Source organism: Candidatus Syntrophocurvum alkaliphilum (genome assembly GCF_009734445.1).
GTDB lineage: Bacteria > Bacillota > Syntrophomonadia > Syntrophomonadales > Syntrophomonadaceae > Syntrophocurvum > Syntrophocurvum alkaliphilum.
On sequence record NZ_CP046457.1, the window covers coordinates 1,975,070 to 2,205,755 of the forward strand.

A 230,686-nucleotide genomic window follows, 5' to 3' on the forward strand; every position below is an offset into this window, starting at 1 on the left:
TCTACCCTTTCAATACCGCCCTCTAGTTTTACGGTTTGGGCTCCAGCTTCTTGGATAAATCTGCCCGCATTTCTAACCGCTTCTTCTATTGATATATGGTATGAAAGGAATGGCATGTCTCCTACTACCATAGTATTGTTAGTAGCTCTAACTACTGCTTTAGTATGGTGAATCATTTCATCCATGGTTACTGGTAAAGTGTCTTGATAACCTAGCACAACCATGCCTAATGAATCTCCAACTAGTATCATGTCTATGCCTGCTTCTTCTACTAAAGCTGCTGTGCTGTAGTCATAAGATGTAAGCATAGTAATTGCTTCTTGGTTTTCTTTTTTATTCTTTAGCACTGATGTTGTTATTCTTGACACATCCATCACGCTCCTTAGCTCGCAGAAAAATTACGAGATAATTCTTTTATAAAAGTTTTTTGGAATTCTTCCATAGTTTCTTTGTCTATGGTTCCTTTTTCTAGAGCAATGTGTGCTGTATAGAATCCTAACCAACTATATAGTTTCATAAATTCTGGAGCCATTTCTTCTAAACAATCTACGTGTTTGGTTATAGTTGTAATATCTCCTCTTGCTATGGGTCCAGTTAAGGCTTTAGGAATACCTATATTCTCAATGTTATTAACTGTACCATTAACTAAAGGCATTAAGGCTTTTGTTGCCATGGGTTTTGGTATTCCAGTAGATTCAAGAAGCTTTACTCCAAAGTCTATTATGGTTACTAGGTAATTAGAAACAACACATGCTCCTGCATGATATAAGGGTTTGGCCTTTCTATCAATAACGAAGGATTCACCTTCTAAATCATTGACTATCGCTTCACCAATTTCATGTACTTTTTCATCTCCCTCTATGCTAAAAATTGATCCCGGAAGATTCAATATTGCCATATCGGGACTTGCAAAAGACTGTAATGGATGAATTGAAAGAACATTTGCTCCAAATTCTTTAGCTTTGTCCAGCACTTCTGATGATTGGGCACCACTCATGTGAATGACAATCTGTCCTTTATGGAAGGCTTTATGTCCCACAAGTGTATCCACTGCATCGTAAATAGCAGAATCAGAAGTAGTTATAAATAAAATGTCTACCGAGCGAGAAACTTCTTGAGGTAATGCCATTTCTTGACATTTTACGTGTTCGGAAAATTTTTTAATTGATTCTGGGTTTATATCATAAACTGCTGTTATATCCCATCCTTTTTTTCCCAAAACCACCCCGACTGCCGTTCCTACAACTCCCGCCCCTATAATGCCGACCTTTTTGTTATTCATTAAGAATAACCCCCTTTTGGTGCAGGAATAATTTCCTGATTTTAAACCGTCTCGATTCTATTTGTTTTAGGAATACAAGCGGTATTCCTCGAGGAGTATCGGCGGGAGATTACCCAAATTAAATTTTTGTAATAGAGTTACCTCCCTCTCGGGTTAATACTCTATCTAACACCTCCTTGATTCTTGTCCCATTTGGTAAGATAAGCTCAGGAGCTATCTCCCATAAGGGATATAGTACAAACAACCTCTTCAACATTAACGGGTGAGGAACCTTTAGTTCCTCTGAGTCAATACTTTGCTCTCCGTACAATAGAATATCTATATCTATGATCCGGGGACCCCACTTAATACTTCGTTGGCGCCCCATATTGATTTCAATGTTTTGAAACTTATATAAAAGTTTTAAGGGTTTAATATCAGTCTTTATTTCAATAACCTGATTTATGAAGTCATCTTGGTCTGTTTTTCCCCATGGTTTAGTAATGTATAATGATGAACAGTTTGTAATATCTACTCCATTAATTTTAGAGATTTCACTTATGCTTTTGTTAAGGTTTTCTATTTTATCGCCTATGTTTGATCCTAGACTAATGTATGATGTCTGTTGCATAAGATTCATCCTTAAATTAGCATCCGAACAGGAAAAAAGCAAGGTTTATTTGCGAAAACGTTTAATTTTTACAGCAAAGTAGTTAAACATACCTTCAACCGGTGCCTCCGGTTTATAAACAGTTACCTCCAAACCAGCTATGGGAAACCTTAGTAGTAAGGAAGCGGCTATGTTTTCAGCTAATGCTTCTATTAAATCATAGGATTCGTTTTCTACCACTTTTTTCACCTGATTGAATACACTGTCATAATTAATGGTTTTTTTTAAATCATCAGAAAGACCTGCCTCACTAAGAGGGATAAAAATTTCTAGATCTACTACAAATCTTTGGGGGTTAACTTTTTCATCAGGTAAGACTCCATGTTTACCCATAAATGTCATACCTTTTGCAATTATACTATCCATTTTCATTTATCACCGCATCTGTCATAGAGACAATTCTTTTGGTTTCTAATACATCATGTACTCTTAAAATATCAGCACCATTTGCTACAGCTAGAGCTGCTATAGCTAGGCTACCCTCTAACCGCTCATCTACTTCTAAATCAAGGGTTTTGCCTACAAATGATTTTCTAGACGCTCCTATTAACACTGGTTTTCCTAAGCTTTTGAGCTCTTTTATTTTTTTTATTATTAGTCTGTTTTGGGAAACTGTTTTGCCAAAGCCAATTCCAGGATCTAGAATTATTTTGTTTGCTTTAAGCCCGCTCTGTTTAGCTATTTCTATGGATTCATCAAGTTCAATTAGTATATCTGAAATTAGATCATTGTATTTTTCACCTTGTCCCATTTGCAATCTGTTGTGCATTAGTATAACTGGGGCGTTTTTTTCCACTAATATATCAATAAGATTTGAATCTAATTTTAATCTGCCGATATCATTTATTATATGTGCTCCTAAATCGAGCACCTTTTCTGCAACTTTGGCGCGAAAGGTATCAACTGAGATAATTATATCTTCTTTTGCTAGTCTTTCTACTACAGGAATGACTCTGTTTAATTCTTCTTGTTCATCTACAATAGTTGAATTTGGTCTAGAAGAGGCTCCACCTATATCTATTATATCTGCACCCTGCTCTACCATTTTTAGGGCGCGCTTTACTGCTGTTTCAGGATTTAAATAATTACCACCATCTGAAAATGAGTCAGGGGTAACATTTAGTATGCCCATAATTAAGGTTCTGTTACCCAGTTCTAAGATTGAACCATTAGCTAGTTCTATTGCACTAGCTCTTTGATCTATGGTTTTTAAAATGTACTCTATATCTACTGCAATTTCCTGCATTTTTTTAAAAGGTTGTATTTTTAGTTTTTCAATAATAATACTGTATTGTTTAAGTGTTGCCATTAGCAGTATGTCTGTTGTGCCTTCTGCATAAATACTGTTTCTTGATACAGCTGCTTCCCCACCTTTAGAAAGCATTTCTTGTTTTATGATGTTTGCTAATCGACAGGGAATGTCTTTTAGCATTATTAATCGATGCACAGCTTTAGGACTCATGTATTTTATTCCTGTTGAGTCAACTTCTACTGATTTTAATATGTGTTCTGCTTCTTTTAGATTATTTATTACTACAACTCTATTACCATTCATAAAAAACTCCGTTTTTTAGCAAATTAATATTCAAATGATGTCATGCTTATGCCAATTTCTTTGTTCATTACTTTAGGACATTTTCCTGCATAGGTGCAGTGACTACATACTCTAGAAAGGTTATCTGCACGATGTAATCTTTCACCTAAGAAACTCATATCTCTACTAATGTTTCTATGTTCATATATAGCTTGACATACAATGTCTGTTTCCATGGGATTAAAAAATGCGCGGGGTAATATTTCTCTAGCTAATTTTGATCCTTGTGATGCATGATCAACACCAATTTTGTACTCTTTCCATTTAGCCACATCATGTAATAGTCCAGCTGCATAAATAACTTCTTTTGCAGCTAGTTTTCCTGTTATGCCAGATTCTCTCATGAAATAATTCAGATCATTGTGTTCAAGCACTAGAATATATAATATGCGCGCCACATCAATGTGATGCTGCAAGTCATGACGACATACTTCTATGTCAGTCTCTGATTCTACGTTACGTTCTAAGTATTCATTGTAAAGAGTATCCTTTACTAACAACTCTACTCTTTTCACTTTTATTCACCTCTATATTTTTTTTGTTTTCTAGTATTTATATTACACTATTGTTGTAAAATTCCTTCATTAAATATCTAATTTGTATAAAATTAAGCCTAGTCGAATAATCGGACTTTGCTCAGCTGATTATGAAGTATGAATTAATTAGCTTTTGTTAGTGTAATCAAATTTTATTAAGCCTATTAGTTAAAAAGGGAAAGCAGTACGCTTTCCCTTCTTGTATTATTTGTTTTATTAGTCTTTGTTATCCTTTTTATTTGGTTCTATATTTCCCTCTTCCTCTTCTTTTCTGCGTTGTTCTTCTAATTCTCTTTGTCTTGCCTCTTCTTCTTCTTTTAGCCTTCTTTCTTCCTCTTCTTGATATCTTTTTATTTCTGCTTCTTGAGCTTCCTGACGTTCTTGTCTTTTAGTAATTATTTCTTTAATATCAGTTTCACCCTTCATAATTGCATCAAATTCATCAGCTTCTACAGTTTCTAACTCCATTAGCCCTTCCGCAACCTGATGAAGTTTATCCATGCTGTCTTTTAAGATTTGCTCTGCTTTATTGTAGCAGTTATCCACAATGTTGCTCGCTTCTTTATCTATAGCATAGGCAATTGCGTCAGAATAGTTTTTGTTTTGAGCTATATCTCTGCCTAAAAATACTTCATCAGATTTTTGCCCAAAGGTTAATGGCCCTAGTTCGTCTGACATTCCATATTCGGTTATCATTTTTCTTACTATTCCGGTAGTTCTTTCTAGGTCATTTTGAGCTCCTGTACTGATATCATTAAGCACTAATGCTTCAGCAACTCTTCCTCCTAGCAATGTACATATTTCATCTAATAGATGACTTTTTGTTATATAGTTACGATCTTCCTCTGGTAGCAGCAAGGTATACCCACCTGCTCGGCCTCGAGGTATTATTGATATTTTATGAACTTTATCACTATATGGTAGGAAATAGCTAACTATAGCATGACCTGCCTCGTGATAAGCAACTAATCGTTTTTCTTTTTCAGATATTACTCTAGTTTTCTTCTCTGGACCAGCTATTACTCTTTCTATTGATTCTTCTAGTTCAGTTTGACCTATTTTGGGCTTACCTCTTCTAGCAGCCAGTAGAGCTGCTTCATTAACCATATTAGCTAAATCTGCTCCTGTAAAACCGGGGGTTCTTTTAGCTACTATTGATAAGCTCACTTCATCAGCTAATGGTTTTTCTCTAGCATGAACTTTGAGTATAGCTTCTCGTCCTTTGACATCAGGATTATCAATTAATATATGTCGATCAAACCTTCCAGGTCTTAATAATGCCTTATCAAGTATATCTGGTCTGTTTGTTGAAGCCATTACTATTATACCTTCATTGGTTTCAAAACCATCCATCTCTACTAGCAATTGGTTTAGAGTTTGTTCTCTTTCATCGTGGCCACCGCCATAACCAGCTCCACGTTGACGTCCAACAGCATCTATTTCATCAATATATACTATACAAGGTGCATTTTTCTTTGCTTGTTCAAATAGATCTCTTACTCTTGATGCACCTACACCCACGAACATTTCCACAAAATCGGATCCACTTATCGAGAAAAATGGAACTCCAGCTTCGCCTGCCACAGCTTTTGCCATTAAGGTTTTACCTGTACCTGGCGAACCAAAAAGTAGCACGCCTTTAGGTATTTTAGCACCAATTTTTATGAATTTTTGAGGACTTTTTAGAAATTCAACTACCTCAGCCATTTCTTCTTTAGCCTCTTCAACTCCAGCTACATCGTCAAAGGTAATGTCTACATCCTCACCTGTAAGCATTTTTGCTTTGGTTTTTCCAAATTGCATTACTCGGTTGCCTCCACCCTGAGTTTGGTTCATGATGAATAGCAAGAATGCAATAAGGATTAGTATAGGAAACATGGTGGTTAACAGTGTCATCCACCATGGCGGAGGTGGTTCTTGCTCACTTTCAAAAGGCACCTTCTTATCATGGAGTTTTGCAACTAAAGCACTTTCTTTAGGAACAATTGCTTCAAAGTTGTCTCCATTTCTAAGAGTACCAGTTACTGTATATACCTGTTCTCCTATTAATAAATGTGCTTCTGAAATTTGACCCTGCTCTATGTTACTTACTAACTGAGGGTAATTCATTTCAGTTATTTCTTGCCTCGGTTCTGACGTCATTCTTATTGCAAATAATGCCAAAAGAACTATAAGGACATATATAGCAATGTTTTTAAGGGCTCTATCCAAGGTTTTTCCTCCCCTTTTAACTAATCAAAATTTCTGTCATATTGTAGCATAACCGCCTAACCTTTTCAATTTCTTAACATTATATTAGATAAATTATCTAAATTTATTCTATTTAATTATTGTTTCCATCACTTCCCTTTTTATAACTAAAATCCTTTTAGTATCTGCATCTACAATAGCATTTTCAGAAACTCTATAGCCTAAAACAGCATAAATTTCCTCATAAGAAGCTAGAATAGGTACACTATCTCTTTCGTAATAAGGAATTTTGTTATCAATAAAAAAGTCTTTTAATTTTTTGCTTCCTTTAAGTCCATGAGGCCTAAAGGTATCTCCAGGGTCACGAGACCTTATAAAAAGAGGTCTATTTATTTTATCATAATCAAGATACATATATATATTTGAATGATTTTTATATTTGTTAGCTTCAATTATATCAAAGGTATAGGTTTCACCTTTTTCCAATAACTCTACCTGTCCGGGTATTGGCACTTCATAGGAAAATTTATCCTTTATTAAATTTTCGTTTGTAAATACTAGTTTATCATAAGACTTATTAACCTTAACCCCTTTTTTTAAATTAATTGTCTTAGATGAGCCTTGCTTTTTACTTAATCCTAAAATGGAATCTACATCATTCATATCCCATCCATTTTCACCAGCAAGTTTTGTAAGTGCAAAGATAGCTAGGCGTCGTTTATAGGCAGGGTGAAACTCCTCGATTTTTTGGTTGTCGAGGATGATAAGGTTTTTTTCTTTTTTTAATAGTATTTTAGACCATAGGTTTTGGGTTTGTTTTTCTATAGCCTCGTTTTCTTCCTTAGCAATTTGAGAAAGCTGGTTTAAGTTTTCTACTATACGAGGATTGTATTCTTTTAAGTATGGAATTAGTTCGTTTCTTACTCTGTTTCTTAGGTGTTCAGTGTCATAGTTTGTTTGATCAATATTATAAGGTATTTTATTTTCTTTAAGATATTCTATAATTTGTGTTTTGGTTAGTGGTAAAAGTGGTCTAATTAAGTGGTTATTTTGAGGTAATATACCTCTTAAACCTTTTATACCACTACCTCTTAAAAAATGTAGTAGAACTGTTTCTGCTACATCATCATGGTGATGAGCAGTTGCAATAAGGTTGGCATTTAGCTCTTTTTTTAGTTGAGAAAAAAATTTGTAACGCATTATACGTCCTGCTTCTTCTAGGGACAGTTTTTGGTCTTTGGCAATTTGATCTATTTTATATGTGCGCGTATGAGTAGGAATGTTTCTTTGGGCACACTGATTAATGACAAATTGCTCTTCTTCATCAGCCTCAGCTCTCAGGCTATGATTTAGATGAGCAGCAGCCAAGGTAATTTGAAGTTTGTCTTTAAGTTTATGTAAGATGTCTAAAAGGGCCATCGAATCCGGCCCTCCAGACACAGCAATTATAACCAGGCTTTTTGGTTTGATTAGGTTATGCTGTTTTATGAACTTTTCTACTTTCAATAACATAGTAATCAACCTTAGTAAAATTAGTGAGTCAAAGGGGACGGTTCCTTTTGACTCAAGCTTTTTGAGTCAAAAGGAACCGTCCCCTTTGACTCATGACTCGCCTTCCGACTCAATCCCCCCTATTAATTAGGGAAGTTTAGATCGATATACATACATATTACACTCATATCATCATTAGGTATACCTCTTGCTTGAGCTAGTGCATGGTTTAGGATGGTTTCAGCTACTATTTGAGGGTCGTCCTCGTTTAGGTTTGATAATAGCTGCATTAACCACTCCTCTCCATCTTTTCCTCTTGCGTTTTCTAACACTCCATCACTAACCATTACCAACATATCCTTCGGGCATAATGATCTTTTTTGGCTTTTTACTTCAACATCGTCTAGTATTCCTGCCGGCAGGCTATTTGAAGTAACTACCCCCACTTTTTTTCCGCGCTTTATATACGAAGGGGCACATCCTATTTTTATAAAGTCAACTTCTGCAGTATATAAATCAATCATTGTCATATCTATTGTAGCAAAAGTTTCATTGGTAGATCTAAGTAATAAGGCTGAATTTATAGTTTTTAATGATATTTCTTTGTTAAAACCACTATTTAATAAGTTTTCTAATAAGCCTACCGCTGTTTTGCTTTCAGTAGAAGCAACCTCTCCTACTCCCATACCGTCACTTAATGCTATTAGCTCTTTACCTTCTTTGAGAGTAGCTATTGTAAAACTATCTCCGCACACTTTATCCTTAGCAACTTGGGCTGCTCCACTTATTACTTTATAGTTAAAGGATCTAGTCAATGTAAATTCACAGGAACCTTTCCCCATAAAGTGAGGACATCGTTTTTCACACACCTCCATTTTTTCTCCCATAATAGAAGATATTGATTGAGATATATTTAGTTCACAGTTATCACCTGTAGTACAAGAATCTGTGATTATATTTATATAAAGCTGGTCTCCATTTGTTCTTATAGGATTTAGTTCTTTTATGTTCAATCCATAGTTTTTTGTTTCTTTAAATAATTTTTCTCTTAGCTCAAAATCTAGTACAGTTTTTATATCTATTTCTTCGGCTAGGCCTTTTATTAAATGACTCACCCCTTTTAGTTGATTTGCCACTAAGCCTCTTGATTCTTCTAGTTTTTCTGTCCAATATTCATTCATACGTAAATTATCAAATAGGTAGTTTACTGTTGAAATTAAATCTCTACTATATAAACACCTCCTTTTAAATTCAATTGAACAATTTTCGTATTCGATCTGTCCATAGGTCTCAGCTATAGTAAATAGATCTAGTAGTTCCTGCGAAGTATTATAAGAGTCTTTGTCCCAACAATTATGATGTCTCGAGCATCCTTCGCAAAATCCTTGGGATAGTTCTTCATATAAGTAGTTTAAATATAATTCTTTATTATTTTTTACTTTAATAGTTTGTTCATCTGTAAATGTTGAGCTAAGTTCATCAAAAACCCCTGCTAGATGATGAATTCTATTTTGTGCTGCTTCTTTTATTTTGCCATCTATTAGCTCAAAATCTTTTTCTTTTAGGTTGCTTATAGGGCCTAAGCTTTGTATAGGAACCTTCTCTTTTAATGAAGAAGGGAGTAAAAAGAAAACTATACTAGCAATAGCAGCTTCCCATAAGCCTAATATGGCTGTGTTTATATCTTGTATAAAGAATGAGATCCCCATAGCACCTAGCATAAAGCCTATTATTACACCTACACGGCCAAAGTTTTTAAATAATCCCGCTAATAATCCTGCGACTGCGTACATTCCTAAAGTATGAGCAAAAATGCTAGAAGCTACAGATGGTATAACTCCTGCCATGACTCCTACCATAGTTCCACCACCACTACCCCATAAAAATGCTGCCACTAATATAGTAAATTTACACAAGATACCGGTAAGGCTTAAACTTCCTATATAAACATCATTTAGCCCCATTATTATTCCAATACCTAGTATCATAAATGCTGCAATTTCTTCAAAACTAAATGTTACAAGTGGTTTTCTAGCCTTTACAACATCACTGGCTACTACTAACACAAAGGTTAGTATACCAGCTAATAGTGCTTCAAATATTACTACCATTTCATTATAAAAGGTTAACCCCTGAGTAAGTAGTAATACTGTCTTTACTAAAATAATTGATGCCGACACCATAAAGGGTAAAGCCCACCATTTGCGCTCATCTGGAATTGTAATGTAATACAGAACTCCCACAAGTGCAAATAATGCTACTATATTTGACCAGAGGGCATATCCCTCAAGCACTGTAGCAAACCCTGCTGTTCCTGCTACTGCTAGCAAAATAGCTTTGCGGTTATCCACAAATCCAAATGCTGCTACAAAAGCAAAAATAAAGGGAAGTAAATCACCTAATATAAATGCTCTTGCCATAATAACTGCAGCTATTACTAATACAATGTTTTCTACTGTAACTAGATCTTTTATAGCTTCACGGCGATTTGCCGTAATAAGTGTTTTTGAACCTCCCATTAGTTTTTTAATATAATCAATTGAAATTGTTTTCTTAGATTTTGGTTTTCGAACTGGTTGTTCTGCAACTCTTTGATAAGGGTAAATTTCTAGCCTGTCCAACATCAGAACACTCCTCCTATCTACATTTGGTTTGGTTTCAGGTCCCCTTATTATAAACAAGAGTATATGGTAAAATTTGTCATTACAAGGAGACGTATTCTGATTTTCTTTATACAAATAATTGGTTATATCATTTAAGTTCGAGGAAATCGCAATATAAAAGTGCAGATATAGGATGTATTTCGTAAATACAAAAGTGATTTAGTCAAGATTACTATAAAAATAGATAGAAAAAAGGGCTTTGCCCGCAATGGCAAAACCCTTTTTATAAATAATAGACTAGTTTAGCTTACTTTCTTAGGTATGTATACCAGTAGAATCCTGATACAAATACAACAGCACCTACTATATTACCTAAGGTTACAGGAATTAAGTTAGCAAAAACAAAGTTGCCATATGTGAATATTTCAGCTGATGGAACAGCAATTCCTAATGCAGCTGCACCGTTTGCAATAGCAATTCCCATTGGAATAAAGAACATATTAGCAATACTATGCTCAAATCCGCTGGCTACGAAGGCCATGATTGGGAAGAAACAAGAAAAGATCTTGCCTATTACATCTTTTGCTGCAAGTGCTAGCCATACAGCCATACATACTAACCAGTTACAAAGAATACCACGTAGGAAAGCTGCTTCCCAAGTTAAATTAAGTTTTCCAGTTGCTATACCTAAAGCTCTTTCACCTACAGCTGTTAGAGAAGCACCGTCTGTCCAGTAAACTGAGTTGTAAACTAAAAACACTAAAAGCAAAGAACCTATAAGGTTAGCAAAATACACTACTACCCAGTTATATACTGTTCCTCCGATTGAAGCCTGTCCGTTTAAGTTTGAAATAACACAAAACATGTTATTACCAGTAAATAGTTCAGCTCCACCAATAACAGTCATCATTAGACCTACGGAGAAGACTCCACCAAATAAGAATATCTCGAAAGCTTGACCACTAAAATTTTGAGTTACTACAGTTGCTAAATTAGCTCCAAAAGCTATGTATGCACCTGCTAGGATTCCTAATAAAATCATTTTGCCTATAGGCAGTTCTGCTTTGGCCTTACCACTATTGGCGGCCGCTGCTGCTACTTCAGCTGGTGTTTGAAAGTTCATTACTTCACTCTCCCCTTCTTTAATAATTTTTTGTTCTTCTAAATGCTATGACTAAGAGCTAGTTCTAACGTCCCCCCCTTCTAACCAATAAGTTACCTGTTACTTTTACACGCACATTTAAACAAAGTATTTTTAATACTTTATTGCAAATAACAGGCATACTTATCATAAACCACGGACATAAATTTCCTTAATGCCAGTGGTCAATGCCTTTAATGATTGTTTAATAACAATTTAATTTATACATATTTAATTGCATTGGTATTTATGCCCTTTTTATAGACAAAGCCATATTATTGCTAATAATTAAGGCTTATGATATAATAAGTGAAATAAATAACATTTTAAAGCAAAAAATTTAGTACAAGATAAGATTCTACAAGAGTTTATATGTTCCTGCAAAAATATTTGTAATATTTAAAAATTTTATGGTTTATATAAATTTTATTAATTCGGAGGTGTGGTTATATGTCAAACGCTGGCGCAAAAGTCGATGCCAAAAAAGTTTTGGACAATCTCAAGGATGGTATTTTATCATTCGAAAAAAGTTTTCCACTTGAAGAATTTAAGAAAGGAGATTTTAAGCACAATCCATCAGTAACACTTCTAAACTGCGCAGATGCCCGCATGCCTGCTAATATGTTTGGACAGTTGTTCAACAATGTTTTTGTTATTGAAAATATCGGGAATCAGGTTAGAACAAATGAAGGCTCTGTTTTATATGGGCTTTTACATTTGCGCACACCACTTTTAGTTATTACCGGACATACTGACTGTGGAGCAATTAAGGCATCCCAAACTAATTTTGTAGATTTAGAATTTGCTTTAAGAAACGAACTTTCTATAGTTAAACAATCAATAGAGGAAGGAACCTCTAAAAGCAGTTTTGAGTTTAGTAGTGATGCAGCAGTTAAAGCAACTGAATTAGCAGAGTTTAATGTTGATAGCCAGGTTAATTATTTAATGAAAAATGAGGCTGTTGCAAACTTAATTAATAATAATGAGTTACTTATACTTGGACTTATGGTAGATTTACATAATATTTATGATAATGGTCACGGGAAGATTTATACCATAAATGCAAACGGAGAAAATAATGCCGATGTGCTAAAAACATATGCAAATCTAGGAACTTTTGCAGATCAAGCGAAAAGATTAACTAAGGTTTAAGGTTTAATTTTTAATTTTTAATTCTTAATTTTTAATTATAAAAGGGGAGCAGTTGTTCCCCTTTTTTTATGTTCTGTAATGACGGGGACGGTTTGGAGTGACCCCGTCATTACCCTAGTTTAGTAATGACCAAATTGTGCCTTCCATTATATCGCTTTCGCTAATTGTTATTTCATTTTTTTCTAGGAGGTCCATTATTAAGAGGACTACTTTGGCACCACCAGTGATGATGTCAGCTCGCTCTGGTTGGAGGCCTGGCAGACGTTTGCGCACGTTTAAGGGCATGCGTTCTAGCAGGTTATATAAATCGGCTACCTCTTCTCTTTTTAGTTTATAGCCATGTACTATATCTGGTTTATATGTTTCCATCCCCTCCTTTATTGCTACTAAACTAGTAGCAGTCCCACCTACAAAAGCCAACGGACTATTTTCAAACTTCTCTTTATGTTCTAGAATCTCTCTAAAGATATTTTTTATATCAAAAATACTCATGTTATTCTCAGTAACCTTAACTGCACCTATAGGTATAGAGTTTACATAGGAATATTCACCATTAAATATAAACTCGGTACTACCTCCACCAAGGTCTACTAACACTGGTAATTGCTCAAATTTTAACCCTTTTTCCACACCTAAGTAACTTAATTTTGCTTCTTCATCTGACGATATTACATCTATCTCTAATCCACATTGCTCTTTTACTTTTAATAAAAAATCCTCTTGATTTTTTGCTTCTCTTACAGCATTGGTCGCTATTACTCTAAAGCTTTGGGCTTTATGATTTTCGATTGTTTTTTTAAAGTCATTTAAACAAGATATTGTTCTATTTATTGCATCAGGACTTAAATTAGAGGATTTGCTTAAACCCTCGCCTATCCTTGTTATTTCTACTTGTTTTTTTAAAGTATTTAAGCCATTGTCTGTAACCTCAACAATTATTAGTCTGCAAGAATTTGTACCTATATCGATAGCAGCATATTTCAAAGTTTAACCCTCCGATTTTTTATTTAAATATTACCATATAAAAAGCACTTCGTAATGAAGTGCTTTTTTTTATTCACTATTTTTATTGCCTTTGCTTCTCCGCTTAGGCTCAACTTTATTTTTAAGAGGTTGCATCCTCTCATCACTTTCTTTAAAAAACTTTGCTATTTTATCATCTAATGTTACTTTAGAACCACCCTGAGAGCCTTGATCGTGCGATCTAGCACTTCTTGGTTTTGGTTTAGGGCTAGGTTTTGTTGAGCTTTGTGGTTTATCTCGATTGTTTGGTTTAGGCTCTGGTTTTAAGGCCTTTTTAATAGATAATCCTATTTTTTTACCGGCTACATTTAGGACTTTTACCGTTACTTCATCACCTTCTTTTAAAAAGTCATTTACATCTTTTACATAAGTATCAGCTATTTCTGAAATATGCACTAGTCCTACAGCACCACCAGGTAGTTCAATAAAGGCTCCGAATTTGGTAATACCTTGTACCTTTCCATGAATAATTTCCCCAGGAGCAATATTGGTTTGTTCAGTCGGCATAAAAGTTAAGATCCCCCTCAAAATATACTATTATTATTGTATAAAATACTACCGTAGTAGTCAATATCAATCTGTTATTTTATTTCCAGTTTTTGTTGTCATTAAAAAGGATTCTCCCTGTCTTACCAAGCCTAATTGTTCTCTAGCAATTTTTTCTATTACTTCTGGTGAGTCTAGCTGACAAAGTTTTTCGTCTAGATATTCCTGCCTTTCAAGCAATTGAGCCTTTTCTTTTTCTAATTCTGCCTTGCGTAATGATAATTCCCATATGTTTTTAGCTCTAGGGACTATTGTTACTAGAAGCACTACACAAATAACTCCTATAATAATTTTTTTTACAAAATTACTCTTCATCACTATCCTCCCCGCCAAATACACCTAATATGTCTCCGGGGAGTACAATTACAACTTCGTAACCCTTAGAACGAGCACGATTGTAAAGTGTAGCTACGGTACTAGCACTGACTTTAAGCGTTTTGGCTATTTCATCAGTTCCTTTACCCATTTCTTTTAATGCTACTACTTGTTTTTCTCTAAAGCTAAGTTTTTCTGCTCCCCGAATTTCTATCTTCATATCTACAACGCTCTATCCACATTTTATCCACAATCTGTGGACAATATTTTTACATATTTACATATTCGAGGAGTTTTATTTAATTCCTGCTAGTTATTTATTTTTTCCTTTAATCCTCTTCGTTATCAGGTGGAGGTCCTTTATCTTTTTTTAATTTTTCTTTTACAAAATTTCTACAATAGGCCAACCCTTTGACTGTTATTTTTATAGTTTTACTAATTATATAGACAGTTGAGTTTGCTGCAAAAGTAATGGGTTTTTCAAGCCTTTGAGATAATACACGATAGTATATAACTACTCCAGCTAATAAAGCTAGTAATACATATATTCTCATTTCTCCTTGATTTATCAATAACATGCCCACAAATACAACAAATATCAGCATTACCCATAAAATGAAGTCAAGAATATATAGTAGGTACCTTCCTATACGGGCTCTTCTAATGGTTAACTGATAGTACTGAAAAATAACACCTGTTAATATCCCCAGCATCATAGTAAGTATAAAGGCTTGAAACTGGGCAAAAAGCCCTGACAATTAAATACCCCCTTATTTCAGCAGACGAGTTAAAATGTTTTTGCCTTTGCTTTTTAGATCTGTTCCCTGGGCTTTGTATTCCATAATTGATACAGTACCTTGTATTGCAACCTTGTTTTGTTCAAGATTAAGCATTGTTATGTGGAGATTCTCCCCAGTAATGTTTAGGTATCCCATGTTGGTTTGAAGGATGATTTCCTCTTCATCAAATGTTATAACACTAGTTACACCTACCATCTCTAGATACTTGCGATCTTCTAAATATAAAGAATGCTCAGCCATAAATTCGCCTCCTTAATTTCAAAGGGATTATAGCTCCCTATTAACTCATGACAATTTATCCCTTATAAAACTATGCTATATTCAAGGGCATTTATGACAACTTTTTAATGTATTTTTAATTAGATGTTGGTAAATAAGACAGACATGGGAGCATAAAAATGTCCTGTGTATTAACACAGGACATTTTGCTTATTATTCAATTATTTTATAAAGATTTTTAGCTTCATTTGCTTTCACATTGTCTTTTAGCTCTATTACTTCATATACATTTTTTTTATTACCAGTTTGGATTGTAATTAAATCACCTTGGTTTACTTCGGTTGAAGGTTTTGCAACTTTCCCATTTATTAGTACCCTCTCATTTTCAGCAAAGTCTTTTGCAACAGTACGCCTTTTGATAATTCTAGATATCTTTAAAAATTTATCTAGGCGCATTATACTAAAGAGTCTTTTAGTGCTTTGCCCGCCTTAAATGCTGGTACCTTCGTTGCTGGAATATTTATTTCTGCTCCAGTTTGAGGATTTCTTCCTTTTCTTTCTTGTCTTTCTCTAACTTCAAATGTGCCAAATCCGATTAGTTGTACTTTGTCCCCTTCTTGTAAAGCTTCTTCAACAGAGCTAAAAAAAGCATTAATTGCTTTTTCCGCATCCTTTTTTGTCATGTCTGTCTTTGCAGCAACTTGACTTATTAGTTCTGTTTTGTTCAAGTTATCCCTCCTATGTTTTTGGTATATTATGGCTTATTCTAGTCCTATTAGATATATCCTTCTTTTTGAAGGAATTTCTGATAAATTAGGTTTTTAATCTTAAGGTATTATAGGCCGTTTGTCTTGGCTTCATCCCATAAAAAGTCCATATCCTGTAGGGTTGCATCTGTCAAACTATTCCCATTAGCTTTAATTTTTTGTTCTATGTAATTAAATCTGCGTAAAAATTTATCATTACATCTTTGTAGAGCTTTTTCGGGATCAACGTTTTTCATTCTGGCTATGTTTACAACCGCAAATAATAAGTCTCCAGTTTCTTCTATTATTTCATCCTCATTGTTAGCTTGTGATAATTCTTTAGCTTCCTCTATCACTTTTTCTACTGCTCCGTTTACATCTGGCCAATCAAAACCTACCCGTGACGCTTTTGTCTGCATCTTTTCAGCGCGCATTAGTGCAGGTAAAGTATTTGGTATTCCTTCGAGTGTTGTTTTCTTTCCCTCCTTTTTTTTAAATTCTTCCCAATTTTGCATAACATCATCACTTGTAGATAAGTTCATATTGCTAAAAACATGAGGATGTCTAGAAATCATTTTTTCAGTTACTGTTTTTACTACATCATCAAAGGTAAAAAAGGATTTGTTTTCTGCTAGCTTAGAGTGAAATACTACCTGTAATAGTAAGTCCCCTAATTCTTCCCTCAGTTTATCCATATCATTTTCTTTTATTGCATCTATAGTTTCATATGTTTCTTCTATCATATATCTCGTAAGCGACTCATGAGTCTGCTCTCTATCCCAAGGGCACCCTTCAGGTGATAACAACTTGTCCATTACCTCTAAAAGCTCTTTCATGTCTATGACCACCTTTCTCAAACCCCTAAGGGTTTTAATTATTAATTTTGGTTTCACTGCGACAAGCTAAACTTAGGCTATGGAATCGGCTGAGCAAACATGTTTATCACGCCGCTCATCGGTCTTTATCTTCATTTTGGCTTAGCGCTTATTATCTAAGATGATTTTTTATTTATACTTAGCTGTGATCTATGCACCACGCCTTGCCATTCGGGACTTAAATAAACCTATTTGCTCAGCCTTAATTTTTTTGTAGTTACTTTTTGCAGCAGAATCAATTTTTAATTTTTAATTGTTGTTGAAAAGCAACGCTTTTCTTCTTTTTTATCAACGAATCACTCTTACTTATGAATACCACTTATCCCTTATTAACAACTAATACAGATAAAAGGGAAACAAAAGTTTCCCTTCCACAATTAAGAATTAAAAATTAATAATTAAAAATTATTTAGTCCTACACTCCCTTAATAATCCGTTTTATCATGTTGATATCTATTTCTCTTAGTAAGAATAGTAGCACTCCATATATGGCTATACCAACGAATATTGCTAATATAGTTGCAAGGTTTGATCCGAGTCCATACATTATCAAGGCATCAAATGCTGTTTTAACACCTATTACCATAAGTATTGTTGTTATGGTTATTTTTATTAGTCTTCCTATTTCATAACTTACACCCGTTAGTTTTTTTAGAAATATAAGGTTTAGTATTGCACCAATTGAAAATGCAACAACAGTACCGATTGCTGCTCCTTGAATGTTTAGAGCAGGGATTGCTGTAAGGGTATAGTTAAATAATACTTTAAATGCTCCTGCTACCACAAGGTTTCTCATTGCTATTTGAGGTTTTCCAATACCCTGTAATCCCGCACTTGAGATTTGGAATGCTGCTAGAGCTATTGCTGAAAAAGCAAGTGGCTCAAGAGCAAAACCTACTTGGGGAATGCCATATAGTAAATCACTTATTGGATATGCAAGTATAAAGAGTCCTCCTGCACAAGGAAGAGCGACTATCATACCCGCTCTAAAACCATAATTAAGACGGCTTTGTAGTAATAGTTTGTCGTTTTGACCTTTTGCTTCTGATATAGCAGGTACTAAGCTTGTGGCTATTGCTATGGTAAATATTGTTGGAAGACCTATTAATACTGCAGCCATTCCTAATTGCCCAAATAAAGCGGTAGCTTGGGATGATGTATATTCAATAGCAATAAGCCTACTAGGTACTATTACTGCATCAAGCATTTGAACTAAGGGAAATACAACTGCTCCAACTGATACAGGAATAGCTAATTTCATCATTTCTTTACTAAGGTTAAAAGAGCTTATGCCACTTAATTGTAGTTGAGTTGGAGACATTTTTTCTCTTTTGGAGTATCTAATATAGAATATTATAAGAACGATAAGTCCTGTAATACCACCTACTACAGCACCGAATGTAGCACCAGCAGCTGCATATTCTAAACCATAGGGAATTAGTAGGTATGCAAATAAAACTACTGCACATACTCTAAATAGCTGTTCGAACACCTGTGATACTGCGGTGGGTACCATTGTTTGATATCCTTGAAAGTAACCACGAAATACCGACATTAACGCAGCAAAAAATATTGCAGGAGCTACTGCTAATATAGGATAGTATGCTCGAGGCTCTTCTAAAATATAATTTGCTAAAAAATATGCTGATTGTGCTAAAAGAAAGCTTAATATTATACCCAGAAAGAAAAGTAGCACCAAGGATGACCTAAATAGCTTTTTAATATCACCTGTAAAGCCTTCAGTTTGTTTGCGAGAAACTATTACAGAAATAGCTACTGGTATACCCGCTGTTGCTAGTGCCAAAATGGTAATATATATAGGGTAAGCCATCTGATAAAGCCCCATGCCTTCATCACCTATTAGCCGTGCTAAAGGTATGCGGTAGATAGCCCCTAACATTTTACTTATACCACCTGCTATACTGAGTATAACAGCCCCCTTAAGGAAGTTCTCCCTTGTCACTATAATTTTCCTCCCCATGCTCGTGAGCACTATTATATCATACTATATATTTTCTCTGTTACCGATATTTTTTTAGATAATTGATATAATCTAAAAAAGCGACCTTACATGCATAAGGCCGCCTTTGTAGTATAAGCAAAATTTACTGCTCCATCTGTTTAGCCAAAAAGCCGGCTGCTGTTTCAGCTAGTTTTACTTCCATGTCTCCTAGTTTTGTATTATCATCCTTACTAACAATAACCACTGCACCAATTGGATCCCCTTGAGTCACTATAGGTGCTATTACTTGAGATTTTATAGTATATTCGCGGTCATCGTTTTGAATAACATGAACACTTTCATCATCACTATTTTTAATATCATTTAATACAATGGTCGATCGATCATCAAGGGATCGCTCTACAGCTTTACCAATCGATTTGCTTAGAAATTCTCTTTTATTGGCACCTGCTACAGCTATGATGACATCGCGATCAGCAATCATAGAAATATGTCCGATTGTTTCATGCAAAGAATCTGCATATTCTTTCGCAAAATCACCTAATTCGCCAATTGGAGAATATTTTTTTAAAATAACTTCACCTTCACGGTCAACAAATATTTCGAGCGGATCACCTTCTCTGATACGTAAAGTCCTTCTTATTTCTTTAGGGATAACAACCCTTCCCAGGTCATCTATACGGCGAACAATTCCTGTTGCTTTCATTTTACATCTATCCCTCCTTTTTTGAAAAATTGAAAATGTTGTTTTCTTCTCAATGATAGTATATAACTCAAAATACCCTTTTATTCACTTTTTACCATCATGCTTTATTTTTTATTTCTTCCTTATAAAGTAAAAATTTCAGAAAGCCTTGGAAAGTCTCAATAATATCTAGATTTATAGGCTTTTTAGTAAAAATTTTTACTTGTTTGTTAAAGCTTGTGAAAATTTTTTTTTACAGAAAATATCCTGCTTGCATATTTTTACTGAATAAGGTTCAAACTTAATCTTGTAAATTATATTAAAGGAAGGACCATTTATGACAAAAATAAGCAATTTTCAATTGTATTGTATGCTTGTTTTATTATCTTTACCCATTTCATTTTTGGTAGTTCCAAAACAGCTTGCACTTATAATTGGACACTCAGGATGGTTAGCAGTAATTGCTTCTTTTTTTGGAGCTCTTATATTAATCTATGCATTTGTTTTCATACTTAGGAAAAGTACTCGTCCTTTTCCTTTAATGTTAGAAGATCATTTAGGAATGGTTATAGGTAAGATTTTAAGCATTATATATATTTTTATTTTTTTACTTTGTACAATCATTAACCTTAGGACCTTTTTAGACTTTGTTGCTAGTGTTGTTTTGCCACTTGTACCAATTAGTGTGTATATAGGTCTTATGGTTTTTGTAAGTTTTTATGCCATCAAAACTGGGTTAGAAGCTTTTTCTCGTATTAGTGAAATAATTGTTATGCTTGGAATTCCTGCTACTCTATTAATTTTATTTCTTTCTATTAATGAAGGAGTTGATTTTGGAGGTTTACTGCCAGTTTTCTATATTGACCCAATAGATTTTGCTCATGGAACTTATATATCAATTATGTGCTTTAGTAGTTTGTTTGCTGTATTAACATTAGGGTTTTTTTCTGAGGCTAGAGAAAAGATTTCTTCTGTATTAGTGTGGGTTTTAATAACCCATGTAGTTATTATTACTTTAACTACAGCAATACTTCTTATGCTTTTGGGACCTTTTACAACTGGAGTTCTTACCTTCCCTACTTTTAGTTTGGTAAGACATATAACTGTAGCTGGTTTTATACAAGGTGTAGATTTTATTTTTATAGCAATTTGGATAGCTGGCATATCTGGAGCTATTACTATTCAATGGTTTGTTTTTTGCTATATTATACAGCAAACCTTTCGCTTAAAGGATTATCGCTTTATTGCCGCACCTAGTTCATTAATAATTGGTTTTTATACAGTAATGCTAACTCCCAATATTGTTGAGTTAATTATGATTAGGCAATATGTGCTACCAGTTGTTGCAGGTATATTCTTTATTGGTTTCCCTTTGCTTTTTGCTTTAGGCCTAATGTTCAAGGGGGATCCTGACCCTTCAGTGGGTACTGGCCTTAGAAATGATCCAAATGAAGTGCAAAATACAGAAAACCACGAGGTAGTTAATTCTTGACCCATAGTCTAAGTTTAGCTTTTCGCAATGAAATCATTACTATATTGCAATTTCGGAGGTTTGTATGCGGTATTTAACAAATAAAAAACAGAAGCCACCAGCTAATAGAGAGATTATTGATTATGATATCTCTACTAATATTGATGAAAATTATAATCGTTTAATGCAATTATTAGAAAGCTGTTCTGATGCAGTAATTCGAAAATTTTCTTTTGGTAATGAAACGGAGACTAAGGCGCTTGTCGTATATTTTGATGGCTTAGCTGACCGAATTGAAGTTGAAGATAATGTACTTAGACCATTGATGTTGGAATTAAAAATGGTTAATGACACTAGTCCAGAACAAAAGGAAAAGGATATTTTTACTGCGGTTCAGGATAGAATTCTATTGATAGGTGAAGTTGAAACTATTTCAACCCTGCAGGAAGTAGGTCACAAAATTAGCTCTGGTGATACTGTTTTGCTTATTGATGGTTTTAGTACTGGTCTTTCTGCTGGAACTCGCGCATGGGAAAGTCGTGCTGTAGCAACACCTGATGCAGAGCATGTTATTCGTGGACCTAAGGAAGGGTTTACAGAAACCATGCGTTTTAATACTGCTTTATTACGACGCAGGATTAAATCAACAAGTTTTAAAGTAGAAAACTTTGTAGTAGGAAGAGTGACTAAAACAGACACTGTGGTTTGTTACATAGATGGTATAGCACCTAAAGAATTAGTTGATGAAGTAAGAACTAGAATTAGCAAAATTGATGTAGATGGAGTTTTAGATACTGGACTTATTGAAGAACATATTGAAGATGAAAAATATACAATTTTTGCTCAAAGTGAATCAACTGAAAAGCCTGACCGAGTTGTAGGACATTTATTAGAAGGAAGAATTTGCATAATAGTTGATGGATCCCCCATGGCTTTAATAGTTCCTACAACATTTCCACGTTTTTTAATATCTGCTGAGGATTATTACGAGCGTTATGTCCCTTCAACCTTATTTAGATTAGCTCGTTTTATAGCCTTTTGGATAGCATTACTACTTCCATCAATTTATGTTTCTGTTGTTACTTATCATCATGAAATGATTCCAACAGATTTATTTCTCACTATTATGGCAGCTAGAGAAGGTGTGCCTTTTCCTGCCTTTGTAGAAGCCTTACTTATGGAATTAACCTTTGAACTGCTCCGAGAAGCTGGGTTAAGGCTCCCTGGGCAAATAGGACCTGCTGTAAGTATTGTGGGGGCATTAATTATTGGAGATGCGGCTGTTCGTGCTGGTCTAGTTTCTACACCAATGGTAGTCGTTATTGCTTTTACTGGTATAGCCTCCTTTGTTACTCCGGCATATAATGCAGGAGTTGTTGTGCGAATAGCCCGTTTTGGTTTTCTATTTTTAGCCGCTTTTCTCGGCTTTTTCGGTATTATGATTGGTATTCTTCTACTATTAACTAGAATGGCTTCTCTAAGTTCATTAGGTCAACCATATTTAGCTCCATTTGCTCCCTTAAGAACTGGTGAATTAGGAGACACTATAGTAAGACGTCCATGGACAAACGCTATACGTCGTCCATTTATGTCAGGAATGAAAAATCTAGTTAGACAAAAAAAAGATAATTCTAATGGAGGTAATCAAGGGTGATTAAGCGTATCATAGCTACTATCATTATCGTTTCTATGGTTTTTTCTGCTGGTTGTTGGAATATTGTTGAATTAAATGAGGCTGCAGTTGCTATAGGGTTAGGAGCTGATGTAGAAGATGATGATGTGCTTTCATTTACTGCCCAGCTAGCTTTTCCGATTGATCGAGAAGCTGCAGGTCCAGGAGAAGAAACACATATAGTAGTTACAGAAAAAGGTGACACCTTTACTGAAGCTGCTAGAAAAATTATGTTAACCGTTCCACGTTTACCTATTTGGGCACATTCTAGCACTTTTTTGATTGGAGAAAACTTAGCAAAAAAAGATTTGGCTTTAATTGCCGACTTTATTGGTCGTAATCGAAATATTCGTAAAAACTCGGCTATGTTTTTAACCAGAGACACTACACCTGCAGAAGTTTATGAAGTAGAAACTCCTTTAGAAATGCATTCTGCAGTAGCACTTATGAAAATGATACAAATACAAGAAGAGCAATTAGGTATATATATACCTGTTACTATATCAGAGTTTTTAGCACAATTATCTACTCCAGGTATTGAACCTGTATTGCCACAAGTAGTTGTTAAGGAAGTAGATGAAGAAAAACATGCACTTGATGTAGAAGATGATGATAATGATAATAATAATGAAAATGGAGAAGAAGAAGAGGAGGAGGAAGAGGAAGAAATAGAAAAATCGCTACGACTTGATGGTACAGGTGTTTTTGCCGGAAGAAAACTTGTTGGATCCTTAAATGAAATTGAAAGCCGAGGTTTAAGATTTTTACAGACTAGGATGATAAATGGTGGACTTATTACTTTAGAAGATGTTGCAGATATAAATGGCAGAATCACCTTAGAACTCATTAGGTCTCGAGCTATTATAAAACCACAAATCGAGGGTGAAACTATTACGATGGATATTGATATAGAAGGGGAGTTTAATTTTTATGAATTATCAGGAAGTACCAAAGAAATATTAAATAGAAAATATGTAGGTATTATAGAGGAAGCCACTGCACGCAAGGTTGAACAAGAAGTTAGTATGGCTATAAATCGCGCGCAAGAGCTTGAAAGTGATATCTTTGGGTTCGGGCGCGAAATCAGTCGGGTAAATCCTAATAGTTGGAAGGAGTTAAACGAAAATTGGAATACTAAACATTTTCCTGAAGTTGAAACAAATATTAAAGTTACTATGGATTTACGCAGAAGCTATCTACAAGATAAAATATTTAGATTTGCAAACTAGTCAAAATGGAAATAAGACTGGTGAGTGGCGTGATAAACATGTTTGCTCAACCGGTTCTATAGTCTAAGTTTTGCTTTTCGCACTGAAAATAATTTTTAATTTTTATTCTGCTACAAAAAGTAACTACAAAGAACTTAAGGCTGAGCTAACTTGTTTATCTAAGCCCGAAAATCAAGGCGTGGTGCATAGATCACAGCTAAGTATAAATAAATTTTACTTTAGATAATAAGAGCTAAGCCAAAATGGGGGTAAAGACCGATGAGCGGCGTGATAAACATGTTTGCTCAGCCGGTTCCATAGTCTAAGTTTTGCTTTTCGCAGTAAAAATTTTAATTTCACTGCAATCTTTTTAAGGAGTTTAGGTTTTATGATTTGGTTGCTATTAGGACTTTTTCTAGTAATTATTTTAGTAGAAGTTCCTGCTCTTATAATAGAAAAGCTGTACCGGGAATTATTTGTTTTCTGTGTCATTTTTGCAGTGGGAGTATATATGTCACTTGTACAATTATATGGACTTCCGTTTTTTGATTTGTTTAATTACATAATAACAATGCTACCTGATATTTAAGGTTTTGGAGGAAATAATGGATAAGAACTCTGTTTCTGCAAATCAATTAGGAATATTAACTTTATTTATGGTATTAGGTACTTCACTTATATATTTACCTGCACTTAATGCTGGACGTAATGGCTGGTTAGCAGTGGGGTTATCATCAATTGTGGGATTTTATATGATATATCTACTTCTTAGCCTACATAAAAGCTTTCCAGGCAAGGACCTTATTGCTATTAGTGAAGAACTTTTGGGTAAGTATTTAGGCAAATTTTTAAGCTTGATATTTTTAACTAGCATTTTTTTTGTTGTTACTTTACGATTATATGATTTAGCTATATTAATGTTAGTAATCTTTCCTTTGATGCCTTATCTGTTTGTTTTAACTGTTATCACTCTTATAGTTGTTTATATAGCTTTTAAAGGATTAAATATAGTAGGTAGATTAGCTGAAGTAATAATGTGGCCAACTGTAATGCTACTTTTAATAAGCTATATTGCTGCTTTATCCATTCATACATTAGATTTTGCAAATGTGCTACCTATATTTGTTTATTGGAAACCTGTTTTTTCAGGCTTTTTATATTCTGCAAATTGGCCATTTGCTGAACTAGTAATATTTGGTATGTTTTTACCCTTTGTTAAAGATGATATGAAACAAAATGGTAGAGTGCTGTATTATTGGCTTACATTTGCAGCGATTCTTTTGGTTATACGTAGTATTATAACCTTTGCCGTAATTGGTGCTGAAACAGTTGAATTAAAGAGGTTTCCATTTTTAGAGGTTTATAAAATGATTGATATTCCAGGTTTGGAACGAATAGACCAGTTTTTCTTTTTCTTTTGGTTCGTAACGGCCTTTTTTGCTATACTTTTGAGTTATCAAGCTGTAGCAATGGGGACAAAGACTTTATTCTCATTAAATAATTATCGATCTATTTTATTACCACTAGGTCTATTAACTATTATTATGACTTTTATATTTCATGACAATGATATTATTTTTGTGAATTTACATTCCCCGAGTGTTATATTTTACATTTTACCAATAAATTTACTTTTCCCTACCCTCCTGTTGGTTATGACCAAAATTAGAGGTCCGGGATCTAAAAAGGGTTAGTACCTATATAGTTAGGAGTGTAGCTGACATATGTATTTTGTAATTTTACTTTTTTTGTTTTTATCTGTTTTTATGCTATATAGTAAAGCTAGTGATGCTAATTATATAAAAGATATTATTGTAGCTGTATTTATTTTTGTACTAGCAAGTGCTTATGGTTTAGACCATAACCTAAACTGGAGTATGTTGCCAAACCCCATGCATTATGTAGAGCATCAGTTGTCTCCGTTAGTAGATATGTTCAACGACTATTTTGGAGCAATAGATTAGTTGATATCAAATTTATAATTTACCTAGTAATGTTTGTAACTCGGTTATGGATTTAGAACTGTCTAATTTTAGTTGTATTGTATATTCATTTGGTGTTTTCATCCTTACTTCTTTTAGGTGCTGAACTACGTCTTTATTCAACGGTCTGTTTAGGGTTATTTCCATCTGTTTGCCTTTTCTTTTTATTCCTTTTATCTCTTTATTCTTAGCCTGAATTCGTAGTAATGCAATTTGCAAGAAGTTTTCTACTGGTTGAGGTAAGTTGCCAAAGCGGTCTAGTATTTCTTTTCTGATTTCTTCCACCTCTTCCTGCTCTGTTGCTAGTAATAATCTGCGATAAATTCGAATTTTGGTGCCTGAATCAGGTATATAGCTATCAGGAATATAGTAATCTACATCAATGTCTAATTGAGGATTAGTAACCTCTTTGGGTTTTTCACCTTTTAATTTTTGGGTTTCCTCTTCTAGTAATCTTACATAAAGATCAAATCCTACAGCCTGTATATATCCATGCTGTTCTGGTCCTAATATATTACCAGCACCCCTAATTTCTAAGTCCCTTAAAGCCAATTTCATTCCCGCACCTAGTTCATTGAATTCTCTTATTGCATTTAGTCTTTTCTGAGCTGCTTCGGTTATTACTTTTTCAGGTCGATAGGTTAAATATGCATATGCAAGTCTATTAGAACGCCCCACTCTTCCACGAAGCTGATATAATTGAGCTAATCCCATTCTGTCTGCCCCATCTATTATAATAGTGTTTACATTGGGCATATCAAGACCGGATTCTATTATAGTAGTACATAATAAAATATGATAAGCTCCTTTATTAAAATCTAGTAGTACTTTGCTAAGCTCTTCTTCCTTCATCCTTCCGTGTCCAACAGCAATGTTTAGTCCTGGTAGTACTTTTTCTAATTCTTCCTTTACTTTATATATATCCTGAATACGGTTATGTACAAAGAAAACCTGGCCTCCTCTGTCAATTTCGGCTAAAACAGCTTCCCTTATTATTTCCTCGTTATATTCTAATACATATGTTGTTATAGGGTATCTTTCTGGTGGAGGGGTTTCTATTACACTTAAGTCTCTAAGTCCAGTAAGAGACATATGTAAACTTCTTGGTATAGGTGTGGCTGATAAGCTAAGAACATCAACTAATTCTTTTAGTGCCTTTATTTTTTCTTTTTGGGCTACTCCAAAGCGATGTTCTTCATCTATTATTAATAAACCTAGCTCTTTAAATTTGATGTCTTTTGATAGCATTCTATGGGTACCTATAACAATATCTACAGCTCCTTTGTTTAAGTCCTCAATAACTTTTTTCTGCTCCTTTGGTGTTCTAAATCTACTTAATACTTCTACTATTGCTGGATAGTTTGCAAATCGCTGTTTAAAGGATTCATAATGTTGCTCAGCTAATACAGTTGTAGGCACTAGTAAAGCTACTTGTTTACCATCCATTACTGCCTTAAAAGCTGCTCTTAATGCTACTTCTGTTTTGCCATAGCCAACATCCCCACATATCAATCTATCCATAGGGCGTTGCCTTTCCATATCTTGTTTTACTTCTTTAATTGATTTTAGTTGGTCAGGAGTTTCTTGGTAGGGAAATTCATCTTCAAATTGCATTTGCCATGGAGTATCGGGAGCAAATGCATATCCTTGTACGTTTTCGCGCATAGCATATAATCGGAGCAGTTCCTCAGCTAACTCCTGTATTGATTTGGATACCTTTTTGCGAGTTTTTTCCCATTCTGTTCCACCAAGCTTGTTAAGCCTTGGTTGTTTTTCTTCAGAGATAGTATATTTGTATAATAAGTCCAGTTTATCTACAGGTAAATAGAGCTTGTCAGTTCCAGCATATTGCAATAGTAGGTATTCTTTAATAACATTATCAACATTTGCCTGAGTAACCCCTCGGTATATTCCTATACCATAGGTTTCATGAACTACATAATCTCCTATTTTTAAATCTTCTAATATTATTTTTGCTTCTTTTTTCTTAGTAGATGGTTTTTTACCTGCTTTTTTCCCTCTTATATCCTGCTCAGTTATTAGTGCATATTTAAATGTTTGACTAACAAAGCCTTTTTCTAAGTTTAAATCGATTAATTCTACTCCACTTAAATGGTTGTCAATAAACTGTTCTTGTAATTGTTTTTTAAATGGCTTACTTTTTAGAGCAACTTTAACAGTATAGTTTTTTTGAAGCCATTCTTTAAGCCTTAAAATCAAGGTTTCATAGTTATTATAAAATGGTTCCATTTCTTTTTGTGAAATGTTTTCTAGCATAGCCACCTTAACTTGGGGGATGTTACCCGGAAAAAATGAATGGTAAATAACTGTTTTTTTATTTATTATTTCAGATAGCTCATTTCTATTAGTTAAGTATAGTTTTTTTATATCTTTTTCTTCTTTTTCAGCTTCCTTTTTAAATTCATTATACCTTCTAGTTTCTCTATCGTATGTTTTGAAAAACTCTCTGGGTTCATCAAAGAAAATAGTTATATCTTTTGAGAAATGATCCATTAAGGTTGATTCTAATTTTTCTCCCTGAAGTTCATCTGCAGGTGTAATTATTACCCTTTTTTCTTTTTTTTCTGATCTTTGGGTATCTGGATCGAATTTATGAATTGAGTCTACTGTGTCACCAAAGAGTTCAATACGATAAGGATGTTCTTCCCCAACTGGAAATACATCAATTATTCCACCCCGAACTGCAAACTCACCCGGACTTCTAACTGTCTCGTTTCGAGTATAACCTGCTTCTACCCATTTTTTTAACAAGTTGTCTATATTAATGTCATTGTCTATTTCTATTTCTATGGTTTTTTCTTTTATTTGGTTAGGTGAAAGCATTTTATATAAAAGTGCTCCAGGTGTAGTTATTATGTAACCGGAGCGTTTTGGATGAAATAAAAGTTCTCTAAGTGTTAATATTCGTTGCGTCTCAATTTTAGATAGGTTTTCTTTTATAAATGCAAATTCTCGAGTAAGAAATAAAAAGACTTTGTTTTTACCCACTAAAGCCTTTAACTCTTTTTCTAAGTCATAGGCTTTTTCTTCATTAGGTACTATACAAAGCATTTTTCCACGCTTATTTTTGTAAACTTCATTTATAAAGAAACTCTTAGAGCTACCTGTCAGTCCAGTTAATAATATATTTTTATCATCATTTAAATGATTTTTTACTTCCCCAAAGAACTGTGTATTCAAGAGTTATTTTTCCTCCTCATGCTACTAAGGTGGACACCTATGTTTAAAGGCCTCCACAAATTTTTAATTTTTAATTTTTAGTCTCTGTCATCTTCATGCTTCAACAAAAACGTCTCCATACTAGCTTTAAATTAGTTATAGTAATGGGTTTTGTTGTATGGTATATCATCCATAAAGTTTAGTTCTTCGTTGCATTCGTTACATGTACCATCTACTTGGGCGGCACCTTCTTGTCCTTCGATTTCTACTGTTTTAAATACTATATTGCAGTATTCACATATATGGTATAGCTTCATTTTGCCTGCTCCTTTTTAAAAATATCTTTATTGATATTTTCTCTAGGCTAACAGACATTTATACTATTATCGGTTATTTATTATATGAATTCATTGTTAGATGTATTCCATCCTTTACCCACTTTGTTGCTGCATCAGCCGCTAGGTTTATTATTTCATCGATGTAAGGTTTTTCTTCTTTGGTAAATTGTCCTAATACCCAATTTGTCGTCTCAATTTGCTCTGAGCGCCCTATGCCAATTCGCATTCTTGGAAAATCACGACTTCCTAGGCGATTGATTATGGATGTCATTCCTTTATGTCCACCAGTACCACCTTTTTCTCGAATTCTTAGAGACCCTACGGGTAAATCCATATCGTCATAGATAACCATTAGGTCTTTAAGTTCACATTTATAGTAATGCACTAATGGCTGAACTGTTCGGCCACTAAGGTTCATGTAGGTAAGGGGTTTTACCAGAAAGATTTTCTCGTTGTTTATTCTTATATGTCCGATTATTGCGTCAAATTTGCTTTCTTCTTTTTCTATTGTGTTTTGTGACGCAATTTCATCGACTACATTAAAACCGACGTTATGTCTAGTATCTTTAAACTTTTTTCCAGGATTGCCAAGTCCAACAATGATCTTCATAAATTTAATACCTCTAATTATTTAGAAATTGTAGTTACTTTTTGCAACAGAACCAACACTGTAGCAAAAACCCCGCTTTGCGGGGTTTTTGCTTTTATTCTTCGTTGTTTTCTTCGGCTGCATCTTCTTCGGTAGCTTCTTCGCCCTCTTCAGTTTCTTCTTCCTCTGCTTTAGCTGGAGCTAAGATTGCTGCTACCTGACTTTCTGGATCAGTCAATAGTTCAACACCTTCTGGCACTTCTAAATCTGCAACTGTTACTTTATCCCCAATGTTTAGATTTGATACATCACAGGAAATGTAATCAGGTAGATCAGCTGGCAAACAGCTAACCTCTACTTCTTTAGCTCCTGATTGAAGTACAGCTCCTTTTTTGATGACTTCCTCATCACCTAAAATATAGACACTTACCGTGCTGGTTAGTTTTTCTGTCATATCTACTGTTAAGAAGTCGATATGTACTACATCTCCACTTACCGGCTTTTTTTGAATTTCTCTAATAAGTGCTATAACTGGTTCTTTTTCATCTTCAATGTTTAGTGAAAAAAGCCCTCTGGATCCGTATTGATTAAACACCCTAATAAGTTCTCTTTGCCCTAGGGTAATAGGGACACTAGGCTGTCCTTTTCCGTAAAGTACGGCTGGAACCCATTCATTTCTTTTAAGTTCATTGCGATGTCCTTTAGTTTTTAATTCGCGTTTCTTGCAGTTAAGTGTTTGTGCTAGTGCCACATACACCACTCCTTATATTGTTTTTACTTAACTGGGATTATTTACTTTAACCCTATTAATTATATAGGTTTATTACACATCTGTCTAGGATTCTAACTATATTTCAAATAGTTTACTTACAGATAAGTCTTCGTGAATCCTTAGTATTGCCTCTCCTACAAGTGGTGCAATAGAAAGCATCTTTATGTTAGGCAACATTTTTTGCTGTTCCAATGGGATGGTATTGGTTATCACTATTTCCTTAAAGGGAGCTTTAGCTAATCTATCAATAGCTGGACCTGAAAATACCGCGTGAGTGCAACATCCATATACTTCTTTAGCACCATTGTCCATCATTACCTCAGCAGCAGTACATATAGTTCCTGCTGTGTCTATTATGTCATCTGTTATTATTACAGACTTATCTTTTACATCTCCAATAACATTCATTACTTCAGACACATTGGGTAGGGGTCTTCTTTTGTCAACAATTGCTAGTGGAGCCCCTATCTTAGCTCCTAAGTCTCTAGCCCGAGTAACTCCTCCTACATCTGGTGATAAAACTACAGCTTTTTCACCAGTTACATCTTTGCTTTTAAAGTATTCCCCTATTGTCGGCACACCCGGCAAATGATCAACTGGTATGTCATAAAACCCTTGAATCTGAGTAGCATGAAGGTCAACTGCAACAACTCTTTGCGCTCCTGCTTCTACTATTAGGTTAGACACTAGTTTTGCCGTTATTGGATCACGAGCTTTGGTTTTTCTATCTTGCCTTCCATACCCATAATATGGTATAACTGCATTGATTCTTGCAGCAGATGCTCTTCTAAAAGCATCAATCATAATTAGTAGTTCCATTAGATGTTCATTTACAGGCGGACATGTTGGCTGTACTACAAAAACGTCAACCCCTCTTACACTTTCATCAATCGCTACACTAATTTCCCCGTCAGAAAATCGATTAACTTTTGCTTCCCCTACTGGTAATCCTAAATAGGCTGCTATTTCATTTGCTAATTCTATGTTGGCATTTCCTGTAAATAGCTTCATGCGCCACCTGGTTGCTTTCATGATGATATATACCCCCTATTTAATCATCTTTTTCCTTTTTCTTTCCCCAATTACTTATGTTTTTTTGTTTCGCTCTTTCAAATGCTAATGAATCTGAAGGTACATTTCTAGTAATGGTTGAGCCTGCCCCAATCAAAGCATTTTCCCCTACTTTTACTGGTGCAACCAGGTTTGTATTACTACCAATGAATGCACCATCTTCTATTAATGTTTCGAATTTGTTTTTACCGTCATAGTTGCAAGTTATAGTTCCAGCACCGATGTTGACGTTTTCTCCGACCAAAGCATCTCCAACATAACTTAAGTGAGGAACTTTACTGTTTTCCCCTAAAACTGATTTTTTTACCTCTACAAAATCTCCTATTTTTACACCATTTTTAAGAATAGTACCTGGTCTAATATAAGCAAATGGCCCTATTATGCAAGCATCACTTATTTCAGCTTCTTTTATGCGTGAGTTTTCAATTACCACATTGTTACCTATTTGAGTATCATTAATTCTCGTTTGAGGTCCTATTTCACAGCCCGAACCAATAACGGTTTTACCCTGAATAATTGTAAACGGAAGTATAGTCGTATCCGCCCCTATGCTAACATCTTTATCTATAAAAGTAGTTTCTGGATCCATTATTGTTACGCCGTTTTCCATTAACTCAAGGTTTTTTCTCATGCGAAGTATTTTTTCTGCGGTTGACATCTGTATTCTGTTGTTAATTCCGTGAAACTCTTCACTATTATTTGCTTTGTATACTGCCACTGTTTTATTATCATTCTTAAGTATTTCTAAAATATCTGTTAAGTAGTACTCTCCTTGTGCATTACTAGTTTTGGTTCTATTTAAAGCATCAAATGCCGCTTTTACTTTAAAGCAGTAAATTCCTGTATTTATTTCAGTTATTTGTTTTTGTACATTAGTTGCATCTTTTTCTTCTACTATTTTGACAAAATTCCCACTTTCGTCTCTAATTATTCTTCCATAACCTATTGGGGGATCAATTTTTGTTGACACAACTGTTGCCACTGCATTATTAGTAGCATGATATTCGATTAGACTTTTTATGGTGTTACCTGTTAATAAAGGAGTATCACCTGCTAAAACTATTATTGTCTCGTTATCGTCAAGAAGATCTTTAGCTTGCATTAAAGCATGGCCAGTTCCCAGTTGTTCTTCCTGTATGGCAAATTTTATGTCTTCATTTTTGAAAAGATCATAAACCTTTTCTCTACCATGCCCCACAATTATGTTAGTTTTTGATATACCTGCTTCTGTTACTGCATTTACTACATGTTTTATCATGGGTTTCCCTGCTACTAAATGCACAACCTTGGGTAAATTTGAACGCATACGAACACCTTTACCGGCAGCCAATATAACAGCTGAATAACTCAATATGGTCACCTCTTTATAAATTACATCAAGTACTTTTACAACAAAAACTCTAATAATATAATATTTTGATTTGTGTTTAATTGTTCTTGTCCTATATAAGTTTGCGCATATTATCGAATTATGTATTTTAAAATGAAAAGTTTCACCAAATTAAAAGTTTCTACGAGTAGTACTAATAATCCTGTCAAATTAACGAAAATCTTTTTGTATAAGTATACATTCTTAGCTTAGTTAATTGTGCTATAAATATTAGCACTGAATAAGATAAGGGTAAGACTAAAATCAAGCCTTACCCTTTAAGGTAGTTTTGCGCAAGTTCAAGATCAGAGGGCTTGTCGACATCGACCCCTACTTCAGCATAAGGGGAAATTATTGCTTTCCCTTTTATTCCTATGACTTCATAGAATCTTTTTTCTGCTTTACTAATAGTTAGTTGTTTAGTAATAAAGCTCCATACTAAACCAAATCCAAAAAGTTTTGCCATAGCTAAAGGATTTTTCCTTCGCTCTATTAGCTCTACTCCAACCCTTAAGCACCTAGGGATAACTTTCTCTCTGACTAGAAACAGGTTTCCTCCAGTAAATGTTCCATCTTTAAGTTTTACATATGTTCGAGTAACCCCAGGAAAAACTTTTTCATTAACTTCTTTGGTAGTTATTGAGTAATAAAAGTCAGCTCTGCTTTTTTCACACCTATTTATAAAATCATCTATGGCTTCTGTTGTTATAAAAGGTATGTCTGTAGGCATTACTAATATTTTTTCAGTTATAGAATGATTTTCTAGAAGTTTTACTGAATTACTAAAACTTTCTATGGCATTTTCTCCACTTTCTGCAAATAATAGGTTTTCTTCTTTAATGAAAATATTACGTAACGCCTCTTTTGGACCACATATAACTATGTTTTTTATAAACGAGGAGTTGCGAAGCGCTTGGTAGACGTAGTGTATCATTGGATATTTATCGATAATTATTAAAGCTTCATTATCGTATGGAGCTATCTTCTTTAACTCACTTGTATTTTCACCACCAGCAAGTATGATAGCGTCATATTGCATACGGCACCTCCGTTTTTATCCCTTGGATTCTTCTTCTTCTTTGGCTCTTTGAGCTTTTATTGAGTCTATCATTATATTTTCAGCGTTTTCTATGTGCTCCTGTGCAACCTGTCTAGCATAGTTTATATCACGAGATTGTATCGCTTCCGTTAAAGTACGGTGTTCTTCCATTGATTGTTTTTTTCTTCCTGGATAAGATAATGAAGTTAATCTAAATCTTTGAATTTGTTCTCTTAAGTTGTTAATTATAGTTGTAAGACGTTCATTTCTACTAGCTATATATATAATTTCATGAAATCTAGTATCAACTTCTACTAAGCGATCAATATTATTAGTAGCTATACATTCAGCTTTTTCTACTAGTAGACGTTCCATTTCTTCTAGCTCTTCATCGGTAATTCTCTCCGCTGCTAAGCTAGCAGCAAGCCCCTCTAGAGCAGCACGAATTTCAAATACATCTGCAATGTCTTTAAAAGATATATCTGCTACATAGGCACCTTTCCTTGGAACCATAACTATAAAACCTTCGAGTTCTAATTTGCGCAATGCTTCTCTTACTGGTGTTCTAGATACTCCTAGCTCTTCTGCTAATTGGATTTCCATTAGCCTTTCTCTTGGTTTTAGTGAACCACTTATGATTGCTTCTCGTATTGCTTCTAAAACCAATTCTCTTAATGGTTTGTAGGAGTCTAGGTTCACAGGTACTAAACGTTTTTCTTCCATTTTATTATCACCTCTTAATATAGGATGAAACCAAAAATACTTCTTGGTATTGCTCTTTAAAATAGTTATGAGCATTTAAAGCCCTTTTTCTATCATTAAATATACCAAAAACAGTAGGTCCACTACCAGACATTATTGCATTTAGTGCTCCTAAGTTTTTTAATTTATTTTTTATATTAGCAATTTCTGGGTATTTAGCAATAGATACAGACTCTAGTACATTTGCAATATTTGATGTTATATTAATAATATCATTATTATTCCATGCTTCAAGAAAAGCTCCATTGTTAGGATTTTCTTCAACTTTGTCTATAGCAAAGTTTTTGTAAATTTCTGCTGTTGATAATTGATATTTGGGTTTCACTAGTAAAATAGTTAATTTTTGTGTATTTATAGGTGTTAGTACTTCTCCTCTGCCTTTGGCTAATGCAGTCCCCCCCATAATGCAAAAAGGAACATCTGAGCCTATGTATTCACCTAATTTTAATAGGCTTTTTTGATCAAGATTTACTGCATATAGCTGGTTTAAACCCTTTAATACCCCAGCAGCATTTGTGCTTCCACCAGCAAGTCCAGCTCCTACTGGTATATTCTTCTGTATAAATATATTAACACCTTTTCTTTTAATCCCATTTTTTTGAAAAAATAACTCTGCTGCTTTATAAGCAAGGTTTTCTTCATTGTTAGGAATTTGAGTGTTTTCACTTTGTATACTAATATTTTCATTAGTTTTTTCAATTTTTATATAATCTAATAAATCTATTTGGTGCATAACGGTTTCTAGTTCATGGTACCCATCATCTCTTTTGCCTTTTATATCTAGTGTTAAATTTATTTTTGCTGGAGCTTCTATAGTTATAGAATTCATTTTATTTCTCCTAACCTTTTTATGATTATTGCCTAGAAAATAGTTTAACATAAGTATTTATAAGCTAACGTATTTTTTTATTTAGATTCTTCATTAGTAGCAATAAACTATTGTTGGTTTCACTGCGAAAACCTAAACTCAGACTATGAAATCGGCTGAGCAAACATGTTTATCACGCCACTCATCGGTCTTTACCTCGATTTTAGCTTAGCACTTATTATCTAAAATGTTTTTTTATTTATACTTAGCTGTGATCTATGCACCACGCCTTGCTATTCGGGACTTAGATAAACATGTTTGCTCAGCCTTAAGCTTGTTTGTAGTTATTTTTAGCAGCAGAATCAACTATGGAATCGAAAAATAAAAAAAAGGGAAACTATTGTTTCCCTATATTAATTTAAAATTAGAAGTTTAGTTTTGTTTATTTCCTATGCGTAATTTTGAATCTTTAGGCAATAATTCTAGGCATTTTAGGCTTACTTCAGCATCTTTAGTGCCATCAAGTGCTATGCCTTTGTCTGTAGCTGATACTAAGCAAAGTGGAGGAAATAATACACACCACCAGTTTTTTCCTTCACCACTTCCTATAATTACTCTAACAGCCTCATATTCACCTTGTGGTAATACTATATTTCCATAAGAGCGGTCTGGAAAATTATGCTTACCAACTTCAATCTCAACCGAATAATCATAACCATTGGCAACTATAGTTTTTTCTGCAGTTTCTTTAATTTGTGGAATTCTTTTTTCAGCAAGTGTTTTTGCATCTTCAACATCATCTATGTATTTAAATTCATCGTTCATTAATTCTACTATCTTGTCTTTTACCGCTAATTTAAGTATTTGGTCACTAGGGTTATCACTATTAGCTAGTACATGTAATCTTAAAACATTGTTTCCGATATCGGTTCCTTGCCCAGCAATAATATAACCAGCAAAAAGAGTAATATTTAGAATCATTATAATACCAACAACTTTTTTTAACATCTTATAATACCTCCCTTAACAATCATTATTTCCAGGAGGTATTTATTTAAACTCGACAAAAAATATATTTTAAAAATTGATTCCACTGCAAAAAGCTAAACTTAGACTATGGAATCGGCTGAGCAAACATGTTTATCACGCCACTCATCGGTCTTCACCTCGATTTTAGCTTAGCACTTATTATCTAAAATGTTTTTTTATTTATACCTAGCTATGATCTATGCACCACGCCTTGCTATTTAAGGACTTAGATAAACATGTTTGCTCAGCCTTAAGCTTGTTGTAGTTACTTTTTGCATCAGAATCAAAATTGTGTATAAAGACGCCTAGGCATGTGTTTTTATAATATCGCTGACTATTAACCATGGATAATTTTTGTCAATACTTATACTTTTTTATCTAAATCTGTTGACATTTATTGTGAATCAAAGTACAATTTCCATAAAGAATTAGTTAGTTACTATTTTCATTAGCAAATTAATATTTTTATATAACCCCCCTCCCCCCCCGGGAGTTTTAGACATCACAAAAGTGATGTCTTTTCTTTTTGTTTCTAAAAAATACTATAAAAACATATATATAAAGTATAGATTTATGATGTGTGAGAGGTGATTTTATGTTTGGTTCATTCCCTCCTATTTATGATTGGAACAGTAATAAACAATCTGCTAAAGCAGTTTTGGCAAGGCGTCCCGAGAAAAGGAAGATTTTTAAAAGTAAAGCAGAAAAAAATGTTATTAAATTATTGTTCCTTGTTTGTTTTGTTGTGTTGTTAGGTTATTGGGCTTTTTTCTAGGTGTGCCTTTAGAAAAGAGTAAGCTGATTGGTAATTTTGTTCATCCCTTTATATATGTTTTTATTTATTGATTTTACTGGTATTAATCCTCTTACACTGTTAGTTAAAAATACTTCATCAGCTTCATAAACCTCTAGAATATTTGCAGCAACTTCAAACACCTTTATATTTTGTTTCATGGCTTTTTCTATCACCTTTTGCCGTGCAATACCTGGTAGTAAACCACATGAAATTTCTGGAGTATATAGGGTGTTATTTTTTACCCAAAATATATTACACCTACTAGTCTCACATATATGATTGTTTTCATTAATTAAAATAGCATCATAACACCCTTTTTGTGTTGCAAATTTAAAAGCTAATTCGTTTTTCCAATAATTAAGGGTTTTGTGCTTTGTCAATGGATCTGTAGAATGGTGTTTAAAATTATTCATAATTAGTTTTACAGGTATATTAGTTGTAATGGCTAATTTTTCTGCCATTAGACATATATCATTTTCATTTTGATTGCCCCAAACCATTATTCGCAAATATCCTTCATGTATTTGGGTTTGTTTTATAAAATTTTTAATATCATTTTTTATTTTATTTGTATTAATAGGTTTAAAGTTAAAGTATTGTAAGGACGAGTTTATTCTTAAGAGGTGGTCTTTTATCCATACAGGTTCACTATTACTGATTCTAGTTGTTGAAAATAAACCTTGACCATACCTAAATGCAGGTAGGGTTATTTTTATTTTAGCTTCATTTTTATCTACTAATATTCCATTTAGCCATATTTGCACTTTTATTTGCCTCCTCTTTGGCCTTCACTAATGCCTTAGTTTTTACCCATGTTTCTTCATATTCTAAATCAGGATTAGAATCGCTAACAATTCCACCACCTGCATAGTAATATCCCTTGCCATTTTTTATCACAGCTGTTCTTATTGCAATATTTAAATCACACTCTTGATTAAATCCTATATAACCAATTGAACCAGTATAAACCCCTCTAGTTGTTGGCTCTAATTCATCTATTATTTCCATAGATTTAATTTTGGGAGCACCAGTAATAGATCCACCAGGAAAAGTTGCTTTTAGTATATCTTTGTAGTTGTTGTTTTCTGGTTTTAAAGTTCCTGTAACTATAGCATCTAAGTGGAATAATGTTGCATAGGTGCTAACTTTAAACAAATCGTACACTTTAACTGTCCCGGGCTGTGTGATTTTCCCTATATCATTTCTCATTAGATCAACAATCATTAATAGTTCTGCTCTATCTTTTTTGCTATTTACTAATTCTTTTTTTATTTTGCTATCTTCATTATAATTTTCCCCTCTTCCTCTAGTACCTTTTATGGGACGTGTTTCTATAGTGTTTTCTGTTGTTTTTATAAACCTTTCAGGAGAGATTGACATGATTGAGTATTCCGAAAAATTTAGAAATGTTCCAAAGTATGAGGGGCTAGTTTTTCTAAGAAAATCATAGAATAATTTGCTACTTCCTTCGATATCAAAACTAAATCTTTGACTTAGATTCACTTGATAGATATCGCCTATTCTAATATGTTCTTTTGCTTGTTTTACCGCTTTTATGTAGTCATCACGTGTAAAGTTGGATTTTAAATCCCCAATGTAGCACCAATAATTAGAGTTGGTTTTTATATTAAACTGGTTAATCTTTTTAAGTAGAGTATCCGCCTTTTTTTTATCATAGCTAACTATGTAGGTTTTTTTTGTAGTGTGATCTTTTACTAAAAAAGAATAATATATTCCCCAATATTGGTCATAAAGGTTTAGGTCATCTTCTGCTGTTTGGGGTAGTTTTTCGATTTGGTTTTTTAGATCATAAGATATATAGCCGACTAATCCTCCCTTAAAGGGAAATGGACAGGTTAGGTTTTCGGTTGTGTGACTTATGTTTTTTACAATATTGTTAAGAGCATCTAATGGATCGCCTTCCCAAGCTGTTTTAGTTCCTTTTTCAAAATATTCTAGTTTGTTTCCTTTACTGCGAAAAACTACATCCGGATTTAACCCCATAAATGTATATCTTCCAAGCTCTATATCATAAAGACTACTATCAAGTATAAAGCTGGTAACTTCTTTTATGTTTTTATATAAATCCCACAAATCTATGTCAAGTCTAATTTCATTTATATACAAAAAATCACCTCTAATAATTTTAGTGTGAAGCTTATATAGCCTTATTGATTTTTTTATTTAAATTTAAAAAACCAGCACATACTTATAGTATGTGCTGGTTCGCATCCCAGCTATTAGCGTCCATTGATTTTCGTCGATTGATGTGCCTGTTAAGTTTATTTATAATTATTTTAACAAATTGATAATAAAAATACAATTGGAGGAATTATCTTGATTTTGATGATAGATAATTATGATTCTTTTACTTATAACCTAGTTCAGTACTTACAAGAGCTTGGGCAAGAGGTTATTGTTAAACGAAATGATGAAATTTCTATAGATGAAATAGTTGATCTAAATCCTGAATATATTTTTATATCACCTGGACCATCTACTCCAGATAATGCAGGAATAACTCTTGATGTAATTGAATTTTTTACAGATAAAAAACCTATAATGGGAATTTGTCTAGGTATGCAAGCAATAGCACAGGTATTTGGTGCTAAAGTGGATGTTAATTGGCGTCAAATGCATGGTAAGGAATCATTAGTAACTCATAATAATAGTGGAGTCTTTACTGGTCTAAAAAATCCTTTATCAGTAATACGGTATCACTCTCTTGCTGTTTGCTCTGATTTACCTGAGGGTTTAGAGGTTACTGCTTCTACTAAAGAAGGTGAAATAATGGGGCTTCGTCATAAAAAATATGCTATTGAGGGAGTACAGTTTCATCCAGAATCTATTCTATCTGAAGCTGGACATGATCTATTAAATAATTTTATAAAAACTTATAGAAACCCTATATAATCGTACATGTCGATATTAAACCGACATTTTTATAGGAAGCACGAGGAGGGAAGCACGGGGACGGTTCTTTTGCTTCCTAAAAAGGAAGCAAAAGAACCGTCCCCGTGCTTCCTATATTTTCAATCAGGGTTTAATCCACCAATCTTTATCCTTGTATCCTTTTTGCACTTCTTTTAATTTATCTCTTTCGGTTAAAAACCGCTTTTTCATCTCTGTCAACCATACTTTGAAGTGTTCTTCCATCTCTTTATTTGAAAAACGGTAGTATTCTGCATCAGTAAAGTCAGGTATATTATCGTACTTTAGGGTGCCTTGTGCACCACAGATAGGACACTCCACTTTGTTTCCCGCAAGCAATCGTAAAAGGTCAGACCCACAATAAGAACATTCCCTAGTCCCAGATTTATATTCATAACCATTGAAAAGCCCTAGACCTAGGCTCTGTGCATACTTTAAATTGTCGGATTTCAACAGTGAGTCACCCGGTAATGTAGCATGAACCTGCCAGCAATCAACAATCTTCATCTTAAGAATCCTTGGCATTACCATGACTGCTGCTTTGCTGTAACCTTCCCAACCTTTTGTCCCATAAGGGATTACTATCACACATGGTTTGTTCTCAGTATATTTTGCGTAGTTCTCCGCTCCTAATAGACGGTCGGTCAACATCTTATAATATCCGTGAGGTCCTAAGAGATATACTGGAACCCCAATAATTAGTGCATCGGCTTCTTTTATTTTGCTTAATACATAATTAAAATCATCTTCAATGGGACAATTTTTTTCCGGCTGCAAGCACCGATAACAGGCCTTGCATGATTCGAGCTTCAAATCAGTCAGGCGGATTATTTCCCGACTACATTCCTCAGGTATATTGCTCATGATCTCTTTAACTAAAAGCTCGCTGTTACCTAATTTTCTATGAGATGTTACTAATCCGAGAACTTTTTTCATAATCCAATATTCTCCTTTCCGTACGTACGTTCAATAAGTATTTCATGGGACACTTAGGACTATCTAGTTATTGACTAATAATCCAGTAGCTAATGTTTCATGGAAAGAAACAACCATCTCGATCATTTCTTCTTTTGTTATAGCCTTGAGAACAATCCATTTGTATAACAAGTATTTTTCAGTGCTTAATATGGAATGTGCAACAGGAAGAACCGGGATATCTTTAAAAACACCTTTTTTAATACCATATTCAATATTTCTTGAATATAACTCTATTAGTCTATCCTCGAATTGTTGTAAGCATTGATCAATAGGAGCACTTGCGCCAGCAACTCGACTATATATCTCCGATAGAGCTTCATTTTGAGCAAAAACTTCCATAGTTAAACGCTTTGTCTCCACAAATCTTAGATACAGATCCTTTTCTATTGTGTAATATTCTTTAATACCAGAGATAATTTGATCGGCAAAATCTTCGAGCAGTGCTTTTAGAATATCTTCCTTATCAATGAAATAATTATAAAAAGTACCGGTTCCAACTCCTGACCGAGCGATAATGTCGCGAATTGACGTATTGAAATAACCCTTCTCAATAAAAAGATCGATAGAACACTTCAATAATCTCTGCCGTCTTTCTTTATTTTGCTTTTCTTTTAATATGGGCATCTTGTTCCCTCCGAGTGTACGTTCGTTCACTTTATGTTAATTCTAGTTTATTTAATGTTATTGTCAAGGCGTAAAACAGGAAGCGAAACAGGGGACGGTTCTTTGTTCTATTTGTAAATAGAACAAAGAACCGTCCCCTGTTTCGCCCCCTGTTTCGCCAATTGGTGTATTTTTATTTTTTATGTTTCATATAAAACATTTCTATTGTTAGTGTTTTCTCAAAGCATTGACAATTCGGCTTTTTAGAAGTAAATTAAATATATTAAATTATATAAACAATAAATTAATAAACTAAATATTATATGACGATGGCGGATTATGGGAGTCCTGCGGGAAGCCCTACGGAAACCAATGTTTTGACAGTCATAACACTTTATTTATGCTGCAAAATATTGGCTTTTTTGTTTAAATATAGGTATAGTTTTAGTTTAATTTTAAGCAGGGGGGATTTAAATGTCGTCATTATCAGATCAAAATCCTAAAAATATAGTTAATATGAACATGAAACTAGATGATCGCCAACGTAGGAAATTGCAACATGAACTCAAGATTTACATGGAACAATATTTTAAGCAAAGACTTGGGAAAGGCGTTGACTATACAAAAGTTATAATATGGGACGATATGCTTATAATACGGGGAGAAAGATTTTTAACCGAACCGGAAATATATATTGTTGAAACCTCGGCAGGACGTGAAGTAGTACGAGCAGCACGAATGAAGGTTGCACAACAACATGCAATCGAAAATGTACCCTATTTTGAAGAAAAGCTAAATGCTAAAGTAGTACATCAATCCTACGATGTTGAACCTGAAAACGATTTTTGGATACATGTTATGGTATTTGATCGAATACTTACTGAATAAATAAAGATTAAAGTTAAAAATTAAATAAATTTAGGTGGATTAAGAAGAAACCCCTATGGGTGGCTTCGAGAAATACCAATATTTTTACAAACTTATGTATGAATATTGGTCTTTTTTTTTATAAAGAAGTAATGCAGATTACGAAAAGAGGTGGTATGTGGGAGAAATAGTTGTTGCTTAGTGAAAAATATATTTTATTTTAAGAAAAATTAGGAGGTAGTATATAATGGCAGATACTATGAAAGCTCTCGTTTACCGTGGACCGGAAAAAATAGCTCTTGAGGACGTACCAAAACCTACTTTAAAAGAAGCTGATGACGCGATAGTGAAAGTAACCACATCAACTATCTGTGGAACCGATATTCATATTCAGCATGGTGGTGTACCTACAGTACAACCTGGTACAATTCTTGGACATGAATTTGTTGGCGAAGTAGTTGAAATTGGTTCAGCAGTTAATAAAGTTAAAGTAGGAGACAAGGTAGCTGTCTCTTGTATAACACAGTGTGGTGAGTGCTTCTATTGTGTGCGCGGAATTTACTCTCAGTGTGTTAGCGGCAGTTGGATTTTCGGCCACTTAATAGATGGGTGTCAAGCAGAATATGTTAGAGTTCCTCATGCCAATATGGGATGCCACCATATTCCAGAAGGATTAACAGAAGAAGATGTTCTCTATGTGGGCGATATTGTATCAACTGGTTATTATGGCGCAGAACAAGCAAATATTGAACCTGGTGATACCATTGCTGTTATTGGGGCTGGCCCAGTAGGACTATGTGCAATGGCAACTGCTAGATTATGGGGTCCTTCTAAAATAGTAGCTGTTGATACCATAGATGAACGCTTGCAAGAAGCTATAGATAATGGAGTTGCTGATGTGGGACTAAATCCTATGAAAGATGATGTAGTAGCAATTTTGAAAGACATGACAGATGGTCGTGGTGCAGATGCGACTATTGAAGCAGTAGGAATCAAGCCAACTTTCGATTTAGCTATTGAAGCTGTAAGACCAAGTGGTACGGTTTCTCTTTTAGGTGTATTTGAAGAACCTCAAGAAATTGCCATGGAAAGCTTATGGATAAAGAACATCACCATAACTATGGGTCTTGTTAATTCTAACCGTATACCAGAGTTAATACGCTTAATACAATCAGGAAAGCTTGACTTAAATTTCTTAACTACTCATAGAGCTCCATTAAACGATATAATAAAAGGTTATGACATCTTTGGAAACAAGAAGGAAAACGTTCTAAAGTGGGTTGTAACACCATTTGAAAGATAATAATAATTTTTAATATTATTATATTTTCCACAGGACTTATGTTCAAAAAATTTGTTTTTGCCGCCTGCTTAAATAAGGTAGGCGGTCCCTTTTTTTGGTATAATTAAAATTTATGGGGCCATAAATTTTTAAACTACTGAGTCTCCCCTTCTTCACTATATTAGGGTGGTAAGCACAGGGTAGCAAGTACGGGGATAAGGATAAGGAAGCACGGGGGCGGTTCTTTTGCTTCCTAAGTTAGGAAGCAAAAGAACCGCCCCCGTGCTTCCCCGGCCCTGTGCTCACCCGTCCCATTTTTGCCTTTCATTCTATCTATTGAACCATATATTTTTTCTTTCCTAGTATTATTGACACAATGCCTAAAATGGCAATTCCTATAAAGGTTAAAAAGGCATCTCCTAGGCTTATTTCAGGTAAGAATATGTTTAATACAAAAGCAATTACCATTACTGTACCAATAATCATTAGGGTTATTCCAATCCATCTCGCTAGGAGTATTCTATATTCTGGCTTTACTGGTTTTAAACCAGTAACCAATCCTACTAAACCATATTTTGCAACTGCTGTACCTAGTGCTAATAGTAACATACCTATGCCTATTAATATTATAGAAATTATAATGGAAATTATCGCCATCTTTATCCTCCTAGTTATTAGTGAAAATTAACTTATTGATTCTGCTGCAAAAAGTAACTACAACAAACTTAAGGCTGAGCAAATATGTTTATCTAAGTCCTTAAGTAGCAAGGCGTGGTGCATAGATCACGGCTAAGTATAAATAAAAAATCATTTTAGATAATAAGTGCTAAGCTAAAATGAAGGTAAAGACCGATGAGTGGCGTGATAAACATGTTTGCTCAGCCGATTTCATACTCTAAGTTTAGCTTTTTGCAGTGGAATCACTTATTCAATTGATTAAAAAATGCCTTACTTACTGTGGAATCATCTTCTTGATGGTTATAAGTGGTTTTTGGGATTACTCAATTTTTATTTTTTCTTCTTCTAGTACCGGTTCTAAAAATAAATTATTATTTATTTCTGTTATTTTATCTTTTGTATTTAATTTTGCATTAGCTGCTACAGCTTCTTTTTGTGTAGGTAAATTATAAAGTTTTTGATTATTTAGCACATCTGGTAAAGGTAATATTTCATAATTTACTTGTCCATCATATTGGTATTTGTGTACCCATGTTGGTGTATATGTAATCTCTTCATACGATATTTCCCCTTCTACTTCCTTTAAGTCTATATTTACTATAATACCTTTCTCCGTGAGGCGAGTATCTAAGTATTTTAGTCTCTGATTAGAGATAAAGTTTCCTAATGAATAAAAAACTAGGGTCTCATGTTGTGCATCATTTGATTTTATTATGTCAAAGGGTTGGATAACATGAGGATGACTTCCAAATATAATATCTACACCAAAATTAGCTAATTTATTAGCAACCTTCTTTTGCTCCATACTAGGATATGTTTGATATTCATTACCCCAGTGCATATAAACAATTGTTAGTTCTGCGCCTAAGTCCTTAAGTTTTTTAATTCTATTTTTTATATTTAAAACTTCTTCTTCTAAGTTTTGATAGCTAAAACTGTCAACCAATTGGCTTAGTTCTTCATCCATTATGATGCCATTTAATGACCTATGACCATGAATTAATGGGGTTTCATAAGTAAAAGCAGTAATGCCTACGTTAACTCCGTTTATGTTTTCTACATAGTAGCCTGGATTTTCTAAGTTTTTTCTAGTTCCAACTGCTTTTAAGTTGTTCTTTTCTAAAATATCGACTGTCCTTTTTAAACCTTGCTTTCCTTTGTCAATTGAATGGTTGTTAGCAGTAACTATATAGTCAAATCCTTTTTTACTTAAGGTTTTAGCTAATTCATCAGGGGCATTAAACATAGGGTAACCAGAGTACCCCCTATCCTCTCCTGCAAATGTGGTTTCTAGGTTACCAATTAAGATATCGCTTTGCTTAAAGTATGGTTTTACAAAGGTAAAATTATTATCAAAGTTATAATTGTTATTTTCTGCATTAAACTGTGCCCTTATTTGAGGCCCGTGAACCATTATGTCTCCAACTGCTGTAATTCTAAAATGAGTTTCCTCTGGTTCTTCTTTTAATAATTCATCCTTTTTTTCATCTACTTTAGGAGGTTCCTTAGTTTTTTTATCACTAAAAACACCCTCTATGTCATTACAACCTATTAAGATAAAGCTAGTTAATAAGAATAAGGTTAGTAATGCTATATGTTTTATATTTATCATTATTTTGTTAAACACCTTATCCTGCCCTTTCATAAAAATGAGTTTGGTTTATTAATATAGTTATTTGGACTTATCCTTTTCTCTTTTTAGAAATTTATTCTAATTTGTATAACTAAATAGTTAAGGTATAGTTCTTTTTTTTTGGTCTCTTAGTTTAAGTACATATATAATTTAGAGTTAAACTCCATTTTATATAGATATTCTTCAAACGTTAGTCCCATCTGAGTTATTTCTTGTGCTATATCTTTGCCTATATAGCGTAAATGCCAAGGCTCGTAAGCATAGCCCGTAATATGGGTTTTATCTTTAGGATAACGAATAATAAAGCCATATAAATGAGCATTTTCTGCAACCCATTTTCCTTCACGAGTATCTCCAAAGCTTGTAGTTAAGCGTGGATCACTTTTAAGGGCTATATCCATTGCTAACCCTGTTTGATGCTCACTTTGACCTGGGTAAGCACTAGTTAGATTAGCTTTTTCCTCTCCTCTAATAGCTGCAAGGTTAGTAAATATTTGCTTTTGTAGGTCATAAGAGCGATATCCTGACACAGCTATTAACTCTAGACCTTCCTTTTTGGCATCTGCAAACATTGCTTCTAAAGCTTCTGCTGCTTCGGGACGTAGTAATCTACTTGGATCATTTGCTGGTTTAGATGAAGGAACTGATGGATCAATTAAATCTTCGGGAACATAGTCAGCTGGCAATTGATTGTTTTTATTTACTAACACTAGCAGATCTTCTGGATTGTTAATTTTTTGTATTTTATCCGGTACTGTTGATAAGTAGTCTTGTCTTATTATTATCTTGTAATTATTAATTGTAATAATTACTGCTTTTAAGTCTTCATTCCACACAACACTCTGTTGTTTGGGATTAGATTTACTATTATTTTTTAACTCACTTAAATTAATTAAAAGCTTTTCATTATTAATATTTATATGGGGTTTACTGTCAAAAGTTAATAGTTCATCTTCTAATGGAGTATATTTTAGCTTGTCTAATACCTTTTGTTTAGAAATAGTTAAATTAGTATCTTTAGTTGTACCTTCTAATATTATCGGCGGCATTGGAGGGGTATCTGCATAGAATGCATTTAGTATTGGTTCACCCAGTCCTGTTCTTTCCATAAAACCTAGTATAACCCTATCTTTATAATAAGAGCTGTTAATAAGTTGTCTGTCTATAACGGTTAAGCTTCCTGTTATAAATAACAAAGCGACTAATAGTACGGCAATTATTTTATTAATTATCACTTTTTTCTCCCCTTTAGGTTATAAAATACTTAGCTTGCTTTTTATCACTATTTCTTTCTACAAATTAATTTATATTTCCTGTTAAATCGTAAAACAATTCTTTCCTGATAAGATCTGTTTGGAATTTTTTATTTAATCCTTACTTAGATATATCTGGGCTAAAGATGCAAAATATTATTGTTATTATTGACATATGTTCGTAAAGAGGTATAATTCAAGTAAATGAACATATGTCAATAATGATTTTTTAAGGAGGGTTACCATGTTTGGAAAAAATAAAAACAGACCAATGAGACTTAGGGCAAAAAGGGAATGCTTAAAAACTTGTAAAAAAAATAACGAATTCCGCAAAGGTATGAGATTAGGTTGTAATTACAGAAGAGGTTTTGAAAATAATCTAAACATAGATTCAACTCAACTTAAAACAAAATAAGAAATAGGCTACAACAATTTTTAACAATCAACTAAAAGGTTAAGACCCTATTAACTTAAGTAACAGATATTTACTACTAATTTGAGGTGAAATAGTTATGCCTAGACCTAGAAAGCGCAGAAACGTCTGTTGTTTGCCAGAAAATAATATGTTTGGTCCACTCCAAATACCAAGTTTAAGTAATGAAATTATAGTGATGACTGTTGAAGAATATGAATCTATTCGTCTTATAGATTTAGAAGGTATGCTACAAGAGGAGTGTGCAGAAAAAATGGATGTAGCTCGCACTACTGTACAAAGAATTTACAGTGATGCTCGCAAAAAACTTGCTGAATCTTTGGTTAACGGAAAGGTTTTAAAAATAAAAGGAGGAGATTACAAGCTTTGTGAGCACAACAAGCAAATTTTTGGATGTGGCAAATGTCACGGACATAGATTTGGGCAGAAGTAACTATGTAAAAATATTAAACGCGACTCTTGGAGTGGTTATATGTTTATCTTAAATTCAATAAATAAAAAGCTTGAAAATAATAATTATAAACTAACTGAGCAAAGAGCTATTGTTTTAGATGTAATGGTTGAAAACAAAGGGAAACATTTAAGTGCAGAAGATGTTCTGTATAAAGCAAGAAAAAAAGCTCCAAGTATCAGTATGTCTACTGTTTATAGGACATTAGAAAAACTATCTAGTATAGATGTTTTATATAAAACAATGCTTGATAAGGGAAGATTTCGCTATGAATTGTGTAAGGATGAATACCATCGACATCATCATGTAATCTGCATTGATTGTGGAAGTATATTAGAAGTAAAAGTAGGAGAAGAATTATTAAGTAGTTTGGAAACTCATTTAGAAAAGAAAGGCTTTAAAATTAAGGATCATGAACTAAAGTCTTATGGACATTGCCCCAAATGTAATAAAGGTTAGTAAGCGGCAATTATTGCCAACATAGAGGCGAGATGAAATTATGAGTATTTGTTCACAAAAAAGGGCTGCTACATTAACAAATTTAATTAATTGTTATGCACAGCCCTTTAATAACTAAATTATCGGGGTGAAACATGCTATTTATCTTTATCTTCAACCTGTTTGGCCAGGTACTCCCTTATTATCATTCTTACTAGAGCACTTCTGGATATTTGATTTTTTCTTGCTAGCTCCTTTATTTCATTTACTTGCTCTCTGGTTAAATAAAATGTAGCATGTTCAAATTTTTCAGTAGCCATTTTGACCCCCTCTCCCACCAGAACATGGTTTGCCAGTGTAAAGATAGTGCTTTGTGCTTATTATATGTTTTCTATATCCTTTATGTTACTCTAATAGATACTTAACTTTTAAATATAATGCAGAGGGAAGCGCGGGGGAGGAAGCACGGGGACGGTTCTTTTGCTTCCTTTTTAGGAAGCAAAAGAACCGTCCCCGTGCTTCCCTGGCTTTCGCTTGGCTTAATTGATATCTAGGTGGGCTTTTATTTCTGGTAATTTAGCTTTTATTGCTAGTCTGCCGGCTTTTATGACTTCGTCTGCTTTTTCTATATCATCAAGATCAACATCTGGTATGTCAGGGTAAAGAACCATATCAGCCCATAGGCTTTCTGCAAAATCTGAAGTTTCTGCTGTTAATACACTAATTGACCTTGATACTATTTCAAATATGCCTTTAGCATCTTTATCAAAAGTATCTTTACTTAGATTTACTGCTAGAATATAGTCTGCACCCATTATTTTTTGTACGACTACAGGAACTACTTCACGTAGAGCTCCATCCACTAGTTTCATATTATTTAGGTTTTTTGGTACAAAGGTAGCTGGTATAGAAATACTTGCACGAATAGCTTCACTTATTAGTGCCTCTTGTAAAACAATGGTATTTGTATCTTTTACAACCATATTTTTATTAGAGAATATAACTTCTTTTCCTGTATTTATATCACAACCAATAATAGCTAGAGGGAGTTTGGCGTCTTTTAGCTTTTTGCCCTTGGTAAGGTCGAAAACTAGTTTTTCTATTTTGTCTCCTTTAATTACTCCTTCAAGCTTTTTATCTATACTACGGAAAAATATTGATAAAACGTATTTTATAATTTCCATATAGTTGTAATCTAAGTAATCAGAAGGTTTAAGGCTTTTAACTATTTCCTCCATTTGATATGGAGACATACCTGTAGCATATAGTGAAGCGATAATACTTCCTGAGCTTGTTCCTGAAATATATGAGATGGGTATAGAGTTTTCTTTTAAAACCTGTAAAACTCCTATATGTGCTAGACCCCGTAACCCTCCAGCACCTAAGGCGAGACCAATTTTTTTGGTCATTTTTTTCACCTCTAATTTATGGTTTAAATAATACAGACAACTGTCTGCTATAGATTTAAATTCAACGGTTACATTTTCTTACCATGTACTTAGATATCAGTTGCACTGTTTGTATATTTTTATCTTTTATATTTTGAAAAAAGTCTTTATACTCCTCAACTTCGGTTTGTTTAGCGTGTTCTTCTATATAGTTGTTTACTTCATAGTGCAGTTTTATTATTTTTTCCAGATGACCTCGCATTATGTTTTTTTGTTTGCGCCCTATTTTGACATGTGAAATCATTTACACCCCCCAATAAAAATAATGCCCGGCATTTGCCGAGCATACCATGAGTGCTTTGTTTTATTTTACAACATCGATATCTGGCTCTATTTCACCAAATACGAAAACATCATGGAACATTCCTAGTTTAACTGTAAGATCAACAAATACTCTAAGCCCGATGCAAGTTCCTGGTATTGGAGTAACCAGGTCACAAGGGTTATCAGGATCTTCACAGAATCCTTTTATTTCAAAATCAAAGCTCCAGTTTCTAAGTATGATTTCAGATTGTTCTATTTCTTGTCTAAATTCTTCTGGAGTAAGTGGTGGATCAAATTCATCAAGTTCTATTACCTGCTCATAGCGGTCTGTAACAGTGATGATTTGGAATTCTCCCTCTACTATTACGAATAAAATGACTTCATAATCTATAAATATTTTTACTCTATTGAAATGTAAGTCTTCAAAAGCTTGAATAACTTTTACTTTGATATCTTCAACTGCAGATATCTTTCCCCCTACCTGCTCATCAGGTACACAAAACTGTGTGTCTAATATTTTTGTCTGTCTCTCGATATACTTTGCTTTTATAACTTTTGCCCATAAATCCAGCTTACAACCCTCTGGAAATTCACATTTTAGTTCTCTGTCTCTCATTAGGTCTTCCCTCCTTTTTTAAGTTGATGTATGCCTTAGTAGGCGCTTTAGAAATTTATTTTATCTAAATTTCTAGGATATACTATGAGTAGAAGTGATAAAGTGTGATTAAGGTTGTAATTTTTTTATAAAAAGAATTGAAATTATAAGTATATTTTATTCATAATGTGTCGGCATTCTATTCTGCCATCACAATATATTGGTATACCCTTTCTTTTTACATCTTCACAAAAACCAATATCTTCTGCACCATAAAGTGATGAGTAGCGAACATTATGTTTTTCTATAACATTTCTTTTTATTAGGTATGCTGCTCCAGTACAATCTACAGAAAAAAGTCCTTCACGTGAAAAGTCTGTAATAAAGTGCCAACTATTACCATCAACTTTTTTTAATATATTGTATATATTTGTGTTTCCCACTTCATGGCCATTACAAACTAAAGCAGACACTATCTCACAATCGTTATTTATAAGTTGGCTTAAGGCATTTGGTGGAACAAGAATATCACTATCTACAGAAAAAAAATAGTTGCAATCGGATTTTAAAAATTCTTCTAATAGGTAGTTACGAAGTCTAGTTAATCTAGTAAAGCTATACCAACCACGTTCATGTCTATCTTCTGATCCTAGGTTTTTAGTAACAAGTTTTACTTTGTTTTTTTGATTTTTGGCAAAATCTTGGAGAATTTCTGAAGTGTTGTCTGTGCAATCATTTATAATGAAGCAATATTCTACTAGTTCTTTCGGATAGTCTAAATTTTTTATATGATCTAAATACACAGGTAAAACCCATGCCCGGTTTCTTACCGGGCATCCAATAAAAACTTTATTCATCAATGTGTATCACCTACAATTCGAGCTCGTGCTGTTTTGATTTGGAAACTTGCACCTCTTCCAACATTAAGAATAGCTTTATAAGTTTTGTTTTGAGCTTTTTTGGTGGCTGTTTTAGAAACCATTATTTGATTTGGTCCTGCTCTAACCACAATTTTAAAATAGTTGTTTTTAGCTATATTAAGTCTACGTTCTTTTGGTGTACCAACACTAAAATAGGGTGAGCTTAATAAGCTAGTTTTTAGGTAGTTTGTACCGGTTTGGTTGGGGGTTTCTTCTTTTTGAGCTAAGTGTTCCTCTATAATTTGTAAAATTTGACGAGCTCTAATTGTCCATGAATTGCGTTCTGCTAATGCCATCCTTGGCCATTTATCATCTTGATTAGCTAATGCTTCAGCGATGTTGTTTATAAATTGGTTGTCATCCTCTGAGTAGTATATATATTCAGCAAATTTATTTATTTCGGGTATTGCTGATGTAACTACAGGCATTCCAGTAGCTAGGTACTCCCACATTTTAATAGGATTAACTGAGCTTGTCATTTGTGATTTTCTAAATGGAATAATTCCTACATTAAACCTTTGAGCATAATTAGGTAGTTCCTGATATGGCTTATACCCTAGCCAATGTACATTTGGTAGGTTAGGAATCTGGTTCTGATTTAAATTGAATAATGGCCCTATAAGTACAATGCTACAATGTGAATGTGTTTGGGCTATTTTTTCAATAAGTCCCATATCACACCAACTAGCTACAGCCCCAATATAACCAATTATTGGCTGAGGTATATTAATAATATCTGCGGGTACTGGTAGATTTTTATTAGCTGCCTGTGAAAAATGCGCGTAATCACAACCATTAGGAACTAAATAGGTATTTGGGTTAATGCCTTTTGCAAGGTTAAATAATTTATCTGAAGTTGTAATAACTAAATCAGACTGCTTTACTGCTAGGTGATAATGCTTCTCCCAAGGAGCAAACTCCTCTACTGGTTCATCTAAGCTATCATATACTACTAAGGCTGGGTTATACTGGTCAACTAACTGTATGTGTTGGGGAATTGTAAAGTATACTACCGGCCTTTTATTAGCTAGATAAGGGGTTGGATCTGTATTATCTAAGATATATAAGTGGGGATTTATTTGTCTTACTTTCTTGGGAACAGTATTTTCTATATGATTTAGATAATAGCAGGTTATATTTTGCTCTGAGAAGCTTTTCATAAGCTGCTGAGGACGCTGTATTAAATAATCGTAGTTAATGCTAGGTGGATATAAAATACAGTTTATATTAGACACTGTAAGCCTCCTTACTCTTTTATACAACTCATACACAGTAGTTCTTTATATTTACCTTTTATTAAGCATTTTAGACATGCTTGTTGGCCACAACTATCACATAGTTTTAATGTTGTTTTATCAACTTTTTCTAAACAGGAAGGACACTCTACATTAATACCTAACTTGCTTTTTTTAGCGGTAGATACCTTTATATCTTTTTCGTCTAAATTTTTTATGAGTTTCGCCTTTATCATTTTTTTGATTTTAACATGGGGAGCTTTTTCCTTTTTATTCACTTCTTTTTTGTCGTCCACTTAATTACACCTCCTCACTACTATTAAAAGGATGTATTAAAAAAGCTTATACTAGTTCACTTATAATCTAAAATATGAAAAGCACCCCTTAAGGGTGCTTACTTAAGAAATATTTCTGTTTGAAAAAAACAAACTTCATACCTAATATTAAATTATTAATTTTTTTAGTATTTTAATTTTACTCCTTTTTTTACTCTTAGCTTATTAGAGTCATATACAATTTGTTTTCTAGCAATGTTAGGTTTAACTATTTGACTCTTGGTTCTTGGTTCAAAAGTTTTTTTGTTTACTAAATAGGTGTTTTTCTTTCTATCAACTACTATACTAGTTGATCCTATTTTGATTGTTATTCCTTTTCGACTTAAAATTGGTTGTGATTGTAATTGATTTTCCATAGGATTAATATTTTTATTAACATTAATTTCGGCAGGCATTCCTATAGCTTTTAAAATATCTTGGGCTCGATGTAAGTAGGTGTGCTTTGCATAAACTTCCTCTTGCCCCTGTCTAGCTATCTTAGCTCTTAAGTCTGGTTTAGATAAATAAAAGTCAACTAATTCTATGGTTTCTTCTGCAGATCTAGTCCACACTAGGTGGTGATGATTTTTAAAATAGTACTCTATAGCTGGAGTCCACTGAGTTAGGTAAAATCCTCCACAGCCTAATATCTCAAATGTGCGCATACTCATCATGGTTAGAGAGTTTACAACAGAATGTAAACCCAGAATAATTGGCACAGAAGCACAAATTGTAGACAGGTCTTCACTTGGCAAATATCCTCCATAAAACCTTGGATCAATATAAAAGGGACGGCTTTTATCAGTCCACCAAGGTAACCCATAAATTTTTATATTATAATCTTTATCTAGTAATGGCTTAATTACATAGTTTGCAGCTTTAATTCGTTCAGGATGCTCTGTATAATTGTTACCAATAAAGGTAATGTCATGACTAAATCTACTGTCGGGAGCAACTGTTTTATTAAAGCTAGGATGACATGCAAATGGAATTAGGTGTGCCTGCATTCCATGCTTATTATAATCTTCAATTGATTCGATGCAGGTTGTAAATACATATGCCGATTCACGAGACCATGGTAATGAAAGGTGGTTAAAAAATACTGGATCTTCTATTGCCCAAAATATATGAGGAATTTTTCTTTCATGTAATAGAGGAAATAAAATACCTCTAAAATCACCCCACCCAGCATCGGTAAAGACATAGTCTGGTTGGAATTCATCCAGTGCACGAAAGAATGGCGCCCCTCCATCATGTTCCACATTTACATAGCGCACCTCGTGACCTAAATCCACAAATGCTGGTCCCATACCCCGAGTAATAATCGGAGCGGTGTTAGTAAACAAAATTTTCATTGATATTCCCACTTTCAATAATTATTTTATTTTAATGACGCTCCGTTTAAGGGCGTAATAATTAGGAGGTTGCTCTCCTGTAAGTATTTTATGCAAGTGGGATTAGTATTGTTAAGGTTTTGGTAAATTTGGTGAAAAATAAGGGTATGTTGTTTAGACATTGGTAGAACTAGCACTGCAAATATCTGCAGAATTACCCTGAGTTCATAAATAGTCTTTTTATTTTTGCACCTAGGTTAGTTGACTCATTGTCATCTTGGTTTTGCTCATAGGGTTCTACGCTAGTATTTTGTTCAATAAATCTAGGATCTTTATTTAATATGTTCAATCTTAGTTCCTCTATTATTGTTTCATACCGCTTTAAATCCTTATTTAAATCTGTATTTCTTTTCTCGGCTTTATGTATCCCTTTTTTTAGACTTGATATGTTCTTCTCATAAACATAAAGCTTGCGACGAAGGATTTCATTTTTTTCACGCAAATGGACTACCTCCTCCTCTAATGCCTGCACAGCTTCATGTAGCCCTCTAGTCTCCTTTTTACCTTGCTCGTCAAACCCAAGGTTAATTATTTGGTCTGTAACTGCAATAACCCAATAATCTACAAAATAAATTATTTCTATTTGACCATCCTTAATATCACCTTCATAAGTAATATTTTTTATATCTACTTGAAAGTTAAAGTCTTTGTTTAAAAAGCGTTCACTATTAAATTCATCTAAAAAAAGTTTATCTCTTAGAATCTGTTCTTGAGTTAATAGGGTTAATTTTCCTTTACTGTCTTCTATTAAACACAATATATCTATTTCTACTTTGACTTCTACTGATTTTCCTTGAAGAGTGGCTTTTTTGTTCTTAGTTTTAATCTTTATATCTTCTAACGAGTCAATACCATGCTCTATAGTAAAAATACAGGAATTTTTGGCTCGATGTATTTTCTCTAACTCTCCTATTACTACTGACGACCATATGGATATTGTCATTATTAACACCTGCTTTCCTATCCTTGTTAAAAATATATTTGTTTGGTATAAAATGTATGCTAATACCTTTAGCTATCTTTAAAATTTTTATATGTTTTTGTATATTTATATAGGTCATTTTGAAAAGGTATATTTTAAAACAAAAAAAAAGACTGCATTTTGCAGTCTTTAAGTTTGTTTTAAGATTTAATTTGCAGAAGCTATTCTAATTTCATCGTCTTTATTATCATAAACAAAAAGTTCTACTGTCTCAGTCAACACATCGGCATAACTATAAGAAATTCTTCTTTCAACTTTACGTTCATCTACCTTTACAACAAATATATTAGGATAGATAGATTCTAATACGCCTTCACTCTCTATTATTCTGTTTCTGCCGCGATTAGCCTTAAGTCTAATCTTACTACCTACGAATGTTTCCAGATCTCGTTTAATTTCTGAAATAGCTCTAGGAGCGCCCACAGAACCACCCTCTTCTCTCATTATAATAGATAATTTTATACTATCTGGGGCGGTTTGTCAATAGCAACGTAATAGTATATATAAAAATAAATGCTATGTCAATATTTTTGATTTAATTATTGTAGTTTTTATTAAAAAAGTTTTTTATATTAATTTTTAATTATATGTTTATTTTACCATTTTGTATGTTTGTCAGCTACAGAACTAGCACCACTTGCATTAGGCTTTATTTTAGCATCAAATCCACTCCCTACTATCATTCCAACGATTTCTTTTACTAATTCTTTAGTTTCTCCACGAGTCCCAATATCTAAATGTATTTCTACCTTCATATCGTTTTCATGGTTGTTCTTTAATTGCTCAGACAGTTTATCAGCTAATTCTAAGCTTAAGGAGGCTTCGTAGAAAATTCTTTGTTTCATATTACTAACTTTTTCTATTATGTGTTTACTGTAATAATAACGAGCTCCTTTACCTATACGATGAATAATTATCGCACTAACAAAACAGCTTCCTGTTTGCCCATTTTGTGAATCAGTACCTACTATCAGTTTATATGCTTGTTTTATGTCTTCGTTAGTATAATTTTTTATATCTTTTGCTACATCCTGTAAACTCATCTCCCCTTTGCTTGGACTCCTAAATATCATGCTGTTAGCCTCCTAGTAAAATAAATCTGTTACTAGAGCAAAATCTTCTAAGGTAAGATTTTCAGGACGCGACTCTGGTTTTATGCCCTCATTTTGTAGTTTTTCTATAATCACACTTTTTTCTACTTTAAAGTGACTAGCACAAATATTCAATATAGTTTTTCTCCTTTTTTGAAAGGCTGTTTTTACAAATTTTTTAAATTGTATTTCATTTTTTACTATCTTTTTTTTGTTAGTATCAGGTGTAATTCGTATAACTGTAGATTCTACTTCAGGTTTAGGATAAAAGCAGTTTTTTGAAACATTCATAACATGGTCTATATTAGAATGATATGCCGCCATAATTGTTAATAAACCATAATCTTTGGTTCCCGGTTTAGCAATTAGGCGAAAAGCTACTTCTTTTTGCATCATCAAAGTTGCAGAAGTCATATTAGGACAATTTTCAAGTAATGTGAATAGTATGGGAGTACTAATGTTATATGGTATGTTTGCACATATTTTATATGGCTGAACCTCTTGCAAATTAAGCTGCTTCGTAATTTCATTTTCTAGGTTTATATTTAATATATCTTGGTAGATTATATTAACATTGTCATAATTTTTAAGTACTTCTTTTAATACGGGGTCTAATGATGTGTCAACATCAATTGCAATCACTTTTTTGCTATGTTCTGCAAGTTTTTGAGTAAGTGCACCAAAGCCAGGGCCTATTTCTACAACATAATCTTGTTTGGTAAGTTGGCATGAACCTACAATTTTATTTAATATATTTTGATCAACTAAGAAGTTTTGCCCAAATCTTTTTTTGGGATGTAAATTATGTTTATGTATTAATTTTTTTACTTCTGTAATAGTATATGGATTTGCCATTTTTTATAACCTCTTCTATTTAATCTTTTTAATTATACTATATTATTCCCTATTTTTTGATTTATTCAAAACAAAAACCCGGGTGAAATCCCAGGCTTATTGTTTTATTATTATTTATTTTTAAAATGATCTTCTCTCAGGTTGTATTTCATTGTTTAATTGAATAATATCTTCTTGAAATTCTTGAATTGGTCTTCCATCAATGATTCCTGCTGCTATATCATTAATTTGTCTAACGAGATTTGGGTCTGTTGTTACAAGAACTTCTTCAATTCGAGGGTCACTCTCTTCAATGCTTGTAACAACCTCTTGTTGAATTTCTTGCCTTCTGTTTGCATCATCAGCAGCTTCATCATTCATATCAAGTCCAACCATTACTGTTACTCTATCTTCTGTAGGTCCGGGTGCTCCTATGTCTCTTGGTGTAGGACTAACATCTCTCATTGGTGCTTGTCCATCCTGCATAGGTACTGTTCTGCCATCTTGACCAACATTTGTGTCTCTAGGTGTTGTAACATCATCTCTTACGCCTGTTGCATCATCTCTCACACCTGTTGCATTATCTCTTACATCAGCACCTTCTGGAGGGGGAGTATCTATTACATCAGGACTTGGGCTGACTCCATTTGGTTGTTGATCTAAATTCATAGTGTCAGCTTCTGTAGTTACAACTACCGCTGCTCTTTCTACTCCTTCTACTTGTTCAGCAATGTTCGATATGCTGCTGGCCATAACTCTTCTTTCTGATGTGGATAAATCTGTTGTTTGATCTTGTTCCTGCTCTGGTGGAACGGGACGTTGAGCAGCTGTTCCACAACCCATCATAAATATAGATGTTATAAAAGAAATGCATAAGAACAAGGCTATTTTTCTTTTCATTTTATCACCTCCTTTTCCCGATTATTTTTAGTTTTATGTTTTTTTAAGGATTTAAAACGCGGGAAAAAGTGGCAAAAAAAAAAGCGGAGTTTCCGCTTTTATTCCAAAACATATACTGTAACGGTTCGCCGTCCAAAACTTAAACAATCAGCACGATCTTCCATAAATAAGTCAATTTTATTACCTTTGATCAGTCCTCCAGTGTCTTCTGCTCTTGCGTATCCATATCCTTCAACATATAGTTCTGTTCCTAGAGGAATTACATTTGGATCAACTGCTACAAAACCTACTTCTGGCCACTTGCCAGTAAATGTTCTATTACCTGTGTGTGTATATGCAGTTGCTTCCATTTCTATCGCTTCTTTAAAATCTAAGCGATCTCCACCTCGTGATACTGAGGTAATATTACCCATAGCAATTACTCTATTTTGGGGCTGTTTAATAACTTCGGTGTCTATTACATCTTCTTTAACTTTTTCGCCATTATGATAAATTTTTTGAACTGTATTTAGGGCTACCCCATTTGCTCCTTGGCTAACAGTACGATTTAAACCTTTAGCTAAAGTATCATCTGGTTTACGATCTGTTTTATATGGTATTTCTTCTTCTACTGTTTTTTCCTCTTTTGTAACTCTTATTACTTCTATTTCTTGATTGGGACTTGTTTTCGGATTAGGCAAGGTTTTAACTATATCATCTTCACCTAATTCTATCCCTGCTAGCTTTATTGCTTCTTTAACTGGTATTGGAGTTGTGTAAATTTCTTTTGTTTCTCCATCCGCCTTAATTGTTACTTTAGATGCCCGAGTAATTTTTATTTCGGTTTCTTTTTCTATTATTGAGTTTAGTGATGGTTTAATTAAGTCATTGTCTCCTAGCATAATTTGTTCTCTTTCTAGTACATCCTCTACTGTTCTAACAAGTAGTGCTTTTGTCTCGATAACATCCCCATCCACTTTTATAGTAATTGGCTTTTGTAAAGCGTAGAAAGCGCTTATTAATAGCAATGCTCCAATCACTATGCCAAGTAAGACTTTATGCATTCTAGACAAGCTAATATTCATTTTTCTCCTCCCTCTTTCTTTGCTAATAATATAGCATATCCCGAGATAAAGTAATTTTACCTAAAAAATCGACTTAGAGTCAATTATAGGATTTAAAAGCAAACCTTTTATTATTCTTATCACTTTTATATTATTTTATTCTATAATATAAAAAAATTTTGCTGGTACCTGTCACTTACAAAACTCAACAATATGATGTTTTTTATACCTAAAAAAAATAATAGATAGTGCTATAAAAAAACTATTTAGCACTATCTATTTGTAATGTCTAGTTTTAAAGTTATTTTTGATTCCACTGCTTTATCACACCACTCATCGGTCTTTACCTCCATTTTAGCTTAGCACTTATTATCTAAAATGATTTTTTATTTATACTTAGCCGTGATCTATGCACCACGTCTTGCTATTCGGAACTTAGATAAACATGTTTGCTCAGCCTTAAGTTTGTTGTAGTTACTTTTTGCAGCAGAATCATTTTTTAGTCATTTATTCTATATACTTTTTTTGCATTTAAGCTTGTTATATATCCTATTTCTTCTGTTGTCTTACCTCTTAGTTTTGCTATTTTTTCAGCTGTGTATTTTATGTATGCAGGTTCATTTTTTTTGCCCCTAAACGGCTCTGGAGCTAGATAAGGGCTATCTGTTTCTATAAGCAATCTATCTTGAGTTACTTTTACAGCTACCTCATGAGATTTCTTAGCATTTTTAAAAGTGACAGGACCCGCTAGTGATATATATAATCCTTGTTTCATTAATTCTATTGCTAAGGGTAGATTTCCTGAGTAACAATGCATAATGCCTTCGTTTTTACCGGCTTTTTCTTGTTTAATTATGTCTAGTACTTCTTGGTGAGCATCTCTATCATGGATAACAACAGGCATATAGAGTTCTTGTGCTATTTTTATTTGCTCTCTAAATACTTTTCTTTGGGTTTCTCTTGGAGATAGATCTCTATAAAAGTCTAAACCCATTTCTCCTATTGCTACAACATTTTTATCTTTAGCTAATTTGTATAATCCTTCCATTGCATCATTGTTGTAACTTTTTGCATCATGTGGATGTATTCCTACAACCGCATATACCTCTGGATATTTTTTAGCAATTTCAACTGCTTCAATCGATGATTGATAATTAAATCCGATACTAATTATTTTTTCGACTCCAGCATCTTTAGCACGTTGCAATAAATCATTTAATTTATTACCTTTGTCCTCTAAATGTGCATGGGTATCAATAAACATACTAATAATCACTCACTTTTTATGTTATTTAACTCTACTACCTATACTAATATCTTTATCTACAGTAATCACCTCTAAATCATCATCGTCTGAGGCTGCTAGAATCATGCCTTGTGATAATGTTCCGCGTAATTTAGTTGGTTTTAAATTAGCAACTAAAATTACTTTTTTTCCTATTAGATCCTCTGGTTTGTAATTTTGAGCAATCCCTGAAACTACAGTGCGTTCCTCTTCGCCAACTTTTAATTTTAGAATGAGTAGTTTATCTGCTTTTTCCATTTTCTCACAGTTAATTACTTCTGCAACTCGTAAGTCAAGTTTTGCAAAATCGTCAATAGATATAAACTCTGATTTATCCTCTTCTTTTTGCTGAGGCTTTTCTTTTTTTTGTTTTTCGCTTTTATTATCTTGATCTTTCTCTAGATTTTTTATATCAATTCTTGGAAAGAGGGGGGCTCCTTTTGATACTATAGTTCCATGCTGAGTAACTCCCCATTTACTAGCCTCTTGCCATTTAATGTTTTTTACATCATTAAATAATTGTATCTGTTCATTTGTTCTAGTAGCCAAAAGAGGCATCGTAGGTGTAGTTAATATTAAAGCTATCCGAATACATTCAACTAAATTATATAATACGGTTGCCAGCCTGCCTTTTTTCTCTTCATCTTTTGCTAAAAGCCAAGGCTCTGTCTCATCTATATATTTATTTGCTCTAGCAACAAGCCTAAATGTTGAAGTAAGGTAATTTGCAAAATCTAGTTTTTCTAATCTTTGTGTAGCTTCTTCATATGTTTTTAGAGCCGTGTTTTTTAATTCTTCATCTATTGCTTGTGTTTCAATAGCTTGAGGTACTTTCCCATCAAAGTATCTATTGATCATAGCTATTGTGCGACTAATAAGGTTTCCTAGATCGTTTGCTAAGTCTGAGTTAATACGATTTATCATTAGTTCCTCTGAGTAATAGCCATCTTGACCAAAGCTAAGTTCTCTTAGGAGATAATACCTAACAGCATCCACACCATATCTTTCAACTAGTATTACTGGATCAACTACATTTCCTTTTGATTTCGACATTTTACCACCTTCAAGAAGCATCCATCCATGAGCAAAAACTTGCTTAGGTAGTGGTATGTCAGCCGCCATAAGCATAATAGGCCATATTATAGCATGAAATCTTAAAATGTCCTTTGCCATTAGATGTACATCTGCTGGCCAATATTTGTTATAGTTTGCTTCATTTTCATAACCTAAAGCACTAATATAGTTTATCAGTGCATCAAACCATACATATACTACATGTTTATCATTAAATGGTACTGGAATTCCCCAGTTAAACGTTGTTCTTGAAATACATAAATCTTCTAGTCCACTTTTTATAAAGCTAGTTACTTCGTTTCTTCTTGATTCTGGTTGTATAAAATCAGGATGCTTTTCTATATGATCTAGTAATTGATTTGCATATTTAGACATATTGAAAAAGTAGCTTTCTTCTTTAAGCAGTTCAACCTCTCGACCACAATCGGGACATTTTCCTTCAGCTAGCTGTCTTTCTGTAAAAAAAGTTTCACAGGGAGTACAATAGTGTCCTTCATACTCAGAAATATATATGTCGCCTTTATCATAAATTTTTTGGAATATTTCTCTAACCACTTCCTGGTGCCTAGGTTCAGTAGTGCGAATAAAGTCAGTATTTGTTATCATCATTAAATCCCATAGTTTGCGAATGTTGCTAACTATCTCGTCTATATATTTAATAGGTTGCATGCCTTTTTCTTTTGCTGCTTTTTCAATTTTTTGTCCATGCTCATCAGTTCCTGTCAGGTAGAATACATCATATCCCTGCATCCTTTTAAAGCGTGCCATACAATCAGCTGCAACTGTAGTATAAGCATGTCCTATATGTAGGTTATCGCTTGGGTAATATATAGGGGTTGTAATGTAAAATGTATTCCTACTACTCATAATTTAGTCCCTCCATTGTTTTATAATTAATATTGATATTTGTTTTTAGCTACACTACTTAGGATAGTTTTTAAATTTTTCCCCTAATTTCATTATATAAATAGTTTACCACAAAATACCGTTTGTATCCTCTTCTACAGAAGTATAAGGTTCTTAATATGATTTTACAATCATTTTTAAAAAATTTGTTGTTTTAAGTGCTAAATGTTTTGTATTTTTTTGTTTAAATTTACATGTTTGGGCTTGGATATTTTAACCAACGTGTGAAAGTTTATGTAAAACTATTTGTTAAAAAATACATTTTAAATTATATTTTATGAAATTGTCCCATTTTTTGTCGTAAAATTTAGAAAATACTCTTGACTATTTCTACCATCTTTGGTATCGTTTGTGTAAGATAAACGCGAAAAGTTGTATATTAGGAGGGTATTTTAAAATGATGAAATCAACTGGTGTTGTAAGAAAAGTGGACGAGCTAGGTCGAATAGTAATACCTATAGAGCTTAGACGTACAATGGGTATTGAGGAGAAGGATGCTTTAGAAATCTATGTGGATAATGAAAGGATCATTCTTAGAAAGTACGAACCCGCATGCCTATTTTGTGGTAATGCAGAAGATGTGCTAAATTATAAAGGTAAAAATCTTTGTAAAAGTTGTTTAACTGAGTTAAGTAAGCAGGTCGGTTAAATACATATTCTTTAGGACTTATTTTTTTCAAAAAAATTATATATTTCTGATTTTTTCATGTTATATTCACGGGCCTTTATTTTGAAGGCCTCTTTCTTATTTTCACCATTTTTAATTAAAGTTTCAACCTCTTCTATAATTTGGGTCATATCAGCTTTCTTTGTTTTTTCTTTTTTTCCAGATATAATAATACAGATTTCTCCCTTTGCTGGATTTGTTTTAAAATGATTTATAAGGTCTATAACCGTGCCTCTTTTGGTTTCTTCATACTTTTTAGTTAATTCACGCGCCACTACAACCCATCTTTCTTCTCCCATTATTTCTTTAATATCCTCTAACGTGGCTAATAGTCTATGAGGAGCCTCGTATAATATGGATGTACGAGTTTCGGGTTCTATTCTTCTAAGTTCAGTTTGCCTCTTGCCCTGACGTTCAGGTAAGAATCCTTCAAATATAAATTTGGATGTATCAACACCAGAAATAGCTAATGCAGCTATTACTGCTGATGGTCCTGGAATAATTTCTATATTTATGTTCTCTTCTATTGCTCTTTTTACTAATTCTTCTCCAGGGTCAGATATTGCTGGCATACCAGCATCAGAAACTACTGCTATGTTTTTCCCGTTTATTAATTCATTTATTATGTAATGTTCTTTCCCCTTTTTGTTATGCTCATGATAACTAACAAGTTTCTTCTTTATTTTATATTTATTTAAAAGCTTAACTGTTTGCCGAGTATCTTCACATGCCACTAAATCGACTGCTCTTAAGGTTTTTAGGAGCCTTATTGTAACATCTTCTAAGTTTCCTATTGGTGTTGCACATATGTAAAGTATCCCCTGCATCAGTCATCACCTTTTCCATAATAGGTTTTTAGAACTTCTTGTGTGTACTCTCCTGGTTGATTATAAATAATAATAGGTGGTTTTATTATTACTCCACTATTTTTGGCGTTTTTTTGCCCTTCAATTAAAACCATTTTGGCATCTTTGTTGATAAAGGGATGAACCATTTGTATTTTTTTTACTGCTATTTTGTTGCTATTAAATAATTCTAATAGTTCGTTTAAACGATCTGCCCGGTGTATTATAGCTAGCTTCCCTAAGTTTTTTAAAAGATAAGAAGCTTTTGTAATAATTTGTTCAGCATTTATTTCTAGTTCGTGTCTAGCTATAGCTTCTTCCTTGTTTAAGCTTATTTTGCCTTCTTTATCTCTCCAAAAAGGAGGATTGCTTACAACTAAATCAACAAATCCTCCTTTTAATTCTTTTTCCATGTTTTTTACATCAGTCTTAATAAACTCTATTCTTTCTTCTAGTTCATTAATTAGCAAACTCCTTTTAGCTCTTGCTACCATTTCTGGTTGCATTTCTATGCCTATTATTTTCATCTTTCTTTGTCGTTGAGATAAAATTATGGGTATAACTCCACTACCACTACCTAAGTCTACAGCAGTTTTTATTCCTTTTAGCTCAGGGAAATGGGCTAGTATAACAGAATCTATTGAAAACCTATAGCCTTTTTTTGGTTGAATTATTTTTTTATTGCCAATTAGCAAGTCATCTAATGTTTCATTTTCTTGTAGATAATCATATGGATTTATCAACTAATTTACTCCTTTTCTAAATAACCTGAACAAAATAGACATTCACCATATCGTGGTTCTCCATAAGCCATAGGACATATATGATAGCCTTCTTGGTATATCAAGCTTAAGTTTTCATATCGTTCACCAATAATTTGTGCTTTTTCTAAGGGTGGTATTTTAGGCGCTTTTTCTTTATCAGAATCTATTATTTCTTTTTCTAAAACAGCCATTCGCTCCTTAAGGTCTCCTATTTCAAGAATCAGCTCCCTTATTATCTGTTTCAGCTCCTGAACCGTTTTCTCCATTCAGATCTATTTCCTCCCCATTTTTTTTGCACTCATATACTTCTGACTCGTATTTTAGACAGCACATGAGTCTTCCACATGTACCTGAAATCTTAGTCGGATTTAAGGATAGGTTTTGTTCTTTTGCCATCTTTATTGAAACTGGCTCAAACTCTCCTAAAAATTTTTTACAGCATAGTACTCTACCACATCCACCAATACCGCCAACCATTTTAGCTTCATCCCGAACTCCTATTTGTCTTAGCTCTATACGTGTTTTAAATATGGCGGCTAAATCTTTTACTAAGTCTCTAAAATCAACTCTTCCTTCGGCTGTAAAATAAAATATTATTTTACCCATATCAAAGGTATATTCAACATCTATTAATCTCATAGGCAAATTATGTTGTTTTACTTTGTGTCGACAAATGTCTAAGGCTTCTTTTTGTTTTTCACTGTTTAATTTGAAGTTTTTTTCGTCTTCATCGTTAGCTTTACGAATAACTTTTTTTAAGGGTAATACTAATTGATCTTCACTTAAGTTTCTTTTTTCTATTACTACTTTTCCATACTCTATTCCTCGAATTGTTTCTACTATTACTGAATCTCCTGCATCTATATCTATATCTTCCGCTTCAAAGTAATATACTTTACCTGCGGGTTTAAATCGTACTCCAACTACCCACGCCAATTCTATAACCTCCTTGAATCATCACTGTTTTTTTATAAAGGCATCAAAAAGTTCATATGAAATATTTATACCTATAAGCATAGGGTTAATATTGTTCCTAGTCTTTCTTTTTAGTTTATTGATATTATTTATAGCTTTACTCATTGATTCTAAAGTAAGATTTGGTACTTGTTTAGCTATTTTTATACTGTTTTTTATTAATACTATTTGTTCATCTTGTGTTTTTTTATAAATATATATATCTCGTAAAATAGTTTCTATACAGCTTGCAATTAATGGTATATCTGCTTCAATTTTTTCTGCTGCTTCGAAAATAGCTATATTTTGTCCCTTTGATAGAGCTTTTATTATTTCTTCAGTATCTTGTATTAGTTTTTCAAATTTGTTTTCTTCAGCTAACATTATAGCATTTGCTAAGCTGCCCTGAGAAAGACACGCAATTATAGGTGCATTTTCTTTATTGTTTAACTTATTGGTTAAATAAGCTTCAATTTTATCTTCGGTTACTGAATTAAACCTTATAGCTTGGCATCGTGAAATAATAGTTTCTAATAGATTATTCTCATCTGCAATTAATATAATACTTGCGTAAGGGGGTGGCTCTTCTAATGTTTTTAAAAGTGCATTAGAAGCCTCTAAACTCATTAAGTGACTATCTCTTATTATAGCTATTTTTCTTTTTGCTCTATATGGCTTTACCGCAATCCATGACTCTAATTCTTGTGTTATTTGTTCTTTGGTTACTACTGTTTTATTGTCTTTTTTTTCTATAATTAATAAATCTGGATGAATATTGTCTTTTAAATATATTTGTGCTGACTTATCATCTTTGTTTATTATTATATTGCTAAAAGCTCTTGCTGTAAGCATTTTACCTATACCTGATTTGCCTATAAAAAGATATGCATGGCTTATATTGTCACTATCTATAATTTTTTTTAGTTTGTTTATTGTTTTATCTTGTCCAATGATATTTTTAAAATATTCCACACCTACTCCTCCAGGGGTAATGTTAACCGTTAAATCATTAAATCTACTAACATTCCTCTGATTTTATCTAGTGTTTCAAGTACTTCCATAGGTCCTTGTTTATGATTTACAAATTCGTTTATTAGTTTTTCTACTTCTTGGTCAACTGTTTTTATACTAATTAATAGTGTTCTTCCTTTTCTTCCTCGACCTCGTTGCTGTTCAAGTAAATATGCTAATGAGGTTGCTTCTTGCAAAAACGCTTTGACCATTTTTTTATATAACATTAAATCATTAATGTTTAAATTAGTATTAAGCTTTTTAACAAGCTTATCAATATCATTAATTAAATCCTGCAATTTTTGCTGGGAATCAATGTATTGATAGTTTGCTAGCTCTTGGTTGAATGTTGTTTCTTTACCTCGTTTAACCTCTGGTATCTGACTTTTGTTAACTGAGGTGTATCTGTTAAAGCCTTTTTTGTTGCGGTCTACTCTCACTAAACATCGACCTCGCTACCTTTACCTTTAATTTCTTTATCTATCAGCTTTATAGCCTTATTTAAAACTATCTCAATTTTTTGGCTAGCATCTAGTAACTTTACCCTTTGTGGCTCTTCTTTTGCTATTTTTAAGTACCCATTTCTAACCTTAGATTGAAAGCTTAAGCCTTCTTTTTCTAAACGATCTGGCAATTTATCACTTCTTCTATTATGCGCAGCTGTAGGTTCTAAGTCTAATAATAATGTTAAGTCTGGTTTTAAACCACTGGTACACAAATAGTTTAATTGCTTAAGAAAGTCTATGTCTAGATTTCTTCCATAGCCTTGATATGCTATAGTTGAATCCATATATCGGTCAGCTATAATTAACTTACCTTCCTTAATTGCGGGTTTAATTATCTCTTCTACAAGTTGAGCACGAGCTGCTGCATATAGCATAGCTTCCGTTTGAGGTTGTATTCCTTCGTTTTTAACATCTAAAAGCATTTCTCTTATTTTCTCAGAAACTTTATTGCCACCTGGCTCTCTTAAAGGCAATATTTGATAATAATTATTATAGTTTTCTATTATAAGTTTTTTTAGGGTGGTCTTTCCACTACCATCAATGCCTTCTAAACTAACAAAAATACCTTTTTTCATCTTTAACTCCAATTTATAATTGTTTTAACTGCAAAAAGCTAAACTTAGGCTATGGAATCGCCTGAGCAAACATGTTCATCATGCTCCTCATTAGTCTTTATCTCCATTTTTAGCATAGTACTTATTATGCCATTCATCAAGCAGACCTACTGCTTTAACCATCTACTATTGCTATAGTTTCCATACTAGCATCTTTAGGCCCCTGAATGTAACCACCCGTTTTTTTGACAAATGTAATGTAATCAATAATTTCCTGGGTAATAGTTTCTCCTGGCAGTAAGCAGGGAACCCCTGGGGGATATAGTGTTACAATTTCAGCAGAAACTTTATTTATGCTCTGGTTAAGCTTAACTTTTTTACTAGCTGCGCGATATCCCGCTCTTGGGGATAAAGTAACCTTTGGAAGAGGTAGAGCTATAACCTCGTTCTTTTTCTTGGTATCTGTATAATAAATTCTTGCTATATCCTTTAATGCTTTATATAAGGTACTCCAATCACTACGTGTATGAAGTAATGAAAACATAGCAACAACAATGTTTGGTTCTGCCATTTCAATGTGTATATTATATTTTTCATATAATATTGTAGCTAGTTCATATCCATTAATGCTAAGTTGTATAGGTGATATAACCACCTTTAGTGGGTCTATCTGGTTTATTCCCATATACCCAAGATAGTCATCTGTTATGCAGTGAATACCTTTTATGCTACTTATTTTTCTTTTATATTCAATTGATAATTTTAATGCTCTATCGAGAAACGCTTGTCCTTCTTTTTCTATAAAATTACGAGCTAAGTCTATAGAAGCTAATATAGGATATGAAGGACTAGTAGTAGTTAATAAACTTATGGCAGAAAATAATTGCTCCTTTTCTTTAAAATTTTCACCTACATGAATACATGCACCTTGATTTAAAACGGGTAAACTTTTATGCAGTCCATTAACTGCAGCATATGCCCCTGCATCAATTGAAGGGGTTGGGTATTCACTATGAAAATAAAAATGTGCACCATGTGCTTCATCAACAAGCAATGGTTTATTGTATTTATTAGCTATTTCGAATATTTTTTTGGTATTTGATACTGTTCCATAATAACTAGGATTAGTAATAAATACAGCTTTAGCTACTTCACTACATGATAACACATTCTCAATTTGTTCGCTCGTTGTTGATACAGTTATTCCTAAGTATGAGTCAGTTTGGCATTTTATATATTCTGGTATTACATCTGCTAATACCATGGCAGCAAAAACTGATTTGTGTACATTTCTAGAGATAAGAAAAGTATCTTTTTCTTTATTGCTAAGTGCTAAAAACAATGCATGAATACCTGATGATGCACCATTTACTAAGAAGTAACTTTCTGAGACTCCAAATGCCCTTGTTAGTGCTTGCCTGCCTTCCTCTATGATTCCTTGGGGGAGATGAAAATCATCTAATCCTGTTACTTCTGTTATATCTAGTCTAGCAAGTTGTTCTAATATATTGTCAAAATAAATTGCTGAGCCTATATGACCAGGCATATGAAACCTTAAACTTTTTTGGTTTATATAGTTTTTTATGGCCGTATATATTGGAGTTTTTTCACGCACTTAAAATTATCACCTTTCTGCTAGGTTTTATATATAAAGTTTTATCTCTGATGGTAATATTTCAAATTCAATATTACCTTTTCCTGGTGTTTCACCATCCATTTCTAAATAGACATCCTTTTCATTGGCTAAAATAGTTGCCTTTTTTCCTTGATAGTAGTCAACTTTAGGATGTTCTAAATGAGTACCCTTATAAACTTTGGGAAGGTTATAAAGTAGCTCTAGTTTTCCTAAATCCTTAACTAGTACAATATCTATAAGTCCATCATTAAATATTGCTTTAGGTGTTATTTTCATGCCTCCGCCAAAAAAACTACAGTTTCCAACAGCTACAATACAAGCCTTGCCTGAAAAAACTTCTTGATCATCAATTAAAACAGTAATATCTCTATTTTTGTATGTTGTTACAGTAATAAGTGCGCTTAAAAAAAAAGACCAAAAACCTCCAAGAATTTTACTATTACGATTAACTCTTGCTACCGTTTCACTACCTACTCCAACATCTGCTACATTAATAAAATGCCTTATATTTTTTTTGCCTGTCCAATCAATAAAGGAAGTTCTAACAATGTCGCAGTATAGTTCTTTTTGATGATAAAAGATGTTTTTAATGCATTTATCTTTAGTAGATAGTTTTAAATAACGAGCAAAATCACTTGCTGTTCCCATAGGAATTATTGATAAACTTGATTGGTTATTAATACGCTTATCTCCAATATAAAAACCATTAAGAACCTCATTTATGGTTCCATCCCCACCAACCGCAATAATATTACTAAAACCGTTTTGTAATGCTGATCTAGTAATATGGGTTGCTTCCTCGGGATGTTTTGTCACATAGGCCTCAAATTCGAAACCCTCGTCTTTTAGTTGCCTCTCAATATACGTCCACGTCTTCTTTGTTCGTCCATTACCTGAAGTGGGATTAATTACACACAAAGTCTTACTAGTACAATTATTGTTCATTTTTTCTCCCCAACAACTTTTATCTTTATGTATATAGTATAATTAATTTTATGTTTAAGATAAAATAAAAAATAAGCACCTTTTAAGGTGCTTATTTAAAAGTTTTTTTAATTCTTTCTAGTAATCTTTCATAACCTTCGCTTCCCACTTCAAGGTTTACAATATCATTTTCACATTGTGTACATATAAAAAGCTTCTTTAATTTTATACCATCCCGGAGTCCCTCATTAGGAACATTACCACATAGACCACAAACAGGCAATATTATAGCTGTTTTTTCAGTCTCGTGACTTAGGTTTCTTTGTACTTCCATAAAGCCATCTTCCTTTTTTATTCTTAATTCTTCCCAATTGGTCTCTAAGTATACAATTATTAAATACTTTCTCTTATCATATGTAATTTCCTGCAAAAATGTTAATAAAATTCGGGGAAGGAAGCACGGGGACGGTTCTTTTGCTTCCTAAAAAGGAAGCAAAAGAACCGTCCCCGTGCTTCCTTCCTCTTCCTTCTGTTTCTATAAAACTCCATAAAAGGTCAGAAAATAAATAAAACCTGGCGACGACCTACTCTCCCACAGCTTGAGCTGCAGTACCATCGGCGCTGGAGGACTTAACTACCGTGTTCGGGATGGGAACGGGTGTGGCCCCTCCGCCATTATCACCAGGAAATCTCATTTCGTTATTTAATTTTGAATTCTCAATTTTTAATTTTTAATTATGGTTAGGAAACGTAGTTTCCTTTTTATATATAGGCAAATTTGTTTGCCTTCCTTAATTAAGAATTAAAAATTAAAAATTAATAATTAGCCTCGCTAGAGGCGTTAAAGTTCTTTGAAAACTGCAATACATGATAGGTTGTTCTTAATTTTTAGGTCAAGCCCTCGATCTATTAGTATCGGTCAGCTTAATGCATTGCTACACTTACACTCCCGACCTATCAACCACCTAATCTTGATGGGATCTTACTTCCTTGACGGAATGGGAAAATTTATCTTGAGGATGGCTTCGCGCTTAGATGCTTTCAGCGCTTATCCTTCCCAGACATAGCTACCCAGCTGTGCCTCTGGCGAGACAACTGGTACACCAGCGGTCTGTCCATCCCGGTCCTCTCGTACTAGGGACAGATCCTCTCAATTTTCCTACGCCTGCGATGGATAGGGACCGAACTGTCTCACGACGTTCTGAACCCAGCTCACGTACCACTTTAATGGGCGAACAGCCCAACCCTTGGGACCTTCTCCAGCCCCAGGATGTGATGAGCCGACATCGAGGTGCCAAACCTCCCCGTCGATATGGACTCTTGGGGGAGATAAGCCTGTTATCCCCGGGGTAGCTTTTATCCGATGAGCGACGGCCCTTCCACTCGGTACCGCCGGATCACTAAGCCCGACTTTCGTCCCTGCTCGAAATGTCTCTCTCGCAGTCAAGCTCCCTTTTGCCTTTACACTCTTCGCGCGATTTCCATCCGCGCTGAGGGAACCTTTGGGCGCCTCCGTTACTCTTTGGGAGGCGACCGCCCCAGTCAAACTGCCCACCTGACACTGTCCCTGCACCGGATTACGGTGCTAGGTTAGAATTCCAGCAGTACAAGAGTGGTATCCCACCAGTGACTCCAGTAAGCCTTGCGACCTACCTTCTTAGTCTCCCACCTATCCTGTACATGTACTACCAAAATCCAATATCAGGCTACAGTAAAGCTCCACGGGGTCTTTCTGTCCTATCGCAGGTAACCGGCATCTTCACCGGTACTACAATTTCACCGAGTCCCTCGTTGAGACAGTGCCCAGATCGTTACGCCTTTCGTGCGGGTCTGAACTTACCAGACAAGGAATTTCGCTACCTTAGGACCGTTATAGTTACGGCCGCCGTTCACCGGGGCTTCGGTTCATAGCTTCGCCCGAAAGCTAACCATTCCCCTTAACCTTCCGGCACCGGGCAGGCGTCAGCCTCTATACTTCATCTTTCGATTTTGCAGAGACCTGTGTTTTTGGTAAACAGTCGCCTGGGCCTGGTCACTGCGGCTCTCTCACGCTCATATATGGTTATATATTCACGCTAGCAGAGCACCCCTTCTCCCTAAGTTACGGGGTCATTTTGCCGAGTTCCTTAACGAGGGTTCTCTCGCGCGCCTTAGGATTCTCTCCTCACCTACCTGTGTCGGTTTTCGGTACGGGCACCTGTTTTCCTCACTAGAGGCTTTTCTTGGCAGTTTGGGCTCAGTGACTTCGGTACTATTTTTCCCTTCCCTTAACACCTCAGGCTTTTTGCCAGGCGGATTTGCCTACCTGGCACCCTACGTGCTTGGACGCACTCTTCCATCCGTGCGCTTCACCTACCCTCCTGCGTCACCCCTTCGCTGATAACGGCTTACAGGTGGCACTGGAATCTCAACCAGTTGTCCATCCCCTACGCCTTTCGGCCTCGGGTTAGGTCCCGGCTTACCCTGGGCGGACGAGCCTTCCCCAGGAATCCTTAGGTTTTCGGCGGGCAGGATTCTCACCTGCCTTCTCGTTACTTATGCCAGCATTCTCTCTTCCTAATTGTCCACTACTCCTCACGGTATAGCTTCTGCCTTTTAGGAATGCTCCCCTACCAACCTCTCGGTTCCGTAGCTTCGGTACTATGCTTAGCCCCGTTGAATTTTCGGCGCAGAGCCACTTGACCAGTGAGCTATTACGCACTCTTTAAATGGTGGCTGCTTCTAAGCCAACATCCTGGCTGTCTAAGCAACTCTACTTCCTTTCCCACTTAGCATAGATTTTGGGACCTTAGCTGACGGTCTGGGCTGTTTCCCTCTCGTCTATGAACCTTATCACCCATAGACTGACTGCCATTTTCTAACCTTATGGTATTCGGAGTTTGGGAAGGTTCGGTAACCTGGTAGGGCCCCTAGCCTATCCAGTGCTCTACCCCCATAAGGAATTCTTTGACGCTAGCCCTAAAGCTATTTCGGGGAGAACCAGCTATCTCTGAGTTCGATTAGCATTTCACCTCTATCCACAGCTCATCCACGCACTTTTCAACGTACTCTGGTTCGGACCTCCACGATGTGTTACCATCGCTTCATCCTGGCCATGGATAGGTCACTCAGTTTCGGGTCTACAGCATTAAACTCATCGCCCTTTTAAGACTCGCTTTCGCTACGGCTCCATCCTTTCTAGATTTAACCTTGCTTAATACCATAACTCGCTGGCCCATTATACAAAAGGTACGCAGTCACCCGTTTTAATCGGGCTCCTACTGCTTGTAGGCATACGGTTTCAGGTTCTGTTTCACTCCCCTTCCGGGGTGCTTTTCACCTTTCCCTCACGGTACTCTTCTCTATCGGTCGCTAAGGAGTATTTAGCCTTGGAAGGTGGTCCTCCCTGCTTCCTACCGGGTTCCACGTGTCCGGCAGTACTCGGGGTCTATTTTAAGCTCTAACTTGTTTTTAGCTACGAGACTTTCACTCTCTGTGGTCTATCTTTCCAGATACGTTCGCCTAACTAGTTAGTTTAAGCTTTGAACAACCTGCAAGTTGTTCCTAAATAGCCCCTCAACCCCTATTATGCAACGGTTGCAGCCTTACACATATTAGGTTTGGGCTCTTTCCCTTTCGCTCGCCGCTACTTAGGAAATCTCGTTTTGATTTCTCTTCCTCCGGTTACTTAGATGTTTCAGTTCACCGGGTCTTGCCTCCTTACCCTATGTTTTCAGGTAAGGATGTTAGAGGTTTGCCTCTAACGGGTTTCCCCATTCGGATATCCACGGTTCTACGCTCGCTTGCAGCTCCCCGTGGCGTTTCGCCGCTTGCCACGTCCTTCTTCGCCTCTTAGCGCCTAGGCATCCACCGTACGCCCTTAATATCTTGACCTAATTCACGCTATTAAGAACTTCTCTTCACTCGTTAAGTGAAATTGTGTTTTACCTACTCATGTTTGCAGTTTTCAAAGAACTCTACGCACCTATAGGTGCGAATTTTGAATTTTTAATTTTTAATTAAAGAAGAAAAAGCTTTTGCTTTTTCATCAATAATTCAAAATTAAGAATTAAGAATTAAAAATTTTTTATTAAAACTTCTAGTTTTAATAAAAGTAAAATGGTGGAGATGAGGAGATTCGAACTCCTGACCCCCTGCTTGCAAGGCAGGTGCTCTCCCAACTGAGCTACACCCCCACAAAAATGTGAATAACTTTATAGTTTTTTTGATGGTGGGCCTAGATGGATTTGAACCATCGACCTCACGCTTATCAGGCGTGCGCTCTGACCAACTGAGCTATAGGCCCATGATATATATAAAACGAACAGCTGAAAAGAATTAGCTTCGACCTAGGATATGAAGAATTATTTCATCTTCAGGTCTCCTTAGAAAGGAGGTGATCCATCCGCACCTTCCGGTACGGATACCTTGTTACGACTTCACCCCAATTACTAACCCCACCTTCGACGGTTGCTTCCTCATTTAAGAGGTTGGCTCACCGGCTTCGGGTGTTGCCAGCTTTCGTGGTGTGACGGGCGGTGTGTACAAGGCCCGGGAACGCATTCACCGCGACATGCTGATCCGCGATTACTAGCGATTCCGACTTCATGGAGTCGAGTTGCAGACTCCAATCCGAACTGAGAATGGCTTTTTGAGATTCGCTCCACCTCGCGGCCTCGCTTCTCTCTGTACCATCCATTGTAGCACGTGTGTAGCCCAGATCATAAAGGGCATGATGATTTGACGTCATCCCCACCTTCCTCCTGCTTGTCACAGGCAGTCCCATTAGAGTGCTCATCCGTATTGTTAGCAACTAATAGCAAGGGTTGCGCTCGTTGCGGGACTTAACCCAACATCTCACGACACGAGCTGACGACAACCATGCACCACCTGTCTCAACGCTCCCGTAGGCACTCTCTAGTTTCCTAAAGATTCGTTGGATGTCAAGACCTGGTAAGGTTCTTCGCGTTGCATCGAATTAAACCACATGCTCCACCGCTTGTGCGGGCCCCCGTCAATTCCTTTGAGTTTCAGCCTTGCGACCGTACTCCCCAGGCGGGATACTTATTGCGTTAGCTGCGGCACAGAAGGGGTCGATACCTCCTACACCTAGTATCCAACGTTTACGGCGTGGACTACCAGGGTATCTAATCCTGTTTGCTACCCACGCTTTCGCACCTCAGCGTCAGGGTCAGTCCAGACAGTCGCCTTCGCCACTGGTATTCCTCCTGATTTCTACGCATTTCACCGCTACACCAGGAATTCTACTGCCCTCTCCTGCCCTCAAGAAACCTAGTTTCAGTCGCAACCCCGAGGTTGAGCCCCGGTCTTTCACAACTGACTTAAGTTTCCGCCTACGCGCTCTTTACGCCCAGTAATTCCGGACAACGCTCGCCCCCTACGTCTTACCGCGGCTGCTGGCACGTAGTTAGCCGGGGCTTTCTATTAAGGTACCGTCACTACACCCATATGTTACTCAGGTGTATCTTCGTCCCTTAAAACAGAGCTTTACAACCCGAAGGCCTTCTTCGCTCACGCGGCGTCGCTGCGTCAGGGTTTCCCCCATTGCGCAATATTCCCCACTGCTGCCTCCCGTAGGAGTCTGGGCCGTGTCTCAGTCCCAGTGTGGCCGTCCACCCTCTCAGGCCGGCTACTGATCGTTGCCTTGGTGAGCCTCTACCTCACCAACTAGCTAATCAGACGCGGGTCCCTCCATAAGCGATAGCTTATATCAGAGGCCATCTTTACTATACAAGAGTTTCACTCGTATAGCTTATGCGGTATTAGCACCAGTTTCCCGGTGTTATCCCCCTCTTATGGGCAGGTTACCCACGCGTTACTCACCCGTCCGCCACTAAGTACATTAAACTTCCATCCGAAAATTTCCGTCTAATGACTCCGTTCGACTTGCATGTGTTAGGCACGCCGCCAGCGTTCGTCCTGAGCCAGGATCAAACTCTCCATTAAAATTATCTTTTAACCGTTTGATCGGCTTTAAACTCTTTATTAACTGGCCGGTCTTAATTACCTTAAGACCTTTTCGCACTAATTCTTTCAGCTGTTCAGTTTTATCAAGATCGTTGCCGCCTCTCTCTGGCGCGCAAGAATTATAATATCACCCTGTAAGTTATATGTCAAGTTTTTTTGTAGATGTTTTTTAGTTAAATTGACTGGAAATTAATGTTGTAAATTGATCAATAACTTACGTAAAACATTATATAATGTGAGACTAACTTTGACAATGTTTTTATTTAAAATATTTACTTTTAAAAGCTTTTCTCTCCATAATACGGGGTTTTATAATTTTAAATTATTGCTTTTTTCTTTTTCTTCTTTTTAATTACTATGGCACAATCAGGACAGACTTGCTCGCATATATTACATGCTATACAGCTATCTTCGTCTTTTGGGGTAACAATTGGTGTGCCATAAACGCCTAATTTATCTGACCATATTAGTACATCATTAGGGCATTTTTCTTTACACAGCCCACACCCTTTACAATACTGTGGAATAATATGAAAAACTGCTTTTTCTAAATCAAATATAATTGGCTTTATTTTATTAGGCATTTCTAGACACCTCTTCCTTTATCGACTCCTCTGCCATCTTTCTGCCTATTTCAAGAGCCTTATAGTTTAAATCCCTTAAATCTGGATTCTGTTCAAATTTATGCATTAATTTGCTTTCTAAAGCTTCTTTAGCAGCTTCAAAAGATACTACATTAGAAAGACCTATAACTGCACCCATTATAATTATGTTAAAAACTTTTGGGTGTAATTCGTTATTTGAGGTATCAATTGCAGGTAATCCTAGTATTTTTTTTGCATTTAGTTCTATATTCTCATCAATACTAAAACTTGAATCATGCACAAATAATGTGTCGTTAGATGAATACATCGCTGTTCTTGAAACTGAGCGTTCACTTAATGCTATCACTACGTCTGCAGTATGAAACTTAGGTGCTCCTATTCTTTCTTCACTTACTTGTATAAAAGCTATGGATACCCCTCCACGTTGCTCAATCCCAAAGTTAGGAATATATATTGTTTGTTTGTTTTCATTATATGCTGCTTCAGTTAAAATTTCAGCAACTGCTTGAACTCCTTGCCCGCCTTCACCGGCTAATGCAATTCTAACAAGTGACATCCTATTTGTCCCCCTTTCCATGGGAAGATTTTAACTCCCCTACTGGGAAGTATTGTTCCATTTCATCTTCCAGGAAATGCCAGGTTTGTTGAGCATTTGTTCTCCAGTTTGTAGGGCATGTAGCTAATATTTCTACAAAAGAAAAACCCTTGCCTTCTATTTGATTTTTTAATGCATTTTTAATAAATCTTTTTAGCTGTTTATATTTTGAAACTGTTCCTCTAGCTACATATGCTCCTTCTCCAGTTAAGGCAGCTACAAATTCAGGTCCTTTTGTTGGGTTACCAGTTGTTTCTGCATCTCTTCCATAAGGAGAGGTTTCTGTCTTTTGACCTGGTAATGTTGTTGGAGCCATTTGACCACCTGTCATTCCATAGTTAGTATTGTTAACTAGAATTAATGTAACATTTTCATTTCTAACTGCTGCATTTACTAGGTGTTGTGATCCAATAGAATATCCTCCACCATCACCCATATATCCAATACACACTAACTCTGGACGGGTTCTTTTTATACCTACCATTACTGGTGTTGTTCTTCCATGGTGTGTTTGTGTGCTATCACATGCAAAAAAGTCCCATGCAAGTAATGAGCATCCTATATCACAACCAAAAACAGTTTCATCTTGAATCTCTAGCTCATCTATTGCTTCCCCTAAAGCCTTTAATACTATTCCATGCCCACATCCAGGGCAAAATTTATGAGGCTTTGAAGGGAGATACCATGATTTTGGTGTTGCTGGTGTTATCAATTAAGTTACCCCCTTCCCTATATTACACTCTTAATTTTATCTATAATGTCATGGTCTACTATTCCTACACCTGGTTTGAATAAGTTTTCTATTTTAGTTGTATATCCATATAATTCATATTTAATCATTCTATCTAATTGTCCCCATGCTGATTCAGCAACAAGTATTGTTTTAGCATTGCTCTTATCTATTGCATCTCTTAGTTGTTGTGTAGGAAACGGCCTTAAGGTTATTGGCCTAAAGCTACCTGCTTTAATCCCTTGTGCCCTAAGTCCTTTAACTGCATCATCAGCTGCTCTTGAAACAACTCCATGAGCTATTATAACTATATCAGCATCTTCACATTGATTTTCTTCATATTCAATTACATTAGGGGCCATCTCATCAAAATCTTTGTTAAAATTAATTACTACATCATATAGTTCTTCTTCCATACTATATATGTTGCATAGATGCGATGGATCTCTATCTGCCCCTACTTTTCCATCTAGACCTAGTAATGGGTACGGTTTTATCATCTCAATACCCTTTTCTTCAGGGTTATACATTTCTAAGGGCTCACGCATTTTTGCCTGATATCCATCCCCTAGTATAAATGTAGGAAATCTGTATTTCCAAGCCATATTGTATCCCTTTATGGTATAGTCATAGATCTCCTGGTGACTTGCAGTTGAGTATACTATTCTATGACCTTCTCCATTTCCACCTAAACAAGTGAGTGTTACTTCTTGCTGTGAATAAATAACAGTACCTGATGAGGGGCCTCCTCTTTGTTGTATTACACTAAGAATCGGTAACCTCATAGCTTCTGCCATTCCGAATGGCTCTTGCATAAGCACATTTCCTGGACCTGCTGTAGCTGTGAAAGCTTTTTTACCTGCCTGAACAGCACCACAAACAGTAAAGCCTGCTGATATTTCATCTTCAGTTTGTAAAAACTGTCTATCATACTTAGGCGCCAACCTAGTCCAGTAATGCATTACTTCGTTTTGAGGCGTTATTGGGTAACCAAACATTACATCAGCCCCTGCAACAAGAGAAGCCCATGCTGCAGCCTCATTCCCAGTTATAAATGATTTTTTTTGTTCACCAATTATATTGGTCATTTATTTGATGCACCTCCCGCTTTTTTCTTTGTTAATTTTTAATATCACCACATTGCACCAGGCATATATCTTTTAATAAACTTTATAGAAACATCGAAGGTTTCTTTTTTAACTAATGATTCTAAGTTTTCATCAATCGCTATGTATTCTATAGGTACTTTTATTTCTTGAGCTGCTTTAATTATCTGCTGATTGCCTTTTTTTATCAATTCAACAGTTGTTTCAGTTGATAAGTGAGTATTAGCTATTATTCCATCTACTCTTCCTAATTCCCTAATATAGTCTTTTATTTTTTCCAATGAATTAGTCATTGGTCTTGTATAATTTATTACAGCTAATATTTTTAATTCTTTGGATTCATGTGCACCTTCAACTAAGTTTAAAGTTTGTGCTCCGTAAACTCCATATCCTACATCAAGAATAATATCGCCTTCATTTAATAAAGCCCACTTTGCTCTGGGATGAAGCATTGCCCCGGTTTCTCCCAGCCCAAATGTATCCTCTCTTCCAAAACCTATTATGTTTAAACCTTGCTCTTCTAAAAATTTTTTAAGAGGTCTTAGTGTGTAAAATGGCTCTACTGTATCTAAATCTACTAAAGTTACATTACGATTTTGATTTTTTAATTCGATAGCTTTGTTTATTGCTAACTCACTTTTCCCACTAGCATATTCTCCTATATAAGCTTCTATGATTTTTGTTGATTTATTTACTATAACTAAAACACCTCCTGTTAATGTATACAAAGTACACTGTTGTCGCCTTACATAGGATTTAATTAAGTATAAATTAGTAGTAATTGTGAGTCAATAATTATCTTCTTTATAGGAAATATTACTCACATTTATGAATTATAGTTCCTGTTAAATATTTGCAGTTATATTACAAAGCACAAATAACAAAGGCGGACTAATCCGCCTTTGTTGTTTTTTTATCTATTTACATTATAAGTAGTTGAAAACAAATTAACAAAAATATACCAGGAATTCCCAAAAAGCCAGCAATTAGTATAGTAATTAAATTAATAGGTATATTAAAATCAAAGTATGCGCCCATATAGTTAGTAATGATAAGTAATACTAATCCTATTGCTGAGTTAAGTAGAACCTTCCATAGTAATTTTATCGGCTTCATTATTACCTGTGCTACAATGTATATTATTACAAGCAAGAATAATGCAGCTATAATAATATTTAGCGTTTCCATAACCTCACCCCTTTTTGTAAAAATTATTGCTATTTTTTATATACTAGTAAAAGGGGTCTTTCATTTTGTTTTTTCTATTTTTATTAAGTAATTATATTTTTTTTCCGCTGCTTGTAGTTTAAATATTGCATAATCAATTAGTTCTGGATCATCAACTGAAGATAATAGATTTCTTGCTTCCACTACCTCTTGATGTGCATAATTAAGAAGTAATTTATTGTTATTCAATGTCTCACTGTTATTTTCTATATTATCTTCTTCAATTATCCATAGATTAGTTATTTTTTTTAACCATGTGTTTATTAAACTCATGAACACCCTCCTATACACAGCACCTAAGTTAATTTAACTTTGTCCACTGCATTATATGCTGAGGGTATTCTTATTATGCTAAAATTGTTTTCTTCCCTCCATAGCTCTTCTTAAGGTTAACTCATCTGCAAATTCTATATCTCCACCAACTGGTAGGCCATGCGCTAAACGAGTAACCACGACACCATAATCTGAGGCTAGTGAAGCTATGTAACGTGATAGTATATCACCGTTTATATCAGGATTTAATGCTAAAACTACTTCTTTTACTTTGCCATTAGATAGAAATTTTTTAAGGGGAGCAACTTTAATTTCTTCTAATTTGTTATCATCCATAAGATGAAAGCTTTTATTTAAAACAAAGTATTTTCCCCTAAATCCTGTTTTCTCTATTGCTATGATATCACTAGTTTCTTCAGCAACACATATGGTACTTTCATCCCTAGTATTATCAGTACATATTAAGCAAATGCTTCTGTCTGTTAAATAACCACACTCTGGACATGGATGTACTGTTTCTCGAGCTTCTATAATAGCATTTGCTAGTTGTTTTGCCTCTTCTTCTGGTAGTTTTAGTATATAAAGTGCAAGTCTTTGAGCTGTTTTGGGACCTATGGTAGGAAGCTTTACTAATTCGTCGATGAGTGTTTCCAATGGCCTGGCAAGCCTCATCGTTAGTTCCTCCTTAATATGTTATATTATGGCATGCCTGGAAGATTTAAACCACCTGTTATCTTAGCCATTTCAGATGAAACCATATCTTGTGATTGTTTAACTCCTTCATTAACAGCTGCTGTAATCAAATCTTCAAGCATTTCAACATCATCAGGATCTACAACCTCTGGCTTAATTTTAATTCCTATTAGTTGTTGTTTTCCATTAACAGTAACCGTAACTGCTCCTCCACCAGCTGATGCTTCAATTTCTCTTTCTTCAAGCTCTGCTTGCATCTGTGCGATTTGTTCTTGCATTTGTTTTGCTTGTTTCATCATTTTGTTCATGTTTCCACCGCCACCAGGAAATTTCATTTTATTCTTCCTCCTTAATTCCTATTTATATTTTATTTTTATAATTCTAGATTATATTGTGATAATAGCACAAGATAAAACTTTTTTATATTTTACACAATTAAAGCTTATTCTTTTATCTCAACTGCTTCTTCACCAAAGTATTCAATAGCTTTTTTTACGATTATGTCGTTATATTGATTATCGTCTAAAAAGATAAATTGTACTTCTATTTTTTTGCCTAGGACTTCTTCAAGAGCTTGGTCTAAGATTTCTCGATTTTGTTTTTCTTCCATTTTTTCCTTATGAAATTTATATCCTTTCTTGTAGCCTATGTAAAGAGTGTCCCCTTTTAATCCTATTAACTTACCTTGTGCTAATAACGCATGTGTCGGTATTTTTTTATCTTTTACTTCTTTTAAAATTTTACTCCATATTATATCTTTGGTATCATTTTTCTCACTATTTTTTTGAAATTGGTCCTCATTGTCATTGTCTAATGGTATATGCTGTTGTTTATTTATTTCTTCTTTTTCACTTTTATTAGATGTTAGTAATGTAGCCATATTTATAATAGCTATTTCTAATAGGTGTTTTTGTCCATCACTAAATTTTATTCTTTCTGCAGTATCTAGCATTAGTTTTATAGCTTCTAATATTTTTTCTTTTGTTATTGATTTTTCTTGTTCAGATAGTATTTTTATATTATGTTCACTAACTGTACTTAGTACAGCTTTTTCTTTGAGCAGTTTATAAAAAAGAAGGTCTCGAAGATACAAAGCAGTTTCTTTTGCTATTTGTTGTGATTCCTTACCCTCTTTTAAAGCAGAGTCTAGCAATTTTGTTATTAGTATAATGTCATTGTTAATTGAAGCACCTACTAGTTTGGCCATAAATTCATCATCAATTAAGCCTAATACATCCATAACATCTCTTTTTGTAATATTGTTTCCTTTATATGTATATATCTGGTCAAGCATGCTTAAAGCATCACGCATTCCACCATCTGCTCTACGGGAAATAGTTTTTATCGATTCATCTTCTATCTCAATACTGTTAGCTTTAGCCACCTGTTTTAATCGGTTAACTATTTCATCATCTGTTAAGCGATGAAATGTATAGTTTTGGCAGCGTGAAAGTATTGTAGGTGGTATTTTTCTATGCTCCGTAGTTGCTAATATAAATAAAACTGAACTGGGGGGTTCTTCAAGGGTTTTTAGTAAAGCGTTAAATGCTTCTGTTGTAAGCATATGAACTTCATCGATTATATAAACTTTCACCTTTCCTTGAGCAGGTAAAACTCTTACTTTTTCTCGTAGGTCTCTTATTTCATCTATACCACGATTTGATGCTGCATCTATTTCTATAACATCCATGAATGTATTATTGTTTATATCTTTACAAGAAGAGCAATCATTGCAGGGCTCACCTTGTTCTTTAAGCTCACAGTTAACTGCTTTAGCTAATATTTTTGCTATACTGGTCTTGCCTGTCCCACGCGGTCCAGAAAAAAGATAAGCATGGGAAAGTTTGCTTTCTCTAACCGCATTTTTTAAAGCCGTAACAGTTTTTTCTTGTCCCACAACATCAATAAATTGTTGAGGTCTCCAAACTCTATACAAAGCTAGATATGCCAAAGCAATTCCCCCATAATCCATAATAAATTTTTAATAAAAGGAAACGATAGTTTCCTTACCTTAATTAAGAATTAAGAATTAAAAATTAATAATTACTAATTACTAATTAAAAAAACAGGTTTATACAAACCTGTTTTTATTATACTATACTATTTTATCTTTGTTAATTAAGCCGTGCACCTAGCTTCGAATATACCTTCCAAGCGTTACTTAAACAGCTAGCTCCATCCAGGCTACCCTGCGTCACACGAAATGGACCTCTTAGTGCTGCTTCCTTCCGGACCTGACACGGTTCAAGGTGTTTCGTTGCGCCGGACCCAAATTTCAACACCACCTGTTTAAGCCAGTCCTTACAAGATATATCCTCAGCTAGGAATTCAATCCTGCTATAGCGGATTGCAGGTTACAGAGCACCGCTACCTCTCCATCTAGCACGGCAAATCTTATTTTCTTTATATTCATATTTTGCGTACAATACATTGTAACGCTTTTTTTTTCGTAATTCAAGAGCTCCCATAAAGTGACAAAGAATAATTCTTCTTTTAAAGCAAATAAGGACTTTAAGGATAGTCCTTTAAGCCCTTAATAAATTCTATAAGCTGGCGGAGAGAGGGGGATTCGAACCCCCGAGGCAGTTTTACCCGCCTACTCGATTTCCAATCGAGCGCCTTCAGCCAGACTCAGCCATCTCTCCATGATCTATTTTATTATTTTTTAATAACATGTTTGCGCTCTGGCAGAGAGAGTGGGATTCGAACCCACGAGACCGCTATTAACGGTCTACTCGATTTCGAGTCGAGCGCCTTCGTCCAGCTCGGCCATCTCTCCTCAAATCACTGAAGAATGAACTTAATAGTTTTGAGCATTCTTCTTGTAGTATTCCTGCCTCTACCTCTACCTGATGATTTAGGCTTTGATTATTAAGTAGGTTTACTACCGAATCAACTGCTCCTGCCTTAGGATCTTTTGATCCGTAGACTAATCGACTAATTCTAGTGTTTATCATTGCTCCTGCACACATAGCGCAGGGCTCTAAGGTTGAATATATGGTAACACCAGTAAGGCGCCATCTTTTTAAATATTCACTTGCTCTCTGCATAACTAGAATCTCAGCATGTGCAGTTGCATCATTGTTTTTTTCTTTTTCGTTGTGTGCCCAAGCTATAACTTCATCTTCAAAGACTGCTATAGCTCCAATAGGTACTTCTTCCTGTTGATAAGCTTTTTCTGCTAGTCGAAGTGCTTTTCTCATATATAACTCATCAGTCATACAATCACCACCATATGGTGTTTAGAGGGCACCTATTATATTTAATAATGAAAAGGAAACCTTTGGTTTCTTTTTATAATTTTCTATTGATAGTAAGTAGTTAGTATTTATATGGCGCGCCCGCAGGGATTCGAACCCCGGACCTCCAGATTCGTAGTCTGTTACTCTATCCAGCTGAGCTACGGGCGCAAATATGGCGGAGAGAGAGGGATTCGAACCCTCGAGACAGTTTTACCCGTCTACTCGCTTAGCAGGCGAGCGCCTTCAGCCAACTCGGCCATCTCTCCGTACATTTCTTTTACTATATTATGGCGGAGGTGGAGGGACTCGAACCCCCAAGGGCGTTAACCCCGCCGGTTTTCAAGACCGGTGCCTTACCAGTTAGACTACACCTCCGTTTAGGAACATCGTCCAATGCAAAAGAAAGTATATCACAGCATTTATTCATTGTCAACAATTCTAGTTATCTTGTTTCTGGCCTAATTACTTCCAATCCACCCATATATGGTATCAGAACTTCTGGGATCTTAACCGAACCATCTTCCTGTTGATTGTTTTCAAGTATTGCTGCTACAGTTCTACCTACTGCTACACCTGAACCATTTAATGTATGTACATACTGAACTTTTGATTTTGCTTCTGGCCTATAACGAATGTTTGCTCTTCTAGATTGAAATTCTTCACAATTTGAACATGAAGATATTTCTCTGTATTCATTATAGCTAGGCATCCATACTTCAACATCATAAGTTTTAGCCGCTGAAAAACCCATATCTCCAGATGAAAGTAACATTACTCGATAAGGTAAACCTAATAGCTCTAGTACTTTTTCGGCATCTAGTGTAAGTTTTTCTAGTTCTTCATAGGACTTTTCTGGTTCAACTATTTTAACTAGCTCAACTTTGTTAAATTGGTGCTGTCTAATAACCCCTCGTGTATCTCTACCATGTGAGCCAGCTTCTGCTCTAAAACAAGCAGTGTATGCTGTCATATATAATGGTAACTGATTTTTATCAAGTATTTCTTCTCTATATAAATTAGTTAGTGGTACCTCAGCTGTTGGAACCATATACATGTCTTTTCCATCTAGTTTAAACATATCTTCTTCAAACTTTGGTAACTGCCCTGTACCAACCATGCATTCACCATTAACCATAAATGGAGGAAAAACCTCTGTATATCCGTTTTCTGAAGTATGTATGTCTAAATAGAAATTAATTATGGCTCTTTCAAGTCGTGCACCTGCTCCTTTATAAACAGTAAACCTAGCCCCTGATAATTTAGCAGCTCTTTCAAAATCTAGTATATCAAGGCTAGTCCCTATATCCCAATGCGGAGCTGGAGTAAAGTTGAATTTTTTAATCTCACCCCATTTTCTAATTTCAATATTACTGTTTTCATCTTCTCCTGGTGGCACAGAATCATGAGGAAGATTTGGTAAGTTTAAAAGGATTTCTTCTATAGATTTTTCAATCTTATTTACTCTATTATCAAAGTCCTTAATTATTTGTCCAATTTCGCGAACTTTTTCCATTAGTTCACTAGCATCTTGTCCTTCTTTTTTGAGTTTTCCAACTTCTTGTGAAGATTTGTTTCTATAGTTTTTAAGTTCTTCTACTTCAGTCAATATTGATCTACGCTCTTCATCTAATTTAAAAAAATCATCTAAGGCACCAGATACACCACGCTTTTTCAAAGCATCTATAACCATATCTGTATTAGCTCTTATCATTTTTGCATCTAACATAAAAAAACCTCCAAACTAGGATACTTTGTATTTTTTAGGTTTTCAATTTCCCATAATACTCAACTTTTTTCTGGTAATATTATCCTTGCTTTGGCTAATTAAAAGAGACGATTGAGTAGACGTGTTTACACGCCACTCAGCGATCTCTAATTGCAACAATTGTTGTTCATTTAAAACTTTAAAAGTTTAGCCCTCTTTATACCGTCTGACTTGCTTACTTTATCTAGTACTTCTTCTTCTACTTTATTATCAACATTTATTAACATTATTGCTGTTTCACCCTTTGTTTGCCTTGCCACTCTCATGGATGCAATATTCACACCAACATCGCCTAATGCAGTAGCAAATGGTCCTATAACCCGTGGGCGGTCTTCATTCTCTGCTAATATTACATATCCTTCAAGAGCACTTTCGGTTTCATATCCATTAATTTCAACTAATAATGGACTTCTAGCCCTAGAAAGAGTTCCTGCTATTTCTAGTTCCTGGTTAGAGTTTACTAGTTTTATAGTTATCAAGTTTTTATAACGCTTAGGACTTTGTTCTTCCTTTTGCTCAAATATTTTTATTCCACGCTCTTCTGCCATTAGGCGTGCATTTACAAAATTAACTTTTTCCCACATTACTGGTTCAAGTATTCCTTTAAGTAAAGCAATTGTAAGCATCTCGGTTTCATTTTTAGATATTGGACCACTATAAGTTATTTCTACTCTATTAACAGGTGTTTTTTCTATTTGATAGTAGAATTTACCCATCTTTTCAGCCAATGTTATATAAGGTTTTAGATAATCTAGCTCCTCACTAAGCATAGTTGGGAGGTTAACTACATTAGGAACTATATCTCCATTTAATGCTTTTATAGCCTGTTCAGCTATATTTTCTCCAACTCTTTTCTGGGCTTCATAGGTATCGGCTCCTAAGTGAGGCGTTACAACAACATTGTTAAATTCAAATAATGGATTTTGTGTTGCGGGCTCTTTTTCAAATACATCAAGACCTGCACTTGCTACTTTGCCTGATTCTAGTGCTTGAACAAGTGCCTCTTCTTTTATTATTCCGCCTCGAGCACAATTAACTACTCTTACTCCATCTTTAGCCATATCCAATATTTTTTCATCTATCATATGCATAGTTTCTTCGTTTCTTGGTGTATGAACTGTTATTATATCAACATTTTTTACTAACTCCTCAAGGCTATTAACTTTTTCTGTACCAAACCTTTCAAATCTTTCATCTGAAATATATGGATCATAAGCTAAGACTTTCATATTAAATGATTTTAATCTAGTAGCTACCATAGACCCTATTCTACCTAATCCTACAATACCAACTGTTTTTTCAAATAGCTCCATACCCCTAAAGGGCTTTCTATCCCAAGTGCCACCTTTTAGAGTGGTATTAGCCCATGCAGTATTTCTTACTGAGGATAAAAGTAAACTAATGGTTTGTTCAGCAGCAGATATTGTATTACTATCTGGAGTATTAGCAACTACAACTCCATATCGTGTACATACATCTACATCAATGTTATCTACACCATTTCCAGCTCTTCCTACAAATCTTAGGTTTTTACCTCTACTAATCAGTTCTTCATTTACTTTTGTAACACTTCGTACTATTAATGCATCATATTGATCTATAACTTCTAAAAGCTCTTGTCTTGATATGCCATCACGAAAATCTACTTCCAGTTCAGATCTTAGTAAATTTAAACCTTCTTCAGATATTCTTTCACTAACAATGACTCTTTTTTTTGCCACTTTTTATTCTCCTTTCTTAAGGTTTAACGATTATTTAATATAAATTGTTGGGCTTTATTTAAACCTTTACCCAACTGTAAATCGTAACCGAATTTTACTAGAGCAATTTCAATTGCTCCTAGTGTTGCTAATAAATCTAATTGTCTAACATAACCTAAATGACCAATTCTAAATATTTTATCATCTAAAGTTTGCTGTCCACCAGCTAATGCTATATTAAATTCTTCTAATAAGAATTTTCTAACTTTGTTTGCTCCGATTTCTTCGGGAACTACTACTGAAGTAAGTGCATTTGATGCATATTTATCATCTGTTAACAGTTGTAATCCTATTTCTTTTACTGCCGCCCTTACCATATCACGATAATTTCTGTGTCTATTAAAGATGTTTTCTAACCCTTCTTCTTGTATCATTTTTAATGCTTCTTGTAATCCATATAATAGTGATATAGCAGGCGTATATGGAGTTTGTCCTTTTTCTAAATATTTTAGACCTGCTGTTACATCCCAATAATATTTAGGGTTATTATTTTTTTTATGAACTTCAAGTGCTTTAGAATTACAAGCTAAGAAACTTAAACCAGGAGGTATCATATATGCTTTTTGTGAACCACTAACAACTACATCTAGGTTCCACTCATCCATTCTTAGATCAGTTGCCCCTAGACTACTTACTGCATCAACCATTATTATAGCAGGGTGATCGCCCATAGCCTCTTTTATTGCCTTTATATCATTACATGCTCCAGTTGATGTTTCATTATGTGTTACTAGAACTACTTTTATTTCTTTTCTAACATCTTGGTCAATTCTTTCCTTAACAACCTTAGGGTCAGCTACTTCACCCCATTTAAAATCTAGTTTTTCTACATTTGCTCCAAATTGAGTAGCTATTTTAGCAAATCTATCTCCAAAGACTCCAATTGATATGGATAGTACTTTATCACCAGGAGATATAAAGTTAACTACAGCTGCTTCTAGCGCACCTGATCCTGATGCAGGATATATAAGAACATTGTTCTCTGTTTTGAAGGTCTTTTTTACTCCAACTGTTACATCTTTAATTATTTCCTTCAGTTCTGGTCCTCGATGATTAACCATTGATTTGTTCATTGCTCTCATAATTCGTTCGGGTATTGGTGTTGGCCCTGGAAGAAGTAGATATTGATCTCCTCTCATTTGTCTAAAAAACCTCCTTAGTTTTATAAAAATTTTTTTAAACACTAATTGAACTACAAAATAAATAAAAATTTTTGCAGTGTAATTAAAATTTAATAATGATTTACTGCAAGACTATGGAATCAGCTGAGCAAAATTGTTTATAACGCCTTGCTACTTAAGGACTTAGATAAACAAGTTAGCTAGAGCCTTAAGTTTTTTGTAGTTACTTTTTGTAGCAAGTACAATAGTTAAATACAAAAAACCCCTCATTCCCTTAATAGGGACGAGAGGTTATTCCCGCGTTGCCACCCTTGTTGATATATAATATCCACTTAATGATTATAACGGTATCACCGATACTGCTTTGCACAGTATGCATCCAGGGTGGATTCAAAATTAGTCTATACTGGTTTACACCGACCACCAGCTCTCTTAAATAGTACTAATTCCTACTATTCCCCTTCAATTGCTTTATTTATGTTTAATTGAAAAACATTATATTACATCGATTTTTGTTTTGCAAGAAATTTCTTACACCATATTAAGGTAATATTGATGTAAAAATGTTTGGTTTGTTAATTCTGAATGAAATGTAGTAGCTAAAAGATGGTTTTCTTTTACCATACTATTTTACCTTCAAGTTGTGACAATTCTTCTGAATTTCCCCAAATTTTTTCTACATACGGTGTTCTTTAAAGGCTTTATAGAGCAAGTATACCCATTGTCTTACCAGCCACGGTCTTGCATCCTTTCGTCTGGACTAATTTTATTTATATCTATTCCTACCATTGCTTCACCCAAATCTTTTGATAGATCTGCTAGTATTTTTGGATCGTTATAATATGTTGTAGCTGCTACTATTGCACGAGCTCTTTTCATAGGATCTCCAGATTTAAAAATTCCTGAACCTACAAATATTCCATCACAGCCAAGCTGCATCATTAAGGAGGCGTCAGCTGGTGTTGCTATTCCACCTGCAGCAAAATTAACTACAGGAAGACTATTATTATTAGCAACTTCTACAACTAGGTTATACGGAGCTTGTATTTCCTTAGCTACTGTCATTAATTCTTCTTTTCTTAAGCTACTTATCCATCTAATTTCTTCATTAACTTTTCTAATGTGTTTTACAGCTTCGATAATATTACCAGTACCAGGTTCACCTTTTGTTCTAATCATGGCTGCACCTTCACCGATTCTTCTAAGAGCTTCTCCTAAATTTTTTGCACCACATACAAATGGTACTTTAAATTCATTTTTGTTAACATGGTATCTATCATCAGCAGGAGTTAATACTTCGCTTTCATCAATATAATCTATACCCAATGATTCCAATATTTGTGCTTCTACAAAGTGTCCTATCCTACATTTTGCCATTACTGGAATAGTTGCTACTTCCATTATATTTTGTATTATAGTTGGGTCAGCCATCCTAGCTATTCCACCTGCAGCACGTATATCTGCTGGTACTCTCTCAAGCGCCATAACAGCACATGCACCTGCTTCTTCTGCTATTTTAGCCTGCTCAGGTGTAGTAACATCCATAATAACTCCACCTTTTAGCATTTGAGCAAGCTCTGATCTTACTGTAAATGTTCCTTTTTCCGTCATGCTGTACCTCCAAAATTTATTACCCAGTCAATATTTTTGTTTGCACTTTTATGTTAAAGATTTTATTATACTTTTTATACTTTTTTCAACAATTATTATTTTATTTCGTTATTAATTTTTACTCTATTCCTCTTTTTCAATCTTAAATCGTGCTACTCCTACAATGCGGTCTTCCTTATGAGTTTTCATTAAAAGTACCCCTCTAGAATACCGCTTTTGAATAGATATATCCTTAACTTCGAGTCGTATTATATGTCCATCACTAGTTAAAATTACTAATTCATGTTCTGGATAAACTACTTTGAATGCTACTAAATTACCATTTTTATTTGTTATCTCTATAGTTTTTAGCCCTTTTCCACCACGGTTTTGTATTTTAAATTCTGTTAATGGTGTTCTTTTACCATATCCTTTTTCAGTTACTAATATAGCATCTGCTCCATTGCGATATTTATCAATTCCTACTACATAATCATCTTTGGATAGGTTAATAGCTTTAACACCAGCAGCTGTTCTTCCCATTGGTCTAACCTGATGTTCTTCGAAAATTATTGAAAATCCATGTGAAGTTGCTAACATTACCTGATCATCACCATCAACTCTGATTACACCTTGCAATTCATCACCTTCAGCTAAGTGAATAGCTATTAAACCAGATTTTCTTATATGACTAAAGGCTGATAAAACAACCTTTTTTATAATACCTTTTTTGGTTACCATCATTAAATGTCTTTCATTATCAAATTTCTTAGCAGCTACTATAGTAGTAACTAACTCATCTGGTCTTAATTCAATAACATTAATTAGTGGTAAACCTTTAGCCTGCCTTGATGATTCAGGAATTTGGTAGGCTTTAACAGAGAATACACGTCCTTGATTAGTAAAAAATACAACATTAGCTAATGCACTAGTAACAATTATATTAGTAGCAAAGTCTTCTAATCGTGTACTTGTACTGCTAATGCCCCTGCCTCCTCTTTTTTGTGCTTTATAGGAGTTAAGTGGCTGTCTTTTGATATAGCCCCTATTACTTAGGGTTATAACAACCTCATGGTCTTCTATAAAATCTTCTTCGTTGTAATCAGAATAATCTAAAGTTATTTCTGTTCTACGTTTATCACCATATTTTTGTTTAATGTCATCTAAGTCTTCTTTGATTAAAGCTAGTACTCTTTCTGGCTTTGCTAATATATCTTCTAAATCAGCTATTTTTAGAAGTAGTTCATTATATTCTTCTTCTAACTTACTTCTTTCTAAACCAGTTAAACGTGCAAGCCTCATGTCTAAAATTGCATTAGCTTGAATCTCGGTTAAATTAAATCGTTCAACTAAACCATTTCTAGCTGTTTCGTAATCTTTAGAGTTACGAATTAAATCTATTATTTCATCTAGGTTATCAAGAGCAATTCTTAAGCCCTCAACAATATGTAACCTGTTTCTAGCTATCTTTAATTCATATGTAGTTTTTCTAGTAATAACCTCTTGACGGTGTTGAATATATTCTTCTATAACTTGTTTAAGGTTTAAGATTTTTGGTTGTCCATTAACTAAGCTAAGCATTATTATTCCAAAACTATCTTCTAATTGTGTATGTTTAAATAATTTATTAATTAATATGTTTACATTTGTATCTTTTCGAACTTCAATAACAACTCTTATACCTTTACGATCTGATTCATCTCTTAAGTCAGTTATACCCTCGATTTTTTTCTCTCTAACCAATTCTGCAATTTTTTCTAATAATCTAGATTTATTAACCTGGTAAGGTATTTCGGTAATAATAATAGCATTTTTACCGCCTTTTCTTTCCTCAATTTCATAACGTGATCTTATTTTTATGCTTCCTCTTCCTGTTCTATAGGCATTCTTAATACCAGTATCTCCCATTATAATACCCGCAGTAGGAAAGTCTGGACCCTTAATAGAAGTCATAATTTCATCAATAGTTACCTCTGGATTATCTATAACCATTTTTATACCATCAATTACTTCGGTTAAGTTATGGGGAGGAATATTTGTTGCCATACCTACAGCTATACCAGATGATCCATTAATTAATAAATTAGGAATTCTTGCTGGTAATACTTCAGGTTCTTCTCTTGAATCATCATAATTTGGTCTCCAGTTAACTGTCTCTTTTTCTATATCCTTTAGTAATTCTGAAGCTATTTTAGCCATACGACTCTCGGTATAACGCATAGCCGCTGCAGAGTCACCATCTATAGATCCAAAATTTCCATGTCCATCAACTAAAGGATAACGCATAGCAAAGTTTTGGGCCATTTTAACCATAGTTTCATATATAGCTGAATCACCATGAGGGTGATACTTACCCATTACTTCTCCAACTATATTTGCAGATTTTTTATGAGGTTTATCATGGGTCATGCCTTGGTCATGTAATGCATAAAGGATTCTTCTATGTACTGGTTTTAACCCATCTCGTACGTCTGGTAGAGCACGAGATACTATAACACTCATTGAATAATCTAAAAATGATTTTTTTATTTCTTTTTCTATATCTATTGGAACAATTTTATTAAACAAACTACCATCAGCCAACTTATACCACCTCTTATATATCTAAATTGGTAACATATTTTGCATTTTCTTGTATAAATTCTCTTCTTGGTTCAACATTATCCCCCATTAAGCTTGAAAAAACTCCGTCTGCTCTAATTGCATCTTCTATAGTAACCTGCAAAATTGTCCTGCTTTCTGGATTCATTGTAGTTTCCCATAGTTGTTCTGGGTCCATTTCACCTAGGCCTTTGTATCTTTGTATTGACCACTTTTTTTCTGATTCTTTTAAATAATTATTCATTGATTCTTCATCATAAAAATAGTTAATTTCTTTACCTCTTTTTAAGCCATAAAGAGGTGGTTGTGCTATATAAACATAACCATATTCTATAAGCTGACGCATATAGCGATAAAAGAAAGTTAGTAATAAAACTCGAATATGTGAACCATCAACATCAGCATCAGTCATGATTATAAGTTTATGATAACGAGATTTTTTTATATCGAAATCTTCGTCTATACCAGAGCCAATAGCTGTAATTAATGATTTTATTTCTTCATTAGATAAAACTTTATCTAATCTTGCTTTTTCTACATTTAATATTTTTCCTCTTAGAGGAAGTATTGCTTGGTTGTTTCTATCTCTACCTTGCTTAGCTGAACCACCAGCAGAATCTCCCTCTACAATAAATAATTCTGTTTGTGAAGGATCTCGGTTACTACAATCAGCTAATTTACCTGGTAAGGCAATTGATTCTAGTGCACTTTTTCTTCTGGTTAATTCTCTAGCTTTTTTGGCTGCTTCTCTTGCTCTTCTAGCAGATATGGCTTTGTCTACTATCTTTTTGGAAACATTAGGATTTTCATTTAAAAAATCTTCCATATAGTCATAAATCGTACTTTCTACTATACCTCTAACATATGTATTACCTAACTTTGTTTTTGTTTGACCTTCAAATTGTGGCTCTTTTACTAAAACTGAGATAATTGCTACTATTCCTTCTCTTATATCTTCTCCAGAAAGGTTGCCATCGTTTTCTTTTAGTAAACCATTTTTCTTAGCATAATCATTGATTATTCGGGTAAGTCCATTTTTGAAACCTACTTCGTGTGTACCACCTTCATGTGTTTTTATATTATTAGCAAAGGAATAAAGGTTTTCACTAAAACCAGAATTGTACTGAATTGCTACTTCTACAACAACTTCATCTCTTTTGTTTTCAAAATATATAGGTTTATTGTTAATTGATTCTTTGTTTTTATTGATATATAAAACAAAGTCTTTTAGTCCATCTGTATATAAGAATTCTTTTTTTAGTGGTTCTTCTGTTCTTAAATCAGTAAAAATAATTTTTATGCCTTTATTTAAAAAGGATAATTCTCTTAATCTTTGAATAATTATTTCACTATCAAATGTAATATCTTCAAATATTTCAGGGTCTGGATAAAAATGAATGCTTGTCCCTGTTTCTTTTGTATCTCCGTTTTTTGTTATTTTAGTTACTGGTTTTCCTTTTTCATATCTTTGTTTGTATATATACCCATCTCTTTTTATTAATACATCCATTTTTCTTGATAATGCGTTAACAACAGAAAGACCTACACCATGTAGCCCACCGGATATAGTATAACCACTACCTCCGAATTTAGCTCCTGAATGAAGGGTTGTTAAAATAACCTCTATAGCCGGTACTCCTATTATAGGATGAATATCTGTTGGTATACCTCTACCATTATCACAAACAGTTACACTATTATCTTCATGAATTGTAATTTCTATAGCATCACAATAACCAGCAACTGCTTCGTCTATACTATTATCTACAATTTCAAAAACTAAGTGGTGAAGACCTTTAGATCCAGTTGAGCCTATATACATACCTGGTCTTTTTCTAACTGCTTCTAAGCCTTCTAATACTTGTATATTAGACGCATTATAGTTGTTTTCAAATCTGGCCAAAGTCTACACCCTCCTTATCATATTTAAAAACGCGTTTACAAAGAGTAAACGATGAAATAGGTGACATATAGATTTTATCATCACATATTACTAATGCTTTTTCTTTATTGTTAGAACTGATATTTATTATGTTTTTTTTATCTCTAGCTATTTCTATAATATCTAATACATCTTCTGAAACCGGGGGTTCTATGTTTAATATAGCAATTATACCTTTAGCAGAGATAACATAATCATTGCCTAGGTGTATATACATAAAATTACTCCTTTCCTATTAACTGCCCATCTTTTATAACAGATAATTTAGCTTCTACATTTCTTAAATTATTAGAATTTACTGATGTAAGAAAACTTTGAAATTCTGCTTTTGATAAATGGTTTAATAATAACAATCTTTTTTCTTGATCTAATTCAGCTAAAACTTCATCTAGTAAAAATACGGGATAATAATCTTTTATTTTTTTAAATGCATAAACTTCGGCTAATTTAAGACAGACAGCAATATTACGTTGCTGTCCTTGTGATGCAAAATGTCTCGCTAATTTATTATCTTGATATAAGTGAATATCATCAAGATGTGGCCCTATCATGCTTTTTTTTCTTTTAATTTCTTTATCTTTTATACTTCTTTGATTTTCAATAAATGACTTTTCTAGGATATTTTGGTTTATTTTTTCATCTTCTATATTAAAAGATAATGCATATCTTATTTTTATGGTATTTTTACCATTTGTGATTTCTTGGTATAAAGGCTTTATAATTTGATCTAACAAACTAGTAAAATTTATCCGGGATAAAATTAGTTTAACAGCCGTTTCTACAAATAAATCATTAATAATATTAAAGGATTTAGTATTAGTTTGATCATTTTTTAACAATAAATTCCTTTTTCTTAGAAGTTTACCATAATTATCAAAATTAAAAGAATAATCTTGAGATATTTGTTTTAAGGTAAAATCAATAAATTTTCGTCTTTTTAAAGGGCTACCCTTTACTAAGTCAAGGTCATCTGGAATAAATAAAACAAGTTTAAGGCTTTCGGGATTATTTATAGATGTTTTTTTATTATTTATTTGTAATATTTTATTTTTTGATTGATCTAGTTTAATAAATGAATTTATTTTTCGTTCATTGTTAACATATTTTGTTTTTATTGAATACCAGCTTTCTTCATAGTTAATTAAGTTAGTATCGGTAGGTGTTCTAAATGATTTTCCAGTTGATGATACAAAAATAGCTTCCAAAATATTTGTTTTTCCTTGTCCATTATCACCCATAAATATATTTAAGTTGCTTTCTGCATTATATTCCATTTTTTTAATATTTCTAAAATTTTTAATCTGGATATTCTTTAAAAACAAATTTTTTTTGCTCTCCCTTAACCTGTAGTACGAAGAGGTACTAATATATATAAATAATTATTTTTATCAGGATTTTTTATTAATGAAGGGCCTAGAGAACCAGAAAGACTTATCGATATTTCTTTTGTTTCATTATCTAATAATTTTACTACATCTAACAAATAATTAGTATTAAAAGCTATTTTAATATCATTATCTCCTTCCAAGTTAAATTCTTCTATGATTTCTACAATTTCTCCAATTGTTTCTGAAAAAGAGTTAATAGATATTTCATCTTCTTTAAAAGTGAACTGGGCATGTTGAATTTTTAATTTATCATCAGTTGGCATTGTTTTTGCTCTTTCTAGACTATTACTTAAAATATCAGTTTTCAATAATACTTTAGTATTAAAATTTTTTGGGATCACCTGATCGTAATTAGGATATTTTCCTTCTATTAATCGGGATAAAATTATGAAATTATCGTTATAAAATATTACATTGTTTTCTGAAAAACCTATTTTTATATCATCATCAGTATCGTCAAGTAGTCTTAAAAGTTCGTTAACAGATCTTATTGGAATTATAAAATTAAAAGGTTCTAAATTTATATTTTCGAGAGTATAGTTGTAAAAAGCTAGTCTATGTGTATCTGAAGCTACAATATTAATTTGGTTATTCTCAATTATATCAAAAAGAACACCTGTAAATACTTGTCTAAAATGATTATTTGTAGCTGCAAAGACTGTTTTTTTCAATGCTTCTTTTAATACATTTTGAGGAAGAGTAAATTTATATTCCATTTCTTTAAGAGGTAGTTCAGGATATTCTTGTATACTATATGTGTTTATAACTCCTGATGATCTACCATAAGATATATTTAACTTTGAAGAATTATTGTTAAATTCTATCGAAATAGTTGTATCGGGTAATAATTTTATGAAATCTGCAAAGTAATAGGCATTTACTAAAACAGAGCCTTCTTCTATTATATTTATTTCTTTAGTTGAAGCTTTAATGCCAATTTCCATATCAGTTGCAGTCATAGTTAAACCATGATTACTGCTTATTTCAATAAGTAAACCTGATAATGCAGCTACAGTATTTTTATTAGATGCTGCTCTATGTACAAGACTTGTTAAATAAGATAAATGTTTTTTGTTTATTGTAAATTTCACTAATTAACCTCCGCTCTTTTTTCTTTATTATTTATTAACAATTTAGTAGTAATATTAGTAGGCTTACAAATTATGTGGACAACTTAATCTAGCACTTAATTTACAGGAAACATAAAAGTGAATAAATTGTTAATAAGTAAGTTGATTAGTATGTATGGATTGTAATTACAATTATTTATTAATAGTATTTGATAGTTTTTCTATTGTATTTTCAAGTTTTTTGTTTTCTTTAATTTCTTTTTCTATTTTTTCTACAGCATGTATAACTGTAGTATGGTCTCTACCTCCAAATTGTTCTCCTATTTGTGGAAAAGAGGCATCTGTTAATTGTCTACATAAATACATAGCAATTTGTCTTGGAACTACTAGATGTTTATTTCTTTTTTTGGAAAGAAAATCTTTAATATCTAATTCATAATTTTGTGCAACTATATTTTGGATAATTTCAATAGTAATTTTTTTTGGTTGTGGTGCTGGTAGTATATCTTTTAATGCTTCAGCTGCTAAAGTCATATCTAATGGCCTCTTTGTTATTGTAGCATAAGCTAATAGTCTAATTAATGCACCTTCTAATTCTCGTATATTTGAATGTATATTAGTAGCTATATAGTCAAATATATCATTAGATATATCTAAATTTTCTTGTTGTGCTTTTTTTCTTAAAATAGCAATTCTAGTTTCTAAATCAGGTGGTTGTATGTCTGTAATTAACCCCCATTCAAAACGAGATCGTAAACGATCTTCTAATGTAGGTATATTTCTTGGTGGTCTGTCACTTGAAATAACAACTTGTTTATTAGATTCATATAAAGTGTTAAATGTGTGAAAAAATTCTTCTTGAGTTCTTTCTTTACCTGCTAAAAATTGTATATCATCAATGAGTAATACATCTACATTTCTGTATTTGCTTCTAAAAACCGCGGTTTTATCATCTTTTATAGATGAAATTAATTCATTTGTAAATTGCTCTGAAGATACGTATACCACAGAAAATAAAGGATTTTTAGTTAAAATGTGGTGTCCAATTGCCTGCATTAAATGTGTTTTACCTAACCCTACTCCACCATATATAAAAAGTGGATTATAAGCTTTTGCTGGAGATTCTCCTACTGCATAGCAGGCTGCATGTGCAAATCTATTACTATTTCCAACTACAAAACTATCAAAAGTATATTTGGTGTTTAGTGTTGGTATATTTCCATTTCTTTCTGATACAGGTTCGGTACTAATAACAATAGATATATTTTGATGTGTTAAGGTTTTTAGATTTTTTAATATTAGATCATTATAACGTGATTCAATCCATTCTTTGGTTAAAGAATTTGGGACTGTTAAATAAACTATGTCATTTTGATATGCACTAAATTCTACTTTAGCAAACCAAATATCAAAACTAGTATCTCCTATATCTTTTCGTATAGACTTTAAAACTTGATTCCATATTTTATTAAAATCATAATTGGACATAAATAATTCCCCCTGTATATTTGTGGACAACTTTATTGTGAATAAAGAATAAATATGTGGATAACATGACAAATATTATTAAAAATAAATTAGGAATACAAGTTAATAAATTAAGAATTAAGTAAAAATATAGTATAATCATAGCAGAATCCGTTAAAAATTAGAAGTATTTAGAATCGCCTTGTTTCTTGACATAAATACAGTGAAGAAAATATAATTATAAGGTACTGGATAAAATAAGGAGGCAAAATATTACAATGAAAAGAACATATCAACCAAAAAGAAGACAGAGAAAAAGAGAACATGGTTTCAGAAAAAGGATGTCAACTCAATCAGGTAGAAGAATAATAGCTAACAGAAGGAAAAAAGGACGCAAGACATTATCTGCTTAGGTCGTAAATAACGGCCTTTTATTTTACTATGCTAGAAGGGGTTTAATGTTTAGTAAAGAAAATAGAATAAGTAGACCAAAAGAATACAATAATATATATAAATATGGTAAAAAAAGACTAGGAAGGTATATTATTCTTTTTTATATAAAAAATAACTTAGAATTAAATCGCTTTGGCTTTGTAGCAAGTAAAAAAATAGGAAATGCTGTAACAAGAAATAGAGCAAAAAGAATAATGAGGTCAATAGTAAGACAAAAAGTTTTTATTAAAAATGGTTATGACATAGTAATTGTAACTAAAAGAAATATAGTAGGAGCAGAGTTTAAGGACATAGAAAAAGATTTTGATAAAGTAACCCAAAAGGAAGGTTTATGTTAAAGGAACTCTTTATTTTTATAATAAAGTTATATCAAAAGTTAAGTTTTTTTAAAAATCCTTCCTGTCGCTTTTATCCATCCTGCTCTAATTACTCAATTGAAGCTATTGAGAAACATGGTGGTATAAAAGGTGGTTGGTTAGCTTTAAGAAGAATTTTAAGGTGTCATCCTTTTAATCCTGGCGGTTACGACCCTGTACCTTAATTGCTAATATAAATTGTTCCTAAGGAGGTGAAACCTGCTGTCGTCCACAGGTAGTGTTTCGATATGCAGGGTTTAATTTGTGGCAGGCTTTTGTGCAATGGTTTACTGATGTAATACATTTTTTTTATAGTATAACTGAATCAATAGGTGTACCAAGTTACGGGTTAGCAATAATACTTATCACAATAGTAATTAAGATAATCTTATTTCCACTAACTCAAAAACAAATGAAATCAATGCGTGCTATGCAGGCATTACAACCAAAAATGAAATACTTACAAGAGAAGTATAAGGATGATCCCCAGACAATGCAGACGAAGGTAATGCAATTATATAAAGATAATGGAGTAAATCCCTTTGGTGGTTGTTTACCCTTATTAATACAATTGCCTATTTTTATTGCGTTTTTTCAAGCATTAATGGATTTTCCATTTTTAGAAGGTGCTCCAACAGGCTTTTTATGGATTCCTGATATAGCACAACCAGACTCATTGTTTATATTAGCTATTTTAGCAGCAGTTACAACTTACGCAATGCAAAGAGTATCAATGGTGAATACAAATGATCCAACCCAGAGAATACTACTTTATATTATGCCTTTATTTATGGCATTTATTGCAGCTACTATGCCTGCTGGTCTACCTTTATACTGGATTACATTTAACTTATTAAGTATTGCACAACAGCTATATGTAAACAAGCTTTTAGATAACGCTACTACTGTTGCAGCTGATACAGGAACAGGTGTTCAAATTGATGTTGATATTGAAGAAGAAGAAGTAAATGAAGAAGAAATCAATGAAGAAGAAGAAACAAAAGAAAATACCAATAAAAATAATACTAACACTACTAATACTAAAAAGAAGAAAAAGAAAGGGAAAAACAAGGAGGGAAAAAGGAGGAAAGGTTAATTATGGAGGCTCGAGCAATAGAAACAAAGGGTAAGAATATAGATGAAGCTATACAAGCCGCTTTAACAGAGTTAAGTTGTGATATGGATGATGTTACAGTTGAGGTTATAGAGGAACCTTCAAAAGGATTACTTGGAATAGGAAAAAAACCTGCAATAGTTAGGGTAACCCCAAGAGAAAAGCCAGGAGAATATGTACAAGAGGTAGCTTGTTCTTTATTAGATAAAATGAAAATTAATTATGAAATAGATAAAGTAGAAGTTAAAAATAATACAGTTAGAATAAACATAATAGGTAAGGATATGGGCTTATTAATTGGGAGAAAAGGTGAAACCTTAAATTCTTTGCAATTTATAGTAGGATTAATTGTTAACAAAAATAGAGAAGAGCGAATACGGGTTGTATTTGATGTAGAGGACTATCGTAAGAAAAAAGAAGAATCCTTAGAATCATTAGCACTAAGATTATCAGATAAGGTAAAGAAAACACAAAGAAATGTGGTAATGAGGCCGATGTCATCTCAGGAACGGAGAATAATACACACTGTTTTACAAAACGATCCTTATATTACTACATACTCAATGGGTGATGAACCAAATCGTAAGGTAGTTATTTCATTGAAAAAGTAGCAAAAAGACCCGTAAGGGTCTTTTTTTTTATAAATTCTATATTATAAAAGGATTATTTTGTAAATACTTAAAATAAAAAAACTGGAGTAGATAATTATGATTGAAGATAGAATAGTTGCTATTTCAACACCACCTGGTGAAGGAGGCATTGCCATTATAAGGTTAAGTGGTGATGGTGTTATAGAAAGTATAGATAATATGTTTTTACCTTATAAAAAAGGGGTCAGTTTAAAGAATAAAAATGGTTATACTTTAACTTATGGATGGATATTAGATGAAAACGGCGAAAAAATTGACGAAGTTTTAGTAAGTATTATGAGATCACCAAAAAGTTATACAGCAGAGGATATGGTAGAGATTAATTGTCATGGTGGTAATATGCCTGCAAGAAGATGTATTGAAAGGATATTAAAATCTGAAAAAAATATTCGTCTATCAGAGCCAGGAGAATTTACTAAAAGAGCATTTCTAAATGGTCGTTTGGATATAAGTCAAGCAGAAGGTATTATTGAGATTATAAGGTCTAAAACTTCGAAAAGTTTAAACTTGGCTGTTAAACAATTAGAAGGTAAGACTAGTCAGTATATAAATAAAATAGAAGATGAATTAATTAGATTAAATGCTATGGTTGAAGCAAGTATAGATTTTCCTGATGAAGTAGGTGGGTTAGACTATAATGAGGTTAATCAGATATTAGAAAGTGTAGATTTTACTCTAAATAAACTTATTAATGCTAGTGAGAGAAGTCAAATATATCGTGATGGTATTAGTGTTGCTATTAGTGGAAAACCAAATGTAGGAAAATCTAGTTTACTAAATGCGCTTATTAGAAAAGAAAGAGCTATAGTAACAAGTATACCTGGTACTACAAGAGATGTTTTAGAGGAATATATTAATGTTAGAGGTATACCGGTAAAACTTGTTGATACTGCAGGAATTAGGGAAACTCACGATGTAGTTGAAGAAATAGGAGTAAAGAAATCAAAAGAGGTTATTGATGAATCAGATTTAGTGTTATTTATACTTGATTTTGAAACTGGTATAACAGATGAGGATTTAGAAATTTATAATTTAATAAAGGACAAAAATACAATTATTTTAGTTAATAAAGAAGACTTAGAAAAGAGAAATATTACTGAAAATGAAATAGCAAAATTATTTAAAGATTTAAAAATAATCAGAGGCTCTGTAAAAGAAGACATTGGTTTGGATGAACTTGAATCAACAATAGAAGAAATGATACTTGGCGATAGTTTAAATAGTGATGATTTGGAATTAATGATAAATTTGAGGCAAAAAAATTCACTTATTAAAGCACAAGAATATATTTCTAATATAAAATATACTGTAAATGAAGTTTCTCTTGATTGTTTAGGAGTGGATGTATGGGGAGCTTTAGATTCACTAGGTGAAATAACTGGTAAGTCTTTAAAGGAAGATGTAATAGATCGAATTTTTAGAGACTTTTGTATTGGTAAGTAGGAGGCTAGACTAGCTATGATATATGAAGCAGGAAAATTTGATGTAATAATTATAGGTGCAGGACATGCTGGTAGCGAAGCGGCTTTAGCATCTGCACGTATGGGTTGTAGTACATTATTAGTTACACTAAGTATGGAAAGTATTGCCAATATGCCATGTAACCCTTCTATAGGTGGACCTGCAAAAGCTCAACTTGTAAAAGAAATTGATGCTTTAGGTGGAGAAATGGCTATAAATATCGATAAAGCAAATATTCAGGTAAGAACCATAAATACAGGAAAAGGACCTGCAGTACAGGCCTTACGAGCTCAGGCTGACAAATATGAGTATCATAAAGAAATGTATAAAACATTATTAGATGAACGAAATTTAAAGATATTAATGGCAGAAGTTGAGGATATTGAATTAGAAAACTATAAGGTTAAATCTATAGTTACGAAAACAGGTGCTCGTTTTCAGTGCAAAGCAGTAGTTATAACTTCAGGTACTTTTTTAAAAGGAAGAATAATTGTAGGAGATATAGCGTTTGATAGTGGGCCATCTAATCAATTTCCAGCAGTAAAACTTTCTGAAAGCTTAACTAATATGGGAATAGAATTAGGTAGGTTTAAGACTGGTACTCCTCCTAGAATAGACAAAAAAAGTGTAGATTTTTCTAAAATGATTGAACAACCTGGAGATGAAAAACCATTAAAGTTTTCTTTTGTTAGTCCATATTATGATAGACCTCAATTGTCTTGTTGGTTAACTCACAGTACACCAGATACTCATCAGATAGTAATGGATAATTTAGATAGAGCACCTATGTATACAGGAATAATTAAAGGACGAGGTCCAAGATATTGCCCCTCATTTGAAGATAAGGTAGTACGTTTTTCACATAAAGATTCACATCAATTGTTTGTTGAACCTGAAGGAAGAGCGACAGATGAAATGTATGTTCAAGGTCTTAATACAAGTTTGCCTGAGGATGTTCAGATAAGGGTATTAAAAAGTATTCCTGGTTTAGAAAATGTTCATATAATGCGAACAGGTTATGCCATAGAATATGATTATGTAATCCCTACACAACTAAAACCTTCTTTAGAAACTAAGCAAGTGGATAATTTATTTACTGCAGGTCAAATAAATGGAACTTCAGGGTACGAAGAAGCAGGGGCACAGGGACTTATTGCTGGAATAAATGCTGCATTAAGAATTAAAGGTGAAGAGCCATTTATGCTGAAAAGAAGTGAAGCATATATAGGGGTTTTAATTGATGATTTAATTACTAAGGATATTGATGATCCATATAGATTATTAACTTCTCGTGCAGAATATAGGCTACTATTAAGGCAAGACAATGCTGACTTAAGACTTACAGAAAAAGGTCGAGAAATTGGACTTGTAGATGATGAACGATGGCGTTTATTTAATGATAAAAAAAATATTATTGAGTTTGAAATGAAAAACTTAAAAGAAAAGACTTTTACACCTACAGATAAAGAGATGGCAGAGTTTTTAGAGAGGAAAGAAAGTGCATTATTAAGAGATAGAATTTCACTTTGGGAACTAATGCGGAGACCTGAAATAGAGATAGAAGATTTTAAGGAAATGGGTTTAATTGATGTAGATAATTACGATATTTTAGAACAATTAGAGGTTCAAGCAAAGTATGAAGGTTATATTAATAAACAATTAGAACAGGTAAAAAGATTTGAAAAAATGGAAAGTCGAAAAATCCCTTATGATATTAATTATGACGAGGTTTCTGGATTATCAAACGAAGCACTACAAAAGTTAAAAGAAATAAAACCTCATTCATTAGGCCAGGCTTCAAGACTTTCAGGGGTTAACCCTGCAGATATAAATGTACTTTTAATTTTTTTAGAGAAAAAAAGAAGGAAATAAGAATTAAATATGGAATATAATGTAAATAGATTTAAAGAATTAGTTTTGTTTGAAAATAGGAAACATAATTTAGTAAGTAGAAAAACAGTAGAAACAGATATAGATAACCATATATTAGACTGTAAGAAGTTACTGAATTACAAGAGTATAGAAAATTTATTGGTTATAGATATAGGAACAGGTGCAGGTTTTCCGGGGTTAGTTTTAGCAATTTTATCTGCAAAAACAAATTTCACATTAGTTGAATCTGATTTTAAGAAATCTAATTTCTTAAAATTGGTGATTGATGAACTGAATTTAAAAAATGTAAATGTAATAAGAGAGAGAGTAGAGATAGTAGGTAGGGATAATAGTTTTCGTGAAAATTTTGATATTTGTACAAGTAGAGCTGTTGCATCAATGAATATTATGTTGGAATACTCTATACCACTCATTAAAAATACTGGGTCTGTTTTTATGTGGAAAGGTAGAAATTATAGAAATGAAATAGAAACGGCTAAGGCAGCGCTAGATGAGTTGGGTTCAGAAGTAAATAATATTTTTACTTATAATCTAATGGAAGAAAGGGATAGAGCTATTATTGAAGTTAAAAAAAACAAACCAACTTCTCTAAAGTATCCCCGTCGTGTTGGTATTCCGGCAAAACGGCCATTATAGGAGGGTTATTATGGTTAGAGAACAGTTAAAAAATATTTTTGGTAAGAGTATGACGGGAAGAATAGTAACAATTCCGATTGATGAAATTCTAAAAAATCCTTTTCAACCAAGGCGAGTATTTAATGAAACTGAACTAACTGAGTTAGCGCAATCTATAAAGGAATATGGGGTTATACAACCTATAATTGTTAAGAAGCTTGATGAAGGCTATCAACTTATTGCAGGGGAAAGAAGGCTTCGTGCATGTAAAATTGCTGAACGGAATGAAATTCCTGCGATCATTCAAGATATTAATGATGAAAAGGCTGCTGCAATTTCTTTAATAGAGAATTTACAAAGAAAAGAATTAAGTTACTTTGAAGAAGCGAGTGCTTATAGTTTATTAATTAACGATTTTGGCTTAAAGCAAGATGATCTAGCTAAAAAAATTGGAAAAAGTCAATCAGCAATTGCTAATAAGCTTAGACTTTTAAGATTACCAGATAAGGTTAGAACATTGATTACAACAGACATAATTACTGAAAGACATTGCAGAGCACTATTAAAACTTAACTCAAATGATATGCAAATGGAAGTATTAAGACAAATTTATGAAAAAGATTTAACTGTAAAAGAAACTGAAGAGTTAGTTTACAAACTAAAAAATAATAATATTCCCCCAGATCCAGAAGTAAATAACAAGGAAACAGGTAAAAATGTATCTATGATAATACGTGATGCTAGAATTTTTTTAAATACTATAAAAGAAACAGTAAGTAGAGCTAAACAAACTGGTATTGATATAAGTATGACAGAAAGAGATAATGATGAAAATTATGAAATTATTCTTAAAATACCTAAGAAAAAATCTATTAATTCTAGGTCAGTTGCCAAATAAAAATGAGCGAAGAATTTTAAATAAGTTAAGTTTATAGATAGACTACATTTTTTATATGTAGAGCTATCTATATTTTTTGTTTTTAAGTAATTATATTGTTTTGCAAAGAACAAATGTTCCGAATTCTCTTTCAAATATTATCTGCAAAATTAATTAATTTAAAATAATTAAATAAAATTACGTGTATTTTGCTCTACATGAAGGATTTATTGCCATTGCAAAAGAATACTAAATTATAGTGCGCTTTGAAAGGTGGATATTTATAAATGGCAAAAATAATTGCTGTTACAAATCAAAAAGGTGGAGTTGGTAAAACTACTACTGCAATTAATTTGTCTGCGTGTGTTGCTATGAAAGGACATAAAGTTTTATTAATTGATAATGATCCCCAGGGCAATGCGACTAGTGGTGTAGGTGTAAATCGAAGAAAACTTAAAGCTTGCTTGTATGATGTGTTACTTGGCGAAGAAACTGCAAGTAAAGCGATAATTAAAACAAAAGTTAAAAATTTAGACCTATTACCCTCTACTATTCAACTAGCAGGTGCAGAAGTAGAATTAACAGGAACTAAACGCAGGGAAAAGGCTTTGGATCGTAGTATTGAATTAATAGAAAATAAATATGATTATATATTTATAGACTGTCCACCATCATTGGGACTTCTTACTGTAAACGCTTTAACTGCTGCTAATACTGTTATGATACCTCTTCAGTGTGAATATTATGCTCTAGAAGGCTTGAGTCAACTTATGGATACAATTGCATTAGTTCGCAAAAAACTTAATAGATCATTAAATATTGAAGGAATTGTTTTTACAATGTTTGATGGCAGAACAAACCTATCTATTCAAGTAGTTGATGAAGTTAAGAAGCATTTTCGCAAAGAAGTTTACAAAACTATTATACCCCGTAATATTAGGCTTAGTGAGGCTCCTAGTCATGGAAAGCCAATTGTGGCTTATGATTCACGTTCTAGGGGAGCAGAGGTTTATTGGGATTTATCTGAGGAGGTGCTTAATAGAAGTGAAAAATGATAGAGGTTTAGGTAGAGGTTTAGAAGCACTTTTTTCTAATGATGGAGAGGTTGATAATTCTCAAATTATAGAATTAGACATAAGAGAAATCATACCAAAGCTAGACCAACCAAGAAAAAACTTTGACGATGATTCTTTATTTGAACTGGCAAATTCCATTCGTGAGCATGGTTTATTACAGCCCGTTTTGGTTCGTCCTAAGGGAACACAATATGAAATAATTGCAGGGGAACGCAGGTGGCGAGCAGCTGAAATTGCTGAATTAAATTATATTCCAGTTTTAATTAGGGAGATTGATGATATAGAAGCTGCTGAAATATCCTTAATTGAGAATATACAAAGAGAGGACTTAAGTGCAGTTGAAGAAGCATTAGCTTATAAAAATATGATAGACAAGTATAATTTCAAACAAGATGAGCTAGCTGAACGAGTAGGTAAAAGTAGAGCACATATTGCAAACACATTAAGAATTTTATCCTTACCAAGTCAAATATTAGATATGCTTGAGAACAGGAAGCTATCAAGTGGTCATGCAAGAGCATTATTATCACTAGAATCTGATGAAGAGAAGTTAAATGCAGCTAATGATATTGTTTCACTTAAATTATCAGTAAGGGAGACGGAATCAGCTGTAAAATCAAATAAAAGAAACAGCAAAACAGAAAAGGATACCGAGCTAGTTGAGTTGCAAGAAAAACTTCAAGAATTATTAGGAACAAAAGTTGAGATGAAAAAGAAGAAGAATGGTGGAAAAATAGAAATATCGTTCTACGGCGATGAAGACCTAGAAAGGCTTTTGGACTATTTTGGAATTGAGGAGTAACCATTCTATAATAACAACTTTAACTTAAATCCTTCTGTATTAACTTTAGCTTGGGGCAACTGTCAAACATAATTATAGCTGTTCCAAGCTTACCCTACCAAAACAATTCAAATCAAAACTATTTAAATGTTTCACGTGAAACAATTCTAACAAATCGGTTACACACAAAACATTTACCAACAACTAGACTAAATAGACACAGACATTAAAGACTTACACAGAATTTTTAATTATGTATTTTTAAATTTGGTTTCACTGCTAAAAATAAAGCTAGACTATGGAATTGGCTAAGCAAACATGTTTATCACGTCACTCTCGGGTCTTTATCTCCATTTTAGCTTTGCACTTATTATCTAAGATGAAATTTCATTTATACTTAGCCGTGATCTATGCACCACGCCTTGCTACTTAAGGACTTAGACAAACAAGATTGCTTAGCCTTAATTTTTTTATATTTACTTTTTGCAGTAGAATCATAACATTAATGCTTATCAAGCACTTTTAAGATAATAAAAACTAAATGTTTCACGTGAAACATTTATAAAGTTTAATTAGATGCATAAACTAATAATTTAAGTAGGTTCCTCATTAACTACTTCTTAATTGGCCACTAAACAACAATTGAAAAATTTACTTTTTATAAACCTTGCGCCAATAATGAGGTTGTATTTCTTCTAATGTTTTGAAAGTAATACTATTATCAGCATTTGAAACAGCTGCTTTTACATTACTACCCCAGTAAAACAACCTTTCCTGACATATTCCACATGGAGTTAATATCATAAAATCAGAATGCTCATTTTCCCGTACAACACAAATGGTATGTGTGATATTTTCATTAAGTTTGTGAGCCTCTAAAATTGCTCCGGTTTCAATACATAATTCCGTAGAAGAATTAATTGTTTCAGGGGCAACACTTGTTAATATTTTGCCAGAACTAGTATACATTGCAGCTGCACCACCATAACCAGTTGGATACCTTTTATTAATAAGATTAACTGCTTCTTCATATAACCTTTTTCCTATATCCATGTTATTGCCCCCTTAATTCAATTTATGAGGTGATTTTATGTAGGGTTATTTTAGACCAAATGCACTTTTTCAATCTTGGTTTAAGGACAAGCTTTTTTCCTGCTTACGAACTGCAAATTATGTATTACTTAGACATCTTAGGAGAGGTCTATGTTTTGTTGAATTTAGATAGTGCTTTTACTTTGCTTAAAGATAGTTTTTCTCAACTGGAAGACCCTCTAATAATCACCCTGAGTTTTTAGAATATTTGTTGTTATGGCCAATTTAAAGACAGTATTACTTCTTTTGCAGATAATTTGAAAGCTTTTCTTTTATTAGCTATTGTTTGTGTTTTTGAAACTAATTTTACTAATAAAAATTTAGGTCGTCAAACTTAGATTAATAGCTGATGTATAATGTTTCACGTGAAACATTTTCTAAGCTAACAACCAAGAACTTACTCATAACAAGATGAAAATAGACACAGACTACACAGACATTAAAGACTTACACAGACTGTTTATAATTATTATCCATTTATCCCTTATGTGAAAGCTAGAACTTATGAATTGAAACTGAAGCCAAATAAGACACAAAAAAAGAGTTGATTTACATCGGGAGGCAATGTTTTTGCAAAAACAAATTACAGAGGAAATGATTATTCGCGTGCTTACTCATTATTTGCTCTACAAATAGGACATTAGAAACAAGCATTATGATTGTTAATTCAAGGAGCTTTAAGAAATTAATATTTAAATGTTTCGCGTGAAACATTTTCTAAAACAACAACTAATGAGTTGCTTACAAGAAGACGAGAAAAGACACAGACTACGCAGACGTTAAAGACTTGCACTGACTATTTAGATTTTACTTTGCTTCGCAAAGCATGTAAAAAGGTGCTTGCGTATGGAACTAGGACAATGAACACACCATGAATTAAGAGTTGAACGCATTGGAAAGCAATATTTAGCAAAAACGGTTACTATATATGTGAGATAAAATAGATTTTTATTATTTACACTGTTGTTTTAATTATAATTAACTACTTAATTTGCAAACAGTGTTGTTGTGGAAATTTTGTTTTTTCAACAAACACCATAATGATTAACAAAGTTACTTTAAGATAACAAAAATAAAATGTTTCACGTGAAACATTTTGCTCAAGTCGATAACTAATCGTGGTAATTATTCACTTGCAATCAACATAAACAAATACAGGTCACGGTGTCTAAGACTTGCACAAAAATATTTTGTTTCAAATTATGAAGATAAAAATTTAAGAATGGGTAATTAGTGCAAAAAAACATTGAGCAAGTGGCGTGACTTAAGCTGACAGACAAAAGGTGAAGTTATATGAATATATATAAATAAATGGGTCTGTAAGAATTCAATAACTATTTCTCTTTAGTCTTCATTTTCTAGTAAAATTAGAATGCTTATCAAAAAGCAAGAATTATTACCTACTTCTGCTTTCGATAAATAACATAGTTGCTCTTGTGTAGTAATGCATGGGATTTATTAGAAAAATACTCATCTACAGCTCTACAAACACCAGGATAAGCCCAACTAACATAGTCATCAATAAATATATATCCATCATTTTTTACTTTGGGGATATAAAGATTCAAATCCTTTGAGACATCATCATAGTGATGTGAGCCATCAATAACTAAAACAGAAATTGTAGGAGACAAAACTCTGGCGGCATCCTTGGAGAAGCAGGCTAATGGTATACACATACCTTCTAGATTGTGCATTTTTATGTTATATAAGTAACTATTAAAGTTACCTTGAGGATTTACTTCATCTGGGTTAAAGCGTTCAAATGGATCTATACTTAATACGGTCGTATGAATATTGTAATTGCTTGCTACTTTGGCCATAAAAACAGAAGTTAAACCAATATAAGTTCCTATTTCACAAATATAACTATCATTTTCCCATTTAGCTAGCATTATGGTGCTTGCTAGGTATAGTAGTTCCTTTTCGTCCATCATACCAGAGCCAAACTGCTTAGCAAGTGTTGGTAACCACTTAGGAAGGTAAACTTGGTGACCAGATTGGTTAAACTCAACATACATTACAAACACTCCTTATTTATTTTATACATTTTATGCAAAAAACATAAAAGTTGTTGATTTATCTGTAAAAGCCTTATTTGAATAAAATATGAATAATTATAAAAATAATCAGCGTCTTTCAGCGTTTAATTTTAAATGGTTTTGCATAAAAATTACTTTCGCAGTAGAACAAAAAGTGCATTATTGCAATTATATAAAATTAAACAATAAATGGAAAAAACCACTCATAACATATGTGATATGCATTATTGTCCATGCATAAAACAGTACTTGTCTACCAAAACTGTTATAGGATGAGTAATTAAAATTACAACATTTTTTTAGCAATGAGTAGCAATAAATTAACCAATTAATTATTAAGGGAGGAATTTTAGTGAAAGCATTTGTTATGCATGAAATTGGAAAAGTTGGATTTATGGAAAAGCCAGTACCTGAGCCAGGTCCAACAGATGTTTTAGTTAAAGCTACTTCGGCTTTAGTATGTAGTTCGGATATTCACACATTATCAGGTGCAATTGGTGAAAGAACAAATTTAACTCTTGGTCATGAGGCTGTTGGAGTTATTGAAAAATTAGGATCTGCAGTTGAAGGATTTGAAGTTGGTCAAAGAGTTGCTATTAATGCTATTACACCATGTTACCAATGTCTTAATTGCCAAACAGGCCATACTTCCCAATGTACCCAGGCTCTTGGTGGTTGGAAGTTTGCTAATGTTAAAGATGGTACCTTTGCAGACTATTTTGTAGTTAATGATGCTAAAGCAAACTTAGCTTTAATACCTGATGAACTTAGTGATGAGCATGCATTGTATGCAACAGATATGATGAGTACTGGTTTTATGGGGGCGGAAAACGGAAATATTCCACTAGGTGGAACTGTTGCAGTTTTCGCACAAGGACCAGTTGGATTAATGTCTACTGCTGGAGCTCGACTCTTAGGAGCAGGACTAATTATTGCAGTCGAATCTGTTCCTAGACGTCAAGAATTGGCAAGACATTTTGGTGCAGATATAATAATAGATCCATTTTCATCACAAGATTCAGTTGCTCAAATTCTAGACCTTACTGAAGGAAGAGGTGTAGATACTGCAATTGAAGCTTTAGGAGCACAAGTAACATTTGAAAACTGTGTCAAAGTAACTCGTCCTGGTGGAACGATATCGGTTGTTGGTTATTTCGGAGAAGGAGAGTATGTAAACATTCCTCGAATAGACTGGGGAGTAGGTATGGCTGGTAAAACTATTACTACAGGTTTATGCCCTGGTGGAAGTGAGCGAATGAACAACTTAATGAGATTAATTGTAAACAAAAGAATAGATCCAACTCCATTAACAACACACAAATTTAGCTTTGACGAATTAGAAACAGCTTTTAAATTAATGGAGACTAAAGAAGATGGCATAATCAAACCATTAATAACATTTTAAAAGTAAAGAGAATCAACTTTTAATTGACAAAAAAACCAAAAAACAAAGATTTTACTACAAGCCGGTTGGCAATGCGTTAAACGCATTGCTCAGCCGGATTTGCTTTGATAGTACATTCGGCTATGCTAGTTAACTTACAAAGCTCCTTGCTATTTAAGGACTTAGATAAAAATGTTTGCTTAGCCTTAAGTTTTTTGTAGTTACTTTTTGCAGCACAATCAAATATATATTGATCACTAAGCTATTTTTATAACATGGGTAATTATAGATAACTATTCTGTACTAACCAAGAATAAATTTTCGAATAAACTTCTATTAAGGGTAAGTTATGATCCTGAGCAATCATGCGGCAATCCTCAAATTCTGGTTTAATTCTGGTACCACCTGAAGGCAAGTATGCTTTTTTAATTTTAATGGAACCCCAAGGTGTGGTTACACTTTGTTCTTCACGTATAGTGCACATCCGTTGCTGTAAGCGATAACGGACCCCAAGAGAAGTAGTTTCAGAGATTAAAAGCTTTGAAAGTTTATTGATGTTTTCAGGTTTTGATATAATAGTAAGTAGAACACCGGGACGATTTTTTTTCATTATAATTGGTGTGGTGAATAAGTCTAAAACTTGCTCGTCCATTAATAGTTTGTCATATAAATGAGTGAAAATTTCGGGATTTAGGTCATCAACTTCAGTTTCTAGAACTGCTACAGTTTCATTTTGTAGTGACAAGTTATCTGTGGGCTCAAGTAAAACAGCACGTAATAGATTAGGAACAGAGTCACCACGTTCATTACTTCCAGCGCCATAGCCAATTGCTTTGGGTATGGAAGTAGGAAAAACACCAAAAGATTTAGCTATAGAGGAGATTAGAGCTGCACCAGTGGGTGTAACCAGTTCCATATTAACATTTGTTCCAATACAAGGAATACCAGAGAGTAGCAATGCTGTAGCAGGAGCAGGCAAAGGATAAGTTCCATGACTGATGGTTATATAACCATTATTCCATGGGATAGGAGAAGAAATTACAGTATCGATGTCCAAATATTTTAAACATAAGAAGGATGTAACTATATCAACAATTGTATCAACTGCACCAATTTCATGAAAATGAACTTTTTCCCTTGGAATACCATGGACAGTTGCTTCTGCATCAGCAAGCTGATAAAAAACACCTAATGAACGACTTTTTATATCGTCTTCTAATTTACTAGTCATAATAATTTCTTCTATATCTGGTAGATGACGTAAAGGTGCATTATTACTACTATTGACTGAAAACTTGGTTGAAGAAATACCTTTTACAATTTTTTTATCACAGGAAACGGAAACTGATAGATTTAATAAAGAAATCATATCTTTTATGTAGTCAATTTCTACCCCTAAGTCGAGTAGTGAAGCTATGAGCATATCCCCAGAAATACCAGAAAAGCAATCGAAATATAGGTTGTTCATAATATTCCTCCTAAAAAGAAAATTTACAAAAGAAAAAATTATTGTTATTATGACTTAGAATATGTCAATAATACTCTATAGAATAATATATAATAACTATATTAATGATATATTATCAAACATGAGGTATAAAATGAGATTTTTTAAAAAGAAGGACAAGAAATCAAAGCGAAATAAAGATGAGAGACTAACATTTATAGTAATTCCAGATACATCTAAAAAACCTAAAAAATTAAGCGTATCAAAAAGAACAGTTTCAACGGCATTTGGTGCTTTGGGACTCTTTGTGTTATGCTTTTTTATTTTAGGATATGCATATTACTATACTCAAGAGGAAATACAACAGGTTCATGCATTAAGACAAGAAACTCAACAAAAAGAAGAGGTTATAAAACATTTAGGTGAAGAAATAAACGAAATAAATAAAATTAAAGATAGAATTGACAAAAAACAAGATGAAATAAGAAAGCTAATGGGACTTGAAGAAGAAAGAGAAAAAAGTGAAACAGCTTCTAGAGGAGGACAAGGTGGTAGAGAAGATAATACATTATCCTTTGAAGTAGATGAATTGGAACAGATAGAAAGAATCAAATTAGAATTATCATTTAGAGAAAAAGAGCTTGAACAATATTATGCTACAGTAAAGGATGACGAAGATTATTTTAGAGCAATTCCTAACTATTGGCCAGCTGAAGGAGACATTTCGTCACCTTTTGGCTGGAGAACCTCTCCATTTGGGGGATCTGCAAAGCAGTTTCATAATGGTATAGATATAGCAAATGTACCTGGTACAGATATAGTAGCAGCAGGAGATGGTGTTGTTACTCACTCAGGCTGGTTGGCATCATATGGATATACTGTTTTAATTGACCATGGATATGGTTTTGTAACTAAGTATGCACACAATTCGTCACTTCATACAAATGTGGGGGACAAAGTTGAAAAAGGAGACCTAATAGCTAAAATGGGTTCGACAGGTAGAAGTACGGGTCCACATTTACACTTTTCAATATTTAAGTGGGATGAACCTAAGGATCCATTAATTTATCTACCATAAAAATTATTAAATAGGAGAATGAAAAAGTGCTAAAAAAAGATAAAAAAAACAAATCACAAAATCCACAAAATATTGATAGCTTAATATCAAATAGTGTAGAAATCAAAGGCAAAATATATTCTGAGGGTTCTATTCGTATTGATGGAGTTGTAGATGGTGAAGTTGATATTAAAGGCGATTTATTAATAGGTGAAAAAGGGTTAATTAAAGGTGATGTTAAAGCAGAAAATATAGCTCTATCAGGTACAATCGATGGAAATTTATATGCTGCAGGAAAACTAGAAATAACTTCGACTGGCTCAATGAAGGGAGATGCAATTTGTAGCATTATAACCATTGATGAAGGTGGAAATTTAGATGGAACTTCTAAAATGAGTAGTTCATCTACAGAGCATAAATTAAGTAAAAATAAAGAAAGCGAAAATAAAGAAAGTGAAAATATGGTAAGTGAAAATAAAGAAAGTGAAAACAAGGAAAAAAAAGCTGATAAAAAAGGAAAGAATAAAAATTAAGGTTAGTGAGGGGAATAAGTGTTTAAAAATCGCAGAGAGGCTGGATATGCACTAAGTAAAGAGCTACAAAAAAGAGATATCGAGTTTGATATTGTACTAGGAATTCCTAGAGGAGGAGTAATAACAGCGGGAGCTATTGCTGAGGTTTATTCGTGCCCTCTTGATATAATAATGGCGAAAAAAGTTGGGTCCCCTAATTTACCTGAATATGCTGTTGGGGCAGTAGCTCCAGATGGGGAAGTGCTAATACATGAAAGAATTAAAGATTATTTGCAAATAGATAAAGCAGACATAAAGGAACTAGCAGAAAGAGTTAAGAATTATATTAATAATCAATTAGATGAATTAAGAAATAGTAAAAAACCTGCAAACTTAGAAGGAAAAAAAGTACTACTTGTTGATGATGGTATAGCTACAGGTTTTACCATCAAAGCAGCAGTTAACTATTTAAAGAGACAAAATATAAAAAACATCATTATAGCTGTTCCGGTAGCAGCAAAAGAAGCATATTTGCATTTGCAAGAATCTGCAAATGAAGTAGTTGTATTAAATGTGCCTGAAAGATTTTATGCTGTGGGACAGTTTTACGAAGATTTTACTCCTGTAGAGGACCAAACAGTTATTAATGAGCTATATAAAGCTAATTATTAGCTGAATAAATTCGATTATGAGCTAAAAAAATCCCCCTAGAAATTACATTTGCCATTTTATATACTATGTGAAGCCTAGTATTTTGTAATACCATTTGTTCTAAAAACCCACCTACGTTTACAACACCAGAAATATTGCAGTCACCTACTTCAGGCAAAGTTTTATTTAGTGCTGTGCCTGGCTTTAAACTTCCTTTTTTAATATTTATATAACCAATTCTTTCTTTACTACCTAAACTAGCATCTATGGCTATAACTAAAGGTTGATTATGTTTACTATTAACCTCATCTAATACCTCATTAAGATTTAAAGCATGAGTCGGTTTTTCTAGTGTTCCGAAAACACTAACCTTAGGAAGTAGAGTTTCAATTCGCGTTCCAACCAATGGCCCTAAACAGTCTCCCGTTGCTCTATCAGTTCCAATACATACATATACAATTTCCCGATAATAATTTTTATCCAAATCATCTATCATTTGGCAAATAGAATTTTGAACTTTATAGAAACACAATGGATCATCATAGTGGTATGAATACTTGTTATCAGTAGATGCTAGGGATTTAAGAATATTCATAGATAACCCTCTTTCCTTTAAAAGTACAATAAATAGTTTTACCATTGGAAAAATTTTTATGCGGTAAAATCTCATTACTTTCAATATTTATTAAGAAGGCATTATATTGAGGTGGGGTGAGATAGATTAACCAAAGAATAATGCTTATAATGGGTTATTTAGGGGCCGTGATAGGTGCGGGTTTTGCATCGGGACAAGAAATAATGCAGTTTTTTGTAGCATATGGAGTTTTTGGACTTAATGGAGTTATTATTGCAGGATCCTTATTTGCTGTAGCTGGAGCTGTGCTTTTATATACAGCACATAGGCTAAAGGTAGATAGTTATCAAAATATATTAGAGTATATTTTAGGCAAAAGAATGGGATTATTAGTAGATTTTTTATTAGCAATTTTTTTGTTTTTAGGTATAAGTATGATGCTTTCAGCAAGTGGTGCGGTATTCTATGAACATTTATACTTATCTAAAAATCTAGGAATTATAATTGCATATGCTTTGATCGTATTCCTCCTGTTTACTGGAAAAAAAGGATTAATACAATCTTATAATATATTAGTACCATTAAAAGTAATCCTACTTCTGTTTATAAGTGGGTATGTAGGTTTTTTTGTAGATAATCCTGTACATGGCTCATATACGGCATTTTTAGTTCCGCAGGAAGCTAAATTTTGGATAATAGCTAGTATTTTATATGTAGCTTATAATTTCTCATTAGCTATGGTGGTTTTAACCGAATATCAATCAGTGTCTACAGCAAAAAATTCAATTATAGGAGTTTTTATAGGAGGTCTAATTTTAGGTTTACTAGTATTATTAAATTTTATAGCCTTATACAAGTTTATGCCAATGGTAATGCACTATGAGGTTCCGATGCTCTATGTAGCAGGAAATATATCTATTACAGCTAAAAACTTGTATACTGTAGTATTATTGCTCGGTATACTAACAACAGCAATAGCCAATGCATACGGATTTTCTCAGAGGTTTTCTAGTTTTACTGGCATAAAATATGAATTTTGTCTAGTATTATGTATGACATTAGCTTTACCAATTTCAATGCAAAGTTTTTCATTTCTAGTTGGTAAAATATATCCCTTGTTTGGCATAATAGGAGTATTAATACTTGCTACTCTAATTTATAAGACTCTAAAAGACATGGGAAAAAAAGTATACTATAATATATTGCAGTTAATTAGTAGTACCAAGGAGGTTTGAAATGTCAAATTTAAGAAATATTCCCGGAGTAGATGAAGTTCTATTGCAGGATGAAATACAACAGATACTTTTAACTTACAATCGCGAATTTGTTGTAAAAAAGATACGAGAATCGATTAATGAACTAAGAAATGAATTACAAAGAACAGAAACGCAACACGATAAAGAAGCATTAACAAACATAGTTGTTTTAAAGGTAACAAATAAAGTTAGAGAAAAAGCGGAAGGGACTTTAAAAAGAGTAATAAATGCAACTGGTGTTGTCTTACATACTAATTTAGGACGAGCACCTTTAGATACTGAAGCTATAACAAATTTAGTAGCATTAACAACTGGATATAATAATCTAGAACTAGACTTAACAACAGGGGAAAGAGGTTCTAGATATGATCATGTAGAGGATTTATTGCTTGAGTTAACTGGAGCTGAAGCTGCACTTGTTGTTAACAACAATGCAGCGGCAGTTTTATTAGGGTTGAATACATTAGCAAAAAATAAAGAAGTAATTGTTTCAAGGGGGCAATTAGTAGAGGTTGGCGGAGCATTTAGAATACCTGATGTGATGAGACAAAGTGGTGCTAATTTAATTGAAGTAGGAACTACAAATAAAACCTATATTTCAGATTTTAATAATGCAGTAAATGAAGAGACAGCACTATTTTTTACGGCTCATACATCAAACTATAAAATTGTTGGCTTTTCAGAAGAAGTTGATCTTAAAGACTTAGTTGATTTAGGGAAAAAAAGTGGAATAGCAGTAATGCAGGATTTAGGAAGTGGCATAATGTATAAGTTAGATAATTGGGGTTTGGCAGAAGAGCCGACCGTAAAAGAGTGCGTAGAAGCAGGTGTAGATATTATAACATTTAGTGGAGATAAGCTATTAGGAGGGCCACAGGCTGGGATTATTGTAGGCAAAAAAGAGTTAGTTCAAAAAATGAAAAAAAATCAGTTAACTCGGGCATTAAGAGTAGATAAATTAACTATTGCAATGCTAGAAGCAACTTTAAAAGAATATCTGAAAAAAACACCACAGGAAAATATTCCGGTTTTAAGAATGTTGACTTATAATGAGGATGATTTAAAACTTAAGGCAGAAGCTTTATATGAAGTAATTCAAAAAAGACTTAGAAATAATCAATATATTGCTAAAATTAACATAGTAGAGTTAGAAGATATGGTAGGAGGGGGAGCCTATCCAACTTATAAATTAACAGGATGGGGTGTAGAAATAGAATTTAAAGAAATTCACTTGGAAAAAATAGCTAAAAGACTAAGAATGAGGGAACCTGCCATTATTACGCGAAGACAAGATGGAAAGCTTCTATTGAGTGCCAGAACTATTCTGAATGAAGAAAAAGAAATAGCAGAAGCAATATCAAAAGCATTACAAGGTTAAGGAGTAATATGATTTATGAAAAGAATTATTATCGGAACAGCTGGACATATTGATCATGGGAAAACTACTCTTGTAAAAACTTTAACGGGTATAGAAACAGATAGACTTAAGGAAGAAAAACAAAGAGGAATTTCAATAGAGTTAGGCTTTGCCCCTTTTGATTTACCAGATGGACAGAAAGCAGCAATTGTTGATGTGCCTGGTCATGAAAGGTTTATTAAACATATGCTAGCAGGCGCATTTGGCATAGATATGGTACTATTTACTATAGCAGCAGACGAAGGAATTATGCCTCAAACAAGAGAACATATGGATATAATAGAATTATTAGGTGTTGATAAAGGCATAGTAGTATTAACAAAAACTGATTTAGTTGATGAAGAATGGCTAATGCTGATGGAAGAAGAAGTAAAGGAATATATCGAAAAAACAATACTTAAAGGAGCTCCAATTATTTCAGTTTCCGCTGTTAATAAAGAAGGGGTAAGTGAACTTCTCAATGAAATAGTACAAATTTCTAAGCTAATTGAAGAAAGACCAGTATTTGGTCATGCAAGATTACCTGTAGATAGGGTATTTACTGTTTCTGGTTTTGGAACTGTAGTCACAGGAACACTTTGGTCTGGAAAAATTAAAGTTGGGGAAACGTTGGAGCTAATGCCAATAAATAAACAGGTAAAAATACGGACATTACAAGTACATAACGATAAAGTTGATATTGCATATGCAGGTCAAAGGGTAGCAGTTAATTTGCAAGGTGTAGACATTGCAGATATAAAAAGAGGATACCTATTAGCTAGCTCAGGGTATTTAAGCCCTAGTTATAGAGTAGATACTAAGCTTAGATTATTAAGCTCAAGTCAAAGATCATTAAAAAACTGGAATAGGATTAGGTTTCATCTAGGTACAGATGAAGCATTAGGAAGAATAGTACTTTTAGATAGAGATGAAATATCTCCAGGTGAGGAAGGTTATGCCCAGATAGTGATGGAAAAGCCCATTGTTTGTTTTAAAAATGATCCGTTTGTAATCAGATATTATTCACCTGTTACAACAATTGGTGGTGGTACAATTATTGATTCAAATCCACCTAAACAAAAAAGGTTTAGAGAAGATGTATTAAAAGAGCTATCATTAAAAGAAGAAGGAAGCCTTTATGATATTGTATTACAAGAACTAGAATCAAAAAAGCATACAATATTAACTGTAAATGAACTTGCTAAAAGTACAGGAAGTAGTGAAAAAGAAATAGAAATAGAGTTAGAGCAGTTAATAGATGACGAAAAAGTTGTGCAAATTGGACAAGATTCGGGACAATTCATAGCAGTTTCAATTTTAGAGGATATAAATAAAGAAATAACGAATATGGTAGAAGGGTATCATGAAAAATTTCCACTTAGACAAGGATACCCAAGAGAAGATATTAGGAGTAGATTGTTTAGTGGTATAAATAATAAAATATTTACAAAAATATTGAATTATTTTGAAGAAAACAATAGGATAATTGTTAAAAATAATTTTATAATGTTAAAAAATTTTATACCACAACCTAATGAGAAGGAACAAAAAATCATTAATCAAATATATAAGCGGATGAATGATAATCTATTTACTCCGCCTTCAATTGAAAAAGTTAGGGAAATCTTAAATATTAAAGAACAAGATTTTAATGAAATGTTAAATTACTTGATAGATCAAGGACAATTATTAAAAATAGCTGAAGGTATGTATTTTACCAAAGAAGCTATTGAAAAAGGAAAAGAAATATTAAAAAATCATTTTGAAAAAGAAAATGAACTTACTTTAGCACAAGCGAGGGACTTGCTAAATACAAGTAGAAAATATGCCCTACCTCTTATAGAGTATTATGATAGAATACGCTTTACTCGTAGAGTGGGAGATGTAAGGGTAAAAATATAAAAAATCAAAAAATAGTGTTTACTATGCTGAGAAACTACTTAAAGCTTAGCAAGGCATTAAATATTGCAAATCAATTACAGAGGGGAATTTGTAAGGTGGCAAAAATAGGAATACCAAGAACACTTGCGTACTTCAATTACTATCCATTCTGGAAAATATTCTTTGATGAATTAGGACACGAAGTTGTTTTATCAACTCCGACTACTAAAGGCATTCTTGACGATGGAGTTAAGGTAGCTGTTAATGATGCCTGCATACCTATTAAAGTTTATCATGGTCATGTTGTTGAATTAGCTAATAAGGTGGATTATTTATTTTGTCCTCGCTTAGTTAGTTTAAGAAAATTTGGAGATTTTGGCACAGAGACCTTCTGTCCTAAGTTTCTTGGATTACCTGAAATGATCAGATATGGTATAGAAAACGTACCTGAGATTATAGATGTTCGGGTTAATTTAGGTTCAGCAAAAAAACAAATAGACAAGGTATGCTATGAAGTAGGACAAATCTTGGGTAACTTACCAAACCAAATTTTACAAGCTAGTAAAAAGGCTTCTGTAATACAAAAAAAGTATGAAGAACTACTTCATCAAGAATTCTTGCCAGAGCAGGCTTTGGATAAGGTTTTTACTAACAAAAAAAAGGCAAAAAAAATTGATAAAAAGGACAAATTTGAACCAGAACTTAAAATAGCTGTAGTTGGATATCCATATGCTATCTATGATAACTATATAAATGTTGGTTTGTTGAATATATTAAAAAATGAGAATGTCAAAATATTAACCCAAGATATGGTGAATGATTCAGATATGAATAAACAAATAAGAACACTTCCAAAAAGCATGTTTTGGTATTATTCTAATAGAGTAATATATGGAACATTACATTTTATTCATAGAGGAGACATTGATGGCATTATACATGTAACAGCATTTGCGTGTGGTCCAGACTCAATGGTAGATAGATTACTGGAAATAGAAGCACGCAAACGAAGTTCTATTCCATATATGTCTGTAATGATAGATGAGCATAGTGCTGAAGCTGGTGTAAGAACAAGGGTAGAGGCATTTTTGGATATGATAAGATATCGGAGGGATAAAAATTGAAAGTAAGCTTTCCACGTATGGGTTATTCCTATATAGCATTAAAATGGCTAGTGGAACATTTGGGGCATGATTATATAGTTCCCCCTGAGCCAAGCAAGAAAACATTAGATTTAGGAGTTAAACACTCACCAGAATTTGCTTGTATTCCTTTTAAAATTTTGACTGGAACTTATTTAGAGGTTGCAGAAGAGGGTGTTGAAGTAATTGTAACTTCTGGAGGAATGGGACCATGTCGAGCCGGTTATTATTGGGTTATGCACCAATACCTGTTAGATGAGTTAAATACAGGGATAAAAATGGTTGGGTTAGAACCACCAAGATGTGATTTAATCGATTTTTATAAAAAGCTAAATTGGCTTAGAAAAACAGGTGGAATCTCATTAAATGCAATGTTAAATGTTTTAAAGGTAACATGGGAAAAGCTTAAGGTTTTAGACGATATTGAAATGCTTTCACATCAGGTAAGACCATATGAAAAAAAACGAGGGGAAACAACCAGAGTGTTATGGAAAGCCTTAGAAATGATTGATGAAGCTAATACTCTCCAGGAAATAAAGGATGCAAATAATGAAGGTATAAAAGCAATAAATAATATAGAAAAGGATACTAGTAGACGCCCATTAAAAATAGGAATTATTGGTGAAATATATGTTGTTTTGGAACCAGCTGCAAATCATTACATACAGATAATGTTAGGAGAAATGGGTGTAGAAACTGACAGGTCAATTTATTTAAGTGGATATACCAGAAATGCTACAATTGTAAATTTAGAAGGTGATATTTATGAAAGAGCAAAGCCGTATATGAATGAAGCACCAATTGGTGGACATGGGGTAAATAGTATAGCAGAAACCGTAATTTATGCTGAAAATGGTTATGATGGTGTTATTCAACTAGCACCTTTTGCATGTATTCCAGAGATTGTAGCGAAAGGCATACTACCTCAAGTAAGTAAGGATAAAGATATACCTGTACTGACCTTGTTTATTGACGAGCAAACTGGAAAAACAGGAGTTCAAACCAGATTAGAAGCCTTTGTGGATTTACTAGAAAAGCGGCGTGAAACTAGAAATAAGATTGAGAGGTTAGCTATATGAAAACAGGTTACTTAGGTGTAGATGTTGGTTCAGTAAGTACAAATATTGTTGTGCTGGATGAAAAAAATCAAGTTTTAGTTGAAAAATACTTACGTACAAACGGAAAACCTATTACAACCGTTCAAGAAGGTTTAAACATAATTGGTCAGGAAATAGGTGATAAGGTTAAAATTTTAGGAGCAGGTTCTACAGGTAGTGCAAGGTACCTAATCGCTATGATGCTAGGAGCCGATATAGTAAAAAATGAAATAACTGCTCATGCAGTAGCTGCATCAACTTTTGTTGAGGGAGTACAAACAATTATTGAAATTGGTGGACAAGATTCTAAAATAATTATATTACGAGATGGTGTAGTTACAGATTTTGCAATGAATACAGTATGTGCAGCAGGTACAGGTTCATTTTTGGATCAACAGGCTGTAAGGGTTTGTATTCCAATAGAGGATTTTGGAAACTATGCTTTAAGAGCTAATAATCCAGTAAGAATAGCAGGAAGATGTGCAGTATTTGCGGAATCTGATATGATTCACAAACAGCAGCTAGGTTATAATATCGAAGATATTATTGCTGGTCTTTGTGAAGCATTAGTGCGAAATTACCTTAACAATGTTGGTAAAGGCAAGGATATACTATCACCTATAGTGTTTCAAGGAGGAGTAGCTGCTAATAAAGGATTAGCACAAGCTTTCAGCAAGCATTTAGAAACAGATATTATAATACCACCACATTATGCAGTAATGGGAGCTGTGGGAGCTGCCTTACTTGCGAAGGAAACAATAAGTAAAAAAGGAAAAACAAGCTTTAAAGGCTTTGGGATATATGATACAGAGTTCAAAACAACTAGTTTTGAATGCCAGGGATGTTCGAATATTTGTGAAGTTGTACAGTTTTATGAAAACCGTGAACTTCTAGCAAGATGGGGAGATCGGTGTGGAAAATGGGAGCTTGAAGCTGTTTAAAAAGCATTAGTGTGTTCGAGAGTACGATTATTAAGGTATTATAAGTAGTATTCCATAGTCAAGTTTAGCTTTTTGCAGTGGAATTATGAATTAAATTTGACTTTTAGTGCAAACGATTATATACTCTTTTATGCATGAATTTTAATACTAATGGAAGCGGATCGGTCCTGGTGGGTCGCCTGGACTTCAAATCCAGTTTGCGCCGCGGCGATCCCGTGGTGGGTGGGTTCGATTCCCACACGCTTCCGCCAAAACTTAAGTTTTTACTAAGAAATAAAAATTATCATACGAGCTTTAACTACTTAACAACAAAATTTTTGCACTGAAAATATCAAATTATGCTATAAAACATCGATATATTATGAAAGAAGAGCTAAATACCTCGTTAGCTCTTCTTTTTTTCTACTTTTTTATCTTAAAAAGAATTATTTCCCGGGAAATAAAACAATAAAATCAACAAACAATAAAAGAAATTGCAAAAAAATATTATTTAGTCAAACTTCTTAAGGTGTTCTTTTTGACAATATATTTACCAACAACTAATAAAACTAATATTGCTCCAATTATAGTAAAAGCATATCTTAAATCCTGAGTGTTAAATAAGGATAAACCTAGTGTAGTATATAAAAATGCAGTGGGAATCTTACCGATAGCTGAAGAAAAGAAAAAACTTTTAAAAGACATACCTCCTAATGCTGCACCAATATTTATAAGAGGTGTTGGTACAACTGGAAAAACTCTTATAAGTATTACAGTTAAAAAAGCAATACTTGCATCAGTAGTTTGAAAGTTATATCCATAACGAGATTCAAGAAGTTTTATATATTTTGTTGTGCCCCACATCCTACAACACCAGAAAGCAATTGATGCCCCCAATAATGCTCCTAACCAAGCGAGTAAAAATCCTACTTTAGCACCAAATAATATACCACCAGTAGCTGCTAATATTATAAATGGAAAAACTGGGAAAATAGCCTGGCATGTGAATAGAATAAAAGCTATGGCTGGTGCATAAAAACCAAAGCTATTGATATATTCAGTTAAAATATTTATATCAACACCCACTAAATCGTACTCCTAATTATATTAAAAATTTTTTCAAATAAATTTCTTTTATAGTTATTAATAATATGCTAAAAAGCAAAAATATTAATAACAATACTTTGCCCAGTAGTTTAATTTATTATAAACGTTTATTAGAAAAATGTATTTGCATAATTATCTCGTAATAAGCGAATCATATTAGAAGAAAATGAAGAATTTTAATTTTTTATAAAAGGAGGGGCTATTAATTGATAGGAGCAGTAGTTAGATTTGTAGTAGCAGCAATAGTTTTAATGGCTGTAGGTTGGCTAGTACCAGGATTTGCAGTAGATGGGTTTATTGGAGCTTTAATAGCTGCGGCAGTAATAGCGATTATAGGTTATGCAGTAGAAGCAATTCTTGGTGAAGAAATTTCACCTCGTAATAGAGGTGTAGTTGGTTTTGTTACTGCAGCGGTAGTAATTTACCTTGCACAATTTATAATACCACAATTTTTAACAGCAACAATATTAGGTGCAATATTAGCTGCACTAGTTATTGGTATTATAGATATGGTTGTGCCTACAACAGTCCGTTAAAAAATTAAAGTTCAAATCAAATGCTAAAAGAGGAAGCGAAAGCTTCTTCTTTTTTTTGGTGTAAATTAATATTGTGATTCTGCTGCAAAAAGTGACTACAAAAAACATAAGGCTAAACTCAGGCGATTTTATAGACTGAGTTTAGCCTTTCGCAGTGGAACAAATGTTCATTGTAATTAATAGAGCTACAGACAAATAGCTTACAAATAACAGTGTGTTATAATTTGATAGAGGTGAATTTACAGTATGAATATTTTAGATATTATTTTTATAATCTTTATTATTTTAGGAATTTTTATTGGATTTAAACGTGGTTTTATTAGCACATTAGGCAGAATTTTAAGTGTTGTTTTAGGAATATTTATGGCAATTAAATATAGTAGAGAATTAGCTGCTTATAATGAAGATGCATTTGGAATTATAAGTTATTTTTCTTCATTTTTTGATGAAAAATTATCGCTACCAGTTTTATTTCCTAATGATCCAATTGTAAACTTATTTATTACTAATCAAAATATTAGCTTTTTACAAGATGGAGCAATGTATTTAGCATATCTAATTACTATTTTATTATGTTTTTTATTAATATTTTTAATAGTCAGTAAAATATCGTTATTTATATTATCATTATTAAACAACCTAATTAATTATAGTATATTAGGATTTTTTAATAGATTAGCAGGAATGTTTTTCGGAGGACTAAAAAACTTTATTATTATTGTTGTTATATTGGGATTTAGTTACCCTGCTATAAAACTAGCTGCTAATATGGGAATAGAAACAGCTTCGAGCGCAAAAAATGCAATACAAAATTCTATGTTATCACCAATTTTACTAGAGACATTTACGAACCTAAGTGAACTAGTGGGTATTTGGGTATAGTAATAGGATGATTTGGAAATATATGAATAGTAAAAGATAAAAGGGGGAAACAACATGAAAAAAAACCAACCTAATACAGCATGGGAACGCTTGACTGATAAAGAAATTAACGATGCTTATAATTTTTGTAATGGATACAAGCATTTTTTAAATATTGCCAAAACAGAACGAGAAGCTACAGAATATATAGTTAATGAAGCACTTAGTGCAGGATTTAAACGCATAGAAGAAATGAACTCAATAGAAGCAGGTCAAAAAATTTTAGTAGAGCAAAAAGGTAAAGTAGCTGCACTTATTGTAGTGGGAGAAGAACCAATTTATAATGGGTTAAATATTATAGCCTCACATACCGACTCACCACGCTTAGACTTGAAACCACGGCCAATGTATGAAGACGATGGGTTAGCTTTTTTTAAAACTCATTATTATGGAGGAATAAAAAAGTACCATTGGTTAGCAATACCACTTGCTCTTCATGGTGTAGTAATAAAAAAGGATGGTTCATGTATAAAAATTAATATTGGTGAGAGTGAAGAAGATATAACTTTTACAATAGCAGATTTATTGCCACATTTAGCAAAAGATCAAATGGAGAAAAAAATGTCAGAAGCTATAAGTGGTGAAGGTTTAAATGCACTTATAGGTACTAGGTATAACAAAGACAATGGTGATAAATCTATTAAAGCATATTTAAAAGAAATATTAAAAAGTGAATATAACATTGAAGAAGATGATTTTACTAGTGCAGAACTGCAACTAGTACCAGCATTAAAAGCAAAAGATTTAGGATTTGATCGTAGTATGGTAGCTGGCTATGGGCAAGACGATAGAGTTAGTGCATATTGTTCGTTAAAAGCTATATTGGAAACAGATAAACCCCCAAAAACAGCTATGTGCTTATTTGTTGATAAAGAAGAAATAGGAAGTATGGGCAATACTGGTTTGCAATCACTATTAATTGAGAATATTACTGCAGAGCTATTACATTTAGATGGAAATGATAGTTATCATGTTTTGCGCAATACGCTCATGAAATCTTATGCATTATCAGCTGATGTTAATGCAGCAGTTGACCCTAATTATCCAGAAGTCTTCGAGAAAATGAATAATAGCTCTTTATCAAAAGGTGTAGTTCTTACAAAATATACAGGGTCAAGGGGTAAATCAGTTTCTAATGATGCTAATCCAGAGTATGTAGCTAAAATCAGGAACTTATTTGATAGTAACAACATAGAATGGCAGGTTGGGGAACTTGGAAAAGTAGATATTGGTGGAGGAGGTACTGTAGCACAATACATTGCCTATTATGGCATAGAAGTTGTTGATTGTGGAGTTGCTATATTAGGTATGCATTCACCTTTTGAAATAGCAAGTAAAGCTGATATATATATGTCATATAAAGCTTATAAGGCTTTTTTTAAAGATTTATAAATGCAAAGGGGAGGTGCTCTTTTATGGATCAAGAGACTAGGCTAACTAGTATGGTTAGAGCAGCTGGGTGAGCAGCAAAAATAGGTCCGGGGACCTTAGATAAAATTTTAGATGAATTTGTACCACCTACTGATCCAAGAATAATGGTTGGGATTAATACCAAAGATGATGCAGGAGTTTATAAGCTAAACAATGAAACTGCACTTATACAAACTATGGATTTTTTTACTCCTATGGTTGACGATGCGTATACATTTGGGCAGATTGCAGCTGTTAATGCTTTAAACGATGTATATGCAATGGGAGGTAAACCTTTATTAGCAATGAATATTGTTTGCTATCCTAAGTGTGAAGATATGGAAACTTTAAAACAAATTCTTTTGGGTGGATTAGATAAGATTAAGGAGGCAGAGGCCCACCTGGTGGGAGGACATACAATTGATGATAATGAACCTAAATATGGTTTATCAGTGACTGGTCTAGTACATCCAGATAAATTGATTACAAATTCTAAGGCACAAGTTTCCGATGTTCTTTTTCTAACAAAACCGATTGGAAATGGCATAATATCAACAGCAATAAAAGCAGAACTTGCATCAATAGAGGTAGAACAGAATGCAATAAAATGGATGTGTCAACTTAGTAAAAAGGCAACTGAAGCTATGCAAGAAATTATGCCAAATGCTGCAACTGATGTAACTGGTTTTGGGTTTTTAGGACATCTATATGAAATTGCTATAGCTAGTGATGTAAAGATAGAGGTATACTCTGACAAAGTTCCTTTCATGAAAGGTGCTAAAGAATTTGCTAATATGGGAATGGTTCCGGGTGGTGCTTATTCCAATAAAGAGTATTTAAAAGAATTAGTAGTTTTCTCGGAGAATGTTGATGTAGCAACTCAAGACTTGCTTTTCTCACCAGAAACAGCTGGGGGTTTAATTATTTGTGTTAATGAAGAAAATGCTTTTGTTTTTGAAAAAGAGATGAAAAAAAGAAAATGTGAATATCACATGGTTGGAAGAGTAGTAGATAAAGGGTTTTCTAAAATTAAAGTAAAATAGCCTTGGGGGAGGGAAGTAATGCAGAGAAAGGAATTTAAATTAGGTGATATAGTTAAAATGAAAAAGAAGCATCCTTGTGGTAGTTATAATTGGGAAGTGACTAGAATGGGTGCTGACATAAAGATCAAATGTTTAGGTTGTAATAGGGTAGTTATGATGCCTAGAATAAAGTTTGAAAAAGGTATGCTTAGAGTAGAAAATGAGAGTAAATAAGCACATTTCCTTACTTAAGGACATAAAATATAGTACATCCATGTGCCTTAAGGAGGGGAACTATGAAAAGGTTAAAAGTTGTATCTGAAAAAGGCTTTTATAAAGGAGATTTAGTAACAGTAAAGACACTATCTAAAGATGAACGTTTTTGTATTATTGGGTTTAAAGAAAACGATGGGCAAGATATAGCTGTTCTTAAAGCTTTGTTTAATGATATGTATATTATAGAAAAACCTGTTAGTGAGCTTAACAATTTACTTATTAAAGGACACTTATAAAAAATGTAATTTTCTTGCATCACAAAAATATTACTGGTATAATCATTCTCAGTCCCTGTTCCGGAAAAGTCCGGGACCATTACCCGACTGGGTTAGTCCATAGGGAGGAGGTGTATTTATATGCGCACTTATGAGATGATGTTCATCTTAAGGCCGGATCTATCTGAAGAGGAAGTTACTGAAACTAAAGAAAGACTACAAAATATTATTTCTCAGTTTGGTGGCGAATTTGAGACTGAAGCAGGTGGATGGGGCAGAAAGCGTTTGGCTTATCCTATTGAGGATTACCAAGAAGGTGTTTATGTTCTTTGGTACTTTAAAGGAAAGTCAGAAACTATAGATGAGTTGGACAGGATTATGAAAATTTCTGACAATATATTGCGCCATATCATTATCCGCAAAGATCAAAATAATGCTTCTTAGCTTGGGGGGAGTTTTTTTGTTAAACAAAGTTATATTAATAGGGCGTCTTACCCGCGACCCTGAATTAAGATATACACCCAATGGAAATGCAGTATGTCAATTTTCCTTAGCGGTTAACCGCAAGTTCAAAAAAGATGAAGCAGACTTTATTGACATAGTAACTTGGAGAGGATTAGCCGAAAACTGTGCACAATACCTTGGAAAAGGAAGTTTAGCAGCAGTAGAAGGAAGAATCCAAATAAGGTCTTATGAAAATCAAGAAGGCCAAAAACGTAGAGTTACTGAGGTAATAGCGGATGATGTTAGATTTCTAGGTGGAAAGACAAGCTCTAATCCTAGTAGAGCTAGTTCTGGATCAAGTCAACCAAAGGATGATAACTGGGAAGACTTGGGCAAAGAAATAAGTTTAGATGATATAGATTTAGTAGATGGGGATGAAGAAATTCCATTTTAAAGTAGGAGGTTAGACAACTTGAAAAAAGATAAACGCAAAAAAAGACGCCAATGCAATTTTTGCGCTGATAAAGTAGAAAGCATCGATTATAAAGATTTAGCAAAAATGCGTAGATATATTACTGAAAGAGGCAAGATTTTACCTCGTAGAATTACTGGAAACTGTGCACACCACCAAAGACAGTTAACAGCGGAAATCAAAAAAGGAAGAATAATGGCACTTTTACCTTATGCATCAGAATAAACATAAAAAATTAGCCCTCACAACCAATGAGGGCTAATTACATTTTTTTCCAAATAAGAAGGAAAATCAAAGAGCTTAACGAAAGACATATAAATGGAGGTGTATGTCTTTTGAATGCAAAAAGTAAAGAAATAGATGTAGCAAAAAATTTTAAGTTAATAGAGTGGCTTAAGGCTGAGTTAGTAGAGTCAGTAGCTGTTTTTTTTAAATCTTTAACAACTACTAAAAAAGAAGTTACTAGTGATGCACTAGCAACTATAATAATAATTACTTATTTATTAGGAAGAAGAGTAGGGGTTAGCTTTGATAATATTGATACACAATTAAAAAACAAACTAAATACTAGCATTGAGGATTCCCACGAGGTAGAAGAATGGTATGGAGACCTTTCCGAACTGCTTGCCTATTTTGAAAATAAAAAGAGGTGGTAAGTATGTCTGCATTTGTATTACTTGTACTAATATCACTACTAGCATGTATAGCAATGATATTTCTGCCTGTTTTTTCATACATAGCAGCTATTATTTGGGGAGTTGCATTAATATTTAGTGGATTTAAGTTAGAGAAAAATCAAATAATAATAATTTTTGGTACAAATATTTTGCTGTTATTCGGTCTTACCGGAGACAGCACTTTGTTTTTTTATCTATTATTTTTTGGATTACCTGCTATAGTAATGAGTATTTTAGCTAATAAACAAAAGGGTTATTATGAGCTACAAAAATGGGGGATAGCATCAGCGGTTATTGGTGTTACACTATTTATGACTACTTCTTATTTAATTTTAGGTGACATTGGAATTAATGAATTTAATGAAGAATTAAATAACTACATGGAAGAATCCATTGTTTGGTATGAGGAGTCTGGATTACTTGAGGTTTACGAAGACTTAGGAATTACAAAAGATGAAATAGTTTCTACTATGGAAGACTTGTTTTTTAACATAAGTAGACATTTACCTGCTATTTATTTTCTTCAAGCAATTTTTGCAGTATTTCTAATGCTATATTTAACCTTATATCTAAGCAAAAAGCGAGACCTTAATTACTTAGAAAAAAGACCATTTACCCAAGAAATAATGCCTTGGCAGCTTGTATGGGTATTCATATTAGCGTTGTCATTGTGGTTATTTGGTAGGGAAGATATGGCACCTATTTATTTTGTGGGATCTAACATTATTGCAGTTAAGGTACCAATTATTATATACTTTGGGCTAGCTGCAATATTATATAGAATTCAGATTATAAAAAGCAAACTAAAAACTGTTCTTATCATAATATTAGTTTTATTAACAATGTTTTTACCTTTATCAATAATAGTATTTTTAACACTAATAGGGTTGTTTGATGCTTTGATTGATTATAGAAAGGTAAGAACTTAAGGAGGGATTTAAATGAAGGTAATATTAACACAGGATATTAAAAAATTAGGTAAAGCTGGTGAATTAAAAGAAGTATCTGATGGATATGCTAGAAATTATCTTATTCCAAAGGGCTTAGCTGAAGAAGCTACAAGCATGAAACTTAAGGAAGTTGAAGAAAAAAATTTAAGTAAGTCTAGAAAAAAAGCTAAAGAAAAAGCTGCTGCATTAGAAACAAAAGAAAAGCTAGATGGGAATTCAGTAACTATTAAAGTAAAAACAGGTGGAGGAGATAAACTTTTTGGAGCAGTAACTACTGGTGAGATTGCCGACATTTTACAAAAGGAATATGGGGTATCAATAGATAAAAAGAAAATAGATATAAAAGAATCAATTAAGCACTTGGGTGATTATAAAGTAAAAATAAAACTTTATCCAGAAGTGCAAGCAGAAATACAAGTAACAGTAATATCCAAATAATAGCAGGAGGATTAATGGTTAATGTCGCAAGAAAAAGTCCAGGATTTATTATGTGATGAACAAAAAGATGAAACGGGAATATCAAACCGAGTAGACGCACTTTTTACACACTTAGAAAACATTTATGGTACACAAGGGTTAATTTTAAAGGCTAGTAAGCTTGATTCAATAGAGTTAATGAACTCGTCAGACTTAAACGATAAAGTTATTGCACTAAATAAACTTGTAAAAGAAGACCCAACAATAAATTCAATTTCAGAGGAACTAAGTTTAGCTGAAATTATTAAAAGATTAGAACAAGAGGTAGTAGATATTTATGCTAGACGAAAAATAGAAGAAGAATTACAGCATAAAGTGCAACAGCAAATGGAAGAAAGATATAATGATTATCTAAGAGATATTAAAGCAGAGGTATTAAAAGAAAAAAACAGCTCACCGGAAAATGCTTTAACCTTAAAAAAGCTAGGACAGCTTGAAGTGATGGAAAGGACTAATTTAAGTCGGTCTGCTCTAGAAATGTTAAGACCTTCGTCCTTAGATGAAATTATTGGACAAGAAAGAGCCCTAAATTCCCTAATTTCAAAATTGGGTACCCCTTATCCTCAACATATAATATTATATGGTCCCCCAGGGATAGGAAAAACAACGTGTGCTCGGTTGGCTTTAGAGATAGTAAAAGAAAAAGAAAATAAAATTTTTAAAAAAGAAGCTCCATTTATAGAAGTAGATGGGACTACTCTACGCTGGGATCCTAGAGAATCAACTAATCCACTTTTAGGTTCAGTACATGATCCAATATATCAAGGAGCCAAAAAAGAATTAGCAGAGGATGGTATACCTGAACCGAAATTAGGTTTAGTTTCTGATGCTAATGGAGGAATTCTATTTGTTGATGAAATAGGCGAAATGGATCCCTATCTTCAAAATAAGTTGCTTAAAGTTTTAGAGGATAAAAGGGTGTTTTTTGAGTCATCTTATTACGATCCACATGACGAAAGAATACCGCAGTATATCAAAAAAATGTTTGATAATGGTGTACCAGCAGATTTTATATTAATAGGGGCAACAACAAAATCAAGAGAGGAAATCAACCCTGCATTTAGGTCTAGATGTATGGAAATATTTTTTGAACCTCTTACAATTGAGCATATAAAACAGATAGTAGATAATTCTGCTAAGAAACTTAATATATCTATAGATTCAAACGTTAGTAAACTTATTGCTGAATATACTACTGAAGGAAGAGGGGCTAATAAAATATTAGTAGATGCTTACGCTCTAGCGTACAATGAAAGAGATAATAACGATGAAAAGATTACAGTAACTTCGAATCATATTTATGAAGCATTACAAAACAGTAGATTATCACCTTATATATTAAACAAGGCTTCTAATAATTTTGAAGTAGGGAAAATTTTTGGAATAGGTACTTCAGGATATACGGGATCACTTATAGAGATAGAAGCAATTTCATTTCCCGTTAAAGATGGAGAAGGTGAAATTAGATTTAATGAAACAGCTGGCATAATGGCAAAGGACTCAGTTTTCAATGCTAAATCGGTGTTTAGGAAAGAAACATCAGAAAATTTAAATAACTATGATGTTCATATCAACATTACGGGTGGTGGTAATGTTGATGGTCCCTCAGCAGGAACTGCTATATATATGGCTATATTAAGCTCAGTAAAGGAATATGCTTTAAAACAGGATGTAGCAATAACTGGGGAATTATCTATACAAGGAAAGATAAAACCTGTTGGAGGAGTTTATGAGAAAATTTGTGGTGCTAAACAGGCAGGCATAAAAAAAGTTCTAATTCCATATCAAAACATAAGAGATATACCAGCAGGTATCGAAGGAATAGAAGTTATCCCAATTAGTAACATTACTGAAGCTAGTGAGCATATATTTTAATTCTATAAATATGTTGTATACATTCAAACCGGTGTAACAGCCGGTTTTTTCATTATTGACAGGCATTTTACCTTCTGCTAATATTAGCTTGCCTAAAAGCAAAGAATAGTAAGAGTAGTTAAGTTAAAGGTTAATATATTAAGGGGGTGGACTTATGTCATCTGTAGTTTTAGTAGGGGCTCAATGGGGGGACGAAGGCAAGGGCAAAATAACTGATTTCTTAGCAAAAAAGGCTGATGTCATTGTTAGATATCAAGGAGGAAGCAATGCTGGGCATACTGTCGAGGTAGATAATGAAAAATTTATGCTACACCTAATTCCATCAGGAATACTATACCCTAATAAATTGAGCATTATAGGAAATGGCGTTGTAGTGGATATGGAGAAATTAATACAAGAGATAAAAGGGTTAGAAAAACGAGGAATCGATACAAGTATGTTAAGAATTAGTAGTCGTGCCTCAGTAGTTATGCCTTATCATAAAAAAATAGATGAGATAGAAGATCGTACTAATAAAATAGGTACTACAAAAAAAGGAATAGGGCCTGCTTATTCTGATAAAATAAAGAGAGTAGGATTTAGAATTACTGATATATTATATGATAAAAACTTTAAAGAAAGATTTAAAGCAGAAGTACGAAGAAAAAATCATTTAATAACTGAATTTTACCAAGAAAAAGGTTTTGACCATGAGGTGCTTTATGAACAGATATTACAACAAGCAAAGGCTATACAAAAATACGTTGCTGATACTTCTGTATTAATATACACTGCCATAAATAATGGTGATAAAGTATTGTTTGAAGGTGCACAAGGTACACTTTTAGATATTGACCATGGAACATATCCATTTGTAACATCATCTAGTCCAACAGCCGGAGGAGCTTGTGCAGGTGCAGGCATAGGACCTACAAATATTGATAGAGTATTAGGTGTTGCCAAGGCATATACCACAAGAGTTGGAGAAGGACCATTTCCAACTGAGCTTTTAGGGGAACAAGGAGATATCTTAAGAAACAAGGGAGCAGAGTTTGGTACAACAACAGGAAGGCCTAGAAGATGCGGTTGGTTAGATGCAGTAATTTTAAGATATGCAGTTAGAATTAATGGACTAACTGATATTGCATTAACAAAAATGGATGTAATGGATAGCTTTCCAACTATAAAAATATGTATTGCCTACAAATATCATGGAGAAATGATATATGAATTTCCAGAAAGCTCAGATATCCTTGAGCATTGTGAACCAGTATATATAGAGATACCAGGATGGCAGCAAGATATATCAAGTATTACTAACTTCGAGGGTCTGCCAGAAAACGCCAAAAAATATATTGAAAAACTAGAGGAATTACTAGGAGTTAAATCTTCATTAATTGCAGTTGGTCCTAAAAGAGATCAAACAATCGTATTGGAAAATATTTTTGCTTAAAATTACAAAAAATACCCTTGATGTTAGTAGGAAGATTTGATATTATAGATTTTGCAATGAAATTGCGGAGCTGTGGTGTAGCGGTTAACATGCCGGCCTGTCAAGCCGGAGATCGCGGGTTCAATTCCCGTCAGCTCCGCCATATTATTTTCTGATACTATTTGTTAATAAAAAATAATATTATATAATAATTCTAAAAAAGGGGAGGAGATTTAATAGTGAATAAACATATTATTACTGTAATAAAACCTAACCTTAAAAGATCAGATGATAAAATCAACTGTAGAGAATGTGCAACATCTTGTCAATCAGCATGCAAAACATCATGTACTGTTGGTAATCAGGTTTGTAGAAATTAATTTATTACATATAGGGCATAAAGCCCTTTTTTTGTGTCTAAATTTATAGGGGGTAAACAATATGATACCTTTAACAGCATACAAATTTGAAAAAAACATACATTTATATCGATATAACGACCTTAATATAATGCTAGATGTTAATAGCGGAGCAGTACATTTATTAGACGACATGACCTATTTACTTGTACAAAAAACAATAGATTTCAATGGTGATATATATAAGGCTAAGGAATATTATATGACTCATTATTCGGAGGAAGTTCTTAATGAAGCTATACTAGAGATAGTAGCCGCATATAAAGATGGTGCTATGTTTAGTGAAGAAGAAAACCTAGAAGTAGACTTTGGTAATATGCCATTAAAAGCTATATGTTTAAATATAGCTCATACTTGTAATATGAAGTGCAAATATTGTTTTGCTAGTGAGGGCAGTTTTGGTGGAGATACCTCACTTATGCCAATTGAAACAGGAAAAAAAACATTAGATTTTTTAATAGAAAAAAGTAATGGAGTGAAAAACCTTGAAATAGATTTTTTCGGTGGGGAACCACTATTAAACTTTGAATTAGTAAAGGAATTAGTATTCTATGGGAGACAAAAGGAGAAGGAATATAACAAGAAAATCAACTTTACCCTAACTACAAATGTCTTATTGCTAGATGATGAAATAATGGACTTTATAGTAAAAAACAACATTAGCATTATTTTAAGTTTAGATGGTAGGCCTGAGATCAATGATTATCATAGAAACTTAAAAAATGGTGAAGGAACTTATAATTTAATTGTCCCACTAATTAAAAAAATGATTAATAAAAAGCCACAAAGTTATTATGTACGAGGAACTTTTACTCGTAATAATTTAGATTTTGTTAATGACTTTAAGCATTTGGTTAATTTAGATATAGATGCAATTTCATTAGAACCTGCAGTTGGAGTTGATAATCCATATTCAATAAAAGAAGAGGATATGCCAAGAGTTCTAAAAGAATATGATAAGCTAACTGACTATCTATTAGAGTGTTTTGAAAAAAAGAAAGATATCCATTTTTTTCACTATAATCTTGACTTACAAAAAGGACCTTGTATTGCAAAAAGAACTAGTGGGTGTGGTGCAGGTATAGAATATATAGCAGTAACACCTGAGGGAGATGTATACCCATGCCATCAATTTATTGGTAAAAAGGATTTTTGCATGGGGAATGTAACTACTAAGAAATTAGCTAATCAAATGGTAGATAAATTTAAAACAAATCATTTGCATAAGGAAATTTGCAACTCATGTTGGGCTAGATATTATTGTGGTGGTGGATGTCATGCCAATGCCTATGACTATAATAATAGTATTAGCATTCCCTATAAAAATGGCTGTGCAATGCACAAAAAAAGAATTGAAGGAGCTATATACTTAGAACTAAAGAAAAAAATAAGTCAATAGAAATATTTATCCAAATGAAGAAGGATTTTTCTTGTTAAGGTAGAATAGGAAATATGGTGAAAAAACATAATGTGACAAAAAACATAAATGGTGTGGGGAGATATTATGCAGAACAATGTAGATACTAAGGGTCATTTTCGTTATAGTATACCAGTAGTAATTGTACTTATTCTTATCTTAGCAATGTACTTAATGGCTGTTAATGGAATGAAAATTTCTGCTTATGCAGTACTTATTGATGGTGAAGAGCAGTTTTTAGTTGAAAATCATGAAGAAGTTGAAATATCAATTAACAATATTTGTTCTGAACATGAACAAAAATTAGGCAAAATAGTTGAGTTTGATAATACAATTGAATATGAATCGATATTTGCTAATGAATGGGATTTATTAAAAGGTAAAGAAATAGAAGAAAAACTAAAAGCAACACTAGATTTTTCAACACCTGCAATAGCGATAATAGTAGATGGAGATGCTATTGCATATGTTGAAAACGAAGCAATAGCAAAAAGTTTATTAAATAAATTAAAAGATGAAAATTCGAAAATATCAGAAGATGAAAGGCTAGTATCATCAGATTTTGTAGAAGAAGTAGAATTAGTAGAAAAAAATGTTTCTACAAAAAAAATAAAGAATGAAGAGCAAGTTTATAGTCTAATTACAACAGGAACAGAATCTCCCGAAAAATATATAGTAGAAGAAGGAGACTCTATATGGTTAATAGCACACCGGAATAACTTAGATGTAGATGATATTAAACAAGTTAACAAATTAAATAGCGAAACATTATCTATTGGTCAGGAGCTTATACTAGTAAAAAACCAACCCCTTATAAGTACAATGGTCCAGGTAGAAGGAGAAAAAATTGAAACAATATCGCATGAAACAAAAACGGTTACAGATAATAATTTAGGAAGTACTGTAAGGGTAAGGCAAGTAGGGCAAGATGGAAAAAAACAAATTTCATATGTGGCAACACTAGTAAATGGTGTAGTGAAGGAAAGAGAGATTAAAGAAAAAAATATCCTAAGACAGCCAGTAGACCAAGTTATTGCAAGAGGAAACCAAGTTGCTCAAGTCGCTTCTCGTGGTGGAAGCTCAGGGGTGTTAGATTGGCCAGTATATGGACCTATTACAAGCTATTTCGGAAGTCGTGGTGGGACTCATATGGGGCTAGATATAGGAGCAAGAACAGGCACTGATATAAAAGCAGCTGACTCAGGAGTAGTCATATTTGCAGGATATCAAGGTGCATATGGATATCTAGTGAGAATAGATCATGGTAATGGTATGGAAACTAGGTATGCACACTGTTCTAGATTGTTGGTATCAAGGGGAGAACATGTTTCTCGGGGACAAGTAATTGCAAGAGTAGGATCTACTGGAAGAAGTACTGGGCCACATTTGCATTTTGAAGTTTTAACAAATGGGGTTCAACGAAATCCACTAAACTACTTACGCTAAAAGAAAAATCCATACCCTGACCTTGCGGTCAGGGTTTATCTTTTTTAGGGGGTAAAAAAATGTATGATGTAATTATTATTGGAAGTGGTCCTGCTGGGCTAACTGCTGGGCTATATACAGGTAGAGCAAAGTTAAAAACTTTAATATTTGAATCAGCAATTATTGGTGGCAATGCAGTTATCACCGATCAAATTGATAACTACCCAGGCTTTCCTTTTGGTATAACTGGTGCTGATTTAATTGAAAACTTTCGCAAACAAACTGAACGCTTTGATGTAGAATTTAGTATGGATGAAGTTATTGCCATAGAAGATGAAGGTGAGCATAAAAAAATAATTACAGATTCAGGAGAATATTTAGCTAAAGCTATAATAATTGCAACAGGAGCAAAAAGAAAAGAACTTGAAGTAAAGGGAGAAAAAGATTTTCTAGGTAGAGGAGTTTCTTATTGCGCTACTTGTGATGGGGCATTTTTTCAGAACTATCCGGTTGCTGTAGTAGGAGGCGGAGATTCCGCTGTTAAAGAGGCACTGTATTTAGCTGATATAGCCTCAAAGGTATATCTCATTCATAGAAGGGAACAATTTAGAGCCAATCAAACATCATTAGACAAAATGTTTGAGCATGAGAATATTGAATTAAAGCTAAACAAAGTAGTTAGGTCTATTGAAGGTGATAGCATTATGCGTAGATTAGTTATTGAAGATACTAATACATCAGAACAAGAAAGATTAGATGTAGAGGGTTTATTTGTGAGTATTGGTTTAGTAGCCAACTCATTTTTTATAGAGGATATGCTTGAAACAAGAGAAGGTTATATATTAACAGATGAAAACATGCAGACATCTATTCAAGGTATTTATGCTGCAGGTGATATAAGATATAAAACTGTTAAACAGGTGGCTACTGCTGTAGGAGATGGTGCTCATGCAGGAATGGCAGTCACGGAGTATTTAAAGGAATAAGCTTATCTTTTTATAGACTAATCTAGAGCAAAATCATAGGGATAGAACCAAGAATCACCTATTATTAACCAATATTTGTTTGCCCATTTAAACCTCTCTCCATAGTATAATGGGTGGGGAGAGGGGTGAATCAGTTTGTTGGGGAAAACATCATCTAATATTATAGTAATTATATGCATGATCATTGCTATAATCGCTCTACTATTTATAGCTTTAGCACGAAACAGCACCCTACCTCGTCAAGCAAGCTATGAAGTGTTTCGGTATTTAGCAGCACAAGAAACTAACTTAAAGACAATTGAATTTGACGAAACGGTCTCCGATAATTTTAAAATTAAATACTTACCATCGGACGAAGAATATATTGGTGTTGTAGCTCAGGGTGCGGAAAGAGCACACCAAGAAGTAAGTGAATTTTTTGGTAAAAAACCAATAGATGATCAAACAGTTATAATTATATATCCCAATACTGAAAGTCTGGCAGCAAGTTTTGGTTGGGATAAAGATGAGAAGGCAATGGGAGTATACTGGGGTGGAACCATAAGATTATTATCACCAAGAGAATGGATAGGTCGCGGGGATCTTAAAGAAGAGTTTTATTATAAAGGACCAATTGTACATGAATTTGCGCACTTATTAGTAGATGATATGACAAGAGGGAACTATACTAGATGGTGGACTGAGGCAGTAGCTCAATATGTTGAGAAACAGATAACAGGGTTTGAATTTCAAAATCCCTTTAGGCATGGAAATAAGATAAAATTATACGAACTATCTGTTTTAGAAAGGGACTTTGATAATTTAGATCAACAAATAGCATATTGGCAGTCATTAAAGATAATAGAATATATTGTCGACAAACATGGAAAAGAAAAGGTTTTTGAAATATTAGAGTTTTTAGGTGAAGGTAAAAACATGACACAAGCACTGGAAAAGTCGCTTGAAATAGATATAAATACTTTTGAACAGCAGTATACGCAATATATTAAAAATCATTAGGAAGAGGTGTACTTCTTGAAAGACAACCTGATTATTGAGGGGAGTCAACCCTTATACGGCAGTGTAAGAACAAGTGGAGCAAAAAATGCAGCATTAGTTTTAATAATAGCTAGTATTATGGCAGAAGGACAAACTGTTTTGGATAATGTGCCCAAAATTCGAGATGTAGAAGTTGTTATAAAGATTTTAAATGAAATAGGTATTAAAGCAAAGTGGCAGGATGATGGTAGTTTATCTATTTGTCCACCAAGTGGACATGTAGTATCTAATACACCCTATGAGTTGTCTAAAATGTTAAGAGCGTCTAACTTATTTTTAGGTGCGTTCCTAGGTAGACAAGGAGAAGCTACTATATCAATGCCAGGTGGTTGTGATATAGGTTCTAGACCAATGGATTTACACTTAAAAGGAGTCCAAGCTTTAGGAGCAAAAGTCGAAATAGAGCATGGTTATATATATGCAAAAAGAAAACAACCTATTGGAGCTAGTATATATTTGGATTTTCCTAGTGTTGGAGCAACCGAAAATATAATGATGATGGCAGCAAAAACTCCGGGATTAACTATTATTGAAAATTCAGCAAAAGAACCAGAAATTGTAGATTTGGCTAACTTTTTAAATGCAATGGGCGCAAAAATTAGAGGTGCAGGAACAGATATTATTAGAATTGAAGGTGCTGAAGTATTACAGGCAGTTAGACATCAAATTATTCCGGATAGAATAGAAGCTGGGACTTATATGATAGCTGCAGCTATAACAGGTGGCGAAATTTTAGTAGAAAATGTAATTTCAACCCACCTGCATCCTGTAATGGCTAAGCTTCAAGAAGCAGGTGCTTATGTCGAAGAAAATGATAGTGGAATACTAGTTAAAGCAGGTAATAAAATAAAACCAGTAGATATTAAAACTTTACCCTATCCAGGATTTCCAACAGATATGCAATCGCAAATGATGGCACTATTATGCTTTGCAGAAGGGACTAGTGTAATAGTTGAAAATATCTTTGAAAATCGCTTTCAGATAGTAGATGAGCTAAAGCGTATGGGAGCGAATATAAAATTAGAAGGACATACTGCAGTTGTAGAAGGTCCTCGTAGACTTAATGGTGCTAAGGTAAAAGCAACTGATTTACGTGCTGGAGCTGCTTTAATATTAGCTGGTTTAGTGGCAGAGGGTAAAACAGAAATAGAAAATTCAACCCATATTTATCGAGGCTATGAAAACATAGCCGGAAAACTGGTTAGTTTGGGTGCTAGAATTAAATAAGGATAAAAAAGGGAGATAATCTCCCTTTTTTACTATGTGAAAAAATTTATATGCATATTTAACAGAATAATATAGCATTGCTCGTAAAAACTATCTATACAAACTATGAGGAGGAATATAGTTGAGTAAAGAATTAGTTAAAGGAGCAATGTTTTTTTTAATATTCTTTTTCTTGGGGTTAGGAATAATTTCAGCATTTAATTTCCTAATTGCAACAGAGCCAGTTGTTGAAGAAGATAGCATACCACTACAAGATGGTACAATCAGAGATGTTGCAAATAGAGTTAGCCCCTCAGTTGTTGGGATAACAAATTTAAGTACTGGACGTGATATGTTTGATCAAAGAGATACAGAATCAACAGGGTCAGGAGTAATTTTAGATAATGAAGGTCATATTGCAACTAATTACCATGTGGTGAGAAATGCAGACAAAATTATTGTTACTTTAATAGATGGAAATGAAAAAGAGGCTAAGATCATTGGAACTGATCCGCGAACAGATCTTGCGGTTATAAAAATTGAAGTGAAAAACAAAGTTACCCCTGCAAACTTTGGGGATTCAGAAGCAATTGAAGTAGGAGAGGAAGTAGTAGCTATTGGCAACCCCCTCGGTTTAAGATTTGCTAGATCAGTTACAGCAGGAGTAGTAAGTGGTTTAAATAGGTTGTTAACAACAGAGGAAGGAATGACATTTAGTTTGGTTCAAACAGATGCAGCAATTAATCCTGGAAATTCAGGTGGGGCTCTTATTAATTTAGATGGAGATGTTGTGGGGATAAATACCATAAAGATAGCTGCAGAAGGATTTGAGGGCATGGGGTTTGCTATTCCCTCTAATCAAGTTAAAATGGTTATTAATGATATCCTAGAACACGGTAGAGTTATTCGCCCGCTAATGGGAATTAGAATATTAGGTGAATTTAGTGAAGATGAAACTGATTACTTTAAGATACCTAATCACTGTGGAGTAGTTGTAGAACCTGTTCGTGGAGGCGCTGCAGATCAAGCAGGAATAAGAAAAAACGATATTATTACCAAGATAAACGGAAAAGATATTGAAACTACGTTAGAACTTGAAGAAAAAGTTTTTAAGCAAGAAATAGGCTCTGAAATACAGGTTGAAATAATACGAATGCCTTTAATACCAGGACCAGAGCCACAAAAGAAAACAGTTACTGTTATGCTTGAACAAGAAGCATAAATCATTAGTATAAATATATAAAGACAAAACGCTTCTTTAAATGATGTTATAATTTAGAAGCGTTTTTTTTAGACTTAATAAGGAGGTTTATATGCGCTACAAAATTATTTCAATAGGAAAAGTAAGAGAAAAGTTTTATTCTCAAGGAGTACAAGAATATATTAAAAGATTAAGACCCTACATAAATATTGAAGTAATAGATGGACTAGAGGAAAAAATAAGCCCTAATGCAAAGGAAAAAGAAATACAAAAAGCATTAGAGAAGGAAGCTTCTAAAATTTCTAATATCATAGGGAGTAATGAATTATTAGTAGTTTTAGATATAAATGGCAAGCAATTAAGTTCTCAAGAATTTGCAGCGCAAATAGAAAGCTGGAATCTATCAGGAAAAAAGCAAGTAAATTTTGTTATTGGTGGAGCTAACGGGGTGGCTGATATGGTTAGAAAAAAAGCCGATTACAAGCTATCCTTTTCTAAAATGACTTTGCCCCACCAGATGGCAGTGTTAGTTTTAAGTGAGCAGATTTATAGAGGCTGTAAAATAAACAGAGGTGAGCCTTATCATAAGTAGTAGCGCCTTTTAAAATAACCTAAATTATATTTAATTTTATGTTTGCTTAGCTGATTCATAAGGTCTAAATTTAGTTTTTTGCAAAAAAAAGGCATGCTTTGCTTTGCGCATTAGTTTAAAACAAGCTTGCCAAAGATTTGTCTGATTCATTTATGTGGAATAATTAAATGCTATTACTATTTAAATATTTATCTGTATCTGTCCAATAAAAATGCTCAATTATTTTATTAAACCTAGGGTTTAGACCATCTCCGTATTCCCATGGATAATGAAGAACTATACTAAAGTATTGTTCTTCATGCTTTCCTATCATTGCATAAAAAGAGTTATCAGCCTCAAAACTACTGGTATATTCACCTATAGACCAATTATAGATTTTTTCGGTATCATCAACCAGTTTTAGATTTTCAGTTTTACTTAAACTAGGTGTTTCAGTTACTGCTTCAGGATAAAAGTATAACTGTAGATAAACATCTTCATTTATATTTTCTTCATGCATCCAGTAAAACCAATAAAAATCACCATCACTAGCAAACTCAGTTTCAACTGCCATTGATTCTGGAATATAAGTAACAAAATTATTATTTCCTTCAAATAGCTCTAGGGTTATGGTTTCCTCCATGCCTTCGATTACTATATTTTCTTCAATAGTTGCTTTCCATTCCTGTCCATTTTTATCAGCCGGCACATCTTGTGGATTATCATTAGTATCATTACAACCTATAATTCCTATGCTAAAAATGAATGCTACTATAAGTAAATATGAAAGTTTTTTCATTACAATTCACCTCCTTATAAATAATTTTAAAAATTTGACATTTTTCTACCTTTTCTTATAATATCACAAAACCCCTACAAAGCAAGCTATAAAGTTCCCTCTAATAAGCTTGAAAGAGAAACTTCTATTTAAACGAGTTTAAATCTAAAAAATAATATATAAAAAAAGCATATGGTAATTTATTGAAAAAATTATTTTTTATACGTAGTATATCAACTGTGGAAAGACCACTTTTTTTAATATAGTATAGAGTATAGATTTAACATAGAAAGGATAAGGTTACTAAACTTTATGCAAAGGTAATTATGAGTAGTAAATTATGGACTAAAGATTTTGTATTAATAACTTTATCTAACTTTTTTTTATTCGTAAGCTTTCAGATGCTACTACCAACACTTCCAATTTACGCGCAATCACTTGGTGGAGGAGAAATAGTAGCTGGCCTTATTATCGGAATTTTTACTATTTCAGCACTAGTATCCAGGGTCTATTCAGGCTCTATTATAGACCTAAAAGGTAGAAAAGGCGTATTGTTTATAGGTATTGGTATTTTTATTGTATCAGCGTTTCTTTATAATTTTGCTGTAAGTATAGTGTTATTACTTATTTTAAGGATAGTTCACGGTCTTGGCTGGGGAGCAGCTACAACGGCTTCAGGGACAGTAGCGGCTGATCTTATTCCACCTGCTAGAAGGGGAGAAGGATTAGGATATTTTGGAATGGCAAATACATTAGCGATGGCTTTTGCACCGGCTCTTGGACTTTTAATTATTCAACAGCATAATTTTTCTTATTTATTTATTGCCTCTACTCTTTTAGCAATTATGGCACTAATTATGGTACAAGGTTTAAAATTTAAACCTATTCCTAAAAAGTTGCAAAATTCTCGATCTGCAATATTTGAAAAAAGTTCCTTTAGGACAAGTGGAGTACTATTCTTTTTAACATTTATTTATGGGGGAATTGTATCATTTGTTGCTCTTTATGCTGCAATTCTAGGAATTGAAAATGTAGGACTATTTTTTACTATATTTGCAGCATTTGTGCTGATTGCTCGACCTGTAGGTGGCAGAATAGTAGATAGAAAAGGAACAGATGTAGTAGTCATACCTGGTTTAGCAATTACTACCTTGGGTGTAGTTGTTCTTGGTTTGGCTCAAAACTTTAACATACTTATACTTAGTGCTGCATTAATTGGTTTAGGAGTAGGAGCTACACAACCAAGTCTTCAAGCACTAACAATTACTTTAGCTCCAGTAGATCGAAGAGGTGCAGCAACAGCAACCTATTTTTCATCATTTGACTTGGGAATTGGTTTAGGTGCTATATGTTTAGGAATTTTATCCACTTTTGTAGGTTATGCGAATATGTATTTAATTTCTAGTATAGCAGGTGTTACTGGGTTGTTATTATATTGCTTGTTACTATATGGTGATAAAGGTGGCGGTATAGTTTATAAACAGCATTAGAATAAAAAAGTATTCCTTTAGTTATATAAGAATACAGAAGATACAAAGATAGATCAGGACCTTAGTACTATGTAATAGGCTGAACTGCATATACTTAAGTAGAAACACCCGATAGATAAGCATAATCTATCGGGTGTTTCTTATCCTTCACTGACATATATGACTTCGGAACCATTATAAAAAGGAATTTTTTCCTATAATTTAGCAGGAATTTTATAATTTATAGAGTATATATTAAAAATAATTTTCCAAAAACCACAATAGTTGACAAAGTGGGAAAAGAGTATTGCAAATAGTTGTAACATTTTAATGTTAATATGTGAACTAGTCTTTGATAAGTACAAAATAACAGAACATACTGATGAAGAACTATATGTATTTGTATTATCTGAAGCTAATCCACCTCATGGGCCTGACACATTTAAATTTTTCTGGTATGCAATAAATTATTCATTAGAGTATTTAGGTTCTGTATCACCAGGTATTGATTTAGTAGAAGCTGATATTAAAGGTGTATCATACCCCGGCAAAGTTCACATTGGCAATAAGACATATGAATTTGAATAATTTGAAATTATTGTTATAACTTATAAGTCTAACTGATATGAATACAATAAATTTAGATAAAGAACCCCTTTGATTCAAAGGGGTTTTTTGTATTAGAAATATTATTCTTAATTAGTATTTGACTTTACAAACAACTATGTGATATATTTATAACACAATGATAGGCGTGCGCAACAAAAAGATAGGGGGCAATAACATGAATGTTAAATATTTGAGGTACTTAGGGTTTTTAGGTTTGTTAGGACTTTTAGGATTAGTTTTCGATAACTACGGTTTATTTGGTTTCTTCGGGTTTTTTGGGTTATTAGGGTTATCACATATTAAGAGTGATGAACTGTTTGAGAAAAATCTAGCTATAGCTGGTTTGTATGCGTTTATAGTTTCTTTAATATGTCTTTCAATCCTAATGGTTCTCGTTGTGACAATAGGAAGCTTGGAAGTTGCAGCTATAGGTGTAGCAATAACATTTGTTCTTCAAGTTTTAACTTTTACATTTAGTTTTAATATAATTGAAAAAAGAGGCGAACAATAATGGGTAAAATAAAGACTAGAATAAAAGAACTAAGGGCAAGACATGACTTAACACAAGAGGATTTAGCTAATATGGTTGATGTACGTCGAGAGACAATAGGACATATTGAAAAAGGAAGATATAATTTATCTTTAATATTAGCGTATAAAATAGCAAAGGCTTTAGATAGCTCTATAGAAGAAGTTTTTGAATTTGAAGAAGATTAGGTTCTATTGTATTAAAACAATAAAAAAGTAAGCAAATAAATAATGTTCTTAAAAACTGCCACCAAAAAAATAGGTGGTAGTTTTTTATTAAACTATAGTTTATTAGCAAACGTCCTTAGGGGATAATTCATAGTATAAAGTAGATTTATAAAGGAAAAATAAGTTAGTATTAGATTAGTCAGGATTAACTGAAGACAAATTATTAGGGGGGTCTAAAAGTGGAAAAGACAGTAATTAGACAGCTTGTACGTGATATTAAAAGATATGCAGATAAAGAAGTAGAAATAAGTGGTTGGATAAGAAACAATAGAGATCAAAAGTCTTTTGGTTTTATAAATTTAAATGACGGAACTCACTTTAATACTATACAAATAGTATATGAAAGAGATTTATTGTCTAACTATGATGAAGTTGCAAGGTTTCGGGTGGGGGCGGCAGTAACAGTAAGGGGTATAGTGGTTGAAACACCAGAAGCTAAACAACCATTTGAGATAAAAGCGAAAGAGGTAAATTTAGAGGGAGATTCACCAGAAAATTATCCTATTCAACCAAAAAGACATACACGAGAATTTTTACGAGAGGTAGCACACTTACGTCCTAGAACGAATCTTTTTTCGGCAGTTTTTAGGGTACGTTCCTTGGCTTCTTATGCAACCCATAAATTCTTCAATGAGAAAGGTTTTGTATATGTTCACTCACCTATAATAACAGCTAGTGATGCTGAAGGTGCTGGAGAAATGTTTCGTATAACAACTTTAGATCCTAAAAATCCGCCTGTAACCGAGGAGAAGGAAGTAGATTTTAAAGAAGATTTCTTTGGGAAAAAGACTAATCTAACTGTAAGTGGTCAGCTAGAAGCAGAATCCTTTGCCTTAGCATTTAGGGATGTATATACATTTGGTCCTACATTTAGAGCAGAAAATTCTAATACAGCTAGACACGCAGCAGAATTTTGGATGATTGAGCCGGAAATAGCTTTTGCTGACTTAGAGGATGACATGAGATTAGCAGAAGAAATGGTTAAGTACCTTATAAACTACCTACTAGAGAATGCTAAAGAAGAAATGGATTTCTTTAACCAATTTGTAGATAAAGGGCTAAAGGAACGATTAGAAAATATAGTTAAGTCAGAATTTGTAAAAATCACTTATACAGAAGCAATTGAAAAATTAAAACAATCAGGTGAGAAATTTGAATATCCAGTAGATTGGGGAAGTGATTTACAAACTGAGCATGAACGTTACTTAACTGAAAAGATCTACAAAAAACCAGTTTTTGTTACCGATTATCCCAAAGACATAAAGGCATTCTATATGCGACTTAATGATGATGGCAAGACAGTAGCTGCAATGGATTTATTAGTACCAGGAGTAGGCGAATTAATAGGTGGAAGCCAAAGAGAAGATAGAGTAGAGCTACTAGAAAAAAGAATGGAAGAAATGGACATTGATAAAGAAGAACTATGGTGGTATTTGGACTTACGAAAATATGGTGGAGTAAAACATGCTGGCTTCGGTCTTGGTTTTGAACGATTTATAATGTATGTAACCGGTGTAAGTAACATAAGAGATGTAATACCTTTCCCAAGGACTGTGAATTATTGTGAATTCTAAAAATGTCTAGTATAAAATTTAGTTTTTTAACTAAACCCTACAGTAAAACACCACACCTGTGTATTTAGTTATATTTTAAATGTAGCTAAATACACAGGTGTTTTTTTATTAAAAGGAGTGTGAAAAAATGATAAAAACAAAGCAAATTAAATCTGATTTAGAAAAACTATGTATAGGTGTAGGGGAAAGACCTGTTGGTAGTCAAAACAACCGAAGGGCAACTAAATATGTAGCTGAAAGGTTAATGGAATCAAATTTTGATGTTACACTACCAGAATTTAAATGTATAGACTGGGAATATGGAAACTTAAATTTTATAGTAGGGGAAGAGAAAGTTAATGCTAAGATTGGGCCTTACTCTGTTTCCTGCAACATTGAGAGCTATTTTGAAGTAGCATCTAGTTTTGAAGAACTAAAAAGTAAAGATTTTAAAGGAAAAATAGCGGTATTATATGGAGATTTGTGTAAAGAGCAATTAATGCCTAAAAACTTTACATTTTATAATCCAGAACATCACAAACAAATTATTTCCTTACTTGAACAAAAAGACCCTTTAGCAATAGTAGCAATTACAAGTAAAAATGCAGAGTTGGCAGGGGCGTTATACCCATTCCCATTAATAGAAGATGGTGATTTCGATATCCCATCTGTTTACCTAACTGCAAAAGAAGGCGAAAAGATTCTTAGTCAGCTAGGAAAAAAAGTAAAATTACAGTTTAATTCAAACAGAATCGTGTCACAGGGCTGTAATGTAGTGGGAGTAAAAAAAGGAAAAACTTCAGAAAAGATTGTTTTATGTGCTCATATTGACACTAAAAAGGAGACTCCTGGTGCTTTAGACAATGCAACTGGTATTACCTTATTATTAACAATAGCTGATTTATTAAAGGATTATAACGGAAAATATGGCATAGAAATTGTTGCTCTTAATGGTGAGGATTATTATGCAAATTCAGGACAGATGTTGTATTTAGAATTAAATAAAAATAAATACGAGGAAATAGCATTAGCAATAAATGCAGATGGAATTGGCAGTAAAGGGAATAGAACTACATTTTGCACATTTAACTGTAATGATTTAACTAATAATTTAATTAGCAAAGTTTTTAATAATAAAGATCACTTTATAAAAACAGCTCCATGGTATCAAAGTGACCATATGCTTTTTGTAATAAATGATAGGCCAGCTGTGGCACTTTGTTCTGAAAACATGGAAGAAATATGTTCTCAAATTGCCCATACATCAATAGATACAATTGATCAAGTAGATAGTGGTATAATTTATGAAATATCTCAAACTTTAGTAAAGCTTATAAACCAAATGAACTTAGCTAAATAGAAATATAAACAGAGGAGTATAATAATGGTAGGCAACCAAAAAAGCTATACAACCAAAGAAATAGCAGACTTAGCTAATGTACACCCTAATACAGTGCGATTATATGAAAAATGGGGTTTTATTGCTCCTGCAAAAAGAAAGAATAATAACTATAGGGTTTTTAATGAAAAGCACTTATATCAAATGAAATTAGCCCGGGTTGCCTTACCAGGACCCTACCCTATAAAAGGTGAACTAGTTAAGCAAATAGTAATAGAATTTGCTAAAGATAACAAAGACCTATCTCTCTATTTAGCAAATGAATATTTACAAGGGGTAGTTTTAGAAAAAAATAGAGCTAATCAAGCTATAATAATTTTAGATAATTGGTTTGAAAGAAAAACAGGCGATAAAACTAAAGTAGTAGTTAAAGGAAGAAAATTAGCAGCAAAAGAAATAGGTGTTACAATTGATTCTTTAAGGACATGGGAAAGAAATGGCTTATTTGTTATAGAAAAAGATAATCAAGGGTTACTGCTGTTTACAGAGTGGGATATAGAAAAAATAAAAGTTATTAGGTTACTAAGAAACTGTGGATGTAGCATTGCTGCATTAACTAAAGTTTTTTCCAATGAAGAAAATTTTAAAGAAAAACCCTCGGTACTTCTAAAATTGCCAGATTATACACAAGACTTTTTTTATGTAACCGATATGTTCTTAGATTTTTTAGATGAGCATCAACAAAGGGCTGAGCGAATAATTGATATGATTAGAAATTATCATAAATAACAGTTTTACTATTAATTGTATTTAATTCGTGTTATTCTTGAATATGTTGCTTTCATAAAGTGGAAAATAAAAAGAAAAGATAAAAAGGTAAAAGGAGAAATATTAATTGACAACATTTAGAGACTTAAACTTGGCTTCTGAAATAATAGAAGCTACAACAGACATGGGATTTGAAGAACCAACTCCTATTCAAACTAAAACAATACCACTAGCACTAGAGGGTAAAGATTTAATCGGAAGAGCGCAGACAGGAACAGGTAAAACAGCAGCGTTTGGCATACCTATTGTAGATAAATGTGATCCCACAGTTAACCATATACAAGCAATAGTAATAACACCAACACGTGAATTAGCTATACAGGTTGCTGAGGAACTTAATAAAATTGGACATAATAAAGGAATCAAGTCTTTACCGATTTATGGTGGACAAGATATAGAAAGACAGATTAGAGCACTTAAAAAAGGTGTTCAAGTAGTTATAGGAACACCTGGCCGGCTAATGGATCATATGAGAAGAAGAACCATACGTTTACAGCAGCTAAAAATGGTTGTACTTGATGAGGCTGATGAAATGCTTAATATGGGCTTTAGAGAAGACATTGAGGAAATACTTGAGCAAGTACCTGAGCAAAGACAGACATTACTTTTTTCCGCAACAATTCCTCCACATATAAAAAACCTTGCACGTAAGTTTATGCACAATCCAGAAACTATTAACATAAATCCAAGTGAAGTGACAGTGCGAAATATAACACAACAATATATTGAAATACCAGAATCAAAAAAATTAGATGTTTTATGCAGATTTTTAGATATATATAATTCTGAAATGACAATGATTTTTAGTAGAACAAAAAAGCGAGTAGATGAAATATCTGAAGCTCTAACTAAAAGAGGTTATTCTGCAGAAGGCATACATGGCGATTTAACTCAGGGACAAAGAGATCACGTAATGCGCAAATTTAAATCAGGTAGTGTTGAAATATTAGTGGCAACAGATGTTGCTGGTAGAGGTTTAGATATATCAGGTGTTACCCATGTTTATAATTTTGATATTCCACAAGACCCCGAAAGCTATGTTCATCGAATAGGAAGAACCGGAAGGGCTGGAGAAACAGGCGTTTCCACCACCTTTGTTACACCACGAGAAATTGGGCATTTAAGGGTTATAGAAGAATTAACTAAGCAAAAAATTACTCGTAAACCTGTTCCAACAGTAAGCGAAGCTTTTGAAGGATTACAGCGTATGGTTGTGGAAAGTTTATTAGTGGCTGTAGAAAAGGGAGACAATCAAGAGTATGAAGCTTTAGCAAAGAGCTTACTAGAAGAACATGATTCTGTTACCCTTCTATCAACAGCACTTAAAATGTTAACTAAAGAACCAGTAGATGCTCCAGCAGTTGAATTATCTAGTGCTCCACCAATAAAAGTTAGGGAAGAAAATAAAAACCGCAGCAAAAAGAGAAATTATAGTGATAAGAAAACCAACCATCACAAGAAATATAATAAAAAAGGTAGGGCAAAAACAAGGTAAATAAAAGTTCTGAGGGGAGGAGTACCATGTATTTTGCAACATACAGTAATGATATAGAAAAAGTAGGAGTAATTACAGAAGATGGACAAAGGATAATAGAATTAGGGAACTTCAATGAATTAGCTTCTTTTGACTCAATGATAGACTTTATCATTAATTGCAGTGATGAGGAATTAAATATTATTGGGAGTAGCCTAAAAGATCAAGAGTTTATTAATAGTAACTCAACTGAAATTTCTAAGATAAAGTTATGTGCTCCAATTAAAAATCCAAGAAGAAATATAATTTGCTTAGGATTAAACTATAGAGACCATATTCAAGAGTCTCAATCAGTAACTAAAGAAGATAAAACGAAAGAGCTTAAACAGCCAGTTTATTTTAGTAAAATGGCTTCAGTTCTAACCGGGCCTGATGAAAATGTTAATAGTCACAAGGGAGTTACTGAGGAAATAGACTATGAGGTTGAACTAGCTGTGATAATTGGGAAAGATGGAACTAACATACCTGCTGAAGAAGCTGAGGACTATATATTTGGATATTCAATATTTAATGATGTATCAGCAAGGGATCTACAAAGACAACATAAACAATGGATTAAAGGTAAGAGTTTAGATACGTTTTCTGTACTAGGTCCTTATATAGTTCATAAAAGTGAAATACCTTTTCCAGTTCATTTAAATGTTAGTAGTAAAGTAAATGGTGAGTTGCGTCAAAGCTCAAACACTAAAAATTTAATATTTGATTTACCTTACATAATTAGTGATTTATCAAAAGGACTTACTTTAAAAGCTGGAGATATTATTGCAACCGGAACACCAGCAGGAGTAGGAATGGGCTTTAAACCACCAAAATATTTAAAATCAGGTGATGTTGTAGAGTTGGAAATAGAAAAAATAGGCGTTTTACGGAATAAAATCATATAAATTTTTAATTTTTAATTTTGAATTCTTAATTAAAAATTCCCCTTTAGGGGACAATTTGTTCTTTGTGATATGTTGAGCCTGCGTGCCAGAGAAGCCAAGAATCTATGCCTTGGTTTTCTGTAGCTTCTATTTGGGCCCTTATTTCGTCTCTGCCATAGCGAGGTTGGCCCATAGTAAATGCTTGAAGCCATGGTCGCAGTTCACAACCTGTGAGTTCGAGCAATTCTTGAAATTCTATCATAGATTTTTCTATAACTTCATATGGATGAGCATTAGGATTATTAAACCCATAATTACCAGGCCCATAATGAGATGGGTACACCATAGGTGACATATAATCTAAATACGGCCCCATTTTTTCAGCTCTTTGACCAATTTTTAAATCATCTTCCGCAAAGCTTATAAAACCAAACACAGCTGCGGATAACCTTTTATCCCAACCCAATTCTGCTCTGGCATAGGCTAAGAAATCTGTAATAACCTCTACACGAGTACCGGTTATTTCTGAACCGTACTCAGCTTCCCAAGCAGCGTTTCCTTCGGGAAAGCGTATGTAATCAAACTGAACTTCATCAAAGCCCATTTCATAAGCTTCTTTAGCTAGTTCAATATTATAATCCCATACATCCTTAGATCTAGGAGTAACCCATACTCCATTATCTAAAGGTGCTCCATCTTTTCTAGTTACCATATACTCAGGTCTTTGACTAGCTAAGACCGGATCGCGAAAAACTACTATACGAGCAATAGAATATATGCCACGCTCTTGTAAATCAGCTACTAACTCCTCAACAGGCAAAAAATTTTTGCTGGCTCTTATCTCTTGAGCCAGCTCTACAGTGGATGTATGTCCCATATAACCCGATTCGTCTTTTAAGTCAAGTTGAACTGTATTCATTGAAGTTTCTTCAACTAAGTTTAAATAATTATTCCACCTATCCTGAGACGAAGCAGCATAATAGGTTACATGCATTCCTTTTGCCTCTAGTGCCTGTTCTTCTTTCTCAGGGGTCCTTGGCAAGTCTGCCTTTTCATAGATATAAATATCTTTATCAAAATCATTACCTAAATAATCAGCCCATTCTTCTGGGAAAGAGATCATTTCATTATTACCATCACTTATATATCGGCGGTATTCTATTCTATCTAACCAAGTAGTTAAACTACTAGTACCATCATCATCAAAAACTTGTATGCGCTCAATAGCATATGGATCAAAATCTTTGTGGAAAGGTGAGAAGGCATCTCTCCAAGCCCACTTTACAACACCAGCATGCTCATAACTAACTCCATTGTGTTCACCTTTAATTATAGTTTCATAAGGATCGGGTACTCCATCCTGTACAATAGCAAAACTATTTATTTCATAATCGGGAATAGCTTCCCTAACATGCCCTTTTAAAGTAGCTATCTCTGCCTGTACTTCCTCGGGAGATAAGCTACCTAGGTTACTATGAGTAAACGTATGATTACCTATTTCAAAGCCCCATTCATCTAGCATTTGTAGCTTTTTCTTCCAATATTGCCTTTGATCCGGTTCAGAACTAAATGGGTAACCATTAATATAAAAGGTTGCTACATGTCCAAAATCAGGGTGTTTTTTACCAAATTCTTTTAGGATACCTACAGCACTATCGGGATCAACAACCAATTCACCATCTTCTTCTAAAAGGCGAAAATGACCTGTTGTACTATCATCAAAAGTAATAATTGCGGGTGATTTTCCTTGTGGAATATCTATTTCACCATTTAAATAATCATTCATAGGGACTAAAACATAATCGCGATCATATAATTCTTGCAAGTCATTTCTAAAACTTTCAGGAGTCCTAGTCCAGCGTCCCTCCTGTTCACCAATTAAATGATAAACTAATATGGGAACAGTACCTAATTCATTTGCACCTACTTCAGCTGCAATTTCTTCCCAATCTATATCTTCTTTATCGATATCCTTAAAAACGGGTGTCCCGTCTTTATTTGGTTCTTTTGACATCAAACTATTAAATATTCCTTGTGAATAAAGTATAGTTACTATTAGTAAAACACCTAATATAACAGATCCCCATATAAGCTTTGACTTTTGCATATTTTAATTCCTTTCTAGATGTTTTTTATTTCAATACAGTTTTCTTCTAATAAACATAAAAATCCTGTCTGTTCGACACAAAATTTAATGGAAATTACACCATAAAAAGTAACGTTAAATCTAAAACAGGGATAGCTCTTTTTTAAAACAAAGAGCGTGTTATACATAAATTTTATATTATAAGTGAATATTAAATTTACTTATTCATCTGACTATTATAAAAATCTAAAGTTATCTTTTATATTTTAGGAGTGTTTTTTTGGAAGAGATACTTAAAACAAATAATTTATCTAAACACTATGGATCATATAAGGCAGTAAACCAATTAAATATGACAGTCTATAAAGGTGAAATATATGGATTTTTAGGTCGTAATGGTGCAGGGAAAACAACATCTATTAGAATGCTACTAGGGTTAATTAAACCTACTGATGGTTATATTGAAATGTTTGGAAAAGACTTAAAGAATAACCAAAAAGAAATACTATCAAGAATTGGATCTATAGTAGAGAATTCTGGTTTTTATCCCAATTTAACAGCAGAAGAAAATTTAAGAATTAATGCAAAATTAATGGGCATAGCTCAAACAAATGCAGTACATGAAGCTTTAGAATTAGTTAACTTAAATGGGGAACATAATAAATTAGTAAGAAAATATTCTCTAGGAATGAAACAACGATTAGGAATTGCAAGAGCAATTCAACATAATCCTGAATTTTTGATCTTAGATGAGCCTACTAATGGATTGGATCCCATTGGAATAAAAGAGATGCGAAAAATGATTAAAAACTTATCCCAAGAAAGAGATATTACCATTTTTATGTCTAGTCACATTCTTAGTGAGATAGAACAAATAGCTAATCGTGTAGGAATAATTCATGAAGGGATATTGTTAAAACAAATTGATCTACAACAGTTACATGATAATAGTGATAAATATTTACAAATTAAAACTTCAGAATTATCTCAAGCAATATTGATATTGGAAAAAGAACTTAGTATTTTAGATTATAAGGTAATGGAGAATAGTGAATTAAGAATATATAATTTAGACTACTCTCCAGCAACGATTAATAAAGTGCTTGTTAAGAATAACATAGAGGTAACAAAGTTAGTAATGAAAGAAGATAACTTAGAAGAATATTTTATTCGCTTAACAGGTGGTGGTCCAATTGGTTAATTTATTATATACAGAAATTTTGAAGCTAAAGCGTTCTTATATGATAATTATTACAGTAGCTGGTGCCAGTGTTGTTCCAGTTATTAACTTTTTAATTTTTAACGCAATTCGAAAAACAAATATGGATGTTGGAGTTGAAGTTAATTTTATAATATATGCAGAACAGACAATCTTTTTTATTACTTTGCTTGTTGGAGTTTTACTATATGGATTGCTTGCAACTTATACTTTTAGCAGAGAATATGAAGATGATACGTTGAAAAACTTACTGACTGTTCCTGTAGGCAGAACAAAGCTACTTTTAAGTAAGTATTTATTAATACTATTTTGGATAATGCTGTTGACTATACTTGCCTTGGTATTATGTTTGTTACTTAGTTTAATTGGAGGTTTTGGAGCTCTTAGTTTAGAAAACATTTTATATGCATTTAATATATACATTCTTTCAGGATTTTTTATGTTTTTACTAGTAATGCCTATAGTTTTTATAACTAAAGTTTTTAAAAGTTATGTGGCATCCATAGCTTTTGCTATAGTTATAGTGATAGTTAGCTTGGTTTTATCTAACTCAGAATACTTAGGATTATATCCTTGGTCTGCCCCTATAAGAATACTAAATCCATTAGTAGAGGTTTCCGCTTATCCTCTTTGGTATTCCTGGGCAAGTATATTATTAACTGGTTTTATAAGTGTTTTTATTACTATTATCTACTTTAATAAGCAGGATATACAATAAAAAAAGCGAGGTTTAATATCCTCGCTTTTAAAAAGGTTTCTATCTTTTTTCTATTTCATAAACTCTATTATCAAACATGTAAAAATCAATTATATCATTGCTTTCTAAATGTCTAAGACGTATAATTTCATTATTTGAATGAACATAACAGTTATTAACTAGGTTATAGAATGAGTAACTACCATCTTTATATACAAATATTCTAGTATTATTTTCATTTGTAGTTTCAAATCTGGCAGTATGTTTATGCATAATATAATAATTTTGAGATCCATCGATGTTTTCTTCAACTTTTACTCTATCTCCGTAAACTAAATAGCTTAATCTATCAGATTCGCTGTTACCATCAATGATTTTACTATCAGAACTAAAGTCAAATGTTCTATTATCTCCATCATATGTTCTTATGGTTAATGTTTGATTATTACTATTTATGTTAGTTACTTTACCGTGAACAATTGGCATTACTTCTATCTTGGTTAAACGATTTCCTAAGTAGGTAGCTCTAATCATATCTTCTACTCTAAAATCTTCTATTTGTGGTGAGGAAACTCCAGGTATATATACATCAAATCTATCACTTAAATAAAAGTTTCTTGTATTACCATCATCGTCTTCAACTCGTAAACGTTCACTACTTTCATATATCCTGTTTACCTCATATATAAGCTCAGTTTCAACATTTATTTCTTTAACAGTTTCATCACTATCGAGCCTTAGTTCAACGTAATCATTTCTATCTATATCTCTAACCCTTGGTCTTGAGATGTCACGTATATTAACATCTACATCACGTGAAATAATATAGGTAGAAGAGTCACCGTTATCGCTAATAGATATTAACCTGCGATCAGGGTTAACAGAAGCTACAGTACCTTCAATAGTATTTCTAGTTTCTATAAATATTACTTTATCATCTAATAGTTCTAGTTCAACTTTCATATCTCTTTCTATATAAGATAAGTCGTAACGTGTACGATCATCTATTGAAAACTCAGCTAATTCACTTACCTCATATGTTTTAGTATTATCATCTTCTGTTCTAATAACTATCACATAGTTACTAGTGTCTATAGCCATTACACTTCCCTTAACATTTTCTTCAACACCTCTGTTAGTAACATTTAACTCTACTACATTACCATCTTCAATTCTTAAATCTACTTCATCATTAACAGATATGCTACTTAAAGATGAAGAACTAGTTCCAGGAATATTTACTTCTACATCATTTGATACTGTTAAGGTATGGATATCTTCATTATCTTCAACTACAATTAAGTTATTTTCACTTGATACTACAATAATCTTGCCTGAAATAGTCATTTCTTGTTGTGCTTTTAATAGTTCAATTTCTAATAAATCTGTTCCCTCAGTAGCTACTCTAACCTCATCACCAGTTTGCAAATCTTCTATACTAGGAAATCTCACATTTTCAATATTTATTTCTGTTTTATCTGAAAAAACATAAGTTACAAAGTTATTGTTGGCATCTCTTAGAATTAATAAGTTTTGACTTGGCTCTATATCATAGATTACACCATGGTTAGAAAAACTTACATTGTCATCACTAACAGTAACTGAAATAACCCTATTATCTGAACTTAGCTCCAGCTCTACTATGCTACCAGGAACAACTTGGGAAAACTCAAATTGTTGACCACTTTGATTAACAAATACTGCTGAAGAGTCTAATGTTTTGGTATATATTTTCTCATTTGAATCCTTTATTACAATTACATTTTCATCATGTATTACATGTATAACTGTACCTTTAACTGAGGTTGAGGACACATCTTTATCAATTAAATCTATTAACTTAACTGTATTTCCATCAGTAAGCACATTAATAGTGTTATTTGTTCTTAAATTATCTATTGTACATACTTTATCATCTTGATCGAAAACCCAAGGGTCAGAATCTATACTAAAAGTATGTATTCTTCCATCAGCAGAAATGCTGACTCTAGAGTTATTAATACTTAAAATCCTACCTTCGGCAATAGAATTACTTAAGTCTAAATATTGTTCACTTCTACTTAGCAAAGCTACACTTTGAGCTCTTGTAACGAGTTGATTAGGCTTGAAGGTATTATCAGGGTAGCCAGAAATAAGTGAATACTCTACACCAGCATTTATATAACCCCTAGCCCAACTAGGTATTGCTCCAGCATCTGAAAAGTCTGGTGTTTTGTCCATTAATAACCGCGCTTCATCATCTTTATCAATCATACGTACCATTAGTTGTGTCATCCAGGCTCTTGTTGCAATAGCTGTAGAGCTAAATCTATTTTCTGTAGGTATAATTATTTCTTGATCAATAGCAAATAATATTTCTCTTTTAAAGTTTTCTTCTGCCCACTCTGGTACATCAAAAGGAATAGACTTATTTGTATCTATCAAAGCAAGTTGGTCTTCAACTTCCATATTTCTTACAGCCATTAAAAGGGCTTCAAGTTGTGTTACCGCTTTATCTGGATTAAAACTTCCATCATCATATCCGGTTACAACACCTCGTAAATCCATTTTTACAACATCACTAAAAGCCCAATGAGTATCGTTTACATCTGTATACGGACTATTAGTAGAGGCCAAGCTTTTTTCTAGGGGAAAAGAAAAAAAGATAGTAAAACAAAAGAAAAAAATTAAAATTACTGAAGAAAATTTTTTATATCGCATATTCACTTTCATATCTCTCCTTATTTGATATATCCACAGTGGTGGTTGTATTCAATAGATTCTCTATTTCGACAATCTAGCAAAATATTCCTGCTAAGTCCGCTAAATATTTAAAAATAATAGTAAAAACCTAGGCATTCTTTATACTAATTTAAATTAACAGAAAGAAATACTTTATTATTGCACAAACTAGAGAAAGTCTTTTTTTAAATTTAAAACTAGGAGTAATAACAGTTATGAAAAAAGATAAGCTTGGTGTAGTTTTTTATTTTTCAGTAGCAGTTATATCACTATTTGTGCTTTGGGGAATACTTTTACCAGAAAGTTTAGCTGATAGAACAGAGCAAATATTAAATTATATAATTGATACATTTGGTTGGTTTTATCTTTTTGCTACATTTATTTTTGTTTTATTTGTTATTTTTTTAGGTTTTGGGCCATATGGACAAATAAAGCTAGGCAAAGACGAAGATGAACCAGAATATAATTTCTATACATGGCTGGGTATGTTATTCTCTGCAGGAATGGGAATAGGGTTGGTTTTCTGGGGTGTAGCTGAACCTGTTATGCACTACCTTACACCACCTGAAGGTATAACACCTGAAACCACAGAGGCTGCTGAAATAGCACTGCGCTACTCGTTTTTCCACTGGGGACTTCACCCTTGGGCTATTTATGCTATCGTTGCATTAACTCTTGCATATTATCGGTTTCGCAAGGAAGAAGCAGGACTAATAAGTACGGCATTTAGGCCATTACTAGGTGATAAAGTAAATGGTCCCATAGGTAAAGCTATAGATAGCCTTGCAGTTATAGCAACAGTTTTTGGTGTAGCAACCTCATTAGGATTAGGGGCACTACAAATAAGCGGTGGCTTCTCATACCTTTTAGGCACACCCAATATAATTACAGTACAGATAATAATTATATTTATAGTTACTATTTTATATATGATATCTGCATCAACAGGTTTAAATAGAGGAATTAGATATTTAAGCAATGTCAACCTAACTGTAGCAGGTGTATTACTTTTATTCGTGTTACTAGCAGGACCTACATTATTTATCATTGAAAACTTTACTGCAACAATAGGGCGATACCTAGGAAACTTTATACCTATGAGCTTTCGCTTAACTCCTTTTGCGGATGGTGAATGGATAGGTTCTTGGACTTTGTTCTACTGGGCTTGGTGGATAGCATGGGCACCATTCGTAGGCACTTTTATTGCTAGAGTTTCCAAGGGAAGAACAATTAGGGAATTTGTTCTAGGTGTTCTTTTCGTTCCCTCTACCTTAGGAGCTTTATGGTTTGCTACTTTTGGTGGAGCTGCATTTTACTTAGAAAAGTTTCAGGGTGTAGCTATCTCTACAGCTGTAGATAATGATATAACCTCAGCTTTATTTATAACTTTAGAACAATTTCCGTTTGGGCTTGTCCTTATGGTATTAGCAATTCTTTTAATAATAACTTTTTTTGTAACTTCTGCAGACTCAGCTACTTTTGTATTAGGAATTTTGTCTACTCAGGGAGTGCTAAATCCTAGTAAAAGAATTAAGTATGTGTGGGGGATTCTTCAATCAGGTATAGCAATTGCACTTCTTTGGAGTGGAGGTTTAGAAGGATTACAAACAGCATCAATAATTGCGGCCCTACCCTTTGCTATTATCATGCTGGGGATGATTGTGTCTATAAACAAGGAATTAAAGGAAGAGTTACACAGACAAAAAGAAAAAGAAAAACGAAAGATAAAAAAATTAGAAAGAATGATGGAACAACACCTAAAAGATAAGGATGATGGGAGGTAGAAAATAAAATATCTTTACAAAGTATTATTTTTAGATTATAAATATAGTAATAAAAAAAATAGCTAGGGGTGCCACACTGGCTGAGAAGGTTTTTCCTAACCCTTGAACCTGATGTAGTTAATACTACCGTAGGGAAGCATATAAGATTTTAATGAATTTTAACAGCTACCTATCGGTAAGCTGTTTTTTTAATTTTGTTAAGTAGTATTTGGTAATTAAACGCTGATTAACGCTGATAATTATTTAATTATTTGGTTTTATATAACTGTAACATGGAAAAATAAATATACATCAAGGGGAGCTTATAGGGATAGGCTGAGAAAGAGATGTTATCTCTGACCCTTATACCTGATTTGGATAATGCCAACGTAGGGATTGATATTTTTTAAATACAAATCTCTATAGATTTGTATTTTTATTTTAAGGCAAAGGAGGACTTAATGTTGATAGTTAATGGTAAGGAAATGAAGTTTGAAAAAGATATTACTGTAAATGAGCTTTTGCAAAAGCTAGACCTTAATCCAGATAAGGTGGTTGTAGAAGTTAATTTAGATATTGTTTCAAAAGATAGATATGATGAACATATTTTATCTGATAGTGATTCTGTAGAGATAGTTGCCTTTGTAGGGGGCGGTTAAATGAAAATAATGTTGAATGAAAAGAGCCACTTCGTTTCATCGGGAACAACAGCATTTCAACTAAGAGATGAAGTAAAGCCTGATGCAGATATAGTTGTTTTTAATGGTTTTATAGTAAAGGAAGATTATCCTTTAAAAGATGGAGATAAAATAACCCTTATAAAAAGAGGAGAAATTCCTTCACAAGAAGAGATGGAATCCTTACTAGTAGCCCGTCATACTCCGGGAGTACACGAAAGTGTGAAAAAAGCATTTGTAGGTATAGCTGGTTTAGGGGGGTTAGGTTCAAATGTAGCTGTTTCATTAGCCAGACTTGGTATAGGGAGGTTACTACTAATTGATTTTGACATAGTAGAACCTAGCAATCTTAATAGGCAACAATATTTTATTAACCATATTGGAATGCCTAAAACTGAAGCATTAAAGGAATTGATAGCACAGATTAATCCTTTTGTAGAGGTGGAAACTAAAGATGCTTACTTAGATAGTACAAACATTAAAGAGGTATTTAGTGATGTAGATATTATTGTAGAAGCCTTTGATAATCCACAAAGCAAAGCAGAGCTAGTTAATATAGTTTTGCAAAGTTTGCCTAACAAACCAATTGTAGCAGCATCGGGTATGGCAGGCTATTTTTCCAATAATTTAATTACTACCAAAAAAATTAGGGAAAATTTTTATTTAGTAGGAGATGATACTTCTGAAGCTAAACCCGGTAGTGGTCTAATGGCACCACGTGTAGGGATAGCTGCTAATCATCAGGCTAATATGGTTTTGCGACTAATATTGGGTGAAAAAGATATTTAACATAGGAGTGATTATATGGATCCATTAATGATAGGTGGTACTGCTCTAAATAGCAGGTTGTTAATAGGTACAGGTAAATATGCTAATGATGCAGTCATGCCTGAGGTTATAAAGAAAAGTGGAACAGAGGTAGTAACAGTTGCTCTAAGAAGAGTAGACATGGAGTCAAAACAGGACAATATTATTGAACATATACCAGAGGAATGCATATTACTCCCTAATACCTCAGGAGCAAGAAATGCAGAAGAAGCTGTGCGCATAGCACGTTTAGCACGAGCTATGGGCTGTGGTGATTGGGTGAAGATTGAGGTTATTTCTGATAATAAGTACTTGCTTCCAGATAACTACGAAACCACAAAAGCTACAGAAATACTAGCTAAAGAAGGGTTTGTGGTACTACCTTATATGAGCCCAGATTTGAAGGCAGCTCAAAGAATGGCAGATGCAGGAGCAGCCGCAGTTATGCCGTTAGGAGCACCGATTGGCAGTAATCGAGGAATTAGGACTAAGGAATTAGTGCAAATAATGATAGATGAAATAGATTTACCTATTATTGTAGATGCAGGTATTGGTAAGCCATCTGAAGCGGCTGAGGCCATGGAAATGGGAGCCGCTGCAGTTTTAGTTAATACAGCTATTGCTACAGCACAAGACCCAGTAAATATGGGAGAGGCGTTTGCACTAGCAGTAAAGGCTGGTAGAATGGCGTATTTAGCTAAAACAGGACCAGAAAAAGTTTATGCAAGTGCATCATCACCATTAACAGGTTTTTTACATGAAGGGGATTTATAATGAGTTTTTACGAGTATTATTCGAACTATAAAAACATAGAGCATGAGGCTTTTTTTAAAAACCTTACAGAAGCAGATATTTTAAGAACTATTAGTAAGAGTAAGATAAGTGAACTAGAGTTTTTAGCACTATTGTCACCTTTAGCAGCTAACTACTTAGAAGATATGGCTAGAAGAGCCCATCAGGCATCATTACAACACTTTGGGAAAACTGTTTTGCTATATACGCCAATGTATTTAGCTAATCATTGTACAAACCATTGCTCTTATTGCACTTTTAGTGTTGCTAATAACATAAGTAGACATAAACTTTCGTTGGAAGAAATAGATAAAGAAGCTAAAACTATATCTGCTACTGGGCTAAAACACATTCTTGTTTTAACAGGTGAATCTAGAAAGGATACTCCTGTTTCATATATTACTGAAGCTGTAAAAATATTAAAAAAATACTTTGACTCTATTTCTATAGAAATTTATCCACTAACAGAAGAAGAATACAAACAGCTAATAGATGCCGGGGTAGACGGGTTAACTATATACCAAGAAGTATATAATGAAAAAATCTATGACCAGGTACATATTTCCGGTCCTAAAAAAGACTATCACTTCCGACTAGATGCTCCTGAAAGGGCTTGTAAAGCAAAGATACGAAGTGTAAACATTGGAGCATTATTAGGCTTAAATGATTGGAGAAAAGAAGCCTTTACTACAGGTTTACATGCAAATTATTTACAAAGTACATATATGGATGTAGAAACTAGTGTATCACTACCACGCTTAAGACCACATAAGGGTAGCTTTGAGCAGGTAGTACATGTTAGTGATAAGGATTTGGTACAGATAATGTTAGCTCTTAAGATATTTATGCCGTATTTAGGGATTACTATATCTACAAGGGAAAAACAAGAGCTACGAAACCATCTAATTCCTTTAGGAGTAACCAAAATGTCTGCAGGCGTATCAACCGAAGTAGGTGGTCACAGTAGCTGTATTGATGGAGATGGACAATTTGAAATAAGTGATACACGTAGTGTTGATGAGATAAGAGATGCTATAAGAGAAAGAGGTTTTCAACCAGTATTCAAAAATTGGATGCAAATTACGTAGGGAAGCAGTTTTTTATTTATAGAAAAAAACTTTTAAAAAAGCCAATAAGTTTTGGATAAAGCAAGATGTTTTAATTTTGAATTTTAAATTTTGATTCCACTGCAAAAAGCTAAACTTAGACTATGGAATCGGCTGAGCAAACATGTTTATCACGCCACTCATCGGTCTTTACCTCCATTTTAGCTTAGCACTTATTATCTAAAATGATTTTTTATTTATACTTAGCCGTGATCTATGCACCACGCCTTGCTATTCGGGACTTAGATAAACATGTTTGCTCAGCCTTAAGCTTGTTGTAGTTACTTTTTGTAGCAGAATCAATTTTAAATTCTTAATTATTGTTAGGAAACTAACGTTTCCTTTTTTATTATAAAAATTGGGAAACTTTGTTTCCCTACCATAATTAAAAATTGAGAATTAAAAATTAATAATTATCATTCAAATATAAGTAATGTAGAAAGTGATAAATAGTGTTTTTAGAATAAATAACCTAGAAATATTAAACAAAAAAAGGAGAATGAGTAAAAATGTATACGACACAGATGGATGCGGCTCGAAAAGGTATAGTTACTAAAGAGATGGAGATAGTGGCGAAAAAGGAGCAAATGAATGTTTTAGATTTGCTTGAGTTAGTGGCTAAAGGAACAGTTATTGTACCAGCTAATAAAAACCATAAAAACCTTGACCCAGAAGGGATAGGGAAAGGTATGAAAACCAAAATAAATGTAAATTTAGGAATTTCTAAAGACTGTCCTAACATTGAAGCTGAATTAGAAAAAGTACAAGTGGCTTTAGATATGAAGGTTGAAGCAATAATGGATTTAAGCTCATATGGTAAAACCGAAGAATTTAGGCAAAGAGTAATTGCAATGTCACCAGCTATGATTGGCACTGTTCCTGTATATGATGCGATAGGGTTTTATGATAAAGAACTAAGTGAAATAAAATCAGAAGAATTTTTAGATGTAGTTGAAAAACATGCTCAGGATGGAGTTGATTTTGTTACTATACATGCGGGCATAAACAAAGAAACAGCAGAAGTGTTTAAAAGAAACTCACGTTTAACAAACATAGTTTCTAGGGGTGGAGCACTAATGTATGCATGGATGGAGCTAAATAATAAAGAAAATCCATTCTTTGAACACTACGACAAACTATTAGATATATGTGAAAAATACGATTTAACCTTAAGCCTTGGAGATGCCTGTAGACCCGGAAGTATAAATGATTCTACTGATGCTAGCCAAATAAAAGAACTAATGATTCTAGGTGAGTTAACTAAAAGGGCGTGGGAGAGAAATGTACAGGTAATGATTGAAGGGCCGGGGCATATGGCTATAAATGAAATAGAAGCCAATATGGTTATCGAGAAAAAATTATGTCATGGAGCTCCTTTTTATGTATTAGGGCCATTAGTAACTGATGTAGCACCTGGTTATGATCACATTACAAGTGCAATTGGTGGAGCTATTGCGGCTAGTCATGGTGCGGACTTTTTATGCTATGTAACTCCTGCCGAACACTTAAGACTTCCCAACCTAGAAGATATGAAAGAAGGAATTATAGCATCGAAAATAGCAGCTCATGCGGGTGATATTGCTAAAAATGTTAAAGGGGCTAAAGAATGGGATTATGAAATGAGTAAGGCTAGGCAGCAACTAGACTGGGAAAGAATGTTTGAATTAGCCATAGACCCTGCAAAAGCTAGGAGGTATAGAGAAGAATCAATGCCTGAACATAGTGATAGCTGTACGATGTGTGGAAAAATGTGCTCTATGCGTAATATGAACAAAGTTATGGAAGGTAAAAGTGTTAACATTTTAAGAGAGGATTAAAGAATGATGCTTTACCTAGTAACTAATAGACATCTAATAAAAGAGGATAATTTATTAAATGTGGTAAAAAAATCAGTTGAAGCAGGAGCGAATGCAGTAATACTAAGGGAAAAGGATTTAAACTTTGAGGAGCTTTACCCAATTACCATGGAAATCAAGAAGGTAACCGAAAAAAATAACGCATTATTAATTGTTAATAACAACCTTGATGTAGCTATAAAATCTAAAGCTGACGGTTATCATTCTAGTTTTAAAGACTTTATAAATGCCTCTAAACATTTCCCGAGAACTAAAGGGGTTTCTATACATAGTGTAGAAGAAGCAATTATAGCGGAAAATAATGGTGCAGATTACCTATTAGCAGGGCATGTTTATAAAACAGATAGTAAAAAAGATTTAGAACCAAAAGGCCTTGAATTCATACGTAATATTAAAGCAAAAGTAAATATACCGGTAATAGCAATAGGTGGAATTACACCTCAAAATGCAAAAGAGGTAATAAATGCTGGTGCTGATGGCATAGCAGTAATGTCATCAATTATGTCATCTAAAGATACCAATAGAATAATTAAAGAATATCAAGGTCTGTGTTAATCACTTTAGTCAGTGAAGTCTGTGTCTATTAATTAATAAGGTTTTATATTAAATTTATCATTCAAAGTAAAAATTAAATGGTAAAATATTTTATTAAAGTAACTTATGCCTTATAGTTAATAATTAAGGTTTTTAATGTTAATAATTATATTGGATAATTTTTTATAAAGGAGAACTTTTATATGAGTGAATTAGGATTACCAACAAACTTTATTCAAAACATTATTACCGAAGATATAAAAAATAATAAAAATGAGGGTAGAGTTCATACAAGGTTTCCTCCCGAACCAAATGGATATTTACATATTGGCCATGCCAAATCCATCTGCCTAAACTTTGGCCTAGCATTGAGGAATGAAGGGCTGTGTAACCTCAGGTTTGATGACACTAATCCCAGCAAAGAAGATATTGAATATGTAGATTCTATAAAGCGTGATGTTAAATGGTTGGGCTTTGATTGGGAAGACAGGCTGTATTATGCCTCTGATTACTTTGAGCACTTTTATCAATTTGCAGTTCAACTTATTAAAGATGGAAAAGCCTATGTTTGTGACCTAGATCCTGATGAAATACGAGAATATCGGGGAACATTAACTGAGCCCGGAAAAAACAGTCCATATCGTGACCGTTCTGTTGAAGAAAACCTAGATTTATTTGAACGTATGAAAAATGGGGAATTTCCTGATGGATCTAAAGTGTTACGAGCCAAGATAGATATGGCTTCTGGCAACTTAAATATGAGAGATCCAGTTCTTTATAGAGTACTAAGGGCAACTCATCATAAAACTGGGGATGAGTGGTGTATTTATCCTATGTATGATTATGCCCATCCACTATCGGATGCTTTAGAAAATATTACTCACTCTATATGTACTCTTGAATTTGCAGACCATAGACCACTTTATGATTGGTTTTTAGATAACATAGATTATAGCAAAGTTGAGGGAGTAAAAGGAAGACCTCAACAAATAGAGTTTGCAAGGCTAAACTTAACATATACTGTCATGAGCAAGCGCAAGCTGCGCCAGCTAGTAGAAGAAGGGTATGTAGCTGGTTGGGACGACCCGCGTATGCCAACTATATCTGGTCTTAGAAGGCGAGGTTATACCCCGGAGTCTATTAGAGATTTCTGTGATAGAATTGGTGTGGCTAAAAGTGATAATATGGTAGACATTGCACTGCTTGAGCATTGTATAAGAGAAGATTTAAATGCAAATGCTGCAAGAGTTATGGCGGTACTTAGGCCTATTAAACTGGTAATTGAAAACTATCCAGAAGGTAAGGTAGAGTGGGTTGAAATTACTAACAATCCAGAGAACCCGGAAATGGGCTCTAGAACTTTACCTTTTTCTAGAGAAATATATATTGAACAAGAAGACTTTATGGAAGATCCACCAAAAAAATTCTTTCGTTTAGCACCAGATAAAGAGGTAAGACTTAAAGGGGCATATATAATTAAATGTGAAGAGGTTATTAAAGATAGTTCAGGTGAAATTGTTGAGATTCGCTGTACCTATGACCCAGACTCCAAAAGTGGTGGGCCTACTGCAGGTCGAAAAGTGAAAGGAACCCTTCATTGGGTATGTGCTAGTCATGCAGTAGATGCAAAAGTGTGCTTATATGACCACTTATTTACACAAGAAAACCCAGATAATGATGAAGAAGGTTTAGATTTTAAATCAAAAATAAATCCTAATTCATTAGAGATATTAGCTACTGCAAAAGTAGAGCCGTCTTTACAAGAGGTAGAACCTGAAACTCGTTTTCAATTTCTTAGACAAGGATATTTTACAGTAGACCAAGAATCAACCAATGAAAACCTTGTTTTCAATAGGATTGTCTCTTTAAGAGATACATGGGCAAAGATAAAAAAGAAATAGCAAAGGACGGGAAAATCCCGTCCTAAATTGACTATTCTCTATCATAGGTTGACCAACCTAATAGATCATATATTACTCAATATCCTATAACAGCTTCAACTATATTAATAATGGCTAAAACATATAAGATTGTAGTTAAAGTTGGTCCTACAACTGCAATGGTAGGGATAACAAATAGAATTGCAGCTAAGATTAACCTTAACCCTCTATCCCAGGTTGCTAAATTGCGTTCAAATTCTAATTTCAACTTTAATCACCTCAGGTATATTTTATCTTTCGATATTGTTTTTTATGTATAGTAGAACAGAGAATAATAATATTACTTTTTTTATTATTCAAATATATTAGGATAAACTTTTATCGATAGAGTTGAATTAGCTTATGAAATAAAGTAAAGTTTTATTTGGTTTACCAAAAATATAATTATATTAGATGACATAGCAGTGGAGGTGTTTGAAATTTCTAGGTGTTTGTATTGTAGGAAAAAAGACAGTTCAAATGAGGTGAATACATCAATACTTGTTAATGGTGAGTTAAAACAAATGCAAACAGTATCTTGCTCAGATGAATGTGCAGACAAAATTCAAGAATTTGCAGAGTTTAATAATATAAGCTCAAAAAATTTTGTTAAAATTGGAATAGCAGGTATAATTTTTTTCCTGTTTTTAATTGCGCTTAATACGGTCGGGTTTCAAGTAGATATATTTCCTTTTATTATAATTTTTTTTGGGGCTGTTTTCTTACTTTATCCCCTAGCAACATGGGGGTTTTATAAAAGAATAGGTATAAAATATATGACTATAATTGTTAGGGTTCTAGCAATTCTCTTAATTGTACTAGGTGTTTTAAGACTTATCTAACATAAATATAAACTAACCCAAGGGTGGTATTATATTTAATTCATCCTTGGGTTAGTTAGATTCTGCAAAATTTTTGAAATTATCAATTGTTTTTCTGTGAAACCCCTTTTTCTTCCTGTAGCGAAATTATAACAGCTTTTAATTCAGCAATTTCATTTGATAGTCTTTCTAATTCTGTTTGGGCATCTTCTTCTTCATCCTCTTCTTTGTTTACTTTAGTTTCTACCACAATTTCTTGGAAGTTAGTAACAATTACTCCGATAAATAGGTTTATGACAATAAATGTACCTATTAAAATAAAAGCTACAAAATATATCCATGCCCATGGCAATTCAACTAAAATAGGCCTCATAACTGCACTAGCCCAAGATTCAAGTGTAACAACTTGAAATAAAGCAAGTAGAGATGTCCCTAAAGTTCCAAAGTATTCTGGTGCAACTTCAGCAAACAGTATTGTACCCATAACTGCAAACACATAAAAAATTAATCCCATTAAAAGCAAAATATTGCCTAAAGCTGGTATTGTTTTAATTAAAGCAGTTACTAACCTTTGTAAAGAGGGTATCACAGATATAGCTCTTAAAATTCTGAAGACACGAATAATACGTAATATTGATACAAAATGTCCACTAACAAGAATATGGGCACTAGCAACAATTATAAAATCAAATACGTTCCATCCGTCTTTAAAAAAGTTATACCATTTATCTGTTGCTAATAAACGCAAAATTATTTCTATAGTAAAAACCCATAAAAATATACTTTCAGCAATAATAAAGTACCCTTTATATGCTGTGAATATATCTGGGTATGTTTCCAAACCAATTACTACTGCATTTATAAGGATTAATGTGATGATAAACTTTGTGAATAGTGGATGTTGAACAATTCGTGCGCTCCAAGCAGAATAGGGCTTTTTTTCAACATTAGCATTATTAAAAACAGGTTGCATATATAAACCCTCCCAGATAACAACCAGTCTTGGTATACTAGAGCTTTTCTACTTCCGAATAATCTACTCCAAAAGTCTCAACTGTAACCTTTTTCATAATCTGATCAGTTTCAGGTTTATCGCGGAAATCTCTTTTAACTGATATGATTCTATCTACTTCTTCCATTCCTTCTACTACTTTACCAAAAGCCGCATAATTCCCATCTAAATGCGGTGCTTTTTGATGTATGATAAAAAATTGCGAACCAGCTGAGTCAGGTGCTTGAGCTCTAGCCATTGATATAACACCTCGATCATGAGCTAAATTGTTTGGGAATCCATTGCTTGCAAATTCTCCTTTAATTCTATAACCAGGTCCGCCTGTACCTTGACCTTCAGGGCAACCTCCTTGGATTACAAAACTAGGAATAACTCGATGGAAAATTAGCCCATCATAAAAACCTTTGTTAATTAAGGAAATAAAGTTATTTACGGTATTAGGAGCTATCTCCGGAAATAGTTCAATTTTAATGTTACCATTAGCAGTTTCAATATTTACTATAGGGTTTTTGTTCAAATTAATCGTTCCTTTCTAAATTATAATAGGTTATATTATACCAGAATTATGGACATATTATGAGGGTTTGATAATTAACGTTAGGTGTAAAATTAAGGACAAAAAAAACCAAGAACCCAAATATAATAACACGAGTTCTTGGCTATATAAAGTATAAAGTTTATCTAGATGCTTCCATCATAGACTCAGACTGTTTATATGTTTCAAAAAGCTGTTGCTCCGGCATGTCATAAGGCTTGTACCATCCTTTGGTAACAGCTAAATCAACTAATGCAGTATGTCCTGCAATAATTTGATTTAACCTAGCAGCAAACATAGCTTTTAACTCCGGTGTTGAAGACTCTAAAGTAACAGCCAAATATGCAGATGCCATACCTTTTGAGCCAAAAATTAAATTATTAGCTATAGCTTGGTCATTCATTCCTTTGCTATCACCCATCATTGAACCTATTAATGACATTTAATGCACCCCCTCTGTTTCTATGACCCTATTTTCACTAATAAATTGCTGTAGTCCCTTAATTCTTCCTTCAGCAGCTAAAACACCTGCTTCCATGACTCTTTGAAGTTGTTCATCAGAAGCTGCTTCTTGCATAGCTTTCATAGAAGCAAGAGTATTGGTTTCAACTTGAAGCATTTCTCTTAAAGAAATCATCTCACTCTGAGATAACTTTTTCATTATATGTTTCCTCCTTATTTACAAATATCTAAAACATAGTATTCTAAAAATAAGGAGAATTTATGTATATGTAAATAAACGAACACCAATAAGAGTGTCCGTTTATTCGCCCTATATTTACATTAAATTATAAAATTTATTAATATCAAATCCCTTGGTTCTAAACCTAGGTATATATGAGCCTAATTTTTTAGAGAAAACGTAGTCTCTATTATACTGAGTTCTGTTGTTGGCAATTTGTTTAACTAGTTTTAATAGATAGTCTATTTCAGATTTTGAATTATATGCAGCAAGACTTATTCTTACCATCCCAGGCAGTAATGCAGAAGGGGTGTTTTCCTTACCTTCGTATTTACTCATATCAACATTAAGCAAATTTCGTACATAAGGCTGAGCACAGAAACATCCTGTTCTAACACCCATACCTCCTTCATAACATAACACAGCACCGACTAAGCTATGTGGTAATCCTTTTATATTAAAAGTTATTACTCCAACTCTAGGAAAGGAACCGTAAACGGTTACATTTTTTATCTTAGATAGTTCTTTAATAGCATATTTACATAGTTCGTTTTCATATTGCTCTATTTCTTTCATATTCATTTTTTGTAAATATTTAATAGTCTCAGCTAAAGCTATAGTACCAAATACATTAGGAGAGCCAGCTTCCTCCTTATCAGGTAGATTAGCCCAGGTTACATTATTTTCCGTAACAAAGCTTACCGTACCTCCTCCGGAAAATTCGGGGGAACCTTTTAAGAAAGTTTCTTTTTTTCCTATTAAAACACCAATACCATAAGGAACATACATTTTATGACTTGAAAAAGCTATATAATCTATATGTTCTGGATGAGAATTTGGTTTAATATCTACTGGCTTATGGGGTACTAACTGAGCACCATCAACAAGAATTTCAGCCTTGTACTGGTGTGCTATTTTAGCTATTTTATGGATATCATTAATATGCCCTGTAACATTTGAAGCCCCGCATATAGCTAATAGTTTGACTCGTGGATAATAGGACTTAAGTTTTTTTTCCAAATCCTCTAAGTTTAACCTACCTAAATTATCTAAACCTACATATACAACATTAGCTTTATCTCGCCAAGGTAAATCATTGGAATGATGTTCCATTAAGGTAGTAATAACTACATCTGTAGGTTTTAAGTCCAGTCTATAAGATAACTTATTAATAGCTTCGGTAGTATTTTTGACTATAATGACTGTATTTTTATCTAAATCTGCCTTTACAAAATTTCCTATTATTTCGTGAGCATCATCATAGGCTTTAGAGGCTATTAATGATTTAATACCTGTTCCACGATGAACACCTGAGTACCAAGCTAGAAAATCCTTTAGCTGTTCGTAAACTGAATTTAAACCCGGAGTACTAGCAGCATTATCAAAATTAATATAGCGTACATTACGACCATTAAGAGTAGGAACCTTTTCTTTAATTCCTATTATGTTTTTACGAAAAGCTTTGTAATTAAACTTATTACCTATGATAAACACACCCTTATTAAGCGTTTTATATATACTATGAATATAAAAAAATTTTGACACAAAAAAGCCTATCAGCTTTAAACTAATAGGCTTTTTGACATTTTTTATTTTGTTAAACTTTTGTGTTACTTGATTACTTACATCTCAACGTACTAAATGAACAACTGCATATCTGCATTCATAGCATCTTCTAAGTATTCTTTAACATCTACAATTTTCACTTCAGGTAGTAGTTCCTCCTTTTTAAAACCCATTATCTCCATAGATAACTGACAAACATAGAATTTTACTCCTTTTTTTCTTGCTCCATCTAAAAAATCAGTAAGGTGAGGAGTTTTTTTATCATCCATCATATCAAGAAGCATATGTTTACCTAATCCTGCCATATTCATTTTTGAAAGTGGTAAAGCCTCAGCTCCTTTAGGGGTCATTGTTGAAAACATTTTTTCAAAAGCCGTTTTTTCTTCATCAGAAAGCTGTTCTGGATCTCTAACTAATAAAAGACCCCAAAAAGCAAAAAATACTGTGACAGAAGCATTTAATTCACGCGCTCCATTAGCAATAATTAAAGCTGCAAGAGCTTTATCGTAATCGCCACTAAACATTAATAGGTTTACATTTTTTTCATCCATGACCTTTCCTCCTAGAATTTTATAGAGGATTTATACTATTTTTAGTTTTAACTATAGAAATGAATTTATTTAAGAAATATAGATGAAAATAATCCCATAATAATAAAGTTTTAATAGGAAAATGAGTTATAACGAAGAATATTAGAAAAATATAGTTTCCTAAAAAAGAAAGCGAGGAATATCAATGAAATTAAAATCACCGGTACTTATTGGAGCAACTATAACTACAGTACTTATAGTTATAATTATTGGAACCACTTTACAGATACCAGATTGGGTTTATGCAATATTATTCTTTATTGCAGGATTAGTTATAACATCATTATTTTCTCTTAATGAAAAAAGGCTTGAACAGCTTCATGATTTATACCGTTTGTCTAAAATAAGTAAAGAGCTTAACCTAAGTAACACCAAACCTTATGATATGAATGAAGTTACTCTTATGGTCAAGTCATTGATAAAAACAGATTTAGCATTTTATATATCAAATGAAAATGAGAAAGTATGTATATCATCAGATGTAAAAATAGCTCCTGAATTACTAAGAAAATCACTATCACCTTTATTAAATGATTCTAAGGCGATTTTAATTGTTGATATAAATAAGGAAGAGAGACTAGAAAAAAACTTACTAAATGAAGAAGGTATGAAATCATTGGTTTTAGTACCGATAAAATTAGCAGGTGAAACTATTGGTTTTTGTGGTGGTTTAAACAAAAAAGAAGTATTTAAATGGAGAAGTGTAGAGATTCTTGATAAATTTTGCAAACAGTTAGCTGTTTTAATAAATGCTAACAAAGAAAAAAAATCAGATGCAGAGTTTAATGCTAATATTATAAGATCATTAATCACTGCAGTAGAAAGTAAAAATAAAATATTTGCAGGTCACTCAGAAAGAGTTGCTTTAGTTTCCTATGAAATTGGGGAAAAACTAGCTATGACAGATGAAGAACTAAAAAACCTATACTATGCAGCTCTACTCCATGATATAGGCAGAATAAACTTACCGGATATAAGGTTAATAAAAGATGAAGATGAATACAAATTAGATCCTATTGAGCAGCACACAGTTAATGGTGCTGCCTGTTTACCGGAAGGTTGGCAGTGGGAAGAAATAAGGCATGGCATACTATACCACCATGAAAGATATAATGGCACTGGCTATCCAGAAGGACTTAAAATGACAGACATACCATTCATAGCTAGGATTATAGCGGTAGCAGATATATTTGATGCCATGACTTTCCTATGTCCTGAAGAAGAAAGAGTAGAGTTAGATGAAGCTTTAAAACAAGTAAAACGCACTACAGGTACACTTCTTGACCCCTTGGCAGTAGTAGCATTTGAAGATGCATTTGAGGAAATTAGAGCTATTTATGCGGATTACAAAATAGATAATGATGAAGAGGAAAATGAGTAAGACAAGGTTTTGGGCTAAACAAAAATGATTAAGTCCAAACCCTTTGTTTTTAAAGCTTTCTATATCAAACTTAACCACAATAGAGAGTTCACTTGTCAGTAAAGTCTAGTTACAAAAACGATGTAGAAAAAAGAAACTCATTGTATAAAATTATAAAACAAAGAAATTCAATCTAGAAAGACTTTCTTACTAAGGAAATAAATATAAAGTTTTAGACAATTATTGTCGATATAAAAAGAGTAAAGCTATATCTTTTTTTGTGGGAGATGTGAGGATGAGGAAGTTGAAAAACGGTGTTTTTAAATATATAGCGATAATATTAATAACTGGTTTAATCCACAGCAGTTTTGGTGTGGCATTTGTTGGTGCAGGGGAGAATAGTGAACCTGATGGGTATACATATGATGAAGGTATCGCAACTGTAGAAAACATAGAGGCTCTTGAATATGCCTTGCATGAAGATGATGTAGATGAAGTTATCCTAGACGAAGACTTCCCTATAGAAGAGGTTTTAGAAATAGATATAATCAAAGCTGAACAAATAGAAAAAGAAGAATTAAATGAGGAAGAAAAGCTTTACTTTGCAATAGAGGTTGCAACTACTTATAAAGTAGATTTTGAAGGTGCCAGTAATGATTGGTATTTAGATGTGCTGATTGATCCCGGTGTAGAAGTACATGGGATGAAGTTAATTGAGCTTTATTTTAATGAGGGTGAAGATAACCTCATAGATGCAAGGATGGGACTAGAGGACCCGATTTGGTTAAGTGACTTAAATGATAATATATTGGCTCTATTAAAAGGAGTAGCAAATGAAGAAAACAAAACTGAATCCTTTAAAGCAATTATAGAATTAGACGAAAGTGCTGAAAATGTACCAGTTATAACTAGTGATGATGAAATAAAAACTACATTATTTGTAGGACAAAAAGATAATAATGAAAAACTAGATTTAGATAAAAGCTTTATACTAGGTAAAGCTCAAGCTACCTATGAGCTTTTTGAAGACTATGACTATACCAGAATATCTGCTTATGCAGAAGACAACGTTGTTTCCATGCTAGGGCCTCAAAATAAAATAGTGGATGAGGATAATAATAGCTGGAAAATAAGGCTTACTAATTCAACTTTAAAAAAAGCTGAAGACGAGGATGAAGAAGAAAACGGTGAAAATAACTACTTGAAAAATTATGATATAAAAATTTACTACTATAATAATGATGAAGCAAAAATCGAAGGCTTACCTGAGGGGTTAGAATATGAAGTGGAAAGACTAAATGATGGGGAACTAGAAATAATAATCAATGGAACAGCTGATCCCTCTATATCCGAGGACTTAGACCTTTACGTGATTGTTAAAAATACCGCTATAAAAGATGCTATTAGACCGGTTGATTCATATCCCATTGAAGTAATAATAGAAGTCGGATACCCAAGAATTACTGACAAAACACCATATGGTGAAGACAAATGGTTTAGTAGTGATGACTTATTTCCTGTAGAAATAGATGAACTAGGTGATGCAACTCGCTACTTCCTGAGACTAACCTTTGATGACCCCGATGAACAACTACAACTAAATAATAACTTTATAAACCGTATCGGTACATCAACAGTTTACTCAGAAGGTGGCTCTCAAGCTAATATGATAGATGCTGATATTATAAACCATATGCGCATCTTGCAAAATGAAGATGAAGAAGAGCTCGATGAGTTTGTAGAAAACTATATATTTAATCGAGAAGACGATAAAACATATCTGTTTATACCAGTTAGACCACTTAGACCACAAACCACCTATGAAGCAACCATTCGAAGCAACATAGTAGAATACGCTGACAGCAAAGGTAATGAAGAAACCAGATGGCCATTTACCATGATGGCTGTGCCTATGGTTACAGGTGTTTCTGTGGGCAGTGTAGGCGAGGACTATTCATCTGATTTTTATATAGAAATAAGAGGCGACTATTTCTATGAAGATACAGTACAAGTTTACTTCGGTGATACAAGGGCTGATAAAGTAAGAGTAAAAGATGATTTCCTAAAAGTATATCTTCCAACTGGTAGAGATAGGCTAGAACCAGGCACCTATGACATACTAGTAACTAACCACGATGATTACGAGCAAACCCTCTACGGTCAATTCAGTGTGGTAAAATCATCTGAACTACCCCCACCTAGAGATGGTGAAAGAGTAAAATACTCAGACCGCAATATGGAAGTAATTGAAACAGTAAAAAGAAGTGAAGACACTATAGAACTATCTTCTAGGTACAGCAATAGAAACTATATCGAACTAGACCTAGATGACCTAATGGGACCAAATGTAAGAAGCAGGAAAATAACCTATGAAGGATATAGGGGAGATAGAACAAGAGAACTAGAAACCCTATCCCAGTGGGCAGATGTTACCCTCCATGGAGTAACTTTAAGCACAACTGAAAGAAGAGATGACATAGAAATAAGACTGGGCCGAGCCCCAGCATCAGTAACCCAAAACTTAAGAAGCCACCTAAGAAACCAAGATTTAAAATCCGACTTCATAGAAGTAGGTGGAGAAAACTTCAGAACAGACAGAATAGACCTAAGAATCCCCTACCAAAACAGTGACGGAGAAAAAATAAAAGTCCTAAGATACGACGAAATGCTAAGAAGCTGGTACGAAGTACCATTTACCATAAACAGACTAGACCAAAACGTAACAATACAAAACACTAAGCCTGGAATATTTGTAGTTGTGGAATAGGGGGGAGAGTTGGATGAGGAGAAGGAGATATTACAAATTTCTATCAATAATGACATTAATGGTATTTTCTTTAACAATTATGCCATTAAATATTGTGAATGCAGATGAACAAACTACTCCTGAAGTAACTAAAATTGAAATCAGAGAAAACTATGATAATTCTGTACCTCCTGAGTCAATAGATGCTGTACTTACTATAACAGGTTCTAATCTACAAAATGTTGATGTTATTATACAAGATCAAAGTGGCTTAGATAATGCGTTAGGCAGAGATATTGGAACACGGAGAACTAATACTGAGAATAGACTTCAGTTTTGGTTAGATGGAAATGATTTAGATGAAGCAGACCTTTCAAAAGGATTTATCATAAATGGAGAAACTATTAAATTTGAGGAAATCCCAGGTCGTATTACAGGGGTTGATAATAGAATTATTAAATATGAAGAAGATGAAGCACGAGTGGTTCTTAAGGGGAGTGGTTTAGATAGAGGAGATATTAGAATAAGAGACATGAGTGACTTTGAAGTAGAAGAAGGTAGAAAAGATGAAAAAGCTAGCATAAAAATAAGTGAAGATAAATTTGGCTTTAGTGATATTATTTTATCAGTAGAATCAGATGGTGAGGAAGAACCTTCACTAGTATATGAACGTAGATATGCTAATCAATTTCGCCTAATACAAGATTGGCAGGTAGATGATCTTATTATGACTCCAAGTAGTGGAGTAAGGGACAGAACAATTGTTACATTTACGGGCGAAGGTCTTGAGAGAAGTAGTGTGTTTTTTCTTCGTGATATCGAAGGTAGATATGAATTAGAACACATGGCAACACCTCATGACTGGAATGATGAAAGAAAAAGATTACAAGTGGTTGTTCCGGATTTAAGCTCAGGACAATATAATGTGGTTTTAACCAATTATATGAAAGATGTAGACCCAAATGAAGATTTAAGAGACAGAATAACAAGGCAGCTAGAAGTTCAGCAACCTTTTGTTGTTATTGAGGCTGAGGATGCAGCTGAAATAATAAACATTAGTCCGGATAATGGACCTAATGAAATACAAAATAGAATTACTATAGAAGGTAGAAACTTTGAGGAATATCATAACATAGACAGTTTAACAATTGAGAAAGATTTATATTTAGATGAAGAATGCCCTGTAGGAAGAGGGGATAAGTTTGATCGTGAGAACATAAAGGTTACTGATGATGAAGAATTATTAAAAATAAATTATGGTGAAGGTTCTTATAGAATATCAGAAGAAGATACAATTAAGGGAGAAGTTTATAGAGAAATAACAGCATATGTTGGTCCAAAAGCTATGTTTATAGATAAAGATAACTTATTCTTTTCAAGTAATCGTGATGTTTTAAACTTAACATTACCAACAGTTTCATCTGATTACATAGGATACCAAGATGTAAGATTACATATAGAAACAATAATTGTTGATAAAGATAATGATAGAGAAGTTAGCTTTACTGAAGAAGTTGTTGTAGAGGATGGATTTTACTTTACTGAAAGTTCAATAATTCCAACAATAAATGAGGTAGTTCCAGATAGGATACAAGTAGTTAGTGAAATTGTTGATGGTTATGAAACAAAAAATGATATAGTACTAGCTATCGAAGGCGAAGATTTTATGGTTACTCGATATAGGGATGATGATGCAGAAAAAGTTTTATATCCCGAAGTAAAACTAGGTGATTCAATAACTATTAAACGCGAAAATAATGTTGTAATGGTTAATGATGAGATAATTGAAGAAGCAAACTTAGAAGTATTTAATGGAGATTTTTTAGTTAATGGTCACCCAGGTAACGAAATGGGAGATAGAATTTTCATTACTTTACCCGAGGGAATAAGTATTAAGCCTGAAGAAGTTGATGAAGATGTTGATATAGAAGTTTCTAATTATAAAAGAAGGTCGAATCAATTAGCTTCTAATGGTACTGGCTATAATTTTCTTAGATTTTATCAGTTAGAAAATGATTGGGATCCTACTATTGACCTTGTAGATCCAAACGTTGTTTCTGCAAGTGAAGGTAGAGAAGGAATACGTATAGAAGGTTCTAGGTTTTGGGATGATGTAGCAGTATTCATAGGGGGAGAGCTAATAGAAGCGGAGCGAGTAAATGAAAGTTTAATAACTTTTGATGCTCCTCCTAGTAGGGTGGGAGAAACAGTATTGACTGTACACAATCTTCATCCAGAAGAGGGAGGACAAGTTTCCTATCCATTTTACTATATAGCGACTAAGGATAACCCTGTGATTACATCTATTGCTCCAGATGAAGGGACGATAGGCTCTAAAATTGTTATTAGTGGAGAAAACTTTTTTGCACCTGATCCAAGTGTTTCCAACCTAGAAGATATGCTAAACATAAATCGCATAATTGGATCCAAGGTATTGTTTAATAACAAGGATGTTAATGAATATAATGACGGCTATCAATTAGAAAGTTATTCAAACAGTGAAGATGCAATTATTAGCATAGATGAAAGTGGAAACATTAATTTATCTGATTACTATCCAAGTGTTTTTTTAAGAGAGGATAATGAAGATGAAAGCAATATTTACAAAATAGTTCCACATGATGAAATATCAGTTAGAGTTACTAATTATACTAGTGATTATATTATTAGAGCTTATGAAAATGAAGACGGTTATGAGTTAAGGACAGAACAAGAAGACTATTTTGTTGAGGTATCAGAAGAAGGTATTAAAATTAAAGACAATGATGATGATTTTGAATTATTTTTTAATATGGTAACACCATATAAGGCTGAAGGAAGCGAAATAATTGGTCATAGAGCTAAAGTATTCGATAATGATAACAAATTACTAGTTACTATTCCTGACTTAGGCACACCAGGATTATATGATGTTACGGTTAGAAATCCGGATATGCTTGAGGATACATGGGAAGATGGTTTCAGGTTTAATAAAGGAATGACTGCGGTGCCTAGAATAGAAAAAGTAGCACCCAAAGAAGGTTCAGTTGCAGGTGGTTATACGGTAGTAATTCATGGTGAAAATTTTGAAGATGGTGGTTCCCCTGATACTACTACAAAAGTTTGGATTGATTCTCAACCAGCAGAAGTTATTAATGTGAATACATCCAGAACTGAAATAGAAGTAACAGTTCCTGAATATAGTGGAAATCTAAAAGATGAGCTAGAAGAACAAGGTATAGCTATTCCTAAAAAAGATGTTCCTGTAGCTGTATCTAACCCAAGCACAGGAGCGAGTGATTTAGTAGAAGATGCTTTTAGCTATGTTATACCTAGTAGTGAACCTAATATAGAAAGATTAAATAAATATGAAGGTAATGCTGCTGGTGGAGAATATATTCAAATTACGGGGACTGATTTTCGTTACCATGAACCCTTTTATACTCAAAACATACCAACAGATGGATCTGTTCCAGGTAGAGATTATATTGATATAAACCATAATAATACATGGGATGATTATTCAGGTAAAACAATAGAAGAATTAAAAGAAGATGAAACTATTAACTTTGAAGAAGAAGTCTTACCAGTATTGCCTAAAGTGTATTTTGGAACTCAGCAAGCTGAAATAGTTGACTTTGGGGAAAACTTTTTAGGTGTAAAGACGCCTTTAGCAACTCCAGGTGATGTAGATGTGTATGTTGTAAATAATGATAGTGGTATATCGAATAAAGTCAGGTTTACTTATGATTCTTTAGACCCACAAATAAATGAAATAATACCTAATGTGGGAAATCGTATTGGAAAGCAAAATGTAGATATACATGGACAAGAGTTTGCTGAAAGCGAATTTAACAAATTAACTCCAGATGGTGAAAAAACAGAGCAACGTATGCCCTTGGTTAAATTTGGAGATATAACTAATCGCTATGACGAAGATAGTGGAATTATAGTCGGTGGTCAAGTATCAAACCTTGTATTAGAAGGTAATTTAACCTTAAATTATAACAGTAACAGAGATGAACTAAGAGTTTCTCTAGAGCATGGTCAAGGTGAATATTATAATGAGTTTTTATATGATGATACCAAAGTTTTTATTAATTTGAGTTTACTAGAAGACTCTGCTGGTCAAAATTGGCCTGGAAATGAAATGATAAGTGTTGAAATAGATAGAGGGGCTACTAACCGATTGATAGTAGAAAGAGGATTTTCTCCACAGGCTAATTTTGAAAATTCTTCCCAACTAACGGTATCTACGTCCTCTTACTACACCGTCGGCACAGTCCCAGTAACGGTAGTAAACCCTGATGGTGGAGAGGCAACTGATGAATTTACTTATATGCACCCAGATAGTAATCCGGAAATAATTAATATAACTAGGGATAGTAGAGAGCCTATTAGAACTGAGCATGAAGATGAAGATATTATGTTACTAAATATGAACTATGAAGGTAGTAGTGTAGTATCGATTTTTGGACAAGATTTTAGAGAAAATGCGATTATTCAGGTTGGTGACTTATTTACAATAGAGCCGGATGATATAAGTTATAGGTTGCCTGAACAATTAACATTTACAATGCCTGATGTACCCGAAGCCAGGGTAGGTGAATTGTTTAGGGTTATTGTACAAAATGATGATGGGGGTATCGCTAGTTCTGATGAAACCCAACCTCCAATATATTTACAGTTTACCAAGGGGGAAACTAATCCAGAGATTACGTCAGTGACTCCCCAGTTAGGGCCTGCTTCTGGTGGTACAGTAATAAAAATAGAAGGTGAAGATTTTAGAGGTAGTATGGAAGGGTATGAAGGAGAGGGGCCTAGAGTTTACTTTGATGAACAGCCTGCTAATCAGGTAAATGTTATTGATTATAAAAATATTGAGGTAGTATCACCTTTAAATAGTCCGGGTACACGTACTATACGGGTAGAAAATCCAGATGGTGAGATTTCTTCAGAGAGTGAGTTTGAATATATTAGTAGCCCAAGAATTAATGCAGTAGTTGATCCTAGAGATCCAACGGAAACTACCAGAATAAGAAACATTTCCATTGAAGGTGGAGATGAGATTAAGCTTAAAGGAACGGGCTTTATGGAAGGTGCACGAGTGATATTTGCTCCTGAAACATCATTAGCAGAAGGAAATCCGGGTGGTAATGTAATATACCGAGTTACACAAGAAGAAGATGAGTTTGATGGTAGAACTTTCAGTAGTAATGTTATTGATTATCATCAGTTAGACGAAGGTGAAGAAGGAACAAATGTTACATTTATAGATGAGGAAACTTTAACAGTTGAAGTTCCTCCCGGACGTTTAGACACCTCAGGTATTATTGTTATTAATCCTGATGATGGGGCAAGTGAAACATATGAGGATATTACTTATGATTTGCCGGAAATGGAAATACCTCAAGATGTAACTGCGGAAATTGTTCACGATAGTTATAATAACACCGATAGGTTTATTCGCATAAATTGGACAAAGGTAGATGAAGCTGCTGAGTATGAAATCTACGTAATAGTAGATGATGATGGTCAGCAGAGATATATAGGTACTACAGAATTAAGTAGTTATTTGTATGAAGACTTAAAACCTCGAACTGAATATCAGTTTGTGGTTAAAGCTATAGGTGATCATGGTTCATCTAAGGCATCTATGGAAAGCAACATAGTTGAAACGGGTAGAAATGTTGGACCTCCTGATGAAGATGGAGATATAACCGAACATACAGAAATGCAGAGGGTCGGAAATACTGCTAATGTAACTATTGGTACTAGGGATTATGATAGAGCTGAAACCGTAATTGACCTTACTCGTGGTGACTTAGCTGGAGCTAGTGAGGTAGTTGTTAGTATGCCAGCTAGAGTAGCATCTGACAGAAGGGCAGAAGATATTAAGATAATAGGAAATGACTTTAGTATGAGTTTTAATCCGGTAGCGTTTAGGGTTGCAAGAGTTGATGAAAATCGAAATAGAGATGATGCTGGGGTAAGATTTACAGTTGCTCCGTTTAATGGTAATGCAAATATTCCTGGAGGAAATGATTTATCAACTGTTTATGATTTAGGAGCAGATTTTTATCTGGGACAAAATTCTTCTAGTATAGATTATTTAGCAAGGCCTATTAACTTTGTGGTTGACTATGACCAAGATAAGGCAAGTATGCGCAGGCTTCAAAATGTAGGAATGCATAGGCTAGAATCTGATGGTTGGGAGCCTATTGATTGGCAGTCTTATTTAGGAAATAGTGTTGCTGAATCACTTAATAGATTAGGTAGTTATACTGTTATAGGAAGCAGGAGGTAGGAGTATGTTGAAAAAAATTATGGCATTAACTATTGCATTATTATTGGTATTTCCTTCAATGACGTTAGCGATTGCAAACAATTTTAATAATCAAGGTTATGTAGAAGGGTATTTTTTAAACAGTGAAACCGATGTAACTGACGAAGGTGAGATGTATTACACAGTAGATATTGAATCATATGAAGGAGAGGTTTATACAATTGATGTTATGCCTAATGCTAATTATACAATAGATACTATTCCTGCTGTAATGAGTGATTTTAAACCAGGTTTAGAGGTTTATGCTTCTTTAAGGGGGAGGCAAATCCATAGCTTAGAAGGATATTCGACTGCAAATTTAGGCTACATTGCACCAGGCAGTAAAGTGCGAAATGGTGTAGTAACTGATATTGACCGTGACCAAATAAAAATACGTATGGCCAATGGTGAAGAAAAGACCTATTACTTATCACCTGCAACTATAGCACAAAGGCAAGGACAATCAGTTAATATTGACACTTTGTATAGAGGGGATAGGGTTAGACTTTATTTTGACACCGATGACTCGGAAATTATCAGTAGGATAAATATAGAAGGTGATTCAGTATTAATACAAGATATGTATAAGGGAACATTAAATGTGGCTAATGCTATTCAAGATGAAGTAGTGTTAGAAGATGTAGAAGTATTTAGAAATGGCAGGTGGCAAGACCACAGGTCAACTATGCGAGTGCCTTATAACGGTAATAACCCAATTTATATTGGAGGGGAACAAATACCACAGCACAATCTACAGTATTATAGAGGCAAAACCGTATATATGGTTACAAACAGTGTTTTTGGAAGAGAGTCTATTGAAAGAATGATAGTACAGAATCAATATGAATCAACCTTTTCTGACAAGATTAAGGATATAAATTGGTATACCCAAGCCTTTGAATTAAACAGTAATAGAAACTTTACTTTTAATGATGGAAGTATTGTTATAAGAAATGGCCGCTTGCAAGATACCTATGCTCTGAATGCTAATTCTGATGTATTAGTAGTAGCAGATGGTCGAGGTTTAGATAGAATGGCAGGTATTGTGTACGTTTACAATGAAGATATTAATAATTCAAATATCGGTCAACGCTATCTATACTCAGGTAGACTAGATCAAATAATAGAGGATAGAGTTTGGTTAGAAGATTACTTTATTTTAAATCAAAACGAGTGGGAATCCTTCTCTGATACTAAAGAGCTATTTTATGATAATGATACTAGTATCTACGATTTAGAAGATGGAAGGTTTATTACTCCGAAGGAATTTGTAAGTGGAGACTATTCAATGTCTTCCACGAAAGACCATCATGAAGATTGTGATAGAGGTGAACTAAAAGACTGGTACGGCTATGTATATACTGATGGTGATCGCATAGCTGCTATAAGTGTACAAAAGGATATGGATTCATTATTAAGACAGAGGGTAACAAATGGAATAGTATCTAGCATCGAAGATGACCCAACAGTGGGTTGGAATATAGTTCTTAGAAACAGTAATGATTGGAGTAATTACAGATCGCAGTGGATGCCTAAAAACTCTGATTTAAGAATAAATATTGATTCAGCAGCAATTATTAAAAATGGTAGTTTAATAAAGCCACAAGAGATTAATTCATCAGACCGCTTATATGTAGTAAGGGATGATTTTAGGGCTAAAGTTGTTATTGTTAAGTAGAGTTGTTGAAAGGGAGAGTGCAGTGAGAAAATTTCTAGCTTTGATTTTAATAATTGGATTAATAATTATCCCAATGCCATTAGTAGCAGCTCCGTTAGGATTTTCCGGAGGGGTTAATGATGAGTATGAGTATTCAGAGGTTATATTCATATCTGGCGAACCTATTAAAATGACAGGTACTTACACTAAAAATGAAAGAATGCGCGGTGAAGAAAAATCTATTAATTATCGTTTTAATCTAAGTGCAGAGGATAGATCTATAGATGCAAGTTTAGACAGAAGGGCAACTTATACCATTACATATAAAGAGCATAGTGATAAAGGACAAACTATAGCGGATACTGAAGCTACTACAATGCGTGAAACCATTAATATTGGCTCAGACCGTTATGTTTTAGATGATTATCAGTTTTCCAAGTCAGAAGTTATAGATAATCGTCCCGCAGCTGATTTTTATTCGGGTACTTTGAATGCTAGAAAAACTTATGATATTAATCGAGGAGAAGGTAGGGCTGTAATAGAAACTAGTGGTGGAACTGTAGGTTATGAAAATTTTTGGGGTTCAACGGAAACTCAGATAATAGACTACATTGTTAATGTAGAAAGGGAAATAGAAGGCGAAGATGATGAAGATGAAGGGCAAACAGTAAAATGGGATGGTACATATAATGTAAGTGTATCAGATAGTATGAGTAAAAGTATCCGTTATTCAGATAATCAAGCAACTCACTCAACTTTTGACGGTGGACACATGAGAGTAACTAACAGTGAAATGGTTTCACGTTATGAGTACAATCTACCACGAATGAACGACAATATACCTAATAATAATTCTAGAATTCGGGGAGAAATAGAACTAGATAAGCAAAAACTGCCTAAAATTGAGCGGTTAATATTACCTAAATTCAGGGATATAGGAGGGCATTGGGCAGAAGAAGATATAAAAAAATTATATTCATTAGATGTATTTAAGGATGATTCACAGTTTTTCTTACCCGATGTTCCCATGAGTAGGATGGATTTTACTAGAGCAATAATAAGGTCATGTGATATTGAAATAGAGGATCCTGAAGAGAATACTAGGTTTAGGCGTCAAGAAGAGCCTGAAGAGTCACCATTTGTAGATATACAAACTGAAGATAGTAATTATTTATATGTAAGAGAAGCTCTGAATAGAGGAATTATAAATGGAGTTTCTGAAGAAAGGTTTGATCCAGATGGTGAGCTAACTAGAGCGCAAGCAATAGTTATATTGATAAGAGTATTAGGCTTTGAGCATAATGCACCTACACCGGGATACTATACTAATTTTAATGATGATGCTCATATACCTGATTGGGCTAAAGATAGTATTTATGTTGCCAGTGAAATAGGATTGGTTCAAGGGGATAGTAATAATAGAATTAATCCTAATCAAACCATGACTAGAGCAGAAGCATCAACAATGATAATAAGGTTTTTAAACTTCCTCGAAAGTGATTTACAGCAAGACTATAGAGAGCAAATTATATTATATAATTAAATATTTATAAAAAACATTAGCAGAGATAACATTCATTGTATGACAATAGCAGAATGAAATCTCTGCTATAGTACATAGTTATAACTTTTTCAGTAGAGTCAATACTGAAGGTGTTTAAATGACTTGTATTACTTGGCAAGTATATGGGGAAACTAGAAGAAGAAAGTGGGAGCAAATAAAAATTTTTGAATTATTTTGTTTATTTGCTTTTCGAGTTATAATATTAAAGATAAAATCTAAATAGATAATCCTTTTACCTTAATAAAAGGATTGCTATAATGTGTATTTGAGGTAACTATACGGAGGCATTATTTCTTTTTAAAATTTTAAAAGCATCTAAAGCTTTATTTTTGTCAGTTATAACTGTAAGAAGATAAGAATAACTGCCACCGCTATTATTTCCAGCCATACTACTTGACAAATGGCTTCCCATCAAAGATTTATTCTGGTAAGTGCTATAACTTGTAGCTGAAGAAAGATTTTCTAAATTATAATAAGTGTTTACATCAGGGTGATTAGATATATTGTTTATTTGTATATCAGTATAGCCCTGTTGTTTTAGTTCATCTATAGCTTTTGAAGCATCAGAATATGTTGTGAAATAAGCTAATAGAGATCTTTCGCCTATATTTAGTTGCATTTTTATCACCATCCTTTAGTTATAGCTTTACCAAAAAATATTTAAATATAATTAAAAGTTAAGGAGGGTTAAATTGAATCCAATTCAAGAAATAAAAAGAGAAATCTCAAACAAAATTATAAATGCTTTAAAAACAGCTAAAAGCGAAGATCTATTAAACTTTGAAACAATCCCGGAATTTGTAATAGAAGTGCCAAGAGACAAAGAGCATGGAGATTTTGCGGTAAATGTTGCAATGCTTTTAGCGCGCCAGGCTAAAATGGCACCTCGAAAAATAGCTGAAATTTTAGTACAAAAAATTAATATTGAAAGCAATTCCCATATAGCAAAAGTAGAAATAGCAGGTGCAGGTTTTATTAACTTTTTCCTTAATAATAATTGGCTATATTCTGTGCCTAAAACGGTATTGAATATGGGGGAACAATATGGGAAAAATGAGAACAAAACAAAAAAAGTACAGGTAGAATTTGTTAGTGCTAATCCAACCGGTAATTTGCATATGGGAAATGCGCGTGGTGGTGCAATAGGAGATACTTTAGCTAATGTACTAGAAAGAGCTGGCTATGAGGTTGAGCGCGAATTTTATATCAATGATGCGGGAAACCAAATAGAAATATTTACAAATTCATTAGAGGCTCGTTACTATCAACTTTTAGGATATGATGTTAAGTTTCCTGAAGAAGGGTATGCTGGTCAAGACGTAGTAGATACAGTGCGAAATATTATAAAAATGTACGGAGACAAGCTTGTCGAATTAGATGCAGATACTAGACGTAAATCCATAACAGAATTTGCCCTGGAAGAGAAAATAAGCTATATAAAAGAAACATTAGAAAAGTTTGGCATTAAATATGATGTCTGGTTTAGTGAAAAAGAATTACATGAAAATAAAAAAATAGATGAAGTTATAAGCTACTTAAAAAGCAAAGAATATATTTACGACAATGAAGGTGCTTTATGGTTTAAGTCTACAAAATTTGGAGATGAAAAAGATGAAGTTGTTATTAGAGCAAATGGTGTACCCACATATTTTGCTGCTGATATTGCATACCATATAAATAAATTTGAAAGAGGCTTTAACTGGGTAATAAATATATGGGGTGCTGATCATCATGGACATGTTGCTCGAATGAAGGGAGCTGTTGAGGCCGTAGGCTATAATCCAGAGCAATTAGACATTGTGTTAATGCAATTGGTTAGACTTTATCGCAACGGTGAAATTGTTCGCATGTCAAAAAGAACAGGAACCTTAATAACACTAGATGAATTAATAGACGAAGTTGGTAAAGATGCAGCTAGATTTTTCTTTGTAATGAGAAGTCCAGATAGTCATCTAGATTTTGATCTTGAATTAGCTAGAAAACAAAGCCAGGAAAACCCCGTTTATTATGTACAGTATGCTCATGCTAGAATATGTAGCATTTTTAGACAGGCTGATAATATTGGGGTGAAGTTAAAACCTATAGAAAACATAAGCTTTGAACTATTAAAAGAGGAAGAAGAACTAAACTTACTTAGAAAAATATCTGATTTTCCTGAAGAAATAGAAGCTTCAGCACGTTCTTTAGCCCCTCATAAAATTGCTAGATATGTTTTAGATTTAGCAGCCTTATTTCATAGCTTTTATAACAATCACCGAGTTCTTAGTGAAAACGAAGAGCTTCAAGATGCTCGTTTGATGTTAATGAATATAACTAGAATAACAATAAAAAATTCGCTAGATATATTAGGGGTAAATGCTCCTGAACAAATGTAGGAGGGATTAGAATGATTATAAGCAAAAAAAGTGAAGCAGATTGGGCAGTTGAGATACTTAGAGAGAAAAAAGAAGCCATGTTTTATAGAGATTTGATTTTAGAAATAACTAAAAAAATGGAGCGTAAAGTCGATGACTTTACCTTAACATCAATTCATACAAGACTAAATCTTGATAATAGATTAGTTTATCAAGGTGAAGGTTATTGGTACTATGATAATAATAAAGTGAGATAGGAGTGTTAATATAAAAGAATGAAAATTGAATGGTTAGGACATGCATCTTTTTATATACAAACTAATGGAAAGAGAATAACTACTGATCCTTTTGATGAAAGATTAGGTTATCCAGTATATGGTTTAGAGTCTGACTTAGTTACTATAAGTCATGAGCATTGGGACCATAATGCAGATTATGCAGTTAAAGGTAGTCCTATAGTTGTTAGAAAAGATGGAATTTCTAAATTTGATGATATGAGTATTACAGTACAAGGTTTCCAATCATATCATGATAAAGTTAAAGGACAAGCTCGAGGATTCAATACTATATATAAAATTTCATCTGAAGATATTGAAGTTTTGCATTTAGGTGATCTAGGACATCTATTGACAAAAGAGGAAGTAATTCAGATTGGTAATGTGGATATACTTCTTATACCAGTAGGTGGTACATATACAATAGATGCTAATGAAGCATATGAATTAGTTAATTTTATTAATCCTAAAGTAGTTATCCCAATGCATTTTAAAACGCCACATTTAAAACTAGATATTGACTATGTAGAAAAATTTATTCAAAAATACAACAAAGTTATTAAAAAACCATATCTAGAAGTTAGCAAAAATGATATAAGTGATGAAATGCAAATTATAGTTTTAGATTATTTAATTTAATTTTTTTTGATTTTCAAGTGTTTGTAACAATTAGTTTTGGGAAAGAGAGGGGCTAGTTAGTGGCTAAGCATATATTTGTAACAGGGGGAGTGGTTTCTTCTTTGGGGAAAGGAATCACTGCTGCATCATTAGGTAGATTACTAAAAAGCAGAGGACTTAAAGTATATTTACAAAAATTTGATCCCTATATAAACGTAGACCCAGGAACTATGAGTCCATATCAGCATGGTGAAGTATATGTTACTGAAGATGGTGGTGAAACAGATTTAGATGTTGGACATTATGAACGGTTTGTTGATGTAAAACTTACTAGGTATTCTAATGTTACTACAGGCAAAATATATCAAGCAGTTCTTGACAAGGAACGTAGGGGCGATTATTTAGGGCAAACAGTCCAAGTGATACCTCATATAACTAATGAAACAAAAGAAAGAATGTTAATGGCCGAAAGAGAGTACAATCCAGATGTAATAATAACCGAAATTGGTGGAACGGTTGGAGATATTGAATCTTTACCTTTTATGGAAGCTATTCGTCAGCTTAGAGCAGATTTGGGTAGAGATAAAGTTATGTATATACACGTAACGTTAGTACCATACATTAAAACAGCTGCCGAGCTTAAGACTAAGCCAAGCCAACATAGTGTAAAAGAACTTAGAAGCATTGGTATTCAACCAGATATTTTGGTTTGTAGAACTGAACACTATATATCAGAAGATGTAAAAGCTAAATTGGCTTTATTTTGTGATGTTCACAAAGAAGCTGTAATTCAATTAAGGGATGCAGCTTCGATTTATGAAGTTCCTTTAATGCTTGCTGAAGAAGGCTTAGATCGTGAAGTTATAAAACGCTTAGAACTCCAATGTCATGAACCAGATATGGATGAATGGAGAGAGTTAGTAAATAAAATAAAACAAATTAACAAACAGGTGAATATAGCTCTTGTCGGCAAGTATGTTGAGCTCCCAGATGCTTACTTAAGTATAGCGGAATCATTAAACCATGCAGGTTTTTACTATAATAGTGATATTAATATAAAGTGGATAAATGCTGAGGATATAGAACGAGAAGGTCCAGACAAATTATTAGATGATATTGACGGGATATTAGTTCCCGGAGGCTTTGGAGAGCGAGGTATTGAGGGAAAAATAGAAACCGCAAGATATGCTAGAGAGAACAATATGCCATTTTTTGGCATATGCTTAGGTTTGCAATGTGCTATTATTGAATTTGCTAGAAATAAATGTAAACTTCAGGGTGCAAATAGTTGTGAATTTGATCCTGATACACCATATCCAGTTATATATCTTATGCCAGAGCAGGAGAAGGTAGAAAAAAAGGGAGGGACTATGAGATTAGGGGGATATACATGTAGATTAGTTCCTGATACCTATACTTATGACATTTACCAAGAACAGGAAGTAGTAGAGAGACATAGACATAGATATGAAATTAATAATGACTATAAAGATATTTTGACTGAAAAAGGCTTAAAAATTAGTGGAATTAATCCAAAAAGAGATTTGGTCGAAATAGTGGAATTGCCGGAACATCCATGGTTTGTTGGCTGTCAATTTCATCCTGAGTATAAATCAAGACCTAATAGACCACATCCATTGTTCTTAGGCTTTATAAAAGCAGCAGTTGAAAAAAGAGGTTAGCATAAAATTAAATAGGCTATATTGTAAGAGGATATATGCTTAATTTGTAAGCAGTATCCTCTTTGTATTTTTCTAAGCTGTGTAAATAGGTCTTGTATATAATCACTTCTAATATAACCACTCTAATTAACTTAGAGCTCCATATAAAAATATATCAAAATTTTAACATCCAATTACCAAAAACAACCAATACTGGTAATTGGATATTTTTTTATAAACTGGTGAGACTATATAAGAAAAATATAAGGGAGAAATCTATGTTTAATACACGAATTATAGATGAAAAAGAAAGAGTAAGGTTTAATGAATTTATACATAGCCATCCTAAAGGACACTTTCTACAAACTTATGAATGGGGACAAGTAAAAAAAGCTATGGGCTGGACTCCATTACCATTAGTTTTAGAGGAAGATGAGCAAATTAGAGGTGCATTACTTATTTTAAAAAGAGATTTACCTATTCCTGGTATTGCCAGGTCAATTTTTTATTCCCCTAGAGGGCCAGTTGTTGATATAGATAATGAAGAATTATGTAAAATTTTATTTGATGGCGCTAAAAGGGTGGCAGATGATCATGGTGCAATTTTTTTAAAGATAGATCCAGATGTAGAAAGTTCAAATGGTCGTTTTCAACAGATATTAATGAATAGAGCGTTTAAAAAAAATGAGACGGGATTAGATTTTGAAGGGGTGCAACCCAATTATGTTTTTAGGCTTGATATTACTCCGTCAGAAGAAAATTTACTTAAAAATATGCATTCTAAGACACGCTATAATATTAGACTAGCTAAAAAAAGAGGGGTAAAGATAAAAGAAGCTGAGAGTAAAGAAGACCTTCTGGTTTTTTATTCTATTTTAGAAGAAACTGCAAAAAGAGATAAGTTTCTTATAAGAGGCTATGAATATTTTGAAATAATTTGGGATCAAATGATAGAAAATAACTATGCGAAAATATTTTTTGCTGAATATGAAGGTACGACAATCTCAGCCTCATTAGCTTTAATATTGGGAAATAAAGTTTGGTATTTATATGGTGCATCTAGTAATGAATATCGTAATGTTATGCCAAACTATTTGATTCAGTGGGAAATGATAAGGTGGGCAAAAGAACAAGGCTGTTCAATTTATGATTTTCGAGGGGTGTCAGGAGATTTAGATGAGAGTAATCCTCTTTATGGTTTATATAGGTTTAAAAAGGGCTTTAATGGCGACCTAGTTGAGTTTGTTGGTGAATGGGACAGGGTTTATTCTCCGTTTTTTTATTTTCTTTGGAGAAATGTACTACCTCTATACTTAAAAATAACTAGGAGGAATTAGATAGCCATATGTTATCTAACAAATGGATAGAAATAGATTCTGATGCTATAAAAAACAATTTAGAGCAAATTAGATTTCGTCTTGCAAATAAAGCAAAATTAATAGCTGTAGTAAAAGCTAATGCCTATGGACATGGACTAGTTGAAACAGCCCAAATTTTAAGTGAAAACGGAGTAGATTTTTTTGCTGTAACTTACTTAGATGAAGCTTTGGAGCTTAGAAAAGCAAATATAAAAGGAGACATTCTAATTTTTAGTCCACTTATTGATAAACAAAATATAAAGGAAGCTATTAAACACAAGTTAACATTAAGTATAACATCATTATGGGATGCTCAAATGATATCTAAATTAGTAATGTATGATAATTTAGTGAAAGTGCACATAAAATTAGATACAGGACTAGGACGTTTTGGATTTTCATTAAAAGAAACTAAAGAAATTTGCGATACATTAAAGGAAAATAGCAATATACATATAGAAGGAATATATACCCATATGGCAGAAGGTGGGTTGAAAAAATCCTCATATACCAAAAAGCAGTATAGACAATTTACAGAAGCTATAAGAAAATTAGAAGTAGAGGAAAACCTTACCTTTAATCTTAAGCATTGTGCTAATAGTGCTGTTTTTTTAAATTATGAAGAGATGTGGCTTGATGCTGTAAGGATAGGTACATTAATTTCAGGGCAATTACCAGTCGGGGTGAAAGATAACAGCATAGAATTAGTTGATCCTTATGTATTTAAAACAAAAGTTATAGCAATTAAACAGCTTGAGCGTGGAAAAACGATTGGTTACTTTAGGTCATATAAATTAACTAAAAATGCCAAAATTGCAGTTATTCCAGTAGGATTTAATGACGGACTTGCAGTGGATGTAGTTAATAAGCCTATGAGTATTTTCGATATTTTAAAAGGTACTATTAAACAAATTCTACGGTATTTTCATTTTTGGCCTGTTTGTCTTTATGCAAAAATTAATGGATGTACATACCCTATACGTGGGAAAGTTTTTATGCAAATGGCATTAATTGAAATACCGATTAACCACGAAGTTAAATTAGGGAACATAGTGGAGGTTCCAATAAGAAAAACTATAGCATCGTCTCAGATTCAACGAATAATAATTAATGATAGAAAAAGCCGTTTTAAGAAAGGAGCGATATCTTGAAAAAGAACTTAGTTGTGGGTGTTGTAATAGTATTTTTAGTATTGATGGGGGCTTTAGCTGTTTTTGGGGATAGAACTCAAACAGCTCAAACTGGTACGGGAGATACTATTGCAGTTATAGAAATTGAGGGCATGATAACTGGTAGCAACGTGGGTAGTCTAATTGGTACTCAACCTAGTACAGTAAGAAGTATATCATCTGCTATTAGGCAAGCTAAGACTCGAGATGATGTTAAGGCTGTTGTATTACGCATAAATAGTCCAGGTGGTACAGCAGGAGCTTCTCAAGAAATAGGGATTGAGCTTGATAAACTAAGAGATAGCGGAAAGCCAGTTATAACATCAATGGGTGATGTTTGTGCTTCTGGAGGGTATTGGTTAGCATCAAGTACGGACCATATAGTAGCTAATGGTACTACTATTACAGGAAGTATAGGTGTAATTATGGAAGTTACAAATATGGAAGGATTATTTGAGATGCTAGGCATTGAAAGCGAAGTATTTAAAAGCGGAGAGTTTAAGGATATGGGTTCACCAACAAGAGAAATGACAAGTCCAGAAAGAGAACTTATACAAGGAATGATTGATGATACTTATGATCAATTCTTAGAACACGTAAAACAAGGTAGAGAAGGTCACATTGAAGAAGATGAGCTTTTAGCAATTGCTGATGGTAGGATATTTACAGGAAGGCAAGCTCATGAGTATGGGTTGGTTGATAGTTTGGGTAATTATTATGATGCTATAGAGGTTGCACGCGAATTAGCCGAAATTGAACCTGACCCAATGGTTGAAGTTTTAACAGAACAAGATTTTTGGGGTAGGTTTTTTACAATGTCTAAACTATTAGACATATTTGATGACAACAATTTTCCCGAACTAAGAATTTAAAATTAGGAGGTTGAGCATTGTCTTTAACTGATAGATTGTATGGAATAATTTTTGAACCAGCAAAAACGCTTAAAATAATTAGTGAGGAAAAACCTGTTTCACAAGCATTAATTGTATTTTTAGTGGTAATTATTTTTAATGCTGTGGTAAATCAGAGTATTGATAGTGTGGTTGGGAATAATAATGTTCATCAACTAGCAGCTATTCAAGATTTTGTTTGGATTTTTAGTTTATTTGCAATTATAATTGCGGTGGTATTATTGTTTGTTCAAGCCGGATTATATTCATTATTAGGAGATGTTATATATTCTCAACAAAATGGAAGAGGATTATTAGCTTCATTAAGTTTTGCTCATGTACCTGGTGTTTTGGGTCCAGCTTTATATTATGCAGGTGTTTTAGCCGGAATAAACTGGTTGGGTGCTATACTTTCACTAGCGGTATCTATTTGGGTACTTATATTGCAGGTATTAGCTGTTAGGGAATCACTAGGATTATATACCTATCAAGCTGTATTTATCTTCTTACTACCAGTGTTAGTGATGATTTTACTATTAGTTGTTATATTAGTAGTGTTATTTTCAGTGTTACCATTAACAGGAATTAATCCATTTTAAGAAGGATAAATTATAGTACCTGTAGAAATAATTGTAAAAAGCTCCTGAGGAGGTACATATGAGCAAGAGTATTTTGATTGTAGATGACCAAAAAGGGGTAAGAAGGCTTTTAGAAGAACTTTTTAGAAAAGAAGGATTTTCTGTTATAGCTGCCGTTGATGGTTTAGAAGCAATTAAAAAAAATATTGAAAGTAATCCAGATTTAATTTTAATGGATATGAAAATGCCTAATATGAATGGTTTAGAAGCTTCTGAACAGATTTTAACAAATGATAAAGAAAAACTGATAGTTATGATGACTGCATACGGGGAAATGGAAATAGTAAAAGAAGCATTAGAAATAGGTGTTAAAAAATGTATAACAAAACCATTTGATATTATGGAATTAAAAGATATGGTAGAAAATTTATTAGTTTCATAATACTTAAAAACTAACTTAGGAAGTGATGAACAAAGTAATGATTCTGCTGCAAAAAGTAACTACAAACAAAAGGCTGAGCAAACATGTTTTTCTAAGTCCCGAATAGCAAGGCGTGGTGCATAGATCACGGCTAAGTATAAATAAATTTTACTTTAGATAATAAGTGCTAAGCAAAAATGAAGATAAAGACCGATGAGCGGCGTGATAAACATGTTTGCTCAGCCGATTCCATACTCTAAGTTTAGCTTTTTGCAGTGGAATCAGTAATTAATTTTTAAAAAAATGAGATATTTGCTTTATATTTTATATATAAATTATATGGAAAAAAAGATAAGAGGTGATGGATATGGCACTAGTACCTGTAAACGATCTTTTATTTAAAGCTGACAAAGAAGGATACGCTGTAGGAGCATTTAATGCAAATAATATGGAAATTGTACAGGCGATAGTAGAGGCTGCAGAACAAGAGAATTCCCCAGTTATAATGCAAGCAAGTCAAGGTGCAATAAAATATGCTGGTTTAGAATATATTACTGGTATGGTTACTATAGCAGCTAAAGCAGCTAATATTCCTGTAGCATTACACTTAGACCATGGCACTGATTTTGAACAAGTTATAAAATGCATTAGAAGTGGATTTAGTTCAGTAATGTATGATGGTTCAAAATTACCATTGGAGGAAAACATAGCTATGACCAACAAGGTTCTTGAAATAGCAAGACCAATCAATGTATCAGTTGAAGCAGAATTGGGGAAGATAGGTGGAACAGAGGATGATGTACATGTAGCCGATAAAGATGCAACATTTACTGACCCAAATGAAGCAAAATACTTTGTAGAAAAGACAGGTATAGAAAGTCTTGCAATTGCTATAGGAACTGCACACGGACAATATAAAGGTGAGCCAAAGCTTGATTTTGAGAGACTAGAAAAAATTAAAAACTTAATAAAAATACCCATAGTATTGCACGGTTCTTCAGGGGTTCCAGATGAAGCAATCCAAAAATCTATAAAATTAGGGATATGTAAGGTTAATATAGATACTAATATTAGAGAAGTATTTGTTAATGAAATGAAAAAAGTTGTTAGTGAAAAAACTTCGGAAATTGATCCCCGCAAAATTTTAGGTCCCGCAAAGGAAGCGACTGTTGAACTTATACGAGAAAAAATGAGGGTTTTTGGTAGCTCAAATAAAGCATAAATGGAGGTTTGATTTTTTGAGAATTTTTATTGATTCTGCTAATATAGAAGAGATAAATGAAATTAATCAAATGGGATTTCTAGAAGGTGTAACAACTAATCCTAGCTTAGTAGCAAAGGAAAAAAGAGATTATTCTCAAGTTATAAAAGAGATATGTGAAATTGTTGATGGACCTATTAGTGCAGAGGTAATAAGCTTAAATTATAATGAAATGGTTGAAGAAGCTAAAAAGTTAGCAGCTATTCACTCTAATGTTGTAATAAAAATTCCCATGACACAAGAGGGATTAAAAGCTATTAAAACCTTAAACGAATTGGAAATACAAACTAATGCAACTTTAGTTTTTTCAGCTAACCAAGCTTTGTTAGCTGCTAGAGCAGGAGCAAGTTTTGTTAGTCCTTTTTTGGGGAGAATAGATGACCATGGAAATAGTGGTTTAAACGTATTAGATGATATAATGATAGTATTTGATCAATATATGATTGAAACAGAAGTTATTTCGGCTAGTATAAGGCATCCTATGCATGTCGTAGAATCTGCTAAACTAGGCTCGCATATTGCTACCATACCTTATAAAATTATCAAACAAATGATATCGCATCCTCTTACGGATTTAGGAATAGAGAAATTTTTAAGTGACTGGAAACAGGCATTTTAGTTAAAATACGGAGGGTTTTGTATGGAAAGAGAATTAGCTTTAGAGTTTGCAAGGGTAACTGAAGCTGCTGCCCTTGCTGCTGCTCGTTGGGTCGGTAAAGGAAACAAAGATTCAGCCGATGAAGCTGCTGTTACAGCTATGAGGGTTATGTTTGATACAGTATCGGTAGATGGTACAGTAGTAATAGGGGAAGGAGAAATGGATGAAGCTCCTATGCTTTTTATAGGAGAAAAAGTTGGGTTAGGTGTACCTCCTGCTGTAGATATTGCAGTTGATCCATTAGAAGGTACAACAATTGTTGCTAAAGGAATGCCCAATGCTATAGCTGTATTAGCAGTTGCTCCACAAGGATCTTTGCTTCATGCTCCTGATATGTATATGAATAAAATAGCTGTAGGTCCCGAAGCGAAGGGACGTATATCTCTTGAAGCACCTGTTAAGGAAAATATTCAAGAAGTAGCTAAAGCCTTAGACAAATCAGTGAGTGAAGTTACCGTAGTTATTTTAGATCGTCCTCGTCATGAAACAATAATTGAAGAGATTAGAAGTGCAGGAGCAAGAATAAGGTTAATAAGTGATGGGGATATATCACCAGCAGTTGCTGCTGGTTATGGCAATACAGAGGTTGATATACTAATGGGTATAGGTGGAGCACCTGAAGGTGTAATTACTGCAGCTGCATTAAAGTGTATGGGTGGAGATTTTCAAGCAAAGCTAAGACCCGAAAATGATGAAGAAAAACAAAGATGTAAAGAGATGGGGATTAGTGATATTAATAAAATCTTTACCATAGACGAACTAGTAAAATCAGATGATGCTATTTTTGTAGCAACTGGAATTACAGATTCTTTTTTATTGAAAGGGGTAAGATACTCAAAAAGAAGGGCAATAACTGAAACTATTGTTATGAGAAGCACATCAGGTACAATTAGACACATACAGGCTAATCATGATCTTAATAGAAAACCATTGTTTAAGGATAACCGTATTAAGTTAAAAATGGATTAAAGTATAATTTTATTTTGTTAATCCTGTTAAGGAGCCTACCTTAGCCATCAAAATACAAGGTCAAATCTAAAAAAATTTAAGATTAGGTTTAGTTTTGCTGCTAAAAGCAATACTTCCTCATAGAAGGATAAATAAACTTTCGCTAACTCATTTCACTTACCAGGTTTTGCTTATGATGTTTTTAGATTATAGATTTTTTGCAGTCAAAACTGGCCGATAAAATAGCTAATTTAGAGTGTAAACTTAAAGCTTTGCAAAAATAGTGGGTAAGTCTATAATGCCTGTAAGCTACATAAAAACTTACAGGTGTACATTTGACTTATATTATGTAATCATACATGGGTTCGCTTTTTGCAACAAATTAAAGGTGTAAAAAAGAGAGGAGGAAAAAATGAATATCTCTGAACTAGATAATAAAACAATGTTAGAACTTTATCAAATCGCTAGGGAGTTAAACCTATCAGGATACTCACGTTTACGCAAAAAGGAACTGGTTTTCGAAATTACCAAAGCGGTAACCCATTCTGATCAATTACTTACTGCCCAAGGGGTATTAGAAATAATGCCTGATGGCTATGGGTTTTTAAGGCCTTTTGCATATTTGCCTAGCAAGGATGATATTTATGTATCTCCGTCACAGATTAGGAAATTTGACTTACGAACTGGTGACAGGGTAAGTGGACAGGTTAGATCACCAAAAGATAATGAGCGTTTTTTTGCTATGTTAAAGGTACAATCTGTAAACAACTTTCCCCCTGAAGATTCAGTAAAAAGGATTTATTTTGATAGTCTCACTCCTTTGTATCCAACTGAGAAGCTTAAATTAGAAACAGAATCTAAAGAATTGTCTACTCGAATGATTGATTTAGTTTCTCCTATAGGTAGGGGACAGCGTGGTTTAATAGTTGCTCCCCCTAAAGCTGGTAAAACTATGCTATTACAAAAAATAGCCCAAGGCATAACAAAAAACCATCCCGATGTTGAAGTTATAATTTTACTAGTTGATGAAAGGCCTGAAGAAGTTACAGATATGCAGCGGTCAACACAATGTGAAGTAGTTTCTTCTGCATTCGATGAACCACCAGAAAATCATGTTAAAGTAACTGATATGGTACTAGAAAGAGCCAAAAGGCTAGTTGAACATAAAAAAGATGTGGTCATTTTAATGGATAGTATAACACGTCTAGGTAGAGCGCATAATTTAGTTATCCCTCCAAGTGGAAGAACCTTATCAGGTGGTCTAGATCCAGCCTCGTTGAATAAACCTAAAAGATTTTTTGGAGCAGCTAGAAATATAGAAGAAGGTGGAAGTCTAACCATAATTGCTACAGCTTTAGTGGAAACGGGTTCAAGAATGGATGAGGTTATTTTTGAAGAATTTAAAGGAACAGGAAATATGGAGCTAGTGTTAGATAGAAAGTTATCTGAACGTCGTATTTTCCCAGCTATAGATCTCAAGAGATCTGGAACTCGCAAAGAGGAACTTCTTTTTACAGATGAAGAAATGGACCTTATGTTGAACTTAAGGAATGCATTTAGTGAGTATAATAGTGTAGAAACTATGCAAATTATGATGGATACAATGAAAAAAACTAAATCAAATGATGATTTACTGAGGGCTGCTCCGATAGTATTTGGCAAAAAAGAATATGCAAAAAATGCATATCAATAGAATAATTGAATAAAAACCTCAAATAATGTTAATAATATAGGGCAATAAGCCCTATATTTTTTTTAATAAAGAAACGAGGTGAAAATAAGGTGATGAAAAGGTGGTTAACTGCCATTATAATATGCACCTTTATTTTTAGTTTAATTGTAAATCCAGCAGGTGCTAGACTTATAGAAGGTGGGTTTACTCCTTATTCTGATACAAAAGCTACTTCTACAGATAGTGGCATTAAAATGTACAAAGTAGAAAGTGGAGATACTTTATGGAGCATAGCATCTACTTATAATGTTAGTTTAGATGAAATAATGCTGATAAATAATATGGATGAAAGTACCGTACTTACTATTGGTCAGAGAATAGAAATACCTTACAGTAGGTCTCGGGTTCATGTTGTAGGAAAAGGAGAAACTATGTGGGAGATAGCAGATAGATATGGTGTAAGAGTAGATAAAATTTTACAGGCTAATACTGATAAATCTCCTACAAGACTAAGAGTGGGAGATAGACTGATAATTCCTGATAGCTCTTATAAGCTTGCAAGTACTAATAACAATTCTGTTGCTACTGCTTCAACATCAAGAGGTGTAACTACGGCTTCTAGTGGAATGGGATGGCCACTCGTGGGAACTATAACTTCCCCGTATGGTTGGAGAAATTCAGGGTTTCATCATGGGCTAGATATTGCCGGAAACATAGGAGACCCTATTAGAGCTGCTACTAGTGGGACAGTATCGTTTGTAGGCTATAAATCTCTTTATGGGAATACAGTAATTATAGATCATCCAAATGGTAGAAGTACTTTATATGCTCATGCGAGTACTTTTCATGTGCAAAATGGCCAACAAGTAGGTCAGGGTGATATTATTGCTGAGGTTGGAGTAACAGGAAGAACAACAGGTCCGCATGTGCACTTTGAAGTAAGAAAGAACGGGAATACTTATGACCCATTAAACTATTTGCGATACTAAAAGAAAAAAAGTCCCTTCTAAGGGACTTTTTTTATGGACAAAAATCCGTTAATCTATACTTATCTAAAAAAGGAAGGTATTGATGATGTACTGTAGTTTATTTGCTAATATGCGAGGAGAACTTTATGAAAATAAAAAATTTAAAATGCTAGGTCAAACAGGAACAAGTTGGGTTGAACCCGAAAAAGAAGAAATGATACCTCTTCCTAAAGGGGCTTCGATAGTTGCTATACCTAGCTTTATTCCAATTGGGCTTGTTAATGATGAAATTAGTTACTATGATATAAACCCAGAAAATCCTCAAGAAAAAATAACAGCGGTAGCAGCGCTCTTACCACAGGGGTTTACTAGGACTTTATTGCCGGCCTGTGTAAGTCCTAATAAAAATAATCGTTTACCCTTATTTGGATATTCTGCAGTAGGATTTAAAAACGATAATATTTATGTGGCAGCAGTAAAAACTGATGAGCATCGCAAGTGGCATCCTGTATATTACAATACAGATGGGTTACCTGCAAAGATTTCAAAAAAACTAAAAAAGTTTCCAAATAACCGTATTTTAAGACAATTAGCTAGGTGTTCCTTAGAATATAGTTGTTTTACAGCACAAAATATTTTCTATCAAAGGTGGGAAGGTGGAATTCCTACAATGACCTCTTGTAATGCAAATTGTATAGGCTGTATTTCTGAAAGTCATACTAGCTCGACCTCTCCACAAAACAGGATTGATTTTATACCTGAAGTTGAGGAAGTAGTTGATATAGGCTTAGAACATCTAGAAAATGCTCAAGAAGCAATAATAAGCTTTGGACAAGGTTGTGAAGGAGAACCTTCATTAAATGCAAAAAAATTATCTGAAACAATTAAGATAATACGCCAAAATACTAATAAAGGCACAATAAATATGAATACTAATGCAGGTTATACCGAAGGTATTAAAATGTTAAGTGATGCTGGATTAGATTCAATACGAGTAACTGTATTCTCCCTTAATGAAAAGCATTATAATATATATCATCAACCTATAAACTATAGCTTCTATGATGTAGAAGAATCTATTAAATATGCTCTTGATAGTGGCTTAAAAGTTTCGATTAATCTCCTAACATTTCCGGGTTTTACAGACAGAGATGAAGAAATAGAGTTTCTTTTAGAGTTTTTAAATAGATACCAAATAGATATGATACAGCTAAGAAATTTAAATATTGACGCTAATGAGTTATTGCAAAGATTTACGGCTGATTCTGATATATTAGGAATAGATAATTTTATTAATATATTAAAAAAAGAAATGCCTGATGTTAAAATAGGGTCATATTCACATCCAGTCAGGTAACTAAGGTGATTTTTGTAAAAGGAGTTGTAGGTTTGGACAAGAAAGGACCATATATAATACAAGAACTACGTGAAAAGTCTCAGGGTACACAAATATGGGGAAAGTATTTGATATTGGAGAAAGTTCAGAGAAAAACTAAAGATGGCAAAAACATGTTTAATCTAAAAATAGGTGATTCAAGTGGAGAAATAAATGTTGTAGTATGGGAAAATTGTGCGATTTCAGGGGCTTTAGAAGTAGGTGCTGTTATTGGGTTATTAGGAGATGTGGGGGTATATGCTAATAGAGTGCAAGTTACTGCTAGGAAAATGAAAGTATTAACTGATGAAGATCCCCTTGAATACCTAAAAGCGCCTAATATTTCTATTGATGACTTAGTATATAAATTAAACACTATGATAGACTCTATAAAAGATGACCATATAACAAATCTTATTAAGAGAATATTTACTACTGAATTAACCGAGGAATTTATTAAAGCTCCTGCGGCAAAAAAGATACATCACAACTATTCAGGAGGCTTGCTTGAACATACTGTTACAGTATGTGAGCTATGCTTAAAAACTTGTGAAACATATCCGATGTTAAACCGAGATCTACTAATTGCTGGAGCTATTTTACATGATATAGGAAAAATTGACGAGTACAATATTAAAGTAGTACCAGAATATACTGTAGAGGGTAGATTAATAGGTCATATAGTACTAGGGAATGAACTTATAACAAAAACAATTAATGAAATGAGAGCAGAAGGCATAGAATTTCCTCAAAAACTAGAATGGATGATAAAACATATGATTTTAAGCCATCATGGAGTATTAGAATATGGCTCCCCTGTAGTGCCACTATTTCCCGAAGCTTTCTTGCTTCACATGATGGATAACTTAGATGCTAAAATGTTTGTTTTTGATGAAAAAATTACAACCTCAGAAGGTGAGGACGAGTTTTTCACACCATATGACAGCTTTTTTGAACAGCTTTTCTTTAAATATCGTTATTAACTAAAGGTTGAGAAACTTTGTTTCCCTTATTTTAAAAAAAAGAAAGCCTATTTTGGCAGTGATATCAAATTGAAAAATTATAATTATAAAGAATAAGCCACTAGGCTTATTCTTTAGTTATGTGTACTGCAGTTCCATAAACTAGTACTTCTGCTGCTCCGCTCATTACTTGTGAACTGACAAAACGTACTGCTATTATGGCATTTGCTCCTTTTCTATCTGCTTGCTCAATCATACGGTTTTTAGCTTCCTCTCTAGCTTCATCAAGCATTTCACTATAACCTTTTAATTCTCCACCTACGAATCCTTTTAAAGTTGCAGCTATATCTCTTCCTAAATGCTTTGCCCTAATAGAGCTTCCTTTGACAATTCCATATACTTCAGTTACCTTATACCCTTTTAATTCATCAGTAGTGGTTACTAACATTTAAATTCCCCCTCTTAAAAATTTTTTTTAGAATAAATATACAAGTTTAAATAAAATAGCATCACAGTAAGAATTGCTATTACTATCATAGGTGCTATTGCAATTGTATTTAAGAAAAATATATTAGTGCCTACCATATAGCTATAAACATGTAGTTGTTGTAAGGCTTCAATCCTACCAGGTACAGAAAGCAGTATAAAAAATATAATTGAGCCAATTATTGGCCAAATCACATCTTTTGAAATAATTGATAACAATATAACTAACCCATATAGGAATATAGATACAATAGTCATTTGTAAAGAATACTTTAAAACTAATGCCCAGCTAAAACTATATTCATAATATGGAGCCAATATAGCAGGAAGACTACACCCGATTAAAATTAAAACTATGAGCATGCTTATACCAACAGAGATTTTGGTAAGAAAGACATTACCACGAGTCAAATTAGACAGTAAAAAACTATTTGTATCATTTTCATTTTCACGTGCAAATGTTGAAAATCCTAATAATATTATTCCTAGAAGAATTATTTGATAGAAATTTTTGCCGAACCATTGTGACCATACATATAAATCAATACTCTTCATAAGCTGTTGAATTTGCTCAATTAATAATTCGGGTGGCAAGTATCTAACTAAAATAGAATGTCTTAAAGCTGCCTCTATCTGGGTTATATCTACAAATCGTAAAAAGTAATCATAGTGAGCTAAAATAAAATAACCTAATCCAATTAATAAAGCTATCAAAAAAAGAAAACGATATTTTAAATCCCAAGCTTCTTTAAAAAAGAGGTTCACTAGTTTACCCTCCTTCCTTCAACAGAGTTTAGAAAGATGTCTTTTAGGTTTGGTTTTACTAACTCTGATCTAGGTAAAACATTCTGGAGCGTTGTTAGTTCTTTTTTGCTCCCTTTTAATAAAATATAATTATTATGTTCTTGAGTACGAATAGATGCAATTTTTATTGAGGTGCTTTTGAGTAAATCTAAATCGTCATTATTTAATACTATTAGTGATAGCTGTTCTTTAAGGTCATCTACATTGCCATTTAATATAATACTTCCGTTTTTTATAATAGCAGTAGAATCAGAAATCTCTTCTACTTCAGATATTTGATGTGAAGAAAAAACAATAGTTTTACCCTCTGTACTTTCATCTCTTACAACACTAAGCAACCGCTCTTGCATAACTGGATCAAGTCCTCTAGTAGGTTCATCAAGTATAAAAAGCTTAGCTGGCTTAGCAAAGGTAATTATTGTGTATAGCTGTGTTTTCTCTCCATAGGAAAGAGTAGATATTTTTTGTGTTGTTTTTAATGGAAAAAGAGTAAATAACTCATGTGCTTTTTTTATATCGAAATTTGGAACTACATTTTTAGCAAAATGAATCATCTGAGCAATAGACATGTTTTCATAAAGGTTCTTATTTTCTGGCATATAACTAATTAAACTATTTAAATTATTTCTGTCATTTGCATCATAGTTATAAACATTAACATTACCTTTGTAATCTTTTATTAGGTTTAATAAAATCTTTAAAAAAGTAGTTTTACCAGCTCCATTTGGCCCTAATAAACTAAAGATACTTCCTTCATTAATAACTAAATTGTTGATTGAGAGGTCAAATTTAGATTTATTGTAGGCTTTAGTTAAGTTAGTAACTTTAATTGCAGTCACTGTTATTCACCTCCATATATAGTATTAAGGGTTTCATCAATTAGTATTATTATTTCATTTTTGCTTAAATTATAATTTTTTGCTTTTGTCATTGTTTCTTCTAAATCAAACTTAACTTCTTCTTTAACTCTTTGCTTGAGTTCATCTTTGTCAGGCATTTTTATAAAATTTCCAACACCAGGGCGTGAGTATATGAACCCTTCTACCTCTAACTCTCGATAAGCTCTGGCAACTGTATTTGGATTTACCTTTAATTCCTTTGCAAGTTCCCGAATAGAAGGAACCATTTCATCTTTTTTTAGTAATCCAGCAAGAATACGGCTTTTATAACCACTTACAATTTGCTGATATACTGGTTCCCCTGAATGAAAATCGAGCTTTAGCCATATCAAAATACACACCCCTCCTACTGCACTAACTGTAATATCTATATTAATACAGTAAAACAAAAAAAGCAATACTGCTTTTTAATTTTAAATTCTTGATTATTGTTAATGAAAGCCAACGGCTTTCATTTTATAAAAAGGGAAACGAAATTTCCCAATTCAATTAAGAATTAAAAATTCATAATTGAAAATTAATAATCGCAGATTATTTATGACTCCTTGTATTTTAATGGGATTATTGATATAATTTTTTTGCGGTTTATTTATCTAGTTATTATTTATATATAAATAAACAATTACCTGAAAAGAGGTGAGATAAGTGAAAGCCAAAACACATCCAAAGTATATTAAAACTACTGCTAGATGTGCATGTGGCAATGAGTTTGAAACAGGTTCAACTAAAGAAAACATCAGAGTTGAAATTTGCTCACAATGCCATCCTTTTTATACCGGAAATAAGCAAAGATTAGTTGATACTACTGGAAGAGTTGATAAATTCAAGAAAAAGTACGGTTTAAAATAGTTTATAGCAGAGCAAAAGTCTCTGCTATTTTACTTATTATTTAATTTTGATTCTGCTGCAAAAAGTAACTACAAACAAGCTTAAGGCTGAGCAAACATGTTTATCTAAGTCCTTAAGTAGCAAGGCGTGGTGCATAGATCACAGCTAAGTATAAATAAAAAATCATTATAGATAATAAGCGCTAAGCTAAAATGAAGGTAAAGACCGATGAGTGGCGTGATAAACATGTTTGCTCAACCGATTCCATAGTCTAAGTTTAGCTTTTTGCAGTGGAATCAATTTTAAATTCTTAATAAATGAAATAGATAAAGAGCATGTAAAAAACCTAACTAAAGTATCCATTAAAAAATGGATTATAATTTCGTGGTAAATTATATGTTATTACTTAAATATTAAAAAATCTCGGTCTTACAGGAGCTGATTAATTAGTGTTTCAAGGAGGAATTTTTTAATGCTTCAAAAACTAGAAAGTCTTGAAGAACGGTATGAAGAATTGACCGAGCTTTTAAGTCAACCAGAAGTGATATCAGACCAATCCAAATTTCAAAAATATGCCAAAGCTCATGCGGACCTTAGTCCAATTGTGACTAGATATAGAGAGTATAGAACAGCTTTAGAACAACTAGAAGAAGCAAAACAAATGCTTAAAGAAGAGTCTGATGCTGAGTTTAAGGAAATGTTAACTGAGGAGATTACTGATCTTGAAAAGTCGATTCCTGAACTAGAAAATGAACTTAAAATTTTATTATTACCCAAAGATCCTAATGACGATAAAAATGTTATCATGGAAATTCGAGCAGGGACAGGTGGAGACGAAGCTGCGTTATTCGGTGCCGATTTATTTAGAATGTATTCCAAATACGCAGAGTTACAGGGATGGAAAACAGAGATACTTGAGTCACACTACACTGATATTGGGGGAATAAAGGAACTTGTTTTTGTTGTAGAAGGTAATGGTGCTTATAGCAAACTTAAATATGAATCAGGAGTACATCGTGTACAAAGGGTTCCATCAACTGAATCTGGTGGAAGAATACATACTTCTGCAGCAACTGTAGCAGTATTACCAGAAGCTGAAGATGTCGAAGTTGATATTGAACAAAATGATTTGAAGATAGATGTATATTGCTCTAGTGGACCAGGTGGACAGTCGGTTAACACGACTCAATCTGCGGTGAGAATAACACATTTACCCACTAATTTAGTAGTTACATGTCAGGACGAAAAATCACAGCATAAAAATAAAGCAAAAGCCTTAAGGGTTTTACGTGCTAGATTAAAGGAAGTAATTGAACAAGAAAAAAATGCGGAAGTAGCTGGAGAGCGTAAAAGTCAGGTAGGATCGGGAGACAGAAGTGAAAGAATACGTACTTACAACTTCCCACAGGGTAGGGTAAGTGATCATAGAATTAACCTTACCTTGCATAAACTAGATCATGTTTTAGAAGGAAACTTAGACGAAATCATCGATGCATTAATATCCTATGACCAATCAGAGAGAATGAAACAGGTAGATTAGGTGTGAATTAGATGAGTAGTAGTTGGAACATTAGACAACTTATAGATTGGACAACCCGGTATTTTAATGATATGGGTATTGAGGAACCACGCTTAGAAGCTGAGATTCTTTTATCCCATGTGTTACAAAGAAACCGGGTTTATTTGTATACAAATCATGAAGAACCTGTTAACCAACATGAAAGAACTTGCTATAGGGAATATATAAAAAGAAGGGCTAAAGGTGAGCCTGTAGCTTATATTACAGGTGTAAAAGAGTTTATGTCATTAGATTTTAAAGTTACACCAGATGTATTAATTCCACGTCCAGATACGGAAATATTAGTTGAAAATGTAATAATGCTTGCACAAAACAATAGTTCCATAAAAAAAATATGTGATGTGGGCACAGGTTCTGGTGCAATAGCTGTGAGCCTGGCTTTTTATCTTGAAGACAAGACTATTTATGCTTGTGATATTTCTGAAAACGCTATTGAGGTAGCTAAGCAAAATGCTCTAAATAACAATGTTTCTATAGAAACATTTGTGGGTGATTTATTAGAACCGGTTAAAAATCAAGCTAAATTTCATGTAATTACTGCAAACTTACCCTATATTTCTAAAGAAGAATACTTTAAGTTAGACAAACAAGTTATACAATTTGAGCCTAAACTGGCTTTATTAGCTGAAAAAGATGGATTAGAAGCTTATAGGGAGATGCTACCACAAGCATTAAACTTATTAGATGATGGTGGTTATATTTTTATAGAAATTGCATCTAATCAGACTGAAAAAGCTTTAGAACTGTTTAAGGGATTTAGTAGTATAGAAATTTTAAAGGATCTACCAGGTAGAGACAGAGTAATAAAAGCAAGAAAGGAGTAATTGCTTTTAAAACACAACATATAAAAATAAACAATTTAAAACCTGAAGAAAAAATAATAGATATCGCTACAAACACTATTAATAACGGGGATATAATAGCTTTTCCTACAGAAACAGTTTATGGAGTGGGGGGGCACTGTTTAAATAAGGAAGCTGCCAAAAAGGTTTTTGCTGCGAAAATGCGTCCTTTAGATAGTCCCTTATTAGTTCATGTAAGTACCATTGAGCAGGTAAATGAACTGGTTAATACTATACCTGAGGCAGCTAAGAAGCTAATGAATGAATTTTGGCCTGGACCACTTTCGATTATATTGCCATCTAAAGAGACTGTACCACCAGAAGTAACTGGTGGCAAAAAAACAGTTGGCTTAAGGATGCCAGCTCATCCTGTTGCTATTGCCCTAATAAACAAAACAGGTCCACTTGCAGCTACAAGTGCAAATTTATCAGGGCGTCCAAGCCCAGTTACTGCAGAACATGTGAAAAATGATTTAGAAGGTAGAATTCCCATAATCTTAGATGCAGGACCTACTGGTGTTGGTGTTGAATCAACAATTGTGGATTTAAGCACTTCTGAAACAACTATTTTAAGACATGGAGGGATAGATGAAGAAAAGATTAGAGAATGTTTAGAAGCTGAATATATAAATGTGGAAACCCAGGATTCTAGCTATCAAACCTTAATAAAAATAATTTTAGCTAAAAACATGAATGATTTTTATAAACTGATTGAAAATAATATAAGAAACAAGAAAAAAATAGGTGTTGTGCATAATAATATCATTAATACGAATAGTATTAAAAATGTATATAACAATTATCTAATTAACCTTGAAAAAAATACTGGGGAGCTATTTAGTTTGTTACGGGATGCGGAAACAAAAAAAGTAGAGGTTTTAATATTTGCGCCACTACCTGAAGATAAATTTGGTCTATCCTCAGCTTTAATAGAGCGAATTCGCAAAGCTACATCTAAAGAATAGAAGGAGAACTTCAATATTATGCATGAACAGCTAGTTACTATAATTATAATAGCTGTAATTCTTGGAGCCGATGCCTTTTCTCTTTCCTTGGGCATGGGGCTAAAAGGTGTTACTAGATCTTATGAGTTTAAATTTGCTGCTATTGTAGCAGCTTTTCATGTTGCAATGCCTTTAATTGGCTTAAACTTAGGTATGGTTGCTGGGAACCTATTAGGTCAATGGGCTGCTTGGATTGGTGCACTAATTTTAGCTTATATAGGTTTTGACATGTTTCGTAAAGGTTTTAATGAAATTCGACCCCAGTCCTTTAAGTTTAGTGAAGCAAAATCAATATTAGACGTAGATGTCAAAGATACTAAGAATAATTGGGTTGGTATTTTTATACTAGCTGGCTCCGTTAGTGTTGATGCTTTAACAGTTGGATTTAGTCTTGGAACTGCACAAATGCCGATAGCTATAACTGTAATAATAATGGGTTTGGTAGCAGGTATTATGACTATTTTAGGCTTTCGGGGAGCTCGTATATTTAGTAGAATAATAGGGAGTTATGCTCAATTAATTGGTGGAATTATTTTATTAGCATTAGCTGTAATGATGGTTATCTAAAGGGGGGGAGTATTATGAAAACAGTATTATTTGTATGTACTGGGAATACTTGTAGAAGCCCTATGTCTCAAGCCCTCTTTTTAAAGTATCTTAGGCAGAGTTCGTTAAATTCTAATGACTTTAAGGTGTATTCGGCAGGAATATATGCTATGGATGGTATGCCTGCTTCTGAAGAAGCGATAAAAACACTAGAAAAAGAAGGAATAGATTTGTCTAATCACCAATCAAGGGTGATAGATGATAAATTAATAAAAAAAGCAGATCTTATTTTAACAATGACAAGAAATCACAAAGAACTGCTTATTGATCAATACCCTTATAAAGCCGACTATATATTTACTCTAAGTGATTATTCTCAGGATATTGAAGAAGATGTAGTAGACCCGTTTGGTCAAGATAGACAAGCATATTATGAATGTTACTTGCAACTAAAGGGTTTAATACAAAAAACAATAAAAAAACTTATAAATAATAGTTATTAATTTTTAATTCTTAATTTTTAGATTATGGTTAAGAAAGCAGGGCTTTCTTTTGGTATTAAAATAAAAAGGGAAACTGCGTTACCCTACAATAATTAAGAATTCAAAATTGATTCTGCTGCAAAAAGTAACTACAAAGAACTTAAGGCTGAGCAAACATGTTTATCTAAGTCCTTAAGTAGCAAGGCGTGGTGCATAGATCACGTCTAAGTATAAATAAATTTTACTTTAGATAATAAGTGCTAAGCAAAAATGAAGATAAAGACCGATGAGCGGCGTGATAAACATGTTTGCTCAGCCGATTCCATAGCCTAAGTTTAACTTTTCGCAGTGAAACCAAAATTTAAAATTCAAAATTAAATAATATTGAGGTGGAAACATGCTTTTGGTTTTAGGTAGTGATCATGCTGGAGTAGAATTAAAAGAGTACCTTATAGGTCTTTTAACAGAAGAGGGCTACGAAATAATTGACTGTGGTACAAACACTACTGATTCAGTTGATTATCCAGATATAGCAGAAAAAGTTGCACAAGAAGTTTTGGATAAAAACATATTAGGAATACTTATTTGTGGGACAGGCATAGGGATTTCTATAGCTGCTAACAAATTAAATGGCATTAGGGCAGCTGCTTGTCATGATATTTATACTGCGCGCTTAAGTAGAGAGCATAATAATGCAAATATTTTAACTGTTGGATCTAGGGTTATTGGTCCAGGTCTTGCTTGGGAGATAATAAAAACTTTTATAGATACAAAATTTCAAGCAGGGAGACATAAGCTTAGAGTCGAAAAAATACATGCAATAGAAAATAAAATGCTGAGAGGAGTAGAAAAAGTGGATTACATTGAGAACTATGTAAGGCAAGCTGATCCAGAAATAGCAAATGCTATTAAAAAAGAAGAGCAGCGCCAAAATACAAAATTGGAGTTAATTGCATCAGAAAATTTTGTTTCTAGAGCTGTCATGGCAGCTCAAGGTTCTGTGATGACTAATAAATATGCAGAAGGTTACCCAGGTAAAAGATATTATGGTGGCTGTGAGTATGTTGATGTAGCAGAGGAACTAGCAAGGCAAAGAGTTAAAGAACTGTTTGGAGCTGAACATGCAAATGTTCAACCACATTCAGGAGCTCAAGCAAATACCGCAGTTTATTTTGCTGCATTAGATCCTGGAGATACGATTTTAGGAATGAACTTAAGCCATGGTGGACATTTAACCCATGGAAGTAAGGTTAATTTATCTGGTAAGTATTTTAACGTATATGATTATGGAGTAAAACCAGATACAGAAATTATTGATTATGATGAATTAAGAGATATAGCCAAAAAAGTAAAGCCTAAAATGATAATAGCTGGGGCAAGTGCATATCCCAGAATCATTGATTTCAAGGTGTTTAAGGAGATTGCAGATGAAGTTGGAGCCTATCTTTTTGTGGACATGGCTCATATAGCAGGTTTAGTAGCTGCTGGTCTACATCCAAACCCTGTGCCTTATGCTGACTTTGTTACATCGACAACGCATAAAACATTACGTGGACCAAGGGGGGGCTTGATACTTTGTAAAGAAGAATGGGCTGCCAAAATAGACAAAGCAGTGTTTCCGGGAATACAGGGTGGTCCGCTAATGCATGTGATAGCTGCAAAAGCAGTTTGTTTTAAAGAAGCTTTAGACTCATCATTTAAAAACTATCAGCAAACAATAATTGATAATGCCAATCAGCTAGCAACAAGTCTTATCGAAAATAATCTTAGATTAGTATCTAATGGAACTGATAACCATCTAATGCTTGTTGATGTGCGACCTAAAAACTTAACTGGAACAGACGCAGAAGAAATCTTAGAAATGATAAACATTACTGCTAATAAAAATGCTATACCATTTGACCCGCAAAAACCAACAGTTACTAGTGGTATTAGGTTAGGAACACCAGCTGCTACTAGCAGAGGATTTAAGCCAGAGGATATGAAAAAAGTTGCAGAAGCTATTAGCATAGCCCTAAGCAACCCAGATAATCCTGCAAGAAAGGCTGAAGCACGTGAAATAATTAACATTTTATGTGATAAATATCCCCTTTACCACATATAGGTAGAAAGGGGGGTGTTTATGACGAGCATACCAAGGCCATCTTGGGATGAATACTTTTTACAACTGGCTGACTTGGTAAAAAGCCGCTCAACGTGTCAAAGAAGGCATGTAGGGGCGGTTCTAGTAAGGAATGAACGTATTATATCAACTGGCTATAATGGAGCACCAAGAGGCATTGACCACTGTCTCGAGGCTGGATGTTTAAGAAAAGAACTAAATATTCCTTCTGGACAAAGATATGAGTTGTGTAGAGGTGTACATGCTGAACAAAATGCAATTATAAATGCGGCTTACTATGGGGTTTCTACAGAAAATACTTATCTTTACTGTAATGAGCAACCATGTATTATATGTGCTAGAATGATAATCAATGCTGGAATAATAAGAGTGGTTTACAAAGGTGAATTTAAAGATGAATTAGCATTTAAGTTATTACAAGATGCTAATATTACTTTGGCTAAACTTGATTCCTTATAAGTAAGTAGGGGAGAAAAAATTATGGATTTAAAGACTTTATCATTGCCTAGGCTAAATCAGTTGAATCCTACTTTAGAATCTACAACATTAAAACTGATGGAAGAAACTGGTGAATTGGCGCAAGTTATAGGCAAATTTCGTGGGATGAGCGGAGAAAAAATAAACCTATCTGATGATGACGTAATAAATGAAATTGCAGTTGAACTTCTAGACGTAGCGCAAACAGCGGTAACTATGATGTTTGTTTTAGAAGAGCAATATAATATAGATATTGACTTATTATTAAACGAGCACTGGGAAAAACTAGAGAGGAAAGGTTATCTATCATTAAAATAGATTTACAGATGTTGCAAACAATTCATAATATAATTTTTAATAAAAAAAAGGATTTGTTGTTTTGATATAGAATAATAGTACCTTGTCGAGTAAATTTCTGATAAAAATAATTAATAATATTTAATTTATAATCACTATATTTAAAATATTAACTATTTAGTAGATATAATTTTTTAAATTTTTAGAGGATTTTAGAATTTTATGACGAATAACCAAAGAGTACATTGTTGTTAAATAATATAGCATAACGTAAAGGTGTGAATAGATGACGCAAAAGAAACAACACTGGGCTAAATCTTTAGGTGAGGCAGTTAATCTAGCAACCTCAGTAGCAGCTGCTGTAGGCATAGGCTATTTAGGTGGGAGATGGTTGGATGGTAGATTTGATACCGAACCATGGTTAGCTTTATTAGGGTTTGTTATAGGAGTTGCCACAGGACTAAAGATGATGTATCAAAAAGCAGTGTCTGGCTCTACTAATCCTGCCCTAAGCAAAGACAAGGTCGATAAGGAATAAACTATCATTAATATCAACCTAGGAAATAAATTTCTGGTTGTGAGGATTATAACCAGTTAAGTGAATGACTGGTAAATAAGACGACTATAGTAAATAAAGTTAGGAAGGGGGGAAAATAGATGTTTACATTTGGTTATTGGGATGCGGTGTGGTTTCATCTAGGGCCAATACCTGTTGATCATATTGTTGTTACACAGTGGGCTTGTGTTTTATTTATAGCGCTTATAGCATATTTCTCAACAAGAAATATGACCGTTGTGCCTAAAGGTTTACAAAACTTCTTTGAGGGATTAATTGTTTGGACATATGACTTTTTTACAGCAATGATGGACAAAGAGCACGTTGCTAGAAAATGGGCACCATTACTATCAACGTTCTTTATATTTATTCTAGTCTGTAATCTAAGTGGTATTATACCAGGAGCAGGTCATATCGAAGGTTTTCAACCTCCTACAAGTAACTGGAACGTTACAATGACGCTAGCGCTAATTACATTTTTCGCTGTCATCGTAGCGGGTGTATCTGAGCATAAAGCAGCTTATCTTGGCCATTTCATAAGTCCACATCCAATAATGTTACCATTAAACATAGTTGAAGAAGTAGTAAGACCGGTATCACTAACCATTCGTCTATTTGGAAACATTTTTGGTAAAGAAGTTGTTTTAGGATTCTTGCTATTTTTAGCACCATTTATTGTTCCGGCAACATTCTTGGCATTGGCAATCTTGCTATCAGTAATACAGGCGATAGTATTTACAATTCTCTCAGCAAGTTATATAGCTGGAGCAGCAGGAGAAGGTCATTAAAAATAAAATATATACAAATAACTGCTCAAAGATATATTATTTGAGCCCATGAAAGGAGGGGAAAGGAATGGAAGCTGCAATGGGAACAATAGCACTAGGCGCAGGTTTAGCTGTATCAATTGGTGGTGTTGGAGTTGGAATAGGAATGGGTATTGCTGGTGGTAGAGCTTTTGAGGCTATCGCAAGACAACCAGAAGTTGGAGGAGATGTAAGAACACTACTCTTCATAACCCTGGCATTTCTAGAAACAGTTATTATTTATGGTCTACTAATCGCATTTATGTTGGTTGGTAACATTGGGTAATTTTTTAAAATTTTTAGGGCGATGGGGTAGCAAACAGTGCTCTATCGCCCAAACACTATATTGCTCTTTAGATAGGGGGTAGCACATCCGTGAAAAGGAATAAATGGACTTACTCATCTGTGCTCCTTTTAACAATAGTCATGGTTTTAGGACTTACAACAGTTGCCGGTGCGGGAGAAGGTGCTTTAACGGCACCAGCAGGACAGCCGCCAGAATTCGGTAACTTTTATGTAATTGGATGGACTGTTGTTAACTTCTTCATATTACTTGCGATACTTCATAAATTTGCTTTTAATCCAATCAACAAAATGTTAGAGCAACGTACAAACACAATAGAGGGATCACTAAAGCATGCTGAAGAAGTTCGCGCAGAAGTTGACCAAATGAGAAAAGAAGCACAGAGTAATTTATCTGAGTCTCGTAAGGAAGCTCAAGACATTGTAGCTAGAGCTACAAAAGCTGCTGAAGAAGCAAAGAATGAAATAATCACAAAAGCTGAAGAAGATGCTAGTAACATGAAACAAAAAGCTTCTGAAGAAATAGCAGCTGCAACAGAGCAAGCTAAGAGTGAACTAAGAGATGCTGCAGCTTCTCTTGCAATAATAGCTGCAGAAAGAGTATTGGGCAGAGCTATTAAAGAAGAAGATCACAAAAAAATGGTAAAAGATTTTGTTGATGAGGCGGGCGATTTACTATGTTAAACAAAAGCGTTGCAAGACGCTATGCAGAAGCGTTTTTTAGCATTGCCCAAGACAACAACAAAATTGACCAATTTCAAACAGAGTTGGAAAAAGTAGTAGCAAAGATAAATGAGTTAGAAAACCTAAAAGAGTACTTTGCACATCTATTAATTCCGGCTAAAGAAAAAAAGGAAGTTGCTAAAAAGTTATTTCAAGAAGATTTATCGCCAACAACCCTTAGCTTTATCCTAATGGTTATAGATAAAAGACGTGAAACTTACTTTGAAGCTATATTAGATGAGTATAAGGAAATGGCTGATGAATCAAGAAATATCACAAAAGCTGACCTAATTGTTGCACGTGAGGTACCTGAAGATGAAGTAGAAGTTTTAGCACAAAAACTATCTGCTACATCAGGAAAAACAGTGCAATTAAAGGTAGCTGTAGATCCTTCCCTTATCGGGGGAATAAAAATACGAATGGGCGACCAAATAATAGATGGTACAGTAGCAAAAAGACTTGAAATGCTTAGAGAGAGCCTCAAAAAGGCAAAGATAAGTTAATTCGATAGGGGTGAGCACGTAAATGAGTATTAGACCTGAAGAGATTAGCGCAATTCTAAAAGAACAAATAGAGCGCTACCAATCCGAGGTCGAAGTCAGCAATGTGGGCTCTGTTATATATATCGGTGACGGTATTGCTCGTGTATATGGTTTGCAGGGTGCTATGGCTGGCGAATTGCTGGAATTTCCAGGAGAAACCTACGGAATGGTTCTAAATCTGGAAGAAGATAACGTTGGAGCAGTTTTATTAGGAAACTATGAGCATATAACAGAAGGCGATGTAGTTAAAGCGACCGGAAGAATCATGGAAGTGCCTGCTGGAAAACCTATGCTAGGACGCGTAGTTAACGGTATTGGACTCCCAGTTGATGGTAAAGGGCCAGTTAATACTGATCAATACAGACCAATTGAACGCGTAGCGCCTGGTGTTGTTTACCGTTCTCCTGTTGATACTCCTATGCAAACAGGATTAAAGGCTATTGACTCAATGGTTCCTATTGGAAGAGGACAGCGTGAGTTAATAATTGGAGACCGCCAAACTGGTAAAACAGCAATAGCAGTTGATGCCATAATTAACCAACGTGAAAAGAAAGATATGATTTGTGTTTATGTTGGTATAGGGCAAAAACAATCAACAATTGCAGGCATACAGGCTAAATTAGAAGAAATGGGAGCAATGGATTACACAGTAATCGTTGCAGCTACTGCTTCAGAACCAGCTCCATTGTTATATCTTTCACCTTATACTGGTGTAGCTATAGCAGAAGAGTTCATGGAAACTGAAGGTGAAGGCATTAAAGATGTTTTAATTATATATGATGATTTATCTAAACATGCTGTTGCGTATCGTGAAATGTCCTTGCTATTAAGACGTCCTCCAGGACGTGAAGCTTATCCAGGAGACGTTTTCTTCCTACACTCTCGTCTACTAGAGAGAGCATGTAAACTTAACGATGACCTTGGTGGGGGTTCGATTACAGCATTACCAATAATTGAAACACAAGCAGGTGACGTATCTGCTTATATTCCTACCAATGTTATTTCAATAACAGATGGACAGATTTATCTAGAAACCGACTTATTCTATGCTGGACAAAGACCAGCGATAAATGCTGGTTTATCAGTTAGCCGTGTTGGAGGAGCTGCACAAACTAAAGCTATGAAGGGTGTTGCTGGACAGCTTCGACTAGATCTAGCGCAATATCGTGAGCTAGCAGCTTTTGCTCAGTTTGGTTCAGACCTAGATAAAGCTACACTTGCAAGGCTAACACGTGGTGAAAGAGTTACTGAAATACTGAAACAGAATCAATATAAACCGATGTCCATGGAAGAACAAGTTGTATCAATCTTTTGTGGGGTAAGAGGTTATCTAGATGATATAGCACAAGAACAAGTGCTAGTTTTTGAAGAGGACTTTATGAAGTTTATTCGCAGTACACATTCAGATATACTAAAATCAATACGTGAAGCTGGAAAAATGGACGATGCGACAGAGGAAAAGCTAATCAAGGCTATTGAAGAGTTCAAATCCACTTTCGCAGTTTAGGTGGTGATTAAATGGCAGGATCAGGTGTAAGAGAGTATAAAAGAAGAATTCGAAGCGTTCAAAGCACTCAGAAAATAACTAAAGCCATGAAAATGGTAGCTGCAGCAAAGCTTCGCCGCGCACAGGAAAGTGCTGAAGCTTCAAGACCTTATACCGAAACCCTACGCGACGTTTTAGCCAGGCTTGCGGGAGTATCAGCAGATGTTGAGCACCCACTTCTTGAAAAAAGAGAAGAAGTAAAAAAAGTTGGCTACATTGTCGTAACTGCTGATAGAGGATTATGTGGTGCTTATAATACAAATATTATTCGTGCCGGAAACCTAGCAATGGCACAAGATGAAAGAGGTATTGAAAATCGCATCATAGCAGTTGGTAGAAAAGGTAGAGACTTTTTCCGCAAACGCGGTGGTCTTGATGCAGAGTTTATAAATTTAGGGGATAATGTAAGTTTTGTAGACGCTAGAGAAATTGGCCAGTATATTACAAATGCATATGAAAATGGCGAATTAGATGAAGTTTACGTTGTTTATGCAAAATTTGTTAATGCTTTAAGGCAGGTTCCTACGGTTAGCCAATTGCTACCGTTAGAGCCACCATCAGAGGATGAGCCTACAGAAGAGCATTTTGTAGACTATATATATGAACCTAGTGCTGAGGCCATTCTTGTATCATTATTACCAAGGTATATAGGCAGCCAAATATATCATGCTATGTTAGAAGCTAAGGCAAGTGAGCATGGTGCTAGAATGACAGCAATGGGCAATGCTACCCAAAACGCAGGGGAAATAATTGATAATTTAACCTTAGAAATGAATAAAGCAAGACAGGCATCAATTACAGCTGAAATTCTGGATATTGTTGGTGGTGCCGAAGCTCTCAATAAAGGAGGAAAGTAGAGGATGGCGAATTTAACGTACGGAGAGGTAACCCAGGTTATAGGTGCTGTTGTAGATATAAGATTTAAACCTGGTGAACTACCCGAAATAATGAACGCTATTACTATTAAATCGGCTGACCAGGATTCAAGTAAAAAAACGGCAGCTGAGATTGATGTTACATTAGAAGCTATGCAGCTTTTAGGTAACGATACAGTTAGATGTGTTGCTCTACAGCCAACTGATGGATTAATGAGAGGTATGAAAGCAACAAACACAGGAGCAACAATTAAAGTTCCAGTTGGAGATAACTGTCTAGGAAGAATTTTGAATGTTTTAGGTGAACCAGTTGATGAAGCAGGTGAAGTACAAGCAACTGATCACTGGGAAATTCACCGTGACCCACCTCCATTAGTTGACCAAATGCCAGCTACAACAATGCTTGAAACTGGTATTAAAGTTACAGACTTAGTTTGTCCATATGCTAAGGGTGGAAAAATAGGTCTATTTGGTGGAGCCGGTGTTGGAAAAACAGTTATTATAATGGAACTTATCAGAAACATTGCTTATGAGCATGGTGGATATTCAGTTTTCACCGGTGTTGGAGAGCGTACACGTGAAGGTAACGATTTATGGGAAGAAATGACCGAATCTGGAGTTATTGATAAATGTGCTCTAATTTACGGTCAGATGAATGAACCACCTGGAGCAAGACTGCGTGTTGGCTTAACTGGTCTAACAATAGCAGAATATTTCCGTGATATTGGTGGTCAAGATGTTCTAATATTTATTGACAATATATTCCGTTTTGCTCAAGCAGGTAACGAGGTGTCTGCGCTTCTAGGTCGTATGCCATCTGCGGTTGGTTATCAGCCAACACTAGCAACTGACATGGGATTACTACAAGAGCGTATTACGACTACAAGAAAAGGGTCAATTACATCAGCTCAGGCAGTATATGTACCAGCTGACGACTTAACTGACCCAGCACCTGCAACCACATTTGCTCACTTAGATGCTACCACTGTTTTGGCTAGATCTATAGCTGAGCTAGGAATTTATCCAGCAGTTGATCCATTAGATTCAACATCAAGAATATTAGACGCAGCAATTGTAGGAGAAAAGCATTATGAAACTGCACGTGGAGTTCAGCAAATACTGCAAAGATATAAAGAACTTCAAGATATTATCGCAATATTGGGAATGGATGAGTTAAGTGATGAAGATAAACTAATAGTTACTCGTGCTAGAAAGATTCAAAGATTCTTATCACAGCCATTCCACGTTGCGGAACAGTTTACTGGTAACCCAGGTCTTTACGTACCAGTTTCCGAAACTGTTGAATCCTTTAGTCAAGTATTAGAAGGTAAACATGATGAATTACCAGAAGCAGCATTTTATATGGTAGGTAATATTGATGCTGTTGTAGCTAAAGCAAAAGGACTGGAGGCGTAGTCTATGGCAGAAAACACCTTCATGCTAGAGATAGTGACCCCTGAGCAGATTCTATATAAAGATGAGATTCAGCTAGTGGTTGCTCCCGCTGTCGAAGGTGAACTGGGTGTAATGAAAAATCATGCGCCTCTCGTAGCAGCTTTAAATATTGGAGTTGTACGATTTAAAGATGGCAATGGAAATCAACAGCGTGTGGCTATAAGTGGTGGATTAATTGAAGTTATTGATAATTCAGCTAGAATATTAGCAGAAACTGCTGAAAAAGGCGAAGATATTGATGTAGTAAGAGCAAAGTCTGCTAAAGAGCGAGCTGAAAATCGATTAAGTCAGCGCGATGATAGTTTGAATTATACCCGAGCACAAACAGCCTTACAAAGAGCTATTACGCGGCTTAAGGCAGCGGAGGCTAAAATTGATTAGAATCCATTAAATAAAAGCCGAAAGATATAGGACTATATCTTTCGGCTTTATATTATTATAAAATAATAAGTTAATATTAACCCTATAAACAACTACAATAAAAAAGGTGTAATCAATTTTTATTTTATTATGGAGATTGTGAAATAAAGAGGTGTTCTCTAGTATGGAGAATATACTAAAAATCTTTGTTGTATTAACATTAATTTTTTTATTAATAAAAGGTTTGATATATTTATTAATATTTCTCACAACACACAAAATACAAGAACACTCATTTGAAAATAAGCGAAAAGCTAGAATAGCGCGTAATAAAAGATTGTTAAATAATGATGAAAAAAACAAATAAATTATCTAAATAAAACTTTATTGTATTGCAAAAAGATAAATTAAGATCACAGAATCGACTGAATAAATACAAGGAGTTATACTACAAATAAAACATAAAGTAAGTAAAAATGGAGTGAAAAATATGCAAACTCAGTTTTTAATTTTAATAGCATTGATTATACTTGCAACCATAATATTTGGAATTATGATATTTAGATTTACGATAAGGTTTGAAAAGAAAGCTTTAAAAGCCAAACAATTAAAGGAAGAGCATGAAAAAACATTGAGAAAAAAACAATAATAATTAAAATAACAGCTGAAAATAATATAAGCATAATTATGAATATTAAAACCTGATGAAATCAGGTTTAATTATTTTTCTGAGTAAACTTAAATTATATTGAGAATAAATAACGGTATTAATGGCAAAAATCTTGATAAATATACTTGGGGATGGAGGTATTATTTTGAAAAGATTTTTGCTTTATATAATAATTTTTGCGGCATTATGCCATATTGCAGACACAAGTATACATTCTGCCGTTAGTCGTGATTTTGAAAAAAGATCACCATATCAACTATCATTTGCATCTATAGGTGCAAATTTGCTCGAATTTAGAATGGACAGTTGGGCAAAAATAAAAATAAATACAACTGAAGAAATGAAACAACAACTTAAACAATCTTTAGATATATTAGAAATTGAGTATTGTGAAAATAATTTAGAATACAGAAAAAGTGGAACAAATGACATCATATATTACAACACTGTTAAAAATGGTGATGAAATAGACTTTACATTGGAATATGATCCAAATAATTGTGAAGCATTTTATTTAGTAACAATAACCTCAAATAAGAGTTTAGAACACATAAAGTCATACCATGATAGATTAACCAACAACTTTAATATTAGAAGTTATTATTTGCTTACTGGCAAGATAGATTACCCAATTGAATACACGGCAAAATACAATTTAATACAAGTTGCATTGAAAAATGTAGGAGCTGAAGAAATTAACGTATTTAAAGATGGACGAGTTGTTAGTGTAACTGGGTATAGTGAGCTATTAGAAAACACTATTTTAAGTGAGGTAATACAAAATAAAGAATATAATATTCAAATTGCAATGCGTAGTAGTCAAGTAGGAAAAACATATATATATATGGGTTTCCCACTTATTTTAGGTGAATATTAAATACTTAAAGGGAGGTGGTCCAAAAAGCTTGGAAATCATAGTTAATGGTGGAAACAGATTAGAAGGTGTTGTAGAAGTCAATTCCTCAAAAAATGCTATTTTACCAATATTAGCTGCTACCCTTTTAAGTAATGGTCATATTGAAATTAATAAAGTTCCGAAAATTAGAGACGTTAAAATAATAAGTGATCTAATAAATGATCTTGGCGTAGAGGTTAAGCATGAACAAAATAAGCTTGTGTATAATGTAAGTGATATAAAAAATTATCCTTCATATGAATTAGTAAGACAAATGAGGGCTTCATTTTTAGTAATGGGGCCTATATTAGCCAAAAAAGGTAAGGTTAAAATTTCATTGCCTGGTGGTTGTGCTATAGGTACACGACCAATTGATTTACATCTAAAGGGATTTCATGCATTAGGGGCAAAAATAGATTTGTCTCATGGGGACGTAACTGCTGAAGCATCAAATTTAATAGGTAGTCATATTTATTTAGATTTCCCTAGTGTTGGAGCAACTGAAAATATTATGATGGCAGCAGCATTAGCGAAAGGAAGTACGTATATCGAAAATGCTGCATTAGAACCAGAAGTTGTGGATTTAGCGAATTTTATTAATGCAATGGGAGGAAAAATAAGTGGTGCAGGTACAAATGTAGTAAAAATTGATGGAGTAAATGAACTAAAACCGGTTAATTATACTCCCATTCCTGATAGGATAGAAGCAGGTACCTATATGATTGCAGCAGCAGCAACAGGAGGAAACGTTTTAATAAACAATGTAATACCAGAGCATATGAAAGCAATAACAGCAAAATTGGTTGAAAGTGGAGCAATTGTCGAAGAAGAAAGCAATGCTATTAGAGTTGCTAGAACAGAAAGTATAAAACCTATTTATATAAAAACATTACCCTACCCGGGGTTCCCAACAGATATGCAAGCACAATTTATGGCATATTTAAGCTGTGCCTTAGGTAGTAGTGTAATAACAGAATCGGTTTTTGAAAATCGATTTATGCATTTGCAAGAATTATTAAGAATGGGTGCAGAAATAAAAGCTGAAGGTAGAACAGCTATAATTAAAGGAGTAAAGAAATTAACAGGAGCAAATGTTAAAGCCACAGATTTAAGGGCTGGTGCGGCACTAGTAGTAGCTGGATTAACTGCTGAAGGTGAAACAATAGTTGGTAATAGTATTCACGTAGATAGAGGATATGAAAATTTTGTTGAAAAATTAAATAAACTTGGAGCAGATATAATAAAAAAATAATGTGAAAAGGACATGGCATGATAGCCATGTTTTTTTCATATTTATTATCATGAGAAAAAAAAGAAATTATTTAATTATTATATCTGTTTTTTTATTGATTACTATTTTAACAATTGTTATTAAAAATAATAATCAAAACTTAGATTATTATATTGAGGGTGAACCAAAAATAACTTTATATTTACACCAAGAAAATGAAGTTATAGAACTAGGCTTAGAAGAATATTTAGTAGGTGTAATAGCTGCAGAAATGCCTGCTTCATTTGAATTAGAAGCTTTAAAAGCCCAAGCTATAGCGGCAAGAACTTATACTATAAGAAAAATAATAGAAGGAAGAGAATATCCCTTAAATGCAGATTTATCTGATAATATCAATGAATGCCAAGCATATATTTCTTTAGATGAATTTAAAAAAAGAAATCCAAAGAATTATTCTGAATTACAAGAAAAACTTATAAAAGCAGTATATGAAACTAAAGGTGAAATATTAATGTATCAAAATAATGAAGTAATTGATGCTCTTTACCATTCTACATGTGGTGGATATACTGAAAGTGCAGAGGATGCTTGGGGTAACCATGTTCCATATCTTAAATCAATTAAATGTGTATATTGTGAAAAATCACGTCATTATGAAACTGAACAAGTCTTTTCTAATTCTGAGTTTAATCAAATTTTTAATATAAACGATGCACAATTAAAAATTGATATTTTAGAAAAATCAAATAGTGGAAGAATTAAAAAAATGAAAATAAATAATCAAATAATATATGGTGATCGCTTAAGAAACCTACTTAGTCTACCATCAACTTGGCTTGGCATAGAAATTAATGAACACGAAGTAATAATAAATAATAGGGGATATGGACATGGAGTAGGAATGTGCCAGTATGGAACGAATGGAATGGCTAAAGAAGGATATAGTTATGAGGAGATTTTAAACAAATACTACCAAAATATTGATATCATCAAAATTAGTTACTAAGTTCTTGATTTCCTCTCTCATGAATATAATAGATTAACTTCAATGAGGGAGGCAGGTCATGCAGAACTATATAAGAAAAAGGGCTGTAAAAATAGCACATCATATATTACAATCTTCTGACACGGTTAGGAGAACGGCAGAGGTATTCAAAATTAGTAAAAGCACAGTACACAAAGATGTATCAGAAAGACTACCTAGAATTAATAAAGAACTTGCAGATCAGGTAAAGTCAGTATTAGATAAAAATAAAGCAGAGCGACATTTAAGAGGTGGAGAAGCTACTAAGAAAAAATATGCGGATGAAAATGGAAGCATAAAGTTGGACTAAAAATATAGCCACATTGAGTAAAAACAGGTAAAATAATGTTATGTAATGAAAGATATTGTAGGGAGGCCTCTAAAAATGTTTGCGGAAGATATTGGGATAGATTTAGGTACTGCTAGTGTGCTTGTTTTTAAAAGGGGTAAAGGTATAGTATTACATGAGCCTTCTGTTGTAGCAATAGACAAAAATACAGATAACATAATTGCAGTGGGTATGGAAGCGCGTCAAATGCTTGGAAGAACCCCAGGACATATTATTGCTACTAGACCACTTAGAGAAGGTGTAATAGCAGATTATGATACTACCGAAAAAATGTTAGCTTATTTTATAAAAAAAGTAGTAGGAAAAAGATTGTTTTTTAAACCACGGGTTATTGTTTGTATACCAACTGGAGCTACAGATGTAGAAGAAAGAGCTGTAAGACAAGCTACTTTATCATCTGGAGCAAGACAAGCCTATATTATAGAGGAGCCATTGGCGGCTGCATTAGGTGCAGGCATTAATATTTCTGAAGCAACCGGTAATATGGTTGTTGATATTGGTGGTGGGACTTCAGATGTAGCTGTATTATCACTAGGAGGTATTGTATGTAATACATCTCT

The 230,686-nt window shown here is 33.5% G+C and carries 227 protein-coding genes, 9 tRNA genes, 3 rRNA genes, 1 other RNA gene, 2 pseudogenes, 2 riboswitches and 1 other annotated feature (2 of these 245 cut by a window edge); of the genes and pseudogenes, 126 read left to right on the top strand and 116 right to left on the bottom strand.

Going from position 1 to position 230,686, the window contains the following annotated elements:
* From panB to SYNTR_RS09495, 10 genes are all read right to left on the bottom strand, one after another.
* Positions 1 to 374, bottom strand: the 5' end (the start) of a protein-coding gene (panB, locus tag SYNTR_RS09450) for a 3-methyl-2-oxobutanoate hydroxymethyltransferase (RefSeq protein WP_156204285.1). It extends 463 nt beyond the left edge of the window; the window shows 374 of its 837 coding nt (coding positions 1-374); its start codon is at positions 372 to 374; its stop codon lies off the left edge, out of view.
* Between the two features lie 8 nt (positions 375 to 382).
* On the bottom strand, positions 383 to 1,282 hold the full coding sequence (locus SYNTR_RS09455) for a Rossmann-like and DUF2520 domain-containing protein (protein ID WP_156204286.1): 900 nt from the start codon (positions 1,280 to 1,282) through the stop codon (positions 383 to 385).
* A 118-nt stretch (positions 1,283 to 1,400) separates the two neighbouring features.
* The gene (gene folK / locus SYNTR_RS09460; protein ID WP_156204287.1) at positions 1,401 to 1,892 is read right to left on the bottom strand and encodes a 2-amino-4-hydroxy-6-hydroxymethyldihydropteridine diphosphokinase; all 492 of its coding nucleotides are present in this window, start codon (positions 1,890 to 1,892) and stop codon (positions 1,401 to 1,403) included.
* Between the two features lie 45 nt (positions 1,893 to 1,937).
* Complete coding sequence (folB, locus tag SYNTR_RS09465; protein WP_156204288.1) at positions 1,938 to 2,297, bottom strand: dihydroneopterin aldolase; 360 nt, start codon at positions 2,295 to 2,297, stop codon at positions 1,938 to 1,940.
* Complete coding sequence (gene folP / locus SYNTR_RS09470) at positions 2,290 to 3,486, bottom strand: dihydropteroate synthase (protein WP_156204289.1); 1,197 nt, start codon at positions 3,484 to 3,486, stop codon at positions 2,290 to 2,292. Before folP ends, folB begins: the two co-directional genes overlap by 8 nt.
* A gap of 23 nt (positions 3,487 to 3,509) precedes the next feature.
* On the bottom strand, positions 3,510 to 4,040 hold the full coding sequence (locus SYNTR_RS09475) for an HD domain-containing protein (protein ID WP_156204290.1): 531 nt from the start codon (positions 4,038 to 4,040) through the stop codon (positions 3,510 to 3,512).
* Positions 4,041 to 4,277: 237 nt separating this feature from the next.
* The gene (ftsH, locus tag SYNTR_RS09480; protein WP_197079096.1) at positions 4,278 to 6,272 is read right to left on the bottom strand and encodes an ATP-dependent zinc metalloprotease FtsH; all 1,995 of its coding nucleotides are present in this window, start codon (positions 6,270 to 6,272) and stop codon (positions 4,278 to 4,280) included.
* A gap of 108 nt (positions 6,273 to 6,380) precedes the next feature.
* On the bottom strand, positions 6,381 to 7,670 hold the full coding sequence (gene tilS / locus SYNTR_RS09485) for a tRNA lysidine(34) synthetase TilS (protein ID WP_197079097.1): 1,290 nt from the start codon (positions 7,668 to 7,670) through the stop codon (positions 6,381 to 6,383).
* A gap of 215 nt (positions 7,671 to 7,885) precedes the next feature.
* Complete coding sequence (gene spoIIE, locus SYNTR_RS09490; RefSeq protein WP_156204292.1) at positions 7,886 to 10,366, bottom strand: stage II sporulation protein E; 2,481 nt, start codon at positions 10,364 to 10,366, stop codon at positions 7,886 to 7,888.
* Positions 10,367 to 10,652: 286 nt separating this feature from the next.
* Positions 10,653 to 11,468, bottom strand: a complete 816-nt coding sequence (locus tag SYNTR_RS09495) for a formate/nitrite transporter family protein (RefSeq protein WP_156204293.1) — start codon at positions 11,466 to 11,468, stop codon at positions 10,653 to 10,655.
* A 468-nt stretch (positions 11,469 to 11,936) separates the two neighbouring features.
* Here SYNTR_RS09495 and SYNTR_RS09500 point away from each other — a divergent pair, with 468 nt between their 5' ends.
* Positions 11,937 to 12,638 carry a carbonic anhydrase gene (locus SYNTR_RS09500; RefSeq protein ID WP_156204294.1) on the top strand — a complete coding sequence of 234 codons (702 nt, stop codon included), beginning with the start codon at positions 11,937 to 11,939 and terminating at the stop codon, positions 12,636 to 12,638.
* A 114-nt stretch (positions 12,639 to 12,752) separates the two neighbouring features.
* Here the strand turns inward: SYNTR_RS09500 and SYNTR_RS09505 are convergent, their stop codons facing one another.
* The 11 genes from SYNTR_RS09505 to spoVT form a co-directional block, all read right to left on the bottom strand.
* The gene (locus SYNTR_RS09505) at positions 12,753 to 13,622 is read right to left on the bottom strand and encodes a Ppx/GppA phosphatase family protein (protein WP_156204295.1); all 870 of its coding nucleotides are present in this window, start codon (positions 13,620 to 13,622) and stop codon (positions 12,753 to 12,755) included.
* Positions 13,623 to 13,691: 69 nt separating this feature from the next.
* Entirely contained in the window at positions 13,692 to 14,168 is a 477-nt protein-coding gene (locus SYNTR_RS09510; protein ID WP_156204296.1) for a S1 RNA-binding domain-containing protein, read from the bottom strand.
* Positions 14,169 to 14,234: 66 nt separating this feature from the next.
* Positions 14,235 to 14,522 (bottom strand): FtsB family cell division protein, encoded by a 288-nt coding sequence (locus SYNTR_RS09515; RefSeq protein WP_156204297.1) that lies wholly within the window; start codon positions 14,520 to 14,522, stop codon positions 14,235 to 14,237.
* Positions 14,512 to 14,742 (bottom strand): helix-turn-helix transcriptional regulator, encoded by a 231-nt coding sequence (locus SYNTR_RS09520; RefSeq protein WP_156204298.1) that lies wholly within the window; start codon positions 14,740 to 14,742, stop codon positions 14,512 to 14,514. Before SYNTR_RS09520 ends, SYNTR_RS09515 begins: the two co-directional genes overlap by 11 nt.
* A 109-nt stretch (positions 14,743 to 14,851) precedes the next feature.
* Positions 14,852 to 15,280 (bottom strand): spore cortex biosynthesis protein YabQ, encoded by a 429-nt coding sequence (gene yabQ, locus SYNTR_RS09525; protein ID WP_156204299.1) that lies wholly within the window; start codon positions 15,278 to 15,280, stop codon positions 14,852 to 14,854.
* A gap of 12 nt (positions 15,281 to 15,292) precedes the next feature.
* Positions 15,293 to 15,562 (bottom strand): sporulation protein YabP, encoded by a 270-nt coding sequence (gene yabP / locus SYNTR_RS09530; protein ID WP_156204300.1) that lies wholly within the window; start codon positions 15,560 to 15,562, stop codon positions 15,293 to 15,295.
* A gap of 192 nt (positions 15,563 to 15,754) precedes the next feature.
* Positions 15,755 to 15,997: an RNA-binding S4 domain-containing protein gene (locus tag SYNTR_RS09535; protein WP_156204301.1), complete on the bottom strand. Its 243-nt coding sequence runs from the start codon at positions 15,995 to 15,997 to the stop codon at positions 15,755 to 15,757.
* Positions 15,997 to 16,269 carry an HU family DNA-binding protein gene (locus SYNTR_RS09540; protein ID WP_156204302.1) on the bottom strand — a complete coding sequence of 91 codons (273 nt, stop codon included), beginning with the start codon at positions 16,267 to 16,269 and terminating at the stop codon, positions 15,997 to 15,999. The genes SYNTR_RS09535 and SYNTR_RS09540 overlap by 1 nt, the downstream gene beginning before the upstream one ends.
* A 107-nt stretch (positions 16,270 to 16,376) precedes the next feature.
* Positions 16,377 to 17,135, bottom strand: coding sequence for a nucleoside triphosphate pyrophosphohydrolase (mazG, locus tag SYNTR_RS09545; protein ID WP_243140283.1), 759 nt, complete (start codon positions 17,133 to 17,135; stop codon positions 16,377 to 16,379).
* A gap of 442 nt (positions 17,136 to 17,577) precedes the next feature.
* Positions 17,578 to 19,125 (bottom strand): putative polysaccharide biosynthesis protein, encoded by a 1,548-nt coding sequence (locus tag SYNTR_RS09550; RefSeq protein WP_243140180.1) that lies wholly within the window; start codon positions 19,123 to 19,125, stop codon positions 17,578 to 17,580.
* A gap of 142 nt (positions 19,126 to 19,267) precedes the next feature.
* A complete protein-coding gene (gene spoVT / locus SYNTR_RS09555) occupies positions 19,268 to 19,831 on the bottom strand; it encodes a stage V sporulation protein T (RefSeq protein ID WP_156204303.1) in 564 nt (187 codons plus the stop codon).
* 316 nt (positions 19,832 to 20,147) lie between these two features.
* Here spoVT and SYNTR_RS09560 point away from each other — a divergent pair, with 316 nt between their 5' ends.
* From SYNTR_RS09560 to SYNTR_RS09585, 6 genes are all read left to right on the top strand, one after another.
* The gene (locus SYNTR_RS09560) at positions 20,148 to 21,302 is read left to right on the top strand and encodes a GerAB/ArcD/ProY family transporter (protein WP_156204304.1); all 1,155 of its coding nucleotides are present in this window, start codon (positions 20,148 to 20,150) and stop codon (positions 21,300 to 21,302) included.
* 64 nt (positions 21,303 to 21,366) lie between these two features.
* Complete coding sequence (locus tag SYNTR_RS09565; protein ID WP_156204305.1) at positions 21,367 to 22,935, top strand: spore germination protein; 1,569 nt, start codon at positions 21,367 to 21,369, stop codon at positions 22,933 to 22,935.
* Positions 22,932 to 24,182: a Ger(x)C family spore germination protein gene (locus SYNTR_RS09570; RefSeq protein ID WP_156204306.1), complete on the top strand. Its 1,251-nt coding sequence runs from the start codon at positions 22,932 to 22,934 to the stop codon at positions 24,180 to 24,182. Before SYNTR_RS09565 ends, SYNTR_RS09570 begins: the two co-directional genes overlap by 4 nt.
* A gap of 367 nt (positions 24,183 to 24,549) precedes the next feature.
* Positions 24,550 to 24,750 carry a hypothetical protein gene (locus SYNTR_RS09575; RefSeq protein ID WP_156204307.1) on the top strand — a complete coding sequence of 67 codons (201 nt, stop codon included), beginning with the start codon at positions 24,550 to 24,552 and terminating at the stop codon, positions 24,748 to 24,750.
* A gap of 16 nt (positions 24,751 to 24,766) precedes the next feature.
* A complete protein-coding gene (locus SYNTR_RS09580) occupies positions 24,767 to 25,855 on the top strand; it encodes a GerAB/ArcD/ProY family transporter (RefSeq protein WP_156204308.1) in 1,089 nt (362 codons plus the stop codon).
* Positions 25,856 to 25,885: 30 nt separating this feature from the next.
* Complete coding sequence (locus SYNTR_RS09585; RefSeq protein WP_156204309.1) at positions 25,886 to 26,125, top strand: hypothetical protein; 240 nt, start codon at positions 25,886 to 25,888, stop codon at positions 26,123 to 26,125.
* A 12-nt stretch (positions 26,126 to 26,137) separates the two neighbouring features.
* On the opposite strand, the gene mfd is transcribed toward SYNTR_RS09585, so the two are convergent.
* The 12 genes from mfd to pabB form a co-directional block, all read right to left on the bottom strand.
* Positions 26,138 to 29,344 carry a transcription-repair coupling factor gene (gene mfd, locus SYNTR_RS09590; RefSeq protein WP_243140181.1) on the bottom strand — a complete coding sequence of 1,069 codons (3,207 nt, stop codon included), beginning with the start codon at positions 29,342 to 29,344 and terminating at the stop codon, positions 26,138 to 26,140.
* 131 nt (positions 29,345 to 29,475) lie between these two features.
* Complete coding sequence (locus tag SYNTR_RS09595) at positions 29,476 to 29,640, bottom strand: hypothetical protein (RefSeq protein ID WP_156204310.1); 165 nt, start codon at positions 29,638 to 29,640, stop codon at positions 29,476 to 29,478.
* A 73-nt stretch (positions 29,641 to 29,713) separates the two neighbouring features.
* Positions 29,714 to 30,271 carry an aminoacyl-tRNA hydrolase gene (pth, locus tag SYNTR_RS09600; protein WP_156204311.1) on the bottom strand — a complete coding sequence of 186 codons (558 nt, stop codon included), beginning with the start codon at positions 30,269 to 30,271 and terminating at the stop codon, positions 29,714 to 29,716.
* Positions 30,272 to 30,365: 94 nt separating this feature from the next.
* Complete coding sequence (locus SYNTR_RS09605) at positions 30,366 to 31,001, bottom strand: 50S ribosomal protein L25 (RefSeq protein ID WP_197079098.1); 636 nt, start codon at positions 30,999 to 31,001, stop codon at positions 30,366 to 30,368.
* A gap of 96 nt (positions 31,002 to 31,097) precedes the next feature.
* Entirely contained in the window at positions 31,098 to 32,054 is a 957-nt protein-coding gene (locus SYNTR_RS09610; RefSeq protein WP_156204313.1) for a ribose-phosphate diphosphokinase, read from the bottom strand.
* 19 nt (positions 32,055 to 32,073) lie between these two features.
* Positions 32,074 to 33,444 (bottom strand): bifunctional UDP-N-acetylglucosamine diphosphorylase/glucosamine-1-phosphate N-acetyltransferase GlmU, encoded by a 1,371-nt coding sequence (gene glmU, locus SYNTR_RS09615; RefSeq protein WP_279285951.1) that lies wholly within the window; start codon positions 33,442 to 33,444, stop codon positions 32,074 to 32,076.
* A gap of 289 nt (positions 33,445 to 33,733) precedes the next feature.
* Positions 33,734 to 34,501: a nucleotidyltransferase family protein gene (locus tag SYNTR_RS09620; RefSeq protein ID WP_156204314.1), complete on the bottom strand. Its 768-nt coding sequence runs from the start codon at positions 34,499 to 34,501 to the stop codon at positions 33,734 to 33,736.
* Positions 34,502 to 34,516: 15 nt separating this feature from the next.
* A complete protein-coding gene (locus SYNTR_RS09625) occupies positions 34,517 to 35,224 on the bottom strand; it encodes a GntR family transcriptional regulator (RefSeq protein ID WP_156204315.1) in 708 nt (235 codons plus the stop codon).
* 7 nt (positions 35,225 to 35,231) lie between these two features.
* The gene (gene ispE / locus SYNTR_RS09630) at positions 35,232 to 36,092 is read right to left on the bottom strand and encodes a 4-(cytidine 5'-diphospho)-2-C-methyl-D-erythritol kinase (RefSeq protein ID WP_197079099.1); all 861 of its coding nucleotides are present in this window, start codon (positions 36,090 to 36,092) and stop codon (positions 35,232 to 35,234) included.
* A 411-nt stretch (positions 36,093 to 36,503) separates the two neighbouring features.
* The gene (spoIIR, locus tag SYNTR_RS09635) at positions 36,504 to 37,079 is read right to left on the bottom strand and encodes a stage II sporulation protein R (RefSeq protein ID WP_156204317.1); all 576 of its coding nucleotides are present in this window, start codon (positions 37,077 to 37,079) and stop codon (positions 36,504 to 36,506) included.
* A gap of 804 nt (positions 37,080 to 37,883) precedes the next feature.
* Positions 37,884 to 38,660 (bottom strand): aminotransferase class IV, encoded by a 777-nt coding sequence (locus SYNTR_RS09640; RefSeq protein ID WP_197079100.1) that lies wholly within the window; start codon positions 38,658 to 38,660, stop codon positions 37,884 to 37,886.
* Complete coding sequence (gene pabB, locus SYNTR_RS09645; RefSeq protein WP_243140182.1) at positions 38,626 to 40,023, bottom strand: aminodeoxychorismate synthase component I; 1,398 nt, start codon at positions 40,021 to 40,023, stop codon at positions 38,626 to 38,628. Before pabB ends, SYNTR_RS09640 begins: the two co-directional genes overlap by 35 nt.
* 219 nt (positions 40,024 to 40,242) lie before the next feature.
* Between pabB and SYNTR_RS09650 the strand changes: the two genes are divergently transcribed.
* A complete protein-coding gene (locus SYNTR_RS09650; protein WP_338140462.1) occupies positions 40,243 to 40,809 on the top strand; it encodes a glutamine amidotransferase-related protein in 567 nt (188 codons plus the stop codon).
* Positions 40,810 to 40,932: 123 nt separating this feature from the next.
* Here the strand turns inward: SYNTR_RS09650 and SYNTR_RS09655 are convergent, their stop codons facing one another.
* Both SYNTR_RS09655 and SYNTR_RS09660 read right to left on the bottom strand, forming a co-directional pair.
* Positions 40,933 to 41,763, bottom strand: a complete 831-nt coding sequence (locus SYNTR_RS09655; RefSeq protein ID WP_156204320.1) for a flavodoxin family protein — start codon at positions 41,761 to 41,763, stop codon at positions 40,933 to 40,935.
* A gap of 63 nt (positions 41,764 to 41,826) precedes the next feature.
* A complete protein-coding gene (locus SYNTR_RS09660) occupies positions 41,827 to 42,381 on the bottom strand; it encodes a TetR/AcrR family transcriptional regulator (protein WP_243140183.1) in 555 nt (184 codons plus the stop codon).
* Between the two features lie 501 nt (positions 42,382 to 42,882).
* Here SYNTR_RS09660 and SYNTR_RS09665 point away from each other — a divergent pair.
* Both SYNTR_RS09665 and SYNTR_RS09670 read left to right on the top strand, forming a co-directional pair.
* Positions 42,883 to 43,296: a Na-translocating system protein MpsC family protein gene (locus tag SYNTR_RS09665; RefSeq protein ID WP_156204322.1), complete on the top strand. Its 414-nt coding sequence runs from the start codon at positions 42,883 to 42,885 to the stop codon at positions 43,294 to 43,296.
* Between the two features lie 226 nt (positions 43,297 to 43,522).
* Entirely contained in the window at positions 43,523 to 44,578 is a 1,056-nt protein-coding gene (locus tag SYNTR_RS09670; protein WP_156204323.1) for an alcohol dehydrogenase, read from the top strand.
* 312 nt (positions 44,579 to 44,890) lie between these two features.
* Here SYNTR_RS09670 and SYNTR_RS09675 read toward each other — a convergent pair whose 3' ends face one another.
* From SYNTR_RS09675 to SYNTR_RS09685, 3 genes are all read right to left on the bottom strand, one after another.
* The gene (locus tag SYNTR_RS09675) at positions 44,891 to 45,214 is read right to left on the bottom strand and encodes a hypothetical protein (protein WP_156204324.1); all 324 of its coding nucleotides are present in this window, start codon (positions 45,212 to 45,214) and stop codon (positions 44,891 to 44,893) included.
* 340 nt (positions 45,215 to 45,554) lie between these two features.
* Positions 45,555 to 46,862 (bottom strand): CapA family protein, encoded by a 1,308-nt coding sequence (locus tag SYNTR_RS09680; RefSeq protein WP_197079101.1) that lies wholly within the window; start codon positions 46,860 to 46,862, stop codon positions 45,555 to 45,557.
* Positions 46,863 to 46,996: 134 nt separating this feature from the next.
* Positions 46,997 to 48,103, bottom strand: a complete 1,107-nt coding sequence (locus SYNTR_RS09685; protein ID WP_243140184.1) for a M15 family metallopeptidase — start codon at positions 48,101 to 48,103, stop codon at positions 46,997 to 46,999.
* A gap of 262 nt (positions 48,104 to 48,365) precedes the next feature.
* Between SYNTR_RS09685 and SYNTR_RS09690 the strand changes: the two genes are divergently transcribed.
* From SYNTR_RS09690 to SYNTR_RS09700, 3 genes are all read left to right on the top strand, one after another.
* Entirely contained in the window at positions 48,366 to 48,536 is a 171-nt protein-coding gene (locus tag SYNTR_RS09690; protein ID WP_156204326.1) for a hypothetical protein, read from the top strand.
* Between the two features lie 97 nt (positions 48,537 to 48,633).
* Positions 48,634 to 48,987, top strand: coding sequence for a DUF134 domain-containing protein (locus tag SYNTR_RS09695; RefSeq protein WP_156204327.1), 354 nt, complete (start codon positions 48,634 to 48,636; stop codon positions 48,985 to 48,987).
* 39 nt (positions 48,988 to 49,026) lie between these two features.
* Positions 49,027 to 49,464, top strand: a complete 438-nt coding sequence (locus SYNTR_RS09700) for a Fur family transcriptional regulator (protein ID WP_156204328.1) — start codon at positions 49,027 to 49,029, stop codon at positions 49,462 to 49,464.
* Between the two features lie 137 nt (positions 49,465 to 49,601).
* Here the strand turns inward: SYNTR_RS09700 and SYNTR_RS09705 are convergent, their stop codons facing one another.
* The 16 genes from SYNTR_RS09705 to metG all read right to left on the bottom strand — a co-directional run bounded on the left by SYNTR_RS09705 (position 49,602) and on the right by metG (position 63,689).
* Positions 49,602 to 49,763, bottom strand: a complete 162-nt coding sequence (locus tag SYNTR_RS09705) for a ribbon-helix-helix domain-containing protein (protein ID WP_156204329.1) — start codon at positions 49,761 to 49,763, stop codon at positions 49,602 to 49,604.
* 219 nt (positions 49,764 to 49,982) lie between these two features.
* On the bottom strand, positions 49,983 to 50,852 hold the full coding sequence (locus SYNTR_RS09710) for a patatin-like phospholipase family protein (protein WP_156204330.1): 870 nt from the start codon (positions 50,850 to 50,852) through the stop codon (positions 49,983 to 49,985).
* Between the two features lie 61 nt (positions 50,853 to 50,913).
* Entirely contained in the window at positions 50,914 to 51,135 is a 222-nt protein-coding gene (locus SYNTR_RS09715; protein WP_156204331.1) for a hypothetical protein, read from the bottom strand.
* A gap of 60 nt (positions 51,136 to 51,195) precedes the next feature.
* A complete protein-coding gene (locus tag SYNTR_RS09720; RefSeq protein ID WP_156204332.1) occupies positions 51,196 to 51,771 on the bottom strand; it encodes a hypothetical protein in 576 nt (191 codons plus the stop codon).
* Positions 51,772 to 51,914: 143 nt separating this feature from the next.
* Positions 51,915 to 52,607, bottom strand: coding sequence for a glycosyltransferase family protein (locus SYNTR_RS09725; RefSeq protein WP_156204333.1), 693 nt, complete (start codon positions 52,605 to 52,607; stop codon positions 51,915 to 51,917).
* Positions 52,607 to 53,905, bottom strand: coding sequence for a glycosyltransferase (locus tag SYNTR_RS09730; RefSeq protein ID WP_156204334.1), 1,299 nt, complete (start codon positions 53,903 to 53,905; stop codon positions 52,607 to 52,609). The genes SYNTR_RS09725 and SYNTR_RS09730 overlap by 1 nt, the downstream gene beginning before the upstream one ends.
* 11 nt (positions 53,906 to 53,916) lie before the next feature.
* On the bottom strand, positions 53,917 to 54,201 hold the full coding sequence (locus SYNTR_RS09735; RefSeq protein WP_156204335.1) for a hypothetical protein: 285 nt from the start codon (positions 54,199 to 54,201) through the stop codon (positions 53,917 to 53,919).
* Positions 54,202 to 54,365: 164 nt separating this feature from the next.
* Positions 54,366 to 55,574, bottom strand: coding sequence for a CgeB family protein (locus tag SYNTR_RS09740; RefSeq protein ID WP_156204336.1), 1,209 nt, complete (start codon positions 55,572 to 55,574; stop codon positions 54,366 to 54,368).
* A 193-nt stretch (positions 55,575 to 55,767) separates the two neighbouring features.
* A complete protein-coding gene (locus SYNTR_RS09745; protein ID WP_156204337.1) occupies positions 55,768 to 56,556 on the bottom strand; it encodes a hypothetical protein in 789 nt (262 codons plus the stop codon).
* 186 nt (positions 56,557 to 56,742) lie between these two features.
* Entirely contained in the window at positions 56,743 to 57,018 is a 276-nt protein-coding gene (locus SYNTR_RS09750; RefSeq protein ID WP_243140185.1) for a Veg family protein, read from the bottom strand.
* 173 nt (positions 57,019 to 57,191) lie between these two features.
* Complete coding sequence (locus tag SYNTR_RS09755) at positions 57,192 to 57,668, bottom strand: ribonuclease H-like YkuK family protein (protein ID WP_156204339.1); 477 nt, start codon at positions 57,666 to 57,668, stop codon at positions 57,192 to 57,194.
* 12 nt (positions 57,669 to 57,680) lie between these two features.
* Positions 57,681 to 58,541, bottom strand: coding sequence for a 16S rRNA (adenine(1518)-N(6)/adenine(1519)-N(6))-dimethyltransferase RsmA (gene rsmA / locus SYNTR_RS09760; protein ID WP_156204340.1), 861 nt, complete (start codon positions 58,539 to 58,541; stop codon positions 57,681 to 57,683).
* A 120-nt stretch (positions 58,542 to 58,661) separates the two neighbouring features.
* On the bottom strand, positions 58,662 to 59,420 hold the full coding sequence (locus tag SYNTR_RS09765; protein WP_156204341.1) for a YhcN/YlaJ family sporulation lipoprotein: 759 nt from the start codon (positions 59,418 to 59,420) through the stop codon (positions 58,662 to 58,664).
* Positions 59,421 to 59,518: 98 nt separating this feature from the next.
* Positions 59,519 to 60,484: a 3D domain-containing protein gene (locus SYNTR_RS09770; protein WP_156204342.1), complete on the bottom strand. Its 966-nt coding sequence runs from the start codon at positions 60,482 to 60,484 to the stop codon at positions 59,519 to 59,521.
* Between the two features lie 478 nt (positions 60,485 to 60,962).
* Positions 60,963 to 61,739: a TatD family hydrolase gene (locus tag SYNTR_RS09775; RefSeq protein WP_279285952.1), complete on the bottom strand. Its 777-nt coding sequence runs from the start codon at positions 61,737 to 61,739 to the stop codon at positions 60,963 to 60,965.
* Positions 61,740 to 61,751: 12 nt separating this feature from the next.
* Positions 61,752 to 63,689 carry a methionine--tRNA ligase gene (gene metG / locus SYNTR_RS09780; protein WP_156204343.1) on the bottom strand — a complete coding sequence of 646 codons (1,938 nt, stop codon included), beginning with the start codon at positions 63,687 to 63,689 and terminating at the stop codon, positions 61,752 to 61,754.
* A gap of 439 nt (positions 63,690 to 64,128) precedes the next feature.
* Here metG and SYNTR_RS09785 point away from each other — a divergent pair, with 439 nt between their 5' ends.
* Positions 64,129 to 64,377, top strand: coding sequence for an AbrB/MazE/SpoVT family DNA-binding domain-containing protein (locus SYNTR_RS09785; protein ID WP_156204760.1), 249 nt, complete (start codon positions 64,129 to 64,131; stop codon positions 64,375 to 64,377).
* Positions 64,378 to 64,388: 11 nt separating this feature from the next.
* On the opposite strand, the gene rsmI is transcribed toward SYNTR_RS09785, so the two are convergent.
* The 42 genes and pseudogenes from rsmI to dnaA all read right to left on the bottom strand — a co-directional run bounded on the left by rsmI (position 64,389) and on the right by dnaA (position 100,752).
* The gene (gene rsmI / locus SYNTR_RS09790) at positions 64,389 to 65,222 is read right to left on the bottom strand and encodes a 16S rRNA (cytidine(1402)-2'-O)-methyltransferase (protein WP_156204344.1); all 834 of its coding nucleotides are present in this window, start codon (positions 65,220 to 65,222) and stop codon (positions 64,389 to 64,391) included.
* The gene (locus SYNTR_RS09795) at positions 65,222 to 65,983 is read right to left on the bottom strand and encodes a tRNA1(Val) (adenine(37)-N6)-methyltransferase (RefSeq protein WP_156204345.1); all 762 of its coding nucleotides are present in this window, start codon (positions 65,981 to 65,983) and stop codon (positions 65,222 to 65,224) included. The genes rsmI and SYNTR_RS09795 overlap by 1 nt, the downstream gene beginning before the upstream one ends.
* Before the next feature lie 5 nt (positions 65,984 to 65,988).
* Positions 65,989 to 66,270: an initiation control protein YabA gene (locus SYNTR_RS09800; protein WP_156204346.1), complete on the bottom strand. Its 282-nt coding sequence runs from the start codon at positions 66,268 to 66,270 to the stop codon at positions 65,989 to 65,991.
* Positions 66,218 to 66,940 carry a PSP1 domain-containing protein gene (locus tag SYNTR_RS09805; RefSeq protein WP_156204347.1) on the bottom strand — a complete coding sequence of 241 codons (723 nt, stop codon included), beginning with the start codon at positions 66,938 to 66,940 and terminating at the stop codon, positions 66,218 to 66,220. Before SYNTR_RS09805 ends, SYNTR_RS09800 begins: the two co-directional genes overlap by 53 nt.
* Before the next feature lie 21 nt (positions 66,941 to 66,961).
* Positions 66,962 to 67,930, bottom strand: coding sequence for a DNA polymerase III subunit (locus tag SYNTR_RS09810; RefSeq protein WP_197079102.1), 969 nt, complete (start codon positions 67,928 to 67,930; stop codon positions 66,962 to 66,964).
* A gap of 29 nt (positions 67,931 to 67,959) precedes the next feature.
* The gene (locus SYNTR_RS09815; protein ID WP_156204349.1) at positions 67,960 to 68,409 is read right to left on the bottom strand and encodes a YaaR family protein; all 450 of its coding nucleotides are present in this window, start codon (positions 68,407 to 68,409) and stop codon (positions 67,960 to 67,962) included.
* Complete coding sequence (tmk, locus tag SYNTR_RS09820; RefSeq protein ID WP_156204350.1) at positions 68,409 to 69,050, bottom strand: dTMP kinase; 642 nt, start codon at positions 69,048 to 69,050, stop codon at positions 68,409 to 68,411. Before tmk ends, SYNTR_RS09815 begins: the two co-directional genes overlap by 1 nt.
* 154 nt (positions 69,051 to 69,204) lie before the next feature.
* The gene (locus SYNTR_RS09825) at positions 69,205 to 70,644 is read right to left on the bottom strand and encodes an aminotransferase class I/II-fold pyridoxal phosphate-dependent enzyme (RefSeq protein ID WP_156204351.1); all 1,440 of its coding nucleotides are present in this window, start codon (positions 70,642 to 70,644) and stop codon (positions 69,205 to 69,207) included.
* A 27-nt stretch (positions 70,645 to 70,671) separates the two neighbouring features.
* Positions 70,672 to 71,610, bottom strand: coding sequence for a diacylglycerol/lipid kinase family protein (locus SYNTR_RS09830; RefSeq protein WP_156204352.1), 939 nt, complete (start codon positions 71,608 to 71,610; stop codon positions 70,672 to 70,674).
* 91 nt (positions 71,611 to 71,701) lie between these two features.
* The gene (locus tag SYNTR_RS09835; RefSeq protein WP_197079103.1) at positions 71,702 to 72,019 is read right to left on the bottom strand and encodes a sigma factor G inhibitor Gin; all 318 of its coding nucleotides are present in this window, start codon (positions 72,017 to 72,019) and stop codon (positions 71,702 to 71,704) included.
* Positions 72,020 to 72,160: 141 nt separating this feature from the next.
* A 5S ribosomal RNA gene (gene rrf, locus SYNTR_RS09840) occupies positions 72,161 to 72,275 on the bottom strand.
* Between the two features lie 203 nt (positions 72,276 to 72,478).
* Positions 72,479 to 75,462: ribosomal RNA gene (locus tag SYNTR_RS09845) — 23S ribosomal RNA — on the bottom strand.
* Between the two features lie 226 nt (positions 75,463 to 75,688).
* A tRNA-Ala gene (locus tag SYNTR_RS09850) sits at positions 75,689 to 75,764 on the bottom strand.
* Between the two features lie 33 nt (positions 75,765 to 75,797).
* Positions 75,798 to 75,874: transfer RNA gene (locus SYNTR_RS09855), tRNA-Ile, on the bottom strand.
* A gap of 83 nt (positions 75,875 to 75,957) precedes the next feature.
* Positions 75,958 to 77,535 (bottom strand): 16S ribosomal RNA (locus SYNTR_RS09860).
* The 16S, 23S and 5S rRNA genes sit together here with 2 tRNA genes alongside, the layout of an rRNA operon.
* A gap of 338 nt (positions 77,536 to 77,873) precedes the next feature.
* On the bottom strand, positions 77,874 to 78,140 hold the full coding sequence (locus SYNTR_RS09865) for a 4Fe-4S dicluster domain-containing protein (RefSeq protein ID WP_156204354.1): 267 nt from the start codon (positions 78,138 to 78,140) through the stop codon (positions 77,874 to 77,876).
* On the bottom strand, positions 78,133 to 78,717 hold the full coding sequence (locus SYNTR_RS09870) for a 2-oxoacid:acceptor oxidoreductase family protein (RefSeq protein WP_156204355.1): 585 nt from the start codon (positions 78,715 to 78,717) through the stop codon (positions 78,133 to 78,135). The genes SYNTR_RS09865 and SYNTR_RS09870 overlap by 8 nt, the downstream gene beginning before the upstream one ends.
* A gap of 1 nt (position 78,718) precedes the next feature.
* Positions 78,719 to 79,468 (bottom strand): thiamine pyrophosphate-dependent enzyme, encoded by a 750-nt coding sequence (locus SYNTR_RS09875; protein WP_156204356.1) that lies wholly within the window; start codon positions 79,466 to 79,468, stop codon positions 78,719 to 78,721.
* A 17-nt stretch (positions 79,469 to 79,485) separates the two neighbouring features.
* The gene (locus SYNTR_RS09880) at positions 79,486 to 80,574 is read right to left on the bottom strand and encodes a ferredoxin oxidoreductase (RefSeq protein WP_156204357.1); all 1,089 of its coding nucleotides are present in this window, start codon (positions 80,572 to 80,574) and stop codon (positions 79,486 to 79,488) included.
* Positions 80,575 to 80,618: 44 nt separating this feature from the next.
* Positions 80,619 to 81,320, bottom strand: coding sequence for a hypothetical protein (locus SYNTR_RS09885; RefSeq protein ID WP_243140186.1), 702 nt, complete (start codon positions 81,318 to 81,320; stop codon positions 80,619 to 80,621).
* 193 nt (positions 81,321 to 81,513) lie between these two features.
* Positions 81,514 to 81,780 (bottom strand): pro-sigmaK processing inhibitor BofA family protein, encoded by a 267-nt coding sequence (locus SYNTR_RS09890; RefSeq protein ID WP_156204358.1) that lies wholly within the window; start codon positions 81,778 to 81,780, stop codon positions 81,514 to 81,516.
* Between the two features lie 60 nt (positions 81,781 to 81,840).
* Positions 81,841 to 82,092, bottom strand: coding sequence for a DUF2508 family protein (locus SYNTR_RS09895; RefSeq protein ID WP_156204359.1), 252 nt, complete (start codon positions 82,090 to 82,092; stop codon positions 81,841 to 81,843).
* A 78-nt stretch (positions 82,093 to 82,170) separates the two neighbouring features.
* Entirely contained in the window at positions 82,171 to 82,764 is a 594-nt protein-coding gene (gene recR, locus SYNTR_RS09900; RefSeq protein ID WP_156204360.1) for a recombination mediator RecR, read from the bottom strand.
* A 26-nt stretch (positions 82,765 to 82,790) separates the two neighbouring features.
* Positions 82,791 to 83,120 (bottom strand): YbaB/EbfC family nucleoid-associated protein, encoded by a 330-nt coding sequence (locus SYNTR_RS09905; protein WP_156204361.1) that lies wholly within the window; start codon positions 83,118 to 83,120, stop codon positions 82,791 to 82,793.
* A gap of 107 nt (positions 83,121 to 83,227) precedes the next feature.
* Positions 83,228 to 84,736 (bottom strand): DNA polymerase III subunit gamma/tau, encoded by a 1,509-nt coding sequence (gene dnaX, locus SYNTR_RS09910; protein ID WP_156204362.1) that lies wholly within the window; start codon positions 84,734 to 84,736, stop codon positions 83,228 to 83,230.
* Between the two features lie 172 nt (positions 84,737 to 84,908).
* Positions 84,909 to 85,173, bottom strand: an RNA gene (ffs, locus tag SYNTR_RS09915) — signal recognition particle sRNA large type.
* A gap of 163 nt (positions 85,174 to 85,336) precedes the next feature.
* Positions 85,337 to 85,430 (bottom strand) — tRNA-Ser (locus SYNTR_RS09920).
* 40 nt (positions 85,431 to 85,470) lie between these two features.
* Positions 85,471 to 85,564: transfer RNA gene (locus SYNTR_RS09925), tRNA-Ser, on the bottom strand.
* A 31-nt stretch (positions 85,565 to 85,595) separates the two neighbouring features.
* Positions 85,596 to 86,006: pseudogene (gene tadA / locus SYNTR_RS09930) on the bottom strand (tRNA adenosine(34) deaminase TadA); the annotation flags it as partial.
* Between the two features lie 112 nt (positions 86,007 to 86,118).
* Positions 86,119 to 86,195: transfer RNA gene (locus tag SYNTR_RS09935), tRNA-Arg, on the bottom strand.
* 5 nt (positions 86,196 to 86,200) lie between these two features.
* Positions 86,201 to 86,293, bottom strand: a tRNA-Ser gene (locus SYNTR_RS09940).
* Between the two features lie 22 nt (positions 86,294 to 86,315).
* Positions 86,316 to 86,402, bottom strand: a tRNA-Ser gene (locus SYNTR_RS09945).
* 67 nt (positions 86,403 to 86,469) lie between these two features.
* The gene (gene serS / locus SYNTR_RS09950) at positions 86,470 to 87,753 is read right to left on the bottom strand and encodes a serine--tRNA ligase (protein ID WP_156204363.1); all 1,284 of its coding nucleotides are present in this window, start codon (positions 87,751 to 87,753) and stop codon (positions 86,470 to 86,472) included.
* A gap of 170 nt (positions 87,754 to 87,923) precedes the next feature.
* Positions 87,924 to 89,513, bottom strand: a complete 1,590-nt coding sequence (gene serA, locus SYNTR_RS09955) for a phosphoglycerate dehydrogenase (RefSeq protein WP_156204364.1) — start codon at positions 89,511 to 89,513, stop codon at positions 87,924 to 87,926.
* Between the two features lie 23 nt (positions 89,514 to 89,536).
* Positions 89,537 to 90,691, bottom strand: a complete 1,155-nt coding sequence (locus SYNTR_RS09960; RefSeq protein ID WP_156204365.1) for a pyridoxal-phosphate-dependent aminotransferase family protein — start codon at positions 90,689 to 90,691, stop codon at positions 89,537 to 89,539.
* Between the two features lie 258 nt (positions 90,692 to 90,949).
* Positions 90,950 to 91,148 (bottom strand) — a binding site (T-box leader).
* 251 nt (positions 91,149 to 91,399) lie between these two features.
* On the bottom strand, positions 91,400 to 92,284 hold the full coding sequence (gene pdxS, locus SYNTR_RS09965) for a pyridoxal 5'-phosphate synthase lyase subunit PdxS (RefSeq protein ID WP_156204366.1): 885 nt from the start codon (positions 92,282 to 92,284) through the stop codon (positions 91,400 to 91,402).
* A gap of 123 nt (positions 92,285 to 92,407) precedes the next feature.
* Positions 92,408 to 94,846: a DNA gyrase subunit A gene (gyrA, locus tag SYNTR_RS09970; protein ID WP_156204367.1), complete on the bottom strand. Its 2,439-nt coding sequence runs from the start codon at positions 94,844 to 94,846 to the stop codon at positions 92,408 to 92,410.
* A 13-nt stretch (positions 94,847 to 94,859) separates the two neighbouring features.
* Positions 94,860 to 96,767 (bottom strand): DNA topoisomerase (ATP-hydrolyzing) subunit B, encoded by a 1,908-nt coding sequence (gene gyrB / locus SYNTR_RS09975; RefSeq protein ID WP_156204368.1) that lies wholly within the window; start codon positions 96,765 to 96,767, stop codon positions 94,860 to 94,862.
* Entirely contained in the window at positions 96,754 to 97,023 is a 270-nt protein-coding gene (gene remB / locus SYNTR_RS09980) for an extracellular matrix regulator RemB (protein ID WP_156204369.1), read from the bottom strand. Before remB ends, gyrB begins: the two co-directional genes overlap by 14 nt.
* A 4-nt stretch (positions 97,024 to 97,027) precedes the next feature.
* Complete coding sequence (gene recF / locus SYNTR_RS09985; protein ID WP_156204370.1) at positions 97,028 to 98,080, bottom strand: DNA replication/repair protein RecF; 1,053 nt, start codon at positions 98,078 to 98,080, stop codon at positions 97,028 to 97,030.
* A 65-nt stretch (positions 98,081 to 98,145) separates the two neighbouring features.
* Positions 98,146 to 99,285, bottom strand: a complete 1,140-nt coding sequence (dnaN, locus tag SYNTR_RS09990) for a DNA polymerase III subunit beta (RefSeq protein ID WP_156204371.1) — start codon at positions 99,283 to 99,285, stop codon at positions 98,146 to 98,148.
* A 171-nt stretch (positions 99,286 to 99,456) separates the two neighbouring features.
* Positions 99,457 to 100,752: a chromosomal replication initiator protein DnaA gene (gene dnaA, locus SYNTR_RS09995; protein ID WP_156204372.1), complete on the bottom strand. Its 1,296-nt coding sequence runs from the start codon at positions 100,750 to 100,752 to the stop codon at positions 99,457 to 99,459.
* A 257-nt stretch (positions 100,753 to 101,009) separates the two neighbouring features.
* On the opposite strand from dnaA, the gene rpmH reads away from it, so the two are divergent.
* The 11 genes from rpmH (at position 101,010) to SYNTR_RS10050 (ending at position 110,028) form a co-directional block, all read left to right on the top strand.
* A complete protein-coding gene (rpmH, locus tag SYNTR_RS10000) occupies positions 101,010 to 101,144 on the top strand; it encodes a 50S ribosomal protein L34 (RefSeq protein ID WP_156204373.1) in 135 nt (44 codons plus the stop codon).
* A gap of 45 nt (positions 101,145 to 101,189) precedes the next feature.
* On the top strand, positions 101,190 to 101,522 hold the full coding sequence (gene rnpA / locus SYNTR_RS10005) for a ribonuclease P protein component (protein WP_156204374.1): 333 nt from the start codon (positions 101,190 to 101,192) through the stop codon (positions 101,520 to 101,522).
* Entirely contained in the window at positions 101,516 to 101,725 is a 210-nt protein-coding gene (gene yidD, locus SYNTR_RS10010) for a membrane protein insertion efficiency factor YidD (protein ID WP_156204375.1), read from the top strand. Before rnpA ends, yidD begins: the two co-directional genes overlap by 7 nt.
* 53 nt (positions 101,726 to 101,778) lie before the next feature.
* The gene (locus tag SYNTR_RS10015; RefSeq protein ID WP_320411445.1) at positions 101,779 to 102,636 is read left to right on the top strand and encodes a YidC/Oxa1 family membrane protein insertase; all 858 of its coding nucleotides are present in this window, start codon (positions 101,779 to 101,781) and stop codon (positions 102,634 to 102,636) included.
* Positions 102,637 to 102,638: 2 nt separating this feature from the next.
* A complete protein-coding gene (gene jag / locus SYNTR_RS10020; RefSeq protein ID WP_156204376.1) occupies positions 102,639 to 103,265 on the top strand; it encodes an RNA-binding cell elongation regulator Jag/EloR in 627 nt (208 codons plus the stop codon).
* Between the two features lie 96 nt (positions 103,266 to 103,361).
* Positions 103,362 to 104,747 (top strand): tRNA uridine-5-carboxymethylaminomethyl(34) synthesis GTPase MnmE, encoded by a 1,386-nt coding sequence (gene mnmE, locus SYNTR_RS10025; protein WP_156204377.1) that lies wholly within the window; start codon positions 103,362 to 103,364, stop codon positions 104,745 to 104,747.
* A gap of 15 nt (positions 104,748 to 104,762) precedes the next feature.
* Positions 104,763 to 106,637, top strand: coding sequence for a tRNA uridine-5-carboxymethylaminomethyl(34) synthesis enzyme MnmG (mnmG, locus tag SYNTR_RS10030; RefSeq protein ID WP_156204378.1), 1,875 nt, complete (start codon positions 104,763 to 104,765; stop codon positions 106,635 to 106,637).
* A gap of 9 nt (positions 106,638 to 106,646) precedes the next feature.
* Positions 106,647 to 107,294, top strand: a complete 648-nt coding sequence (gene rsmG / locus SYNTR_RS10035; protein ID WP_156204379.1) for a 16S rRNA (guanine(527)-N(7))-methyltransferase RsmG — start codon at positions 106,647 to 106,649, stop codon at positions 107,292 to 107,294.
* A 10-nt stretch (positions 107,295 to 107,304) separates the two neighbouring features.
* Complete coding sequence (noc, locus tag SYNTR_RS10040; protein ID WP_156204380.1) at positions 107,305 to 108,171, top strand: nucleoid occlusion protein; 867 nt, start codon at positions 107,305 to 107,307, stop codon at positions 108,169 to 108,171.
* Positions 108,172 to 108,437: 266 nt separating this feature from the next.
* A complete protein-coding gene (locus tag SYNTR_RS10045) occupies positions 108,438 to 109,205 on the top strand; it encodes a ParA family protein (RefSeq protein ID WP_156204381.1) in 768 nt (255 codons plus the stop codon).
* Positions 109,195 to 110,028, top strand: coding sequence for a ParB/RepB/Spo0J family partition protein (locus SYNTR_RS10050; protein WP_243140187.1), 834 nt, complete (start codon positions 109,195 to 109,197; stop codon positions 110,026 to 110,028). The genes SYNTR_RS10045 and SYNTR_RS10050 overlap by 11 nt, the downstream gene beginning before the upstream one ends.
* 630 nt (positions 110,029 to 110,658) lie before the next feature.
* Here SYNTR_RS10050 and SYNTR_RS10055 read toward each other — a convergent pair.
* Together SYNTR_RS10055 and SYNTR_RS10060 are read right to left on the bottom strand one after the other, a co-directional pair.
* Complete coding sequence (locus SYNTR_RS10055; RefSeq protein WP_156204382.1) at positions 110,659 to 111,060, bottom strand: cytidine deaminase; 402 nt, start codon at positions 111,058 to 111,060, stop codon at positions 110,659 to 110,661.
* Positions 111,061 to 112,499: 1,439 nt separating this feature from the next.
* A complete protein-coding gene (locus SYNTR_RS10060; RefSeq protein ID WP_156204383.1) occupies positions 112,500 to 113,120 on the bottom strand; it encodes a class I SAM-dependent methyltransferase in 621 nt (206 codons plus the stop codon).
* 373 nt (positions 113,121 to 113,493) lie between these two features.
* Here SYNTR_RS10060 and SYNTR_RS10065 point away from each other — a divergent pair, with 373 nt between their 5' ends.
* Entirely contained in the window at positions 113,494 to 114,546 is a 1,053-nt protein-coding gene (locus tag SYNTR_RS10065) for an NAD(P)-dependent alcohol dehydrogenase (protein WP_156204384.1), read from the top strand.
* Between the two features lie 262 nt (positions 114,547 to 114,808).
* Here SYNTR_RS10065 and larC read toward each other — a convergent pair whose 3' ends face one another.
* Positions 114,809 to 115,993: a nickel pincer cofactor biosynthesis protein LarC gene (gene larC, locus SYNTR_RS10070; protein WP_156204385.1), complete on the bottom strand. Its 1,185-nt coding sequence runs from the start codon at positions 115,991 to 115,993 to the stop codon at positions 114,809 to 114,811.
* 133 nt (positions 115,994 to 116,126) lie between these two features.
* Between larC and SYNTR_RS10075 the strand changes: the two genes are divergently transcribed.
* The 3 genes from SYNTR_RS10075 to SYNTR_RS10085 are packed head-to-tail and all read left to right on the top strand — an operon-like array spanning position 116,127 to position 118,213.
* Complete coding sequence (locus tag SYNTR_RS10075; RefSeq protein WP_197079105.1) at positions 116,127 to 117,050, top strand: M23 family metallopeptidase; 924 nt, start codon at positions 116,127 to 116,129, stop codon at positions 117,048 to 117,050.
* A 26-nt stretch (positions 117,051 to 117,076) separates the two neighbouring features.
* The gene (locus tag SYNTR_RS10080; RefSeq protein ID WP_197079106.1) at positions 117,077 to 117,562 is read left to right on the top strand and encodes a bactofilin family protein; all 486 of its coding nucleotides are present in this window, start codon (positions 117,077 to 117,079) and stop codon (positions 117,560 to 117,562) included.
* Positions 117,563 to 117,580: 18 nt separating this feature from the next.
* Complete coding sequence (locus SYNTR_RS10085; RefSeq protein WP_156204387.1) at positions 117,581 to 118,213, top strand: phosphoribosyltransferase; 633 nt, start codon at positions 117,581 to 117,583, stop codon at positions 118,211 to 118,213.
* Here SYNTR_RS10085 and yyaC read toward each other — a convergent pair.
* Entirely contained in the window at positions 118,203 to 118,787 is a 585-nt protein-coding gene (yyaC, locus tag SYNTR_RS10090) for a spore protease YyaC (protein ID WP_156204388.1), read from the bottom strand. The genes SYNTR_RS10085 and yyaC overlap by 11 nt on opposite strands.
* A gap of 149 nt (positions 118,788 to 118,936) precedes the next feature.
* Here yyaC and SYNTR_RS10095 point away from each other — a divergent pair, with 149 nt between their 5' ends.
* The 7 genes from SYNTR_RS10095 (at position 118,937) to SYNTR_RS10125 (ending at position 126,730) form a co-directional block, all read left to right on the top strand.
* The gene (locus SYNTR_RS10095; protein WP_156204389.1) at positions 118,937 to 120,001 is read left to right on the top strand and encodes a YkvI family membrane protein; all 1,065 of its coding nucleotides are present in this window, start codon (positions 118,937 to 118,939) and stop codon (positions 119,999 to 120,001) included.
* A gap of 1 nt (position 120,002) precedes the next feature.
* Positions 120,003 to 121,400, top strand: a complete 1,398-nt coding sequence (selA, locus tag SYNTR_RS10100) for an L-seryl-tRNA(Sec) selenium transferase (RefSeq protein WP_156204390.1) — start codon at positions 120,003 to 120,005, stop codon at positions 121,398 to 121,400.
* 15 nt (positions 121,401 to 121,415) lie between these two features.
* Positions 121,416 to 123,320: a selenocysteine-specific translation elongation factor gene (gene selB, locus SYNTR_RS10105; protein ID WP_156204391.1), complete on the top strand. Its 1,905-nt coding sequence runs from the start codon at positions 121,416 to 121,418 to the stop codon at positions 123,318 to 123,320.
* A gap of 95 nt (positions 123,321 to 123,415) precedes the next feature.
* The gene (locus tag SYNTR_RS10110; RefSeq protein ID WP_156204392.1) at positions 123,416 to 124,423 is read left to right on the top strand and encodes an acyl-CoA dehydratase activase-related protein; all 1,008 of its coding nucleotides are present in this window, start codon (positions 123,416 to 123,418) and stop codon (positions 124,421 to 124,423) included.
* Positions 124,420 to 125,520: a DUF1542 domain-containing protein gene (locus tag SYNTR_RS10115; protein ID WP_156204393.1), complete on the top strand. Its 1,101-nt coding sequence runs from the start codon at positions 124,420 to 124,422 to the stop codon at positions 125,518 to 125,520. The genes SYNTR_RS10110 and SYNTR_RS10115 overlap by 4 nt, the downstream gene beginning before the upstream one ends.
* Positions 125,517 to 126,479 carry an acyl-CoA dehydratase activase gene (locus SYNTR_RS10120; protein WP_156204394.1) on the top strand — a complete coding sequence of 321 codons (963 nt, stop codon included), beginning with the start codon at positions 125,517 to 125,519 and terminating at the stop codon, positions 126,477 to 126,479. The genes SYNTR_RS10115 and SYNTR_RS10120 overlap by 4 nt, the downstream gene beginning before the upstream one ends.
* 152 nt (positions 126,480 to 126,631) lie before the next feature.
* Positions 126,632 to 126,730 (top strand) — tRNA-Sec (locus tag SYNTR_RS10125).
* Between the two features lie 235 nt (positions 126,731 to 126,965).
* Here the strand turns inward: SYNTR_RS10125 and SYNTR_RS10130 are convergent.
* Complete coding sequence (locus SYNTR_RS10130) at positions 126,966 to 127,544, bottom strand: TVP38/TMEM64 family protein (protein ID WP_156204395.1); 579 nt, start codon at positions 127,542 to 127,544, stop codon at positions 126,966 to 126,968.
* A 227-nt stretch (positions 127,545 to 127,771) separates the two neighbouring features.
* On the opposite strand from SYNTR_RS10130, the gene SYNTR_RS10135 reads away from it, so the two are divergent.
* From SYNTR_RS10135 to rlmH, 23 genes are all read left to right on the top strand, one after another.
* Complete coding sequence (locus SYNTR_RS10135; RefSeq protein ID WP_156204396.1) at positions 127,772 to 128,101, top strand: phage holin family protein; 330 nt, start codon at positions 127,772 to 127,774, stop codon at positions 128,099 to 128,101.
* Between the two features lie 246 nt (positions 128,102 to 128,347).
* A complete protein-coding gene (locus SYNTR_RS10140) occupies positions 128,348 to 128,983 on the top strand; it encodes a CvpA family protein (RefSeq protein WP_156204397.1) in 636 nt (211 codons plus the stop codon).
* Positions 128,984 to 129,037: 54 nt separating this feature from the next.
* A complete protein-coding gene (locus SYNTR_RS10145; protein WP_156204398.1) occupies positions 129,038 to 130,414 on the top strand; it encodes an aminopeptidase in 1,377 nt (458 codons plus the stop codon).
* Positions 130,415 to 130,437: 23 nt separating this feature from the next.
* Positions 130,438 to 131,475: a selenide, water dikinase SelD gene (gene selD, locus SYNTR_RS10150; protein WP_156204399.1), complete on the top strand. Its 1,038-nt coding sequence runs from the start codon at positions 130,438 to 130,440 to the stop codon at positions 131,473 to 131,475.
* Positions 131,476 to 131,493: 18 nt separating this feature from the next.
* Positions 131,494 to 131,688, top strand: a complete 195-nt coding sequence (locus tag SYNTR_RS10155) for a DUF951 domain-containing protein (RefSeq protein WP_156204400.1) — start codon at positions 131,494 to 131,496, stop codon at positions 131,686 to 131,688.
* 62 nt (positions 131,689 to 131,750) lie between these two features.
* Positions 131,751 to 131,966 carry a hypothetical protein gene (locus SYNTR_RS10160; protein WP_156204401.1) on the top strand — a complete coding sequence of 72 codons (216 nt, stop codon included), beginning with the start codon at positions 131,751 to 131,753 and terminating at the stop codon, positions 131,964 to 131,966.
* Between the two features lie 120 nt (positions 131,967 to 132,086).
* A complete protein-coding gene (gene rpsF, locus SYNTR_RS10165) occupies positions 132,087 to 132,389 on the top strand; it encodes a 30S ribosomal protein S6 (RefSeq protein WP_156204402.1) in 303 nt (100 codons plus the stop codon).
* 16 nt (positions 132,390 to 132,405) lie between these two features.
* The gene (locus SYNTR_RS10170) at positions 132,406 to 132,843 is read left to right on the top strand and encodes a single-stranded DNA-binding protein (protein WP_156204403.1); all 438 of its coding nucleotides are present in this window, start codon (positions 132,406 to 132,408) and stop codon (positions 132,841 to 132,843) included.
* A gap of 18 nt (positions 132,844 to 132,861) precedes the next feature.
* Complete coding sequence (gene rpsR / locus SYNTR_RS10175; RefSeq protein WP_156204404.1) at positions 132,862 to 133,086, top strand: 30S ribosomal protein S18; 225 nt, start codon at positions 132,862 to 132,864, stop codon at positions 133,084 to 133,086.
* A gap of 110 nt (positions 133,087 to 133,196) precedes the next feature.
* Positions 133,197 to 133,517, top strand: coding sequence for a MazG-like family protein (locus SYNTR_RS10180; RefSeq protein WP_156204405.1), 321 nt, complete (start codon positions 133,197 to 133,199; stop codon positions 133,515 to 133,517).
* A 2-nt stretch (positions 133,518 to 133,519) separates the two neighbouring features.
* Positions 133,520 to 134,467, top strand: a complete 948-nt coding sequence (locus tag SYNTR_RS10185; RefSeq protein WP_156204406.1) for a DUF2232 domain-containing protein — start codon at positions 133,520 to 133,522, stop codon at positions 134,465 to 134,467.
* A gap of 12 nt (positions 134,468 to 134,479) precedes the next feature.
* Positions 134,480 to 134,926, top strand: a complete 447-nt coding sequence (rplI, locus tag SYNTR_RS10190) for a 50S ribosomal protein L9 (protein ID WP_156204407.1) — start codon at positions 134,480 to 134,482, stop codon at positions 134,924 to 134,926.
* A 21-nt stretch (positions 134,927 to 134,947) separates the two neighbouring features.
* Positions 134,948 to 136,840 carry a Lon family ATP-dependent protease gene (gene lonC / locus SYNTR_RS10195; RefSeq protein WP_156204408.1) on the top strand — a complete coding sequence of 631 codons (1,893 nt, stop codon included), beginning with the start codon at positions 134,948 to 134,950 and terminating at the stop codon, positions 136,838 to 136,840.
* 154 nt (positions 136,841 to 136,994) lie between these two features.
* Positions 136,995 to 138,272: an adenylosuccinate synthase gene (locus tag SYNTR_RS10200; protein WP_156204409.1), complete on the top strand. Its 1,278-nt coding sequence runs from the start codon at positions 136,995 to 136,997 to the stop codon at positions 138,270 to 138,272.
* Positions 138,273 to 138,338: 66 nt separating this feature from the next.
* A tRNA-Asp gene (locus tag SYNTR_RS10205) sits at positions 138,339 to 138,414 on the top strand.
* A 76-nt stretch (positions 138,415 to 138,490) separates the two neighbouring features.
* Positions 138,491 to 138,631, top strand: a complete 141-nt coding sequence (gene scfA, locus SYNTR_RS10210) for a six-cysteine ranthipeptide SCIFF (protein WP_156204410.1) — start codon at positions 138,491 to 138,493, stop codon at positions 138,629 to 138,631.
* A 61-nt stretch (positions 138,632 to 138,692) separates the two neighbouring features.
* On the top strand, positions 138,693 to 140,069 hold the full coding sequence (scfB, locus tag SYNTR_RS10215) for a thioether cross-link-forming SCIFF peptide maturase (RefSeq protein WP_156204411.1): 1,377 nt from the start codon (positions 138,693 to 138,695) through the stop codon (positions 140,067 to 140,069).
* Positions 140,070 to 140,174: 105 nt separating this feature from the next.
* Positions 140,175 to 141,533 (top strand): peptidoglycan DD-metalloendopeptidase family protein, encoded by a 1,359-nt coding sequence (locus SYNTR_RS10220; RefSeq protein WP_197079107.1) that lies wholly within the window; start codon positions 140,175 to 140,177, stop codon positions 141,531 to 141,533.
* Positions 141,534 to 141,592: 59 nt separating this feature from the next.
* Positions 141,593 to 142,498 carry a thioredoxin-disulfide reductase gene (gene trxB, locus SYNTR_RS10225; RefSeq protein ID WP_156204413.1) on the top strand — a complete coding sequence of 302 codons (906 nt, stop codon included), beginning with the start codon at positions 141,593 to 141,595 and terminating at the stop codon, positions 142,496 to 142,498.
* Positions 142,499 to 142,633: 135 nt separating this feature from the next.
* A complete protein-coding gene (locus SYNTR_RS10230; protein ID WP_156204414.1) occupies positions 142,634 to 143,497 on the top strand; it encodes a peptidase MA family metallohydrolase in 864 nt (287 codons plus the stop codon).
* Positions 143,498 to 143,512: 15 nt separating this feature from the next.
* Complete coding sequence (gene murA / locus SYNTR_RS10235) at positions 143,513 to 144,763, top strand: UDP-N-acetylglucosamine 1-carboxyvinyltransferase (RefSeq protein WP_156204415.1); 1,251 nt, start codon at positions 143,513 to 143,515, stop codon at positions 144,761 to 144,763.
* A gap of 121 nt (positions 144,764 to 144,884) precedes the next feature.
* Positions 144,885 to 145,964: a S1C family serine protease gene (locus SYNTR_RS10240; protein ID WP_156204416.1), complete on the top strand. Its 1,080-nt coding sequence runs from the start codon at positions 144,885 to 144,887 to the stop codon at positions 145,962 to 145,964.
* Between the two features lie 91 nt (positions 145,965 to 146,055).
* On the top strand, positions 146,056 to 146,535 hold the full coding sequence (rlmH, locus tag SYNTR_RS10245) for a 23S rRNA (pseudouridine(1915)-N(3))-methyltransferase RlmH (protein ID WP_156204417.1): 480 nt from the start codon (positions 146,056 to 146,058) through the stop codon (positions 146,533 to 146,535).
* Positions 146,536 to 146,698: 163 nt separating this feature from the next.
* Here rlmH and SYNTR_RS10250 read toward each other — a convergent pair whose 3' ends face one another.
* Positions 146,699 to 147,313 carry a hypothetical protein gene (locus SYNTR_RS10250; RefSeq protein ID WP_156204418.1) on the bottom strand — a complete coding sequence of 205 codons (615 nt, stop codon included), beginning with the start codon at positions 147,311 to 147,313 and terminating at the stop codon, positions 146,699 to 146,701.
* A gap of 305 nt (positions 147,314 to 147,618) precedes the next feature.
* Here SYNTR_RS10250 and SYNTR_RS10255 point away from each other — a divergent pair, with 305 nt between their 5' ends.
* The 9 genes from SYNTR_RS10255 (at position 147,619) to SYNTR_RS10295 (ending at position 156,264) form a co-directional block, all read left to right on the top strand.
* Complete coding sequence (locus SYNTR_RS10255; RefSeq protein ID WP_156204419.1) at positions 147,619 to 148,782, top strand: MFS transporter; 1,164 nt, start codon at positions 147,619 to 147,621, stop codon at positions 148,780 to 148,782.
* Positions 148,783 to 149,046: 264 nt separating this feature from the next.
* Positions 149,047 to 149,349 carry a hypothetical protein gene (locus tag SYNTR_RS10260; RefSeq protein WP_156204420.1) on the top strand — a complete coding sequence of 101 codons (303 nt, stop codon included), beginning with the start codon at positions 149,047 to 149,049 and terminating at the stop codon, positions 149,347 to 149,349.
* 196 nt (positions 149,350 to 149,545) lie between these two features.
* The gene (locus SYNTR_RS10265; protein ID WP_197079108.1) at positions 149,546 to 149,881 is read left to right on the top strand and encodes a DUF3796 domain-containing protein; all 336 of its coding nucleotides are present in this window, start codon (positions 149,546 to 149,548) and stop codon (positions 149,879 to 149,881) included.
* Positions 149,881 to 150,087, top strand: coding sequence for a helix-turn-helix transcriptional regulator (locus SYNTR_RS10270; RefSeq protein ID WP_197079109.1), 207 nt, complete (start codon positions 149,881 to 149,883; stop codon positions 150,085 to 150,087). Before SYNTR_RS10265 ends, SYNTR_RS10270 begins: the two co-directional genes overlap by 1 nt.
* 218 nt (positions 150,088 to 150,305) lie before the next feature.
* The gene (gene asnS / locus SYNTR_RS10275) at positions 150,306 to 151,700 is read left to right on the top strand and encodes an asparagine--tRNA ligase (protein ID WP_156204422.1); all 1,395 of its coding nucleotides are present in this window, start codon (positions 150,306 to 150,308) and stop codon (positions 151,698 to 151,700) included.
* 127 nt (positions 151,701 to 151,827) lie between these two features.
* Positions 151,828 to 153,039, top strand: coding sequence for a M28 family peptidase (locus tag SYNTR_RS10280; protein WP_156204423.1), 1,212 nt, complete (start codon positions 151,828 to 151,830; stop codon positions 153,037 to 153,039).
* 24 nt (positions 153,040 to 153,063) lie between these two features.
* The gene (locus SYNTR_RS10285) at positions 153,064 to 153,807 is read left to right on the top strand and encodes a MerR family transcriptional regulator (protein ID WP_156204424.1); all 744 of its coding nucleotides are present in this window, start codon (positions 153,064 to 153,066) and stop codon (positions 153,805 to 153,807) included.
* 106 nt (positions 153,808 to 153,913) lie between these two features.
* Complete coding sequence (cshA, locus tag SYNTR_RS10290) at positions 153,914 to 155,341, top strand: degradosome RNA helicase CshA (RefSeq protein ID WP_156204425.1); 1,428 nt, start codon at positions 153,914 to 153,916, stop codon at positions 155,339 to 155,341.
* A 26-nt stretch (positions 155,342 to 155,367) separates the two neighbouring features.
* Positions 155,368 to 156,264: a fumarylacetoacetate hydrolase family protein gene (locus tag SYNTR_RS10295; protein WP_156204426.1), complete on the top strand. Its 897-nt coding sequence runs from the start codon at positions 155,368 to 155,370 to the stop codon at positions 156,262 to 156,264.
* A 43-nt stretch (positions 156,265 to 156,307) separates the two neighbouring features.
* Here SYNTR_RS10295 and SYNTR_RS10300 read toward each other — a convergent pair whose 3' ends face one another.
* Positions 156,308 to 158,350, bottom strand: a complete 2,043-nt coding sequence (locus SYNTR_RS10300) for a putative glycoside hydrolase (RefSeq protein WP_156204427.1) — start codon at positions 158,348 to 158,350, stop codon at positions 156,308 to 156,310.
* A gap of 259 nt (positions 158,351 to 158,609) precedes the next feature.
* Here SYNTR_RS10300 and SYNTR_RS10305 point away from each other — a divergent pair, with 259 nt between their 5' ends.
* On the top strand, positions 158,610 to 159,530 hold the full coding sequence (locus SYNTR_RS10305; RefSeq protein WP_156204428.1) for an ABC transporter ATP-binding protein: 921 nt from the start codon (positions 158,610 to 158,612) through the stop codon (positions 159,528 to 159,530).
* Positions 159,523 to 160,266 carry an ABC transporter permease gene (locus SYNTR_RS10310; protein WP_156204429.1) on the top strand — a complete coding sequence of 248 codons (744 nt, stop codon included), beginning with the start codon at positions 159,523 to 159,525 and terminating at the stop codon, positions 160,264 to 160,266. The genes SYNTR_RS10305 and SYNTR_RS10310 overlap by 8 nt, the downstream gene beginning before the upstream one ends.
* A gap of 39 nt (positions 160,267 to 160,305) precedes the next feature.
* On the opposite strand, the gene SYNTR_RS10315 is transcribed toward SYNTR_RS10310, so the two are convergent.
* Positions 160,306 to 162,945 (bottom strand): S-layer homology domain-containing protein, encoded by a 2,640-nt coding sequence (locus SYNTR_RS10315; protein WP_243140284.1) that lies wholly within the window; start codon positions 162,943 to 162,945, stop codon positions 160,306 to 160,308.
* A gap of 236 nt (positions 162,946 to 163,181) precedes the next feature.
* Here SYNTR_RS10315 and SYNTR_RS10320 point away from each other — a divergent pair, with 236 nt between their 5' ends.
* From SYNTR_RS10320 to SYNTR_RS10355, 8 genes are all read left to right on the top strand, one after another.
* Positions 163,182 to 164,750: a glycine betaine uptake BCCT transporter gene (locus SYNTR_RS10320; protein ID WP_156204431.1), complete on the top strand. Its 1,569-nt coding sequence runs from the start codon at positions 163,182 to 163,184 to the stop codon at positions 164,748 to 164,750.
* 54 nt (positions 164,751 to 164,804) lie between these two features.
* Positions 164,805 to 164,902, top strand: a riboswitch (TPP riboswitch).
* Positions 164,903 to 165,034: 132 nt separating this feature from the next.
* Positions 165,035 to 165,143, top strand: a riboswitch (TPP riboswitch).
* Positions 165,144 to 165,190: 47 nt separating this feature from the next.
* Positions 165,191 to 165,388 carry a sulfur carrier protein ThiS gene (thiS, locus tag SYNTR_RS10325; protein WP_338140458.1) on the top strand — a complete coding sequence of 66 codons (198 nt, stop codon included), beginning with the start codon at positions 165,191 to 165,193 and terminating at the stop codon, positions 165,386 to 165,388.
* On the top strand, positions 165,389 to 166,195 hold the full coding sequence (thiF, locus tag SYNTR_RS10330) for a sulfur carrier protein ThiS adenylyltransferase ThiF (protein WP_156204432.1): 807 nt from the start codon (positions 165,389 to 165,391) through the stop codon (positions 166,193 to 166,195).
* A 15-nt stretch (positions 166,196 to 166,210) separates the two neighbouring features.
* Complete coding sequence (locus tag SYNTR_RS10335) at positions 166,211 to 166,987, top strand: thiazole synthase (protein WP_156204433.1); 777 nt, start codon at positions 166,211 to 166,213, stop codon at positions 166,985 to 166,987.
* Positions 166,987 to 168,093 carry a 2-iminoacetate synthase ThiH gene (gene thiH / locus SYNTR_RS10340; protein ID WP_156204434.1) on the top strand — a complete coding sequence of 369 codons (1,107 nt, stop codon included), beginning with the start codon at positions 166,987 to 166,989 and terminating at the stop codon, positions 168,091 to 168,093. The genes SYNTR_RS10335 and thiH overlap by 1 nt, the downstream gene beginning before the upstream one ends.
* A 527-nt stretch (positions 168,094 to 168,620) precedes the next feature.
* Positions 168,621 to 169,928, top strand: coding sequence for a phosphomethylpyrimidine synthase ThiC (thiC, locus tag SYNTR_RS10345; protein WP_156204435.1), 1,308 nt, complete (start codon positions 168,621 to 168,623; stop codon positions 169,926 to 169,928).
* Between the two features lie 3 nt (positions 169,929 to 169,931).
* The gene (gene thiE / locus SYNTR_RS10350; RefSeq protein WP_243140188.1) at positions 169,932 to 170,522 is read left to right on the top strand and encodes a thiamine phosphate synthase; all 591 of its coding nucleotides are present in this window, start codon (positions 169,932 to 169,934) and stop codon (positions 170,520 to 170,522) included.
* A 182-nt stretch (positions 170,523 to 170,704) separates the two neighbouring features.
* Complete coding sequence (locus SYNTR_RS10355; RefSeq protein WP_156204436.1) at positions 170,705 to 172,402, top strand: glutamine--tRNA ligase/YqeY domain fusion protein; 1,698 nt, start codon at positions 170,705 to 170,707, stop codon at positions 172,400 to 172,402.
* A gap of 76 nt (positions 172,403 to 172,478) precedes the next feature.
* On the opposite strand, the gene SYNTR_RS10360 is transcribed toward SYNTR_RS10355, so the two are convergent.
* Positions 172,479 to 172,649 (bottom strand): YgaP-like transmembrane domain, encoded by a 171-nt coding sequence (locus SYNTR_RS10360; RefSeq protein WP_156204437.1) that lies wholly within the window; start codon positions 172,647 to 172,649, stop codon positions 172,479 to 172,481.
* A gap of 223 nt (positions 172,650 to 172,872) precedes the next feature.
* Here SYNTR_RS10360 and SYNTR_RS10365 point away from each other — a divergent pair, with 223 nt between their 5' ends.
* A complete protein-coding gene (locus SYNTR_RS10365) occupies positions 172,873 to 173,262 on the top strand; it encodes a hypothetical protein (RefSeq protein WP_156204438.1) in 390 nt (129 codons plus the stop codon).
* Between the two features lie 82 nt (positions 173,263 to 173,344).
* On the opposite strand, the gene SYNTR_RS10370 is transcribed toward SYNTR_RS10365, so the two are convergent.
* The 6 genes from SYNTR_RS10370 to SYNTR_RS10395 form a co-directional block, all read right to left on the bottom strand.
* Positions 173,345 to 174,214: an ion transporter gene (locus tag SYNTR_RS10370; protein ID WP_156204439.1), complete on the bottom strand. Its 870-nt coding sequence runs from the start codon at positions 174,212 to 174,214 to the stop codon at positions 173,345 to 173,347.
* Positions 174,215 to 174,251: 37 nt separating this feature from the next.
* Positions 174,252 to 174,770, bottom strand: coding sequence for a peptidylprolyl isomerase (locus SYNTR_RS10375; RefSeq protein ID WP_156204440.1), 519 nt, complete (start codon positions 174,768 to 174,770; stop codon positions 174,252 to 174,254).
* 160 nt (positions 174,771 to 174,930) lie between these two features.
* Positions 174,931 to 175,230, bottom strand: coding sequence for a spore coat protein (locus tag SYNTR_RS10380; protein WP_156204441.1), 300 nt, complete (start codon positions 175,228 to 175,230; stop codon positions 174,931 to 174,933).
* A complete protein-coding gene (locus tag SYNTR_RS10385; RefSeq protein ID WP_156204442.1) occupies positions 175,231 to 175,449 on the bottom strand; it encodes a hypothetical protein in 219 nt (72 codons plus the stop codon). It abuts the gene before it with no gap.
* A 117-nt stretch (positions 175,450 to 175,566) separates the two neighbouring features.
* A complete protein-coding gene (locus tag SYNTR_RS10390) occupies positions 175,567 to 176,964 on the bottom strand; it encodes an aminotransferase class V-fold PLP-dependent enzyme (RefSeq protein WP_243140189.1) in 1,398 nt (465 codons plus the stop codon).
* 143 nt (positions 176,965 to 177,107) lie between these two features.
* Positions 177,108 to 177,587, bottom strand: a complete 480-nt coding sequence (locus SYNTR_RS10395) for a DsrE/DsrF/DrsH-like family protein (protein ID WP_156204443.1) — start codon at positions 177,585 to 177,587, stop codon at positions 177,108 to 177,110.
* Between the two features lie 184 nt (positions 177,588 to 177,771).
* Between SYNTR_RS10395 and SYNTR_RS10400 the strand changes: the two genes are divergently transcribed.
* From SYNTR_RS10400 to SYNTR_RS10420, 5 genes are all read left to right on the top strand, one after another.
* Positions 177,772 to 179,007: an HD domain-containing phosphohydrolase gene (locus tag SYNTR_RS10400; RefSeq protein WP_156204444.1), complete on the top strand. Its 1,236-nt coding sequence runs from the start codon at positions 177,772 to 177,774 to the stop codon at positions 179,005 to 179,007.
* A 274-nt stretch (positions 179,008 to 179,281) separates the two neighbouring features.
* A complete protein-coding gene (locus SYNTR_RS10405) occupies positions 179,282 to 181,753 on the top strand; it encodes a hypothetical protein (protein ID WP_156204445.1) in 2,472 nt (823 codons plus the stop codon).
* A 13-nt stretch (positions 181,754 to 181,766) separates the two neighbouring features.
* On the top strand, positions 181,767 to 188,018 hold the full coding sequence (locus tag SYNTR_RS10410) for an IPT/TIG domain-containing protein (protein ID WP_156204446.1): 6,252 nt from the start codon (positions 181,767 to 181,769) through the stop codon (positions 188,016 to 188,018).
* 4 nt (positions 188,019 to 188,022) lie between these two features.
* Positions 188,023 to 189,714 (top strand): hypothetical protein, encoded by a 1,692-nt coding sequence (locus SYNTR_RS10415; protein ID WP_243140190.1) that lies wholly within the window; start codon positions 188,023 to 188,025, stop codon positions 189,712 to 189,714.
* A gap of 22 nt (positions 189,715 to 189,736) precedes the next feature.
* On the top strand, positions 189,737 to 191,236 hold the full coding sequence (locus SYNTR_RS10420; protein ID WP_197079111.1) for an S-layer homology domain-containing protein: 1,500 nt from the start codon (positions 189,737 to 189,739) through the stop codon (positions 191,234 to 191,236).
* A 295-nt stretch (positions 191,237 to 191,531) separates the two neighbouring features.
* Here SYNTR_RS10420 and SYNTR_RS10425 read toward each other — a convergent pair whose 3' ends face one another.
* On the bottom strand, positions 191,532 to 191,876 hold the full coding sequence (locus SYNTR_RS10425; RefSeq protein WP_156204448.1) for a hypothetical protein: 345 nt from the start codon (positions 191,874 to 191,876) through the stop codon (positions 191,532 to 191,534).
* A 73-nt stretch (positions 191,877 to 191,949) separates the two neighbouring features.
* Between SYNTR_RS10425 and argS the strand changes: the two genes are divergently transcribed.
* The 16 genes from argS (at position 191,950) to SYNTR_RS10505 (ending at position 208,446) form a co-directional block, all read left to right on the top strand.
* Positions 191,950 to 193,632, top strand: coding sequence for an arginine--tRNA ligase (argS, locus tag SYNTR_RS10430; protein WP_156204449.1), 1,683 nt, complete (start codon positions 191,950 to 191,952; stop codon positions 193,630 to 193,632).
* Between the two features lie 11 nt (positions 193,633 to 193,643).
* Positions 193,644 to 193,868, top strand: coding sequence for a DNA-directed RNA polymerase subunit delta (locus tag SYNTR_RS10435; RefSeq protein ID WP_156204450.1), 225 nt, complete (start codon positions 193,644 to 193,646; stop codon positions 193,866 to 193,868).
* An 18-nt stretch (positions 193,869 to 193,886) separates the two neighbouring features.
* Complete coding sequence (locus SYNTR_RS10440) at positions 193,887 to 194,525, top strand: MBL fold metallo-hydrolase (RefSeq protein WP_156204451.1); 639 nt, start codon at positions 193,887 to 193,889, stop codon at positions 194,523 to 194,525.
* A gap of 59 nt (positions 194,526 to 194,584) precedes the next feature.
* Positions 194,585 to 196,186 carry a CTP synthase gene (locus SYNTR_RS10445; protein ID WP_156204452.1) on the top strand — a complete coding sequence of 534 codons (1,602 nt, stop codon included), beginning with the start codon at positions 194,585 to 194,587 and terminating at the stop codon, positions 196,184 to 196,186.
* Between the two features lie 257 nt (positions 196,187 to 196,443).
* On the top strand, positions 196,444 to 197,502 hold the full coding sequence (locus SYNTR_RS10450) for a lipid II:glycine glycyltransferase FemX (protein ID WP_156204453.1): 1,059 nt from the start codon (positions 196,444 to 196,446) through the stop codon (positions 197,500 to 197,502).
* 8 nt (positions 197,503 to 197,510) lie between these two features.
* The gene (alr, locus tag SYNTR_RS10455; protein WP_156204454.1) at positions 197,511 to 198,674 is read left to right on the top strand and encodes an alanine racemase; all 1,164 of its coding nucleotides are present in this window, start codon (positions 197,511 to 197,513) and stop codon (positions 198,672 to 198,674) included.
* The gene (gene sppA, locus SYNTR_RS10460) at positions 198,671 to 199,564 is read left to right on the top strand and encodes a signal peptide peptidase SppA (RefSeq protein ID WP_156204455.1); all 894 of its coding nucleotides are present in this window, start codon (positions 198,671 to 198,673) and stop codon (positions 199,562 to 199,564) included. The genes alr and sppA overlap by 4 nt, the downstream gene beginning before the upstream one ends.
* A 17-nt stretch (positions 199,565 to 199,581) precedes the next feature.
* A complete protein-coding gene (locus SYNTR_RS10465) occupies positions 199,582 to 200,181 on the top strand; it encodes a YIP1 family protein (protein ID WP_156204456.1) in 600 nt (199 codons plus the stop codon).
* 58 nt (positions 200,182 to 200,239) lie between these two features.
* Positions 200,240 to 200,602, top strand: coding sequence for a response regulator (locus SYNTR_RS10470; RefSeq protein ID WP_156204457.1), 363 nt, complete (start codon positions 200,240 to 200,242; stop codon positions 200,600 to 200,602).
* Positions 200,603 to 200,948: 346 nt separating this feature from the next.
* The gene (locus SYNTR_RS10475; protein ID WP_156204458.1) at positions 200,949 to 201,803 is read left to right on the top strand and encodes a class II fructose-1,6-bisphosphate aldolase; all 855 of its coding nucleotides are present in this window, start codon (positions 200,949 to 200,951) and stop codon (positions 201,801 to 201,803) included.
* A gap of 16 nt (positions 201,804 to 201,819) precedes the next feature.
* The gene (gene fsa, locus SYNTR_RS10480) at positions 201,820 to 202,461 is read left to right on the top strand and encodes a fructose-6-phosphate aldolase (protein ID WP_156204459.1); all 642 of its coding nucleotides are present in this window, start codon (positions 201,820 to 201,822) and stop codon (positions 202,459 to 202,461) included.
* 21 nt (positions 202,462 to 202,482) lie between these two features.
* Positions 202,483 to 203,469 carry a class II fructose-bisphosphatase gene (gene glpX / locus SYNTR_RS10485; RefSeq protein WP_156204460.1) on the top strand — a complete coding sequence of 329 codons (987 nt, stop codon included), beginning with the start codon at positions 202,483 to 202,485 and terminating at the stop codon, positions 203,467 to 203,469.
* Positions 203,470 to 203,860: 391 nt separating this feature from the next.
* Positions 203,861 to 205,141, top strand: coding sequence for a transcription termination factor Rho (gene rho, locus SYNTR_RS10490; RefSeq protein WP_156204461.1), 1,281 nt, complete (start codon positions 203,861 to 203,863; stop codon positions 205,139 to 205,141).
* A 92-nt stretch (positions 205,142 to 205,233) separates the two neighbouring features.
* Positions 205,234 to 206,109, top strand: coding sequence for a peptidoglycan DD-metalloendopeptidase family protein (locus SYNTR_RS10495; protein ID WP_156204462.1), 876 nt, complete (start codon positions 205,234 to 205,236; stop codon positions 206,107 to 206,109).
* An 85-nt stretch (positions 206,110 to 206,194) separates the two neighbouring features.
* Positions 206,195 to 207,445, top strand: coding sequence for a radical SAM family protein (locus tag SYNTR_RS10500; RefSeq protein ID WP_156204769.1), 1,251 nt, complete (start codon positions 206,195 to 206,197; stop codon positions 207,443 to 207,445).
* 32 nt (positions 207,446 to 207,477) lie between these two features.
* The gene (locus tag SYNTR_RS10505) at positions 207,478 to 208,446 is read left to right on the top strand and encodes a 3'-5' exoribonuclease YhaM family protein (RefSeq protein ID WP_156204463.1); all 969 of its coding nucleotides are present in this window, start codon (positions 207,478 to 207,480) and stop codon (positions 208,444 to 208,446) included.
* A 106-nt stretch (positions 208,447 to 208,552) separates the two neighbouring features.
* On the opposite strand, the gene SYNTR_RS10510 is transcribed toward SYNTR_RS10505, so the two are convergent.
* Genes SYNTR_RS10510 through SYNTR_RS10525 form a run of 4 tightly spaced genes read right to left on the bottom strand, consistent with a single transcriptional unit; the run spans position 208,553 to position 210,946 of the window.
* Positions 208,553 to 208,873, bottom strand: a complete 321-nt coding sequence (locus SYNTR_RS10510) for a YbjQ family protein (RefSeq protein WP_156204464.1) — start codon at positions 208,871 to 208,873, stop codon at positions 208,553 to 208,555.
* Between the two features lie 14 nt (positions 208,874 to 208,887).
* Positions 208,888 to 209,676, bottom strand: coding sequence for a hypothetical protein (locus SYNTR_RS10515; protein WP_156204465.1), 789 nt, complete (start codon positions 209,674 to 209,676; stop codon positions 208,888 to 208,890).
* A complete protein-coding gene (locus SYNTR_RS10520) occupies positions 209,676 to 210,554 on the bottom strand; it encodes an ABC transporter ATP-binding protein (RefSeq protein ID WP_197079112.1) in 879 nt (292 codons plus the stop codon). Before SYNTR_RS10520 ends, SYNTR_RS10515 begins: the two co-directional genes overlap by 1 nt.
* A 2-nt stretch (positions 210,555 to 210,556) precedes the next feature.
* Positions 210,557 to 210,946, bottom strand: coding sequence for a GntR family transcriptional regulator (locus SYNTR_RS10525; RefSeq protein WP_197079113.1), 390 nt, complete (start codon positions 210,944 to 210,946; stop codon positions 210,557 to 210,559).
* Between the two features lie 313 nt (positions 210,947 to 211,259).
* On the opposite strand from SYNTR_RS10525, the gene rpmE reads away from it, so the two are divergent.
* From rpmE to mreB, 26 genes and pseudogenes are all read left to right on the top strand, one after another.
* Entirely contained in the window at positions 211,260 to 211,463 is a 204-nt protein-coding gene (gene rpmE / locus SYNTR_RS10530; RefSeq protein ID WP_156204468.1) for a 50S ribosomal protein L31, read from the top strand.
* Between the two features lie 451 nt (positions 211,464 to 211,914).
* Entirely contained in the window at positions 211,915 to 212,982 is a 1,068-nt protein-coding gene (gene prfA / locus SYNTR_RS10535) for a peptide chain release factor 1 (protein WP_156204469.1), read from the top strand.
* Positions 212,983 to 212,993: 11 nt separating this feature from the next.
* Complete coding sequence (gene prmC / locus SYNTR_RS10540; RefSeq protein WP_156204470.1) at positions 212,994 to 213,845, top strand: peptide chain release factor N(5)-glutamine methyltransferase; 852 nt, start codon at positions 212,994 to 212,996, stop codon at positions 213,843 to 213,845.
* A gap of 77 nt (positions 213,846 to 213,922) precedes the next feature.
* Positions 213,923 to 214,828 (top strand): L-threonylcarbamoyladenylate synthase, encoded by a 906-nt coding sequence (locus SYNTR_RS10545; protein WP_243140285.1) that lies wholly within the window; start codon positions 213,923 to 213,925, stop codon positions 214,826 to 214,828.
* Positions 214,829 to 214,846: 18 nt separating this feature from the next.
* Entirely contained in the window at positions 214,847 to 215,434 is a 588-nt protein-coding gene (locus SYNTR_RS10550) for a manganese efflux pump MntP (RefSeq protein WP_156204472.1), read from the top strand.
* Between the two features lie 14 nt (positions 215,435 to 215,448).
* Positions 215,449 to 215,916: a low molecular weight protein arginine phosphatase gene (locus tag SYNTR_RS10555; protein WP_156204473.1), complete on the top strand. Its 468-nt coding sequence runs from the start codon at positions 215,449 to 215,451 to the stop codon at positions 215,914 to 215,916.
* 376 nt (positions 215,917 to 216,292) lie between these two features.
* Positions 216,293 to 216,664: pseudogene (rpiB, locus tag SYNTR_RS11655) on the top strand (ribose 5-phosphate isomerase B); the annotation flags it as partial.
* Positions 216,665 to 216,748: 84 nt separating this feature from the next.
* A complete protein-coding gene (locus SYNTR_RS10560) occupies positions 216,749 to 217,999 on the top strand; it encodes a serine hydroxymethyltransferase (protein WP_279285963.1) in 1,251 nt (416 codons plus the stop codon).
* Between the two features lie 18 nt (positions 218,000 to 218,017).
* Entirely contained in the window at positions 218,018 to 218,476 is a 459-nt protein-coding gene (locus tag SYNTR_RS10565; RefSeq protein WP_156204475.1) for a deoxycytidylate deaminase, read from the top strand.
* A gap of 21 nt (positions 218,477 to 218,497) precedes the next feature.
* The gene (locus SYNTR_RS10570) at positions 218,498 to 218,812 is read left to right on the top strand and encodes a MazG-like family protein (RefSeq protein WP_156204476.1); all 315 of its coding nucleotides are present in this window, start codon (positions 218,498 to 218,500) and stop codon (positions 218,810 to 218,812) included.
* A gap of 265 nt (positions 218,813 to 219,077) precedes the next feature.
* Positions 219,078 to 219,329, top strand: a complete 252-nt coding sequence (locus tag SYNTR_RS10575) for an AtpZ/AtpI family protein (protein WP_156204477.1) — start codon at positions 219,078 to 219,080, stop codon at positions 219,327 to 219,329.
* Positions 219,330 to 219,448: 119 nt separating this feature from the next.
* Positions 219,449 to 220,135: a F0F1 ATP synthase subunit A gene (gene atpB / locus SYNTR_RS10580; RefSeq protein ID WP_156204478.1), complete on the top strand. Its 687-nt coding sequence runs from the start codon at positions 219,449 to 219,451 to the stop codon at positions 220,133 to 220,135.
* Between the two features lie 67 nt (positions 220,136 to 220,202).
* The gene (gene atpE, locus SYNTR_RS10585; RefSeq protein WP_420885502.1) at positions 220,203 to 220,439 is read left to right on the top strand and encodes an ATP synthase F0 subunit C; all 237 of its coding nucleotides are present in this window, start codon (positions 220,203 to 220,205) and stop codon (positions 220,437 to 220,439) included.
* Between the two features lie 89 nt (positions 220,440 to 220,528).
* Positions 220,529 to 221,140 (top strand): F0F1 ATP synthase subunit B, encoded by a 612-nt coding sequence (gene atpF, locus SYNTR_RS10590; protein WP_243140191.1) that lies wholly within the window; start codon positions 220,529 to 220,531, stop codon positions 221,138 to 221,140.
* Complete coding sequence (locus SYNTR_RS10595) at positions 221,134 to 221,682, top strand: F0F1 ATP synthase subunit delta (protein ID WP_156204479.1); 549 nt, start codon at positions 221,134 to 221,136, stop codon at positions 221,680 to 221,682. The genes atpF and SYNTR_RS10595 overlap by 7 nt, the downstream gene beginning before the upstream one ends.
* A 22-nt stretch (positions 221,683 to 221,704) precedes the next feature.
* Complete coding sequence (gene atpA, locus SYNTR_RS10600) at positions 221,705 to 223,228, top strand: F0F1 ATP synthase subunit alpha (RefSeq protein WP_156204480.1); 1,524 nt, start codon at positions 221,705 to 221,707, stop codon at positions 223,226 to 223,228.
* Positions 223,229 to 223,239: 11 nt separating this feature from the next.
* On the top strand, positions 223,240 to 224,124 hold the full coding sequence (gene atpG / locus SYNTR_RS10605; protein ID WP_156204481.1) for an ATP synthase F1 subunit gamma: 885 nt from the start codon (positions 223,240 to 223,242) through the stop codon (positions 224,122 to 224,124).
* A 3-nt stretch (positions 224,125 to 224,127) separates the two neighbouring features.
* Positions 224,128 to 225,558 (top strand): F0F1 ATP synthase subunit beta, encoded by a 1,431-nt coding sequence (atpD, locus tag SYNTR_RS10610; RefSeq protein ID WP_156204482.1) that lies wholly within the window; start codon positions 224,128 to 224,130, stop codon positions 225,556 to 225,558.
* A 3-nt stretch (positions 225,559 to 225,561) separates the two neighbouring features.
* On the top strand, positions 225,562 to 225,978 hold the full coding sequence (locus SYNTR_RS10615; RefSeq protein ID WP_156204483.1) for a F0F1 ATP synthase subunit epsilon: 417 nt from the start codon (positions 225,562 to 225,564) through the stop codon (positions 225,976 to 225,978).
* Positions 225,979 to 226,141: 163 nt separating this feature from the next.
* A complete protein-coding gene (locus SYNTR_RS10620) occupies positions 226,142 to 226,324 on the top strand; it encodes a hypothetical protein (RefSeq protein WP_156204484.1) in 183 nt (60 codons plus the stop codon).
* A gap of 123 nt (positions 226,325 to 226,447) precedes the next feature.
* Positions 226,448 to 226,606: a hypothetical protein gene (locus tag SYNTR_RS10625; RefSeq protein WP_156204485.1), complete on the top strand. Its 159-nt coding sequence runs from the start codon at positions 226,448 to 226,450 to the stop codon at positions 226,604 to 226,606.
* A 166-nt stretch (positions 226,607 to 226,772) separates the two neighbouring features.
* Positions 226,773 to 227,504 (top strand): YwmB family TATA-box binding protein, encoded by a 732-nt coding sequence (locus tag SYNTR_RS10630; RefSeq protein WP_197079115.1) that lies wholly within the window; start codon positions 226,773 to 226,775, stop codon positions 227,502 to 227,504.
* A gap of 28 nt (positions 227,505 to 227,532) precedes the next feature.
* A complete protein-coding gene (gene murA / locus SYNTR_RS10635; protein WP_156204487.1) occupies positions 227,533 to 228,774 on the top strand; it encodes a UDP-N-acetylglucosamine 1-carboxyvinyltransferase in 1,242 nt (413 codons plus the stop codon).
* 49 nt (positions 228,775 to 228,823) lie between these two features.
* Positions 228,824 to 229,759, top strand: coding sequence for a stage II sporulation protein D (gene spoIID, locus SYNTR_RS10640; protein ID WP_197079116.1), 936 nt, complete (start codon positions 228,824 to 228,826; stop codon positions 229,757 to 229,759).
* Between the two features lie 58 nt (positions 229,760 to 229,817).
* Positions 229,818 to 230,087, top strand: a complete 270-nt coding sequence (gene spoIIID, locus SYNTR_RS10645; RefSeq protein ID WP_156204489.1) for a sporulation transcriptional regulator SpoIIID — start codon at positions 229,818 to 229,820, stop codon at positions 230,085 to 230,087.
* Positions 230,088 to 230,162: 75 nt separating this feature from the next.
* Positions 230,163 to 230,686: the 5' portion of a rod shape-determining protein gene (gene mreB, locus SYNTR_RS10650; protein WP_156204490.1), read on the top strand. Its footprint extends 502 nt past the window's final position; only the first 524 of its 1,026 coding nucleotides appear in the window; it begins with the start codon at positions 230,163 to 230,165; its stop codon lies beyond the right edge, outside the window.

What these genes read in the sequence shown, in the direction of transcription:
- pth (WP_156204311.1), bottom strand. Translation starts at nt 30,271, where the DNA reads ATGAAGATCATTGTTGGACTTGGCAATCCTGGAAAAAAGTTTAAAGAT.
- SYNTR_RS10450 (WP_156204453.1), top strand. Translation starts at nt 196,444, where the DNA reads ATGTTTAATACACGAATTATAGATGAAAAAGAAAGAGTAAGGTTTAAT.
- SYNTR_RS10095 (WP_156204389.1), top strand. Translation starts at nt 118,937, where the DNA reads ATGGGTTATTTAGGGGCCGTGATAGGTGCGGGTTTTGCATCGGGACAA.
- SYNTR_RS09625 (WP_156204315.1), bottom strand. Translation starts at nt 35,224, where the DNA reads ATGGAAGAAAAACGTTTAGTACCTGTGAACCTAGACTCCTACAAACCA.
- mnmE (WP_156204377.1), top strand. Translation starts at nt 103,362, where the DNA reads ATGATTGAAGATAGAATAGTTGCTATTTCAACACCACCTGGTGAAGGA.
- SYNTR_RS10265 (WP_197079108.1), top strand. Translation starts at nt 149,546, where the DNA reads ATGAATGTTAAATATTTGAGGTACTTAGGGTTTTTAGGTTTGTTAGGA.
- SYNTR_RS10380 (WP_156204441.1), bottom strand. Translation starts at nt 175,230, where the DNA reads ATGTCATTAATAGGTTCAATGATGGGTGATAGCAAAGGAATGAATGAC.
- SYNTR_RS09565 (WP_156204305.1), top strand. Translation starts at nt 21,367, where the DNA reads ATGCGGTATTTAACAAATAAAAAACAGAAGCCACCAGCTAATAGAGAG.
- SYNTR_RS09705 (WP_156204329.1), bottom strand. Translation starts at nt 49,763, where the DNA reads ATGGCTACTGAAAAATTTGAACATGCTACATTTTATTTAACCAGAGAG.
- ispE (WP_197079099.1), bottom strand. Translation starts at nt 36,092, where the DNA reads ATGAATTCTATAACTATAGAAGCTCCAGCAAAAATAAATTTAACACTA.
- SYNTR_RS10470 (WP_156204457.1), top strand. Translation starts at nt 200,240, where the DNA reads ATGAGCAAGAGTATTTTGATTGTAGATGACCAAAAAGGGGTAAGAAGG.
- yyaC (WP_156204388.1), bottom strand. Translation starts at nt 118,787, where the DNA reads ATGAATATTCTTAAATCCCTAGCATCTACTGATAACAAGTATTCATAC.
- dnaA (WP_156204372.1), bottom strand. Translation starts at nt 100,752, where the DNA reads ATGTCCAATTATGATTTTAATAAAATATGGAATCAAGTTTTAAAGTCT.
- trxB (WP_156204413.1), top strand. Translation starts at nt 141,593, where the DNA reads ATGTATGATGTAATTATTATTGGAAGTGGTCCTGCTGGGCTAACTGCT.
- SYNTR_RS09500 (WP_156204294.1), top strand. Translation starts at nt 11,937, where the DNA reads ATGTCAAACGCTGGCGCAAAAGTCGATGCCAAAAAAGTTTTGGACAAT.
- spoVT (WP_156204303.1), bottom strand. Translation starts at nt 19,831, where the DNA reads ATGAAAGCAACAGGAATTGTTCGCCGTATAGATGACCTGGGAAGGGTT.
- rlmH (WP_156204417.1), top strand. Translation starts at nt 146,056, where the DNA reads ATGCGCTACAAAATTATTTCAATAGGAAAAGTAAGAGAAAAGTTTTAT.
- larC (WP_156204385.1), bottom strand. Translation starts at nt 115,993, where the DNA reads ATGAACAACCTATATTTCGATTGCTTTTCTGGTATTTCTGGGGATATG.
- SYNTR_RS09830 (WP_156204352.1), bottom strand. Translation starts at nt 71,610, where the DNA reads ATGAACAATAATTGTACTAGTAAGACTTTGTGTGTAATTAATCCCACT.
- SYNTR_RS10060 (WP_156204383.1), bottom strand. Translation starts at nt 113,120, where the DNA reads ATGTATGTTGAGTTTAACCAATCTGGTCACCAAGTTTACCTTCCTAAG.
- SYNTR_RS10295 (WP_156204426.1), top strand. Translation starts at nt 155,368, where the DNA reads ATGTATTTTGCAACATACAGTAATGATATAGAAAAAGTAGGAGTAATT.
- SYNTR_RS10395 (WP_156204443.1), bottom strand. Translation starts at nt 177,587, where the DNA reads ATGGATGAAAAAAATGTAAACCTATTAATGTTTAGTGGCGATTACGAT.
- SYNTR_RS10595 (WP_156204479.1), top strand. Translation starts at nt 221,134, where the DNA reads ATGTTAAACAAAAGCGTTGCAAGACGCTATGCAGAAGCGTTTTTTAGC.
- SYNTR_RS09495 (WP_156204293.1), bottom strand. Translation starts at nt 11,468, where the DNA reads ATGAACTTTCAAACACCAGCTGAAGTAGCAGCAGCGGCCGCCAATAGT.
- spoIIE (WP_156204292.1), bottom strand. Translation starts at nt 10,366, where the DNA reads ATGTTGGACAGGCTAGAAATTTACCCTTATCAAAGAGTTGCAGAACAA.
- SYNTR_RS09580 (WP_156204308.1), top strand. Translation starts at nt 24,767, where the DNA reads ATGGATAAGAACTCTGTTTCTGCAAATCAATTAGGAATATTAACTTTA.
- thiE (WP_243140188.1), top strand. Translation starts at nt 169,932, where the DNA reads ATGATGCTTTACCTAGTAACTAATAGACATCTAATAAAAGAGGATAAT.
- SYNTR_RS09690 (WP_156204326.1), top strand. Translation starts at nt 48,366, where the DNA reads ATGTTTGGAAAAAATAAAAACAGACCAATGAGACTTAGGGCAAAAAGG.
- SYNTR_RS09960 (WP_156204365.1), bottom strand. Translation starts at nt 90,691, where the DNA reads ATGAGAGGAGATCAATATCTACTTCTTCCAGGGCCAACACCAATACCC.
- SYNTR_RS10435 (WP_156204450.1), top strand. Translation starts at nt 193,644, where the DNA reads ATGATTATAAGCAAAAAAAGTGAAGCAGATTGGGCAGTTGAGATACTT.
- SYNTR_RS10510 (WP_156204464.1), bottom strand. Translation starts at nt 208,873, where the DNA reads ATGTTAGTAACCACTACTGATGAATTAAAAGGGTATAAGGTAACTGAA.
- rsmI (WP_156204344.1), bottom strand. Translation starts at nt 65,222, where the DNA reads ATGCAGGGGATACTTTACATATGTGCAACACCAATAGGAAACTTAGAA.
- noc (WP_156204380.1), top strand. Translation starts at nt 107,305, where the DNA reads ATGGTTAGAGAACAGTTAAAAAATATTTTTGGTAAGAGTATGACGGGA.
- atpD (WP_156204482.1), top strand. Translation starts at nt 224,128, where the DNA reads ATGGCGAATTTAACGTACGGAGAGGTAACCCAGGTTATAGGTGCTGTT.
- SYNTR_RS10285 (WP_156204424.1), top strand. Translation starts at nt 153,064, where the DNA reads ATGGTAGGCAACCAAAAAAGCTATACAACCAAAGAAATAGCAGACTTA.
- atpG (WP_156204481.1), top strand. Translation starts at nt 223,240, where the DNA reads ATGGCAGGATCAGGTGTAAGAGAGTATAAAAGAAGAATTCGAAGCGTT.
- SYNTR_RS10425 (WP_156204448.1), bottom strand. Translation starts at nt 191,876, where the DNA reads ATGCAACTAAATATAGGCGAAAGATCTCTATTAGCTTATTTCACAACA.
- SYNTR_RS10280 (WP_156204423.1), top strand. Translation starts at nt 151,828, where the DNA reads ATGATAAAAACAAAGCAAATTAAATCTGATTTAGAAAAACTATGTATA.
- SYNTR_RS09725 (WP_156204333.1), bottom strand. Translation starts at nt 52,607, where the DNA reads ATGAATAAAGTTTTTATTGGATGCCCGGTAAGAAACCGGGCATGGGTT.
- SYNTR_RS09785 (WP_156204760.1), top strand. Translation starts at nt 64,129, where the DNA reads ATGAAATCAACTGGTGTTGTAAGAAAAGTGGACGAGCTAGGTCGAATA.
- SYNTR_RS09560 (WP_156204304.1), top strand. Translation starts at nt 20,148, where the DNA reads ATGACAAAAATAAGCAATTTTCAATTGTATTGTATGCTTGTTTTATTA.
- SYNTR_RS10335 (WP_156204433.1), top strand. Translation starts at nt 166,211, where the DNA reads ATGGATCCATTAATGATAGGTGGTACTGCTCTAAATAGCAGGTTGTTA.
- folP (WP_156204289.1), bottom strand. Translation starts at nt 3,486, where the DNA reads ATGAATGGTAATAGAGTTGTAGTAATAAATAATCTAAAAGAAGCAGAA.
- metG (WP_156204343.1), bottom strand. Translation starts at nt 63,689, where the DNA reads ATGAGTAGTAGGAATACATTTTACATTACAACCCCTATATATTACCCA.
- SYNTR_RS09765 (WP_156204341.1), bottom strand. Translation starts at nt 59,420, where the DNA reads ATGAAAAGAAAAATAGCCTTGTTCTTATGCATTTCTTTTATAACATCT.
- SYNTR_RS09755 (WP_156204339.1), bottom strand. Translation starts at nt 57,668, where the DNA reads ATGATATTTAGGAGTCCAAGCAAAGGGGAGATGAGTTTACAGGATGTA.
- SYNTR_RS10405 (WP_156204445.1), top strand. Translation starts at nt 179,282, where the DNA reads ATGAGGAAGTTGAAAAACGGTGTTTTTAAATATATAGCGATAATATTA.
- SYNTR_RS10255 (WP_156204419.1), top strand. Translation starts at nt 147,619, where the DNA reads ATGAGTAGTAAATTATGGACTAAAGATTTTGTATTAATAACTTTATCT.
- SYNTR_RS10185 (WP_156204406.1), top strand. Translation starts at nt 133,520, where the DNA reads ATGTCTGCATTTGTATTACTTGTACTAATATCACTACTAGCATGTATA.
- thiH (WP_156204434.1), top strand. Translation starts at nt 166,987, where the DNA reads ATGAGTTTTTACGAGTATTATTCGAACTATAAAAACATAGAGCATGAG.
- SYNTR_RS10055 (WP_156204382.1), bottom strand. Translation starts at nt 111,060, where the DNA reads ATGGATATAGGAAAAAGGTTATATGAAGAAGCAGTTAATCTTATTAAT.
- rpmH (WP_156204373.1), top strand. Translation starts at nt 101,010, where the DNA reads ATGAAAAGAACATATCAACCAAAAAGAAGACAGAGAAAAAGAGAACAT.
- folK (WP_156204287.1), bottom strand. Translation starts at nt 1,892, where the DNA reads ATGCAACAGACATCATACATTAGTCTAGGATCAAACATAGGCGATAAA.
- SYNTR_RS10570 (WP_156204476.1), top strand. Translation starts at nt 218,498, where the DNA reads ATGGATTTAAAGACTTTATCATTGCCTAGGCTAAATCAGTTGAATCCT.
- mnmG (WP_156204378.1), top strand. Translation starts at nt 104,763, where the DNA reads ATGATATATGAAGCAGGAAAATTTGATGTAATAATTATAGGTGCAGGA.
- SYNTR_RS09800 (WP_156204346.1), bottom strand. Translation starts at nt 66,270, where the DNA reads ATGGAGAAAACGGTTCAGGAGCTGAAACAGATAATAAGGGAGCTGATT.
- atpE (WP_420885502.1), top strand. Translation starts at nt 220,203, where the DNA reads ATGGAAGCTGCAATGGGAACAATAGCACTAGGCGCAGGTTTAGCTGTA.
- rnpA (WP_156204374.1), top strand. Translation starts at nt 101,190, where the DNA reads ATGTTTAGTAAAGAAAATAGAATAAGTAGACCAAAAGAATACAATAAT.
- SYNTR_RS10075 (WP_197079105.1), top strand. Translation starts at nt 116,127, where the DNA reads ATGAGATTTTTTAAAAAGAAGGACAAGAAATCAAAGCGAAATAAAGAT.
- SYNTR_RS10220 (WP_197079107.1), top strand. Translation starts at nt 140,175, where the DNA reads ATGCAGAACAATGTAGATACTAAGGGTCATTTTCGTTATAGTATACCA.
- jag (WP_156204376.1), top strand. Translation starts at nt 102,639, where the DNA reads ATGGAGGCTCGAGCAATAGAAACAAAGGGTAAGAATATAGATGAAGCT.
- selB (WP_156204391.1), top strand. Translation starts at nt 121,416, where the DNA reads ATGAAAAGAATTATTATCGGAACAGCTGGACATATTGATCATGGGAAA.
- SYNTR_RS09535 (WP_156204301.1), bottom strand. Translation starts at nt 15,997, where the DNA reads ATGCGCCTAGATAAATTTTTAAAGATATCTAGAATTATCAAAAGGCGT.
- SYNTR_RS09740 (WP_156204336.1), bottom strand. Translation starts at nt 55,574, where the DNA reads ATGAAAATTTTGTTTACTAACACCGCTCCGATTATTACTCGGGGTATG.
- SYNTR_RS09770 (WP_156204342.1), bottom strand. Translation starts at nt 60,484, where the DNA reads ATGAATATTAGCTTGTCTAGAATGCATAAAGTCTTACTTGGCATAGTG.
- SYNTR_RS10120 (WP_156204394.1), top strand. Translation starts at nt 125,517, where the DNA reads ATGAAAACAGGTTACTTAGGTGTAGATGTTGGTTCAGTAAGTACAAAT.
- SYNTR_RS09880 (WP_156204357.1), bottom strand. Translation starts at nt 80,574, where the DNA reads ATGACCAATATAATTGGTGAACAAAAAAAATCATTTATAACTGGGAAT.
- SYNTR_RS10615 (WP_156204483.1), top strand. Translation starts at nt 225,562, where the DNA reads ATGGCAGAAAACACCTTCATGCTAGAGATAGTGACCCCTGAGCAGATT.
- SYNTR_RS09720 (WP_156204332.1), bottom strand. Translation starts at nt 51,771, where the DNA reads ATGAGAGACAGAGAACTAAAATGTGAATTTCCAGAGGGTTGTAAGCTG.
- SYNTR_RS10475 (WP_156204458.1), top strand. Translation starts at nt 200,949, where the DNA reads ATGGCACTAGTACCTGTAAACGATCTTTTATTTAAAGCTGACAAAGAA.
- yidD (WP_156204375.1), top strand. Translation starts at nt 101,516, where the DNA reads ATGTTAAAGGAACTCTTTATTTTTATAATAAAGTTATATCAAAAGTTA.
- thiF (WP_156204432.1), top strand. Translation starts at nt 165,389, where the DNA reads ATGAAAATAATGTTGAATGAAAAGAGCCACTTCGTTTCATCGGGAACA.
- SYNTR_RS10145 (WP_156204398.1), top strand. Translation starts at nt 129,038, where the DNA reads ATGAAAAAAAACCAACCTAATACAGCATGGGAACGCTTGACTGATAAA.
- SYNTR_RS10550 (WP_156204472.1), top strand. Translation starts at nt 214,847, where the DNA reads ATGCATGAACAGCTAGTTACTATAATTATAATAGCTGTAATTCTTGGA.
- thiC (WP_156204435.1), top strand. Translation starts at nt 168,621, where the DNA reads ATGTATACGACACAGATGGATGCGGCTCGAAAAGGTATAGTTACTAAA.
- SYNTR_RS09585 (WP_156204309.1), top strand. Translation starts at nt 25,886, where the DNA reads ATGTATTTTGTAATTTTACTTTTTTTGTTTTTATCTGTTTTTATGCTA.
- SYNTR_RS09610 (WP_156204313.1), bottom strand. Translation starts at nt 32,054, where the DNA reads ATGAAAGCAACCAGGTGGCGCATGAAGCTATTTACAGGAAATGCCAAC.
- SYNTR_RS09700 (WP_156204328.1), top strand. Translation starts at nt 49,027, where the DNA reads ATGTTTATCTTAAATTCAATAAATAAAAAGCTTGAAAATAATAATTAT.
- SYNTR_RS09620 (WP_156204314.1), bottom strand. Translation starts at nt 34,501, where the DNA reads ATGCAATATGACGCTATCATACTTGCTGGTGGTGAAAATACAAGTGAG.
- SYNTR_RS10415 (WP_243140190.1), top strand. Translation starts at nt 188,023, where the DNA reads ATGTTGAAAAAAATTATGGCATTAACTATTGCATTATTATTGGTATTT.
- thiS (WP_338140458.1), top strand. Translation starts at nt 165,191, where the DNA reads ATGTTGATAGTTAATGGTAAGGAAATGAAGTTTGAAAAAGATATTACT.
- SYNTR_RS10320 (WP_156204431.1), top strand. Translation starts at nt 163,182, where the DNA reads ATGAAAAAAGATAAGCTTGGTGTAGTTTTTTATTTTTCAGTAGCAGTT.
- remB (WP_156204369.1), bottom strand. Translation starts at nt 97,023, where the DNA reads ATGTATATACACCTAGGCAATGATTATGTTATCTCTGCTAAAGGTATA.
- SYNTR_RS10200 (WP_156204409.1), top strand. Translation starts at nt 136,995, where the DNA reads ATGTCATCTGTAGTTTTAGTAGGGGCTCAATGGGGGGACGAAGGCAAG.
- SYNTR_RS10370 (WP_156204439.1), bottom strand. Translation starts at nt 174,214, where the DNA reads ATGCAACCTGTTTTTAATAATGCTAATGTTGAAAAAAAGCCCTATTCT.
- tilS (WP_197079097.1), bottom strand. Translation starts at nt 7,670, where the DNA reads ATGGCCCTTTTAGACATCTTACATAAACTTAAAGACAAACTTCAAATT.
- SYNTR_RS10315 (WP_243140284.1), bottom strand. Translation starts at nt 162,945, where the DNA reads ATGCGATATAAAAAATTTTCTTCAGTAATTTTAATTTTTTTCTTTTGT.
- SYNTR_RS10355 (WP_156204436.1), top strand. Translation starts at nt 170,705, where the DNA reads ATGAGTGAATTAGGATTACCAACAAACTTTATTCAAAACATTATTACC.
- SYNTR_RS09595 (WP_156204310.1), bottom strand. Translation starts at nt 29,640, where the DNA reads ATGAAGCTATACCATATATGTGAATACTGCAATATAGTATTTAAAACA.
- prmC (WP_156204470.1), top strand. Translation starts at nt 212,994, where the DNA reads ATGAGTAGTAGTTGGAACATTAGACAACTTATAGATTGGACAACCCGG.
- spoIIR (WP_156204317.1), bottom strand. Translation starts at nt 37,079, where the DNA reads ATGTTAAAAAAAGTTGTTGGTATTATAATGATTCTAAATATTACTCTT.
- SYNTR_RS09515 (WP_156204297.1), bottom strand. Translation starts at nt 14,522, where the DNA reads ATGAAGAGTAATTTTGTAAAAAAAATTATTATAGGAGTTATTTGTGTA.
- lonC (WP_156204408.1), top strand. Translation starts at nt 134,948, where the DNA reads ATGTCGCAAGAAAAAGTCCAGGATTTATTATGTGATGAACAAAAAGAT.
- SYNTR_RS10140 (WP_156204397.1), top strand. Translation starts at nt 128,348, where the DNA reads ATGAATATTTTAGATATTATTTTTATAATCTTTATTATTTTAGGAATT.
- recR (WP_156204360.1), bottom strand. Translation starts at nt 82,764, where the DNA reads ATGAGGCTTGCCAGGCCATTGGAAACACTCATCGACGAATTAGTAAAG.
- folB (WP_156204288.1), bottom strand. Translation starts at nt 2,297, where the DNA reads ATGGATAGTATAATTGCAAAAGGTATGACATTTATGGGTAAACATGGA.
- SYNTR_RS09865 (WP_156204354.1), bottom strand. Translation starts at nt 78,140, where the DNA reads ATGCCTAATAAAATAAAGCCAATTATATTTGATTTAGAAAAAGCAGTT.
- SYNTR_RS09650 (WP_338140462.1), top strand. Translation starts at nt 40,243, where the DNA reads ATGATAGATAATTATGATTCTTTTACTTATAACCTAGTTCAGTACTTA.
- scfB (WP_156204411.1), top strand. Translation starts at nt 138,693, where the DNA reads ATGATACCTTTAACAGCATACAAATTTGAAAAAAACATACATTTATAT.
- SYNTR_RS10625 (WP_156204485.1), top strand. Translation starts at nt 226,448, where the DNA reads ATGCAAACTCAGTTTTTAATTTTAATAGCATTGATTATACTTGCAACC.
- SYNTR_RS09895 (WP_156204359.1), bottom strand. Translation starts at nt 82,092, where the DNA reads ATGAGTTTAATAAACACATGGTTAAAAAAAATAACTAATCTATGGATA.
- SYNTR_RS10565 (WP_156204475.1), top strand. Translation starts at nt 218,018, where the DNA reads ATGACGAGCATACCAAGGCCATCTTGGGATGAATACTTTTTACAACTG.
- SYNTR_RS09710 (WP_156204330.1), bottom strand. Translation starts at nt 50,852, where the DNA reads ATGACCAAAAAAATTGGTCTCGCCTTAGGTGCTGGAGGGTTACGGGGT.
- prfA (WP_156204469.1), top strand. Translation starts at nt 211,915, where the DNA reads ATGCTTCAAAAACTAGAAAGTCTTGAAGAACGGTATGAAGAATTGACC.
- SYNTR_RS10620 (WP_156204484.1), top strand. Translation starts at nt 226,142, where the DNA reads ATGGAGAATATACTAAAAATCTTTGTTGTATTAACATTAATTTTTTTA.
- SYNTR_RS10045 (WP_156204381.1), top strand. Translation starts at nt 108,438, where the DNA reads ATGGCAAAAATAATTGCTGTTACAAATCAAAAAGGTGGAGTTGGTAAA.
- SYNTR_RS10575 (WP_156204477.1), top strand. Translation starts at nt 219,078, where the DNA reads ATGACGCAAAAGAAACAACACTGGGCTAAATCTTTAGGTGAGGCAGTT.
- SYNTR_RS09520 (WP_156204298.1), bottom strand. Translation starts at nt 14,742, where the DNA reads ATGAAGATAGAAATTCGGGGAGCAGAAAAACTTAGCTTTAGAGAAAAA.
- SYNTR_RS10440 (WP_156204451.1), top strand. Translation starts at nt 193,887, where the DNA reads ATGAAAATTGAATGGTTAGGACATGCATCTTTTTATATACAAACTAAT.
- SYNTR_RS09575 (WP_156204307.1), top strand. Translation starts at nt 24,550, where the DNA reads ATGATTTGGTTGCTATTAGGACTTTTTCTAGTAATTATTTTAGTAGAA.
- SYNTR_RS10555 (WP_156204473.1), top strand. Translation starts at nt 215,449, where the DNA reads ATGAAAACAGTATTATTTGTATGTACTGGGAATACTTGTAGAAGCCCT.
- SYNTR_RS09665 (WP_156204322.1), top strand. Translation starts at nt 42,883, where the DNA reads ATGTCGTCATTATCAGATCAAAATCCTAAAAATATAGTTAATATGAAC.
- SYNTR_RS10410 (WP_156204446.1), top strand. Translation starts at nt 181,767, where the DNA reads ATGAGGAGAAGGAGATATTACAAATTTCTATCAATAATGACATTAATG.
- SYNTR_RS09870 (WP_156204355.1), bottom strand. Translation starts at nt 78,717, where the DNA reads ATGTCACTTGTTAGAATTGCATTAGCCGGTGAAGGCGGGCAAGGAGTT.
- SYNTR_RS09890 (WP_156204358.1), bottom strand. Translation starts at nt 81,780, where the DNA reads ATGGAAACGCTAAATATTATTATAGCTGCATTATTCTTGCTTGTAATA.
- SYNTR_RS10400 (WP_156204444.1), top strand. Translation starts at nt 177,772, where the DNA reads ATGAAATTAAAATCACCGGTACTTATTGGAGCAACTATAACTACAGTA.
- tmk (WP_156204350.1), bottom strand. Translation starts at nt 69,050, where the DNA reads ATGAAAAAAGGTATTTTTGTTAGTTTAGAAGGCATTGATGGTAGTGGA.
- SYNTR_RS09675 (WP_156204324.1), bottom strand. Translation starts at nt 45,214, where the DNA reads ATGGCGATAATTTCCATTATAATTTCTATAATATTAATAGGCATAGGT.
- yabP (WP_156204300.1), bottom strand. Translation starts at nt 15,562, where the DNA reads ATGGCTGAGCATTCTTTATATTTAGAAGATCGCAAGTATCTAGAGATG.
- selA (WP_156204390.1), top strand. Translation starts at nt 120,003, where the DNA reads ATGTCAAATTTAAGAAATATTCCCGGAGTAGATGAAGTTCTATTGCAG.
- SYNTR_RS09745 (WP_156204337.1), bottom strand. Translation starts at nt 56,556, where the DNA reads ATGACAATATCCATATGGTCGTCAGTAGTAATAGGAGAGTTAGAGAAA.
- SYNTR_RS10500 (WP_156204769.1), top strand. Translation starts at nt 206,195, where the DNA reads ATGTACTGTAGTTTATTTGCTAATATGCGAGGAGAACTTTATGAAAAT.
- alr (WP_156204454.1), top strand. Translation starts at nt 197,511, where the DNA reads ATGTTATCTAACAAATGGATAGAAATAGATTCTGATGCTATAAAAAAC.
- SYNTR_RS10250 (WP_156204418.1), bottom strand. Translation starts at nt 147,313, where the DNA reads ATGAAAAAACTTTCATATTTACTTATAGTAGCATTCATTTTTAGCATA.
- SYNTR_RS10300 (WP_156204427.1), bottom strand. Translation starts at nt 158,350, where the DNA reads ATGCAAAAGTCAAAGCTTATATGGGGATCTGTTATATTAGGTGTTTTA.
- serS (WP_156204363.1), bottom strand. Translation starts at nt 87,753, where the DNA reads ATGTTAGATGCAAAAATGATAAGAGCTAATACAGATATGGTTATAGAT.
- SYNTR_RS09455 (WP_156204286.1), bottom strand. Translation starts at nt 1,282, where the DNA reads ATGAATAACAAAAAGGTCGGCATTATAGGGGCGGGAGTTGTAGGAACG.
- SYNTR_RS10155 (WP_156204400.1), top strand. Translation starts at nt 131,494, where the DNA reads ATGCAGAGAAAGGAATTTAAATTAGGTGATATAGTTAAAATGAAAAAG.
- atpB (WP_156204478.1), top strand. Translation starts at nt 219,449, where the DNA reads ATGTTTACATTTGGTTATTGGGATGCGGTGTGGTTTCATCTAGGGCCA.
- rho (WP_156204461.1), top strand. Translation starts at nt 203,861, where the DNA reads ATGAATATCTCTGAACTAGATAATAAAACAATGTTAGAACTTTATCAA.
- SYNTR_RS09655 (WP_156204320.1), bottom strand. Translation starts at nt 41,763, where the DNA reads ATGAAAAAAGTTCTCGGATTAGTAACATCTCATAGAAAATTAGGTAAC.
- SYNTR_RS09670 (WP_156204323.1), top strand. Translation starts at nt 43,523, where the DNA reads ATGGCAGATACTATGAAAGCTCTCGTTTACCGTGGACCGGAAAAAATA.
- pdxS (WP_156204366.1), bottom strand. Translation starts at nt 92,284, where the DNA reads ATGACGGAAAAAGGAACATTTACAGTAAGATCAGAGCTTGCTCAAATG.
- rsmG (WP_156204379.1), top strand. Translation starts at nt 106,647, where the DNA reads ATGGAATATAATGTAAATAGATTTAAAGAATTAGTTTTGTTTGAAAAT.
- SYNTR_RS10160 (WP_156204401.1), top strand. Translation starts at nt 131,751, where the DNA reads ATGAAAAGGTTAAAAGTTGTATCTGAAAAAGGCTTTTATAAAGGAGAT.
- rplI (WP_156204407.1), top strand. Translation starts at nt 134,480, where the DNA reads ATGAAGGTAATATTAACACAGGATATTAAAAAATTAGGTAAAGCTGGT.
- SYNTR_RS10495 (WP_156204462.1), top strand. Translation starts at nt 205,234, where the DNA reads ATGAAAAGGTGGTTAACTGCCATTATAATATGCACCTTTATTTTTAGT.
- SYNTR_RS09905 (WP_156204361.1), bottom strand. Translation starts at nt 83,120, where the DNA reads ATGAAATTTCCTGGTGGCGGTGGAAACATGAACAAAATGATGAAACAA.
- SYNTR_RS09715 (WP_156204331.1), bottom strand. Translation starts at nt 51,135, where the DNA reads ATGATTTCACATGTCAAAATAGGGCGCAAACAAAAAAACATAATGCGA.
- atpA (WP_156204480.1), top strand. Translation starts at nt 221,705, where the DNA reads ATGAGTATTAGACCTGAAGAGATTAGCGCAATTCTAAAAGAACAAATA.
- SYNTR_RS10385 (WP_156204442.1), bottom strand. Translation starts at nt 175,449, where the DNA reads ATGAAAAAGTTATCTCAGAGTGAGATGATTTCTTTAAGAGAAATGCTT.
- rpsF (WP_156204402.1), top strand. Translation starts at nt 132,087, where the DNA reads ATGCGCACTTATGAGATGATGTTCATCTTAAGGCCGGATCTATCTGAA.
- recF (WP_156204370.1), bottom strand. Translation starts at nt 98,080, where the DNA reads ATGGAATATAATGCAGAAAGCAACTTAAATATATTTATGGGTGATAAT.
- spoIIID (WP_156204489.1), top strand. Translation starts at nt 229,818, where the DNA reads ATGCAGAACTATATAAGAAAAAGGGCTGTAAAAATAGCACATCATATA.
- SYNTR_RS09510 (WP_156204296.1), bottom strand. Translation starts at nt 14,168, where the DNA reads ATGCCGACTGAACAAACCAATATTGCTCCTGGGGAAATTATTCATGGA.
- SYNTR_RS09695 (WP_156204327.1), top strand. Translation starts at nt 48,634, where the DNA reads ATGCCTAGACCTAGAAAGCGCAGAAACGTCTGTTGTTTGCCAGAAAAT.
- glpX (WP_156204460.1), top strand. Translation starts at nt 202,483, where the DNA reads ATGGAAAGAGAATTAGCTTTAGAGTTTGCAAGGGTAACTGAAGCTGCT.
- SYNTR_RS10270 (WP_197079109.1), top strand. Translation starts at nt 149,881, where the DNA reads ATGGGTAAAATAAAGACTAGAATAAAAGAACTAAGGGCAAGACATGAC.
- rsmA (WP_156204340.1), bottom strand. Translation starts at nt 58,541, where the DNA reads ATGGCAAATCCATATACTATTACAGAAGTAAAAAAATTAATACATAAA.
- spoIID (WP_197079116.1), top strand. Translation starts at nt 228,824, where the DNA reads ATGAGAAAAAAAAGAAATTATTTAATTATTATATCTGTTTTTTTATTG.